197 protein-coding genes, 8 tRNA genes and 4 pseudogenes (1 of these 209 running past the window's edge) are annotated in these 227,923 nt (G+C 67.5%); 139 read left to right on the forward strand and 70 right to left on the reverse strand.

Annotation, left to right across the window (positions count from 1 at the left end; genetic code table 11):
• The first annotated feature begins 139 nt into the window (after positions 1-139).
• The 12 genes from ACFIMZ_RS07805 (at position 140) to ACFIMZ_RS07860 (ending at position 12,077) form a co-directional block, all read left to right on the forward strand.
• Positions 140-1,045 (forward strand): alpha/beta fold hydrolase, encoded by a 906-nt coding sequence (locus tag ACFIMZ_RS07805; RefSeq protein ID WP_431822122.1) that lies wholly within the window; start codon positions 140-142, stop codon positions 1,043-1,045.
• A gap of 66 nt (positions 1,046-1,111) precedes the next feature.
• Positions 1,112-1,465, forward strand: a complete 354-nt coding sequence (locus ACFIMZ_RS07810) for a RidA family protein (protein ID WP_042583797.1) — start codon at positions 1,112-1,114, stop codon at positions 1,463-1,465.
• Between the two features lie 48 nt (positions 1,466-1,513).
• Positions 1,514-3,751 carry a RelA/SpoT family protein gene (locus ACFIMZ_RS07815; RefSeq protein WP_431822123.1) on the forward strand — a complete coding sequence of 746 codons (2,238 nt, stop codon included), beginning with the start codon at positions 1,514-1,516 and terminating at the stop codon, positions 3,749-3,751.
• Between the two features lie 89 nt (positions 3,752-3,840).
• Positions 3,841-3,917, forward strand: a tRNA-Val gene (locus ACFIMZ_RS07820).
• Between the two features lie 267 nt (positions 3,918-4,184).
• Entirely contained in the window at positions 4,185-6,092 is a 1,908-nt protein-coding gene (gene thrS, locus ACFIMZ_RS07825; protein WP_431822124.1) for a threonine--tRNA ligase, read from the forward strand.
• A 49-nt stretch (positions 6,093-6,141) separates the two neighbouring features.
• Positions 6,142-6,666: a translation initiation factor IF-3 gene (infC, locus tag ACFIMZ_RS07830; protein ID WP_071767396.1), complete on the forward strand. Its 525-nt coding sequence runs from the start codon at positions 6,142-6,144 to the stop codon at positions 6,664-6,666.
• A gap of 190 nt (positions 6,667-6,856) precedes the next feature.
• A complete protein-coding gene (gene rpmI / locus ACFIMZ_RS07835; protein WP_004191477.1) occupies positions 6,857-7,054 on the forward strand; it encodes a 50S ribosomal protein L35 in 198 nt (65 codons plus the stop codon).
• Between the two features lie 30 nt (positions 7,055-7,084).
• Positions 7,085-7,444, forward strand: coding sequence for a 50S ribosomal protein L20 (rplT, locus tag ACFIMZ_RS07840; RefSeq protein ID WP_004192938.1), 360 nt, complete (start codon positions 7,085-7,087; stop codon positions 7,442-7,444).
• A gap of 149 nt (positions 7,445-7,593) precedes the next feature.
• The gene (gene pheS, locus ACFIMZ_RS07845; protein ID WP_029226579.1) at positions 7,594-8,607 is read left to right on the forward strand and encodes a phenylalanine--tRNA ligase subunit alpha; all 1,014 of its coding nucleotides are present in this window, start codon (positions 7,594-7,596) and stop codon (positions 8,605-8,607) included.
• Between the two features lie 84 nt (positions 8,608-8,691).
• Positions 8,692-11,121, forward strand: a complete 2,430-nt coding sequence (gene pheT, locus ACFIMZ_RS07850) for a phenylalanine--tRNA ligase subunit beta (RefSeq protein ID WP_431822125.1) — start codon at positions 8,692-8,694, stop codon at positions 11,119-11,121.
• Positions 11,122-11,205: 84 nt separating this feature from the next.
• Positions 11,206-11,607, forward strand: a complete 402-nt coding sequence (locus ACFIMZ_RS07855) for an integration host factor subunit alpha (RefSeq protein WP_010092556.1) — start codon at positions 11,206-11,208, stop codon at positions 11,605-11,607.
• A gap of 47 nt (positions 11,608-11,654) precedes the next feature.
• Positions 11,655-12,077: a MerR family transcriptional regulator gene (locus ACFIMZ_RS07860; RefSeq protein WP_431822126.1), complete on the forward strand. Its 423-nt coding sequence runs from the start codon at positions 11,655-11,657 to the stop codon at positions 12,075-12,077.
• Between the two features lie 87 nt (positions 12,078-12,164).
• Here the strand turns inward: ACFIMZ_RS07860 and ACFIMZ_RS07865 are convergent, their stop codons facing one another.
• The gene (locus tag ACFIMZ_RS07865) at positions 12,165-14,378 is read right to left on the reverse strand and encodes a hypothetical protein (RefSeq protein WP_431822127.1); all 2,214 of its coding nucleotides are present in this window, start codon (positions 14,376-14,378) and stop codon (positions 12,165-12,167) included.
• Positions 14,379-14,690: 312 nt separating this feature from the next.
• Between ACFIMZ_RS07865 and ACFIMZ_RS07870 the strand changes: the two genes are divergently transcribed.
• The 8 genes and pseudogenes from ACFIMZ_RS07870 (at position 14,691) to ACFIMZ_RS07905 (ending at position 22,657) form a co-directional block, all read left to right on the forward strand.
• Positions 14,691-14,767 (forward strand) — tRNA-Pro (locus ACFIMZ_RS07870).
• 122 nt (positions 14,768-14,889) lie between these two features.
• Complete coding sequence (locus tag ACFIMZ_RS07875; RefSeq protein ID WP_431822128.1) at positions 14,890-15,243, forward strand: DUF6538 domain-containing protein; 354 nt, start codon at positions 14,890-14,892, stop codon at positions 15,241-15,243.
• 188 nt (positions 15,244-15,431) lie between these two features.
• Positions 15,432-15,861: pseudogene (locus tag ACFIMZ_RS07880) on the forward strand (STM2901 family protein).
• Positions 15,861-16,232, forward strand: coding sequence for a DUF1493 family protein (locus ACFIMZ_RS07885; RefSeq protein WP_431822129.1), 372 nt, complete (start codon positions 15,861-15,863; stop codon positions 16,230-16,232). Before ACFIMZ_RS07880 ends, ACFIMZ_RS07885 begins: the two are co-directional and overlap by 1 nt.
• A 196-nt stretch (positions 16,233-16,428) precedes the next feature.
• Positions 16,429-17,688: an IS256 family transposase gene (locus ACFIMZ_RS07890; protein WP_431822130.1), complete on the forward strand. Its 1,260-nt coding sequence runs from the start codon at positions 16,429-16,431 to the stop codon at positions 17,686-17,688.
• Positions 17,689-18,207: 519 nt separating this feature from the next.
• Positions 18,208-20,217 (forward strand): acyltransferase family protein, encoded by a 2,010-nt coding sequence (locus ACFIMZ_RS07895; protein WP_431822131.1) that lies wholly within the window; start codon positions 18,208-18,210, stop codon positions 20,215-20,217.
• A gap of 390 nt (positions 20,218-20,607) precedes the next feature.
• Entirely contained in the window at positions 20,608-21,819 is a 1,212-nt protein-coding gene (gene bamC, locus ACFIMZ_RS07900; protein ID WP_431822132.1) for an outer membrane protein assembly factor BamC, read from the forward strand.
• 547 nt (positions 21,820-22,366) lie between these two features.
• Positions 22,367-22,657 carry a putative quinol monooxygenase gene (locus ACFIMZ_RS07905; protein ID WP_431822448.1) on the forward strand — a complete coding sequence of 97 codons (291 nt, stop codon included), beginning with the start codon at positions 22,367-22,369 and terminating at the stop codon, positions 22,655-22,657.
• A 41-nt stretch (positions 22,658-22,698) separates the two neighbouring features.
• Here the strand turns inward: ACFIMZ_RS07905 and ACFIMZ_RS07910 are convergent, their stop codons facing one another.
• The 3 genes from ACFIMZ_RS07910 to ACFIMZ_RS07920 all read right to left on the reverse strand — a co-directional run bounded on the left by ACFIMZ_RS07910 (position 22,699) and on the right by ACFIMZ_RS07920 (position 24,295).
• The gene (locus tag ACFIMZ_RS07910; RefSeq protein WP_205794525.1) at positions 22,699-22,956 is read right to left on the reverse strand and encodes a DNA-binding protein; all 258 of its coding nucleotides are present in this window, start codon (positions 22,954-22,956) and stop codon (positions 22,699-22,701) included.
• Positions 22,957-23,094: 138 nt separating this feature from the next.
• Positions 23,095-23,364 carry a hypothetical protein gene (locus tag ACFIMZ_RS07915; RefSeq protein ID WP_042583806.1) on the reverse strand — a complete coding sequence of 90 codons (270 nt, stop codon included), beginning with the start codon at positions 23,362-23,364 and terminating at the stop codon, positions 23,095-23,097.
• A gap of 214 nt (positions 23,365-23,578) precedes the next feature.
• Positions 23,579-24,295: a YdcF family protein gene (locus ACFIMZ_RS07920; protein ID WP_431822449.1), complete on the reverse strand. Its 717-nt coding sequence runs from the start codon at positions 24,293-24,295 to the stop codon at positions 23,579-23,581.
• A 158-nt stretch (positions 24,296-24,453) separates the two neighbouring features.
• On the opposite strand from ACFIMZ_RS07920, the gene ACFIMZ_RS07925 reads away from it, so the two are divergent.
• Positions 24,454-24,771 carry a hypothetical protein gene (locus ACFIMZ_RS07925; protein WP_010092548.1) on the forward strand — a complete coding sequence of 106 codons (318 nt, stop codon included), beginning with the start codon at positions 24,454-24,456 and terminating at the stop codon, positions 24,769-24,771.
• Positions 24,772-24,946: 175 nt separating this feature from the next.
• Here the strand turns inward: ACFIMZ_RS07925 and ACFIMZ_RS07930 are convergent, their stop codons facing one another.
• Together ACFIMZ_RS07930 and ACFIMZ_RS07935 are read right to left on the reverse strand one after the other, a co-directional pair.
• Positions 24,947-25,195: a hypothetical protein gene (locus ACFIMZ_RS07930; RefSeq protein WP_084902400.1), complete on the reverse strand. Its 249-nt coding sequence runs from the start codon at positions 25,193-25,195 to the stop codon at positions 24,947-24,949.
• 202 nt (positions 25,196-25,397) lie between these two features.
• Positions 25,398-25,793, reverse strand: a pseudogene (locus ACFIMZ_RS07935) (transposase); the annotation flags it as partial.
• A 419-nt stretch (positions 25,794-26,212) separates the two neighbouring features.
• Between ACFIMZ_RS07935 and ACFIMZ_RS07940 the strand changes: the two are divergent.
• The 9 genes from ACFIMZ_RS07940 to truB all read left to right on the forward strand — a co-directional run bounded on the left by ACFIMZ_RS07940 (position 26,213) and on the right by truB (position 38,136).
• Entirely contained in the window at positions 26,213-27,115 is a 903-nt protein-coding gene (locus ACFIMZ_RS07940) for a LysR substrate-binding domain-containing protein (protein ID WP_431822133.1), read from the forward strand.
• A gap of 78 nt (positions 27,116-27,193) precedes the next feature.
• A complete protein-coding gene (locus ACFIMZ_RS07945) occupies positions 27,194-28,396 on the forward strand; it encodes a pyridoxal phosphate-dependent aminotransferase (RefSeq protein ID WP_431822134.1) in 1,203 nt (400 codons plus the stop codon).
• A 272-nt stretch (positions 28,397-28,668) separates the two neighbouring features.
• On the forward strand, positions 28,669-29,694 hold the full coding sequence (scpB, locus tag ACFIMZ_RS07950) for an SMC-Scp complex subunit ScpB (protein ID WP_431822135.1): 1,026 nt from the start codon (positions 28,669-28,671) through the stop codon (positions 29,692-29,694).
• Between the two features lie 60 nt (positions 29,695-29,754).
• On the forward strand, positions 29,755-31,452 hold the full coding sequence (gene rluB / locus ACFIMZ_RS07955; protein ID WP_431822136.1) for a 23S rRNA pseudouridine(2605) synthase RluB: 1,698 nt from the start codon (positions 29,755-29,757) through the stop codon (positions 31,450-31,452).
• A gap of 291 nt (positions 31,453-31,743) precedes the next feature.
• Positions 31,744-32,202 carry a ribosome maturation factor RimP gene (gene rimP, locus ACFIMZ_RS07960; protein ID WP_011884583.1) on the forward strand — a complete coding sequence of 153 codons (459 nt, stop codon included), beginning with the start codon at positions 31,744-31,746 and terminating at the stop codon, positions 32,200-32,202.
• Positions 32,202-33,677 (forward strand): transcription termination factor NusA, encoded by a 1,476-nt coding sequence (gene nusA, locus ACFIMZ_RS07965; RefSeq protein ID WP_084902410.1) that lies wholly within the window; start codon positions 32,202-32,204, stop codon positions 33,675-33,677. The genes rimP and nusA overlap by 1 nt, the downstream gene beginning before the upstream one ends.
• A 91-nt stretch (positions 33,678-33,768) precedes the next feature.
• Positions 33,769-36,675 carry a translation initiation factor IF-2 gene (gene infB / locus ACFIMZ_RS07970; protein ID WP_431822137.1) on the forward strand — a complete coding sequence of 969 codons (2,907 nt, stop codon included), beginning with the start codon at positions 33,769-33,771 and terminating at the stop codon, positions 36,673-36,675.
• Positions 36,676-36,788: 113 nt separating this feature from the next.
• Complete coding sequence (rbfA, locus tag ACFIMZ_RS07975) at positions 36,789-37,190, forward strand: 30S ribosome-binding factor RbfA (RefSeq protein WP_431822138.1); 402 nt, start codon at positions 36,789-36,791, stop codon at positions 37,188-37,190.
• Positions 37,191-37,203: 13 nt separating this feature from the next.
• Positions 37,204-38,136: a tRNA pseudouridine(55) synthase TruB gene (truB, locus tag ACFIMZ_RS07980; protein ID WP_431822139.1), complete on the forward strand. Its 933-nt coding sequence runs from the start codon at positions 37,204-37,206 to the stop codon at positions 38,134-38,136.
• 93 nt (positions 38,137-38,229) lie between these two features.
• Here the strand turns inward: truB and ACFIMZ_RS07985 are convergent, their stop codons facing one another.
• The 4 genes from ACFIMZ_RS07985 to ACFIMZ_RS08000 all read right to left on the reverse strand — a co-directional run bounded on the left by ACFIMZ_RS07985 (position 38,230) and on the right by ACFIMZ_RS08000 (position 43,185).
• Positions 38,230-39,789 carry a DHA2 family efflux MFS transporter permease subunit gene (locus tag ACFIMZ_RS07985; RefSeq protein ID WP_431822140.1) on the reverse strand — a complete coding sequence of 520 codons (1,560 nt, stop codon included), beginning with the start codon at positions 39,787-39,789 and terminating at the stop codon, positions 38,230-38,232.
• Between the two features lie 23 nt (positions 39,790-39,812).
• Positions 39,813-41,036, reverse strand: coding sequence for an efflux RND transporter periplasmic adaptor subunit (locus ACFIMZ_RS07990; RefSeq protein ID WP_431822141.1), 1,224 nt, complete (start codon positions 41,034-41,036; stop codon positions 39,813-39,815).
• Between the two features lie 52 nt (positions 41,037-41,088).
• Positions 41,089-42,603, reverse strand: a complete 1,515-nt coding sequence (locus ACFIMZ_RS07995; RefSeq protein WP_431822142.1) for an efflux transporter outer membrane subunit — start codon at positions 42,601-42,603, stop codon at positions 41,089-41,091.
• Between the two features lie 84 nt (positions 42,604-42,687).
• Positions 42,688-43,185, reverse strand: a complete 498-nt coding sequence (locus ACFIMZ_RS08000) for a MarR family winged helix-turn-helix transcriptional regulator (protein WP_059957444.1) — start codon at positions 43,183-43,185, stop codon at positions 42,688-42,690.
• A 330-nt stretch (positions 43,186-43,515) separates the two neighbouring features.
• Between ACFIMZ_RS08000 and typA the strand changes: the two genes are divergently transcribed.
• From typA to ACFIMZ_RS08030, 6 genes are all read left to right on the forward strand, one after another.
• Positions 43,516-45,342, forward strand: a complete 1,827-nt coding sequence (typA, locus tag ACFIMZ_RS08005; protein WP_431822143.1) for a translational GTPase TypA — start codon at positions 43,516-43,518, stop codon at positions 45,340-45,342.
• Between the two features lie 320 nt (positions 45,343-45,662).
• Complete coding sequence (locus tag ACFIMZ_RS08010) at positions 45,663-48,527, forward strand: 2-oxoglutarate dehydrogenase E1 component (RefSeq protein ID WP_431822144.1); 2,865 nt, start codon at positions 45,663-45,665, stop codon at positions 48,525-48,527.
• Positions 48,528-48,659: 132 nt separating this feature from the next.
• The gene (gene odhB / locus ACFIMZ_RS08015) at positions 48,660-49,937 is read left to right on the forward strand and encodes a 2-oxoglutarate dehydrogenase complex dihydrolipoyllysine-residue succinyltransferase (protein WP_431822145.1); all 1,278 of its coding nucleotides are present in this window, start codon (positions 48,660-48,662) and stop codon (positions 49,935-49,937) included.
• An 82-nt stretch (positions 49,938-50,019) separates the two neighbouring features.
• Positions 50,020-51,450, forward strand: a complete 1,431-nt coding sequence (lpdA, locus tag ACFIMZ_RS08020) for a dihydrolipoyl dehydrogenase (protein WP_431822146.1) — start codon at positions 50,020-50,022, stop codon at positions 51,448-51,450.
• A 101-nt stretch (positions 51,451-51,551) separates the two neighbouring features.
• Positions 51,552-52,649 (forward strand): cell division protein ZapE, encoded by a 1,098-nt coding sequence (gene zapE, locus ACFIMZ_RS08025; protein WP_431822147.1) that lies wholly within the window; start codon positions 51,552-51,554, stop codon positions 52,647-52,649.
• A 155-nt stretch (positions 52,650-52,804) separates the two neighbouring features.
• A complete protein-coding gene (locus ACFIMZ_RS08030; protein WP_431822148.1) occupies positions 52,805-53,206 on the forward strand; it encodes a transposase in 402 nt (133 codons plus the stop codon).
• A gap of 100 nt (positions 53,207-53,306) precedes the next feature.
• Here ACFIMZ_RS08030 and ACFIMZ_RS08035 read toward each other — a convergent pair whose 3' ends face one another.
• The 4 genes from ACFIMZ_RS08035 to ACFIMZ_RS08050 form a co-directional block, all read right to left on the reverse strand.
• Positions 53,307-53,768, reverse strand: a complete 462-nt coding sequence (locus ACFIMZ_RS08035; protein ID WP_431822149.1) for a DUF2147 domain-containing protein — start codon at positions 53,766-53,768, stop codon at positions 53,307-53,309.
• Positions 53,769-53,935: 167 nt separating this feature from the next.
• Positions 53,936-55,624, reverse strand: coding sequence for a ShlB/FhaC/HecB family hemolysin secretion/activation protein (locus ACFIMZ_RS08040; RefSeq protein WP_431822150.1), 1,689 nt, complete (start codon positions 55,622-55,624; stop codon positions 53,936-53,938).
• Between the two features lie 138 nt (positions 55,625-55,762).
• Positions 55,763-57,112, reverse strand: a complete 1,350-nt coding sequence (locus ACFIMZ_RS08045; RefSeq protein WP_431822151.1) for a collagen-like triple helix repeat-containing protein — start codon at positions 57,110-57,112, stop codon at positions 55,763-55,765.
• Positions 57,113-57,155: 43 nt separating this feature from the next.
• On the reverse strand, positions 57,156-58,679 hold the full coding sequence (locus ACFIMZ_RS08050; protein ID WP_431822152.1) for a collagen-like triple helix repeat-containing protein: 1,524 nt from the start codon (positions 58,677-58,679) through the stop codon (positions 57,156-57,158).
• A 664-nt stretch (positions 58,680-59,343) separates the two neighbouring features.
• Here ACFIMZ_RS08050 and ACFIMZ_RS08055 point away from each other — a divergent pair.
• From ACFIMZ_RS08055 to ACFIMZ_RS08120, 14 genes are all read left to right on the forward strand, one after another.
• Positions 59,344-59,520 carry a Flp family type IVb pilin gene (locus ACFIMZ_RS08055; protein ID WP_431822153.1) on the forward strand — a complete coding sequence of 59 codons (177 nt, stop codon included), beginning with the start codon at positions 59,344-59,346 and terminating at the stop codon, positions 59,518-59,520.
• 76 nt (positions 59,521-59,596) lie between these two features.
• Positions 59,597-60,097: an A24 family peptidase gene (locus ACFIMZ_RS08060; protein WP_431822154.1), complete on the forward strand. Its 501-nt coding sequence runs from the start codon at positions 59,597-59,599 to the stop codon at positions 60,095-60,097.
• Positions 60,094-60,564, forward strand: coding sequence for a TadE family protein (locus ACFIMZ_RS08065; RefSeq protein WP_010092518.1), 471 nt, complete (start codon positions 60,094-60,096; stop codon positions 60,562-60,564). The genes ACFIMZ_RS08060 and ACFIMZ_RS08065 overlap by 4 nt, the downstream gene beginning before the upstream one ends.
• Before the next feature lie 95 nt (positions 60,565-60,659).
• The gene (gene cpaB, locus ACFIMZ_RS08070) at positions 60,660-61,562 is read left to right on the forward strand and encodes a Flp pilus assembly protein CpaB (RefSeq protein ID WP_431822155.1); all 903 of its coding nucleotides are present in this window, start codon (positions 60,660-60,662) and stop codon (positions 61,560-61,562) included.
• Between the two features lie 47 nt (positions 61,563-61,609).
• On the forward strand, positions 61,610-63,028 hold the full coding sequence (locus ACFIMZ_RS08075; RefSeq protein ID WP_431822156.1) for a type II and III secretion system protein family protein: 1,419 nt from the start codon (positions 61,610-61,612) through the stop codon (positions 63,026-63,028).
• Between the two features lie 45 nt (positions 63,029-63,073).
• On the forward strand, positions 63,074-64,360 hold the full coding sequence (locus tag ACFIMZ_RS08080; protein WP_431822157.1) for a fimbrial protein: 1,287 nt from the start codon (positions 63,074-63,076) through the stop codon (positions 64,358-64,360).
• 3 nt (positions 64,361-64,363) lie between these two features.
• Positions 64,364-65,731, forward strand: coding sequence for a CpaF family protein (locus ACFIMZ_RS08085; RefSeq protein ID WP_431822158.1), 1,368 nt, complete (start codon positions 64,364-64,366; stop codon positions 65,729-65,731).
• Positions 65,724-66,731, forward strand: coding sequence for a type II secretion system F family protein (locus ACFIMZ_RS08090; RefSeq protein ID WP_431822159.1), 1,008 nt, complete (start codon positions 65,724-65,726; stop codon positions 66,729-66,731). Before ACFIMZ_RS08085 ends, ACFIMZ_RS08090 begins: the two co-directional genes overlap by 8 nt.
• Positions 66,732-66,735: 4 nt before the next feature.
• The gene (locus tag ACFIMZ_RS08095) at positions 66,736-67,746 is read left to right on the forward strand and encodes a type II secretion system F family protein (RefSeq protein WP_431822160.1); all 1,011 of its coding nucleotides are present in this window, start codon (positions 66,736-66,738) and stop codon (positions 67,744-67,746) included.
• Positions 67,747-67,791: 45 nt separating this feature from the next.
• On the forward strand, positions 67,792-68,667 hold the full coding sequence (locus tag ACFIMZ_RS08100) for a tetratricopeptide repeat protein (protein ID WP_431822161.1): 876 nt from the start codon (positions 67,792-67,794) through the stop codon (positions 68,665-68,667).
• Between the two features lie 22 nt (positions 68,668-68,689).
• Entirely contained in the window at positions 68,690-69,046 is a 357-nt protein-coding gene (locus tag ACFIMZ_RS08105; protein ID WP_431822162.1) for a DUF3613 domain-containing protein, read from the forward strand.
• Positions 69,047-69,053: 7 nt separating this feature from the next.
• Positions 69,054-71,018: a TadG family pilus assembly protein gene (locus ACFIMZ_RS08110; protein WP_431822163.1), complete on the forward strand. Its 1,965-nt coding sequence runs from the start codon at positions 69,054-69,056 to the stop codon at positions 71,016-71,018.
• Positions 71,019-71,033: 15 nt separating this feature from the next.
• Positions 71,034-72,425, forward strand: coding sequence for a sigma 54-interacting transcriptional regulator (locus tag ACFIMZ_RS08115; protein WP_431822164.1), 1,392 nt, complete (start codon positions 71,034-71,036; stop codon positions 72,423-72,425).
• Between the two features lie 55 nt (positions 72,426-72,480).
• Positions 72,481-73,194 (forward strand): DUF2968 domain-containing protein, encoded by a 714-nt coding sequence (locus ACFIMZ_RS08120; protein WP_431822165.1) that lies wholly within the window; start codon positions 72,481-72,483, stop codon positions 73,192-73,194.
• A gap of 104 nt (positions 73,195-73,298) precedes the next feature.
• Here the strand turns inward: ACFIMZ_RS08120 and hfq are convergent, their stop codons facing one another.
• Positions 73,299-73,877 (reverse strand): RNA chaperone Hfq, encoded by a 579-nt coding sequence (hfq, locus tag ACFIMZ_RS08125; protein ID WP_431822450.1) that lies wholly within the window; start codon positions 73,875-73,877, stop codon positions 73,299-73,301.
• Positions 73,878-74,172: 295 nt separating this feature from the next.
• Here hfq and ACFIMZ_RS08130 point away from each other — a divergent pair, with 295 nt between their 5' ends.
• Positions 74,173-74,451, forward strand: a complete 279-nt coding sequence (locus ACFIMZ_RS08130) for a hypothetical protein (protein WP_431822166.1) — start codon at positions 74,173-74,175, stop codon at positions 74,449-74,451.
• Between the two features lie 22 nt (positions 74,452-74,473).
• Here ACFIMZ_RS08130 and ACFIMZ_RS08135 read toward each other — a convergent pair whose 3' ends face one another.
• The 4 genes from ACFIMZ_RS08135 to ACFIMZ_RS08150 form a co-directional block, all read right to left on the reverse strand.
• Positions 74,474-75,406, reverse strand: a complete 933-nt coding sequence (locus ACFIMZ_RS08135; protein WP_431822167.1) for a DUF1571 domain-containing protein — start codon at positions 75,404-75,406, stop codon at positions 74,474-74,476.
• A 28-nt stretch (positions 75,407-75,434) separates the two neighbouring features.
• On the reverse strand, positions 75,435-77,189 hold the full coding sequence (locus ACFIMZ_RS08140; protein ID WP_431822168.1) for an AMP-binding protein: 1,755 nt from the start codon (positions 77,187-77,189) through the stop codon (positions 75,435-75,437).
• A gap of 86 nt (positions 77,190-77,275) precedes the next feature.
• The gene (locus tag ACFIMZ_RS08145; protein ID WP_431822169.1) at positions 77,276-78,088 is read right to left on the reverse strand and encodes a TetR/AcrR family transcriptional regulator; all 813 of its coding nucleotides are present in this window, start codon (positions 78,086-78,088) and stop codon (positions 77,276-77,278) included.
• A 215-nt stretch (positions 78,089-78,303) separates the two neighbouring features.
• Positions 78,304-79,524: an MFS transporter gene (locus tag ACFIMZ_RS08150; protein WP_431822170.1), complete on the reverse strand. Its 1,221-nt coding sequence runs from the start codon at positions 79,522-79,524 to the stop codon at positions 78,304-78,306.
• 245 nt (positions 79,525-79,769) lie between these two features.
• Between ACFIMZ_RS08150 and ACFIMZ_RS08155 the strand changes: the two genes are divergently transcribed.
• From ACFIMZ_RS08155 to ACFIMZ_RS08165, 3 genes are all read left to right on the forward strand, one after another.
• Positions 79,770-80,312: a GNAT family N-acetyltransferase gene (locus ACFIMZ_RS08155; protein ID WP_431822171.1), complete on the forward strand. Its 543-nt coding sequence runs from the start codon at positions 79,770-79,772 to the stop codon at positions 80,310-80,312.
• 124 nt (positions 80,313-80,436) lie between these two features.
• Entirely contained in the window at positions 80,437-81,063 is a 627-nt protein-coding gene (locus tag ACFIMZ_RS08160) for a ParB-like protein (protein ID WP_431822172.1), read from the forward strand.
• Between the two features lie 10 nt (positions 81,064-81,073).
• Positions 81,074-82,801, forward strand: a complete 1,728-nt coding sequence (locus ACFIMZ_RS08165) for a SulP family inorganic anion transporter (RefSeq protein WP_431822173.1) — start codon at positions 81,074-81,076, stop codon at positions 82,799-82,801.
• A gap of 1,107 nt (positions 82,802-83,908) precedes the next feature.
• Here the strand turns inward: ACFIMZ_RS08165 and zwf are convergent.
• From zwf to ACFIMZ_RS08220, 11 genes are all read right to left on the reverse strand, one after another.
• Positions 83,909-85,396: a glucose-6-phosphate dehydrogenase gene (zwf, locus tag ACFIMZ_RS08170; protein ID WP_431822174.1), complete on the reverse strand. Its 1,488-nt coding sequence runs from the start codon at positions 85,394-85,396 to the stop codon at positions 83,909-83,911.
• Positions 85,393-86,331 carry a carbohydrate kinase family protein gene (locus ACFIMZ_RS08175; RefSeq protein WP_431822175.1) on the reverse strand — a complete coding sequence of 313 codons (939 nt, stop codon included), beginning with the start codon at positions 86,329-86,331 and terminating at the stop codon, positions 85,393-85,395. Before ACFIMZ_RS08175 ends, zwf begins: the two co-directional genes overlap by 4 nt.
• Before the next feature lie 112 nt (positions 86,332-86,443).
• A complete protein-coding gene (locus ACFIMZ_RS08180; protein ID WP_431822176.1) occupies positions 86,444-87,388 on the reverse strand; it encodes an ABC transporter substrate-binding protein in 945 nt (314 codons plus the stop codon).
• Between the two features lie 78 nt (positions 87,389-87,466).
• Complete coding sequence (locus tag ACFIMZ_RS08185; protein WP_431822177.1) at positions 87,467-88,504, reverse strand: ABC transporter permease subunit; 1,038 nt, start codon at positions 88,502-88,504, stop codon at positions 87,467-87,469.
• Positions 88,505-88,545: 41 nt separating this feature from the next.
• Positions 88,546-90,108 (reverse strand): sugar ABC transporter ATP-binding protein, encoded by a 1,563-nt coding sequence (locus ACFIMZ_RS08190; protein WP_431822178.1) that lies wholly within the window; start codon positions 90,106-90,108, stop codon positions 88,546-88,548.
• A complete protein-coding gene (locus tag ACFIMZ_RS08195; protein ID WP_431822179.1) occupies positions 90,095-91,345 on the reverse strand; it encodes an ROK family protein in 1,251 nt (416 codons plus the stop codon). The genes ACFIMZ_RS08190 and ACFIMZ_RS08195 overlap by 14 nt, the downstream gene beginning before the upstream one ends.
• 509 nt (positions 91,346-91,854) lie before the next feature.
• Positions 91,855-91,941 (reverse strand) — tRNA-Leu (locus ACFIMZ_RS08200).
• Between the two features lie 81 nt (positions 91,942-92,022).
• Complete coding sequence (locus ACFIMZ_RS08205; RefSeq protein WP_431822180.1) at positions 92,023-92,835, reverse strand: ABC transporter ATP-binding protein; 813 nt, start codon at positions 92,833-92,835, stop codon at positions 92,023-92,025.
• Complete coding sequence (locus ACFIMZ_RS08210) at positions 92,828-93,892, reverse strand: FecCD family ABC transporter permease (RefSeq protein WP_431822181.1); 1,065 nt, start codon at positions 93,890-93,892, stop codon at positions 92,828-92,830. Before ACFIMZ_RS08210 ends, ACFIMZ_RS08205 begins: the two co-directional genes overlap by 8 nt.
• A complete protein-coding gene (locus tag ACFIMZ_RS08215) occupies positions 93,889-94,845 on the reverse strand; it encodes an alpha/beta hydrolase (RefSeq protein ID WP_431822182.1) in 957 nt (318 codons plus the stop codon). Before ACFIMZ_RS08215 ends, ACFIMZ_RS08210 begins: the two co-directional genes overlap by 4 nt.
• A gap of 1 nt (position 94,846) precedes the next feature.
• Positions 94,847-95,968 (reverse strand): ABC transporter substrate-binding protein, encoded by a 1,122-nt coding sequence (locus ACFIMZ_RS08220; RefSeq protein ID WP_431822183.1) that lies wholly within the window; start codon positions 95,966-95,968, stop codon positions 94,847-94,849.
• A gap of 232 nt (positions 95,969-96,200) precedes the next feature.
• Between ACFIMZ_RS08220 and ACFIMZ_RS08225 the strand changes: the two genes are divergently transcribed.
• The 10 genes from ACFIMZ_RS08225 to ACFIMZ_RS08270 all read left to right on the forward strand — a co-directional run bounded on the left by ACFIMZ_RS08225 (position 96,201) and on the right by ACFIMZ_RS08270 (position 110,733).
• The gene (locus ACFIMZ_RS08225) at positions 96,201-97,121 is read left to right on the forward strand and encodes a helix-turn-helix transcriptional regulator (protein ID WP_431822184.1); all 921 of its coding nucleotides are present in this window, start codon (positions 96,201-96,203) and stop codon (positions 97,119-97,121) included.
• Positions 97,122-97,247: 126 nt separating this feature from the next.
• The gene (locus ACFIMZ_RS08230; protein ID WP_431822185.1) at positions 97,248-99,383 is read left to right on the forward strand and encodes a TonB-dependent receptor domain-containing protein; all 2,136 of its coding nucleotides are present in this window, start codon (positions 97,248-97,250) and stop codon (positions 99,381-99,383) included.
• A gap of 59 nt (positions 99,384-99,442) precedes the next feature.
• A complete protein-coding gene (locus ACFIMZ_RS08235; RefSeq protein ID WP_431822186.1) occupies positions 99,443-100,615 on the forward strand; it encodes an isochorismate synthase in 1,173 nt (390 codons plus the stop codon).
• Complete coding sequence (locus tag ACFIMZ_RS08240; protein ID WP_431822451.1) at positions 100,615-102,228, forward strand: (2,3-dihydroxybenzoyl)adenylate synthase; 1,614 nt, start codon at positions 100,615-100,617, stop codon at positions 102,226-102,228. The genes ACFIMZ_RS08235 and ACFIMZ_RS08240 overlap by 1 nt, the downstream gene beginning before the upstream one ends.
• A gap of 57 nt (positions 102,229-102,285) precedes the next feature.
• Positions 102,286-103,161: an isochorismatase family protein gene (locus ACFIMZ_RS08245; RefSeq protein WP_431822187.1), complete on the forward strand. Its 876-nt coding sequence runs from the start codon at positions 102,286-102,288 to the stop codon at positions 103,159-103,161.
• The gene (locus ACFIMZ_RS08250) at positions 103,158-103,478 is read left to right on the forward strand and encodes a DUF2218 domain-containing protein (RefSeq protein ID WP_431822188.1); all 321 of its coding nucleotides are present in this window, start codon (positions 103,158-103,160) and stop codon (positions 103,476-103,478) included. Before ACFIMZ_RS08245 ends, ACFIMZ_RS08250 begins: the two co-directional genes overlap by 4 nt.
• Positions 103,479-103,527: 49 nt before the next feature.
• A complete protein-coding gene (locus ACFIMZ_RS08255) occupies positions 103,528-107,439 on the forward strand; it encodes an amino acid adenylation domain-containing protein (RefSeq protein ID WP_431822189.1) in 3,912 nt (1,303 codons plus the stop codon).
• Between the two features lie 31 nt (positions 107,440-107,470).
• Entirely contained in the window at positions 107,471-108,247 is a 777-nt protein-coding gene (locus ACFIMZ_RS08260) for a 2,3-dihydro-2,3-dihydroxybenzoate dehydrogenase (protein ID WP_431822452.1), read from the forward strand.
• A gap of 34 nt (positions 108,248-108,281) precedes the next feature.
• Positions 108,282-109,385, forward strand: a complete 1,104-nt coding sequence (locus ACFIMZ_RS08265; protein WP_431822190.1) for a 3-deoxy-7-phosphoheptulonate synthase — start codon at positions 108,282-108,284, stop codon at positions 109,383-109,385.
• 52 nt (positions 109,386-109,437) lie between these two features.
• A complete protein-coding gene (locus tag ACFIMZ_RS08270; protein WP_431822191.1) occupies positions 109,438-110,733 on the forward strand; it encodes an MFS transporter in 1,296 nt (431 codons plus the stop codon).
• Between the two features lie 36 nt (positions 110,734-110,769).
• Here the strand turns inward: ACFIMZ_RS08270 and ACFIMZ_RS08275 are convergent.
• The 7 genes from ACFIMZ_RS08275 to ACFIMZ_RS08305 form a co-directional block, all read right to left on the reverse strand.
• Positions 110,770-110,856: transfer RNA gene (locus tag ACFIMZ_RS08275), tRNA-Leu, on the reverse strand.
• Positions 110,857-111,381: 525 nt separating this feature from the next.
• A complete protein-coding gene (locus ACFIMZ_RS08280) occupies positions 111,382-112,215 on the reverse strand; it encodes an AraC family transcriptional regulator (RefSeq protein ID WP_431822192.1) in 834 nt (277 codons plus the stop codon).
• A gap of 324 nt (positions 112,216-112,539) precedes the next feature.
• Positions 112,540-113,154, reverse strand: coding sequence for an aminotransferase class IV (locus tag ACFIMZ_RS08285; RefSeq protein ID WP_431822193.1), 615 nt, complete (start codon positions 113,152-113,154; stop codon positions 112,540-112,542).
• 273 nt (positions 113,155-113,427) lie between these two features.
• Positions 113,428-113,826, reverse strand: a complete 399-nt coding sequence (locus tag ACFIMZ_RS08290; protein WP_431822453.1) for a bleomycin resistance protein — start codon at positions 113,824-113,826, stop codon at positions 113,428-113,430.
• Positions 113,827-114,058: 232 nt separating this feature from the next.
• The gene (locus ACFIMZ_RS08295; protein ID WP_431822194.1) at positions 114,059-115,405 is read right to left on the reverse strand and encodes a M16 family metallopeptidase; all 1,347 of its coding nucleotides are present in this window, start codon (positions 115,403-115,405) and stop codon (positions 114,059-114,061) included.
• The gene (locus ACFIMZ_RS08300) at positions 115,402-116,703 is read right to left on the reverse strand and encodes a M16 family metallopeptidase (RefSeq protein ID WP_431822195.1); all 1,302 of its coding nucleotides are present in this window, start codon (positions 116,701-116,703) and stop codon (positions 115,402-115,404) included. Before ACFIMZ_RS08300 ends, ACFIMZ_RS08295 begins: the two co-directional genes overlap by 4 nt.
• A gap of 729 nt (positions 116,704-117,432) precedes the next feature.
• A tRNA-Leu gene (locus tag ACFIMZ_RS08305) sits at positions 117,433-117,519 on the reverse strand.
• A 244-nt stretch (positions 117,520-117,763) separates the two neighbouring features.
• On the opposite strand from ACFIMZ_RS08305, the gene rnr reads away from it, so the two are divergent.
• A complete protein-coding gene (gene rnr / locus ACFIMZ_RS08310) occupies positions 117,764-120,220 on the forward strand; it encodes a ribonuclease R (RefSeq protein ID WP_431822196.1) in 2,457 nt (818 codons plus the stop codon).
• Positions 120,221-120,369: 149 nt separating this feature from the next.
• A complete protein-coding gene (gene rlmB / locus ACFIMZ_RS08315; protein ID WP_174964196.1) occupies positions 120,370-121,113 on the forward strand; it encodes a 23S rRNA (guanosine(2251)-2'-O)-methyltransferase RlmB in 744 nt (247 codons plus the stop codon).
• 190 nt (positions 121,114-121,303) lie between these two features.
• On the opposite strand, the gene ACFIMZ_RS08320 is transcribed toward rlmB, so the two are convergent.
• Entirely contained in the window at positions 121,304-121,819 is a 516-nt protein-coding gene (locus tag ACFIMZ_RS08320; RefSeq protein WP_431822197.1) for an N-acetyltransferase family protein, read from the reverse strand.
• A 138-nt stretch (positions 121,820-121,957) separates the two neighbouring features.
• The gene (locus ACFIMZ_RS08325; protein WP_431822198.1) at positions 121,958-123,643 is read right to left on the reverse strand and encodes a long-chain-fatty-acid--CoA ligase; all 1,686 of its coding nucleotides are present in this window, start codon (positions 123,641-123,643) and stop codon (positions 121,958-121,960) included.
• A 251-nt stretch (positions 123,644-123,894) separates the two neighbouring features.
• Between ACFIMZ_RS08325 and ACFIMZ_RS08330 the strand changes: the two genes are divergently transcribed.
• The 4 genes from ACFIMZ_RS08330 (at position 123,895) to ACFIMZ_RS08345 (ending at position 127,618) form a co-directional block, all read left to right on the forward strand.
• Positions 123,895-124,770 (forward strand): N-acetylmuramoyl-L-alanine amidase, encoded by an 876-nt coding sequence (locus ACFIMZ_RS08330; RefSeq protein ID WP_431822199.1) that lies wholly within the window; start codon positions 123,895-123,897, stop codon positions 124,768-124,770.
• Between the two features lie 85 nt (positions 124,771-124,855).
• Complete coding sequence (rpiA, locus tag ACFIMZ_RS08335; protein ID WP_431822200.1) at positions 124,856-125,560, forward strand: ribose-5-phosphate isomerase RpiA; 705 nt, start codon at positions 124,856-124,858, stop codon at positions 125,558-125,560.
• Positions 125,561-125,813: 253 nt separating this feature from the next.
• A complete protein-coding gene (locus ACFIMZ_RS08340) occupies positions 125,814-126,530 on the forward strand; it encodes a FadR/GntR family transcriptional regulator (RefSeq protein WP_431822201.1) in 717 nt (238 codons plus the stop codon).
• A 101-nt stretch (positions 126,531-126,631) separates the two neighbouring features.
• The gene (locus ACFIMZ_RS08345; protein WP_431822202.1) at positions 126,632-127,618 is read left to right on the forward strand and encodes a Gfo/Idh/MocA family protein; all 987 of its coding nucleotides are present in this window, start codon (positions 126,632-126,634) and stop codon (positions 127,616-127,618) included.
• Positions 127,619-127,652: 34 nt separating this feature from the next.
• On the opposite strand, the gene ACFIMZ_RS08350 is transcribed toward ACFIMZ_RS08345, so the two are convergent.
• From ACFIMZ_RS08350 to ACFIMZ_RS08380, 7 genes are all read right to left on the reverse strand, one after another.
• Complete coding sequence (locus ACFIMZ_RS08350) at positions 127,653-128,348, reverse strand: amino acid ABC transporter permease (RefSeq protein WP_431822203.1); 696 nt, start codon at positions 128,346-128,348, stop codon at positions 127,653-127,655.
• A gap of 131 nt (positions 128,349-128,479) precedes the next feature.
• Positions 128,480-129,274 (reverse strand): cystine ABC transporter substrate-binding protein, encoded by a 795-nt coding sequence (locus tag ACFIMZ_RS08355; protein WP_431822204.1) that lies wholly within the window; start codon positions 129,272-129,274, stop codon positions 128,480-128,482.
• Positions 129,275-129,366: 92 nt separating this feature from the next.
• Complete coding sequence (locus tag ACFIMZ_RS08360) at positions 129,367-130,404, reverse strand: quinone-dependent dihydroorotate dehydrogenase (protein WP_431822205.1); 1,038 nt, start codon at positions 130,402-130,404, stop codon at positions 129,367-129,369.
• A 132-nt stretch (positions 130,405-130,536) separates the two neighbouring features.
• Positions 130,537-131,367 (reverse strand): arginyltransferase, encoded by an 831-nt coding sequence (locus ACFIMZ_RS08365; RefSeq protein ID WP_431822206.1) that lies wholly within the window; start codon positions 131,365-131,367, stop codon positions 130,537-130,539.
• Positions 131,368-131,400: 33 nt separating this feature from the next.
• Positions 131,401-132,165 (reverse strand): leucyl/phenylalanyl-tRNA--protein transferase, encoded by a 765-nt coding sequence (aat, locus tag ACFIMZ_RS08370; RefSeq protein ID WP_431822207.1) that lies wholly within the window; start codon positions 132,163-132,165, stop codon positions 131,401-131,403.
• Between the two features lie 10 nt (positions 132,166-132,175).
• The gene (locus ACFIMZ_RS08375; protein ID WP_010092485.1) at positions 132,176-132,721 is read right to left on the reverse strand and encodes an NUDIX hydrolase; all 546 of its coding nucleotides are present in this window, start codon (positions 132,719-132,721) and stop codon (positions 132,176-132,178) included.
• Positions 132,722-132,882: 161 nt separating this feature from the next.
• Positions 132,883-132,959, reverse strand: a tRNA-Met gene (locus tag ACFIMZ_RS08380).
• A 186-nt stretch (positions 132,960-133,145) separates the two neighbouring features.
• Between ACFIMZ_RS08380 and ACFIMZ_RS08385 the strand changes: the two genes are divergently transcribed.
• The 3 genes from ACFIMZ_RS08385 to ACFIMZ_RS08395 are packed head-to-tail and all read left to right on the forward strand — an operon-like array spanning position 133,146 to position 135,157.
• Positions 133,146-133,643 (forward strand): heme-degrading domain-containing protein, encoded by a 498-nt coding sequence (locus tag ACFIMZ_RS08385; RefSeq protein ID WP_431822208.1) that lies wholly within the window; start codon positions 133,146-133,148, stop codon positions 133,641-133,643.
• A 3-nt stretch (positions 133,644-133,646) separates the two neighbouring features.
• Complete coding sequence (locus ACFIMZ_RS08390; RefSeq protein WP_010092483.1) at positions 133,647-133,985, forward strand: DMT family transporter; 339 nt, start codon at positions 133,647-133,649, stop codon at positions 133,983-133,985.
• A gap of 29 nt (positions 133,986-134,014) precedes the next feature.
• Positions 134,015-135,157, forward strand: coding sequence for an enoyl-CoA hydratase/isomerase family protein (locus ACFIMZ_RS08395; protein ID WP_431822209.1), 1,143 nt, complete (start codon positions 134,015-134,017; stop codon positions 135,155-135,157).
• 96 nt (positions 135,158-135,253) lie between these two features.
• On the opposite strand, the gene ACFIMZ_RS08400 is transcribed toward ACFIMZ_RS08395, so the two are convergent.
• Positions 135,254-135,682 (reverse strand): hypothetical protein, encoded by a 429-nt coding sequence (locus tag ACFIMZ_RS08400; protein ID WP_431822210.1) that lies wholly within the window; start codon positions 135,680-135,682, stop codon positions 135,254-135,256.
• A 339-nt stretch (positions 135,683-136,021) separates the two neighbouring features.
• On the opposite strand from ACFIMZ_RS08400, the gene ssuD reads away from it, so the two are divergent.
• From ssuD to ACFIMZ_RS08440, 8 genes are all read left to right on the forward strand, one after another.
• Entirely contained in the window at positions 136,022-137,179 is a 1,158-nt protein-coding gene (ssuD, locus tag ACFIMZ_RS08405) for an FMNH2-dependent alkanesulfonate monooxygenase (RefSeq protein ID WP_431822211.1), read from the forward strand.
• Positions 137,180-137,196: 17 nt separating this feature from the next.
• Positions 137,197-138,009 carry an aliphatic sulfonate ABC transporter permease SsuC gene (gene ssuC, locus ACFIMZ_RS08410; RefSeq protein WP_431822212.1) on the forward strand — a complete coding sequence of 271 codons (813 nt, stop codon included), beginning with the start codon at positions 137,197-137,199 and terminating at the stop codon, positions 138,007-138,009.
• Positions 138,006-138,971 carry an ATP-binding cassette domain-containing protein gene (locus ACFIMZ_RS08415; RefSeq protein ID WP_431822213.1) on the forward strand — a complete coding sequence of 322 codons (966 nt, stop codon included), beginning with the start codon at positions 138,006-138,008 and terminating at the stop codon, positions 138,969-138,971. Before ssuC ends, ACFIMZ_RS08415 begins: the two co-directional genes overlap by 4 nt.
• Before the next feature lie 55 nt (positions 138,972-139,026).
• On the forward strand, positions 139,027-139,242 hold the full coding sequence (locus ACFIMZ_RS08420; RefSeq protein WP_431822214.1) for a TOBE domain-containing protein: 216 nt from the start codon (positions 139,027-139,029) through the stop codon (positions 139,240-139,242).
• A 126-nt stretch (positions 139,243-139,368) separates the two neighbouring features.
• Entirely contained in the window at positions 139,369-139,566 is a 198-nt protein-coding gene (locus ACFIMZ_RS08425; RefSeq protein ID WP_431822215.1) for a hypothetical protein, read from the forward strand.
• 39 nt (positions 139,567-139,605) lie between these two features.
• Positions 139,606-139,860 (forward strand): hypothetical protein, encoded by a 255-nt coding sequence (locus ACFIMZ_RS08430; RefSeq protein ID WP_431822216.1) that lies wholly within the window; start codon positions 139,606-139,608, stop codon positions 139,858-139,860.
• A gap of 119 nt (positions 139,861-139,979) precedes the next feature.
• A complete protein-coding gene (dusA, locus tag ACFIMZ_RS08435; protein WP_431822217.1) occupies positions 139,980-140,951 on the forward strand; it encodes a tRNA dihydrouridine(20/20a) synthase DusA in 972 nt (323 codons plus the stop codon).
• A 74-nt stretch (positions 140,952-141,025) separates the two neighbouring features.
• Positions 141,026-141,101: transfer RNA gene (locus ACFIMZ_RS08440), tRNA-His, on the forward strand.
• Here ACFIMZ_RS08440 and ACFIMZ_RS08445 read toward each other — a convergent pair.
• Positions 141,090-141,305 (reverse strand): hypothetical protein, encoded by a 216-nt coding sequence (locus tag ACFIMZ_RS08445; protein WP_431822218.1) that lies wholly within the window; start codon positions 141,303-141,305, stop codon positions 141,090-141,092. The genes ACFIMZ_RS08440 and ACFIMZ_RS08445 overlap by 12 nt on opposite strands.
• A gap of 57 nt (positions 141,306-141,362) precedes the next feature.
• Here ACFIMZ_RS08445 and ACFIMZ_RS08450 point away from each other — a divergent pair, with 57 nt between their 5' ends.
• The 3 genes from ACFIMZ_RS08450 to ACFIMZ_RS08460 all read left to right on the forward strand — a co-directional run bounded on the left by ACFIMZ_RS08450 (position 141,363) and on the right by ACFIMZ_RS08460 (position 143,933).
• On the forward strand, positions 141,363-141,527 hold the full coding sequence (locus ACFIMZ_RS08450; protein ID WP_431822219.1) for a hypothetical protein: 165 nt from the start codon (positions 141,363-141,365) through the stop codon (positions 141,525-141,527).
• A gap of 131 nt (positions 141,528-141,658) precedes the next feature.
• On the forward strand, positions 141,659-141,937 hold the full coding sequence (locus ACFIMZ_RS08455) for a hypothetical protein (RefSeq protein WP_431822220.1): 279 nt from the start codon (positions 141,659-141,661) through the stop codon (positions 141,935-141,937).
• 829 nt (positions 141,938-142,766) lie between these two features.
• Positions 142,767-143,933 carry an acyltransferase family protein gene (locus ACFIMZ_RS08460; RefSeq protein WP_431822221.1) on the forward strand — a complete coding sequence of 389 codons (1,167 nt, stop codon included), beginning with the start codon at positions 142,767-142,769 and terminating at the stop codon, positions 143,931-143,933.
• A gap of 19 nt (positions 143,934-143,952) precedes the next feature.
• Here ACFIMZ_RS08460 and ACFIMZ_RS08465 read toward each other — a convergent pair whose 3' ends face one another.
• Complete coding sequence (locus tag ACFIMZ_RS08465) at positions 143,953-144,105, reverse strand: hypothetical protein (protein ID WP_431822222.1); 153 nt, start codon at positions 144,103-144,105, stop codon at positions 143,953-143,955.
• Between the two features lie 239 nt (positions 144,106-144,344).
• Here ACFIMZ_RS08465 and ACFIMZ_RS08470 point away from each other — a divergent pair.
• The 3 genes and pseudogenes from ACFIMZ_RS08470 to ACFIMZ_RS08480 all read left to right on the forward strand — a co-directional run bounded on the left by ACFIMZ_RS08470 (position 144,345) and on the right by ACFIMZ_RS08480 (position 145,650).
• Positions 144,345-144,818: pseudogene (locus tag ACFIMZ_RS08470) on the forward strand (lysozyme).
• Between the two features lie 211 nt (positions 144,819-145,029).
• Positions 145,030-145,419, forward strand: a complete 390-nt coding sequence (locus ACFIMZ_RS08475) for a hypothetical protein (RefSeq protein WP_431822223.1) — start codon at positions 145,030-145,032, stop codon at positions 145,417-145,419.
• A 154-nt stretch (positions 145,420-145,573) separates the two neighbouring features.
• Positions 145,574-145,650, forward strand: a tRNA-Met gene (locus tag ACFIMZ_RS08480).
• Between the two features lie 168 nt (positions 145,651-145,818).
• Here ACFIMZ_RS08480 and ACFIMZ_RS08485 read toward each other — a convergent pair.
• Together ACFIMZ_RS08485 and ACFIMZ_RS08490 are read right to left on the reverse strand one after the other, a co-directional pair.
• A complete protein-coding gene (locus ACFIMZ_RS08485; RefSeq protein WP_431822224.1) occupies positions 145,819-146,091 on the reverse strand; it encodes a hypothetical protein in 273 nt (90 codons plus the stop codon).
• Complete coding sequence (locus ACFIMZ_RS08490) at positions 146,088-146,405, reverse strand: hypothetical protein (RefSeq protein ID WP_431822225.1); 318 nt, start codon at positions 146,403-146,405, stop codon at positions 146,088-146,090. The genes ACFIMZ_RS08485 and ACFIMZ_RS08490 overlap by 4 nt, the downstream gene beginning before the upstream one ends.
• Before the next feature lie 122 nt (positions 146,406-146,527).
• Between ACFIMZ_RS08490 and ACFIMZ_RS08495 the strand changes: the two genes are divergently transcribed.
• Positions 146,528-147,787 (forward strand): IS256 family transposase, encoded by a 1,260-nt coding sequence (locus ACFIMZ_RS08495; RefSeq protein WP_431822130.1) that lies wholly within the window; start codon positions 146,528-146,530, stop codon positions 147,785-147,787.
• Between the two features lie 249 nt (positions 147,788-148,036).
• Here ACFIMZ_RS08495 and ACFIMZ_RS08500 read toward each other — a convergent pair whose 3' ends face one another.
• The 3 genes from ACFIMZ_RS08500 to ACFIMZ_RS08510 form a co-directional block, all read right to left on the reverse strand.
• Positions 148,037-149,056, reverse strand: a complete 1,020-nt coding sequence (locus tag ACFIMZ_RS08500) for an acyltransferase family protein (RefSeq protein WP_431822226.1) — start codon at positions 149,054-149,056, stop codon at positions 148,037-148,039.
• A gap of 366 nt (positions 149,057-149,422) precedes the next feature.
• On the reverse strand, positions 149,423-149,710 hold the full coding sequence (locus ACFIMZ_RS08505) for a DUF1330 domain-containing protein (protein ID WP_431822227.1): 288 nt from the start codon (positions 149,708-149,710) through the stop codon (positions 149,423-149,425).
• A 143-nt stretch (positions 149,711-149,853) separates the two neighbouring features.
• A complete protein-coding gene (locus ACFIMZ_RS08510; RefSeq protein WP_431822228.1) occupies positions 149,854-150,864 on the reverse strand; it encodes a lysozyme inhibitor LprI family protein in 1,011 nt (336 codons plus the stop codon).
• Between the two features lie 307 nt (positions 150,865-151,171).
• Here ACFIMZ_RS08510 and ACFIMZ_RS08515 point away from each other — a divergent pair, with 307 nt between their 5' ends.
• On the forward strand, positions 151,172-151,645 hold the full coding sequence (locus ACFIMZ_RS08515) for a VOC family protein (protein WP_431822229.1): 474 nt from the start codon (positions 151,172-151,174) through the stop codon (positions 151,643-151,645).
• 99 nt (positions 151,646-151,744) lie between these two features.
• On the opposite strand, the gene ACFIMZ_RS08520 is transcribed toward ACFIMZ_RS08515, so the two are convergent.
• Positions 151,745-152,716: a diguanylate cyclase domain-containing protein gene (locus ACFIMZ_RS08520; protein WP_431822230.1), complete on the reverse strand. Its 972-nt coding sequence runs from the start codon at positions 152,714-152,716 to the stop codon at positions 151,745-151,747.
• A 260-nt stretch (positions 152,717-152,976) separates the two neighbouring features.
• Between ACFIMZ_RS08520 and ACFIMZ_RS08525 the strand changes: the two genes are divergently transcribed.
• Positions 152,977-153,204, forward strand: a complete 228-nt coding sequence (locus ACFIMZ_RS08525; RefSeq protein ID WP_084902674.1) for a hypothetical protein — start codon at positions 152,977-152,979, stop codon at positions 153,202-153,204.
• A 130-nt stretch (positions 153,205-153,334) separates the two neighbouring features.
• On the opposite strand, the gene ACFIMZ_RS08530 is transcribed toward ACFIMZ_RS08525, so the two are convergent.
• A complete protein-coding gene (locus ACFIMZ_RS08530) occupies positions 153,335-153,958 on the reverse strand; it encodes a phospholipase D family protein (RefSeq protein WP_431822231.1) in 624 nt (207 codons plus the stop codon).
• Between the two features lie 296 nt (positions 153,959-154,254).
• Complete coding sequence (locus ACFIMZ_RS08535) at positions 154,255-154,740, reverse strand: winged helix-turn-helix transcriptional regulator (RefSeq protein WP_431822232.1); 486 nt, start codon at positions 154,738-154,740, stop codon at positions 154,255-154,257.
• Positions 154,741-154,909: 169 nt separating this feature from the next.
• Here ACFIMZ_RS08535 and ACFIMZ_RS08540 point away from each other — a divergent pair, with 169 nt between their 5' ends.
• Positions 154,910-155,347: a PaaI family thioesterase gene (locus ACFIMZ_RS08540; RefSeq protein ID WP_431822233.1), complete on the forward strand. Its 438-nt coding sequence runs from the start codon at positions 154,910-154,912 to the stop codon at positions 155,345-155,347.
• Between the two features lie 127 nt (positions 155,348-155,474).
• Entirely contained in the window at positions 155,475-156,527 is a 1,053-nt protein-coding gene (locus tag ACFIMZ_RS08545) for an NADP(H)-dependent aldo-keto reductase (protein WP_431822234.1), read from the forward strand.
• Positions 156,528-156,592: 65 nt separating this feature from the next.
• On the opposite strand, the gene ACFIMZ_RS08550 is transcribed toward ACFIMZ_RS08545, so the two are convergent.
• The gene (locus ACFIMZ_RS08550; protein ID WP_431822235.1) at positions 156,593-157,879 is read right to left on the reverse strand and encodes an MFS transporter; all 1,287 of its coding nucleotides are present in this window, start codon (positions 157,877-157,879) and stop codon (positions 156,593-156,595) included.
• 67 nt (positions 157,880-157,946) lie between these two features.
• Complete coding sequence (locus ACFIMZ_RS08555; RefSeq protein WP_431822236.1) at positions 157,947-159,368, reverse strand: M20 family metallopeptidase; 1,422 nt, start codon at positions 159,366-159,368, stop codon at positions 157,947-157,949.
• A gap of 178 nt (positions 159,369-159,546) precedes the next feature.
• Between ACFIMZ_RS08555 and ACFIMZ_RS08560 the strand changes: the two genes are divergently transcribed.
• The 4 genes from ACFIMZ_RS08560 to ACFIMZ_RS08575 all read left to right on the forward strand — a co-directional run bounded on the left by ACFIMZ_RS08560 (position 159,547) and on the right by ACFIMZ_RS08575 (position 163,344).
• Entirely contained in the window at positions 159,547-160,500 is a 954-nt protein-coding gene (locus tag ACFIMZ_RS08560; RefSeq protein ID WP_431822237.1) for a LysR family transcriptional regulator, read from the forward strand.
• 65 nt (positions 160,501-160,565) lie between these two features.
• Positions 160,566-161,657, forward strand: coding sequence for a tRNA 2-selenouridine(34) synthase MnmH (mnmH, locus tag ACFIMZ_RS08565; protein ID WP_431822238.1), 1,092 nt, complete (start codon positions 160,566-160,568; stop codon positions 161,655-161,657).
• A gap of 14 nt (positions 161,658-161,671) precedes the next feature.
• Positions 161,672-162,730, forward strand: coding sequence for a permease (locus ACFIMZ_RS08570; protein ID WP_431822239.1), 1,059 nt, complete (start codon positions 161,672-161,674; stop codon positions 162,728-162,730).
• Positions 162,731-162,921: 191 nt separating this feature from the next.
• Complete coding sequence (locus ACFIMZ_RS08575) at positions 162,922-163,344, forward strand: hypothetical protein (RefSeq protein ID WP_059617330.1); 423 nt, start codon at positions 162,922-162,924, stop codon at positions 163,342-163,344.
• 73 nt (positions 163,345-163,417) lie between these two features.
• On the opposite strand, the gene ACFIMZ_RS08580 is transcribed toward ACFIMZ_RS08575, so the two are convergent.
• Complete coding sequence (locus ACFIMZ_RS08580; RefSeq protein WP_431822240.1) at positions 163,418-164,251, reverse strand: ABC transporter permease; 834 nt, start codon at positions 164,249-164,251, stop codon at positions 163,418-163,420.
• A gap of 6 nt (positions 164,252-164,257) precedes the next feature.
• On the reverse strand, positions 164,258-165,172 hold the full coding sequence (gene nodI, locus ACFIMZ_RS08585; RefSeq protein ID WP_431822241.1) for a nodulation factor ABC transporter ATP-binding protein NodI: 915 nt from the start codon (positions 165,170-165,172) through the stop codon (positions 164,258-164,260).
• A 5-nt stretch (positions 165,173-165,177) separates the two neighbouring features.
• Here nodI and ACFIMZ_RS08590 point away from each other — a divergent pair, with 5 nt between their 5' ends.
• Entirely contained in the window at positions 165,178-165,489 is a 312-nt protein-coding gene (locus ACFIMZ_RS08590) for a hypothetical protein (protein WP_431822242.1), read from the forward strand.
• Positions 165,490-165,527: 38 nt separating this feature from the next.
• Positions 165,528-166,025 (forward strand): universal stress protein, encoded by a 498-nt coding sequence (locus tag ACFIMZ_RS08595; protein ID WP_431822243.1) that lies wholly within the window; start codon positions 165,528-165,530, stop codon positions 166,023-166,025.
• 90 nt (positions 166,026-166,115) lie between these two features.
• Here the strand turns inward: ACFIMZ_RS08595 and ACFIMZ_RS08600 are convergent, their stop codons facing one another.
• The 3 genes from ACFIMZ_RS08600 to lexA are packed head-to-tail and all read right to left on the reverse strand — an operon-like array spanning position 166,116 to position 167,829.
• Complete coding sequence (locus ACFIMZ_RS08600; RefSeq protein WP_431822244.1) at positions 166,116-166,790, reverse strand: DUF2939 domain-containing protein; 675 nt, start codon at positions 166,788-166,790, stop codon at positions 166,116-166,118.
• A gap of 29 nt (positions 166,791-166,819) precedes the next feature.
• Positions 166,820-167,155, reverse strand: coding sequence for a hypothetical protein (locus ACFIMZ_RS08605; protein ID WP_431822245.1), 336 nt, complete (start codon positions 167,153-167,155; stop codon positions 166,820-166,822).
• 26 nt (positions 167,156-167,181) lie between these two features.
• Entirely contained in the window at positions 167,182-167,829 is a 648-nt protein-coding gene (gene lexA / locus ACFIMZ_RS08610; protein WP_010092466.1) for a transcriptional repressor LexA, read from the reverse strand.
• A gap of 277 nt (positions 167,830-168,106) precedes the next feature.
• Here lexA and ACFIMZ_RS08615 point away from each other — a divergent pair, with 277 nt between their 5' ends.
• The 24 genes from ACFIMZ_RS08615 to ACFIMZ_RS08730 all read left to right on the forward strand — a co-directional run bounded on the left by ACFIMZ_RS08615 (position 168,107) and on the right by ACFIMZ_RS08730 (position 201,341).
• The gene (locus ACFIMZ_RS08615) at positions 168,107-169,144 is read left to right on the forward strand and encodes a sulfate ABC transporter substrate-binding protein (RefSeq protein WP_431822454.1); all 1,038 of its coding nucleotides are present in this window, start codon (positions 168,107-168,109) and stop codon (positions 169,142-169,144) included.
• Positions 169,145-169,233: 89 nt separating this feature from the next.
• A complete protein-coding gene (gene cysT, locus ACFIMZ_RS08620; protein ID WP_431822246.1) occupies positions 169,234-170,139 on the forward strand; it encodes a sulfate ABC transporter permease subunit CysT in 906 nt (301 codons plus the stop codon).
• Positions 170,136-171,083, forward strand: a complete 948-nt coding sequence (cysW, locus tag ACFIMZ_RS08625; protein WP_431822247.1) for a sulfate ABC transporter permease subunit CysW — start codon at positions 170,136-170,138, stop codon at positions 171,081-171,083. Before cysT ends, cysW begins: the two co-directional genes overlap by 4 nt.
• A gap of 13 nt (positions 171,084-171,096) precedes the next feature.
• Entirely contained in the window at positions 171,097-172,152 is a 1,056-nt protein-coding gene (locus ACFIMZ_RS08630; RefSeq protein WP_431822248.1) for a sulfate/molybdate ABC transporter ATP-binding protein, read from the forward strand.
• A 73-nt stretch (positions 172,153-172,225) separates the two neighbouring features.
• Positions 172,226-173,152 (forward strand): CysB family HTH-type transcriptional regulator, encoded by a 927-nt coding sequence (locus ACFIMZ_RS08635; protein ID WP_431822249.1) that lies wholly within the window; start codon positions 172,226-172,228, stop codon positions 173,150-173,152.
• A 352-nt stretch (positions 173,153-173,504) separates the two neighbouring features.
• Entirely contained in the window at positions 173,505-174,455 is a 951-nt protein-coding gene (locus ACFIMZ_RS08640) for a sugar ABC transporter substrate-binding protein (protein WP_431822250.1), read from the forward strand.
• Between the two features lie 148 nt (positions 174,456-174,603).
• Positions 174,604-176,208, forward strand: a complete 1,605-nt coding sequence (locus ACFIMZ_RS08645; RefSeq protein ID WP_431822251.1) for a sugar ABC transporter ATP-binding protein — start codon at positions 174,604-174,606, stop codon at positions 176,206-176,208.
• Entirely contained in the window at positions 176,205-177,224 is a 1,020-nt protein-coding gene (locus ACFIMZ_RS08650) for an ABC transporter permease (RefSeq protein WP_431822252.1), read from the forward strand. The genes ACFIMZ_RS08645 and ACFIMZ_RS08650 overlap by 4 nt, the downstream gene beginning before the upstream one ends.
• A 50-nt stretch (positions 177,225-177,274) precedes the next feature.
• Positions 177,275-178,306, forward strand: coding sequence for a LacI family DNA-binding transcriptional regulator (locus tag ACFIMZ_RS08655; protein ID WP_431822253.1), 1,032 nt, complete (start codon positions 177,275-177,277; stop codon positions 178,304-178,306).
• The gene (rbsK, locus tag ACFIMZ_RS08660) at positions 178,303-179,244 is read left to right on the forward strand and encodes a ribokinase (RefSeq protein WP_431822254.1); all 942 of its coding nucleotides are present in this window, start codon (positions 178,303-178,305) and stop codon (positions 179,242-179,244) included. The genes ACFIMZ_RS08655 and rbsK overlap by 4 nt, the downstream gene beginning before the upstream one ends.
• A 193-nt stretch (positions 179,245-179,437) precedes the next feature.
• Positions 179,438-181,174, forward strand: coding sequence for a methyl-accepting chemotaxis protein (locus ACFIMZ_RS08665; RefSeq protein WP_431822255.1), 1,737 nt, complete (start codon positions 179,438-179,440; stop codon positions 181,172-181,174).
• Between the two features lie 490 nt (positions 181,175-181,664).
• Positions 181,665-183,587: a PrkA family serine protein kinase gene (locus ACFIMZ_RS08670; RefSeq protein ID WP_431822256.1), complete on the forward strand. Its 1,923-nt coding sequence runs from the start codon at positions 181,665-181,667 to the stop codon at positions 183,585-183,587.
• Positions 183,588-183,712: 125 nt separating this feature from the next.
• Entirely contained in the window at positions 183,713-184,981 is a 1,269-nt protein-coding gene (locus tag ACFIMZ_RS08675; RefSeq protein WP_431822257.1) for a YeaH/YhbH family protein, read from the forward strand.
• On the forward strand, positions 184,978-186,657 hold the full coding sequence (locus ACFIMZ_RS08680; RefSeq protein WP_431822258.1) for a SpoVR family protein: 1,680 nt from the start codon (positions 184,978-184,980) through the stop codon (positions 186,655-186,657). The genes ACFIMZ_RS08675 and ACFIMZ_RS08680 overlap by 4 nt, the downstream gene beginning before the upstream one ends.
• A 239-nt stretch (positions 186,658-186,896) precedes the next feature.
• The gene (locus ACFIMZ_RS08685) at positions 186,897-188,201 is read left to right on the forward strand and encodes an MFS family transporter (protein ID WP_431822259.1); all 1,305 of its coding nucleotides are present in this window, start codon (positions 186,897-186,899) and stop codon (positions 188,199-188,201) included.
• 1,135 nt (positions 188,202-189,336) lie between these two features.
• Complete coding sequence (locus tag ACFIMZ_RS08690; RefSeq protein WP_431822260.1) at positions 189,337-189,921, forward strand: fimbrial protein; 585 nt, start codon at positions 189,337-189,339, stop codon at positions 189,919-189,921.
• A 24-nt stretch (positions 189,922-189,945) separates the two neighbouring features.
• Positions 189,946-190,704: a fimbrial biogenesis chaperone gene (locus ACFIMZ_RS08695; RefSeq protein ID WP_431822261.1), complete on the forward strand. Its 759-nt coding sequence runs from the start codon at positions 189,946-189,948 to the stop codon at positions 190,702-190,704.
• Positions 190,705-190,898: 194 nt separating this feature from the next.
• Complete coding sequence (locus ACFIMZ_RS08700) at positions 190,899-193,574, forward strand: fimbria/pilus outer membrane usher protein (protein WP_431822262.1); 2,676 nt, start codon at positions 190,899-190,901, stop codon at positions 193,572-193,574.
• Positions 193,558-194,361, forward strand: a complete 804-nt coding sequence (locus ACFIMZ_RS08705) for a fimbrial biogenesis chaperone (RefSeq protein ID WP_431822263.1) — start codon at positions 193,558-193,560, stop codon at positions 194,359-194,361. Before ACFIMZ_RS08700 ends, ACFIMZ_RS08705 begins: the two co-directional genes overlap by 17 nt.
• 121 nt (positions 194,362-194,482) lie before the next feature.
• Entirely contained in the window at positions 194,483-197,503 is a 3,021-nt protein-coding gene (locus ACFIMZ_RS08710) for a filamentous hemagglutinin N-terminal domain-containing protein (RefSeq protein ID WP_431822264.1), read from the forward strand.
• A gap of 53 nt (positions 197,504-197,556) precedes the next feature.
• Positions 197,557-198,723 carry a fimbrial protein gene (locus ACFIMZ_RS08715; RefSeq protein ID WP_431822265.1) on the forward strand — a complete coding sequence of 389 codons (1,167 nt, stop codon included), beginning with the start codon at positions 197,557-197,559 and terminating at the stop codon, positions 198,721-198,723.
• A 206-nt stretch (positions 198,724-198,929) separates the two neighbouring features.
• Complete coding sequence (locus ACFIMZ_RS08720) at positions 198,930-199,745, forward strand: ABC transporter substrate-binding protein (RefSeq protein ID WP_431822266.1); 816 nt, start codon at positions 198,930-198,932, stop codon at positions 199,743-199,745.
• Positions 199,746-199,878: 133 nt separating this feature from the next.
• Positions 199,879-200,601, forward strand: coding sequence for an amino acid ABC transporter permease (locus ACFIMZ_RS08725; protein WP_431822267.1), 723 nt, complete (start codon positions 199,879-199,881; stop codon positions 200,599-200,601).
• Positions 200,602-200,603: 2 nt separating this feature from the next.
• Entirely contained in the window at positions 200,604-201,341 is a 738-nt protein-coding gene (locus ACFIMZ_RS08730) for an amino acid ABC transporter permease (protein ID WP_431822268.1), read from the forward strand.
• Between the two features lie 21 nt (positions 201,342-201,362).
• On the opposite strand, the gene ACFIMZ_RS08735 is transcribed toward ACFIMZ_RS08730, so the two are convergent.
• Positions 201,363-202,619 (reverse strand): M23 family metallopeptidase, encoded by a 1,257-nt coding sequence (locus ACFIMZ_RS08735; RefSeq protein WP_431822269.1) that lies wholly within the window; start codon positions 202,617-202,619, stop codon positions 201,363-201,365.
• Between the two features lie 312 nt (positions 202,620-202,931).
• Positions 202,932-203,579: a TetR family transcriptional regulator gene (locus ACFIMZ_RS08740; RefSeq protein ID WP_431822270.1), complete on the reverse strand. Its 648-nt coding sequence runs from the start codon at positions 203,577-203,579 to the stop codon at positions 202,932-202,934.
• Positions 203,580-203,728: 149 nt separating this feature from the next.
• Here ACFIMZ_RS08740 and ACFIMZ_RS08745 point away from each other — a divergent pair, with 149 nt between their 5' ends.
• The 9 genes from ACFIMZ_RS08745 (at position 203,729) to ACFIMZ_RS08785 (ending at position 217,440) form a co-directional block, all read left to right on the forward strand.
• Positions 203,729-204,937: a MexX/AxyX family multidrug efflux RND transporter periplasmic adaptor subunit gene (locus ACFIMZ_RS08745; protein ID WP_431822271.1), complete on the forward strand. Its 1,209-nt coding sequence runs from the start codon at positions 203,729-203,731 to the stop codon at positions 204,935-204,937.
• Between the two features lie 15 nt (positions 204,938-204,952).
• Positions 204,953-208,090 (forward strand): multidrug efflux RND transporter permease subunit, encoded by a 3,138-nt coding sequence (locus ACFIMZ_RS08750; protein WP_431822272.1) that lies wholly within the window; start codon positions 204,953-204,955, stop codon positions 208,088-208,090.
• Positions 208,090-209,526: an efflux transporter outer membrane subunit gene (locus ACFIMZ_RS08755; protein WP_431822455.1), complete on the forward strand. Its 1,437-nt coding sequence runs from the start codon at positions 208,090-208,092 to the stop codon at positions 209,524-209,526. The genes ACFIMZ_RS08750 and ACFIMZ_RS08755 overlap by 1 nt, the downstream gene beginning before the upstream one ends.
• Positions 209,527-209,628: 102 nt before the next feature.
• Positions 209,629-210,531 (forward strand): hypothetical protein, encoded by a 903-nt coding sequence (locus ACFIMZ_RS08760; RefSeq protein WP_431822273.1) that lies wholly within the window; start codon positions 209,629-209,631, stop codon positions 210,529-210,531.
• 619 nt (positions 210,532-211,150) lie between these two features.
• Entirely contained in the window at positions 211,151-211,663 is a 513-nt protein-coding gene (locus tag ACFIMZ_RS08765; RefSeq protein ID WP_431822274.1) for a fimbrial protein, read from the forward strand.
• A 121-nt stretch (positions 211,664-211,784) separates the two neighbouring features.
• Entirely contained in the window at positions 211,785-214,238 is a 2,454-nt protein-coding gene (locus ACFIMZ_RS08770) for a fimbria/pilus outer membrane usher protein (RefSeq protein WP_431822456.1), read from the forward strand.
• A 16-nt stretch (positions 214,239-214,254) separates the two neighbouring features.
• The gene (locus ACFIMZ_RS08775) at positions 214,255-214,998 is read left to right on the forward strand and encodes a fimbrial biogenesis chaperone (RefSeq protein ID WP_431822275.1); all 744 of its coding nucleotides are present in this window, start codon (positions 214,255-214,257) and stop codon (positions 214,996-214,998) included.
• Positions 214,995-216,023, forward strand: coding sequence for a fimbrial protein (locus tag ACFIMZ_RS08780; protein WP_431822276.1), 1,029 nt, complete (start codon positions 214,995-214,997; stop codon positions 216,021-216,023). The genes ACFIMZ_RS08775 and ACFIMZ_RS08780 overlap by 4 nt, the downstream gene beginning before the upstream one ends.
• A gap of 73 nt (positions 216,024-216,096) precedes the next feature.
• Entirely contained in the window at positions 216,097-217,440 is a 1,344-nt protein-coding gene (locus ACFIMZ_RS08785; protein ID WP_431822277.1) for a calcium-binding protein, read from the forward strand.
• Between the two features lie 57 nt (positions 217,441-217,497).
• Here the strand turns inward: ACFIMZ_RS08785 and ACFIMZ_RS08790 are convergent, their stop codons facing one another.
• Positions 217,498-217,638, reverse strand: coding sequence for an HHHH-motif protein (locus tag ACFIMZ_RS08790; RefSeq protein WP_431822278.1), 141 nt, complete (start codon positions 217,636-217,638; stop codon positions 217,498-217,500).
• A 56-nt stretch (positions 217,639-217,694) separates the two neighbouring features.
• Positions 217,695-217,934, reverse strand: a complete 240-nt coding sequence (locus tag ACFIMZ_RS08795) for a hypothetical protein (protein WP_431822279.1) — start codon at positions 217,932-217,934, stop codon at positions 217,695-217,697.
• 232 nt (positions 217,935-218,166) lie between these two features.
• Here ACFIMZ_RS08795 and ACFIMZ_RS08800 point away from each other — a divergent pair, with 232 nt between their 5' ends.
• The 7 genes from ACFIMZ_RS08800 to ACFIMZ_RS08830 all read left to right on the forward strand — a co-directional run bounded on the left by ACFIMZ_RS08800 (position 218,167) and on the right by ACFIMZ_RS08830 (position 224,968).
• The gene (locus ACFIMZ_RS08800; protein WP_431822280.1) at positions 218,167-218,835 is read left to right on the forward strand and encodes an RNA polymerase factor sigma-70; all 669 of its coding nucleotides are present in this window, start codon (positions 218,167-218,169) and stop codon (positions 218,833-218,835) included.
• Positions 218,836-218,929: 94 nt separating this feature from the next.
• Positions 218,930-219,172 (forward strand): MbtH family protein, encoded by a 243-nt coding sequence (locus tag ACFIMZ_RS08805; RefSeq protein WP_076481100.1) that lies wholly within the window; start codon positions 218,930-218,932, stop codon positions 219,170-219,172.
• 34 nt (positions 219,173-219,206) lie between these two features.
• Positions 219,207-220,214, forward strand: coding sequence for a TauD/TfdA family dioxygenase (locus ACFIMZ_RS08810; RefSeq protein WP_431822281.1), 1,008 nt, complete (start codon positions 219,207-219,209; stop codon positions 220,212-220,214).
• A complete protein-coding gene (locus tag ACFIMZ_RS08815) occupies positions 220,214-221,062 on the forward strand; it encodes an ABC transporter ATP-binding protein (protein WP_431822282.1) in 849 nt (282 codons plus the stop codon). Before ACFIMZ_RS08810 ends, ACFIMZ_RS08815 begins: the two co-directional genes overlap by 1 nt.
• Complete coding sequence (fhuB, locus tag ACFIMZ_RS08820; RefSeq protein WP_431822283.1) at positions 221,059-223,155, forward strand: Fe(3+)-hydroxamate ABC transporter permease FhuB; 2,097 nt, start codon at positions 221,059-221,061, stop codon at positions 223,153-223,155. Before ACFIMZ_RS08815 ends, fhuB begins: the two co-directional genes overlap by 4 nt.
• A complete protein-coding gene (gene fhuF, locus ACFIMZ_RS08825; RefSeq protein WP_431822284.1) occupies positions 223,152-223,952 on the forward strand; it encodes a siderophore-iron reductase FhuF in 801 nt (266 codons plus the stop codon). The genes fhuB and fhuF overlap by 4 nt, the downstream gene beginning before the upstream one ends.
• Positions 223,949-224,968, forward strand: a complete 1,020-nt coding sequence (locus ACFIMZ_RS08830; protein ID WP_431822457.1) for an ABC transporter substrate-binding protein — start codon at positions 223,949-223,951, stop codon at positions 224,966-224,968. The genes fhuF and ACFIMZ_RS08830 overlap by 4 nt, the downstream gene beginning before the upstream one ends.
• Before the next feature lie 81 nt (positions 224,969-225,049).
• On the opposite strand, the gene ACFIMZ_RS08835 is transcribed toward ACFIMZ_RS08830, so the two are convergent.
• Positions 225,050-225,469 carry a bleomycin resistance protein gene (locus ACFIMZ_RS08835; protein WP_431822285.1) on the reverse strand — a complete coding sequence of 140 codons (420 nt, stop codon included), beginning with the start codon at positions 225,467-225,469 and terminating at the stop codon, positions 225,050-225,052.
• Between the two features lie 211 nt (positions 225,470-225,680).
• The gene (locus tag ACFIMZ_RS08840; RefSeq protein ID WP_431822286.1) at positions 225,681-227,429 is read right to left on the reverse strand and encodes a cyclic peptide export ABC transporter; all 1,749 of its coding nucleotides are present in this window, start codon (positions 227,427-227,429) and stop codon (positions 225,681-225,683) included.
• A 231-nt stretch (positions 227,430-227,660) separates the two neighbouring features.
• Here ACFIMZ_RS08840 and ACFIMZ_RS08845 point away from each other — a divergent pair.
• Positions 227,661-227,923 (forward strand): annotated as a pseudogene (locus ACFIMZ_RS08845) (amino acid adenylation domain-containing protein); it runs 9,374 nt beyond the window's last position.

Below are 227,923 nucleotides of genomic sequence, written 5' to 3' on the forward strand. Positions count from 1 at the left end.
GGCACGCGTCCGCGCGCGATGCGGCGGCGCTCGCCCGGCGTCGAGACGGCCCCGTGAGCTGAAGCGGTTTACAATCGATCGCATCGGGCGGCGAGCCGTTTGCGCCGCCGCGCAGCGCCCGTTCGACAGGATGCCAACGATGCCAACGATCTCAGCGAACCCCGTGGTACCCCGCCAGCGGCGCGTGCAGTGCGCGAGCGCTGTCGGCCTTCACCACGTCGCGTACACCGAATGGGGCGATCCCGCCAATCCGCGCGTGCTGGTCTGCGTGCACGGGCTGACCCGCTCGGGGCGCGATTTCGACCGGCTCGCCGCGGCGCTTGCTGATACGTATCGCGTCGTGTGCCCGGACGTCGTCGGGCGCGGCCGCTCCGACTGGCTCGCGGATCCGCGGCTCTATGCGATTCCGCAATACGTGGCCGATATGGTCACGCTGATCGCGCGCCTCGACGTCGATTCGGTCGACTGGTTCGGTACGTCGATGGGCGGCCTGATCGGTCTCGCGCTCGCGGGGCTGCCGGGCTCGCCGGTGCGGCGGATGATCGTCAACGACGTCGGCCCGCGGATCGAGCCGGATTCGCTCACGCGCATCGGCGAATACCTCGGCGTGCAGCCGCGCTTCGCGACCGAGCAGGAAGGCGTCGATTACCTGACGTCGCTGTCGCTGCCGTTCGGCGCGCTCACCGGCGACGAATGGCGCGAGATCAATGCGCCGCTGCTGCGCGAGCTGCCCGAAGGCGGCTGGACGATCCGCTACGACCCGCGGATCGCGGAGCCGTTCAAGGCGACGACGCCCGAGCTGGCCGCGCTCGGCGAGGCCGCGCTGTGGCGCGCGATCGAAGCGACGGACGCGACGCTGCTCGTCGTGCGCGGCGCGGCGTCCGACCTGCTGTCGCGCGAGACGGTCGCGGAAATGACGCAGCGCGGCCGGCATGTGTCGCACGCGGAAATCGCCGGCGTCGGCCACGCGCCGGCGTTCATGAGCGCGGACCAGATCGCGCTCGCGCGCGGGTTTTTCCTCGAAGAGGGCGCAACCGCGTCATAATATGCGGTTCGGCGGCGCGGGCCGTGCCGCCGAGCGATTCATCCATTCATTCAAGCGGAACATTCCATGGCAGTTACTCGTCACCACGTCGGCGCCCGTCTTTCCGAAATCGCGATCCACAACGGCACCGTGTACCTTGCCGGCCAGATTGCCGAAGACACGACCCAGGACATCAAGGGCCAGACGCGCGAAGTGCTTGGCCACATCGACCGCCTGCTCGCGGAGGCGAACAGCGACAAGGCGCATCTGCTGTCGGTGCAGATCTATATTTCCGATCTGGCGAACTTCGCGGGCATGAACGAAGAGTGGGACGCATGGGTCGCGCCGGGCAACACGCCGCCGCGCGCCACCGTCGAGGCGAAGCTCGCGGATCCCGCGCTGCTCGTCGAAATCGTCGTCGTTGCTGCGCAGCGGAGCTGACCTGAACTGAATGTCGTCGCTGACGACCATGCTTCACCGGGCTGCATGATGACTGCCGATACCGTTTCCGCTTCCTCCGCCGCGTCGCCGTCGTTCGACGACGTGCTCGCGTTCGTGCGCGAGCATGCGGGCGACGCGCGCCTGTCGTCGGGCGAGCTGCTCGCCGACCACGCGGCCGGCACGGCGTCGATCATGGGCACGCTGAACGTCGATCCGCCCGCGGTGCAGGCGGCGGCGCTGTTTGCGCTGACGCCGCACCTGAACGATCCGGAGCGCGAGCTTGCCGCGCGGTTCGGCGACGAAGTCGCGCGCCTCGTGTCCGATGTGCGCAAGCTGCTGCGGCTCGGCACGATCAGCCTGCGCGTCGCGCAGAACGCGGCGCCGGAGGCCGGACGCGACGCCGCGGCCGAGCGCCGCGCGCAGATCGAGGCGCTGCGCAAGATGCTGCTCGCGTTTGCGCAGGACATCCGCGTGGTGCTGATCCGGCTCGCGTCGCGGCTGCAGTCGCTGCGCTACTACGCGGCGGCGAAGGTCGCACCGCCGCCCGACGTCGCGCGAGAAACGCTCGAGATCTACGCGCCGCTCGCGAACCGCCTCGGCATCTGGCAACTGAAATGGGAGCTGGAGGATCTGGCGTTCCGCTTCGAGGACCCGGTCACGTACAAGCGGATCGCGAAACTGCTCGACGAGAAGCGCGTCGAGCGCGAGGCGTATGTCGCGGAGGCGATCGAGAGCCTGCAGCGCGAGCTGGCGGCCGCGCACATCCAGGCGGAGGTGAGTGGCCGGCCGAAGCATATCTACAGCATCTGGCGCAAGATGCGCGGCAAGGAGCTCGACTTCTCCGAGCTGTACGACGTGCGCGCGTTCCGCGTGATCGTGCCGGACATCAAGGATTGCTACACGGTGCTCGGCATCGTGCATCACCTGTGGCAGCCGGTGCCGAAGGAGTTCGACGACTACATCTCGCGTCCGAAGCCGAACGGCTACAAGTCGCTGCACACGGTCGTGATCGGCGACGACGGGCGCGCGTTCGAAGTGCAGATCCGCACGCACGAGATGCACAACTTCGCGGAATACGGCGTCGCCGCGCACTGGCGCTACAAGGAAGCCGGCGCGCGCGGCTACGGCGGCCAGTTCTCCGCAAGCGACAAATACGACGAGAAGATCGCCTGGCTGCGCCAGCTGCTCGCGTGGAAGGACGACGTCGAGGACGGCGGGGGCGCGGCCGGCGGCAAGGCGTGGGCGCAGCTGCGCGAGGCGACGCTCGACGACGACCACATCTACGTGCTGACGCCGCAGGCGCGCGTGATCGCGCTGCCGCAGGGCGCGACGCCGGTGGATTTCGCGTATCACCTGCACAGCGAGCTGGGCCACCGCTGCCGCGGCGCGCGCGTCGACGGCGCGATGGTGCCGCTCAACACGCCGCTCGCGAACGGCCAGACGGTCGAGATCGTCGCGGTGAAGGAGGGCGGGCCGTCGCGCGACTGGGTGAATCCGCAGCTCGGCTACCTGAAGAGCCCGCGCGCGCGGCAGAAGGTGCGTGCATGGTTCAACGCGATCGAGCACGAAGAGAACATCGCGCACGGCCGCGCGCTCGTCGAAAAGACGCTGCAGCGCGAAGGCAGGACTTCGGTCAATCTCGACAACCTGGCGGCGAAGCTCGGCTTCAAGACGCCGGAGGAGCTGTTCTCGGTCGTCGGCAAGGAAGAGTTCAGCCTGCGCAACGTCGAGCACGCGCTGTCCGATGCGCCGCCGCCCGAACCCGCGCCCGAGGCGCCTGCCGATTTCGAGAAGCGCAGCAGCGGCGCGAGCGTCGCGCACGGCGCGTCGACCGGCGTGCTGGTGGTCGGCGTCGACGCGCTGCTGACGCAGCTCGCACGCTGCTGCCGGCCCGCGCCGCCCGATCCGATCAGCGGCTTCGTCACGCGTGGCAAGGGGATGTCGATCCATCGCAGCGATTGCGCGACGTTCCGCCGGATGGCGGAGCGTGCGCCGGAGCGCGTGCTGCAGACCACCTGGTCCGCGGATGTGCTGGGCGGCCGCGGTGCGTCGGTCTATCCGGTCGACCTGATGATCGAGGCGACCGACCGGCAGGGGCTGCTGCGCGACATTTCGGAAGTCTTCGCGCGCGAGAAGCTCAACGTCGTCGGCGTGAAGACGCAGACTCGCCGCAATGCGGCATTCATGCAGTTCACGGTGGAGATCTCGAACTCGGCGCAGGTGCAGCGAGCCTGCTCGCTGCTCGGAGAAGTGCAGGGCGTCGTCCGGGCCGGCCGGAAGGCGTGACGCCTGGGGCCGGATCGACATTATTTTGCTGCGATTGCATAAAAACCCTTGCCAAGTGAATTACAGCTCCATATAATTTCAGCTTCTTCAGGCTCGTAGCTCAGCTGGTTAGAGCACCACCTTGACATGGTGGGGGTCGTTGGTTCGAGTCCAATCGAGCCTACCAACGAACAGGAGCATCCGGTTTCCGGGTGTTCGAAGCAGTAAAAACTCAACGCGTACAAGGCGAATACGGTTATGACACCGCGAACGTTGACCGAAACCACTTCGGAGCGACGCTAGTCGAGGAACGTTTTCGCCCTTGCGGTTTGAGTGAAGTATCGAATGCGGCCCCTCGAAAGCGGGGCCGCATTTTTTTTGTCGCGAAAATTTCGCGCGTGACTTACATCGCGTGCTTGGTCTGCCGCCCACTGACGGCATCACGGAGATTGCTATGGTTTCGATACGCTTGCCTGACGGCTCAGTTCGACAATACGAGCATCCGGTGACAGTCGCCGAAGTGGCGGCCTCGATCGGTCCCGGTCTCGCAAAGGCTGCGCTCGGCGGCAAGCTCGACGGCGAGCTCGTGGATACGTCCGCGGTGATCGACCGCGACGCGTCGCTCGCGATCGTCACGGACAAGGACGCCGACGGTCTCGACATCATCCGCCACTCGACGGCGCACTTGCTCGCCTATGCGGTCAAGGAGCTGTATCCGGACGCGCAGGTGACGATCGGGCCGGTGATCGACAACGGCTTCTACTACGACTTCTCGTACCACCGTCCGTTTACGCCGGAAGATCTGGAAAAGATCGAAAGGCGCATGCAGGAGATCGCTAAGAAGGACGAGCCCGTGACGCGCCGCGTCGTGTCGCGCGACGAGGCGGCGGGGTACTTCCGCAGCATCGGCGAGAAGTACAAGGCCGAGATCATCGAGTCGATTCCGCAGAGCGACGAGATCAAGCTGTATTCGCATGGCGGCTTCACGGATCTGTGCCGCGGCCCGCACGTGCCGTCGACGGGCAAGCTGAAGGTCTTCAAGCTGATGAAGGTCGCGGGCGCGTACTGGCGCGGCGACTCGAAGAACGAGCAACTGCAGCGCATCTACGGCACGGCCTGGACCAAGAAGGAAGACCAGGACCAGTACCTGCACATGCTCGAGGAAGCGGAAAAGCGCGATCACCGCAAGCTCGGCAAGCAGCTCGACCTGTTCCACATGCAGGAAGAGTCGCCGGGCATGGTGTTCTGGCACCCGAAGGGCTGGGCGCTGTGGCAGCAGGTCGAGCAGTACATGCGCCGCCGCGTGAATGAAGCCGGCTACCTCGAGATCAAGACGCCGATGATCATGGACCGCTCGCTGTGGGAAGCGTCCGGCCACTGGCAGAACTACCGCGAGAACATGTTCACGACGGAGTCGGAGAAGCGCGACTACGCGATCAAGCCGATGAACTGTCCGGGGCACGTCCAGGTGTTCAAGCACGGCCTGCGCTCGTACCGCGACCTGCCGCTGCGCTACGCCGAATTCGGCTCGTGCCACCGCAACGAGGCGTCGGGCGCGCTGCACGGCCTGATGCGCGTGCGCGGCTTCGTGCAGGACGATGCGCACATCTTCTGTACCGAAGATCAGTTCATCTCGGAATCGATCGCGTTCAACACGCTCGCGATGAGCGTGTACAAGGACTTCGGCTTCGATCACATCGACATCAAGCTGTCGCTGCGTCCCGACCAGCGCGCGGGCACGGACGAGACGTGGGATCGCGCCGAGCAGGGCCTGCGCGACGCGCTGACGGCCTGCGGCCTCACGTGGGAGGAGCTGCCGGGCGAAGGTGCGTTCTACGGCCCGAAGATCGAGTACCACATCAAGGACGCGCTCGGCCGCTCGTGGCAGTGCGGTACGCTGCAGCTCGACATGGTGCTGCCGGAGCGTCTCGGCGCCGAGTATGTCGCGGACGACAGCAGCCGCCGCCGGCCGGTGATGTTGCACCGGGCGATCGTCGGGTCGATGGAGCGTTTCCTCGGCATTTTGATCGAGCACCACGCTGGTGCAATGCCGGCCTGGCTCGCGCCGTTCCAGGCAGTTGTGCTCAATATCGCCGAAAGTCAGGCCGAATATGCGCAATCTGTAGCCCAAACGTTGCAAAAACAAGGGGTTAGGGTGGTGGCAGATTTGCGCAACGAGAAGATTAGCTATAAAATACGCGAGCACACGCTGGAAAAGGTGCCTTATCTGCTCGTCGTGGGCGACAAGGAGCGTGATGCGCAAACGGTAGCCGTGCGTGCCCGTGGCGGCGTCGATCTTGGCGTGATGCCGGTCGAAGCCTTCGTTGAGCGTCTGCAGGAAGACCTGCGCTCGTTCAAGTAACCGCCCTGGCAGCGCGGCTCGTTTTTTTAATTTTTAGAGGAAACGTAACATCGCTACTGATAAGTCGTCGCATCGCATCAACGGTGAAATCACTGCGCCGGAAGTGCGTCTGGTCGGGATCGAGAACGAACCGCTCGGTATCGTAAAACTCGCTGATGCTTTCCGTAAATCGGAAGAACTGGATGTTGACCTGGTGGAAATCGCGCCTCAAGCGGTTCCTCCGGTGTGCCGTCTGATGGATTACGGCAAGTTCAAGTATCAGGAGTCCAAGAAGCAGCACGAAGCGAAGCTGAAGCAGAAGGTCATCCAGGTCAAGGAAGTCAAGTTCCGCCCGGGTACCGATGACGGGGATTACAACGTCAAGCTCCGCAATCTCATGCGCTTCCTCGAAGAGGGCGACAAGACGAAGATCACGTTGCGTTTCCGCGGCCGCGAAATGGCTCACCAGGAGATCGGCATGCGGATGCTCGAGCGTCTGCGCACGGATCTCGAGGAAGTCGGCCAAGTCGAGCAGATGCCGAAGATGGAAGGGCGCCAGATGATCATGGTGCTCTCGCCGAAGAAAAAGAAGTAACGGGCCCGCGCGCTTGTCGCGCAGGTTCGGAAGTGGTTCGGCGCGTGGCCCGGTCAGGGCGGCGCGTCAACAATGACGGCGGCTGCGCAAGCGGTTCGCCGTACACAAGTGGACTGGGTTTCGAAGGGCGGGTCAAGGGCGCAAGCCAACCGCACACCCATCGCCATCTAATAAACTGGAGTTGTTCGTCATGCCTAAGATGAAGACCAAGAAGAGCGCTGCAAAGCGCTTCGTGGTGCGTCCGGGCGGTACCGTCAAGCGCGGTCAAGCCTTCAAGCGCCACATCCTGACCAAGAAAACCACGAAGAACAAGCGTCACCTGCGCGGCGCCACGGCAGTTCATGATTCCGATCTGAACTCCGTCCGCGCGATGCTGCCGTTCGCGTAACCCCTCAATCGATACTCAAAGGAGAGAAACATGCCTCGAGTCAAACGTGGGGTAACCGCACGGGCCCGTCACAAGAAGATCATCAACCTGGCCAAGGGTTATCGCGGCCGCCGCAATAACGTCTACCGCATCGCCAAGCAGGCGGTGATGCGCGCTGGCCAGTACGCGTACCGCGATCGCCGCAACAAGAAGCGTGTGTTCCGCGCACTGTGGATCACGCGTATCAACGCGGCAGTTCGCCAGCACGACATGACCTACAGCGTGTTCATCAACGGCCTGAAGAAGGCGTCGATCGAACTCGACCGTAAGGTGCTGGCCGACATGGCGGTGTTCGACAAGGCTGCTTTTGCTGCGATCGTCAAGCAGGTGAAAGCCGCCGTTGCAGCCTAATTGCGAAATTAGCACTGCGTGGTTAGTTGCAGCGATGTTCCGGTAGTCTCGGCCGCTGCAGCGAAAACGGGGCTCTTCCGAGCCCCTTTTTTGTTTGGTGGAGCGATTTCGCTCGCCAAGACCGAATGACGTTGGAAATGATGGGATCTATGGATCTGGACCAGATTGTCGCCGACGCGCAGCAGTCCTTCGAACAGGCTGCCGACATCACCACGCTCGAAAACGAGAAAGCCCGCTTTCTCGGCAAGTCGGGTGCGCTGACCGAGTTGCTGAAGGGCCTCGGCAAGCTCGATCCCGAAGCACGCAAGACCGAGGGCGCGCGCATCAACGTCGCGAAGCAGCAGGTCGAAGCCGCGCTGACCGCGCGCCGCCAGGCGCTGGCCGACGCGCTGCTGAACCAGCGCCTCGCCGCCGAGTCGATCGACGTCACGCTGCCGGGTCGCGGCGCCGGTGCAGGCAGCCTGCACCCCGTGATGCGCACGTGGGAGCGTGTCGAACAGATTTTCCGCACGATCGGCTTCGACGTGGCCGACGGTCCCGAGATCGAGACCGACTGGTTCAACTTCACGTCGCTGAACAGCCCGGAGAACCATCCGGCGCGTTCGATGCAGGATACGTTCTACGTCGACGGCAAGGATGCCGACGGCCGTCCGCTGCTGCTGCGCACGCACACGAGCCCGATGCAGGTGCGTTACGCACGCATGAACCGCCCGCCGATCAAGGTGATCGCACCGGGCCGCACGTATCGCGTCGACAGCGATGCGACCCACTCGCCGATGTTCAATCAGGTCGAGGGGCTTTGGATCGACGAAAACATCAGCTTCGCCGACCTCAAGGGCGTCTATACCGACTTCCTGAAGAAATTCTTCGAGCGCGACGATATCCTCGTGCGCTTCCGTCCGTCGTATTTCCCGTTCACGGAACCGTCGGCCGAGATCGACATGATGTTCGAGCACGGCAAGAACGCCGGCAAGTGGCTCGAGATCTCCGGCTCGGGGCAGGTGCATCCGACCGTGATCCGCAACATGGGCCTCGATCCCGAGCGCTACATCGGCTTCGCGTTCGGCAGCGGCCTCGAGCGCCTGACGATGCTGCGCTACGGCGTGCAGGACCTGCGTCTGTTCTTCGAGAACGACCTGCGCTTCCTGCGCCAGTTCGCGTAACGCGAGCCGCCGCGCCGACTTGTGCCCGTGCGCGCTTCGCAGCGAGCCGGGCGTCGATCCAACCCGTTTCGAACGTAGACATCCATGCAATTCCCTGAATCCTGGTTGAGAACCTTTGTCGATCCGCAGCTGACGACCGATGAGCTGTCGCACGCATTGACGATGGCGGGGCTCGAAGTCGAGTCGCTGAGCAAGGCCGCGCCGCCGACGTCGAAGATCGTCGTCGGGCGGGTGCTCGAAGTCGTCAAGCATCCGGATGCGGACAAGCTCAATGTCTGCCAGGTCGACGCCGGCACGGGCGCGACGCTGAACATCGTGTGCGGCGCGCCGAACGTGGCGCCGGGCATCAAGGTGCCGGTCGCGCTCGTCGGCGCGGAGCTGCCGCCCGCCGAAGAGGGCGGCAAGCCGTTCGCGATCAAGCTGTCGAAGCTGCGCGGCGTCGAGAGCCAGGGGATGCTGTGCTCGGCGCGCGAGCTGAAGCTGTCCGAAGACCACAGCGGTCTGCTGATCCTGCCGGAAGACACGCCGGTCGGCCAGGACATCCGCGACACGCTGAACCTCGACGACACGATCTTCGAAATCAAGCTGACGCCGAACAAGGCCGACTGCCTGTCGGTGTTCGGCATCGCACGCGAGACGGCCGCGATCACCGGCGCGCCGCTGACGCCGGTCGACATCCGCCCGGTGCACGTCGAGCTCGACGAGACGCTGCCCGTCCGGATCGCCGCGCCGGACCTGTGCGGCCGCTTCTCGGGCCGCGTGATTCGTGGCGTGAACGCACGTGCGAAGACGCCGCAATGGATGGTCGAGCGCCTCGAGCGCGCCGGCCAGCGCAGCGTGTCGGCGCTCGTCGACATCTCGAACTACGTGATGTTCGAGCTTGGCCGCCCGTCGCACGTGTTCGACCTGGACAAGATCCACGGCGGCATCGAGGTGCGCTGGGGCAAGCGTGGCGAGTCGCTGAAGCTCTTGAACGGCAGCACGGTCGAGCTCGACGAGACGGTCGGCGTGATCGCCGACGACGCCCAGGTGGAGAGCCTCGCGGGCATCATGGGCGGCGACAGCACGGCCGTCACGCTCGACACGACCAACATCTATCTCGAAGCGGCGTTCTGGTGGCCGGACAGCATCCGCGGCCGCGCGCGCAAGTACAACTTCTCGACCGATGCGGCGCATCGCTTCGAGCGCGGCGTCGACTACGCGACGACCGTCGAGCACGTCGAGCGCATCACGCAGCTGATTCTCGAGATCTGCGGCGGCAAGGCCGGCCCGGTCGACGACCAGGCCGTCAACCTGCCGCAGCGCGCGCGCGTGTTGATGCGCGTGTCGCGCGCGAACCGCATCATCGGCGTGAAGATCGACGCCGATGAGATCGCGAACATCTTCACGCGCCTCGGCCTGCCGTTCGAGCGCGATGAAGACGTGTTCTCGGTCGCGCCGCCGTCGCACCGCTTCGACATCGAGATCGAGGAAGACCTGATCGAGGAAGTGGCGCGCATTTACGGCTTCGAGAAGATTCCGGCGCGTCCGCCGGTCGCGACGAGCGAAATGCGCGCGACCAACGAGACGCAGCGCTCGATCCACACGATTCGTCACGCGCTTGCCGCGCGCGACTACGCGGAAACGGTCAACTTCAGCTTCGTCGACGCGGAGTGGGAGCGCGATTTCGCGGGTAACGACAACCCGATCCGTTTGCTGAATCCGATCGCGAGCCAGTTGTCGGTGATGCGAACGACGCTGTTCGGCAGCCTGATCGCCGTGCTGCGCCACAACCTGAACCGCCGCGCGGACCGCGTGCGCGTGTTCGAGACGGGCCGCGTGTTCCTGGCCGACTCGTCGGTCACGGCGGGCGAACTGGCAGTCGCGGGCTACGCGCAGCCGAAGCGCGTCGGTGCGCTGGCCTACGGCCCGGCGCTCGACGAGCAGTGGGGCGCGGCGACCCGCGCGGTCGATTTCTTCGACGTGAAGGGCGACCTCGAGGCGCTGCTCGCGCCGACGTCCGCCCGTTTCGTGAAGGCCGAGCATCCGGCGCTCCATCCGGGCCGCAGCGCGCGCATCGAAGTCGACGGCCGCGCGGTCGGCTGGATCGGCGAGCTGCACCCGCGCCTGATGCAGAAGTACGAGCTGCCGCACGCGCCGGTGCTGTTCGAGATCGATGCCGACGCGCTGATCGCGCGCGCGCTGCCGGCGCCGACCGACGTGTCGAAATTCCCGCCGGTGCGCCGCGACATCGCGGTCGTGGTCGATCAGGCGGTCGAGGTCCAGGCGCTGTTCGACGAGATGAAGAAGGCGCTGGCCGACGAAGCCTGCCGATTCGTTCAGAAGGTTGTACTCTTCGACGAATTTCGTGCAAAATCAAATACTTCCGGTGGACTTGCCGCGCACGAGAAGAGCCTTGCCTTCCGCGTGACGCTGCAGGACGTGGCCGGCACGCTACAGGACGAGGTCGTCGATCAGGCGATCCAGACGCTTGTCGAGCGGATGGCTCGTGTGGGTGCGCGCCTGCGCGGTTAAGGCGCCCGGGTTGCCCGGGTGCGATGCCGCCCGGGCGGCCGGTTCCCCATCGTGAGTTTTGATTTAACGCGCTGTATGGCAGATATGAACGACATGACCTCGAGTGAATTCGAAGCCCTCCTGACGGCGCAACGCAGCGCCATGAACCGCGACGTTTCGGCGCCGGCGTCCACGGAGACGCCGACCCTGACGAAGGCGGAGCTGGCGGAGCTGCTGTTCGACAGCGTCGGGCTGAACAAGCGTGAAGCGAAGGACATGGTCGAGGCGTTCTTCGAAGTGATCCGCGACGCGCTCGAGAACGGCGAAAGCGTCAAGCTGTCGGGGTTCGGCAACTTCCAGCTGCGCGACAAGCCGCAGCGTCCCGGCCGCAACCCGAAGACGGGCGAGGCGATTCCGATTGCCGCGCGTCGAGTGGTCACGTTCCACGCAAGCCAGAAGCTGAAGGCGCTGGTCGAAAACGGCGCGGAGCCAAGCCCCGCGCGCTGACGTCTCCCGCGCGGCCGCCGCGCACCTTTACCGATGGTTGACTGACGATGACCACGACGGTTGAGAAAGTCGTCTTGCCTCCGATTCCCGCGAAGCGCTACTTCACGATCGGTGAAGTCAGCGAACTGTGCGGCGTGAAGCCGCATGTGCTGCGCTACTGGGAACAGGAATTCACGCAGTTGCGCCCGGTGAAGCGGCGCGGCAACCGGCGGTATTACCAGCATCACGAGGTGCTGCTGATCCGGCGGATCCGCGAATTGCTGTACGAGCAGGGCTTTACGATCAACGGTGCGCGCAACCGGCTCGATTCGCCGGGGGGCGGCGAGCGCGGCCCGGCGCCGGAGTACGAGCCCGACGCGCCGGGCGCGGAAGTGCGCCCGGCGGCGTCGAGCCGGCCGAGTGCGACGGTCGACGTCGCGGCGTTGCGGCAGGCGCTGCTCGACGTCATCGAAGGATTGAAGCGCGGCTGAAGGCCGGTCGCGCATACGACGAAGCCCGGAAGGTGTTCAGCCTTCCGGGCTTTTTTATCGGCGCTTGCGTGGACGATTCGCGACGATTCAGCGCGCGGCGAGCGGATTCTGTCGTCCGATGTCGACGACCAGCGTGCCGTCCGGCAGCATCCGCACCGAGCCTTGCGCGACCTGATTGCGGTAGCCGTACAGGTCGAAACGCATCGGGCCGGCGTCGGCCGAATTCTGGATCAGCGCGCGCACGTTCAGTTCGAGCACGTTGAACATTTTCATGTCGCCGCCTTCCATCCACATGTAGCTGGGCGCGGAGATCGGCGGGCGCTTCGGCGCGGGCGCGTCCGGTACGCGCCGGAACGTGAGGCGCAGGCCGTCGCGCTCGACGGCGGCCGTAGCGAGCTTGCCGTTCAGCACCGGCGGCGGGAACACGGTGTACTGGTCGAGCACGAGCGAGTCGCCGCGCAGCTCCGCACCGCGCCGCCGCAGCGGCGTCAACGACGCGAGCTCGACGCCGAGCGCGCGCAGCAGTTTTGCCTGCGGGATGCCGAGCACCGACACCTCGGTCGGCGAGAACGCCAGATGGCGGTCATCGAGCACCGTGAGCGAGCCCTTCATGTCGGTCGGCAGCCAGACGCCCGGCACGTGGTTCCACAGCTTGATGCCGCCCTGCACGCGCAGGTTCCGGCCGTCGGCGCTCAATTGCAGGTGGTTGAGCGAGCGCGGCGAGTAGTCGAGCAGATAGTCGTTGAAGAGCGCCGACATCGCTTTCCACGATGCCACGACCGTGCCGCCGAGCATGCGGATGTCGTACTGGTTCGGGTCGTCGAGGTCGACGGGCTCGCCGGGGCGCTTTGCGACGAGCTGCACGTCGAGTTCCTCGACGTGAAAGCCGATGTCGCCGGACAGGTTGAAATCGACGTTGCGCAGGTGGATCGTCGGACTGCGGTTCGACACGTGCCGCGCGTCTAACGGCACGTTCGTGCCGCGGAGCATCGCGACCTTCTGCATGCCTGGCTGCGCCGCGTCGCCGGCTACCAGCGCATTGGCTTCCCAATGCTGGCGCACGTCGCGCAGCGTGCTTTGCTGCGCGGCAAGGAAGCTGTCGTTCAGGCGCGCGGCGGGATTGCCGAGCGCGGCGCCGCTTGGCGGGCCCGCATACGACGGCATCCGGATCGCCATCGCGCCGCGCTCGTCGAAATTGAAATAGCCCGCGGAGACCTGCTCGCGGTAGTGGTACAGGTCGAAGACGAAATTCTGGCCGGTCCTGGCGGGCTCGGCCTGGCTGATCAGGATGTCGGCATTCATCGGCATCGAGCGCATGAACTTCACGTCGCCGCCGCGAATGTACATTGCCTGCTGCGGCGCGTTCGCCGGCATCGCGAAACCCGCGCGCGTGCCGTCGTCGAGCGTCAGGTCGAGCCCGGCGGGCGTCACGCGCAGCGCCGTGATCGCGATCTTCAGGCGCGGCGGCGGCATCAGCCTGTCGACCGACATCACGAGGTCATCGCCGGAAAGCCGCGCGATCGGCGTGTCGACCTTGAGCAGATCGGCCATCTTCACGTTGGCGGCGCGCATCACCGGCTGCGCGTCGAGGCCAGAAACGCGCACGCCGGTCGGATGGAACACGAGCTGGCTGCCGTCGCGGACCGCGAGCGTGCCGGTCAGCGAGAACGGCACCCAGCCGTCGCGCTGCATCTCGCCCTGCAGATGGATCACGCCGTCGCCGGTCGAGACGACCAGCTTGCGCAGCGGCGCGTCGCGATAGCCGAAGATGTAGGTATTGAAGAGCGCCGTCAGTTTTGCGCTGTCGAGCGTGACGGCGCCCTGATGCACGTCGATCTCGAAACTCGTCGGGTCGTCGAACACGATCGGCGCGCCGGCTTGCGTCGGCACGAGCGTCGCCGACAACTGGTGAATGAAGAAGCCGAGATTGTTGACGATGCGGAAGTCGACGTCGCGCAGGAACGTCATCGCGCCGTTCTGGCCGGAGTCTCGCAACGTGAACGGGCGCGGCTGCGCGAGCCGGATCGATGCGAGCGACGGCACCGTGCGCGCGATCTGCTGTTCGCGGGCGAGGCGGTCGGCCTTCGCGCGCTCGATCGTCGTCGATGGGGCGCTCGCGTCGCCGTCGCGCTGCGCGGCCTGCTCCGCGCAGCCCGCGCCGAGCAGGGCGAGCGCGAGTGCGCCGCAGCCCAGCGCGCGCGAGGTCCGGCGTGATGCGGCGCCGGCAACGCGCTGCGCACCGGAAATCAATCGGGGTGTTGCCAAAGGCGAGCGATGGCCGCGCCGGACCGCATTCCGCATCGTCTGTCTCCGTATCTTGTCGTGATCGTCCGCCGCATGCACGCGCTGGGCGCGGCATCCTGCGTCGATGCAGGGCAGTGTGGCATAGCTCGCTAGAGCGGCGTCACCAAACAGCGGGGGCGGGGGCGAACGTGGCGGAGAGGTGATGCGGCAAAGGATGCGGGGTGGTGTGCCGGCAGGATCAAACGACCGTATGAACGCCGTTTGCGAGTCATCCGATTGCGGGCGAATGGGCGCGTGCAAGATTCGTATTCAGAAAATGCATGCGACCCGTTCTAAACCGGGAAAGTGTCTGTTATACTTTCCCTCTTTCGGGGCGTAGCGCAGCCTGGTAGCGTACCTGCATGGGGTGCAGGTGGTCGGAGGTTCAAATCCTCTCGCCCCGACCAGGAATCAAGGCCTGGAAAGCTTGTCAGTAAAGGGTTCCCTTATCTGGCATAGCTTTCCGGGCCTTTCCTTTTTCCGGGTGTGTCAGTTTGGTGTGTCAATTCCGCCGTGCAACAATGCGGAGATGACTGACTTGGCAACTCTTCCCACTGGCGTCTATTTGCGCCCCGGCTCGTCCGTGTTCCACCTCCGGATCGGCGTGCCCAAAGACCTGCAACAACACTTCCGCAATCCAAACACCGGCAAGCCGAAGGTCGATGCGTTCCGGGCGAGTCTCCGGACAAGCAATCGAGCCGAGGCCGGCACGAGGGCGCACGAGATCATCGCGGAATCCCCCCATGCATGCCTCATGCATCGCCTGGAGCGAATGACACAATCCTGCGTGACGGGGAACGCCCCAAGGCGACGGAGCTTGCACGTCGGCAATAGTGCTCGAATTAGGTGCGCGAGAAATCGTAGAGATGCGACGCCGAAATGATCGACCAGCTCGAACCATTGCGATCGGAGCGTTGATTGACGCAATTGGGTAACTCGACCGTCAGGAGCGTGTATGAGCCGCGAAGACGCCAAAGCTGCACGCGCGCGATCGGGTAAAGTATCGGCTTCGTAGGGGTATGTACTGAGAGAGCAGTGCCGCCCCGTTCGACAATCAGAGATAACAAATCCATGAGCGAAAACCGATATACCTACGGGACTCATCAGAGTCTCACGCCCGCTGACCTGTTCGTGTTCGTGGCGTTATGAAATCCAGAAGCAGCTTGGGTTCGATGATCTTGCCAGTGCAGCAGCCATATTGCTTGGTCAGAACGACGTACCGGTTGCCGGAAAGCTCGGCGGTGCCGTGGCGGGAACATCGGTTGTATCCATTGCGGCCCGCAAAATGCTGCCGTTCACTCTCAGGATGCGCCTTCCAACCATCACGAAAGCAGGGGTGGGCGGTCTACGGATCGCAATGACTCGGAGCCTCGGGGCGTTCGTCGGCCGGGCGATTCCCGTAGTCGGCGTAGTGTTGCTGTCGAAGGATGCAATCCTCATCATGCGGAACACCGTGGTGTCTTATAACCGGATCGTGAAACCAGAGGATCGGGTGCTGTAATGGCAGATGCGACTTGGGATCAACTGGAAGCATTCGCCCGCGAAGAACTGGGCAAGCCGATCTTTGGTGGTCCGCTGAAATTGACGCCGGATAGCCGGATCGAGGAAGACCTCCGCTTGACCGGCCTCGATGTCGTCGAGTTCATCGACAAATGGGCCGAGACGTTCGGCGTTGAGGCCCGGGGCTTTCCATACAACCGATACATTGGCCCCGAGAGTCTCGACGTAATCAAGTCCGTTCTTGGGTTGTTCTCAAAGAAGCATCGAGACCCGGAACTCGTTCCGCTGACTCTTGGGATGCTCGCCGAAGCGATGCGCCGTGGTCGTTGGAACACGGCCGAGATTGAGGCGTGGGCTGGCGAGAAGAATTAGTCGTGTTGGCAAGACCATAGCGTCGCGCCGCCGCCTTCGGGCGGCTTTGCATTATCTGGGCCGGGGATAATCTCGATGCCGCAAGGTTCAGTCAATGGGGCCGACAGATGGGCTTTGCTAACGCGGAGCCCGTGGTCATTGAGCCTATCCGATCTTTTGTGTGTGAGGCATAAACTGATGGCCAAGGAGCCACTTTATGCCACGCAAACGCAAGGAAGAAGTGACGATTGAACCGGGCAAGGGCTTGAACCTTGACCCGGAACTGATCAAGCAACTGGTGCCCGGGACGCTGGACCGGGCGACGATCAACGAGCAGCTTGCCGCGCTCAAGAAGGCGATCTTCGAACGCGCACTGGGCGGTGAGTTGACCCACCACCTGGGCTACGAGAAGGGCGAAGTCAAGCCGGCTGGCAGCACGAATCACCGCAACGGCACGAGCCGCAAGCGCGTTGCAACTGACGACGACCTGCTCGACGTCGAGATTCCGCGCGACCGCGAAGGCACCTTCGATCCGGTATTGATTGCCAGGGGCGAGCGGCGCTTCACCGGGTTCGACGACAAGATCATCGCGATGTACGCGCGCGGCATGAGCGTGCGGGAGATTCAGGGCTTCCTGCTGGAGATGTACGGCATCGAGGTATCGCCGGACTTCATCAGCACGGTGACCGACGCGGTGATCGACGAAGTGCGTGAATGGCAGCAGCGCCCGCTCGAGCCGATGTATCCGGTCGTGTTCTTCGACGCCTTGCGCGTGAAGATCCGCGACGAAGGCGTGGTCCGCAACAAGGCGATCTACCTGGCGCTGGGCGTGCGCCGCGATGGCACACGCGACGTACTCGGTCTCTGGATCGAGCAGACCGAAGGCGCCAAGTTCTGGCTGCGGGTCGTCAACGACCTAAAACTGCGCGGCGTGCAGGACATTCTGATTGCCGTGGTCGACGGCCTGAAGGGCTTCCCGGAAGCGATCAATTCCGTGTTCCCTGAAACGACGGTTCAGACCTGCATCGTGCATCTGATCCGGAACTCGCTGGACTTCGTGAGCTGGAAAGATCGCAAGGCGGCCGCCGCCGCGCTCAAGGAGGTCTACCGGGCGCCGACGGCCGAGGCAGCCGCCGTGGCGCTGGATGCCTTCGACGCCGGCCCGTGGGGCACGAAATACCCGCCGATCGCCGCGCTCTGGCGCCGGGCCTGGGAACAGGTCATCCCCTTTTACGCGTTCGCGCCGGACATCCGGAAGATTATCTATACGACCAACGCGATCGAGTCATTGCACATGCAGCTTCGGAAGATCATCAAGGCACGCGGTCACTTCCCGTCAGACGAGGCCGCGCTTAAGCTGATCTGGCTGGCGCTGCGCAACGTCGTTGCCAAGTGGACTGGCTCCCGGCACGATTGGAAAAGCGCGATGACGCAGTTTGCGTTGCTTTACCCGGAACGGTTCAGCATCGGAATCTGAGTCTTAACCCGCCTCACACACGAAATTCCGGACACCTCCTGGTCATTCCAAAGTGGCTATCCGTCCGCGGTCGATTCTCTCCGTCGTTGCCTGGAAATGCCATGCGGCAACGGCTTGGTCCCGGCACTCCAAGTGGATCGTCCAGGCCGCATTCCCGCTTGTGCCGAGTTCAATGCGCTTGCCAGATGGCGCAGATTTTTCATTCCGGAACCTCAAGTTTTTCTCTGTCCAGCCGATACGTGCTGAAGGGGCGTCGACGATTCGTCCCTCTGAGGCCGGCCTGCCGAACCTGCAACCGCCACGAACCCGCGCGATGAGACCAGGCGCCGAGATGGCGGCGGGGACGCCGGTCTGACCCATATCAAGTCCGAGTTCCCGTACTTCCGTTGATCGATTCTTCACGCTCTATGCACATCGCTTAATTCAAGTTTTCTTTGCAATCCGAGTCCCGCTGGCTTTGCCTGGCGCGTCTGAATGCCTCCGGTAACGACCCGGAGCACTTTGTTGCCCCCCAGATTGATGAATCAAATCGCCACAACAAGAACAAGCATTGTCCAGTCCGCGCACGGGGATCCACAGATCGCTGCGGCAGCAAGAACGAGCCATCGCGCCTACCGCCCCGACATCGACGGCCTGCGGGCAGTCGCCGTTATGGCTGTCGTGGCCTTTCACGCCTTTCCGGACGTGATACGGGGTGGATTTGCCGGTGTGGACATATTCTTCGTCATTTCCGGCTTTCTGATCTCGCGTATCGTCATGGACGGCGTCCGGGCGGGTCATTTCAGCTTCGTCGACTTCTATATCCACCGAATCCGCAGAATCGTTCCGGCGTTACTGATCGTTCTCGTCTCGTGTTATGCGGCCGGCTGGCATCTGCTGGGCGAAGGTGACTTTGCTCTTCTCGGCAAGCACCTCGCGGGCGCGGCCGCGTTTGTGTCGAACATCGTCCTGTGGAAGGAGAGCGGGTACTTTGACCCGGACGGCTCGACGAAACCGCTACTGCATCTGTGGTCACTGGGAGTCGAAGAGCAGTTCTACATCGTTTGGCCGGTCGTCATTCTCGCGGCGGTCGCATTCCGGCGGCGGCTCTTGCTCGCCATCGGCGCCATCGCGATTGGCTCGTTTGCCTGGAATACCTGGCTCATTTCGATTGGCAGTGCGGGCGCGTACTACTCGCCGCTGTCGCGCTTCTGGGAATTGCTTGCCGGCGCCCTCGGCGCATATCTGATGCGCGAACACGCAGCCCCCATGCAACGCTGGCGGGATCGTTTCGGCGGCGCTGCGTCGCTGGCCGGCTTCGTCCTGATCGCGGGAGCGATTCTTCTGTTGCAGAAGGACCTTCCGTTTCCGGGGTGGCGGGCAATCCCGCCCGTTCTCGGCGCCCTGTGCATCATCCTCGCCGGGCCCGACAGCCCGTTCAACCGTCATGTCCTGTCGAACAGGGGCCTCGTGTGGATCGGCCTGATCAGCTTTCCGCTGTATCTGTGGCACTGGCCGATACTCACGTTCTGGAACCTGGTGATGACCGAAAAGGCGTCGGCGCTCGAAACCGCGGGCATGGTCGCACTCGCCGTCTTCCTGGCCTATCTGGTCTACGAGTTTGTAGAACGTCCGATCCGTCGGCGCGGCGGTCGAAAGGTGGCTGTCGTGCTGGTCATCCTGCTGATCGGTATCGGATATGCGGGCTACAACGCTTTCGTCAGGGGTGGGCTTCCGTTCCGTACCGTCGTCAAGCAGGAGCTTCGTCAAGACACCCGTGCGTATCTTGGTGAACCCGCGACGGCCATCAACTGCTCCGTAATCGATGACGGCTTCGTTCCACCCAAGTCGTGCCAGGATGCTGCCGGAAGCGCAGCCGCGCCGCTCGTCTTTCTTTGGGGCGATTCGCACACGGCGAACGTTTCTTATGGGCTCACTTCGGACAAGCTCAAGGAGCTCGGCATTCGCCTTGCCGTTGCAATGAAGGGCGGCTGCCCGCCTGTCATCGGCTATCACCCGACCCAATCGCCAAGGTGCGAGGATTTCTATGTGCGCAGCCTGGAGAAACTCCGGGCGCTCAAGCCGGATGTCGTCATGCTGACCGGGTCGTGGTCGCTCTATTACGAGAAGAAGGGGTATAACGAGCTTGACTCGGCGGCGTTGGTCGACACGATCCGGGCCATCCGGCAGATGGGGGTCAGGAAAATCATTGTCGTCGGCTGCTTCCCGGTCTTCGAGATCAGTCTGCCCAAACTGGGTGGAAGGCTGTTCATCCCGAATGAACGGGATCGCACATTCGAGCGGTTCGACACGACGCTCTACGGAATCGATGCGCGTGTGAAGGAGGTTGCCGCGAAGGCTGGAGCGGACTTCATCTCCCCGCTGGACAATCTGTGCGACAAGAACGGGTGCGTGATTTCCGCCTCCAGCACGAAATACATCCCGGTCGCCTATGACGTCTCGCACATGACATATCCCGGATCCGGGTATTTCGTTGACAGGGCGATCGGCAAATCGACGTTCTCGCTATCCTTGCGTGATGCTCCTTAGTGCCATCCCCGGCATGACGGTACCCCGGAATTCATGGCTGCCACGGTGCGCCATCGGAACGTGCCGGACGATGAAGGGCGGTAATTTACCGACAAACAACGAGTCCTATTTTGTCGCCGGAGCACGCTGGTCTACTCCGTACAAGCATTCTCCTGGATGGGGCGCTGGTGGCAGGAAGTTCGAATCCTCGCGCCCCGACCAGGCTGGCACCCGCATCAGTCAAGGCTGTCGAGGGTTTCTCTCTGGTGCGGACGGCTTGCGTCGCACGCCGGCCAATCCCCGGCCGGCACAGCGCATGCCCGCTTTTTGCACAGCCCGCCTTCGCACCGGTAAAATACAAGGTTGATCCACGGAAAGCGCCGTGATTTAGCGGAAGAGGATTCCCAGAACATGACTGATCTTCGTCTTACCAAGCGGTTCGCTGCAGTGCTCGCCACCGGCGCGCTCGTTGCCGGTTGTAGTTCGCCGTCGCCCACGAAAGTGGACTACAAGAGCGACTCGAAATCGAAGGAGGTTTCGCTCGCAGTGCCGCCCAACATGCTCGAGGAGACGGCCGATCAGCGCTCGTTGCCGCCGCAGGGCGGTGCAACCTCCCTGTCGGCGCTCCAGCAGGTCCAGCAGGCCGCGCCGTCCACCGATGCCGTCGTGCCACCCGTGACCGGCATGCATATCCAGCGTGACGGTACCGAGAGCTGGCTCGTCATCGACGGCAAGAAGCCGGCCGACATCTGGCCGCAGGTCCGCCGCTTCTGGCAGGAACAGGGCTTCCTGCTTGTCGTCGACCAGCGCGACAAGGGCGTGATGGAAACCGACTGGAACGAAACTCATCCGCAGATCAACGACGGCCTGATCCGCAGCGTGATCTCGAAGGCGATGGGCAATTCGTACGTGACGGCCGAGCGCAACAAGTACCGCACGCGTCTCGACGTGGCGCCGAACGGCGGCACCTACGTGTTCGTCAGCCAGAAGGGGATGCGCGAGGCGCTGACCGGCCCGAACAACGATTCGAGCAAGTGGGAGCCGAAGCCGAACGATCCGGCGCTCGAGACGGAGTACCTGAAGCGGCTGATGGCCGTCCTCGCGCAGAACGACCTGCGTGCGAAGAACGGCGAGCCGCCGATCGCCAATATCAGTGACACCCCGCCCGCGAAGGACAAGAAGGGCGCGGCGGACGCGTCGTCGAAGGCGGCGGCAGCGGCCATTGCGACGCAAAACGTCGCGCGTTCGTCGTCGCAGGGGACTGCCGATGCGAGCGATGCGGTGCCGTCCGAAGTCACGCTCGGCGAGCCGTACGATCGCTCGTGGCTGCGCGTCGGCCTCGCGCTCGATCGCGCCAACTTCACGGTCGACGATCGCGATCGCGAGAAGGGGCTGTATTTCGTGCGATACGTCGATCCGAAGGATCTGAGCGCCGCCGAGCAGGGCTTCTGGAGCCAGTTGTTCCACGGCAAGAAGGAAAAGCAGGCGAAGCAGTACCGGGTCAACGTGAAGGCGCTCACGCCGGATCAGACGCGCGTCGCGGTCATTGACGAGTCGGGCGCGATTGATTCGTCGCAGCCGGCCCGTCAGATCATGGGGTTGCTGGTGAACCAACTGCGCTGATCGCAACACCCGCTCTGCTGCATTCGAGAAAGCCCGCCATTTGGCGGGCTTTTTTCGTTCTGGCGCTCGCTGCGCGCGTGGTTGTTTGTGTGTCGTTTCCGGATCGGTCCCCCCGACGTGACGTTACGTAACATCCGGGTGTTACGGGCGACAAGGCGCATGTCACGCCGCGTCGCTTCGAAAATTCACCTTTAAAATCAACGAGATGATGGTTGATATGTATCTGGCATGAAATCTGCTGCTTATAGGCAGATCGTCAGGGCAGGGAGGATGGCGCCAGATGCCGGACACGCGTCGCGAGCGCGTGAAAAACGGTATCGACGCTTCAAATGCCGGCGCAGCCCGCGCCGGCGCAATCGATGATGATCCGCGCGCGTGCGCGGATCTCGATGGCCCCGTCGCCTATCCTCGTAGGGCGACGGTTTCGCCCGCGCTTCCTGTGAAGCGCGGGCAATTTTTTTGGGGCGTCGGTCATGCGTCGGGGCGCCGATACGGTCGCCGCGGGATTCGCGTATGCTCGGTCTCTTTCGAGACCGAGGAGGCAGGAATGACGGAAATCGCAGTCGTCGCGCTGATCGTGGCGAAACCGGGGGCGGAGGAAAAGCTGCGTGCCGTGCTCGAGGGGATTGTCGAGCCGACCCGCAACGAGCCGGGCGCGCTGCAATACGACCTGCACCGCGATCTGAAGGAGCCTGCCCGGTTCGTGTTCGTCGAGCGCTGGGCGAGCGAGGCAGCGCTGGCTGCGCATGCGGGTTCCGCGCATATTCTCGCCTACCGCGAGGCGGCCGCGGACTGGATAGCGAGCTCGGAGATCCGCGTGCTGTCGAAGCTCGTCTGAGGGGCGGGCAGTCAGGCGACCGAGCCGCCCGCCGGCAGGCGTCAGTGCGACGCGTTGGGTACGTCGAGGATCAGGATGATCGTCCAGTCCGCGTCGCCGTCGTGATGGTACTGGCGTTCGGCGACGATGAACGGCTGCTGCTTGCCTTGCGGGCCGAGAAAGAGCACGTCGCCTTCCATCGGCAGGCACTCGATCGGCGGGAGCGCGAGAAAGGCGTCTTCCGAGCCGCGCGGCATCAGTTGCTTGATCTGGCGAGTGGCGGCTTCCGTCCACTCGATGTCGAGTTGAATGTTGCTCATGCTGTCCTCCGCACCAAGGTGCGTACGGGGTGGAAAAGTTCGGTGCGCGACTGTAGCACAGCGTACCGGCGCCGCAACCAAAAAAGCCGAACCCGGTTGCCCGGATTCGGCTTTTTTGCTTATGCGGTGCCGCAGAAGTTACTGGCTGGCGGCGTCGGCCGGAGCAGCCTTCTTGGCGGCCTTCTTTGCCGCCTTGTGGTGAGCTGCCTTCTTGCCGTGGTGTTCTTCGTGCATTGCCGGCTCGGCTGCCTGGGCAGCTTGCTGCTGCTGCAGGGCCTGCGCGCGCTGCTCGATCTCGGCGATCTTGGCCGGATCGGTGATGGTCTTGATTTCCGTGCTCTCTTGCGCATACGCTGCGCCAGCCAGCGCCGACATCGCAACCAGGATAGCCAGGGACGTCTTCTTCATTGCTTTACCTCCGCTAAGTGGTGATGAACCCGAGTGTTGCCGTTCAGTCTGGCGACCGCAATCGAGTGCGTGTCGAGTGTAACAAAAGTGACGGATCAATGCATTGGAACGGCGGCGCGGCGCAAGGCCGCGTTGAAGTCGCGCAACACTTGCCGCGTATCGTCACGCGCGTGCCATGCGGCGCTGTGTTGCCGGGGCATGTCTGAAGGTGTCCTCAGAACCACCCGAGCCGGCTGTACACGTGAAATTGCGCGATGCCGATCAATTCGTGCAACGCATGCTCGGCATTGATCAGATTCTGCCGGCGCGGCAGCCAGCCAGTTCGCGCGTCGCGGCGATTGGCGTAGACCGGCTGGGCATCGATGCCAAAGTGCCGGAAATCGAGCAGCGCACGCCGCATCTGATACGACGACGTGACGAGGATCGTCGCATCAATATGCCGTGAGCGTAGTATAGGCGTCGTGAACTTCGCATTTTCGTAGGTCGTGCGGCTGTTTGCTTCGAGCATGAGGTCGCGCGGGTCGACGCCTTGGGCGACGAGATACGGCGCATAGGTCGCGGCTTCGGTCGCACCGTGCCGCTCGGGATCGCCGCCGGACACGATGACCGTGCAACGTTTGGCGCGCTGTCGGCAATCGCGGTAAAGCGCGGCGGTCTTGCGAATGCGGGGGAAGCCGTCCGTGCCCGGCTCGAGTCGTCCGTCGATGCGCCGCGTTCCCGTGCCGAGCAGGATCAGCACGGTTTGCCCGTGCATGTCCGGGTGTTCGACCGGCGTCACGCCCGCCTGCGACCATGCGATCAGCGGCGCCGCGAGCCAGCCCGTCGCAAGCAGCCAGAACAGCGCGAAGGCGACGGCCGCGATCGTGCGTCGCCATTTGCGGCACAGCATGAAAGCGACGAAGAGAAGTACAAATGAATCGAACAGAATCAATTTGATTGGGGTATGGTGTCTTTTTATGGATGGCTGATGATCTGGCCCCGACTCGACGCCGAGCGTCCAGCCTCCTGAACCGGTGGCGGCGCCGGCGGGCGGAGACCCCGCCCGGCGCGCTGCCTGGCATTGTCGCTGCACTTTAAGAAAGAATCGAGATGGCCACGTATTCCAACGAAGCGGTGCTCGACGCGCTGAGGCGGGTGCAGTATCGCCAGGTGCCGTGGGCGCGTCGTCCGGGCGTGTTCGAGTATCTGCGGTCGCTTGGGCTGATGGACACGGTCAGGCAGAAGACCGTTGCGCCTGCACCGGGCTTTCACGCGCCGGTCGACATCGCCGTGCTGACCGACAGCGGCCGCGCCGAATTCGCGCGCCTCGAACGCGACGAGAAATTGCCCGCCTGGACCGATCGCAGGATCGAGGATTACGCGCTGAGCGAAGCGAGCGCCGTCGCGATCCTCGAAAGCCGGCTGTAGCGCACAGGTCCGCCGGCAACTCGGCGAAAAAAAAGCCCGTATCGCGAGGATACGGGCATACCGGATACTTTTTGCTGCTGCCACGTTGTGCTCATGGCAACGATGTTGACTCGCCACGCATCGCGCAGTTCCCGGGCGCACACAAATTCTCTGATGAAGGCGGCGGGGCGCCGGGTTACGGATGGCGGCGCGAATCCTGCGGCGGCATGCCGACACGTGCGCGCGCATTGCTGGCGATGTCGCCGCGCAGGTCGCCGCGCGGTACCGTCTGATTGGACTGTTCGGCGCCGGGCGGCGCATGCAGATTGCCCTTGTGTTCCTGCTGACGGTGCGGCTGCCTGGCGTGGTCGTCCGCGCGCGCCGGCAATGCAAGCGCCAGTGAAACGACAATGCCGCATGCCGCGAGCAGTGACATTGGTTTCATGGCGGACTCCCTTCAAGCCGTCGATGCGGCTCGCTGATATGACGCTAAGGTAAGCGTGGGAGTGCAGGCTTGCTGTAAATATTGGTAAATAGTTGTATCGCCGCGCGACAATGGGACCGCGGCGACGCGGCCGCGCTTCGCGCGGCCGTTGCCGAAAGAGACCGGGCGGCCGCAGCCGCCCGGTTCGGTGTCCTGTCCTTTACGCCATCTTGACCGGCGCGCGCCAGGATTCCGGATTGGTCCAGAAGGCGCCGCGCAGGCGGTCGCGGCTCGGTGGCGCGGGCGGCTTGGCCGCGCTCGCGCCGATGCGGCCACGCAGCGAGATCTGCCGGCCGCTCGTGCCGAGTCGCTTGACGATTTCGGCGAGCGTGCCGTCGGCTTGCCACTCGTCGAAGCGGCGGCGGCAGGTCGGCGGCGACGGATAGCGCCCCGGCAGCTTCGACCAGCCTTCGCCGGTCGACAGCACCCACAGCACGGCATTTACCACCGAACGGGCTTCCACGCGGGGACGACCGCGGCGCTCACTCCGTGCGGGTTCCGAACAAAACAGACCCTCGACCAGCGCCCACTCGTTATCTCTCAAATCGTCGAACAGCATCATGTCCTCACCTCAGCGAAGCAAACTCCGGTGCGCTGCCCTGCGCCGCGCACTCTTCAAGCACTCGATCACCGAGTGCCGGGTGGGGGCGTCCAGTCCGCCGGCGATGAATTTCAGGCATTCCATCGGACGAAACCGCGCCCTGTGCGTCAGGTAAAAGCACGAAGCGTGCCACGTGGGAGGCATATCCCTCGAAAGCCGCTTGGCAGCGAGCTGACGGCTACGTCAGCTAGGGGCGTATAAGACGCCAAAATAACCCGCCAGCAAATCGGGACAATCACCAATCTTGTGCAATTCGCCCGCACCGCGTGCGTTTGCACGGATATTGCACCGCAGCGAAACATGTGCGACAGGTGCCGGATTCGCGCACTAGCGCACTAGAATCGCGCATCGATGCCAGAGATTGATGAGGTCAGGACATGAACATCACGCTGCGCCAGCTTCGCGTATTCATCGAGGTCGCGCGGCTCAAGAGCTTCAGCCGCGCCGGCGACGAGATCGGGCTCACGCAGTCCGCGGTGAGCCGCTGCGTGCGGGAACTGGAGGCGGAGCTGGGGCTGAAGCTGATCGATCGCACCACGCGCGACGTGCAGTTGACCGACGTCGGCGGGAACCTGGTCGCGAGCGTGTCGCGTCTGATCGGCGATCTCGACGACACGCTGCGCGAGATTCGCGAAATCGGCGAGCAGCGCCGCGGGCGCGTGATCGTCGCCGCCAGCCCGACGATCGCGTGCCGGCTGATGCCGCGCGTCGTGGCGGCCTGCGAGCGGCAGTTTCCGTTCGTCACGCTCGGCCTGCGCGACGACGTGCAGAGCGACGTGCTGCGCAAGGTGAAGTCGGGCGAGGTGGATTTCGGCGTCGTGATCGGGCCGCTCAGCGTCGCCGATCTCGTGAGCGAGCCGCTGATGACCGATTCGTTCTGCCTCGTGGCGCGCGCCGACCATCCGCTCGCGTCGCGCGCGGAGGTGCCGTGGTCGGCGCTGAACGGCGAGCGCCTCGTGCTGCTCGACCACGCGTCGGGCAGCCGGCCCCTGATCGACGCGGCGCTGGCCGCGCATCGGGTGAACGCGACGGTCATGCAGGAGCTCGGGCATTCGGCGACGGTGTTCGGGCTCGTCGAAGCCGGCGTCGGCGTGAGCGTGCAGCCGTGGCTGTCGCTGCCGCTGCCGGCCGGCTCGACGCTCGTCGCACGCCCGCTCACGCCGCGCACGGAGCGCACCGTCGAACTGGTGCGCCGCCGCGACCGCTCGCTGTCTCCCGCCGCGCAGGCGATCTGGGAGCTCGTGCACCAGATGCCCGCCCGGGCCGAGGATCTCGACTGACGGCGTCGCCGCCGGCCCGCGCGCGCCCGCCGTTGGCCCCGTTACACTGCGTATCATGTTCCTTTGCGGTGAGATCCGATGACGAATTCCTCTGGCTGCCGTCCGGCGACGGGCGAGCCGGCGGCGCGCGATGCGGTGCGGGACCTGCGGCCGTCGCTGATCCGGGAAGTGGCGAATGCCGGCTTCGGCGTGCCCGACGTGCTGCCGTTCTGGTTCGGCGAATCCGATCGCGTCACGCCGGGCTTCATCCGCGACGCGGCCGCCGCCGCGCTGCGGGACGGCGCGACGTTCTACACGCACAACCTTGGCATCGCGGCGCTGCGCGAGGCAATCGCAGCCTACGTGGGGGCGCGCCACGGCGCGACGCCGGCGGACACGGTCGCCGTGACGAGCTCGGGCGTCAGTGCGCTGATGCTTGCCGCGCAGCTGCTCGTCGGTCCGGGCGACCGCGTCGTCGCGGTGACGCCGCTGTGGCCGAATCTCGTCGAGATCCCGAAGATCCTCGGTGCGCGGGTCGAGTCCGTGCCGCTGCGTTTTGGCGCGACGGGCTGGCGGCTCGATGTCGGCCGGTTGCTCGCGGCGCTGACGCCCGACACGCGCATGCTGTTGCTCAATTCGCCGAACAACCCGACCGGCTGGACCTTGTCGCGCGACGATCAGCGCGCGGTGCTCGCGCATTGCCGCCGTCACGGGATCTGGGTGGTCGCCGACGAGGTGTACGAGCGGCTTGCGTTCGACGACGCTGGCGCGCCGTCGTTTCTGGACATCGCGTCGCGCGACGAGCGGCTCGTCGTCGTGAACTCGTTCTCGAAGGCGTGGGCGATGACCGGCTGGCGGCTCGGCTGGCTGGTTGCGCCGGCGTCGGTCATGGGCGAGCTCGCGAAGCTCGTCGAATACAACACGTCGTGCGCAGCGGGCTTCGTGCAGGCCGCGGGCGAAGTGGCGCTGCGCGACGGCGAGCCGTTCGTCCGGTCGTTCGTCTCGGCGCTGCGCGAGGCGCGCGATCATCTGATCGCCGCGCTGCGCACGCTGCCGGGCGTCGACGTGCCGCCGCCGCCCGGTGCGATGTACCTGTTCCTGCGCTTGCCCGGATCGGAGGACAGTCTTGCATTCTGCAAGACATTGGTGCGCGAGGCGGGGCTCGGCCTTGCGCCGGGATGCGCGTTCGGCCCCGAGGGAGAGGGGTTTGTGCGGTGGTGCTACGCGTGCGACCCGGCGCGGCTGGACGCGGGCGTCGAGCGCCTGCGGCGGTTTTTGGCGACCGGGGCGGCGTCGCGTTGAAACGGGGCTGGACCGTTCCGGCAGGGCGAGAGCGGGCAGGCCCGACTCATCTTTACGCACTCGGCAATTTTGCGTAAGATGGCGCTCAGTCACGCGGTTCCCTCGTTGAATCGTGCTGTTCCGTCCGGTTCGGGCCTGGCTTGAAGTTGTTTCGCCGCCCCCGGTTCGTGCTCCCATCAATATGACCGATCAGAATCGGGCGAGCGCGTCTTCCGTTCCTTTCGTCTGTTTGTTGATCCGGTTCGTTTGACCACAGGGTCTGGCCTAGCTGCATGAATACCCAAGAGGCGAAGATCGTCCTCGAGACTGCTTTGATCTGCGCGCAGGAGCCGCTGAAGCTCGGCGATCTGCGCAAGCTATTTGCCGACAGCGTGTCGGCTGACACGGTCCGCACGTTGCTCGAAGATCTGAAACAGGAATGGTCCGGTCGTGGCGTCGAGCTGGTGGCGCTGGCGAGCGGCTGGCGCTTTCAGAGCAAGCCGGCGATGCGCAGCTTTCTCGACCGCCTGCATCCGGAGAAGCCGCCGAAGTATTCGCGCGCGGTGCTCGAGACGCTGGCGATCATTGCGTACCGGCAGCCGGTCACGCGCGGCGACATCGAGGAAATCCGCGGCGTCACGGTCAACACGCAGGTGGTCAAGCAGCTCGAGGATCGTGGCTGGATCGAGGTGATCGGGCATCGCGATGTGCCGGGGCGTCCGGCGCTGTATGCGACGACCAAGCAGTTCCTCGACGATCTCGGCCTGAAGGCGCTGGACGACCTGCCCGCGCTCGAGGAGCCGGCGGCGAACATCGAGGCCGCGCTGCTCGCGCAGCATGCGATGGATTTCGAAGACGGCGCGCCGGCCGCGGACGATGCGGCAGCCTCGGACGACGCGGCGGCGGATGCGTCCGGATCGGCGCAAGCGCTCGCGCAGCCTGCCGACGTCGAAGCCGGCGGCGCCTCGGCGCACGAATCGCCGGGCCGCGATACGCTCGCGGTTGAGGGTGCGGGAACAGAAGAAGCCGGCGTCGAAGCAGCGCCGGCCGGCGTGCGGCCCATGCCGCTGCACGCGGAGTTGAACGAGGAAGATCGCAAGCCGGCCGCCGAAGCGGCAGCCGGCGACGGAGCGGAAGCGGTCGACGACATGTCCGGCATGGCCGGTCATGCCGGCGCACCCCGTTCCCGTCCTGCGGACGACGAGATGACGGACGACACGTCCGACAGTCTCGCGGATGCCGTACGCAGCGCCAGCGCGCCCATCGGGGCGGACGAGCTGCCGGACGACGAAGCAGAACCTGAACAGCGTCGCGCCTGATCGCGGCCGATTCCATGCCGCGCCCCCGCCGGGCGCGAGACCTGACATTTTGAGGTTGTTTTGACTGATATCCACGATATTGAATCGTCCGCGCCTGCCGTGCAGGCAGCGCGCGCCGACGATGCGCCCGAGCAGGGCGGCTCGGCCGAGGGTGGCGACGAACGTCCCCGCCGCGGCCTGCGACGCGGCCCGCGCAGCCTGATCGCGCGCCGTCGCGCGGCTGCGAAGTCGAAGGGCGCCGAAGGTGCGCCGCAGGGCGAGGAAGGTGCGGAAGCGCCTGCCGCGGCAGCGGAAGCGCAGCCGCCGGCGCGGGCGCCGCGCAAGGAAGGGGCGGCGAAGGGCGGGCGCAAGCCGGCGGCCAAGCGCGAAGGCGCGGCGCGCCAGGGCGGCCAGGGCAAGCGCGGTGGCGCGGCCGGTGCCGCCGGCACGACCGGCGCGACCGGCACGACCGGTGAAGCGGCCCAGGACGACCTGTTCGCGTACGTGACGTCGCCTGCGTTCGACGCGGACAATTCCGCGGCGGGCAGCGGCGTGCGAGCGCCGATGCTGCGGCGCGGCCGCGGCCAGACGGCCAGCAAGCGCGTGCTGTCGCCGGACGACGACGCGCCGAAGCTCCACAAGGTGCTGGCGGAAGCCGGCATGGGCTCGCGCCGCGAAATGGAAGAGCTGATCGTCGCCGGCCGCGTGTCGGTGAACGGTGAACCGGCGCACATCGGCCAGCGCATCATGCCGACCGACCAGGTCCGGATCAACGGCAAGCCGGTCAAGCGCAAGCTGCCGAACAAGCCGCCGCGCGTGCTGCTGTATCACAAGCCGACGGGCGAGATCGTCAGCCATGCGGATCCGGAAGGCCGGCCGTCGGTGTTCGACCGCCTGCCGCCGATGAAGACGGCCAAATGGCTTGCGGTTGGCCGGCTCGACTTCAACACCGAAGGGCTGCTGATGCTGACGACGTCGGGCGACCTGGCGAACCGCTTCATGCATCCGCGCTACAGCGTCGAGCGCGAGTACGCGGTGCGGGTGGTCGGCGAGCTGTCTGAAGGCAACCGGCAGAAGCTGCTGCACGGCGTCGAGCTGGACGACGGCCCGGCCAACTTCCTGCGCATTCGCGATGGCGGCGGCGAAGGCACGAATCACTGGTATCACGTTGCGCTGGCCGAAGGCCGCAATCGCGAAGTGCGCCGGATGTTCGAGGCGGCCGGCCTGATGGTGAGCCGCCTGATCCGCACGCGCCATGGCCCGATCCCGCTGCCGCGCGGCTTGAAGCGCGGCCGCTGGGAAGAGCTCGACGAAGCGCAGGTGCGCAAGCTGATGGCGACGGTCGGCCTGAAGGCGCCGTCGGAAGAGAAGGGCAAGCGCGGTAGCGGTGGCCAGGCCGAGCGCCGCCAGCCGGACCCGATGCAGACGTCGATGGGCTTCATCGGCCGCGAGCCGGTGCTGACGACGCACGGCAACCTCGAGCAGCCGCGGCGCGGCCCGCGGCGCGGCGCGGCGGGCGGCTTCGCCGGTCCGAGCGGCTTCGGCGGCGGCATGCCGGGCATGTCGGGCGGCTACGGCGGCGGCCAGCGTGCCGGCGGCGGGCGCGACGTCGACGGCAACCGCGCGTCGTATGGCGCGGGCGGCAATAAACGTGGCGGCGGCGCCGGCAAGGGCGGCGGCAATCGCAACCCGAACGGCAATCGTGCGGAAGGCGCCGGCAACGGCGGCGGCGCGCGCGGTGGTCAGCGTCCGCAGCGGAATCGCTCGCGCGGCCGCTAAGCTGAGGATCGCGGCGCAATCTGCCGCGTCTCGCCGGCGAAATCGGTTTGAAGGTCCGGTTTTGCCGGCGGGCGCTTGGCGTTTGCGCCGAAAATCGCTATAATCGCAAAGTCGCTGGGCGTACGGATTCGATGTGCGGCTCAGGTGCGACCACCGGTAAGAAGATGGGCGTTCCGCCCATTTTTTTTTGCTGAAACGGTTAGGCATCTCGGGTAGCGCTTCCTGCGCCGGCTAAGGCGCGCGCCCGCGGGTGAATCGCGAGCGGCGGGCGCGAACACCTGAGAGGGCACTGTGCAACTGACGGAACTGATAGAAACCACGGTCACCGGACTCGGCTACGAGCTGGTGGATCTCGAGCGCACCGGGCGCGGCATGCTTTGCATCTATATCGACCAGCCTGCCGGCATTTCGCTCGACGATTGCGAAAAGGTCACGCGTCAGCTCCAGCACGTCTTGACGGTCGAAAACATCGATTACGAACGGCTCGAAGTCTCGTCCCCGGGGCTCGACCGCCCGTTGAAGAAGCTGGCCGACTTCGAGCGCTTCGCTGGCAGCGAAGTCTCCGTGACCTTGAAAAAGCCGCTGGACGGGCGCAAGACGTACCGGGGCATTCTGCACGCGCCGAACGGCGAAACGATCGGTTTGGAATTTGAGAGGAACAAGGGCGAGGCAGCCATGCTGGATTTCACGCTGGCCGATATCGACAAAGCCCGCCTGATTCCGCAAGTTGACTTTAGGAGCCGCAAATAATGAGTCGCGAAGTGTTGATGCTGGTGGATGCGCTGGCGCGCGAGAAAAACGTCGACAAGGATGTCGTGCTGGGTGCCCTCGAGGCGGCACTCGCATCGGCTTCCAAGAAGCTGTTCGACGAAGGCGCCGAGATCCGCGTCCATATCGATCGCGAAAGCGGCGAGCACGAAACCTTCCGTCGCTGGCTCGTCGTGCCCGATGAAGCGGGCCTGCAGGAGCCGGACCGCGAGATCCTGCTGTTCGAGGCGCGCGAGCAGAAGGGCGACGTCGAAGTCGGCGACTACATCGAGGAGTCGGTGCCGTCGATCGAGTTCGGCCGCATCGGCGCGCAGGCCGCCAAGCAGGTGATTCTGCAGAAGGTGCGCGACGCGGAACGCGAGCAGATCCTGAACGACTACCTCGAGCGCGGCGAAAAGATCATGACGGGCACGGTGAAGCGCCTCGACAAGGGCAACTTCATCGTCGAATCGGGGCGCGTCGAAGCGCTGCTGCGTCGCGATCAGCTGATCCCGAAGGAAAACCTGCGCGTGGGCGACCGCGTGCGCGCGTACATCGCGAAGGTCGACCGCACCGCGCGCGGCCCGCAGATCGAGCTGTCGCGCACCGCGCCGGAATTCCTGATGAAGCTGTTCGAGATGGAAGTGCCGGAGATCGAGCAGGGCCTGCTCGAGATCAAGGCGGCCGCGCGCGACCCGGGTGTGCGCGCGAAGATCGGCGTCATCGCGTACGACAAGCGGATCGATCCGATCGGCACCTGCGTCGGCATTCGCGGTTCGCGCGTGCAAGCGGTGCGCAACGAGCTCGGTGGCGAAAACATCGACATCGTGCTATGGTCGGAGGATCCCGCCCAATTCGTGATCGGCGCGCTCGCGCCGGCAGCCGTTCAGTCGATCGTCGTCGATGAAGAAAAGCACTCGATGGACGTCGTCGTCGACGAGAACGAACTGGCCGTCGCGATCGGCCGCAGCGGTCAGAACGTTCGCCTTGCCGGCGAGCTGACCGGCTGGCAGATCAACATCATGACGCCGGACGAATCCGCCCAGAAGCAGGGCGAAGAGCGCGACCGGCTGCGTGCCCTGTTCATGGCGCGTCTCGACGTCGACGAAGAAGTTGCCGACATCCTGATCGACGAAGGCTTCACGAGCCTCGAAGAGATCGCTTACGTGCCGCTCAACGAAATGCTCGAGATCGAGGCGTTCGACGAGGATACCGTGCACGAGCTGCGCAACCGCGCGCGCGACGCGCTGCTGACGATGGCGATCGCGAACGAAGAAAAGGTCGAAAATGCGGCGCTCGATCTGAAGAGCCTCGACGGCATCACGCCGGAGCTGCTCTCGAAGCTGGCCGAACACGGTGTGGCCACGCGCGACGATCTCGCCGAGCTGGCAGTGGATGAACTGGTCGATATGACCGGGGTGGAAGAGGATGCCGCTAAGGCGTTGATCATGAAAGCACGTGAACATTGGTTCCAGTGAGAAATGACCATGGCGCACTGATTTGATGGCGGCCGTATGGCCTGACCCGATGCTAACCGCAAGGAATCGGTCCTTGCACTAAGAGGAATGAATGGCGAGTAACAACGTAGCCCAATTTGCCGCGGAACTGAAAATGCCTGCTGGTGTGCTGCTCGAACAGCTGCAGGCAGCGGGCGTCCAGAAAGCGAGTGAAGACGATGCGCTGTCCGAGGCGGACAAGGCGCGTCTGCTCGATCATTTGCGCAAGTCGCACGGCGCGACCGACGGCGACAAGCGCAAGATCACGCTGACCCGCAAGCATACGTCGGAGATCAAGCAGTCCGACGCGACGGGCAAGGCTCGCACCATTCAGGTCGAGGTCCGCAAGAAGCGCACGTTCGTCAAGCGTGACGACGTGAGCGACGTCGCGGATCAGGGTCAGGCACAGGCCGCCGAAGCGGATGACGACGCGGAACTGAAGCGCCGCGAGGAAGAGGCGCGCCGCGAGGCCGAGCTGCTCGAGAAGCAGGCGCAGGAACTGCGCGAGCGCCAGGAGCGCCTCGAGCGCGAGGAAGCGGAACGCCGCGCCCGCGAGGAAGCGGCCGAAGCCGAGCGTCGCCGCGCCGAGGAAGATGCGGCGAAGCGTGCTGCGGCCGAAGTGGCGGCGAAGCAGGCTGCTGCCCAGCAGGCCGCAGCGGCCGAACAGGAAGCGCGCTCGCAGTCCGCGCAGGACGAAGAGCGTGCGGCCGCCGAACGTGCGGCGCAGCGCGAAGCGGCGAAGAAGGCCGAGGACGCCGCCCGCGAAGCGGCGGACAAGGCGCGCGCCGAGCAGGAAGAGATCAGCAAGCGCCGTGCGGCCGCCGAGGCGGAAGCGCGTGCGATCCGCGAGATGATGAACACGCCGCGCAAGGCCGTGGTCAAGGCTGTCGAGCCGCCGAAGCCGGCGGAACCGGCCAAGCCGGCCGAAGCGAAGGGCACGCTGCACAAGCCGGCGAAGCCGGAAGGCGCGCAGGCGCGTCCGGCGGCGAAGAAGCCGGCCGGCGCAGCACCGGCGACGACGCAGGCGCCGGCCGGCGCGGGCGACCGCAACAAGAAGCCGGGTGCCGGCAAGGGCGGCTGGCAGGACGACGCCGCGAAGCGCCGCGGCATCAAGACGCGCGGCGATTCGAGCGGCGGCGTCGACCGCGGCTGGCGCGGCGGCCCGAAGGGTCGCGGCCGTCACCAGGACAGCGCATCGTCGTTCCAGGCGCCGACCGAGCCGATCGTTCGTGAAGTGCATGTGCCGGAAACCATCTCGGTGGCCGACCTTGCGCACAAGATGGCAATCAAGGCCTCCGAAGTCATCAAGGTGATGATGAAGATGGGCCAGATGGTCACGATCAACCAGGTGCTGGACCAGGAAACCGCGATGATCGTCGTCGAGGAACTGGGCCACCGCGCGGTTGCAGCGAAGCTGGACGATCCGGAAGCACTGCTCGTCGAAGGCGAGACCAGTACCGATGCAGAGCAGCTGCCGCGTCCGCCGGTCGTTACCGTGATGGGTCACGTCGACCACGGCAAGACCTCGCTGCTCGACCACATCCGCCGCGCGAAGGTCGCAGCGGGCGAAGCGGGCGGCATTACGCAGCACATCGGCGCGTATCACGTCGAAACGCCGCGCGGTGTCGTCACGTTCCTGGATACCCCGGGTCACGAGGCGTTCACGGCAATGCGTGCGCGTGGTGCGAAGGCGACCGACATCGTGGTTCTGGTGGTGGCGGCCGACGACGGCGTGATGCCGCAGACGAAGGAAGCGATCTCGCACGCGAAGGCGGGCGGGGTGCCGATCGTCGTTGCGATCAACAAGATCGACAAGCCGGAAGCGAACCCGGACCGCGTGAAGCAGGAACTGGTCGCCGAAGGCGTCGTGCCGGAAGAATACGGCGGCGATTCGCCGTTCGTGCCGGTGTCGGCAAAGACCGGCACGGGCATCGACGACCTGCTCGAGAACGTGCTGCTGCAGGCCGAAGTGCTGGAACTGAAGGCACCGGTCGAGGCGCCGGCCAAGGGCATCGTGATCGAAGCGAAGCTCGACAAGGGCAAGGGCCCGGTCGCGACGATGCTGGTGCAGTCCGGTACGCTGAACCGCGGCGACATCGTGCTCGCGGGCACCGCCTACGGCCGCGTTCGTGCGATGCTCGACGAGAACGGCAAGCCGACGAAGGAAGCCGGCCCGTCGATCCCGGTCGAGATCCAGGGTCTGTCGGAAGTGCCGGGCGCAGGCGAGGAAGTGATCGTGCTGCCGGACGAGCGCAAGGCGCGCGAAATCGCGCTGTTCCGTCAGGGCAAGTTCCGCGACGTCAAGCTGGCGAAGCAGCAGGCGGCGAAGCTGGAAAGCATGCTCGAGCAGATGGGCGAAGGCGAAGTGCAGAACCTGCCGCTCATCATCAAGGCCGACGTGCAGGGTTCGCAGGAAGCGCTCGTGCAGTCGCTGCTCAAGCTGTCGACCAGCGAAGTGCGCGTGCAGATCGTGCACAGCGCGGTGGGCGGCATCAGCGAAAGCGACGTCAACCTGGCGACGGCATCGAAGGCGGTCATCATCGGCTTCAACACGCGTGCGGATGCGCAGGCGCGCAAGCTCGCGGAAGCCAATGGCGTCGACATCCGCTACTACAACATCATCTACGACGCAGTGGATGAGGTGAAGGCGGCGATGTCGGGCATGCTGGCGCCGGAGAAGCGCGAAGTCGTGACCGGCATGGTCGAGGTGCGCCAGGTGTTCAAGGTGCCGAAGGTCGGTACGGTCGCGGGCTGTATGGTCACGGACGGTATCGTCAAGCGCTCGTCGTCGGTGCGCGTGCTGCGCAACAACGTCGTGATCTTCACCGGCGAACTCGAGTCGCTGAAGCGCTTCAAGGACGACGTGAAGGAAGTCAAGCAAGGCTTCGAGTGCGGCATGTCGGTGAAGAACTTCAACGACGTCATCGAAGGCGACCAGTTCGAAGTCTTCGAAGTGACCGAAGTCGCGCGTACGCTGTAATAAGTATCGCGCATCGGCTCGTGGGCGGGGCAGGCGTGGGCCTGTCCCGCCCATTTTCATGGCGGCGCGCCAAGGCCGCCGCTTTGTCCTGATAAACGCATCAGGGATCGATCATGTCCAGGAAACGTACTTCTCCCAATCGCAACGTGCAGATCGCCGACCAGATTCAGCGCGACCTGTCCGAACTCATCATGCGCGAGGTCAAGGACCCGCGCATCGGCATCGTGACCATCCAGAGCGTGGAGCTCACGCCGGACTATGCGCACGCGAAGGTGTACTTCACGACGCTTACCGGCGATCCGGCCGCCACGCAGGAGGCGCTGAACCACGCGTCGGGCCACCTGCACAACCTGCTGTTCAAGCGCCTGCATATTCACACGGTGCCGACGCTGCATTTCCATTACGACCAGACGATCGAAAAGGCCGTGGCGATGTCGCGCCTGATCGCCGAGGCCAACGCGACGCGCGCGAAGGACGACGACGAAGCCGACGCGACGCCCGCGAAGGACGATTGAGCTCCCCCGGCCTATGACGACTGCAGCATCCCAACGTCCGCGCGTGCCCCGGCGCGCGCTGGACGGCGTCCTTCTGCTCGACAAGCCGGTCGGTCTGTCGAGCAACGATGCCCTGATTCGCGCGAAGCGCCTCTACCTCGCGAAGAAGGCCGGCCACACCGGCACGCTCGATCCGCTGGCCTCGGGCCTGTTGCCGCTGTGCTTCGGCGAAGCGACGAAGTTCTCGCAGGACCTGCTCGAAGCCGACAAGACCTACGAGGCGACGATGCGCCTCGGTGTGCGTACCGCGACCGGCGACGCGGAAGGCGAGGTGCTCGACACGCGGCCGGTCGAATGCGACCGGGCGGCCGTGGAAGCGGCGCTCGAGCGCTTCATCGGCGAAATCGTGCAGGTGCCGCCGATGTACTCTGCGCTCAAGCGCGACGGCAAGCCGCTCTACGAATATGCGCGCGCCGGCCAGACGGTCGAGCGCGAAGGGCGCAACGTCACGATCCACCGGCTCGAACTGCTCGCGTGCGACCTGCCCGACGTGACGTTCCGCGTGACCTGCAGTAAAGGCACGTACGTGCGCACGCTGGCGGAAGATCTCGGCGAGACGCTCGGCTGCGGCGCGCACCTGACGATGCTGCGCCGCACCGGTGTTGGTGCGCTGACGCTCGACCACGCGGTGACGCTCGATGCGCTGTCCGATGCCGACGATGCCGCGCGTGACGCATGGCTTCAGCCGGTCGACGCGCTGCTGTCGACGTTTCCGATGGTGCGGCTCGACGACGCGTGCGCGAAGCGCTTCCTGCACGGCCAGCGCCTGAAGCTGTCGGAGCTCGCGCGTATCGACGCGAGCGAAGGCGAGCGGGTGCGAGTCTACGACGCGACGCGGCTGCTCGGCGTGGCCCGCGCGGCGAACGGCGTGCTGGCGCCCGAACGGCTCGTCGTGACGGTGGCGTGAAGCCGCGCGGCGCGCCGGCATTGCCGGCTGCATGAAAAAAGGCCCGGTCGTTGTGACCGGGCCTTTTTTCTTGTAAGCAGACGGGCGCTGCGATCAGTGCGCCGCCGAGGCCGCCGCGCCGGCATCGCCTCCGCCCGCGCGCTCGGGTTTCGTGATCCAGATCAGCGCGACCAGCAGCACGAAGATCGCGGCCGAGATGTAGAACAGGTCGTTCACGCCGAGCTGCGCGGCCTGCTGCGTGGCCATGTTGTTGATCAGGCCATGCGCCTGCTGCTGGGTCAGGCCGAGATTGCCCATCTGCGTGACGGCCTGGTTGAACGCCGGGTTATAGGCGTTCGCCTGCTCGACCAACTGCGCGTGATGGAAGTTGTTCCGGTGATCCCACGCGGTCTGGAAAATCGACGTGCCGATCCCGCCGCACATGATCCGCACGAAGTTCGACAGGCCCGACGCCGCGGGAATGCGGTGGCCGGGCAGGCCGGACAGCGTGATCGACACGAGCGGGATGAAGAAGCCTGCCATCGCGATGCCCTGCACGAGTGTCGGCAGCGTCAGCGACCATTGGTCGACGCCGGTCGTGTAGCGGGAGCGCATCCAGAAGCACAGCGCAAAGATCAGGAACGACGCAGTCGAGATATAGCGGGGATCGGTGCGCGGCAGATACTTCCCGGTGAGCGGCGACAGCAGGATCGCGAACAGCCCGACAGGCGCCATCACGAGGCCGGCGTCGGTCGCGGTGTAGCCGATCTGCGTCTGCAGCCACAGCGGCAGCAGCACGAGGTTGCCGAAGTACAGGCCGTACCCGATCGACAGCGCGACGGTGCCGCCGGTGAAGTTCCGCATGCGGAACAGCGACAGGTCGACGACCGGATGCTCGGCGGTGAGTTCCCAGACGACGAAGAACGCGAACGCGATGACGGCGGTCAGCGCGAGCACGATGATGGTCGTCGATGCGAACCAGTCGAGATCCTTGCCCTTGTCGAGCATGATCTGCAGCGAGCCGACCCAGACGACCAGCAGTGCGAGGCCCACGCCGTCGATCGGCGCGCGGCGCACGACCGACTCGCGCTGGCGGTAGATCATCCACGTCGCGATCGCGGCGGCGATGCCGACCGGGATGTTGACGTAGAAGATCCAGGGCCACGAGTAGTTGTCCGAAATCCATCCGCCGAGAATCGGGCCGGCGACGGGCGCGATCAGCGTCGTCATCGCCCAGAGCGCGAGCGCCATCGGCGCCTTCGCGCGCGGGTAGCTCGAGAGCAGCAGCGCTTGCGACAGCGGAATCATCGGGCCCGCGACGGCGCCCTGGATCACGCGCGACACGAGCAGGAACGGCAGCGTCGGCGAGAGCCCGCACATCCACGACGAGACGACGAACAGGATGATCGACGCGAGGAACAGGCGAACCTGTCCGATGCGGTCGGTGAGCCAGCCCGTCAGCGGCACGGAGATCGCGTTCGCGACCGCGAACGACGTGATGACCCACGTGCCCTGGTCGGACGACACGCCGAGATCGCCCGAGATCGTCGGGATCGCGACGTTCGCGATCGACGTGTCGAGCACGTTCATGAACACGGCGAGCGACACCGCGATCGTCCCGATCACGAGCTGCCCGCCCTGCAAGGGCGGGTGAGAGACAGGAGGCTGTGCCATGTCGGTGGTTTTCCGGGAACGGATTACATCATCTTCGCGATGCTGCTGTGCTTCGCCGCGGCCGGCGCCGGGGCCGACGCGTTGCCGCCCGCGTTCTCCGCAACGATGCGCGCGATTTCGGCGTTGGCTTCGTCACCGTACTTCGCGAACACGTCGGTCTGGTAAACCGTGTTCTGCACGTTGCCGAGCTGGTTGCCGCTCTCGTCCTTGATGTTGACGTCGACCTGCATCGACAGGCCGATGCGCAGCGGGTGCTTTTCGAGATCCTTCGGGTCGAGTTCGATCCGCACCGGCAGGCGCTGCACGACCTTGATCCAGTTGCCGGTCGCGTTCTGCGCGGGCAGCAGCGAGAACGCGGAGCCGGTGCCGGCCGAGAAGCCGATGACCTTGCCGTGATAGACGACCGACGAGCCGTAGATGTCTGCAGTCAGCTCGACCGGCTGGCCGATGCGCATGTGGTTGAGCTGGACTTCCTTGAAGTTCGCGTCAACCCACACCGCGTTCAGCGGCACGACCGACATCAGCGGCGTACCCGGCGACACGCGCTGGCCGACCTGCACCGAGCGCTTCGCGACGTAGCCGGTGACGGGCGCGGGCAGCGTGTTGCGCGCATTGGCGAGATAGGCGTCGCGGACTTTCGCTGCGGCGGCGAGCACGTTCGGGTGCGACGCGATCGTCGTGTTCGCGGTCAGCGCGCGGTTCGACGCGAGCTGCTGCTGCGCGGTGTCGAGCGACGCCTGGGCACCCTTGACCGCATCGCGCGCGTGCGAGATCTCTTCCTGCGACACGGCGCCCGTTTGCGCGACCGCAAGGCGGCGGCGCAGGTCGTCCTCGGCGCGCGACAGGTCCGACTGGCGCAGCGCAACCTGGGCACGGTACTGGTCGTCGTTGACGAACAGGCCGCGCACCTGGCGCACCGTCTGCGCGAGGTTCGCCTCGGCCTGCTGCAGCGCGACCTGCGAATCGGCCGGGTCGAGCAGCACGAGCGAATCGCCGGCCTTGACGGTCTGCGTATCGTCGGCCTTCACCGCGATCACGGTGCCCGTGACCTGCGGCGTGATCTGCACGACGTTGCCGTTCACGTAGGCGTCGTCGGTCGATTCGTGGAAGCGCGCGACGAGGAAGTAGTACAGCCCGTAGGCAATGGCCGCGATCACGATGACCGCGACGAGCAGCGTCATCATCCGCTTGCGCTTGCCGTTATTCTGCGCCTGGGCGCTGGCGGCGTTCTGTTGAGGGTCGCTCATGGCGATTTTCTCCGTCCGTTGTTTCGAGTATCTGCGTAGTGGTCGTGCCGAGTCAGTTCGCGGCCTGTTGCGCGGCCTTGGCCTGCGCGGTGCGCTGTTCGGCATCGGGTGCGGCGAGGCGGGTGCCGGTGGCGTCGAAGCCGCCGCCGAGCGCCTTGATCAGCGCGAGCTGCATGTCGCGCCGCCGCATCTTCAGGTTGGTCACGGTCTGTTCCGATGCGAGGCGGTTGCTGTCCGCGTTCAGCACCTGCAGTTGCGGCGACAGGCCGGCCTTGTAGCGAATCACCGCGAGGTCGTATGCCTTCGTCGACGCGTCGAGCGCCCGCTGCGCGTCGTCCATCTGCCGGTCGATCGCGCGGATCGTCGCGACCTGCGTCGCGACGTCGTTCAGTGCGCTGATCAGTGTCTGGTTGTAGTTCGCGACCGACAGGTCGAAGTCCGCATAGCGGCCCTTGAGCTGCGCGCGCAGCGCGCCGCCGTCGAAGATCGGCAGGTGGACCGCCGGGCTGAACTGCGCCTGGCGGCTCGCGAAATTCAGGAATTTGCCCCAGCCGAACGCATCGAAGCCGAAGCCCGCCGCGAGGTTCACGTCGGGATAGAACTCGGCTTTCGCTTCCTTCACGTCGTGCATCGCGGCTTCGACCTGCCAGCGCGCGGCGACGATGTCGGGGCGCCGCGACACGAGGTCGGCGGGCAGATTGTCGGGCAGCGCGACGGCGCCGCCCGGATTCAGCACCGGCGCGGCGATCTGCAGGCCGCGGTCCGGCCCCTTGCCGAGCAGGGCGGCAAGCTGGTAGCGCACGATCGTGATCTGGCCGTCGAGGTCGGACAGCGACGCCTGGGTCGTCGCGATGTTGCCGCGCGCGGTCTGCCGTTCGACGTTGGTGTCGAGGCCGGCCGTCACTCGGCCGTCGGTGATCTTGCCGACCGTCTGGCGGTTGACGATCTCGCGCTGCGCGATGTCGCGCAGCGCATAGAGTTGCGCGAGCGAGTTGTAGGTGCGGGCGATCGACGACGCGAGCGTGATGCGCGCCTGCTGCAGGTCGGCCTCGGCGGCCTTTTCCTGCGACACGGCGGTGTGCAGGCGCTCGCGGTTCTTGCCCCACAGATCGAGGTCCCACGACGCGCTCGCCAGCGCGTTGTTCTCGCTGTACCACTGGCCGCCCAGTGGCGGCGGGAAGAGTGCGTTGCTCGAATACAGCTGGCGGGTCCACGAATAGCTGCCGTCGACCCTCGGCAGCAGCGTCGAGCGCGACGACTCGATGTACGACGATGCCTTCGCGATCCGCGCCTGCGCCTGCGCGATCGACGGATTGTCGGCGAGCGCCTCGTCGACCAGCTTCGGCAGCTGCGGGTCCCCGAACTGGGTGGCCCAGTCGAGCGACGGCCACTTGCCGCCCTGGGCGGGCAGACTCTGCGCGGTTTCGAATTGCGACGCCGGGGCGATCTGCTTGTCGCTCTTGATGCCAAAGTAGTTCGCACAGCCCGTCAGCGCCAGCGCGGCGACCGCGGCGGCGATGGCGGACCGGTACGATCCGGCACGCACGGACAACGGAGAGGATTTCATCGCGCTGATCCCTGACTCGGAATAAATAATGGACACTGCAAGGATTTCCTTACATTAATCTGTCAAAGATGATTGTTATTGCAATTATTGTGGCGTGCTGCCGCCGGTCGTCTCGCACGCATTGCCGAGAATGCGGCGCAGCATGCTTTTCAGGAAGCCGACTTCCTCCGGCGTGAAGCCGTCCAGCAGCTGGTCGAGTACGCTGCGGAAGATGGCCGGCAGCCGTTCGGCGAGCGCGCGCCCTTCGTCGGTCAGTTCGAGCCGCACGACGCGCCGGTCCTCGATGCTGCGCACACGCGACAGCAGGCCGCGCTTCTCGACGCGGTCGAGCAGGCGCGTCACCGCGCTCGCGTCGATCCCGTATTCGCGGGCGAGTTCGGCGGCCGTCGAGCATTTGCCGACCGCGATCATGAACAGCATGCTGGCCTGCGTGCCGGTGATGCCGAGTTCTCCTTGCGTGCGCTGCGTGACGAGGTTGGTCATCAGCGATTTCACGCGCGACATCAGATAGCCGACGCTATCGTTCACCTGATAGGTCGAAAGCGATACGGACTGCGATTGGGAAGAGGAAGGATCCGACATAAAACCGTGAAACTGCAATAGTTGACTAGGCAGTAGTGTAGGCGCAAATGCTTGTTGCGACAAATGTTAATCGAATGGCCTTGGGTGTGCTGCGCGCCACCCAAGGCCCTACGTACAAGAGGGTTTTTCCCGGAGGGGCGGAAGCCGGCCGGGGCGGGCGTCCGGCGCACTCGCGGAGATGAGGCGCGGGTCCGGTGTGTTGCGGCGCAGCGCGCGGACTGCTCGCGTCATTCGCGCGTGCTATACTTTATGGTTTCCAAGCTGTGCACCGCGCACGCACGTGACGAACGGGCGTGCGTACTTGCGCACCCAATCGATTTTCAGGTTTCTATGACCCGCGCCCTTCGCAACATCGCCATCATCGCCCACGTCGACCACGGCAAGACGACGCTCGTCGACCAACTGCTTCGCCAGTCCGGCACCTTCCGCGAGAACCAGCAAGTCGCCGAGCGGGTGATGGACTCGAACGACATCGAAAAGGAGCGCGGGATCACGATTCTCGCGAAGAACTGCGCGGTCGAATACGAAGGCACGCACATCAACATCGTCGATACGCCGGGACACGCGGACTTCGGCGGTGAAGTCGAGCGCGTGCTGTCGATGGTCGACTCGGTGCTGCTGCTCGTCGACGCGGTCGAGGGCCCGATGCCGCAGACGCGCTTCGTGACGAAGAAGGCGCTCGCGCTCGGTCTGAAGCCGATCGTCGTGATCAACAAGGTCGACCGCCCGGGCGCGCGCATCGACTGGGTCATCAACCAGACCTTCGACCTGTTCGACAAGCTCGGCGCGACCGAGGAGCAGCTCGACTTCCCGATCGTCTACGCATCGGGCCTGAACGGCTATGCGTCGCTCGACCCGGCCACGCGCGAAGGCGACATGCGCCCGCTGTTCGAGGCGATCCTCCAGCACGTGCCGGTCCGTCCGGCTGACCCGGAAGCGCCGCTGCAGCTGCAGATCACGTCGCTCGACTATTCGACGTACGTCGGCCGGATCGGCGTCGGCCGCATCACGCGCGGCCGCATCAAGCCGGGCCAGCCGGTCGTGATGCGCTTCGGCCCGGAAGGCGACGTGCTGAACCGCAAGATCAACCAGGTGCTGTCGTTCAAGGGTCTGGAGCGCGTGCAGGTCGAGTCGGCCGAAGCGGGCGACATCGTGCTGATCAACGGCATCGAAGACGTCGGCATCGGCGCGACGATCTGCGCGGTGGACGCGCCGGAAGCGCTGCCGATGATCACCGTCGACGAGCCGACGCTGACGATGAACTTCCTCGTCAACTCGTCGCCGCTCGCGGGCCGTGAAGGCAAGTTCGTGACGAGCCGCCAGATCCGCGACCGCCTGATGAAGGAACTGAACCACAACGTCGCGCTGCGCGTGCGTGATACGGGTGACGAGACGGTGTTCGAAGTGTCGGGCCGTGGCGAACTGCACCTGACGATCCTGGTCGAGAACATGCGCCGCGAAGGCTATGAGCTCGCGGTGTCGCGTCCGCGCGTCGTGATGCAGGAAATCGACGGCGTGAAGCACGAGCCGTACGAACTGCTGACGGTCGACGTCGAGGACGAGAACCAGGGCGGCGTGATGGAAGAGCTCGGTCGCCGCAAGGGCGAAATGCTCGACATGGCGTCGGACGGCCGCGGCCGCACGCGCCTGGAATACAAGATTCCGGCGCGTGGCCTGATCGGTTTCCAGAGCGAGTTCCTGACGCTCACGCGCGGCACGGGCCTGATGAGCCACATCTTCGACTCGTACGCACCGGTCAAGGACGGCTCGGTCGGCGAGCGCCGCAATGGCGTGCTGATCTCGCAGGACGACGGCGCGGCGGTGGCGTACGCGCTGTGGAAGCTGCAGGATCGCGGCCGCATGTTCGTGAAGCCGGGTGACGCGCTCTACGAGGGCATGATCATCGGCATCCACAGCCGCGACAACGACCTCGTCGTGAACCCGATCAAGGGCAAGCAGCTCACCAACGTGCGCGCGTCGGGCACCGACGAAGCCGTGCGTCTCGTGCCGCCGATCCAGATGTCGCTCGAATACGCGGTCGAGTTCATCGACGACGACGAACTGGTCGAAGTGACGCCGCAGTCGATCCGCCTGCGCAAGCGTCACCTGAAGGAGCACGAGCGTCGCCGCGCAAGCCGCGAAGCCGCGATCGACTGAGTGCGCCGGAGCGATTCCGGGCAACACGAAAAAAAGCCGCCTCCGGGCGGCTTTTTCGCATCTGCGCGGCATGCAAGCGGGCGGTCTGCAAAACAATGTTTCAGCGGCACGTGGCAATCCGGCAAAACCCCGCCACACGGTGCTTTCAGGCACATTTCGGCGTGAGCTTTGGTATCGGTTCTGTGATATGCTGCGCGCACGCAAGTTTTAGGTCCTTCCAAGCAAGACTTGATTCGCAATCCGCTAAACGGTCAGGCCGTGTCGCGGAAGGTTGAGCAACCCGCTATTTCTCGAGAAGCTCGAAGAAAGGTGAGCGTAAAATGTCAGATGTAATGAAGCAGTTTCAGCTGAACTCGTATCTGTTCGGCGGCAATGCTTCGTACGTAGAAGAACTGTACGATGCATATCTCGATAATCCGGCGTCAGTGCCCGAGAACTGGCGAGAGTATTTCGACGCGTTGCAGAACGTGCCTGCGACGGACGGTACGAGTGCCAGCGACGTCGCGCACTTCCCGATCGTCGAGTCGTTCGCGCAGCGCGCGAAGGCCAATGCCTTCATCCCGCGCGAAAGCGGCACCAATCTGGCTACGGCACGCAAGCAAGTCCACGTCCAGTCCCTCATCAGCGCTTATCGCTTCCTTGGCTCGCAATGGGCCAATCTCGATCCCCTGAAGCGTCGCGAACGTCCCGCCATTCCCGAACTCGAACCCGCGTTCTACGACTTCTCCGAGGCCGACCTCGACCAGACGTTCAGCGCGAGCAACCTGTACCTCGGCTTCGACCAGGCTTCGCTGCGCGACATCGTCAAGGGCCTGCGCGACACGTACTGCGGCACGATCGGCGCCGAGTACATGTACATCAGCGATCCCGAGCAGAAGCGCTGGTGGCAGGAGCGCCTGGAATCGACCCGCGCGACGCCGAATTTCACGGTCGACAAGAAGAAGCACATCCTGAACCGCCTGACGGCCGCCGAGGGCCTCGAGCGTTACCTGCACACCAAGTACGTCGGCCAGAAGCGCTTCTCGCTGGAAGGCGGCGAAAGCTTCATCGCGGCGATGGACGAAGTCGTCCAGCACTCGGGCAAGAAGGGCGTGCAGGAAATCGTCATCGGCATGGCCCACCGCGGCCGCCTGAACGTGCTCGTCAACACGCTCGGCAAGATGCCGGCCGACCTGTTCGCCGAATTCGAAGGCAAGCACGTCGATGACCTGCCGGCCGGCGACGTGAAGTACCACAAGGGCTTCTCGTCGGATGTGTCGACGGAAGGCGGCCCGGTCCACCTGTCGCTCGCGTTCAACCCGTCGCACCTCGAAATCGTGAACCCGGTGGTCGAAGGTTCGGCGAAGGCGCGGATGGACCGTCGCGGCGACGAAGACGGCCTGCAGGTGCTGCCGGTGCAGATCCACGGCGACGCGGCCTTCGCTGGCCAGGGCGTCGTGATGGAAACGCTGAACCTCGCGCAGACGCGCGGCTACGGCACGCACGGCACGCTGCACATCGTCATCAACAACCAGATCGGCTTCACGACGTCCGACCCGCGCGACGCGCGCTCGACGCTGTACTGTACCGACGTCGTCAAGATGATCGAGGCGCCGGTGCTGCACGTGAACGGCGACGATCCGGAAGCCGTGATCCTCGCGACGCAGATCGCGATCGACTACCGGATGCAGTTCCACAAGGATGTCGTGATCGACATCGTCTGCTTCCGCAAGCTGGGCCACAACGAGCAGGACACGCCGGCGGTCACGCAGCCGCTGATGTACAAGAAGATCGCGCAGCACCCGGGCACCCGTGCGCTGTATGCAGAGAAGCTCGTGCAGCAGGGCGTGATCAGCGCGGAAGACGCCGACGGCTTCGTGAAGGCGTACCGCAAGGCGATGGACGACGGCCACCACACGGTCGATCCGGTCCTGTCGAACTACAAGAGCAAGTACGCGGTCGACTGGGTGCCGTTCCTGAATCGCAAGTGGACGGACGCGGCCGACACGGCGGTGCCGCTCGCCGAGCTGAAGCGTCTCGGCGAACGCATCACGACGGTGCCGGAAAACTTCAAGGTCCACCCGCTCGTCGAGCGCGTGATCAACGACCGCCGCAACATGGCGCGCGGCGACCAGCCGCTCGACTGGGGCATGGCCGAACACCTCGCGTTCGCGTCGCTCGTCGCATCGGGCTACTCGGTGCGCCTGACCGGCCAGGACTCGGGCCGCGGCACGTTCACGCACCGTCACGCGGTGCTGCACGACCAGAACCGCGAGCGCTGGAACGACGGCACGTACGTGCCGCTGCAGAACATCGCCGACAACCAGGCGAAGTTCACGGTGATCGACTCGGTGCTGTCGGAAGAGGCGGTGCTGGGCTTCGAATACGGCTACTCGACCGCCGAGCCGAACACGCTCGTGCTGTGGGAAGCGCAGTTCGGCGACTTCGTCAACGGTGCGCAGGTCGTGATCGACCAGTTCATCTCGTCCGGCGAAGTGAAGTGGGGCCGCGTGTCGGGCCTGACGATGCTGCTGCCGCACGGCTATGAAGGCCAGGGCCCGGAGCACTCGTCGACCCGTATCGAGCGTTTCCTGCAACTGTGCGCGGATCACAACATGCAAGTGGTCCAGCCGACGACGCCGGCGCAGATCTTCCACCTGCTGCGCCGCCAGATGATCCGCCTGTTCCGCAAGCCGCTGATCGTCGCGACGCCGAAGTCGCTGCTGCGTCACAAGGAAGCCGTGTCGGACCTGTCGGAACTGGCGAAGGGCTCGTTCCAGCCGGTGCTCGGCGAAATCGACGGCGGCATCGACGCGAAGAAGGTCAAGCGCGTGCTGGCCTGCTCGGGCCGCGTGTACTTCGACCTCGTCGCGCATCGCCGCGAAACGAAGGCGAACGACGTTGCGATCATCCGTATCGAACAGCTGTATCCGTTCGCGCACAAGCAGTTCGAAGCTGAACTGAAGAAGTACGAGAACGCGACCGAAGTGGTCTGGGTGCAGGACGAGCCGCAAAACCAGGGCCCGTGGTTCTACGTCGAACACCACCTGAAGGAAGGCATGAAGGAAGGGCAGAAGCTGGCATACAGCGGCCGTCCGGCTTCGGCCTCGCCGGCGGTCGGCTACTACGCGAAGCACTACGAGCAGCAGAAGGCCCTCATCGAAGGTGCTTTCGGCCGCCTGAAGAGCGCATCGATCGCGAAATAACCGACGGAAGCGAAACGGGAAAGCGCATGGCGCTTTCCCGAATCTTTTGGCCCGCAGGACGCGCATCGCGCCGCATCGGCCTGAAGAATCGCCAGCTCGTCACTACCCAGATTAAGCATCCAGGAAAATCACATGGCTATCGTAGAAGTCAAAGTCCCCCAGCTTTCGGAGTCGGTTTCGGAAGCCACCATGCTGCAGTGGAAGAAGAAGCCCGGCGAAGCTGTCGCGCAGGACGAAATCCTGATCGAGCTCGAGACCGACAAGGTCGTGCTCGAAGTGCCGGCGCCGGCCGCTGGCGTGCTCGCGCAAGTGCTGCAGAACGACGGTGACACGGTGGTCGCCGACCAGCTGATCGCGACGATCGACACGGAAGCAAAGGCAGGCGCGGCCGAAGCAGCGGCAGGCGCCGCCGAAGTCAAGCCGGCAGCCGCTCCCGCTGCTGCTGCACCGGCCGCACAGCCGGCTGCCGCGGCGACGGCGTCGAGCACGGCGGCTGCATCGCCGGCCGCGTCGAAGCTGCTGGCCGAGAAGGGCCTGTCCGCGGGCGACGTCGCAGGCTCGGGCCGCGACGGCCGCGTCACGAAGGGCGACGCGCTGGCCGCGGGCGCGCCGAAGGCCGCACCGGCTGCCGCACCGGCGAAGACCGCCGCGGCGAAGCCGTCGCTGCCGGACGTGAAGGTGCCGGCGTCGGCAACGGCGTGGCTGAACGACCGCCCGGAGCAGCGCGTGCCGATGTCGCGCCTGCGTGCGCGTATCGCCGAGCGTCTGCTCGAGTCGCAGCAGACCAACGCGATCCTGACGACGTTCAACGAAGTGAACATGGCTCCGGTCATGGAGCTGCGCAACAAGTACAAGGACAAGTTCGAGAAGGAACATGGCGTGAAGCTCGGCTTCATGTCGTTCTTCGTGAAGGCGGCAGTCCACGCGCTGAAGAAGTTCCCGCTCGTGAACGCGTCGATCGACGGTAACGACATCGTCTATCACGGCTACTTCGATATCGGTATCGCCGTCGGCTCGCCGCGCGGTCTCGTGGTGCCGATCCTGCGCAACGCCGACCAGATGAGCCTCGCGGACATCGAAAAGAAGATCGCGGAATTCGGCCAGAAGGCGAAGGACGGCAAGCTGTCGATCGAGGAAATGACGGGCGGTACGTTCTCGATCTCGAACGGCGGCGTGTTCGGCTCGATGCTGTCGACCCCGATCATCAACCCGCCGCAGTCGGCAATCCTCGGCGTGCACGCAACGAAGGAGCGCCCGGTCGTCGAGAACGGCCAGATCGTGATCCGTCCGATCAACTACCTGGCGCTGTCGTACGACCACCGGATCATCGATGGCCGCGAAGCGGTGCTGTCGCTCGTCGCGATGAAGGATGCGCTCGAGGATCCGGCACGCCTGCTGCTCGACCTGTAAGCCACGCCACCTGCATTGACCCGCTCCGCACGGGCGCGCGACACCGCGCGCCCGTGCGCACGCACAAGAAGAAAGGATTGCCATGTCCAAGGAATTTGACGTCGTCGTGATCGGCGCCGGCCCCGGCGGCTATATCGCCGCGATCCGCGCCGCTCAACTGGGCAAGACCGTTGCCTGTATCGAAAAGTGGAAGAACCCGGCCGGCGCGCTGAAGCTCGGCGGCACCTGCCTGAACGTCGGCTGCATCCCGTCGAAGGCGCTGCTCGCGTCGTCGGAAGAGTTCGAGAACGCGTCGCACCACCTGGCCGACCACGGCATCGCGGTCGACGGCGTGAAGATCGACATCGCGAAGATGATCGGCCGCAAGGACGCGATCGTCGAGAAGATGACGTCCGGTATCGAGTTCCTGTTCAAGAAGAACAAGATCACGTGGCTGAAGGGCCACGGCAAGTTCACCGGCAAGACCGACGCCGGCGTGCAGATCGAAGTGAGCGGCGAGGGTGAAACCGAAGTCGTCACCGCGAAGAACGTGATCATCGCGACGGGCTCGAAGGCGCGTCACCTGCCGGGCATCCCGGTCGACAACAAGATCGTTTCGGACAACGAAGGCGCGCTGACGTTCGACGCGGTGCCGAAGAAGCTCGCCGTGATCGGCGCGGGCGTGATCGGCCTCGAGCTCGGCTCGGTGTGGCGCCGCCTCGGCGCCGAAGTGACGGTGCTCGAAGCGCTGCCGGCGTTCCTCGGCGCGGCTGACGAAGCGCTCGCGAAGGAAGCGGCGAAGCTGTTCAAGAAGCAGGGCCTCGACATTCACCTCGGCGTGAAGATCGGCGACGTGAAGGCGACTCCGGACGGTGTGTCGATCGCGTACACGGACAAGGACGGCAACGCGCAGACGCTCGACGCCGACCGCCTGATCGTGTCGGTCGGCCGCGTGCCGAACACCGACAACCTCGGCCTCGAGGCGATCGGCCTGCAGGCGAACGAGCGCGGCTTCATCGACGTCGACGACCACTGCCGCACGGCGGTGCCGAACGTCTATGCGATCGGCGACGTGGTGCGCGGCCCGATGCTCGCGCACAAGGCGGAAGACGAAGGCGTGCTGGTCGCGGAAGTGATCGACGGCCAGAAGCCGCACATCGACTACAACTGCATTCCGTGGGTGATCTACACGTACCCGGAAATCGCATGGGTCGGCAAGACGGAGCAGCAGCTGAAGGCGGAAGGCCGCGAGATCAAGTCGGGCAAGTTCCCGTTCTCGATCAACGGCCGCGCGCTCGGCATGAACGCGCCGGACGGCTTCGTGAAGATGATCGCGGACGCGAAGACCGACGAGCTGCTCGGCGTGCACGTGATCGCGGCGAACGCGTCCGACCTGATCGCGGAAGCCGTGGTGGCGATGGAGTTCAAGGCGGCGTCGGAAGATATCGCCCGCATCTGCCATCCGCACCCGTCGATGTCGGAAGTGATGCGCGAAGCGGCGCTCGCCGTCGACAAGCGCTCGCTGAACAGCTAAGCGCGCATTGACGCGCCGGCCCGTTCTGCGGCCGGCGCCGCGGTCCTACGACGAAGGCGGGCGGGGTTTCCTGCTCGCCTTCGTCTTTTCTGGTTTGCCCGATGAACGTCACCGAATACTACGCGCGGGAGCTGACCACGCGCCGTTACCAGTCCGACCCCGCGCAGCGCGCGGCGATCGATCGCCTGCAGCGTTGCTACGACGAGTGGGTGGCCTACAAGGCGCGCCGCTCGAACGCGTTCAAGAAACTCATCATTCATCCGGACCTGCCGCGCGGCGTCTACATGTGGGGTGGCGTCGGGCGCGGCAAGAGCTTCCTGATGGACAGCTTCTATGCGGTCGTGCCCGTGCAGCGCAAGACGCGCCTTCATTTCCACGAGTTCATGCGCGAAGTGCACCGCGAGCTCGAGGAACTGAAGGGGCAGGCCGATCCGCTCGACGAGCTCGCGCGGCGTATCGCGAAGCGCTACCGGCTGATCTGCTTCGACGAGTTCCACGTGTCGGACATCGCCGACGCGATGATCCTGTACCGGCTGCTCGACCGGCTGTTCACGAACGGCGTGCAGTTCGTGATGACGTCCAACTACGATCCGGACGACCTGTATCCGGACGGCCTGCATCGCGACCGGATGCTGCCGGCGATCGCGCTCATCAAGAACAGGCTCGACGTGCTCAACGTCGATGCGGGCGTCGACTATCGCCAGCGCACGCTCGCGCAGGTGCAGATGTACCACACGCCGCTCGGCGCGGATGCGGATCGCGCACTGCGCCACGCGTTCGCGCAGCTCGCCGCGGTGCCCGACGAGAGCCCGATCCTGCACATCGAGAAACGCGAGCTGAAGGCGCTGCGCAAGGCCGACGGCGTCGTGTGGTTCGATTTCGCGACGCTGTGCGGCGGGCCTCGCTCGCAGAACGACTACCTCGAGCTCGCGAGCCGCTTCCATGCGATCGTGCTGTCCGAGGTGCCGCAGATGTCGCCGCGGATGGCGTCGGAGGCGCGCCGCTTCACGTGGCTGATCGACGTGCTGTACGACCACAAGGTCAAGCTGCTGATGTCCGCGGCGGTGCCCGCCGAGCAGCTGTACGTCGAAGGGCCGATGGCCAACGAATTCACGCGGACGGTCTCGCGGATCGTCGAGATGCAGTCGAAGGAGTATCTCGAGACGCCGCGCCGCATCGTCGATACTTCGTTGACCTGAGCGCGAACGATTGATGCGGTGCGCGAAGTCGCGGCATTCAATGGTTAATTCCGGTTAAATCGGCGTCATCTCGTTGTAATTTCGGATTAGTCTTATATTCAACCCCAGGTTGAGCCGATATCGTTGTGTCATGGTTCCTAAGGCTGGAGATGTCCATGACACCGTATCGCGATCTTACCGACGACGAGTGGAAGCGCGTCACGTCGCTTCTGCCGGAATTGCAGCCGCGCAGCGAATTGCGTGGCCGGCCGCTCGCCAACACGCGCGCCGTGCTGAACGGCGTGCTCTGGGTGATCTACAGCGGCGCGACCTGGTCGGCGATGCCGCGCCGCTACCCGTCGTACCAGACGTGCCATCGCCGCTTCAAGTTCTGGCATGAAACCGGCGCGCTGATGCACGTGATGCGTGCGCTCTATGGCGAGGCGGGCATGGATCTGTGCAACTCGCTGGCGACACGGATGCGCAAGCATGCGCAGTCGAAGGCGGCGGAAGCGCGCGGCGTGGCGATGCCGGCGCCGCGCGTGTGTCGGTCGGAGGCACTGAAGCGCGCAGCATGATCGCCTGCATTGCACGCCTGTCTCGTCCCGAAATGAAATCGGCCTGCGACACTGTCGCAGGCCGATTGGCGTAATGCGGCGCGTTGTCGCGCGCAGGCCGTTACTGCTGGCGAACCCAGGTCTGTGACCGGCCGAGCAGCGACACGCCGATATAGCCGCGCACCACCAGCTTCTGACCACCGTCGTCCAGCGTCATCTTGCACTTGTAGACCTTGCCGTTCTCGGGGTCGAGGATGTTGCCGCCATCCCAGTGGTCGCCATCCTTCTTCATCGACTTGATGATCGTCATGCCCTTGATCAGCTGATCCTTGCGTTCGTCCGTGCATGCGGTGCAACGGCGATCAGGCGTGTCGTTCGCGCCAAGGCCCTTGACGACCTTGCCCGACAGCGAGCCGTCCGAATCCTCGGCGATCTGTACGAGCGCCTTCGGCTTGCCGGTGCTGTCGTCGATCGTTTGCCACGTGCCGATCGGGCTGTCGGCTTGCGCAAAGGCGTGCGCGGCACAGGCGAGCAGCGCGCCGGCCAAAGCCATCGCGCGCAACGGGCGGGTCAGGTGAGTCATCGTCGTCCTCCTTGTTTTGCATGTCGTTTTCGAACCGCTCGCACGACCGTCTGCATGGGGCGGTGGCATGTTGCGAGCTTTCGGCAGAATACGTGAAACCGGGCGCTGCGTTTGATAGAGGGGACTCTAATCGAAACGCCCCGCACGGCCCTCCGCGCGGGGCGCAATCAATTGAGCTGGTACGAGAAAGACGCGTTCACGCGCGGGCTGCGCGACGCGCTCTCGAGCGGTGCGTCGCCGACCGGTTTCGCGACGGACAGGTCGAGGCTGTAGTAGCGGCTGTCGGTCAGCCGCACGCCGATGCCGACCGACGACAGCCGGCTCGGCGACGGCGTGCCGGCATGCAGGTAGATTCGCGCCATGTCGTACGCGATGTAAGGCGTGATCGTCTTCAGGTACGTCCAGCCGGGCGAGAACGCGCGATTGACCTCGAGCGACATGCCCCATCCCGAATCGCCCGACGTCTCGCCCGGCTGATAGCCGAGCGCGTAGCGCTGCGCGCCGAACGAGATCTGCTCGGACGTCGGCAGTGAATCCGGGCTGTACTGGCTCGTCAGCGAGACCGACGTACCGATCCGGAACGGCCATTCGTTGGTCTGCGTGAACGTCGCGCCGGTGCGCACGAAGGTCAGCGAAATCGGGCTCGGCACCGACGTCGTGGCGTTGCCGACGCTGATGTCCTGCGCTTTCGACGCGCCGAGAATGTCGAAACCCTTCGCGACGTTCACGCTCAGCTTTCGCACCTGCGTCTGGCTCACGCTCGTGTAGTCGAGCTGCATCTGCAGCACGCGGACCTGCGTCCGGTTGTCGAGCGTCGCCCCGTTGATCTGGTTCTGGTAGCGATCCTCGTTGTGCGACGCGTAGCCGGACACGGTGCCGAGCAGGCTGCGCTGGTTGTTCAGCAGTAACGGATAGGATGCCGAAAGACCCAGCTTTTCGTTTTTCACCGTACGCTGGACGTACGACGGCAGGCCCGGGTTGTCGGCCGGCCTGCCGCGGTACGTGCTGGCGTCGAGGCGCGTGACGAGCCCGCTGCTGCCGACCGGCACCGCGCCGCTGAACGCGAAGTAGGTCTGCTTGTCCCGCCCCGGCGGCGCCAGCGCGGAGATGCTCAGCTGCTCGCCGAACGACGTGAGGCCGTTTTCGGTCGCGGTGATGAGGCCTTGCACGCCGGGGTGGTTGAAGTCGATCCCGGTGCCGATGTTGAACGGCTTGCGGTCGACGTTCAGCTCGAGCGTCGTCGCGCCGTCGGTGCTCTGCGGCGGCGGCACGTTGGCCTTCACCGACACGCCGGGCAGCAGGCCGAACGTGTTCACGTAGCGCTCGAATGTCGCGCGGCGCAGCGGACGATCGGCGGTGATGTGCGCGGCGATCGCGCGGATCTTCGATTCCATCGCGCCGGGCTTGCCGGTGACCTTCACGTCCGCGACATAGCCTTCGACGACGGTCACGCGCACGACGCCGTTTTCGAAGGTCTGCGCGGGGATGAACGCGAACGACAGCGCGTAGCCGCGATCCTGGTAAAGCTTCGTCACGCCGTTGGCGGTCTCGATCAGCTCGCCGATCGTGATGTCCTTGCCGACGAGCGGCGTGAAACGGCGCGAGATCTCCTCGAACGGCACCGACTTGACGCCTTCGACCTGGAACGTGGTCGGCGTCAGGCGACGCGAGAGCAGCTCCTGCAATTGCGGCGCCTGGGGCGCGACCTGCACGGTCACGTTCGGCCCCTTCTTCGGCGCATTGATCTGGGGGAGCGAGTCGACCGGGTTGCCGGCGATGCGCGTCTGCGCCTGTGCGGCGCCTGCCGCCGCCGTGATGGCGAGCAGCATCATCCATTTATCGCGTCTGGATTTCATTGTTGTACCTCGTAGGCCTTGCTTGTCGTCTTCTAATGTCCGCACGCGGCGCCGATGGCGCCGCGCGTGGTGTGCCGCCTTGCCGGTTCTGAGCGGAACGACTGCGCATTCGCTCCGGCCGCGAATGCACAGGTATCCTTATTTTCCGACGCTGCCCAGCGTGCCCAGCAACCCCGTGACCGGCGCGAGCAGGCCGGTCGATCCGCCCGACGTCGCCCCCGTCGCGCCTCCGGCCAGCGACGTGATCGGTGCGAGCGGGCTCGACGATCCGCCGGTGCTCGCCGCGCTGCCTGCCGCGCCCGTGACGGTATTCAGCAAACCCGTAACGGGCGCGAGAGGGTTCGTACTGCCCGTGCCGCCCGTCGCGCCGCCGAGTGCGCCGGTGACGGTCGACACGAGGCCCGTGACAGGCGCGAGCGGATTGCTCGTGCCGCCCGACGTCGCGCCGCCGATCGCGCCCGTGAGCGGGCCGAGGGGCGTCGAGCCGAGACCCGACAACAGCCCGCCGAGCGGGTTGGTCGAGCCCGATGACGTGCCGCTCGGCGAGCCGCTCTGCACGGTGGCCGTCGAGCCGCCGACGAGGCTCGTGATCAGGCCGGGGACCGGTGCGGCGCCATTCGGGCCGTTCGGGTTGACGAGGCCGCCGGCGTTGGTCACGGTGTTGCCGACCGAGGTGACGAGCTGGCCGACGTCGCCGACGAGCGGCTGGCTCGACGTGCCCGCGACCTGCTGGCCGGCCGAGCTGATCGCGCCGCCGACCTGGCCGAGCAGGCCGGAAACCGGCTGGCCGAGGCCCGTCGTCGTGCCGACCTGCTGCGTGAGCTGGCCGGCCGTGATGACGAGCGGCGTGATCGCCGAGCTGAGCGGCTGCGTCACCTGCTGCACGGGGCCCGACGACAGCGTCGTGCCGATCGTGTTGCCGGCGGCGCCGAGGCCGTTGGCGACCGTGTCGAGCACCGTGCCGACCGGGGACGTGACCGGCGCGAGCGGCGCCAGCGGGCCGGTGCCGAGCGCCTTGACCGTCGCGCTCAGCCCGGACACGGTGTTGCTCGTCGCGCCGACGACGTTGCCGAGGCCGGCCACCGTCGTGCCGACCGGGTTCTGCGTGGAGCCGATCTGGCCGAGCCCGTTGCTGACGGCGTCCGCCGCTGCGCCGAGGATCGTGCCCGTGCTCGACACCGTGCTGCCGAGTCCTTGCGTCACGCCGTTGCCGAGGCCCGGCACGCTCACGTTGCCGATCGTGCTGCCGAGATCCGAGGTTGTCTGGCCGAGCGTGCTGACGACGCCCTTGGTGCCCGTCGATCCGCTGCTGGTGCCGTTCGTGCTGGGGTTGTTCGCGCCGCTCGTGGTGCTGCCGTTGGCGCTGGCCGGCGGCGCGTTCACGCCGTTGCCGCCACAGGCGGCGAGCAGGCAGGCCGCGGCGAACGCGGTGAGGGGAACGCGCCACCGGCGCAGCGCGGCCGACGTGAGAGTACGTTGCTGGGGCATGGTTGACTCCTCGCAGTCTTGTCGATGAAGGGAACGAGCGGATTTACTTGTGGATGCCGCCGAGCAGGCCGCCGATCAGCGACATGACGGGTGCGAGCGGATTCGACGACGTGCCCGAGCTCGTCACTGCGCCGGTGCCGCCGGCCAGCGACGGTGCGCCCGACGTCGCGCCGCCGGCCGCGCCGGTGACCGTGTTCAGCGCCCCGGTGACCGGTGCAAGCGGGCTGGCGCCGCTGGAGCTGCCCGTCGCGCCGCCGAGTGTGCCGGTGACGGTCGAGACAAGGCCGGTGACCGGTGCAAGCGGGCTGGCGCCGCTGGAGCTGCCCGTCGCGCCGCCGAGTGCGCCGGTCACGGTCGAGACGAGGCCAGTGACCGGTGCGAGCGGGCTGGCGCCGCTGGCACCGCCCGTCGCGCCGCCGAGTGCGCCGGTGGCGGTCGAGACAAGGCCGGTGACCGGTGCGAGCGGGCTGCCGGCACCGCCCGTCGCGCCGCCGAGCGCGCCGGTGACGGTCGACACGATGCCCGTGATCGGCGCGAGCGGGTTGGCGACGCCGCCGCTGCCGCCGGTCACCAGCCCGCCGACCGCCTTCACGGTATTGCCCGTCGACGACACGGTGGTGCCGAGGCCGGTCGTGACCGGGTTGCCTCCCGTCGACGCGATCATGGCGCCGGCCTGGTTCAGGCCATTGCCGAGCGTGCCGAGCAGCGTGTTGACCGGCGCGCCGAGACCGGTTGCGGAGCCAACCGTCTGGGTCGTGTTGCCGACCATCGTCGTGATCGGCGTGATCACGGAGCTGACGGTCTGCGTGACTTGCTGGATCGGGCCGGTCGACAGGGCGTTGGTGAGCGTGTTGCCGCCGTTCGCGACGGCGCTGCCGACCGTCTGCACGAGGCCGCCGACGGCGCCGGTCACGGGCGCGAGCGGCGACAGCGGGCCGCTGCCGAGGCTCGTGACGAGCGTGCCGGCCTGCGTGACCGCGTTGCCGAGCTGATTGACCACGCCGCCGGTGCTGGCCACCGTGACGCCGACCGGGTTGCTCGTCGCGCCGAGCTGGCCGAGCCCGTTGCCGAGGCCATTGCCGAGCGCGGTCACCGCGCCGCCGACGCTTTGCACGATGCCGCCGGCCGCTTGCGTCGTCTGCGGGTTGACGCCCGGCAGCGTCTGGCTGCCGACCACGGTGCCGAGACCCGACACGGTCGAACCGACGCCGGTCACGATGTTGCTGCTGCTGGCGAGCACGTTGCCCACCGCGTTCGACGACACGCCCGACGTGCCGCTCGTGCCGCTGGTCGTCCCGCTCGTGGTGCCACTGGTGCTGCCGCTCGTGCTGCCACTCGTCGAACCGCTGGTGCTGCCGCTGGTGCTCCCCGACGTACCGCTCGTCGAGCCGGACGTGCCGCCGCCGGACGTGGAAATCGAATCGCTGCCGCCGCTCGAGTTCGAGCCGCCGAGGCCCTTGCTGATCGAACCGGAGCCGCCGCAGGCAGAGAGGGAAAGCATGGCTGCCACGGTGGCCGCGATCAGAGTCGTCCGGAGCGTGCCATGAGGGATTACCTGAATGTCCATTTCGTCCTCGCATTAAAACTGATGTTGTGATGAGTGGTGCGCGGACTACTCTGCAACTGTCGTGCCATTTCGGCGATTGCCGGTTCGACGATGGGTTTTAAACGGGGTATTTCCTTATCGGAAAAGGACTTGCACGAATTGAAAGATTGTTGAAATTGTTTGGGCGGCCGGAGCCGGGAGCGATTTCAGCCGGTTCGTAACGTAACGTCACATCATTGGCGTTACGCGAACGACGTAACGTGCGGGGACAGGAGGGCGGGAACGGTCGTTCTGTTTTATAGGTGGATTAGATGTGCACATCTAACCTATCGTAAATCCTATGTGTAAGACGTACCGAAACACCGTACAAATAGGGTGTGCTACACGTCGATTTTTCGATCAGGATTGTTAAAAGAGGTTGGAAATTAAAAGGGATCGGAGATAAGATTCGTGGCGGGTGTAAGTTTTGTACGATTTGGTACAGACGTTCGAGGAGGATCAATGGCACGAATGTTAACTTGCATCAAATGATGATCCGCGTCGAGCGAGACGCGCTATAAAGAATGGGCATCCGGTCGGTGTCACGGCAAGTGTGGCAAACGGCGCGGAGCCGGGCCGAATATGCGAGGACCCAACCATCGTATAAACGGCCAGAGAAACAAACATACAGGCACGAGGAAATAAAATGAAAGCAATGATGATTCGCTTCCTCAAGGAGGAAGACGGGGTGACCGCGATCGAATATGGTCTGATCGCGGGTCTGATTGCTGTTGCCATCATGGTGAATGTCTCGGAGATCGGCACTCGACTCGGCGCGGTGTTCACCAACATCTACAACCAGCTGGCAACCGCCGCGGGCTGATCGCTGCGTTCGGCAGTCGTGGCGAGCGAGTCGCGATTGCGACTCGCTCGTTGTCGCACGCGCGTCCGGTTTCGACATGGCACTCCTGTTCAGCATCGGTATTTTTTTCGCCTGGGCGATGCTTGTCGCACTCGGCGATATCCGCTTTCGACGCGTACCGAATACGCTGGTCGTCGCGGGATTGATTGCGGGATTCGCAAGCACATTCGCGCACGCAAATCCATTCGGCGTTTTCCCGAGGCAGGCATTAATCGGCATGCTGGTCGCAGCAGTCAGCCTTTTTCCCTTTTTCGCCTTTCGCGTCATGGGCGCAGCGGACGTGAAGGTATTCGCGGTGCTCGGCACATGGTGCGGCATGCATGCGCTGCTCTGGTTATGGGTGGTCGCGAGCATTGCGGCCGGCGTGCATGCGCTTGCGCTGATGGTGATGTCGAACACGTCGATCGGCGCGCTGCGGCGGCGCGGCGCGCCCGCGATGACATTGGGTGGCCGGCGCGCGACGCCGTATGCCGCTTGCCTCGTGGCGCCGGCGGCAGGGTGGCTCGCGCATCTCGTCATGTCAGGGGGCGTGCAATGACGACGCAGCGGCAGCCGCGCGCACGTCGGCGCCAGCGGGGCGCGACGGCGGTCGAGTTCGCGCTCGTGTTTCCGCTGTTCTTCGTGATCTTTTACGCGCTCGTGTCGTACGGGCTGATCTTCGCGATCCAGCAGAACCTGACGCTGGCCGCGACCGAGGGTGCGCGGGCGGCGCTGAACTATGTGCCCGAGGCGAACGGCCAAGGGGCGCAGGCGCTGCAGGACCGCGCGAGTGCAGCCCGCAGGGCCGCGCAGAACCTGACCCGCTGGCTGCCGAACGTCGTGGTGCCGGCGCCGTCGTCGGCGTCGTGCAGCTACGACGCGTCGATGTACTGCGTGACGGTCACGGTGACCTACCCGTATGCGCAATATCCGCTGGTGCCGTCGCTGCCGCTGCTCGGCCTCGTGTTGCCGAGCGCGCTGACGAGCACGGCGACCGTGCAGATCAATCCGGCGACCATCCTGTGACGCAGCATGTGCGACGCGATCCCGATGCGTGAACCCTGACCAGCACTCCGACACAACCGACACAACAACATCACTGACGGCACCCGACACTCACCATGGCGAACAACCTGACCAAAATCATCGCCGGCCTGCTGATTGCGATCGCAGTATTGCTGGGCATCTACGCGTGGATGCTCGGGCGCGCCCCGGCCCGTCCGCCGGCGCCGGTCGTGGCGCAGGCCGCGGTGACGCAGACGGTGCCGCTCGTCGTCGCCGCGCGCCTGTTGCCGGCCGGGCAGGCGATCACCGCCGACGGGCTGAAGATCGTGCAGGCGCCGGTGTTGCCGGCGGGCGCATTCAGCGATCCGGAGGCGCTCGTCGGCCGCGTGCCGGCGAACGACATTCTCGACGCGTCGCCGGTGCTCGCGGCCGTGCTGTCGTCGGGGCTCGCGGACCAGGTGGCGCCCGGCGAGCGGGCGGTCGCGGTCAGGGTCGATGAAACGAGTGCGGTCGGCAACCGGCTGCGGCCCGGCAACTTCGTCGACGTGTTCCTGAACCTGAAGCGCGAGGGCGGCGCAGGCGGCCAGACCGGCTCGGAAATTCCGCGTACGCAGGCGCGCCTGCTGCTGTCGAAGGTGCGCGTGCTGGCGTTCGGCGATGCGACGTCCGATCGCGACGGCGCGGCGGGACCGACGAGCATGGCGCGGACCGCGGTGCTCGCGGTGCCGACCGCGCAGGTCGACGCGCTGACGCTGGCCGACGCGAACGGTCGCCTGACGCTCGCGCTGCGCAATCCGCACGATGACGAAATCGCCGCGCAGACCGTCGCGATGCGCACGATGGGCGAGCTCGGGCCGTCGGCCGTGGCGGCCACGGGCGTCGCGCTCGACGAGCTGTCCGCGTCGCGCGCGCGCAGCGCGTCACGCGAGCCGGCCGCGCCGCGCGCCCCGGTCGTGGCGCGCCCGGGCGGCGGCATCGAAGTGATTCGCGGCGGGCGGGCCGAGACGGTCGCCTATTGAACAACTTCTGAACGACAACCCGCACGGTCATCGAAAGCAGCGACACAATGAAGAACACACTGATTGCATTCGCGATTGCCATCTGGACCCTGACATGCGCGACGCTGGCCGCGGCGGCCGGCGCCGGCGCCTCGATCGATCTCGCCGTCGGCGCGCAACGGCAGATCGCCGCCGGGCGCGTGCTGCAGCGGGTGGCGGTCGGCGATCCGTCGGTGGCCGACGTGCTGATCATGAAGGGCAGCCGCGCCGGCGCGGTGCTGCTGGTCGCGAAGGCGCCCGGCTCGACGAACGTGATGCTGTGGGAGCGCGGCCGCGACGAGCCGACGGTGTGGAACGTCAACGTCGTCGACGCGGCCGCGCATGCGGTGCTCGACAGCTCGGCGCCGGACGCGAAGGCGTATGGCGACGTCGCGGTGCTGTCCGGTTCGGCGGCGTCGCTCGATGCGCACGAGCGCGCCGCCGCGATCGGCCAGCACATGGCCGACAAGGGCGGCGCAGCGGCCGGCGCAAACTGGGGCGCGGGGGGCGCGACCGGCAAGCGCGGCGGCGGCGCGAACGGAACGGGCGGCAAGGGCGGCGCGGTGATCGACGCGTCGACGGTCGGCGGCCGGAACACCGTGCAGGTCGACGTGCGCGTCGTCGAATTCAGCCGCTCGGTGCTGAAGGAGGCCGGGCTGAACTTCTTCAAGCAGAGCAACGGCTTTGCGTTCGGTGCGTTTACCGCAGGCGGATTGCAGTCGATCGCCGGCGCCGCGACGTCCGCCTTCCAGGCGACGGCCGGCATTCCGGTCGCATCCGCGTTCAACCTCGTCGCGAACTCGGCGGGCCGCGGCATCTTCGCGAACCTGTCGATTCTCGAAGCGAACAATCTCGCACGGGTGCTCGCGCAGCCGACGCTCGTCGCGCTGTCCGGCCAGAGCGCGAGCTTCCTCGCGGGCGGCGAGATCCCGGTGCCGGTGCCGCAGGCGCTCGGTTCGACGGCGATCCAGTGGAAGCAGTACGGCGTCGGCCTGACGCTCACGCCGACGGTGCTGAGCCCGCGCCGCATCGCGCTGAAGGTCGCGCCCGAATCGAGCCAGCTCGATTTCCTGCACGGGGTGACGATCAACAGCGTCGCGGTGCCCGCGATCACGACGCGCCGCGCCGACACGACGGTCGAGCTCGGCGACGGCGAGAGCTTCGTGATCGGCGGCCTGATCGATCGCGAGACGATGTCGAACGTCAACAAGGTGCCGGTCCTCGGCGACCTGCCGATCATCGGGGCGTTTTTCAAGACGCTCAACTATCAGCAGAACGACAAGGAACTGGTCATCATCGTGACGCCGCACCTCGTCGCGCCGATCGCGAAGGGCGCCTCGCTGCCGGCCACGCCGGGCGAGCTGTCCGAGCAGCGCGACGGCCCGGTGTGGCGGTCGTACCTCGGCGGCATCGCATCGCCCGACGCGGCGCCGGGGTTTTCGAAATGAACGCGGGGCGTGTCGTCGCGCGCTATCTGACTGGGGATGTCCCACATGAACGCGAGAACCCATTCGTTGGCTGAGCCCGCCGTGACCGACTACTTCGTATGCGCGTCGCAGCACGATCGGCATATCGGCTGGCTCGGCGAGACCCTGGTGCCGGCCGGCGCGGTGGAAGCCGCGCCGCTCGATCCGGGCGCGCTCGCGCAGCGCATCGCGGGGCTCAATCCCGCGATCGTCTTCATCGACTTCTCCGGCGCGCAGGCGGCGGCGAGCGCGGCGGCGGCCGCGGTGCGCGTTGCGCATCCGGGGCTGCCGGTCGTCGCGCTCGGCACGCTCGCCGAACCGGAAAGCGCGCTCGCCGCGTTGCGGGCGGGCGTGCGCGACTTCATCGACGTGTCCGGCGCCGCGGAAGATGCGCTGCGCATCACGCGCGGGCTGCTCGAGCACGCGGGCGGCGGCGAGCCGGCGAACCGCCACGGCAAGCTGGTCGCGCTGCTCGGCGCGCGCGCCGGGATGGGCGTGAGCACGCTGGCCGCGAACCTGTCGGTCTGGCTGCGCAAGCGCGGGTCGGCGGGCCCGGCCGACGGCGCGGCAAGCGGTGCATCAAGCGGCGGCGCCGCGTCGCTTGGCCGGCAGACGGCGCTCGTCGACCTCGGGCTGCCCACCGGCGACAGCGCGCTGTTCCTCAACACGCGCTGCGAGTTCCACTTCGTCGAGGCCGTGCGCAACCTGCGCCGCATCGACCGCACGTTCGTCAACACCGCGCTGACCCGCCATGCGAGCGGCGTCGCGCTGACGACGCTGCCGCCGAACCTCGCCGACCTGCGCGAGGTGTCGTACGCGTCGTGCGTCGGCCTGCTGAACCGGCTGCGCGCGTTCTTCGACCAGCAGCTCGTCGATCTCGGCGGATTCTCGAACCGGGAATTCGTCGCGCAGATCGCGGCGGCGTCCGACGAGGCGTGGCTCGTCTGCGACCAGGGCGTCGCGTCGATCGTGTCGGCGGTCGACCTGCTCGAGGGGCTGCGCGATGCGGGCGTCGACAGCGGCAAGATGCGGCTCGTCGTCAACCAGTACGACCCGGCGCTCAGCCTGACGCCGCCCCAGATCGCGGACCGTCTCGGCGTCGCGCTGCTGGCGACGCTGCCCGCGCGCCGCGTGCCGATCGGCCAGGCGGCGAACCAGGGCCGGCTCATCGTCGACACGGCGGAGCGCGACCCGTACGTGCGCGCGCTCGAGCCGCTCGCCGAGCGGCTGGCGGGCACAGCCGCCGCACCGCGCGCCGCGTCGGGACTTTCCGCGCTCAAGCGCTTCATTCAACCTTCGTCCAGGCGATCGTAAGCGATGGCACACGACATTCAATTCGCCGACGGCGCCGCGCCGTTCTCCCAGACGCAGCAATTCCACGACATCAAGAATGCCGCGCACGAGCATCTGCTCACGCGGATCGAGGAACTGGGCGCCGAATTCGGACGCTGGTCGCGGCAGGCGATCAACCAGTTCGTCGACCTGGAGATCGACAGCTTCGTGCGCCTGCGCCGCATCCCGCTCAACGAGAACGAGGTGCGCACGATCGCGGAGGCGCTGACGAAGGAGCTCGCCGGCTTCGGGCCGATCGAGGACCTGCTCGCCGATCCGCATGTCGAGGACATCCTCATCAACGGCTACAACGACATTTACGTGTCGCGCCACGGCGTGCTGGCGAAGCTGCCGGTGCGCTTCACCGACAACGCGCACCTGCTGCGGATCGTGCGGCGCATCCTCGCGCCGATCGGCCGCCGCCTCGACGAATCGAATCCGATGGTCGACGCACGGCTGCCGGACGGCGGGCGCGTGAACGTCGTGATCGAGCCGCTGTCGATCGACGGGCCGGTGGTGTCGATCCGCAAGTTCCGCAAGGACCCGCTGAAGCCGGCCGACCTGCTCGCCAACAGCACCTTCAACGAGGAGCTCGGCGCGCTGCTCGAGGCCGCGGTCGAGGCGCGCTGCAACATCCTCGTGTCGGGCGGCACGAGCTCCGGCAAGACGTCGCTGCTCAACGCGCTCGCGTTCCACATTCCCGAGCCCGAGCGCGTCGTCACGATCGAGGACACGGCCGAGCTGTCGCTGAACCACCCGCACGTGGTGCGGCTCGAGAGCCGGCCGGGCGGCTTCGACGGCACCGGCGTCGTGACGATCCGCGACCTGCTGCGCAACACGCTGCGGATGCGGCCGGACCGCATCATCGTCGGCGAAGTGCGCGGCGGCGAAGTGCTCGAGATGCTGCAGGCGATGAACACCGGGCACGACGGCTCGATGGGCACCGTGCACGCGAGCTCGCCGCGCGAGTGCCTGTACCGTCTCGAGATGCTGGCCGGCTTCGCCGGGTTCCAGGGCACCGAATCGAGCCTGCGCAGGCAGATCGCGAACGCGATCGACTTCATCGTGCAGATCGGCCGGCTGTCGAACGGGCGGCGGCGGATCCTGTCGATCACCGAAGTCACGGGGCTGTCGGACAACATCATCGCGACGCAGGAGCTGTACCGCTACGAAGCGCGCGTGACGCCCGAAGGCGACGAAATCGACCACTGGGAATCGCTCGGCATTCACCCGCATTCGCCGAAGCTCGCGCGCTTCCGCCAGACGCTGTCGGGCGGCGGGTTCGGTTCAGGTGGCTTCGGCGGCGGCTTCGGCGGCGACGGCTTCGGGCGCGGCGGAGGCTTCAATGTCTAGCCTGATGGTCGCCGCGCTGGCGCTCGCGCTTGTCTGCGTCGCCGCCGCGCTGCTGCTGTGGCGGCACGGCGAGCTCAGGCGCGCTCGCGCGGATGCGCAGCGCTTCATCGACAGCCGGATCGAGCCGGCCGCGCGCGCGGGGGGCGCGGCGCAGGGGGCGGCCGCACGGCCGGCGCACGGGTCCGGCGGGACCGGCGCGCGCCCGGCCGCCGCGACGGCTCCGGCGTCGGCGCCCGCATCGCGCTGGGCGCACTGGCGCGACCGGCTCGCCGAATACCTCGACCATCTCGCGAGCCGCGCCGGGATCGAGGATGCGCGCGGCAAGGGGCTGCTCGCGCTGGCGGCGCTGGCCGCCGTCGCGCTCGTCGCAGGCCGGACCGGCGGGCTGCTCGGCAGTGTCGCGGCGCTCGCGGCCGGCCTCGCGCTGCTCGCGTTCTGGCTCGTGTCGCGGATTCATCGCCGCCGCCTGCAGATCGTCCGGCAACTGCCGTCGTTTCTCGACGGGATCGTGCGTCTCGTGACGCTCGGCAACAGCGTGCCGGCCGCGTTCCAGGCTGCGCTGCTGACGACCGAGGCGCCGTTGCGCGGCTGTCTCGACGTCGTGTCGCGGATGCTGCGCACGGGCGTCGAGATCGATCGCGCGATGGTGCATATCGCGAAGGTCTATCACACGAGGGAGTTCGAACTGGTCGGGTCGGTGCTGCGGCTGTCGGTGCGCTACGGCGGCCGCGCCGACGTGATGCTCGAGCGCATGGCGGTGTTCATGCGCGATCTCGAGCAGGCGGAGCGCGAATTGGTGGCGATGTCGTCGGAGACGCGGCTGTCGGCCTGGGTGCTGGTGATGCTGCCGATCGCGATCGGCGGCTTCGTGATCGCGACGAATTCCTCCTACCTCGGTTCGATGTGGAACGACGAGAGCGGGCGCTCGTACCTGTATCTGGCTTTCGTCATGCAGATCGCGGGCGGCGCGTGGCTGTACCGGATGTCCCGGCTCAGGTGATGCGATGACGCCCGATCAACTCGGATCGATTGCGCTCGCGCTCGGCGCGCTCGGCGTGCTGCTGCTGGCCTGGCTGGCGCTGCGGCGCGCGGGCGCGGAGTCGCGCAGCCGCCGCGCGCTGGCCGCCGCGCTGGACCGCCGCGCGGCCACGCTCACGGCGGCGGGCGCGCGCCCCGCGCCGGACGGCGCCGCGCCGCCGCCGAAGCGCGAGACGCCGGCCGCCGCCGGGCGGCGCGCGCGCGTCGCGCAACTGCTCGAGCGGATGTCGACGGCCGGCGCCCGCTGGCTCGATACGGGGTTCGGCAGGCACATCGTCGCCGACGAGGATCGCCGGCTGCTCGAACAGTGCGGATATGTCGACGCGCGCACGCGCGGGCTGTTCCTGAGCGCGCGGACTGCCGGCGCACTCGTCGCGCCGGTGCTGTTCCTTGCATTCGTCGGGCCGCGCCTGCATGGCGGCCGCTGGGTGCTCGGTCTCGTGCTGGCGTTCGTCACGGGCTTCATGCTGCCGAAGATCATCATCCGCCGGCGCGCGGCCGAGCGCCGGCAGGCGGTCGTCGACGAACTGCCGCTGCTGGTCGACATGCTGCGGCTGCTGCAGGGCGTCGGCCTGTCGCTCGACCAGAGCCTGCAGGTCGTGACGAACGATTTCAGGGGGATGATGCCGGTGCTGTCGTCGGAGATGGGCATCGCGCAGCGGCAGTTCGCGGCCGGACGCACGCGCGAGCAATCGCTGCAGCGGCTGGCGTCGGGCTTCGACAACGAGGACCTGCGCGCGATCGTGCGCCTGATGATCCAGGTCGACAAGCACGGCGGCGCGGTGCAGGAGCCGCTCAAGCAGTTCGGCGACCGGCTGCGCGAAGCGCGCCGCGCGATGCTGCGCGAGCGCATCGGCCGCCTGACGGTGAAGATGACGGGCGTCATGATCGTCACGCTGCTGCCGGCGCTGCTGATCGTGACGGCAGGCCCCGGGATGATCTCGGTGATGCACGCGCTGTCGCTGGCGCAGCACTGACGAGGCGAATACGAGGCGAATACGAGGCGAATGCAAGGAACGAAGATGAAGCGGATCGGTGGAATCGTGAAACTGGCGGGCGTGACGGCGCTGGCGGGGCTGCTCGCCGCCTGTTCGTCTTTCAAGGAAAGCGGGTATGGCGTCGGCGTGCAGGCGGAGCGCGCCGCGCTGATGGATGCGGCCGGCCGCAAGCAGGCCGCGCCCGATACGCCTGCCATGTATCTCGGCCTGATCGAGCGGATGCAGGCGCAGGGGCTGTATTACGCGTCGCTCGCGCATATCGACGCGTACGAGAAGCAGTACGGCGCATCGCCGGAGTCGACGTTGCTGCGCGCCGACGCGCTGCGCATGACCGACCAGCCGGCTGCGAGCGCGGCCGTCTATGCGCAATTGCTGAATACGCCGCTCGCCGCGCGCGGGTATCGCGGGCTCGGGCTGATCGCCGGCGCCGCGGGGGATTTCGAGCGCGCCGCGCAGGCGTTGTCGCAAGCGTCGGTGCTCACGCCGACCGACGCGTCGATGCTGTCCGATCTCGCGTACGCGAAGCTGCGCTGCGGCGACGTGCAGGGCGCGCGCGTGCCGCTGATGAAGGCCGCCGAGCTCGACCAGAACAATCCGAAGATCATCAGCAACGTGATGCTGTATCTGCTGGCGTCCGGCCACGCGCGCGACGCGCAGAAGCTGATGGGCCAGCAGAAGCTGCCCGCGGAGATCCGCAACGACATCCGCAACGACGCGGCGCGGATCGCCGCGGCCGCGCGCACGTGGCGGCGACCGGTGGCCGCGCCGGCCGCGACGGCCATCGGCTCGGGCAGCGTCGTCGACGTGCCCGGCAGCGGCGCCGCGAAGGGCGGCGCGCCGGTCGCGAGCATCCAGGGATTCGATTCAACCGCGCCGCTGCTGCAGCGGTTCGCGCAATGACAAGACGTTCGGGGGAACCGACATGAGCGACAACGACAAGAACCTCGACCGGTGGATGCGCGCGCGCCGGGCCGCTGCGCTGGTCGCGCTGCTGGGCGCGGCAGCAAGCGCGCACGGCCAGCAGCCGGCAGGGCATGCGACCGTCAATGCAACCGTCAATGCGACCGGGATCGGCCGCTCGACCGAAACGTGGCTCGCGCTGCAGCGGGACAACCGGGCGGCCGGTCCGGACCTGCCGATGCTCGGCGACGCGGCGTCGCTCGCGTACCAGCGCTATCTCGACTCGTTCAAGAACAAGATTCCGGATTCGATGGGCTCGCCGCTGGGATCGGGCGGTGGCGCATCGTCCGGCGGACAGGGCTCGGCGCAAGCGTATTGAGGCGGCGATGAGCACGGCTCGATTCCTCGGATGGCGCCCGGCCGGGCGCGGCCGCCGGCGGATGCGCGGCCAGCGCGGCGCCGTGTCGGTCCTGGCGACCGTCTGGGTGCTCGTCGCGCTCGTGACGCTGGGCGCGATCGACATCGGCAACCTGTTCTTCCAGCGGCGCGACCTGCAGCGGATCGCGGACCTGTCCGCGCTGGCCGCGGTGCAGTCGCTCGATCCGTCCGATACGTCGTGCGGCGCGGCGAACAGGACCGCGCTGAACAATGCTCAGGCGAACGAAACGTCGAACACGGTGGCGACGAGCGCGCCCGCACGCGGGCAAGACCAGGTCGCGGCGACCTGCGGCCGCTGGGATCCGCAGGTCTATGCGGGCCAGCCGGCATACTTCGCGCCCGCCGCGAGCGGGATGACGCAGCTCAACGCCACGCAGGTGACGGTCACGCGCGCGATGCGCTATTCGTTCCTCGGCGTCGTGTCGATGCTCGGCGCGGGGCCGGGCACGATGTCGGCCACCGCGACCGCGCGCGCGAGCGCGATCGACACGTTCTCGGTCAGCGCGACGCTCGCGAGCGTCGACCCGGTCTGGCTCAACGGCATCCTGTCGGCGTTGCTCGGGACGAGCGTCAGTCTCACGCTCGCCGACTATCAGGCGCTCGCGGGCGCGAACATCAAGCTGCTCGGCATCTCGACCGCGCTCGGCGCCGGGACGGTGAACGGGCTCGTGGACCTGTCGGTGACGGTGCCGACGCTGATCGGCAACCTGAGCGCGTATGTCGGCGCATTGCAGGCCGGCGGCGGCAACGGCCCGGGTTACGTCGCGCAGCTGCAGGCCGCGTCGACGGCGCTCGGCAAGCTGGCGGGCGCCAGGGTCGGCAACACGAGCGTCGTCGTCGCCAATGCGCCCGACGCGCTGCTGAACATCAGTCTCGGCAATCCGCAGTCGGGCGCCGATGCGCAGGTCAACCTGCTCGACCTGTTGACGACGGCGGCGCAGGTGGCCGCATACAACAAGGGGCAGGCGGTGTCGCTGAACACCGGCGTCACGCTGCCGCTGGGCGCGACCGGCTTCAATGTCGTGTCGCTGCAGCTGCAGGTGCTGAATCCGCCGTCGATCGCGGTCGGCGAGGCGGGGCTGCTGCCGAACGGGACGTGGCGCACGCAGGCGTCGTCGGCGCAGATCGGGGTGTATCTGAACGTGCAGACGCCGAGCATTCCAATCACCGGCGCGCTGGGCCTCAGCGGCTTGCTCGACCTCACGCTGAGCGGCATCAACCTGCCGATTTACCTGCTCGTTGGCGGGCCGGCCGTGGCGAGCCTCGCGGCGACGAAGTGCGGTTCCGCCACCACGCCGAGCACGACGACGATCCTCGCGACGCCGGGCATCGCGAAGCTGTGCATCAGCGCGCCGCCGTCCGGCACGCTGAACCTGTCCAACGTGAGCACCTGTCCGCCGGCCGGGACGCTGCAGTTGCTGAACCTGCAGGCATCGGCCTTGTCGTCTCCGCCGGTGTCGCTCGGCGTCACCGCATCGATCTCGAATCCGGTGCTCCAGATCGTCGGCACCACGTCGTCGAGCGCGCCGTACGCGGGCTACCCGTCGGCCACGCCTTACCACTTCTGCAACGCGCCGACCGGCCTCGCGAATCCGGTGTCGTGCGGCAGCGGCTGGGTGAGCCCGTCCACGGCATCGAGCCAGAACAGCTACTGGACCACCTACGTGAACAACCTCGGCGCGTCGCTCGGCACGGCGCTCAGCAACATCAACCTGAACTCGATCACGATCCTCGGCATCCCGATCCCGCTCGGCCCGCTGCTCGACGCGATCGGCAGCCTCGTGCTGCAGCCTGTGCTGTCGGCGCTCGACGCCGTGCTCGTGCCGATCCTGGGCCTGCTCGGCGTCCAGGTCGGCCAGGCGACCGTGCATCAGATCTCGCTGACCTGCAACGCAGCGCAACTCGTCAACTGAAGAAGCCTCCGAAGAATGAGAACCACGCCCGCAATCGAAGAGCTCGACCTGTACGTCTGGGAAGGCAAGGCGGACATCGTCGACCGCGTCGCCCGGTGCATGGCGAGCTTCGACGTCGAAGTGATCCGCGCCGACAACGCGGAACTCTCGCCCGAGCGCGCCGCGCTGCGCCCGTCGCTGGCGATCATCAGCGTGACGATGATCGAAACCGGCGCCGCGTTCCTGCGCGACTGGCAGGCCAACATCGGCATGCCGGTCGTCTGGGTCGGCGCCGCGCGCGACCACGACGCGTCGCAGTATCCGCCCGAGTATTCGCACATCCTGCCGCTCGATTTCACCTGCGCGGAACTGCGCGGGATGGTCGGCAAGCTCGTCACGCAGCTGCGCGCGCACGCCGCGGAGACGCTGCAGCCGTCCGAGCTCGTTGCCCACTCGGAATCGATGCAGGCGCTGCTGCGCGAAGTCGACACGTTCGCGGACTGCGACACCAACGTGCTGCTGCACGGCGAAACCGGCGTCGGCAAGGAGCGCATTGCGCAACTGCTGCACGAGAAGCACTCGCGCTACCGGCTCGGCGAATTCGTGCCGGTCAACTGCGGCGCGATTCCGGACGGCCTGTTCGAGTCGCTGTTCTTCGGGCACGCGAAAGGCTCGTTCACCGGCGCGGTTGTTGCGCATAAAGGCTATTTCGAGCAGGCCGCGGGCGGCACGCTGTTCCTCGACGAGGTCGGCGACCTGCCGCTCTACCAGCAGGTCAAGCTGCTGCGCGTGCTCGAGGACGGCGCGGTGCTGCGCGTCGGCGCGACGTCGCCGGTCAAGGTCGATTTCCGCCTCGTTGCCGCGAGCAACAAGAAGCTGCCGCAGCTCGTCAAGGAGGGGCTGTTCCGCGCCGACCTGTATTACCGGCTCGCGGTGATCGAACTGAGCATCCCGTCGCTCGAGGAGCGGGGCGCGGTCGACAAGATCGCGCTGTTCAAGTCGTTCGTCGCGCAGGTGGTCGGCGGCGAGAAGCTCGCGCAGCTGCCCGACCTGCCGTATTGGCTTGCGGACGCCGTCGCCGACAGCTATTTCCCCGGCAACGTGCGCGAACTGCGCAATCTCGCCGAGCGCGTCGGCGTGACGGTGCGGCAGACCGGCGGCTGGGACGCCGCGCGGCTGCAGCGCCTGGTCGCGCATGCGCGCAGCGCCGCGCAGCCGGTGCCGGCGGAGAGCGCGGCCGAGGTGTTCGTCGATCGCAGCAAGTGGGACATGAGCGAGCGCAGCCGCGTGATCGCCGCGCTCGACGCGAACGGCTGGCGCCGCCAGGACACCGCGCAGCAGCTCGGCATCAGCCGCAAGGTGCTGTGGGAAAAAATGCGCAAATACCAGATCTTCGACGAGGAGCCCGAGACCCGCGATAGTGAGTAAATAATGAGATAATGCGCCGCAGAATTACAACGACTTGGAGCGGGAATAACATTTCATGAGCCAGATGACGGGGTTGGGGTTGGGAAGGGCGTGCGTGCTGCTCGCGCTGCTCGGAGGCATGCAGGGCGCATACGCGCAAGGGTTGGCCGGCACCGCGAGCCCGGCCGAGCAGCCGGTGCAGCCGGCGTCGGCGCCGGCCGCCGCGATTCCGGCGCTCGACGCGCAGGCGCAAACGCCGATCCAGGCCGGCGACACGACCGGTCCGAGCACGGTGGACGAGCTGCAGCGCCAGATCCAGGCGCACACGCTCACGGAGATGCGCACGAACTACAACGGCAGCTACGGCGCGAGCCTGCTGTTCAACGTGAAGGACGGCGCGTATTTCATCGCGCTGTTCCAGCAGAAGGCGTTCTGGCGCGTGATCAAGACCTACAACGAGGTGCGGGCGGAGGCGATCTACCGCGATTTCTCGCGCCAGGCCGGGCATCTGGCCGTCAACGAACTGCGCGCGGCGAAGCTCGAATCGCAGAAGGCGCAGACGGATCGCCAGATCGAAGTCGCGCAGGAGCGGGCGCGGCGTCTGCAGGCGGACCTGTCGATTGCGCGCGAGCAGCAGGCGGCCGTCACGGATCGTCAGAAGACGGTGCGCAGCGAGACCGCCGCGCTGCAGGCGCAACAGGCCGAACTGCAGGCGCAATTGCGCGCGCTGCAGCAGCAGGTGCGATCGTTGCAGCGTGAGGCAGACGCCGGCTTGCCGCGCGTGCGCTGAGCGTAGTGGTGTGCGGCATGCGACGACATGCCGCGGCGGCGCGACGAAGAAAAAAGGGCAAACCCGCGGGTTTGCCCTTTTGCCTTATTGGCCGTTACTGCCCGTTACTGGCCGTCCGGCACGATCCGGCGGCGGCGGGTGACGATCACCGGCCCGTTATTGCCGCGCGATTCCGACGGCGCGGAGGAGGCGGGCGAGTCGCCGGCGTCGCGCGGGGCGCCGTAGTTTTCACGCGGCTCGCGCGGCGCGCCGTAGCTTTCACGCGGCTCGCGCGGTGCGCCGTAGCCTTCACGCGGTTCGCGCGACCCGTAGTCGCCACGCGGTTCGCGCGAACCGTAGCCGTCGCCGCGCGATTCGCGGGAGCCGCCGTGCGAGCCGTACGGGCTGTGCCCGCCGCCTTCACGGCCGCCGGGACGCCCGCCGCCGCCGCCCGTGCGCGGGCCGCGCGGGCCGCCGCCGCCCGGACGCGAACCGCCGGTGTCGAGCTGGATGGTGGAAATCGCACGCTTGTAGATGCCCTGCAAACCCACGGGGGTGCGCAGCATCACCAGGTACTGGTCGAACGACTCGATGCATCCCGTCAGGCGAATGCCGTTGACGAGATAGATTTCGACGCGCTTACGTTCCTTGCGCGCGGAATTGATGAAGTCGTTTTGCGGATGGGATTCTGCGGGATTGGCCATTGAGATGCGGCAGGAGCCTGCGTCAGAAGTATGTTGTGCGTGTGTGTGTGGCGTGGAATCCACAAGGTATTTTGCGGGATTCTACCCTGTTCGATCCCGATGCGCGCGCTCACGATTGTGTCGAACCGTAACCCACTATAGACGGTTCCGGGCGTTTCCGCGATTCGGCCAAACGGCCCATGCCGTTTTGTTACGTCGAGTTACGACTCTCGCAGCGCCGTTGCACCTGACCGCGCGCCGCTCCACTACAGTCTTCGCGCACGCCGGGCGAGCCGGCATCTTGGAGGTCCAGAACATGAACAAGAGGCGAGTGGCAGGGTGGGTAGGGGGCATCGCGCTGCTGGCGTCCGGCAGCGCGATGGCGGGTCACGTCGATATCGGGATCGGCATCGGCGTGCCGGTCGCGCCGGTCTATGTCGAGCCGGCGCCGGTCTATGTCGCGCCGCAGCCGGCGGTGGTCGCGTATCCGGGCTACGGGTACGGCTACGACGGCGATGACGACGACGACCGCTACCGCAAGTGGCGCAAGCACTACTACAAGCACTGGCACAAGCACCACGACGACGACGATTGAGCGCCGCACGCGCCGGCGCGCGTCAGAACGCGTAAGCCGGATTCTTCGGATCAAACGCGGCTTCGTCGAACGACATCGGCGCGATCTTCTCGATGACGATCCGCTCGAAGAGCCGCCCGTCGTTGTCATAGGATTCGACGGTCCGGAACCACGGTTCGTGCAGGTCGAGCCCCAGCACTTCCTTCTTCGCATAGAACTGCGGCCGGCCGGTCGGCGTCTCGTAGGTCAGCGCGACGACGCGCACGCCGCCGACCGTCTTCGCTTCCACATGGGTCGGGCGCTCCACGCCGGCTTCCTGGTACATCTTCCCTTCGCTCAGGTACAGGTTCGCGATGAACTCGGTGCCGAGATCCTTCACCTCGTGATTCGACTGCGCACGCGCGAGCGCGCCGTCGAGCGCCGTCCACATCGGCACCTTGCCGAGCAGGCCGCCGAGGTGGCCGTACATCTCGTCCTTGCGCCGCGTCGTGTCGTAGATGATTTCCTGGCCGGCATGCGCGCCGTCCGGCAGCCATTTCGCGTAGACCTTCAGCGGGTCGCGCGTCGTCTTGACGATCATGCGATCGGGCGTGTCCGACCATCTCCCGCCGATGCGCTCCTGGCGAACCATCGTGAACTGATACGACGGATAGCCGTTCGGACCGTTGCGGATGTACTCGGGCACCGCGAGCGGATCGAGCGCGGTGAACAACGCGGCGAGCGTCGCGTCGTCGAGTTTCGCGAGCGTGCCTTGCTGCGCGGCGGTCCGCAGCCAGCGCGCCTGCCGGGCGGCGGGCTCGCGGGTCACTTTCGCGAGGTCGGCGGGCAGTGCGGCCGCATCGTGCGCCGCGCCTTCCGCGCCGGTGGCTTGCTGCGCGCGCACGCCGGGCTGCGCGAGCGCCAGCGCGCCGGCGAGCGCAGCGGCGGCCGCGTGCCGGCCAAGCCGCTTCGCGTGCCGCTGGATTCCTTCGTTCATCGACTGGGCCTCCCGGAGCGATATGGTTTCAGCCTTGCTTGCCGGCCTTGAGCTTCGCGAGTTCCTCGTCGCGCAGCGCGCGGCGCAGGATCTTGCCGACGTTGGTCTGCGGCAGCGCATCGCGGAACTCGACGAGCTTCGGCATCTTGTAGCCGGTCAGGTTCTTGCGGCAGTGCGCGAGCACGTCGTCGGCGGTCAGCGCCGGGTCGCGCCGGACGACGAACACCTTGATCCGCTCGCCGTGCACTTCGTCAGGAATGCCGATCGCGGCGGCCTCGCTGATGCCCGGGTGCATCACCAGCACTTCCTCGATCTCGTTCGGATACACGTTGAAGCCCGACACGAGGATCATGTCCTTCTTGCGGTCGATCAGGCGCACGAAGCCGCGCTCGTCCATCACGCCGATGTCGCCGGTGCCGAGCCAGCCGTCGGCGTCGATCACCTTCGCGGTTTCCTCGGGGCGCTGCCAGTAGCCGCGCATCACCTGCGGGCCGTGCACGCACAGCTCGCCCGGCTCGCCGATGCCGGCCCAGGTGCCGTCCTCGCGCCGCAGGCGCACGACGGTCGACGGCGCGGGCAGGCCGATCGAGCCGCTGAATGCAGCCATGTCCTGCAGGTTCACCGGGTTCATTGTGACGATCGGCGAGCATTCGGTGAGCCCGTAGCCCTCGATGACCGGCCGCCCCGTCACCTGCTGGAAGCGTTCCGCGACCGCGCGCTGCATCGCCATGCCGCCCGCCATCGCGAGCTTGAGCTTCGAGAAGTCGCGATTGCGGAATTCCTCGTTGTCGAGGAACGCGTTGTACAGCGTGTTGATGCCGGTGATCCCCGTGAAGGTCTCGTGACGGATGATCTTCATCACCATCTTCGTGTCGCGCGGGTTCGCGATCAGGATGTTGCGCCCGCCGAGGCCCATGAAGATGAACGCGTTCACGGTCAGCGAATAGATGTGATAAAGCGGCAGCGGCGTGAGCACCGTCTCGATGTCGCCCGTCACCTGATCGGCGATCCACGCCTTCGCCTGCAGCAGGTTCGCGATCAGGTTGCCGTGCGTGAGCATCGCGCCCTTCGCGACGCCCGTCGTGCCGCCCGTGTACTGCAGGAACGCGAGATCGTCGCGCGTCAGCGGCACGGGCTGCGGCTTGCCGCGCGCGCCGAGCGCGAGCGCCGCGCGCAGCCTCACGGCCTGCGGCAGGCGGTAGGCCGGGACGAGCTTCTTCACGTGCTTCAGCACGAAGTTGATGAGCCGGCCCTTCAGGTTGAGGCCGTCGCCGAGCAGGTCGCCGAGCGCGGTGACGACCACGTTCTTCACCTGCGTTTGCGGCAGCGCATCCTGCAGCGTGCGCGCGAAGTTCTCGAACACGACGATCGTCTGCGCACCGCTGTCCTTCAGCTGATGCGCGAGCTCGCGCACCGTGTACAGCGGATTGACGTTGACGACGATCGCGCCGGCCTTCAGCGTGCCGAACAGCGCGACCGGGTACTGGAACGTGTTCGGCAGCATGATCGCGACGCGGTCGCCGGGCTTCACGCCGAGGCCCTGCAGATACGACGCGAATGCCGCGACCTTCCGCGCGAGCGCGCCATAAGTCATCGACGCGCCGGCGCTCACGTATGCGACGCGGTCGGTGAACTGCGTCGTGCATTCGTCGAAGAACTGCACGAGCGACGCGTACCGCGTGACGTCGATCTCGTGCGGGACGCCGGGCGGATACGACGCGTACCAGATGCCGTCGGTGTTCGGCGGCGTCTGCGTGGCGGCCGGCGCTGCGGGAGAGGGCATGGGGGGCTCCTGAATCTTGATGTCGAGGGTAAGGCAGACGGCGTGCGGCACGGCTGCGAGCCGCACGCCGCGCGCCGCGTACGCCGTCAGGTTGCGTGATGCAGCGTCGTGTCGTCGGCCGGCGTGTCGGCCGGCGCGACCGGCGACACCGGCATGAGGTCGTTCGCGCCCGCGTCGTCGAGCACTGCCGCGAAGATCGCGAGTTGCGCGCTGTCGGGCATCGGCGCCTTCAGCGCGGCGACGATCAGCGACGACAAACGCGCGATCATCTGCACGTCGTTCATCTTGCGGCCTTGCGAGAACTCGTCTATCAGGCTCTCGGTCTCGGCGCCCGCGAGCGCGCCGGACAGCGCACCGATCGCGAAGTGCAGCCGCCAGCCGAGCTCCGCGCGCGGCAGGTTCGGCAGCGCGCGCTGGAACGCGTCGAAGAAGCGGACCGCGACGCTCGCATAGTGCGCGGTCAGGAAGTTGCGCACGAACGGCGACGGGTCGGTGTACGCGCGGCCGATCAGCCGCAGGAACGCGCGGCCGCCGCGCTCCGGATCGCGCGATGCCTTCAGCGCGGGGATGAACATCGCGCCGAGCACGTGCTCGCACGTGACGTGCGTGCCGAGCTGCGCATCGAAGTGATCGAGGATGCGCAGCCGCTCCTGGTTGAGCTGATCGAGCCGCCGCGACAGCATCGCGTGGATCAGCGCTTCCTTGCTGCCGAAGTGATAGTTGACCGCCGCGAGATTGACTGCCGCGCGCGACGTGATCTGCCGCATCGACATCGCCTCGAAGCCGTGCTCGACGAACAGATCCTCGGCCGCATCGAGGATGCGCGCCTTCGTTCCGCCGGTTTGCCGGTTGCCGGACGGCCGCCCCGCGGACGGCCGTCCCACCTGACCCGCTGCCATGTTCCGCCTCCCATGCCGATCGCGCGGACGCGAACCGGCGATTCGAATTTGTAATTCAAACAAGCGTTTTTATTAAGATAAAAAGGCGTGGGCCGCGGGGGCAAGCGCTGAATCTGGACAGAAACCTCTAGATCGATGTGCGGGTGCGGAAAGATTGTCGCGCGGCCTCCGCAGGCCGGGCCGCACGGCATGGTGCGTCGCGGCATCCTGCTCGCTCAGCCGACGGCGCTACGCGTATTGACGGATTGCGTCATGTCGACGCCCCGTCGTTCCGGGCTGAACATGATCAGGACTGCGATCACGATCGCGACGGTGCCGCACACGAGCGCGAGCGCGAAGCTGTAGTTGTTGCCGTGCGCGACCGCGACCGACGCCTGCATCGTCGCGTTGCCGGACGCGAGCAGGTTGCCGAGCTGGTACACGAAGCCGGGGAACGTCGCGCGGATTTCGTCGGGAGAAATCTCGTTCAGGTGGACCGGAATGATGCCCCATGCGCCCTGGACCGAGATCTGCATCAGGAACGCGCCGGCGGCGAGCGCGAGCGGGCCGCTCGAGTAGGCCCACAGCGGCAGCACCGGCAGCGCGATCAGCGCGGCGACGAGGATCGAGCGGCGGCGGCCGAATTTCTCGGAGGCCGCGCCGAAGGTCAGCCCGCCGACGATCGCGCCGATGTTCAGCACGATCGTGATCCACGACACGGTGTGCGGATCGAAATGGTGCTGCTCGCGCAGGAAGGTCGGATACAGGTCCTGCGTGCCGTGCGAGAAGAAGTTGAACGCGGTCATCAGCACGACCGCGTAGATCGCGAGCTTCCAGTTCTGCTGCAGCGTGGTCGAAAGACGCGGGCGAGGGCGCTTCTCCATCTGCTTCCAGGCCGGCGATTCGGGCACGCTCGTGCGTACGTACAGCACGAGCAGCGCCGGCAGCACGCCGACCATGAACATCCCGCGCCAGCCGATGTATTGGTAGAGCGTGCCGAACACGACGGACGCGAGCAGATAGCCGCTCGGGTAGCCGGCCTGCAGCAGCCCCGACACCGCGCCGCGCGCATGGGTGGGCACGGTCTCCATCGTCAGCGCGGACCCGACGCCCCATTCGCCGCCCATCGCGACGCCGAACAGCGCGCGCATCACGAGCAGCGCTGCCAGGCTCGGCGCGAAGCCGGACGCGAGCTCGAGCAGCGAGTAGCACGCGATGTTGATCATCAGCGTCGGGCGGCGGCCGTAGCGGTCGGCGAGCCGGCCGAAGATCAGCGCGCCGAGCGGGCGCATCGCGAGCGTCAGCGTCAGTGCGAACGCAACGGCGGGGATGGTCGAATTGAACTCGGCCGCGATGTCCTTCAGCACGAAGACCATCAGGAAGAAATCGAATGCATCGAGCGTCCAGCCGAGATAGGCGGCGATCGTGACGTTGCGTTGCTCGCGGGTCCAGCTCATGGCGGACGTCTCCTGGTTGGCGTGCGCCGTGCGGATTCGCGTGCATGCGCCGCCCGGCCGGCGCGCTGCGCGGGGGCATCCATCGAGTGTAGGTCGCCGCGTCGCGCGACGCGGCCGAATCGGGAATAATCCCTACGAAATGGTCTGTTTCCGGCTGCGCAATGCCAGCGCGCGACGTTGCGGAATGGCCGCCGTAGTGTTTTCGTAATTCGCCGGCGCGCGCCTGCGCCGGCCCAGGAGTCCCGATGCCCAGATGTCCCGCTGCTGCGCTGCCCGCGCTCGAAACCGCCCGCCTGTGGCTGCGCCCGCGCGTGCTTGCGGATCTCGACGCGTGCATCGCGATGGACCGCGATCCCGAGGTCACGCGCCACATCGCCGGGCCGTGGCACGACCCGGTCGAGCACCGCCGCTTCGTCGAGTACCGGATCACGCGCGACTATCCGCCGGGGCTCGGCTACTGGTCGATCTTCGAGAAGGCCGTGCCGGATGCGTTCGTCGGCTGGGTGCTGCTGATTCCCGACTACGCGGGCGGCGCGCGCGACGTGGAGATCGGCTGGCGGCTCGTGCGCAAGGCGTGGGGGCGCGGCATCGCGAGCGAAGCCGCGGCGGCCCTCGTGCGCCACGCGTTCGACGCGGTGCGCCTGCCGCGCGTGATCGCCGACATCGCGGCGGACAACGCCGGCTCGCTGAACGTCGCGCGCAAGCTCGGCATGCGCCGCGTCGGCGTCGTGCAGGACGGCATCCCGTACATGCGCTACCGGCTCGAGCGCGACGACCTGCGCACGTAGCGGCCGCGCATGCGCGCGGAGTTGTCAGGGATCGTCAAGCGCGCGCAGGCGAGGGATGCGCGGTATTAACGCCGCGCAGGATCAGGAGTATCGTTGGCGGAATTTGTCCACAGAGGGCACGATCATGACACTCGGCCGCGATGTTCATCTCATTCCCGTCAAGCTCGACGCGCTGCGCCCGACCCAGATGACGGTCGGCTATCGCGAGGTGAAAGCGAAGCGCAAGCACTGGAAGACGCTCGGCAAGCGCGAACGCAAGGCGGCGATCGATTCGCACTGGTTTCCTGCGGTCATCGGCCCCGACGGCCGGCATTTCATCACCGATCACCATCATCTCGGCCTCGCGCTGATCGAGGAAGGCGAGACGACCGTGAAGGCGATGCTGCTGAAGGACCTGTCGTGGCTCGACGAGACGATCTTCTGGCGGATAATGGAGCACAACCAGTGGGTGCACCCGTTCGGCGCGGACGGCGCGCGCCGCGATTATGCGGATCTGCCGAAGGTGCTCACGGGGCTCGAGGACGATCCGTACCGCAGCCTCGCGGGCGAGCTGCGCACCGCGGGCGGCTATGCGAAGGACGCGACGCCGTTCAGCGAATTCCTGTGGGCCGACTACCTGCGGCTGCACGTGACGCCCGATCAGATTCTCAAGAATTTCGACAAGGCGCTCGGCGCCGCGCTGAAGCGCGCGCACGAGCAGGACGCGCGCTACCTGCCCGGCTGGTCGGGCGTCATCGTCACGAAAACCTGACCGCCAAGCGATGCCTACCGCCCGCACGCCGCAAGTCCATCCCGACGCCGGCCCGCAGCACGCCGACCATTTCGCCGCGCTCGGCGAGGCGCCGCCGCCACGCGCGCAGCGCATCGGCCGCGACGCGCTGGCCGGCGTGTCGATCGCGGGGCTGCTGATTCCCGAGGCGGTGGCCTACGCAGGGCTCGCGAACCTGCCGCCGCAGGCCGGCCTGATCGCGCTGCTGTCGGGGCTCGTCGTCTACGCGCTGACGGGCAGCAGCCGCTTCGCGATCGTGTCGTCGACGTCGTCGTCGGCCGCCGTGCTCGCGGCGACCGTGTTCGCCGAATCGAGCATGGGGCTCGCCGCGCAGCTCGCGCTCGCGGCCGCGCTCGTCGCGATGACGGGCCTGCTGTTCATCCTCGCGGGCGCGCTGCGGCTCGGCGGCATGTCGGATTTCATCGCGCGACCCGTGCTGCGCGGCTTCACGTTCGGGCTCGCGCTCACGATCGTCGTCAAGCAGCTGCCGAAGATCCTCGCGGTCAAGGTGCAGCACAGCGACGCGCCGCGCGTCGCGTTCGACCTGATCGTGGGCGCCGCGCACGCGAACCTCGCGAGCGTCGCGCTCGGCGGCGGCGCGCTCGCGCTGCTGTTCCTGCTCGGGCGCCGCTCGCGCGTGCCGGCGACGCTGGTCGTGATCGTGCTGTCGATCGCGGCCGGCTATGTGGTCGACTGGCAGCGCTACGGGATCGCGATCGTCGGGCACATCGACTTCCAGCACGTCGCGTTCGGGCTGCCGGATCTCGATCGCAACGCATGGCTGCAGACCGCCGAGCTCGGGTTCGCGCTGATGCTGATCCTCTACGCGGAATCGTACGGCTCGATCCGCAATTTCGCGCTGAAGCACGGCGACGCGGTGTCGCCGAACCGCGACCTCGTCGCGCTCGGCTGCGCGAATCTCGTGTCGGGGCTGCTGCACGGGATGCCGGTCGGCGCCGGCTATTCGGCGACCTCCGCGAACGAGGCGGCGGGCGCGCAGTCGCGCTTCGCCGGGCTGTGGGCGGCCGGCGTGATTGCGCTGATCGTGTGGCTGCTGCTGCCGCAGCTGTCGCGCACGCCCGAGCCGGTGCTCGCGGCGATCGTGATCTTCGCGGTCAGCCATTCGCTGCATCCGTCGGTGTTCCGGCCGTACTGGACCTGGCATCGCGACCGGCTCGTCGTGATCGCCGCGCTGCTCGCGGTGCTGGTGCTCGGCGTGCTGCACGGGCTGCTCGCCGCGATCGGCGTGAGCCTGCTGCTGACGCTGCGCAAGCTGTCGGAGCCGAACGTGAGCGTGCTCGGCCGGCTGCGCGACAGCCACGACTTCGTCGACGTGTCGATCCACGAGGACGCGAAGCCGGTGCCCGGCGTGCTGATCGCGCGACCGGAGGCGCAACTGTTCTTCGCGAATGCGGACCGGATGCTGAACCGCGTGCGCGCGCTCATGAAAGCGGCGCCGGATACGCACACGGTGCTGTTGAGCCTCGAGGAGACGCCCGACGTCGACGGCACGACGATCGAGTCGCTGCGCACGTTCGCCGCGGAATGTGCGGCGCGCGGTCAGCGCTTCGCGATGGTGCGCCTCAAGCTGCATGCGCTGCACGCGCTGCACCGCGCGGCGGACGATACGCTGCGCGCCGACGCGATGTCCGAGCTGAGCGTCGACGAGAGCCTGCAGCAGCTGCAGGCGTCGGGCCGCACGGCGACGGCTGGCGCCTGAAGGGGGCAGCGCGCTTCAAGCACGTCGAGCACGTCGAAGCGATACGCGATCTCGAGCGGCCGCGCCGGATCGAGCGTGACAGCGGTCGCCACGCCGCGCGCGTTGATCGGGTTCGGCGCGAGCGATGCCGCGCAACCCAGCTCGAACGCGCTCGCAACCGGCTCGACGCCGACGCAGAGATTGCGCCCGTTCCATGGCGCATGGGTCCTGCCGCGATTGCTGATCCACAGCAGCAGCGACGGCAGCACGGCGGCATCCCAGGTCAGGCGGCAGGCCGTGCCGGCCATCTCGTCGTGCAGCGTCACGCCGCCGTCGATCCCGCACAGCTGCACGATTTCCTCGGTCGCGTCCGCGAACGGCAGCCGGTCGAACGCGCGATGGCCACCGCCGGCGAGCGGCACCCGGTCGAGGGTCTCGAACGTCGCGCCGGGGCGGCCGAGCGACACGCCGGGCTCCGGCCCGCCCGGATGCACGACGCCGAAGCGGAACGCGTCCGGCTCGATGCGAAACGCGCCCGCGAGCGCCGGCAGCGCGAGATTCGGATGCAGGCCGGCAGGGCGGCGTGCGCCCACGCGTGCATCGATCCGCAGCACGACGTCGAGCGCGGGGCGGTGCGGGTCGACGCGGATCGTGCGCGTGAGCCGCGCGATCGGCGAGCCGGCCGGATAGTCGAGCGCGATCTCGATGTCGAGCGCGCTGCGCCGCACGCAGGTCCATTGGCCGATGCAGCCGTAGCCGTGCTGCAGGTCGTCGCTCGGGTCGGACGGCGCGTCGTGCGCGGCGACAGGCGTCGCGACCGCGTCGCGCCAGCCGTCGGCGAGACCGTCCTCCTGCACCCCGGCGCGCGCATACGGCACGCCGAACGGCACGCACGCGAATTCGCTGCGCATCACGCCGAGCAGGCCGTCGGGCCGGGGCGCGGGTTCGTCGAGCCACGGCGGCTCGTAAAACGGCCGGACGATGCGATCGCCGACGACGAACGCGACGCCGCCGAGCATGCCGCCTTGCGCATGCACGTCGAACGCGCCGTGCGCCCATTCGAAATGCCAGACAGATTCCATGGGATCGATGCGGGAATGCGGAGAGCGTTGAAGGAGGCGCAGCCGGTCAGTTTTCTTCCTCGCGCCAGCACGTGCCGTGCCGCGCGAGCAGCGCGCTCGCCGGCGCGGGGCCCCAGCTGCCGGCCGCGTAGGGCTTCGGCGCGGGCGCGCGCTGCGCGGTGTCGGCGAGGATCGGCGCGACCCAGCGCCATGCGGCTTCCTGTTCGTCGCGGCGCACGAACAGCGCGAGGCGTCCCGCGATCACGTCGAGCAGCAGGCGCTGATAGGCTTCCATCCGGTTCTGCTGGAAGAAGCGGTCGAACGCGAGGTCGAGGTGCACGCCCTGCAGCGACATGCCGAGCCCCGGCTGCTTCGCGAGGGTGCTGAGCCGGATCGATTCGTCGGGCTGCAGGCGGATCGTCAGCCGGTTCGAGCCGGGCCGCAGCGCCGCGGCGCCGAGCGCCGAATGCGGCACCGGCCGGAAGTTGACGACGATCTCGGCCACGCGATCGGCGAGCCGCTTGCCGGTGCGCAGGAAGAACGGCACGCCGGCCCAGCGCCAGTTGTCGACCTCGGCCTTCAGCGCGATGAAGGTCTCGGTGGCGCTTTCGGCCGCGATGCCCGGCTCGTCCCGGTAGGCCGGCACGGCCGCGCCGCGCACCGCGCCCGCGCGATACTGGCCGCGCACGACGCTGCGCGGAATATCGTCGCCGGCGAGCGGCTTCAGCGCGCGCAGCACGCGCAGCTTCTCGTCGCGCACCGCATCCGCGTCCATCGATTGCGGCGGCTCCATCGCGATGATCGCGAGCAGTTGCAGCAGGTGGTTCTGCACCATGTCGCGCAGCGCGCCGGTCTGGTCGTAGAACGGGCCGCGCCCGCCGACGCCGAGTTCCTCCGCGACGGTGATCTGGATGTTCTCGATCCATTCGCGCCGCCACAGCGGCTCGAACATCACGTTGCCGAAGCGCAGCGCAAACAGGTTCTGCACGGCTTCCTTGCCGAGATAGTGGTCGATCCGGTAGATCTGCTCCTCGCTGAAGATCGTGCCGACCGCATCGTTGATCGCGGCCGACGACGCGAGGTCGTAGCCGAGCGGCTTCTCGAGCACGACGCGCGACGACGGCGGCGCGAGGCCCGCCGCCGCGAGCGAGCGGCAGATCGACACGAACAGCGACGGCCCGGTCGCGAGATAGAAGATGCGCCGGCCCGGGATCGGCTCGAGCGCGTCGCGCAGGCGCGCGAACGCGTCCGGACGGCTCGCGTCGAGTTCCACGTAGGCGAGCCGTTCGACGAAGCCGCGCCACGACGTCGCGTCGAACGACGCGGCATCGACGTGCGGGCGCACGGACGCATCGACCCAGCGCAGGTAGCCGGCATGGTCGAACGGATTCTGCGCGACCGCGACGATGCGTCCGGCGCTCGCGAGCAGGCCGTCGCGATGCGCGGCGTACAGCGCCGGCAGGATCTTGCGCATCGCGAGGTCGCCGGTGCCGCCGAACAGCACGAATGCGAAAGCGGACGGGTCGCGCGCCGCAAAGGCGTGGGCGGCGTTCATCGCGGCAGACTCGCGGCGACGCTCGACGCGTCGAGCCGTTCGGCCACTTCGGCGGCCGTCGGCGCATAGGCGCCCGGATGCGCGCACGCGACCGCCGCGCACGCGGCCGCGTAGCGCAGGTGCTCGGCGGCCGGCGCGTCGGGGCGCGTGAGCAGGCTCGCCATCCAGCCGCCGACGGTCGCGTCGCCGCAGCCGACGGTATCGGCGACCTCGGTCGGGAATGCCGGCTGGAACAGCGTGTCGCCGCCGTGGAACAGCTGCATGCCGGCCGCGCCGCGCGTGACGAGCACGGCCGCGCCGGGCGCCCACGCGCGCAGTTGCGCGATGGCGGCGGTCTCGTCGAGCTCGGGGAACAGGCCGAGCAGGTCTTCGTCGGACACCTTGATGGTGTCGGCGAGGCCGGCCAGCCGGCGCAGCGTCGCGCGATACGACGGATCGGCCATCGGCGCGCGGAAGTTCGGGTCGAACGAGATCCGCTTGCCGGCCGCGCGCGCGGCCTGCGCGATGTCGATGAGGCGCGACGCGAGCGGCTCGCGCACGACGCCGAGCGAGCCGACGTGCACGATGTCCGCCGCCTCCAGCGCGCCGGCGGGCAGGGCGGCCGGGTCGAACGCGAGATCGGCGCTGTGCTCGCCGATGAAGAAGTAGTTCGGCGGCCGCTTCGACACGACCATCGCGAGGAACGGCGCGCGGTCGACCTGCCGGATGAAGCGCATGTCGAGTCCGGCCTCGGCGCTCTTGCGCATCAGCTCGTCGCCGAAGATGTCGCGGCTGACCGTGCCGGCGAAGCCGGTCGGCACGCCGAGCCGGGCGCCGACGCGCGCCACGTTCCAGCACGAGCCGCCGGCGACGCTGTGCCAGTGCTGCGCGTCGTCGCGGATGAAATCGGTCAGCGCTTCGCCGAATACGACCAGGCGGGGAAGGTTCGTCGTCATGTCTGGGCGTCACGCCGCGAGGTCGCGCCGTGCCTTGTTGCGGTTGATCGGTTGAGGGGCGCCGTCGCGCGATCCGGCCGGCGCGGGCACGGTGCGGCCCGCGCCCGACGGGTCAGTGCGGCGCGCTCCAGCCCTTGTAGCTCTTCACGTTGTCGCGCGTGATGAGCGCAGGCTCGATCAGGATCATCGGATTGGCCGGCTTCTGGCCGTTCATGATTCCGTAGCCGACGTTGACGGCCTGCTGCGCCATCGCCCACGGGTCCTGGCTGGACGACGCCTGCACGAGCGTGTTGCCCTTGAGCGCGGTCTCGATGTCGGGCGCGCCGTCGACCGACGTGATCACGATGCCGGTGCGGCTCAGCTGCTTCGCGGCGAGATCGCTGCCGACCGCCTGCGGATCGTTGATCGTGAAGACGCCGTCGAGCTTCGGAAAGCGCGTCAGGTAGCCCTGCATCGCGTTCATCCCGCCTTCGCGCGAGCCCTTGCCGTCCTGGTCGGCGGACAGCAGCTTGATGCCCGGATTCTTCGCGAGCACGGTCTTGCAGCCGTTCACGCGGTCGACCACCGCCGACACCTGCGGGCCGTTCTCGATGATCACGTTGCCCTTGCCGCCCAGCTTCTTCGCGAGGAAGTCGCACGCGAGCTCGCCGGCCTTCACGTTGTTGGTCTGCACGGTCGCGTTCGCGCCGGCCGCCGCGACGTCGACCGCGATCACCGTGATGCCGGCCGCCTGCGCCTTCTTCACCGCGGGTTCGATCGCCTTCGGATCGGCCGCGTTGAGCAGGATCATGTCGACGTGCGCGGAGATGAAGTTGTCGATCTGCGTGAATTGCTTGTTCAGGTCGTAGTCGGCCGACACGGCCGTGACCTTCGCGCCCGGGTTGATCTGCTTCGCGCGCGCCTCGGCGCCTCTCGCGATCGTGACGAAGTACGGGTTGCCGAGCGAGCCGACCGTGATGCCGATCGACTTCAGCGGCTTGTCGGCCGCGTGCGCGGCGGCCGTCGCGAACGCGAGCGCGCAGGCGATGCCGGTCAGGACAGCTTGGTGCTTGAACATGTCGTTGTCTCCGTGAGGTCCGTTGGACGGCGGGCGCAGGAGGACCTGCCTGCGCCCCGATGGGTGAAAGGGGGAACGTCAGGTGCGGGCCGAGTCGCGCTGGCGGTAGCGGTCGAGCGCGACCGCGCCGATGATCACGAGCCCCTTGATGATGTACTGCCAGATGTCGGATACGCCGAGCAGCACGAGCCCGTTGGTCAGCACCGCGATGATCAGCGCGCCGATCAGCGTGCCGACGATCGAGCCGACGCCGCCGACGAAGCTGGTGCCGCCGAGGATCACCGCGGCGATCGCGTCGAGTTCGTACGACTGGCCGAGCTGCAGGCCGTTGGCCGCATAGAGCCGCGCGGCCGACATCACCGCGCCGAGGCCGGCGAGCAGCCCCGACGCCGCGTAGACGAACAGCTGGATCGCGCGCACGTTGATGCCCGACAGGCGCGCGGCTTCGGGGTTGCCGCCGACCGAGTAGATCCGCATGCCGAGCACGGTGCGGCGCAGGATGAACCACGACGCGACGATCACCGCGCCGGCGATCACGACGAGCCACGGCACGCCGAGGATCGAGCCGTTGCCGATGAACGCGAACGGCAGTTGCGGGTTGAAGATCGTGGTGTCGTTGCCCATCAGCCGCGCGACGCCGCGCACTGCGGTCAGCGCGCCGAGCGTGACGATGAACGGCGGCAGGCGCAGCAGCGCGATCAGCCCGCCGTTGATCACGCCGAACACGAGGCCGACCGCGAGCGCGGCCGGCACGCCGAGCCAGCCCCAGTTCGGGATGTTCGACGCGAGCAGCGCGGCGACGGCCGCGGCGGCGAGCACCGAGCCGACCGACAGGTCGATGCCGCCCGTCAGGATCACGAACGTCATCCCGGCGGCGAGCACGATGTTGATCGACGCCTGCTGCGTGACGATCGACAGGTTCTGCAGCGTGAAGAAGCCGTCGGTCAGGAAGCCGAAGCCGACGCACAGGATCAGCAGGACCGGCAGCATGCCGGCGGTGCGCATCAGCGCCCGCATGCGCGCGCGGTGCTCGCCGAGCCGCACCTGCGGCGCGCGCTCTTGTACCGGATGGGCCGGCGCGGAAGCGAGGTTCCGCTGCTTGGTCGGGTTGATCATTTCGGTAACCTAAACGTAAGGTGGAAAATAAGCGACGGCGCTCAGTGCGCTCGGTGCACGACCGCCGGTTCCGTTTGCGAGCCGGTGGCGAGCGCGATGATCGCTTCCTGCGTGATCGGCGCGCCGGTGTAGCCGCCGAGTTCGCCGGCGATCTCGCCTTCGCGCATCACCAGCACGCGGTCGGCGACGCCGATGATTTCCGGCAGCTCGCTCGAGATCACGATCACGCCGACGCCCGCGCGGGCGAGCGCGTTGATGATCCGGTAGATCTCGGATTTCGCGCCGATGTCGACGCCGCGGGTCGGCTCGTCGAGGATCAGCACGCGCGGCCTGGTTTCGAGCAGGCGCGACAGCAGCACCTTCTGCTGGTTGCCGCCCGACAGCGCGCCGACGTTGACGTTCGCGTGCGGCACGCGGATCGACAGCGACGCGATCGCGTCGCGCGCGCGCGTTGCGCCGCGCGCGAGATCGAGCTTGCCGAGCCGGGCGTCGCGGCCGCACACCGAGATGTTGATGTTGTCGCGCACGCTCATGTCGAGGAACAGGCCCTGGCGCTTGCGGTCTTCGGTCAGGTAGACGAGGCCGGCGTCGATCGCGTCGCGCGGCGAGTGCGCGCCGAAGGTCTGCTCGCCGATCGTCACGTCGCCGCGCGTACGCGGCTCCGCGCCGAAGATCAGCCGAGCGAGCTCGGTGCGGCCCGCGCCGACAAGCCCCGCGATGCCGAGCACTTCGCCCGCGTGCAGGTCGAGGCTGCAGCCGCGCACGCGGCCGCCGTCCGCGACGTCGCGCACCGACAGCAGCAGGTGGCCGCGGTCGTACGGCGCATGTTCCTTCTTGTAGAAACCCGAGATGTCGCGGCCGACCATCATCCCGACCAGCCGCTCGGCCGACAGCGACGCGCTGTCGAGCGTGCCGACGTAGGTGCCGTCGCGCAGCACCGACACGCGGTCGGACAACTCGTAGATCTCCGCCATCCGGTGGCTGATGTAGATGATCGCGAGGCCTTCTTCGCGCAACTGGCGGATCAGCCGGAACAGGCGCTCGGTCTCGCGCGACGACAGCGGCGTCGTCGGCTCGTCCATCACGAGGATCCGCGCGCGGGTGTGGACGGCGCGCGCGATTTCGACCAGCTGCTGCTCGGCGATCGACAGCGTGCCGACCAGCGTGTCGGGCCCGAACGTCGCGCCGAGCCGCGTGAGCACGTCCCGGCAGCCGCGCGACATTGCCGCGCGGTCGATCGTGCCCCAGCGGCGGTTGCCGCGCCGCAGCTCGCGGCCGATGTAGATGTTCTCCGCGACCGTCAGGTTCGGCGCGAGGCACAGCTCCTGGTAGATCACCGCGACGCCCGCGTCGCGCGCGGCGAGCGGGCCGTCGACGTCGATCCGCGCACCGTCGATCAGGATCTCGCCGCCCGCGTCGGCCTGGTACGCGCCCGACAGGATTTTCATCAGCGTCGACTTGCCCGCGCCGTTCTCGCCCATCAGCGAATGAATCTCGCCCGGATAGACGGTCAGGCTCACGTTGTCGAGCGCGCGCACGGCCGGGAACGTCTTGCTGATCCCGCGCATCTCGAGCAGCGGACGGGGCGACTCAGATCGCGACATGGTTGACCTCCTGCGATTGCGCGCCTGCGCCCTTGAGGATGCCGGCCCGCGGGGAGAAGTTGAAGAACATCGGCAGCGTCGCGGCGCCGATCGCGCCGGCGTCCGCGCCGAACGTGCCGCGCACCAGCGTCGGCGTGCCGCGCGCCTCCGGCGCGGTCGCGATGAGGGCGGCGCGCAGGCGGGTCGTCACCGCGTCGATCAGGCCGGCGTCGGTGTCGGCGTCGAGCACGACGACCGGTGCGTCGACCACGCACAGCACCGCGCGCAGCGCCGGCGCGAGCGCGTCGACGCAATCGTCGATCCATTCGTCGACGGCGGGCAGGCCGCGCGCGATGCACGCTTCGAGGTCGGCGCGGTTGTCGACACGCTCGCCGCTGTAGCGCAGGTGGCGCACCAGCGCGTGCAGCGACGCGCGCGCGAGCAGGATGTCCCACGGGCCGCGCGGCGGCGGCGCCGACGGCAGGCGGCTCGGCGGCACCGGCATCACGCCGATGTCGCCCGCGTTGCCGGTGACGCCGCGCAGGCAGTCGCCGTCGATCGCGATCCCGCCGCCGATCGCGGGCCCGATGAACAGGTAGATGAAATCGTCCTGCTGGCGGCCGAAGCCGTAGAACAGTTCGGCGATCGCGGCCGCATTGCCGTCGTTCTCGCCGAACACCGGCAGCGCCAGCGCGCGCCCGAGCTCGCTCGCGAAATCGACGTCTTCCCACGGGCGGAACGTGTCGGGCGCGAGACCGAGCTCGCGCATCCAGCTGCCGAGGTTGTACGGTTGCGCGACGCCGATGCCCGTCAGGCGCTCGCGCTCGTGCGCGGGGAGTAGGGCCTGCATCGCGGCGATGTCGCGCCGGACGATCTCGAGGACCTCGGCGGGCGGCGGCAGCAGGGTGTCGTGCGAGACGCGGCCGAGCACGTCGCCGGCGAAATTGACGAGCGCCGTCTCGATGCGCATCCGGTCGAGGTGAACGCCGATGCCGAACGCGCCGCGCGGGTCGAGCCGGATCAGCGACGCGGGCTGGCCGCGCTGGCCTTCGACGCGGCGGCCGGTGAACTCGATCAGCTTCGCGTCGACGAGCGACGCGATGATGCTGCCGACGGCCGTGCCGGTCATGTTCGCGAGACGCGCGAGATCGGCCTTCGACGCGCTGCCCGCGCGACGCAGCGTCTTCAGCAGCAGGCGCTCGTTGTAACGGCGCACGTTGGCTGAATTGCTGCCCTGGCCGATGTGCGGGCTTCGCATCGCGTCTCCTTCCATGGCGCCTGCGTTCGGCGCATTAAATAAATCACGTTGATTTATTTAACCGCGAGGCGATCGGCGTGTCAGCCTAGGGAAATCCCGGGCAGCGGGAGGGGGCGGACGAAGCGGGGCTGTCCGGCGATTTGCGCGATGCCGGGAGGAAGGCGGCGAGCGGATTTCGGATGGGTTCAGTTCGATGACGCCCGCCAGCGCGAGCGGCCACCATCGAGCGTGCGGCGATGCGCCGGCGACATCCTGCCGCCGCGCAACAGGAAACTGCCCGGAGAAGATTGGTCCATACGCGAAGATGGCGCGAGACGGTGTGCGGTCGGGGCGCGACGTGACGCGCGGCGGGCATGGCTGCCGCGTTGCTTTGCGAGTGTGCGAGATGAAGGGGCCGGCACGGAGCCGGTCTTTCAAGGAAGAGGGGCCTCGCGCAAAGCGAGCGGGCGCTTTGCTTCCTGGCGCGGAAATGAAAAAGGCCGGCATATAGCCGGCCTTTCAAAAACAGATGGTGCCCAGGAGAGGACTCGAACCTCCACGGTGTTGCCACCGCTAGGACCTGAACCTAGTGCGTCTACCAATTCCGCCACCTGGGCACGTTTCGCTTGGTGCTGCATCGCGAAAGACCGCAATTATAGAGCAGTTGCGAAGGCTGTCAACAGGTTTTTCGCGTCCGCTCAAAAAACATCGACGTGCGCGTCGGACGACGTCGCGCGTTCGGCGAGCGTCACGTAGTCGCCCGACACGGTGCGCTCGACACGCGCGTCGACGCGGTACGCGCGTCGCAGGTTCGCGGGCGTCAGCACGTCGGCGACGCCGCCGTCGGCCACCACGCCTTCATGGCCGAGCAGCACGAGACGATCGCAGAAGCGGGCCGCGAGATTCAGGTCGTGCATCGCGACGAGCGCAATCGCGCCGCGCCGCGTGACCGCATCCCGCATTGCCTCCAGCGCGAGCAGCTGCCAGCGCAGGTCGAGCGCGCTCGTCGGCTCGTCCAGCAGGAGCAGCGGCGTGTCGCGCACCAGCACCTGCGCGAGCCCGACCATCTGGCGCTGTCCGCCCGACAGCCGGTCGAGCGGCGTCGTCGCGAGCGCATGCAGGTTCAGCTGCGCGAACACGCGTTCGAGGCGGGCATCCTGCGCGGCGGCCGACAAGCCGCCGCAGGTCGCGCGCAGCGCGCCGCGCACCGCCTCGTAGACGAGCAGCGACGTCGGCTGCGGCAGCGTCTGCGGCAGGTATCCGACCCGGCGCATGTGGTCGCGGCGCGCGCCGCGCAGCAGGTCGTGCCGGTCGAGCGTCGCGGCGCCGCGCGCGGCGACGAGGCGGGTGAGCGCGCGCAGCAGCGTCGATTTGCCCACGCCGTTCGGGCCGAGCAGCGCGACGGCGCTGCCGGGCGGCACCGGCCGCAGCGACAGCCGCGCGAGGATCGTGCGCGCGCCGTACGCGACGTCGAGGCCGTCGATGCGCAGCGCGTGTTGCAGCTTATCCATCGAGCCTCCTGCGACGGCTGATCAGCGTGATGAAGAGCGGCACGCCGACGAGCGCGGTGATGATGCCGATCGGCAGCACGACGCCCTCGACCAGCGTCTTGCTGAGCACCGACGCGGCCGACAGCATGATCGCGCCGGCGAGCGCCGCGCCGGGCAGGTAGTGGCGGTGGTCGTCGCCGACGAGCAGCCGCGCGACGTGCGGGCCGACCAGGCCGACGAAGCCGATCGTGCCGACGAACGACAGCGCGGTCGCCGACAGCAGGCTGATGCGCACGAGCGTGACGAGCCGCAACCGCTCGACCGCGATGCCCATGCTGCGCGCCTGTTCCTCGCCGGCGCGCAGCGCGGTCATCGACGCGACGCCCGGCGCGCTCCACAGCACGCTGGCGGCGAGCACGCACGCGAGGATCGCGATCTTGCTCCAGGTCGCCCGCGCAAGGCTGCCCATGCTCCAGAACACGATCTGCTGGAGCGCGTTGGCATCGGCGATGAACTGCAGCAGCCACAGCAGCGCCTCGAAGCTGAACATCAGGCCGATGCCGAACAGCACGACGGTTTCGGTCGTCGCGCCGTGCCGCCACGCGAGCCAGACGATCAGGAGCGTCGCGGACAGCGCGCAGCCGAACGCGCCGAGCGACAACGCGAGGTTCTCGTTCCACAGCACGAGGTGCCAGCCGGAGATCACGACCAGCGACGCGCCGACGCTCCCCGCCGCGGCGATGCCGAGCGTGAACGGGCTCGCGAGCGGGTTGTTCAGCACGGTCTGCATCTCGGCGCCGGCGAGCCCGAGCGCCGCGCCGACCAGCACCGCCATCAGCGCGTAGGGCAGGCGCACGTTCCACAGGATCACGCGCTGCTCGAGCGGCAGCGCGTCCGGACGGAACAGCCCGGTCACGATATCCGCGACCGGAAACGACGACGGGCCGGTCGCGATGTCGACGACCAGCAGCGCGACGAGCACGCAGGCCAGCAGCGCGAGCGCGCCGACGCGTCGCGCGGCGATCGCACGGTAGCGGACCCGCAGCGACGCGGACGGGACGGGGGCGGCGACGCTCATGCGATGTCCTCGCCCTGGCCCGGCGCGCACGCGACGCGCACCGCGAGCGCGGCGCTCGGCATCACGACGCCGCCGTGATCCTCGCCGTCGATCAGCCGGAACGTGGCGGCGAGACCCGGGCGGCGGCCCACGCGCTGCACGAAGTCGCGGGCCGAGCTGACCTGCTTGCGCGCCTGTTGCCGGCGCATGCGCTCGGGGTCCGGGTTCGGCGCGCCTTCCTCGAGGCTGCCCGCGGTCACGACGACGCGCAGCGCCGGGTCGAGCGGCGCCGCCTGCGCGGCGAACCGGTCGGCATACGGCAGCAGCGCGCGCTCGCCCCACCAGATCGACGGGCTCGCGGCGACGTAGCGCCGAAACAGATGCGGGCGCGTCAGCAGCGCATACAGCGTCAGCAGGCCGCCGTACGAGTGGCCGAACAGCGTCTGCCGGCCGGCGTCGATCGGCCACTGGCGCGCGAGCCACGGCTGGACGTCGTGTTCGATGAAGTCGAGAAAGCGGTCCGCGGCGAGACCCTGTCCGTCCGGCAGCGGCGCGAGCGTGTAGTCGTCGGCGCGCGCCTGCATGTCGTACGGCGCGTCGGTCGGATAGCCGATGCCGATCACGATCGGCGCGGGTTCGCGCACGGCGTCGGGCCGCGCCGCACGATTGCGCGCGAGCGGCGCGGCGAGCGGGAACAGCGCGTTGCCGTCGAGCACGACCAGCACCGGATGCGGCCCGCTCGCCGAGCGCTCGGCCGGCAGCGCGACGAACAGGCGCCGGGTCCGGCCGGCGACCGTCACGTCGAACTGGTGGCTGGCGGGGAGCCGGACAGGCGGCGCGTCGGCGGCGGCAGGCCATGCCGACGCATGCGGCGCGGCGCCGGCGGACGCGACGCGGGTCGCGAGCGCACCCGCGAGGCCGGCGAACAGCAGGCCACGACGCATGGGAAGCACGGGGGAGGGATGCCCGCTCATGTCACGATCCTTCCTGAATCCAGTATTCGCCGTTCAGCGCAATCGGCTGGAAGCGGCGCACCATCGTCTCGAACGTGCGACGCGGATCGAGATCCGCGAACAGGTCCGGATGCAGCCACTTCGCCATCGCCTGCACCGCGACGACATTGAACGGCGAGTTGTAGAAGTGATGCCAGATCGCATACGCGCGACGTTCGCGCACCGCGCGCAGCGGCGCGATCGTCGGGCGCTGGAGCACGCTGTCGAACGAGCGGACGGCTGCGTCCCGCGACACGCCGGCGCCGAGCGCGATGCGCTGCGGCGCGCCCTGCAGCGTGCGGGCCGAGCCGATCCCGGTGCCGATGTAGAAATCGGGCTGGCGGCTCAGCAGATATTCCGGGTTCAGCGTGCCGTGCTCGCCCGGCACGCGGCCCTTCGCGACGTTGTCGCCGCCGGCCGCGTCGAGCAGCTTGCCGAGCATGCCCGTCATCGTTTCGCAGCAGTCGCTCGACAGGCCGACGCGGCTTTCGAGGAACACCGTCGGCGCGGCGGGGCGGGCCGTCTTCAGGCGGGTGCGGACGAGGTCGAGCTGTTCCTGCCAGGACGCGTTGAAGTCGGCCGCGCGTTGCGGCGCGCCGAACACCTGGCCGAGCACCGCGATGCTGCGCGGCGTATTGACGAGCGGATCGTGGCGGAAATCGACGAACACGATCGCGACGCCTGCGGCCTCGAGCCGCGCCAGCGTCTCGCGATCGCGCTCGCCGGGCCCGTGGCCGCCGCCGAGCCCGAAGATCGCGACCTGCGGCCGCAGCGCGAGCGCGCGTTCGTCGCTGAAGCTGCCGGCCTGCGAGCGCCCGATGCGCGGCACGTCCTTCAGCCGCGGAAAGCGCTCGAGCCACTGCGCGTAGCTCGCCGGATCGAGCTGTTCGAAGTCGCCCATCATGCCGACGAGGCGGCGCGCCGGATCGCCGGCGTCGACGATCGCGAGCGCGGGCAGCAGCCGGCCTTCGCCGAGCAGCACGCGCTCGACGCGCGCGGGAATCCGGACCTGCCGGCCGGCGAGGTCGGTGACGGTCGTCGTGTCCGCATGCGCGGCGTGCATCAAGAGCCAGCCGCACAGCCAGATGCCGAGCGTGGCCCACATTCCGCTTGTCTTTCTCACGCTACTCCCGATACGATATTAAATGAGAACAATTCTCATTTAATTGTAACCGAGAGATGGGGCCGAAGCGGACGCTGTCCGTTTGACCAAACGACTAAATAGTTTGCGCGAGCATCGACCGCGCACGGGGGTATCCGAGATGACTGCAAGGGCGCCAGGCGCTTTCCATTCCGATTGCCATCGACACGACGCGCACGTTGCGCGGGTCCGCGAAGTGCGGCCCGGCCTGCGCGTGCACGCGGACGACGCGACCGACGAATTCGACGCGGTGATGTCGGGCCAGTGCACGCCGGGCCTGCATCTCGTGCTGCTGCTGGAAGGGGCGCTCGACGTGTCCTACGGCGACCGGCGCGTGCTGCTGACGACGGACGGCCGCAGCGCGTGCCGCGATGGCGCGACCCGATCCAGCGCGACCCGGTCGAACGCGGCGCGGCCGCATGTGCGGATGCAGTCGTTCCTGCTCAACGCGCTGCAGCCCGACACGTTCCGCCGCCGCCTGAGCAAGGGCGGCTATGCGCGGCGGCTCAGCCTCGCGATGTCCGACGAATGGCTCGCGCATCTGCAGGCGGCGAGCCGCGCGGCATTGCCGGAGCGGCTCGATTCGATGCTGTCCGCGCATCTCGCGATCCGCTTCTGGCAACCGACGCCGCGCGCGACCGCGCTCGCCGAGCAGATCGTCCGGCCGCCGTCCTACCAGCCGATGCTGCAGGCGATCTACCTGGAAAGCCGCGTGCTCGAACTGCTCGCCGAGGCGTTCGCGCCGCTCGAGGCGGAAGCGGCGCAGGCGTCGGATGCGGCGCTCGGCTCGCGTGACTACCGGCGGATGGCGGAGCTGCGCGCGTTTCTCGCGAGCGACGCCGCGCAGGATCTGTCGCTCGACGACATCGCGCGCCACGTCGGGATGAGCGCGAACGCGATGCAGCGCCAGTTCCGCGCCGCGTACGGCACGACGGTGTTCGACTTCATTCGCGAGCATCACCTGCAGCGCGCGCGGCTCGCGCTCGAGCGCGACGCGGTGAGCGTCAAGCAGGCCGCGGCGCTTGCCGGCTACACGAGCGCCGCGAATTTCGCGACCGCGTACAAGCGCCGTTTCGGCGTGACGCCGACGCTCGCACGGCGCAGCGATCGACGCTGAGCGACGCCGACCCGCATCGCGGCGGCGCTCAAACAAGATCGCAGCTTTCGCAAAGATTTCGAAGCATTACAGGTTCCATAATGCAAATGAGAATCAATCACATTGTGGAGCAGCGAAAGCGTCATCATGTCGAGTCACGTTGCGAAGTTTGCGTTGAAGCCGGCCGTCGTCGCCGGTCTGTATCTGATGGGGGTATCCTGCGCGTGGGCGCAGACGCCTGACAAGCAGGGCGATGCCGCCGCGTCGGCCGCGTCCGGCGATCCGGCGGCGATGAAGGAAATCGTCGTGACGGCGAGCCGCCGCGAGCAGGCGATCAAGGAGGCGCCCGCCAGCATCTCGGTGATCACCCGCGACGAGATCGAGGCGAAGCCCTATACGTCGGTCGCCGAGATCGTCAGCAAAGTCGAGGGCGTGAGCGTTGTCGGCGGGTCGCCGAACGACCAGGACATCTCGATTCGCGGGATGCCCGGCGAATACACGCTGCTCCTCGTCGACGGCCGCCGGCAGAACACCCGCGAAACGATGAACCGGGGCACCGGGGGCGTGCAGTCCAACCTGCTGCCGCCGCTCTCCGCGATCGAGCGGATCGAGGTCGTGCGCGGGCCGATGTCGTCGCTGTACGGCGCCGACGCGATGGGCGGCGTGGTCAACGTGATCACGCGCAAGGTGCCGAAGCGCTGGGGCGGCACGCTCACCGCGAGCAGCGTGTGGCAGCTCGAGTCGAACCAGGGCGATACGCAGAGCGTCGATTTCTGGCTCGGCGGCCCGCTGAAGTCCGACGTGCTCGGGCTGCAGGCGTCCGGGCGCCTGCTGCACCGGGGCGAGGACAACATCTACTACCCGGCGAGCGGCGCGAACGGCGCGAACGGACAGCGCATCGGCAGCTTCGACGTGAAGCTGTCCGCGAAGCCGACCCGCGATCAGGACATCAGCGTGAACGTCGGCCGCGAACAGCTCACCTATCTCAGCACGCCGGGCAAGAGCGAGGCGCCGCTCACGCCGCGCACCGCGACCTCCGCGATCACCGAGACGCGCCACGTCCGCGACTACTGGGGCATCACGCACGACGGCCGCTGGGGCTTCGGCAACACGACGCTGTCGCTGTACGGCGAGCGCGGCGTGCAGGACCAGTGGACGCCGGTGGGGCGCTCGCCGGTGAAGCCCGCGCTGACGGATACGATCCTCGAAGGCAAGGTCGAAGTGCCGTGGTGGGGCGAGCGCAACATCCTGACCATCGGCGGCCAGCACATCTGGTCGCGGCTGTCGGGCGTCGGCAGCCAGGACGCGGTGCCGAAGGGCCACGCGATCAATTCTGACCGCATCTCGCGCAACGCCTGGGCGCTGTTCGGCGAGAACGAGTACTTCTTCAACGACCGCTTCACGCTGACGACCGGCGTGCGGCTCGATCACGACGAGCGCTACGGCAGCCACGTGAGCCCGCGCGTCTACGGCGTGTACAAGCTCACCCAGGCGTGGACGGTGCGCGGCGGCGTGTCGACCGGCTTCCGGCCGCCGTCGCTGCGCCAGAGCACGGGCGGCTACTGCATGACGTCGGGCGGCGCGGCGGGCGCGGTGCCCGGCACGCTGTGCGGCAACCCGGACCTGAAGCCCGAGACCAGCGTGACCGAGGAGCTCGGCGTGCGCTACGACATGGGCGACACGTACGCGGGCCTGACGCTGTTCAACAACCTGTTCAGGAACAAGGTCACGAGCTACGACACGGGTGTCGCCGATCCGCGTTCGCCGGGCCGCAACATCTACAAGTACGACAACATCGACCGGGTCAAGCTGTACGGGCTCGAGCTCGGTGCGGGCACGCGCGTGTCGCGCACGGTGAGGGTGTCGGGCGCGTACACGCTGACGCAGTCGCGCCGCGAAGGCAACGGCGAGAAGGCATTCAACGGCGGCTCGCTCGACGGCCAGCCGCTCGACAAGACGCCGAAGCACAAATTCAACGTGCAGGTCGACTGGACGCCGACGCCGAAGCTCGACCTGTATGCGGCGGCCAACTACATCGGCAGCGAATACTGGGCGGCGTTCCGCAATGGCGCGCAGGGCGTGCGCGAGCGGCCGTCGACGACGACGTTCGACCTCGGCGGCCGTTACCGGATCGACAAGCGCTTCTCCGTCAATTTCGCGGTGCTGAACGTGACCAACAAGATGGTTCCGGTCGACGACCGCACGCGCGCGAACGGCGTGAGCGGCAACTGGCTCGTCGACCAGGGCCGCCGCATCGCGGTGAGCCTCACGGCCGAAATGTGACGGCGCGGCCGGCGCCGCACCGACATGCCGCCGGCCCATTCAATCTGGAGGTCAATCTCATGAACATGGTTTCCCGTCCTGCGACGCTGTTGGCACCCCTAAACATCTGGGAGGTCTATCGTCCCGATACGCCGCTGTTTCTCGCGACGCCGGCCCATGCGCTGCTCGCGACCGACGCGGCGGACGCCGTCCCGCACGCCGATACGCCGCTCGCGTCGCGCGTCGCGGATGCGCTGCGCGATGCCCGCGCGAATGGGCACGCCGGCGCGGCGGTCGTCGGCGCGGTGCCGTTTGACGTCGATGCGCCCGCCGCGCTGAGGGTTGCGCGCACGCTGCTGCGCGCCGGCCCGCTCGGTTCGCTGCGCGGCCCGGCGCCCGCGGCGACGCGCCATGCGACGCGCGCGGTGCCGTCGGCGGACGTCTACGGGAACGCGGTCGCGCGAGCTGTCGCCCGCATCCGCGCGGGCGAGCTCGGCAAGGTCGTGCTGGCGCGCACGCTCGAGATCACCGGCGAACGGCCGGTCGACGTCGCGCCGCTGGTCGCGCGGCTCGCGGCCCGCAATCCGCACGGCTATACGTTCTCCGTCGATCTGGGCGCCGGCCGCACGCTGCTCGGCGCGAGCCCGGAACTGCTCGTGAGCCGCTTCGGCGGCATCGTGCGCGCCAATCCGCTCGCGGGCTCGGCGCCGCGCAGCCCCGATCCGGTCGAGGATCGCCGCCGCGCGGACGCGCTGCTCGCATCCGTAAAGGATCGCGACGAGCATCGGGTCGTCGTCGACGCGGTGCGCGACGCGCTCGCGCCGTTGTGCCGGCGTCTCGACGTGCCAGTGCGTCCGTCGCTGATCCACACCGAGACGATGTGGCACCTGTCGACCGAAGTGCGCGGCGAAACCGACGCCGACGCGCTGACGCTCGCGCTCGCGCTGCATCCGACGCCGGCCGTCTGCGGCGCGCCGCGCGCGGCCGCCCGTGCGTGCATCCGCGACGCGGAGCCGTTCCACCGTGGCTTCTACGCGGGGATGCTCGGCTGGGTCGATACGCAAGGCGACGGCGAATGGGTGGTGACGATCCGCTGTGCGGAGGCACACGATCGCACGCTGCGGCTCTACGCGGGCGCGGGCGTCGTGGGCGAATCGACGCCCGAAGGCGAGTGCGCGGAGACCGCCGCGAAATTCCGGACGATGCTCGACGCGCTCGGCGTGAGCCACGACGTCGCGCCGGAGGCCGCATGATGCGCGCGCACGGCACGCCGTGGCCGGATGCGTTCGCTGACGCGTACCGCGAGAAAGGCTACTGGCGCGGGCAATCCTTCGCGCAATGGCTCGACGAGCGCGTCGCGCGGCATGGCGAGCGCATCGCGCTCGTGCAGGACGACATCCGCTGGTCGTATCGCACGCTCGCCGACGAAGCGGCGCGCGTCGCGCGCGCGCTGACCGCGCGGGGCATCGCGCCGGGCGACCGCGTCGTCGTGCAGTTGCCGAACTGCGTCGCATTTTTCGCGGTGACGTTCGCGCTGTTCCGGCTCGGTGCGCTGCCGGTGTTCGCGCTGCCCGCGCATCGGCGGCGCGAAATCGGCTTCTTCTGCCGGCATGCGCAGGCGGTCGCGTACGTCGCGGCCGAGCAGCACGATGGCTTCGATTACCGGGCGCTCGCGCGCGACGTGCAGGCCGACGCGTCGACGCTGCGGCACGTGCTGTTCACGGCGCCCGGCAACGCGAACCTCGCGCTGGCCGACGCGCCGGCGCACGTCGCGCTGCCGCCCGAGCCGGCCGCGGGCGAGGTCGCGTTCCTGCAACTGTCGGGCGGCAGCACCGGCACGCCGAAGCTGATCCCGCGCACCCACGACGACTACCTGTACAGCGTGCGCGAAAGCGCGCGCATCTGCGGGCTGAGCGAGCGCAGCGTCTATCTCGCCGCGCTGCCGGCCGCGCACAACTACGCGCTCAGCTCGCCGGGCTCGTTCGGCGTGCTGCACGCGGGCGGCACGGTCGTGCTGTGCGACGGCGCAAGCCCGGACGTCGCGTTCCCGCTGATCGAGCGCGAGCGCGTGACGGTCGTCGCGCTCGTGCCGCCGCTGGTGCCGGTATGGCTGGCGGCCGGGGAGCGGCGGCGGGACGCGCTCGCGAGCCTCGAACTCGTGCAGGTCGGCGGCGCGCGCTTCGACCCGGCACTCGCGGCGCGCGCGGCGGACGGTTTCGGCGCGCAGCTCCAGCAGGTGTTCGGGATGGCCGAAGGGCTTGTCAACTACACGCGGCTCGACGATCCGCGCGAGTCGGTGATCGGCACGCAGGGGCGGCCGATCTCGCCGGACGACGAGATCCGCATCGTCGACGACGACGACCGTCCGGTCGCGCCGGGCGAGGTCGGCCACCTGCTGACGCGCGGCCCGTACACGATCCGCGGCTACTACGAAGCGGACGCGCACAACGCGCGCGCCTTTACCGCGGACGGCTTCTATCGCACCGGCGATCGCGTGCGGGTCACGGCCACCGGACATCTGATCGTCGAAGGGCGCGCGAAAGACCAGGTCAACCGCGGCGGCGAGAAGATTCCCGCCGAGGAGATCGAGCACCTGCTGCTCGCGCACCCGGGCGTCGTCGATGCGGCGCTCGTGCCGATGCCCGATCCGTATCTCGGCGAGCGCAGTTGCGCCTACGTGATCCGCGGCACGCCTGCGCCGGGCGCGGCGGAGCTGATCCGGTTCGTGCGCGAGCAGGGTGTCGCCGCGTTCAAGGTGCCGGACCGGATCGAATTCGTCGACGCGTTCCCGGAGACGCCCGTCGGCAAGATCGACAAGCGCGCGCTCCGCGAGCGCATCGCGGCGCAATTGACCGCGGCGGCATGACCCAAGCGCGGGCGGCACGCATCGCCCGTGCATCGATAATTTCAACAGCACTCCATCATGGCCATTCCGAAGATTCCTTCCTACCCGATGCCGGCCGAGCTGCCGGCGAACCGCGTGACCTGGCGTTTCGAGCCGACGCGCGCCGCGTTGCTCGTGCACGACATGCAGGACTACTTCCTCGATTTCTACGATCGCGACGCGGCGCCCGTGCCGGCGCTGCTGGCGAACGTGCGGCGCCTGATCGACCTCGCGCACGCGAGCGGGATGCCGGTCTGCTACACCGCGCAATCGGCGGCGCAGACGCCCGAGCAGCGCGCGCTGCTGACCGACATGTGGGGGCCCGGGCTCACCGCGCATCCGTCGCGTGAATCGATCTGCGACGCGCTCGCGCCGGCGCCGGGTGACACCGTGCTCGACAAGTGGCGCTACAGCGCGTTCCAGCGCTCGGATCTCGACCTTCTGTTGAAGGAGCAGGGGCGCGACCAGCTCGTGATCTGCGGGATCTACGCGCACATCGGTTGCCTGATGACCGCGTGCGATGCATTCATGCGGGACGTCCGGCCGTTCTTCGTCGCCGATGCGCTCGCGGACTTCTCCGAGCGCGAGCACCGGATGGCGCTCGACTACGTGGCGGGGCGCTGCGGCAAGGTCGCAACCACCGGGGAACTCGTCGGCGCGGCCACGGGCGACGCCGCGAAGGCGACGCTCGCGGAGATCGCCGCGCAGGTCGCGCACAGCCTGCGGGTGCCGGTCGCCGATCTGCGCGCGGGCGACAACCTGCTCGACTGCGGGCTCGATTCGGTGCGCATGATGATGCTCGTGGAAACCTGGCGGGCCGCCGGACACGACGTCACGTTCGTGCAGCTCGCGGAGCAGCCGACGCTCGACGCGTGGACGCGTCTGCTGCAGCGCCCGGCGCAGGTGGCCGCATGACGGCGCGCCCGATCCCGGACGCGCAGCCGGCGCCGTTCGTCAGCACCGCCGAGCTCACGCTGGCGCAGGCCGACCGCGTGCTGTTCAAGCTCTGCAAGCACTACGCGATCAAGGTGCCGGTCGTGTTCGACGAGCACCGCGCGACGGTCGATTTCCCGTATGGCGTCTGCCGGATGGTGCGAACCGACGACGTGCTGAGCCTGCGCTGCGAGGCCGACGCCGCGGACAAGCTCGAACAGATCCAGTACGTGATGGACGAGCACCTGGCGCTGATGTCGCGCAATCCGCAGCTCGTCGTCGCGTGGCGCCGCGCGTGACGCGCGAGGCCCGTTTCCCGTTCAACGATTTCTCGTGGCAAACCCCTTCATGCAACTCGAAGACCGACCGGTGCGCGCAACGTCCGCGCAATACGGAATCTGGGTCGCGCAGCAGGTCGATCCGGACGATCCGGGCTACCTGACCGCCGAGACGATCGAACTCGACGGCCCGCTCGACGTCGCCGCGCTGACCGCCAGCGTCGAGACGGTGCTCGATCACGCGGATGCGCTGCACATGCGCTTCGCGTGGACCGACGACGCGCTGTGGCAGTGGCGCCTGCCGCCGTGCGCACGGCTGCCGCTCGTCGATTTTTCCGCGGAGCCCGATCCCGCGCAGGCCGCGCGCGCATGGATGCGTGCGTCGCTGTCGATCAGCTGCGACGTGACGGTCGATCCGCTGTACCGCACCGCGCTGCTGCGGCTGTCGCCGACGCGGCACTGGTGGTATCTGCAGGTTCACCACATCGCGCTCGACGGTTTCGGCTACAGCCTGCTCCAGCAGGCGGTCGCCGCCCGCTACAACGCGCGCGTCGCCGGCGCGGCGCCGCCCGCGTTGCCGGACTGGCGCATCGATCGCGTCGTCGACGCGGAGGCGCGCTACCGCGCGACCGGCGGTTTCGACGCCGATTGCGCGTTCTGGCGCGCCCATCTGCGCGACGTGCCGGCGCCGCTTGTCCTCGCGCAGCAGCAGGAGGTCGGCACGGACGCGTTGCGCGAGACGCTCGCGCTCGACGGGGCTCGCGTGCACACGCTGCGCGACGCCGCCGAGCGGCTCGACGTCGACTGGAACGCGTGGCTGCTGTGCGCGATCGGCATCTGGCTCGCGAAGCAGGGCGGCCAGCGCGATCTGACGTTCGGCCTGCCGGTGATGAACCGTCTCGGCACGCCGGCGCTCGGCGTGCCGTGCATGGCGATGAACATCGTGCCGTTTCGCGTGCACGTCGACGCCGACCGGTCGCCGCGCGCGTTCGCGGCCGACACGGCCGGGCGGCTGCGCGCGATCCGTCCGCACCTGTACTACCGGTACGGCTGGATTCGCGGCGACCTCGGCCTGCTGGAGCGCAACGCGTTCCTGTTCAATCAGGCGGTCAACGTGATGCCGTTCGAGCGGCAGGTCGCGTTCGACGGGCTCGCGAGCGATACGTGCGCGGTCAGCGGCGGCCCCGTGAAGGATTTGAACGTGACGGTCGCGGTGCGCGCCGGCGCGTGGCACATCACGCTCGAGGGCAATCCGAACGCCTACGACGCGACGCGGCTCGCCGCGTATGCGCGCAGCCTCGCGGACTGGCTGGATGGGTTTGCCGGGCACGCACCGGACGCACCGGTGGCGCCGCTGCTCGGCGATCTGCCGCCGCCGTCGATCCTGCGCGGCGCGCCGCTCGCCGGGCCATACCCCGACGTGCTCGCGCTCGTCGCCCGCATCGCGCGGGAAGCGCCGACGCGCACCGCGATCGAGGCGGGCGCGCGGCGCATCGACTACCGCACGCTGCTCGCCGATGTCGACGCGCTTGCGGCGGCGCTCGCCCGACATGGCGTGACGCGCGGCTGCCGCGTGGCGCTCGCCGCGCCGCGCGCGCCGGACGTGATCGCGGCGATGCTCGCGGTGCTGCAGGCCGGCGCGGTGCTCGTCCCGCTCGACCCGGACGGCCCGCCGCAGCGGACCGCGGCGATGCTCGCCGACGCCGCGCCCGCGCTCGTGATCACGCGCGGCGCGTATCGCGCGTGCGCGGGCAGCCTGCCGACGCTGGATCTCGACGCGCATCGCGCACCCGCGGCACGCAGCGCAGGCGACGGAGCCGGCGCGGCATCGTGCACCGACGCCGACCAGCCTGCATACCTGCTCTACACGTCCGGTTCGACGGGCCGCCCGAACGGCGTGCTGGTCGGGCGCGGCGCGCTTGCGCAGTTCGTCGCGAGCACGCGCGAGCTCTATCGCGTCGGGCCCGACGACAAGGTGCTGCAGTTCGCGCCGCTGCACTTCGACGCGAGCTTCGAGGAGATCTTCGTCACGCTGTGCAGCGGCGCGACGCTCGTGCTGCGCGACGACGCGATGCTCGACTCGGTCGACGCGTTCGCGGCCGAGGTCGAGCAGCGCGGCATCACGGTGCTCGATCTGCCCACCGCGTACTGGCATGTGCTCGCGCATGCGCTCGACGCCCGCCACGCGGAGCAGCTTCGAAACGTGCGCCTGACCATCATCGGTGGCGAGGCGGCGCTGCCCGAGCGGATCCGGCGCTGGCGCGGGTGGCTGCCGGATCAGGCGTTGCTGAACACCTACGGGCCGACCGAAGCGACGATCATCGCAACCGCCGCTTGCGTCGGCGGCCCGGGCGCGGTCTGGCAGGACGGCGAGCCGGTGCCGATCGGCACGCCGCGCGCGGGTGTCGACGCGCGGATCGTCGACGCCCGCGGGTATCCGGTCGCAGCGGGCGGTTCGGGCGAACTCGTGCTGAGCGGCGACGCGCTCGCGCTCGCGTATCTCGACAATCCGGCGCTGACGGCGGAGCGCTTCGTGACGCTGCCCGGCAGCGGCGTTCGCGCATACCGGACCGGCGATCTCGCGACGCTGCGCGACGGCCGGCTCTGCTTCGACGGCCGCATCGACCATCAGGTGAAGATCAGCGGCGTGCGCATCGACCCGCGCGAGATCGAGGACTGGCTGCTGCGCTCGCCGGACGTGCGCGAGGCGGCGGTCGTCGCATTGCGCAGCGACGCGGGCGCGACGACGCTTGCGGCGTTCGTCGCCGGGACCGACGACGTCGCCGCGCTGCGCGCGCGGCTGGCCGACGCGCTGCCGGCCGCCGCGATTCCCGACGTGTGGCGCGTGCTCGACGGCCTGCCACGCAACGCGAACGGCAAGACCGACCGCAACGCGCTGCTGCGGCTCGCCGCGCAACGGGACGCGGCGCCGGACGACGATCCGCAGACCGGTGAACTGGCGCGGCGCGTGATGCGCGTCTGGCGCGACGTGCTGGGCGAGGTCGCGCTCACGCCGGCGTCCAATTTCTTCGACGTCGGCGGGAAGTCGCTGCAGGCGATCCAGGCCAGCGCGCGGCTCGCGACCGAGCTCCAGCGTGACGTGCCGGTGTCGATGCTGTTCCGGCACGCGACGGTCGACGCGCTGGCGGCCGCGCTGCAAACGCCGCTCGCGTACCGGCCGCGCACCGCGCACGACGCGTTCGCGCCGCATCTCGCGATCCAGGTGGGGCACGCCGGCGGCCCGCGGCTCATCTGCCTCCATCCGGCCGACGGCCTCGCATGGAGCTATCTGCGGCTCGCCGCGCATCTGCCGGATGTCGCGCTCGACGGCCTGCAACTGTCGGTCGAGGACACGCGGCACGCCGCGGATTTCGACGCGCTCGTCGCCACCTACGTGCAGCGCGTGCGCGCGCTGCAGCCGGACGGGCCGTACCACCTGCTCGGCTGGTCGCTCGGCGGCGCGCTCGCGCACGCGGTCGCCGCGGCGCTTGCGCGCGACGGCCAGGCGGTCGGCCTGCTCGCGCTGATGGACAGCTATCCGGCGACCGCATGGGCGGCGCAGCCGCAGCCGGCGCCGGGCGACGCACTGCGCATCCTGCTCACGGTCAACGGCGACTTCGACACGGCCGACCTGTCCGACGACGCGTTGCGCCAGCGGTTGTTGCGGGCGAACAGCCCGTTCGCAGCGCTCGGCGCGGCGGGGCTCGAAGCGTTCGCCGACGCGACGCTGTGGCAGATGCGCCTGTTCCGCGCGGCACGCACGCCGCGCTACGACGGCGCGCTGCTGCTGTTCAACGCGGCGCGCAAGCGGCCGGACCTGCCGGTGCCCGACAGCTGGCGCGCCCATCTGGCGGCCGACGCGTTGACGTGCGTCGCGCTCGACTGTTCGCACGACGGGATGTCCGATCCCGAACCGATGGCGGCGATCGGCGCCGCGCTGGCGGAACGGCTCGCCACGGCAACCGTCGCCGGCTCTTTTTGAGGAATTCGAATCGATGAATGCACAGGCAGGAATGACCTTTCCGGGTACGGTCGCCGTCGTGAGCGGCGCGGCCCAGGGTATCGGTGCGGCCGTCGCGCGCGCGCTCGCCGCGCGCGGGATCGAGGTTGCCGCGTTCGACGTCGACGGCGATGCGCTTGCGCGCCACGCGGCCGACAGCGCGGCATTCGGCGCGCGGATCCATCCGTTCACGGTCGACGTCGCGGATGCGGCGGCCGTTCAACGCGCGGTCGCGCGCGTGGAGGAGACGGTCGGTCCGATCGGGATGCTCGCGAATGTCGCGGGCGTGCTGCGGCTCGCGGCGGCGACGTCGCTGAGCGACGCCGACTGGGCGCACTGTTTCGCGGTGAATACGCACGGGGTGTTTCACCTGTCGCGCGCGGTCGCGCAGCGGATGGTCGCGCGCCGCGCCGGCAGCATCGTGACGGTCGGCTCCAACGCGGCGCTCGTGCCGCGCATGCAGATGGCCGCGTATGCGGCGTCGAAGGCGGCCGCGCACCAGTTCACCCGCTGTCTCGGGCTCGAGCTGGCCGGGCACGGCATCCGCTGCAACATCGTCGCGCCGGGCTCGACCGACACGCCGATGCAGCGCCAGCTCTGGGACGGTCCGGCCGGACCGGCGGGCGTGATCGCGGGTTCGCTCGACACGTATCGCACGGGCATTCCGCTCGGCCGCATCGCGGCGCCGGACGACGTCGCCGAAACGGTGCTGTTCCTGCTGTCCGACGCGTCGCGTCACGTCACGCTGCACAGCCTGTGCGTCGACGGCGGCGCGACGCTCGGCGTCTGACTATGTTCCGCCTCCTTTTTCCGGAGCTTCATCGATGAAACAGATCTCCGCCGAAATCGCACAGGGGGCGGCCGGCACCTATGCCGAGCCGCCCCGCGACGAACGGCTGTGCGTCGGCATGCGGCTGCCGGCGCCGGACGTACTGCGCCGCGACCTGCCGGCGTCGGTCGCCGCGCGCGCGACCGTGGCCGCCGGCCGCCGGCAACTGCGCGCGATCCTCGAGCGCCGCGACGCGCGCCGCATCGTCGTCGTCGGTCCGTGCTCGATCCACGATCCGCAGGCGGCGCTCGACTACGCGCGGCGGCTCGCGCGGCTCGCGCATGCGGTGCGCGACGCGTTCTGCGTGGTGATGCGCGTGTATTTCGAGAAGCCGCGCACGACGGTCGGCTGGAAAGGCCTGATCAACGACCCGGGCCTCGACGGCAGTCACCGCGTGCTGGACGGGCTGCATGCCGCGCGCAGGCTGCTCGCCGACATCAACGCGCTCGGGCTGCCTGCGGCGATCGAGGCGCTCGACGTCGTCACGCCGCATTACCTGTGCGATCTCGTGAGCTGGGCCGCGATCGGCGCCCGCACGACCGAGTCGCAGGTGCATCGCGAGCTGGCGTCGGGTCTCGCGATGCCGGTCGGCTTCAAGAACGGCACCGATGGCCAGGTCGACGTGGCTGCGCACGCGATGCTGGCCAGCATGCGGCCGCATACCTTCATCGGCATCGACGGCGCCGGCGGTCCGGCGCTGCTGCACAGCGACGGCAATCCGCATGCGCACCTCGTGCTGCGCGGCGGCCGGCACGGGCCGAACTACGACGCGGCATCGGTGGCGGCCGCGGTCGAGACGCTGCGCGTGCAGCGCTTGCCGCCGAATGTGCTGATCGACTGCTCGCACGCGAACTGCGGCAAGCAGGCCGACCGGCAGCTCGCGGTGCTCGACGACGTCGTCGGGCAGATGTGCGCCGGCAGCGACGCGATTCGCGGCGTGATGCTCGAGAGCTTTCTCGAAGCGGGGGCGCAGCCGCTCGGCGGTCCGCTGCGCTACGGCTGCTCGATCACCGACCCGTGCCTCGGCTGGGACGCGACCGAGGACGCGCTGCTGCGCTCGCGCAGCCGCTGGCTCGCGCGGGACGGCCGCGCCGGCTGACGCCGGCGTCGGCGCGCGCTGCGCGCCTTCTTCAACCCACTACGGAATGGACATGTCGACGACTTCCGCCGAACCCCTGCAAGCGCCGGCCGATGCCGGCCCCCGCTACCTGCCGCTGCTGCTCGCGAATCTCGCGATGGTGGCCGGCACCTACGCATTCGTCGCGATCGCCGGCCCGCTGGCGCGCCGTATGAACCTCGAACCCCTGCATATCGGCGCCGTCATTGCGAGCGTCGGGCTCGTCTGGATCGCCGCCGCGCCGCGCTGGGGGCGCGCGGCGGACGCACGCGGCCGGCTGCCGGCGATGCGCGCGTCGATCGTCGGATTCGTCGTCAGCTTCCTGCTGCTGGCCGGCTATGTCGGCTGGGCGCTGCATCGCGACGGGGCGGCCATGCCGCCGATCTGGGCGAGCTTCGTCGCGCTGCTGGCGACGCGCGCGGCGATGGGCGGCTGCTATGCCGGCCTGCCGGTCGCGGCGACCGCGTGGATCGCGGACCGGACTGCGACCACCGGGCGCGCGGCGGCGCTCGCGCGGTTCGGCGCGGCGGGGGCGGTCGGGATGGTGATCGCGCCGCCGCTCGCGGGTTGGCTCGCCGGTTATGACATGACGCTCGCGTTCGTGGTGTTCGCGCTGCTGCCGCTCGCGGGCCTGCCGGGGCTGCGCCGCTTGCGCGACGACGGGCCGCGGCTCGCGAGGCACGCGCCGGCGCGGCTGAAGCCGACCGATCCGCGGCTGCGCCTGCCGTGGTGGAGCGCGTTTGCGCTGTACAGCGTCGTGATGATCGCGAACAGCGCGCTCGGCTTCTACGTGATCGATCGGCTGCAGGTCGGCGCGCGCGACGCGTCGGCGGTGGTCGGCTATGCGCTCGGCAGCGCGGGCGTCGGCCTGATCGCGATGCAGTCGCTCGTCGGGCGGCTGCGGCGGGTCGCGCCGCAGCAGTGGCTGCGCTGGGGCGCGCTCGTCGGCGGCGTCGGCTTCGTGTCGGTGCTGGCGGTCGAGCCTGCGCAGCCGTTGCTGATGTGCGCGAGCTATCTGGTGGCGGCGTGCGGAATGGGCGCGGCGTTTCCGGCGGTCGCGGCGCTCGCGAGCACGCGGGTCGAGCCGCACGAGCAGGGCGCGTGCGCGGGCGCGATGTCGGTCGCGCAGGGGCTCAGCATGGTGGTGGCGCCGCTCGTCGGCAACGGGCTCTACGAACTGCATCCGGCTGCGCCGTTCGCGGCGATCGGGGTGGTGCTGGCGGGGTGTTCGTCGGGACATGGCGGGGAGCGTCTGGGGGTAGCGCCGCGCGTCGGTGGGAAACGAACGCGCCTGCTTGTGCGGGCGCTTTGCTTCCTGGCGCGGAAATGAAAAAGGCCGGCATATAGCCGGCCTTTCAAAAACAGATGGTGCCCAGGAGAGGACTCGAACCTCCACGGTGTTGCCACCGCTAGGACCTGAACCTAGTGCGTCTACCAATTCCGCCACCTGGGCACGTTTCGCTTGGTGCTGCATCGCGAAAGAATGCAATTATAGCGGGTCCGTAGGGGCTGTCAACACTATTTCGGTATCGGGCGAAAAATATCTGAGCGACAGCCAAGCACTCGCGGCCGACGTGGATGAAGCCGTGACGCTACTGCTCGACTGGGCCGCGTCGCCGGACCCCAAGGTTCGGCGGTTCGCGTCGGAGAACAGGCGACCACGCGGTGTGTGGAGCGAACACATCCCGCAACTCAAGACCAACCCCGAGATCGCTTAGCCGTTGCTTGAAGCGCTCAAGGCCGACGACGCACGTTATGTGCAGGATTCGGTTGCCAACTGGCTGAACGATGTCAGCAAGACGTCGCCCGCATGGGGGAGTCAGCTTTGCGTGCGATGGGGGCGTCCACCGATCGTATCGTCGATAGGACCCTGCGGACGCTGCGCAAGAAGGGCGCGCGTAGCCGGTGACAAAAGACAGTCAGGCGCGAGCGAGATCGCGCTGACTTCCGGCATGACGTGTGGTGCGCGAAAACTTGCCTACTTCAGCGGCATGCAGATGCGCGTCTGCAACTGGGCGGGCGGCGTGGTGCGCGGATCGTTCAGGTATTGCTCGAACATGGGAAAGTCCGCGGGCACCATGCCGCTGCCGGGCAACCATTCGGCGAACATCCAGTTATACGGCTTATCCATCTCGTTGTACGGCCCGGTGTAGGTGAGGATCGCGCAGCGGACAGCGGGAATCTCGAAGCGTTCCAGTTCGTCGCCCAGGTCGGTGTCTGGCGTCACCGATACGCCCGCCATCGAGCGCAGCTGGCTGGCCGGCACCTGCTCGGGATCGTCGAAATACACGCCGAAGCCGATGGCTTCGGAACGGGCCAGGCCGCGGCTGGCGGCAAGCATGAAGACGCGGGTGAAGACCGGGCCGATTTCCTGATAGCTGCCGCGGTGCGGCAAGGCGGCCAGCGTGGCGCCGGGGAAGGTTTCGATGGTGATGGGGTACATGCCTGGCTCCTTGGGGTCGAAGGGACGGGAGCGGGCCGCGCGGTAGCGCCCCGGCGAGATGCCGAAGGTGGCGCCGAACGCGCGGTTGAAGGCCGCGTCCGACTCGTAGCCGGCTCGCTGCGCAACGTCGCGCAATGACGCCCCGGTCGCGCCCAACGCGACCGCCGCGCGGTGCATGCGGATGCGCTGCACGGTGGCGTTCACCGTTTCACCCATCATCGCGCGGTAGACGCGATGAAAGTGATACGGCGACAAGCAGGCGAGGTCGGCCAGCAGATACAGATCCGGGTCGGCGTCGGGGTTGCTTGCCAGCCAGCGCAGGACGGGATCCATGCGGCGGGCGTGTTGGGTGCGGGTTTGGGGTTTCAATTGCGGGCTCCTTGGGGAGCAATGTAGTTTTGGCGGGTTTGCAGATTTTGCGGTTTTTCGGGAGAACGGGGGGCACGTTGACTTCCGCACGGAGGGGGGCGAGCCGAGGCCATCCCGACCATGCACGGCCAAATCAAACGGGAGTCGATAGGCAAGACAGCGTCCGCGAAGGCGACATGACAGACCACGGCGGCGTGGTCACCCAAGGCTTCGCCAACCGGTCGAAAGATCGCCGGCCTGGGACACCTGGTGAGCTGCGCGAAGCGCAAGGGCATTTTCCCCATCGTCGAGGTGGTTGTGGGCGAAACCAAATGACGATACACATCACGGCGCGACGGGTGGCTCCGCTTCATTCGTGCGATGCAGCAGGGTGCCGGACGACGGTGCGTCGGGCAGCGTTGCCGTGCCGAACTGGCGCACGGCGACGCCCGGCGTCCACGAATTCATGACGACGGCGCCCGCCATCGCGCGGACGTCGTCAGGCGTCAGTTCGCGATCGTGCTGCGCAACGCCGAGGCGTGCCAGTTGCCGGCGCACGATACGCATCGTGACGCCGCCGAGCATGCCGGCCACCGGCCACACGACTGCGTCGCCATCCCGGAACGCGAGGTTCCGGATCGAACCCTCGCTGACTCGTCCATGACGATCGACGAAAGCCGCATCGTCGAAACCCTGCGCGACCGCGCGGCGCAGGAAGTGCGTCTTCGCGACTTCGCCGACGTGCTTGATCTCGGGCAACACGCGCTCGTATTCGAACAGCGCGAGATCGAGCGGGCAGTCGGGCTCCGACGACGGCGGCACGGTGCGGACCAGCACGTCGAGCGCTTCGTCGTTGCGCGCCGCGACGAATTCACCGGTCGTCGAGTGAACGGTCGCCGTCAGCGACAGCGCTATCGCCCGACGTCGCGCTTCGCGACCGGCTCGCAGACGAGGTCGCATCGACGCATGCGTAAGGTAGTCGTGCTGCGTTTTCGGAAACTGGGCCAGGTTTGCTTCCGACCCGGTGGGTGGCGGGCGGGGCGAATGCCAGCGAAGCGTTGGGGCTTGGCCTCGACCTTATAGCAAGTCCGCCTCGTACGGGCCGCGGGGTAGGGAACGACCGCCTTTTCCCCGATCTTCAACCGCGCATTCGGGACACGGCTCATGTCGTCGGGCATGCGGGCGCGACGAACGGGATCACGCGACATCCGGCCGACTTCCTGGGCCCCCGTATCACTCGAGTGCTCTTTCGCCAAGGATTTCGCAAAAGCGCAGCAAATAGCCGTCGGGATCTTGTACGAGTACCTCGCGTTGCCCGGACTGCACGTCGCCAACGGGATACCAATGGTCGGTCGGTTCGCGATAAAGCGGTACACCCGCTATCCGTAGGCGTTCGCACAAGGGCGCAATGGAGCGAAGTTCCATCTGCAGGTTGATGCCGCGCCCGAAGGGCGGGATGAGTTCGCCGACGTGCCCGGCATCGTCGTCATTCGCATCGTACTGTTCCAGCATCAACTGGACCCCTTCCTGCTCCAGATAAGCGAAGTCGGGTTCGCTGCGGCGAAAGCGTACGTGGAAACCGAGCAGCCGGGTATGGAAGTCCAGCGAGTGGTCAAGGCGACGGACGATCAGCTAGGGGACCATGGGGTTCCAATAGATATCGTGCATCTGCGTCGTCTTCCTTGAAAAGTACCGTCGATGAACGACGCGCTGCCTGCGCGCGCGGTGTTGGGTAACGCCGCGACGCATGAACGGCAGGTGATCATGGGTGGCGGCAGGTCTTCCGTCGGGGAAAACCTGTCTACGGGATGGCAATGACCCGGCCGGAGCCGGGTCGGGAGGGGGCGACAAAGCGGGGCGACCGCTACATCTCCGCAAACGTCCCCGCCTGCACCAGCATCATCTTGCTGGGGTCCAGGTACTTGCGGATGGCGGCGTTGACCTGTTCCACGGTCAGGGCGCGGACGCGCTCGGGGTAGGTGTCCAGGTCGCTCAGGGGCTGGTCCTGGAGCACCGTCTGGGTAAGCATGTGGGCCATCTGCCCGGTGGTTTCCATGGCGACTTGCCGGCGACCGATCATGCCGTCCTTGCGTGCATCCAGTTCCGCCTGGGTGATGCCTTGTTTCCACCAGGCGTCCAGGACGCGGCGGGTGCTGGCGACGCCTTTGTCCAGCAGTGGCGGGGCGAAGTTGGTGTTGATGACAAAGCCACCGTCCATGAGGGAGAGGCCGGACAGGCTGGCGCCGATGCCGTAGGTCAGGCCTTCCTTGTCGCGGACGGTCGCCATCAGGCGGCCGGTGAAGCCGCTGCCCAGGACGTCGATGGCCGCACTCAGGGGCAGGTAGTCGGCGTCGTTGGCGCGCAGGTCGATGGCCTGCCCAAACGCCACGCTGATGGACGCCTTGTCCTTCATGGCGATGCGCTGCGTGTCGGCCTGACTTGCCTTGCGTGCCGGCCCCTGCCGTACGAGTGCCTTGCCGCCGCTCCAGCCCGCGAAGGCCTCGGTCACCTTGGCCGGCAGGCTGCGAGGGTCCGCACCGCCCACCACGACCAAGGTCATATGCGCCGGTCCGTAGTATGTTCGATGAAACGCCTTGATGTCCTCCAGCGTGGCGGCCGCAATGGCCTGGAGCATCCGCTCACGCGGCACCGGGGCGTTGACGTGCGCCTCGGGGTAGATGGCGAGGGACAGCGCGTCACGGGCCCGTGTGCCCGGAGCTTCCCAGCTTTGGCGGACGCTGGCCTCCAGCAGTGTCTTGGCCTTGGCCAGTTCCTCGGCCTTGAAGGCCGGCGAGCGCAACTGCTCGGCCATCAGATCGATCAGGGTCGGCAAATCCCTGGTCAGGCTTTTGCCGCGGATGCCGACGTACCCCCCCGCGGTGTGGAACGACAACTGGGCCCCCAGGCTATCCAGCAGCCCGGAGATGGCCACCTTGTCGCGGCGGGTGGTGCCTGCCTCCAGCAGCATGCCGGTCAGCAGTGGCACTGCGGGATTGGCCGCCTTGCTCGCCGCGTCGGCATCGCCCAGAGGCATCACCCCGGAAAGGGACACCATTTCCTGCGGCGCCATGGGATAGACCAACAGGTCGATGCTGCCGGCCCGGGAGCGCACCACGCGATCGGCGATGCCCGCCTGAGCCATGACAGGCAACCACAGCATGGCCAACACCACCACCCATGGCCGCAGGTATTTGAAACGAACGCGCATCATGCCGACTTCTCCGGTACGAACCAGCCGGTCGTGCTCTGGTCTTCATTGAGGTACTTGCGGGCCACCCGCTGCACGTCGGCGGGCGTGACCTTTTCCAGTTGATCCAGCTCGGTGACGAACAGGGTCCAGTCGCCCTGCGCGACCGCCTCGCCCAACAGGGCGGAGGTCTTGCTGACACCGTCGCGCTTGTAGATCTGCTCGGCCCGGTAAGGACCCAACACCCGCTGGATATCCTCGCGAGTCACGCCTTGGGTCTTGATGCGTTCCAGTTCGGCCCAGGCGATTTTCTCGGCCTGGTCGTGTTTGGCGTTGGGCGCCAGATTGACAGTGACCAGGAACGGCCCGGGATCGCGCAGCGCATGGAAGCTGGCTCCGGCATTCGTGGCAACCGCGGTGTCCACCAGCGTGCGATACAGCGGGCTACCCTTGCCTTGGCTCAACACCAGGCCCAGCACGCTCAGCGCCGCCGCATCGGGATGCAGGGCGTTGGGCGCCTTGAAGGCCATGATGAGGGTGCCGGTTTCGCCGGCCCGCTTGAGCACCACACGCCGTGGCCCCTGTTGAGGAGGTTCCTCGGTGGTCATTGCCGGGATGGCCTGGGGTGCGCGCGGAATGCCGCCGTAGTACTGCTTGACCCAGCCCAGCGCTTGCGCGGGCTGGAAGTCACCTACCAGGATGACCACCGCATTGTCTGGCCAGTAGAAGGTGTCATAGAAGCTGCGCAGCTTGTCCACGCTGGCATGCTCGATGTCGCTGCGCCAGCCGATGGTGGGATGGTGGTAGGGCTGCGCCTGGTAAGCGGCGGCCATCACCTGCTGGAACAATGCGCGGACAGGATGGTTCTCACCCCGCTCATACTCGTTGCGCACCACCGTCATCTCGCTGGCCAGGTCCTCCGGGCGCAGCAGAAGGTTGCGCATGCGGTCGGCTTCGATGGCGATATAGCCCTCCAGCGCATGGCGCTCCAGGGTGCCGAAGTAGTTGGTGCGGTCCATCGAGGTGGTGGCGTTGAAGCTGGCGCCCACCCGCTCCAGGTAGACGTTCACCGAGTTGCCTTGTTCTTTCGTGTAGTTCCGGCTGCCCTTGAACATCAGGTGCTCCAGCAGGTGGGTGCCGCCGGTGGTGCCGGTGGCCTCGTTGCGCGAGCCCACGCGATACAACACCTGGAAACTGACCACCGGCGCGGCAGGGTCGGGCACGGTGAGCACGGTAAGGCCGTTGGCGTCCAGGCGGTATTCGTCGATACCGGCCAGGGAGCGCACGTGGGTAAAGCCCGGTACCTCGGCGGATTGGGCCATCGCTGTGCCTGCTATCAGCAGGCACAGCGAGAACCCTGTACGTATCAAGCGTGGTAATGACATGAAACGTCCTTTCTTGTGAGCAGGATGAACGTGACGGGTTGGGAACTGGCCGGTGTGACCGGCGGGGAGGGGCCGGGCGCATTTTAGCGACGGTGTGCCCTGACATGCGGCGGCAAGAACTGATTACGTACGTCCAGACAGGCCACTCGGCCGCGAGCGCTTGTCCGTGTGGCCGGAAAACCTTGGTCGTTATCGACAAGGGGAGGGCGCGGTCGAACTCGTACTGCTCGCCCGGGATCACGGTGAGGTTGCGGCTCCAGCGCCTCGCGGCGCTGGCCGCGATATCCGATGCGACATGGCATCGGGTTTATCGTGGAATGAGACGAGTTCGAGCTTTCGTGGCAAAAGCGAAGAAAGCACTGTCCAATGGCAAATGAGCCTGCAGCCGCGCATTTCCAGCGGACGATGAGTCCGGAGCGAAGGAAACGCGCCGGGGTGTTGACTGCCGATGGGTGGCGGGCTATCGGGGTGGTTGATCATTGACGGATGATCATCGACTTGGACGAAACAAGAATCCGCACCCTCGAGCAGGTGCGCGCCGTGCTCGACGGCATGCAGACACTGGATTTCGGCCCCGCGGTCACCGCGCAAGCGCGTTGTGCGTGGATCGTGACGGGGCATGGAAATGAAAAAGGCCGGCATATAGCCGGCCTTTCAAAAAACAGATGGTGCCCAGGAGAGGACTCGAACCTCCACGATGTTGCCACCGCTAGGACCTGAACCTAGTGCGTCTACCAATTCCGCCACCTGGGCACGTTTCGCTTGGTACTGCATTGCGAAAGAACGCAATTATAGCGCCCCATTTATTCATGTCAACGCTTTTTTGCATTGCATCGAACCGGGCCGGCCGGCGGGCGAACGCAGCGCGTCCGCATCGTTTGCGACACGGCCGGGTGTTAGAATGGCCGCCAACAATATAGACATGTCTAAATCGGCATGGTCGTATTGATGCCGCGCACCATCAGCCATCGCAACGAGAACAACCATCGACAAGCCCTTGAGCAAATATCCGTACCCCATCCCGAGCCGTGAAGAGATTCTCGGCGTGCTGCGTACGAGCGACGCGCCTCTCGCCGCGAACGACATCGCCGAGGCGCTGTCGATCAAGCGCCAGGAGCGCGAAGGGTTCTTCCGGCGCGTCGCCGCGATGGAGCGCGACGGCCAGATCCGGCTCGACAAACGCGGCCATTACCAGTTGACCCATCCGTCGAACTTCGTCGCCGGGCGCGTGCAGGGCCATCGCGACGGCTACGGGTTCGTGATCCGCGACGACGGCCAGGACGATCTGTTCCTGCCGAACGGCGAGATGCAGAAGGTGATGCACAACGACCGCGTGCTCGCGCGGATCGTCGGCTACGACCGACGCGGCCGGCCGGAAGGCCATGTGGTCGAGGTCACCGACCGCGCGAACAAGCGCGTGATCGGCCGCCTGCTCAACGAGAACGGCGCGCTGATCGTCGCGCCGGAAGACAAGCGCATCGGCCACGACATCCTGATCACGCAGAACGTGAAGAAGGCGAAGGTCGGGCAGGTCGTGGTCGTCGAGCTGACCGAATTCCCGAGCCGTCATTCGCAGCCGCTCGGCCGCGTGGTCGAGGTGCTCGGCGACATCGACGATCCCGGCATGGAGATCGAGATCGCGGTGCGCAAGTACGGCGTGCCGCACGAATTCAGCCAGCCCGCGCTCGACGACGCGGCCGCGCTGCCGGACAAGGTGCGGCCCGCCGACCTGCGGTTCCGCGTCGACCTGCGCGACGTGCCGCTCGTCACGATCGACGGCGAGGACGCGCGCGACTTCGACGATGCGGTCTATTGCGAGCCGGTCAAGGTCGGCCGCGGCGACGGCTTCCGCCTGATCGTCGCGATCGCCGACGTGTCGCATTACGTGCAGCCGGGCAGCGGGCTCGACGGCGACGCGGTCGAGCGCAGCACGTCGGTGTATTTCCCGCGGCGCGTGATCCCGATGCTGCCTGAGAAGCTGTCGAACGGGCTGTGCTCGCTGAATCCGCAGGTCGATCGCTGCGTGCTCGCGTGCGACATCGTGATCACCGCGCGCGGCGAGATCAAGGCCTACCAGTTCTACCCGGCCGTGATCCATTCGGCCGCGCGCCTCACGTACACGGAAGTTGCGGCGGTGCTCGCGAACACGAAGGGGCCGGAGGCCGCGCGCCGCGCCGAGCTGCTGCCGCACCTGCAGAACCTGTACGGCGTCTACAAGGCGCTGTTCGCCGCACGCCAGAAGCGCGGCGCGATCGACTTCGATACGACCGAGACGTACATCGTCTGCAACACGCAGGGCAAGATCGAGCAGATCCTGCCGCGCCAGCGCAACGACGCGCACCGGCTGATCGAGGAGTGCATGCTGGCCGCGAACGTGTGCGCGGCCGACTTCCTGAAGCGCAACAAGCATCCGGGGCTGTACCGCGTGCACGCGGGGCCGACCGCGGAGAAGCTCGAGAACCTGCGCGCGTTCCTGCGCGGGATGGGGCTGACGCTCGGCGGCGGCGACACGCCGCACGCGAGCGACTATGCGGCGCTGATGGCGCATATCCGCGACCGGCCCGACGCGCAGATGCTGCAGCCGATGCTGCTGCGCTCGATGCAGCAGGCGGTCTACAGCCCGGACAACATCGGCCACTTCGGTCTCGCGTACGAAGCCTATGCGCACTTCACGAGCCCGATCCGCCGCTATCCGGACCTGCTCACGCACCGCGCGATCTACGCGATCCTGTCCGGCAAGAAGTATGTGCCGAAGGCGCCGGACGGCGTCGAGCTGAACACCGCGCTGTCGCCGCGCGCCCGCGCGATGCAGCAGGCCGACGACGAGGCGCGCAACCGCTCGCGCACGACGAACACCGCGATCTGGGAAGAACTCGGGCTGCACTGCTCGGCGAACGAGCGGCGCGCGGACGAAGCGTCGCGCGACGTCGAGGCGTGGCTCAAGTGCTACTTCATGCGCGACAAGCTCGGCGAGGAATACGGCGGGATGGTGAACGGCGTCACGTCGTTCGGCATCTTCGTGCAGCTCGACACGCTGTTCATCGAAGGGCTCGTGCACGTCACGGAGCTCGGCTCGGACTACTTCCAGTACGACGAGATCAAGAACGAGCTGCGCGGCGAGCGCACCGGCATCCGCTATCGCCTGTCGGACCGGGTGCGCGTGCAGGTGAGCCGCGTCGACCTCGACGCGCGCAAGATCGATTTCCGGCTCGTGCGCGACACGCCGGTGAAGGCGCCGCGTCCGGCGGCGGCACCCGTGGCCGGCGGCGCGGATCGCGGCGGCCCGCGCGTGCGCGCGCTGCCGCCGGCCGATGAGCCGGCGCGCGGCAAGAAGGCCGCAAGCGCGCCGAGCGTGGCCGTCAAGGAAGTGCGGGCGGTGCGCGCCGCCGCGAAGAAGAAGGGCGCATCGGCGAAGCCGGCCGCGAAGAAGGCGCGCGCCCGCAAGAAGTACTGAACGACGGGGCGGCGCGCGAGCGCCGCGCCGGCGGCATCGAGAGACGCCGCGTGACCGGTCATGGGCCGGGCGCGCGGCGCTTTCCTTTTCCATGGATTGTGGCCGTGCGCGTTGCGCGGCCGCGCGTTTGATCGAAGGTTGTTCCAGTCATGTCACGTCTGAAGGTTCTTTACGGTTTTCATGCGGTGACCGCACGCTTGCGGCACGATGCGTCGACGGTTGCGGAGGTGCTGTACGACCAGACGCGCCGCGACCGCCGCATGCAGGATTTCCTGCACGCCGCGAAGGAAGCGGGCGTGCGGCTGATCGCGGCCGACGAGACGCGCCTGTGGGGGCTCGCGCACACCGAGCGCCATCAGGGCGTCGTCGCGCGCGTCGAGGACATTCCGCTCGCGCAGAACCTGTCCGAGCTGCTCGACGGCATCCAGGGCCCGGCGCTGCTGCTCGTGCTCGATGGCGTCACCGATCCGCACAACCTCGGCGCGTGCCTGCGTGTGGCCGATGCGGCCGGCGCGCATGCGGTGATCGCGCCGCGCGACCGTGCGGTCGGCCTGAACGCGACCGCGGCGAAGGTCGCGAGCGGCGCGGCCGACACGGTGCCGTACATCACGGTGACGAACCTCGCGCGTGCGCTGCGCGAGCTGAAGGAAGCCGGCGTGTGGATCATCGGCACGTCGGACGAGGCGTCGGCGACGCTCTACGACATCAAGCTCGACGGCCCGGTCGCGCTGGTGATGGGCGCGGAAGGCGAGGGCATGCGCCGGCTTACGCGCGATACCTGCGACGAAGTGATGAGCATTCCGATGGCCGGCAGCGTCGAAAGCCTGAACGTGTCGGTCGCGAGCGGCGTGTGCCTGTACGAAGCGGTGCGGCAGCGGCGCGTGAAGGCGTGACGTCCGGAGATCGAAGCGTTACTGCTTTGATTTCTTGACGTTCACCGCGTCAAAAGGCCCACACGGAAGATTCACCGGTGTGGGCCTTCTTCGTTTTTCTGCTCGATTGGGACGTCGTTGCCTCGCGGCTCGCCAAGTGAGCATTCATTGCCGAGCCGGATCGGCCTCTCACGCAGGATCAGGCGAATGCCTAGGCCTGCAACACATAGCGGTGGTCTACGACCGGCGTTGCTCCGATGGTGCTCGACTCGGTTCCCGCGTACTGCCAGCCGTACCGCTCGTAGAAGGCAATGGCGCTGGCGTTGCCTTCGAGCACGAAGAGATGCAGCCTGCTTTCACCGATCTCGCGGGTCCAGGCGCGCGCGGCCTGGATCAGCATCCTTCCCGCGCCGTGACCCTGATACCCCGCAAGAACGTGCAGGCAATTGAGCAACACGCCGTCGTGTGGATCCCGCACGTTTTCCGCCGAAACGAAGCCGATCGGCGCGCCCTCCGCTTCGGCAATTCTGACCATGCCCCATTCGGCTTCCGGACGGGCGAAATAAGCGGTCCATCTGGACAGGTGCTCGTCGGACAGATCGCGCTCGAGATAGTCCGCGGGAAGGATGTGCCGATAGGCGCGTTGCCAGCTCAGTGTATGCAGCGTGGCAATGGTCCGGGCATCGTCGGGGTTGGCGTGACGGAGAGTGACCTGCATGGCTGACATGGTGCGCGTCCGCTCGGTGGGTAGGCGGAAAGTATATCAAGCGGGCCATGGCGCGAGACGCCGGTCAGGATCGGGGGCGCACTGTGTTCGCGCGCGCCGATCGCACGGTCCCCTCGTCGACCACTCCCGCCGAAGCGCTTACGCAGCCTGCCCGTGCTCGTCCCGCAGCTCCCGCCGCAGGATCTTGCCGATATTGGACTTCGGCAGGCTGTCGCGGAATTCGATGTACTTCGGCTTCTTGTATCCCGTGAATTCCTTCTTGCAGTAAGCCATCAACGCCTCGGTGGTGAGCGCCGGATCGCGCCGCACGACGAACAGCTTCACCGCCTCGCCCGAATTCGGATCCGGGACGCCGACGCATGCGCATTCGACCACGCCCGGATGCGCGGCTACGACGCTTTCGATCTCGTTCGGGTACACGTTGAAGCCCGACACGAGGATCATGTCCTTCTTGCGGTCGACGATGCGCACGTAGCCGTGCTCGTCCATCACGCCGATGTCGCCCGACCTGAAGAAGCCGTCGGGTGTCATCACCTGCGCGGTCTCGTCGGGGCGGTTCCAGTAGCCGGCCATCACCTGCGGGCCGCGGATCGCGATCTCGCCGGGCTGCCCTTGCGCAACGGGTTCGTCGTTCTCGCCGAGGAGCACGATGTCGGTCGACGGCACCGGCAAGCCGATCGTGCCGGTGAACGCGCCGAGCGTCGGGGGATTCAGCGTCACGCTGGGCGACGTCTCCGACAGGCCGTAGCCTTCGAGGATCGGGCAGCCGGTCGTCTTCATCCAGCGCGCGCTGACGACCTCCTGCACGGCCATCCCGCCGCCGAGCGTGATCCGCAGTCCCGAGAAATCGAGCGCGGCGAACCCGGGATGGTTGAGCAGCGCGTTGAACAGCGTGTTCACGCCCGGGAAGAAGTTCACGCGATGCCGCGACAGCTCCTTGACGAACCCGTCGACGTCGCGCGGATTCGGAATCAGCAGGTTCATCGCGCCCCAGCGCGCGCCCATCAGCATGCACGCGTTCAGCGCGAGGATGTGATAGAGCGGCAGCGCGCAGACGGTCACGAGCGCGTCGATCTGCGGCGCCTTGCGCAGCGCCGGCTGGCTCCACGCGTCGTTCTGCAGGATGTTCGCGATCACGTTGCGGTGCGTGAGCGTCGCGCCTTTCGACACGCCGGTGGTGCCGCCCGTGTATTGCAGGAACGCAACGTCGTCGTGATTCAGCGCGGCAGGCTGGAACGGCTGCCGTGCGCCGTCCCGCAGCGCCGTGCGAAACGGCGTCGCGCCGGGCAGGCGATACGGCGGCACCAGCTTCTTCACGCGGCGCGCGACGAAGTTGACGACCGTGCCGCGGAGCGGGCCGAGCAGGTCGCCCAGCGACGCGACGACGACGTGCCGGACGTCGGTTCGCGCGACCACCTGCTGCAGCGTCGTCGCGAAGTTCTCGAGCACGACGATCGCTTCCGCGCCCGAATCGTGGAGCTGGTGCTCGAGTTCGCGCGGCGTATAGAGCGGATTGACGTTGACGACGGTATAGCCTGCGCGCAACGCCGCGGCGACCGCGATCGGATACTGCAGCACGTTCGGCATCATCACCGCGACGCGGGCGCCCTTGCGCAGCCCGCGATGTTGAAGCCATGCGCCGAGATTGCGCGAGTACGTGTCGAGTTCCGCGTAGGTCATCGTGCGCCCCATGCACGCATACGCGTTGCGTGCGGCGAACGTGGCGAACGATTCGTCGAGCAGGTGCGCGAGCGACGGGTAGCGATCGGGATCGACGGTCGCGGGAACGCCCTCGGGGTAGGACTTCAGCCAGATTCTTTCCATCGTGGTTCTCTCAGTGTCGCGACGCTCGCGCGTGTTGCTTTGTCGGTATCGGGAGCGCGTTGCTGCTCCTCGGCGGACGCCGATTGTCGCGGGAACGCCTGCCCGTGACAAGTCGATGACGCGAGCCGGCTCCCTGCCGGGGAAGCGGCCCGTCTCGCCCGGGACGGCGACCGCGCGCGGCGGACTCGCTAGAATGGCGGGCAGCGCCGGCCGATAGGGCCGGCGCACGCCGCTCCCCCGGATGCCGATCCATGAGACTTATCATTCGCGGCGCGTTCTGCGCCGGCCTCTGCATGCTGGCCGCGTGCACGTCCCCGTCGCTCGTCGGGCGCGGTACCTACTTCGCCGATACGAGCCATCACGCGCAGGGCGCCGATGCGCGTATCCGTTTTCTCGTGATGCACTACACCGAGAGCGGCGAAGCGCAATCGCTGCGCACGCTGACGGGCGACGCGGTCAGCGCGCACTACGTCGTGCCGGCGCAGCCGCGCATCGAATGGGGCAAGCCGGTCGTCTATCAGCTCGTTCCGGAAGCGCAGCGCGCGTGGCACGCGGGCGTCAGCGCATGGCAGGGCGCGACGGAGCTGAATGCGGCGTCGATCGGCATCGAGAACGTCAACGGCGGCCCGGCCGACACGCCGCAGGGCCGCACCTGGCAGCCGTATCCGCCGGAGCAGGTCGATGCGCTGATCCGCCTGTCGCAAGACATCGTCGCGCGCTACCCGATCCCGCCGACGCGCGTCGTCGGGCACAGCGACATCGCGCCGCAGCGCAAGATCGACCCGGGGCCGGCGTTCCCGTGGCGCGCGCTCGCGCAGGCCGGCGTCGGCGCATGGCCGGACGACGCGACGGTCGCCGCGCGCCTGGCCGGCCGCGATCCGCATGCGGCGGTCGACGTGCGCGGGCTGCAGCTCAAGCTCGCGCGCTACGGCTACGACGTGCCGACGGACGGCGTGCTCGACGAGCGTACGCGCCGCGTGTTCGCCGCGTTCCAGATGCATTTCCGGCCGTCCGACTACGCGGGCAACCCGGACGCGGAGAGCGACGCGATCGCGCAGGCGCTGCTCGACAAGTATTTCCCTGGCCAGGCGCCGGCCGAAGACGGGGCGGCCTCCGGCGCACCCTGAGCGCGACGTGGGCCGGAAACGCGCGGACAGCCGCCCGACTCCGGTAAACTGGCGGTTTTCCGCAATCGCACAGCATCACCCTCCCATGACTCAAGACGAACTCAAACGCCTCGTCGGCCAGGCCGCGGCCGATTACGTGATCCAGAACGTGCCGGAAGGCGCGGTGATCGGCGTCGGCACCGGCTCGACCGCCAACTGCTTCATCGACGCGCTGGCCGCCGTCAAGTCGCGCTATCGCGGCGCGGTGTCCAGCTCGGTCGCGACGACCGAGCGCCTGAAGGCGCACGGCATCACGGTGTTCGACCTGAACGACGTCGAATCGCTGCAGGTGTACGTCGACGGCGCGGACGAGATCGACGCGAGCGGCGCGATGATCAAGGGCGGCGGCGGCGCGCTTACGCGCGAGAAGATCGTCGCGTCGGTGGCCGATACGTTCGTGTGCATCGCCGACGCGAGCAAGCGCGTGCCGGTGCTCGGCGCATTCCCGCTGCCGATCGAAGTGGTGCCGATGGCGCGCACCGCGATCGGCCGGCGCGTGACGGCGGCCGGCGGCGTGCCGGTGCTGCGCGTGACGAAGGACGGCGCGCCGTACATCACCGACAACGGCAACGAGATCATCGACGTGAAGGGCCTGCAGATCACCGATCCGCGCGGCTTCGAATCGGAGGTCAACGCATGGCCGGGCGTCGTGACGGTCGGCCTGTTCGCGGCGCGCGGCGCGAACCTGTGCCTGCTCGGCACGGAGACCGGCGTCGAGACTATCGTTTATCCGGACATTTGTAAGAAATGAAAAGCAGTGCGTAATGCACTGCATGTTTAAATTTTGTTGAAAATCGCGGCCCGGCAAGCGCAGAGCGCTTCCCGGGCTTTTTTGGATGCCTTATAAATCCCCCCCGAAAGTAAGAGGGATAACCCTGTCAGGTGTTTACCAGATAGCGTAACGGCCTCGAAACTCATCAACTTATAGATCATAAGAACAGTCGTAACCAGGGCCGGCGGAACTGCGGAGCAGGTATTCGCAAATCGACGCACGGGGAGGTGTCATGGAGCAGGGCAAAGACCGGTCACTGGTCGCCAAAGTGATGGATGGACTTGTCGCGGGCATTGTCGAGGACAAGTACGGCGGCATTTTGCCGCCGCAGGATGTGCTGTCGAAGGAATTCGACGTGAGCCGCACGGTCATGCGTGAGGCATTGTCGATGTTGCTGGCGCGCGACATGCTCGACGTCCGTCCGAAAGTCGGTACGCGCGTTCGGCCCATGCGCGACTGGCGCATGATCGACGAGGACGTTGTGAGCTGGCGGTTTCGGGCGAAACCCGATCCCCAGTTCATGCGCGACGTCATCGAATTCAGGATGCTGATCGAGCCGCGCGCGACCGCGCAGGCGGCCGTGCGCGCGAGCGCGGCCGAGGTCGCCGGCATTCGCGAGGCGTTCGAGGCATTCAAGGCGCTGCTGCCGGGCGACCCCGGCTACGATGCGGCCGACGAACTGCTGCATACGCGGATCGTGCACGCGAGCGGCAATCAGTTCTTCCAGCAGATGGCGGCGATCGTCCGCGGCGCGGTGCGGCTCGTGAATCCGCGGGTCGTGCAGAAGGAGGGCGCGCACGACGTGGCGCTCAAGGCGCACGCGCGCGTGGTCGACGCGATCGAACGCCGCGATCCGCGCGAGGCCGAGGCGGCGTCGCTCTCGCTGATCGACTTCAGCGCCGACGAAATCTCGCGGGACTTTTCCGTCGACGTGCCCGTGCGAGCCTGACCCGGCGCATTCCGTTCATCCGGCCGGCGGCTTGCCGTTTATCATGACGCCCGGCCGGCATGGTGCCGGCCATCGTCACACGACCGACACGGATGATCCGGATGAAAGACCTCGAATCACGCCCGGTGCGCTTCGGCATCGTCGGCGCAGGCAGCATCGCGCGCCGCTTCGCGCAGAGCCTCGCGCACGTACCGGGCGCCGCGCTGGCAGGCGTCTGGGCGCGTCGCGCCGACGCCGCGGCGGCTTTCTGCGCGACCCATGGCGGCGCCCCCGCCGCCAGTCTCGACGCGCTCCTCGCGAGCGACGTCGATGCGATCTACATCGCGACGCTCCATGACAGTCATGCGCAATACGCGCTGGCGTCGCTTGCGGCCGGCAAGGCCGTGCTGTGCGAAAAGCCCGCGACGCTCAATGCGGCGCAGCTCGAGGCCGTGCTGCGCGCGGCACGCGACGCCGGCCGGCTGTTCATGGAGGCGATGAAGCCGCCGTTTTTCCCGCTGTACCGGAAGCTGCGCGCGCAGCTGCGCGACGACCCGATCGGCGAGATCCGGCTCGTGCGGGCCGGCTGCGCGTCATCGGGCGTGCCCGGCGACCATCCGGTGTATCGCCTCGAACAGGCGGGCGGCGCGCTGCTCGATATCGGCATCTACGAGACGTTTCTCGCGGTCGACTGGCTCGGCGCGCCACTCGACGTGCAGACGCTGGGGCGAGTCGGCGCGACGGGCGTCGACGTGTTCGCGAGCCTCAACAGCCGCCACGCGAACGGCGGCATCGCGCAGCTGTTCTGCGGGCTCGACGTGATGGGGCGCGGCGACGCGCTGCTGGCCGCGGCGGGCGGGCACGTGACGATCCACGAGAAATGGTGGAATCCGGCGCGCGCGACGATCTGCTATGCGGATGGCCGGGTGGTCGAGCTCGATGCGCCGTTCGACGGCGGCGGCCTCAACTACGAGACCGCGCATTTCTGCGACCTGCTGCGTGCGGGGCAGACCGAAAGCCCGGTGATGACGCACGATCATTCGCGGCGGATGATCGCGATGACCGATGCGGCGCGCGCCGCGCTCGGCGTGCGCTATCCGGGGGAGTAAGGCGGCGGTCCGGCGCGTGATGCAACGTGACGCGTCAGTGCCGCGCCGGCAGCGAGAGCCGCTTTTCGTACCAGCGCTGTACCCATTCGAGGATCTGGCACAGCACCCAGTACACGGCGGCGGCGGCCAGATACAGCGGCAGCGGCTGGTAGGTCGCGGCGATCACTTCCTGCGCGCTGCGCAGCAGCTCGGTGACGGTGATCACCGACACGAGCGACGTGTCCTTGATCAGGCTGATCAGGCTGTTCGACAGGCTCGGCACGGCGATGCGCAGCGCCTGCGGGCCGATCACGTAGCGCAGCGTCTGCCCCCAAGACAGCCCGAGGCTGTACGCGGCGAGCCACTGGCCGCGGTGGATGCCGTTGATCGCGCCGCGCATGCTTTCGGACATGTAGGCGGCGACGTTGGCGGACAGCGCGATGACGCCCGCGGGCGTCGGATCGAGCGAGATGCCGAGGCTCGGCAGCCCGTAATAGATCACGAAGATCTGCACGAGCAGCGGCGTGCCGCGCATCACGCTGACATAGGCGCGCGCGAGCGCCGCGAGCGTGTTGACGACGACGCGTTCGAAGCCGGAGGTGATGCCGTCGCTTTGCCGGATGCCCATCATCGCCAGCATGACGGCGCCCAGCAGGCCGAACACCATCGACAGGATGGCGAACTTGACGGTCAGCACGGCCCCTTGGGCGAGTACCGGCAGCGATTGGACGAGCAGGGAAGTGGTCGACATGGAGTGCTAAGCGGGTGCATGCGCGAAAGCGCAATCATAAACCGGGCGAAAAAACAAAGGGCGGCATCGTTGGGGATGCCGCCCTTTCGACCCGCCTTCCGGCGGGTATGCTGGCGAGCTTGCCTGGGTGCTTACTTGATCGGCTTCGTCACGTCGATGCCGAACCACTTGTCCGAGATCTTCGTGAAGGTGCCGTCGGCTTCGAGCTGCGCCATCGCGTCGCCGATCGCCTTCTCGAACTTCGGGTTGCCCTTCTTGAACGGAATGCCCGACGGGTTCGCCGACCCGACGTTCGCGCCCGGGCGCAGCGGCAGCTGCGCGTTCTTCGTCAGGTACGCGAGCATCAGGCGGTCGTTGAGCGCCGCGTCGAGACGGCCTGCCGCGAGATCGCGCAGGTATTCGGGCGCGCCCGGATACGTCTTCACGTCGATGCCTGGCACCGACTTCGCCATGTCCATGTAGTTCGTACCGAGCGCGACGCCGAGCTTCTTGCCCTTCAGGTCGTCGAGCGACTTGAACTGGCGGGTGTCGTCCTTGCGCTGGATCAGCTGCGCGGACGAATAGGTGTACGCCGGCGAGAAGTCGAGCGTTTCCTTGCGCTTGTCGGTAATGCCGACCTGGTTGGCGATCACGTCGAACTTGCCCGCCTGCAGGCCCGCGATGATGCCGCTCCATTCGGTCGTGACGAATTCCGGCTTCACGCCGAGCTTGGCCGCGATGGCCTTCGCGATGTCGACGTCGAAGCCGACCAGCTCGCCCTGCGGGCTCTTCGAGTTGAACGGCGGGAACGTACCCTCGAGGCCGACCCGCAGCGTGCCGCGCTGTTTCACTTCGTCGAGGAGGTCGGCCGCATGCGCGGTCGCGGCGGTGAACGACGCGCCGATCAGGCCGGCGACCAGCAGTTTTTTCAGCAGCGCAATTTTCATCGTGTATTTCCTTACCCGGTCCGGGTCAATGATTCGGGTCGATGATAGCGAAAACGCTATCAGTGGCGAAATATAGTTTGCTTATGCCTATATTACGACGCCCGTGCGCCGGCCACTGCCTTCACGCATTCGGCGACGAGCGACGGGCCGCGGTAGATGAAGCCGGTGTACAGCTGGACGAGCGACGCGCCGGCCGCGAGCTTCGCCTGTGCGTCCGCGCCGGAGAAGATGCCGCCGACCCCGATGATCGGCACCGCGCTGCCGACTTCGGCGTGCAGCTTGCGGATCACCTCGTTCGACGCCTCGAACACCGGCCGCCCGGACAGGCCGCCGGCCTCGTCCGCGTGCGGCAGGCCCTGCACCGCGGCGCGCGACAGCGTCGTGTTGGTGGCGATCACCGCCTCGATCTTGTGGCGCAGCAGCGTGTCGGCAATTTCCTTGACCTGCTCGTCGTCGAGGTCCGGCGCGATCTTCAGCGCGAGCGGCACGAGCTTGCCGTGCAGGTCGGCGAGGCGCTGCTGCTTGTCCTTGAGCGCCGCGAGCAGCGCGTCCAGCTCGCCCGCGCCCTGCAGCTGGCGCAGGTTCTTCGTGTTCGGTGACGAGATGTTGATCGTCACGTAGCTCGCGAACGGATAGACGCGCTCGAGGCAGTACAGGTAGTCGTCGGCGGCGCGCTCGATCGGCGTGTCGGCGTTCTTGCCGATATTCAGCCCGAGGATGCCGCGGTAGCGGGCCGCCTGGACGTTCTTCACGAACTGGTCGACGCCGCTGTTGTTGAAGCCCATCCGGTTGATCAGCGCATCGGCCTGCGGCAGCCGGAACATGCGCGGGCGCGGGTTGCCGGGCTGCGGGCGCGGCGTGACCGTGCCGACTTCGATGAAGCCGAAGCCGAGCGCCGCGAGGCCGTCGATCGCCGCGCCGTCCTTGTCGAGGCCGGCTGCGAGGCCGACCGGGTTGCGGAACGTGAGTCCCATCACGGTGCGCGGCGCGTCGGGCACGCGGGCCGACAGCGCGCAGGCGAGGCCGGTGCGGCCGGCCGCGCCAAGCGCGCGCAGCGTGAGGTGGTGAGCATCTTCCGCATCCATCTTGAACAGGGATGCGCGGGCCAGCGGATAGAGGGAACTGAACACGGGAATGGGCGACAGCCGAAAATATGACAACCGGCTATTTTACCGGGAGTTGCGCGTCCGGGGCGGCCTTCGCCTGACGCGCGCCGTGACGGCCGGATCGCGTGGCGCACGGCGCCGCGCCGCGCGCGCGTGTCAGACCGAGCCGGAATGCCCGCCGGGGAGCGGCGCGCGCGCGAGCGCCGCGTCGACGGGCGGCAGGTCGAGCCGTTCCGGATCGAGAACCTTCCAGCGCCCGTCGATCAGCCCTTCGAGCGGATGGAAATTCGCCTTGTACGCCATCTTCGGGCTTTCACGGATCCAGTAGCCGAGATACACGTAGGGCAGGCCGAGGCTTTTCGCCTGCTCGATCTGCCAGAGGATGTTGTAGGTGCCGTAGCTCGTATGCGGGTCGTCCGGCTCGAAGAACGTGTACACGGACGAGAGCCCGTCGCCGAGGATGTCGATCATGCTGACCATGCGCAGCTGGCCGGGCTCGCCGCCCGGTGCATCGAGGTCGCGAAATTCGACGAGGCGCGAATTGATCCGGCTTTGCAGCAGGAACTGCTCGTACTGGTCGCGGCTGTCGCGGTCCATCCCGCCGCCCGCGTGGCGCGCGGATTGGTAGCGCATGTAGAGCGCGTAATGCTCTTCGTCGTAATGCAGCGGCGACACCGTCGCGATCAGCGCGCGGTGCCGCTTCCACATCCGCCGTTGCGTGCGGCTCGGCGTGAACGCCGCGACCGGCACGCGGACCGGCACGCACGCGCGGCAGCCGTCGCAGTACGGCCGGTAGGTGAAGACGCCCGAACGCCGGAAGCCGGCCTTGACGAGCTCGGTGTAGATGTCGGAATTGATCAGGTGGCTCGGCGTCGCGACTTGCGAGCGCGCGACGCGGCCGTCCAGATAACTGCACGGGTAGGGCGCCGTTGCATAGAATTGCAGCGCCGAAAGCGGTGAAAGCGGCAGCTCAGTCGGATGAGTCATGGGCAGCTCTCGTGGCAAGGAGGGAGTGCCGCGCTAGCGCTCGTTTCCGGCGCGGGCCGCCGGTTCGTCGCGGCCCGCCAGCGTGGCGAGCACGCGCTTGTCGAACTGCCACGGTATCGGCGGTTCGGCCACCGCGCGGCGCACGTGAGCGACGAAGGCCTTGCGTGCGATCTCGCGGCCGCCGAGCGACGCTAGATGCGACGTATTCTGCTGGCAGTCTATCATTTCCAGCCCGTGCTCGCGAAGGTGCGCGACGAGCGTGGCCAGCGCGATCTTCGACGCGTCGGTGACGTCCGCGAACATCGATTCGCCGAAGAACATCCGCCCGAACGCGACGCCGTAGAGCCCGCCGACGCGCCGTCCGTCATGCCAGGTCTCGATGCTGTGCGCGTTGCCGGCGCGATGGAGCGACGTGTACGCGTCGATGATCTCCGCAGTGATCCAGGTGCCGCGCTGGCCGCGGCGCGGCGCCTGCGCGCAGGCGCGCATCACGCCGGCGAAATCGTGGTCGACCCGCACCTCCCACGCTGGTTCGCGCAACACGCGCCGCAGCGTCTTCTTCAGCGACGGCGACACCTTGAACTCGGCCGGCGCGAGGATCATCCGCGGGTCGGGGCTCCACCACAGCACCGGCTGGCCGTCCGAATACCACGGGAAGATGCCGCGCTGGTAGGCGTCGATGAGGCGCGACGGCAGCAGGTCGGCGCTGGCGGCGAGCAGCCCCGGTGCGCCGGTTGCCGGACCGAGTGCCCGGTCGACGGGCGGAAACGGATCGTCTGGGCCGAGCCAGGGGACCATGGGGGGGCGCTCAGCCGTTGCGCAGCGAGCGGAAGATGTCGCCGGTGTGGACGCCGTAGTCGCCGGCGGCACGGTCGGCAAAGAAGAATCGCAGGGTCTGGCTGACGGTCGGGAACGCGATTTCGTCCCACGGAATGTCGGCCTCGTCGAACAGCTTCACCTCGAGGCTTTCCTCGCCGGCCTCGAACGCCGGATCGACGAGACGCGCCAGATAGAAAAGGTGCACCTGGTGCACGTGCGGCACGTTGAGCAGCGTAAAGAGATTCTGCACCTCGACGCGCGCGCCGGCTTCCTCCAGCGTTTCGCGCGCGGCGGCCTCGGCGGTCGTCTCGCCCATTTCCATGAAGCCCGCCGGCAGCGTCCAGAAGCCGTAGCGCGGCTCGATCGCGCGGCGGCACAGCAGCACTTGCTCGCCCCACACGGGGACCGTGCCGACGACGTTGCGCGGATTCTGGTAGTGGATCGTGCCGCATTGATCGCAAACGAAGCGCTCGCGGTTGTCGCCCGGAGGAATGCGCGCGATGACTTCGTGACCGCAGACGGAGCAGAATTTCATGTCGTGTGGAAGGGACGAGGTGATGCGAGTGTATCACCGGGGCGGCGCATTCTCGAACGGTCGAGTCGCCCGGAGGCCGGCGCGCGGGCGTGGCGCAAAGCGCGCGCGGAAAACAAAAAGCCCGGCACTTTGGCCGGGCTTCCTGCATGAATCGGGACGCTTGGTTGCGGGGGTAGGATTTGAACCTACGACCTTCGGGTTATGAGCCCGACGAGCTGCCAGACTGCTCCACCCCGCGTCCGTCGAAGAATTGAATTATAAGGAAGTGCTTTCGGATGTGCAAGCACTTTCTGACAACCAGCTTGTGGGGCCGGTACGGCGGGCCGTGCGCTAGAATCGAACGGTTTGTGTCGACACCCCGGCAGCGGCGCTGCGCGCGATGGCAGCGGTCCTGGCTGCGCCTCCTTTTCGCTTTGACGGATTCATGGATATTGCTCTCGATCTGCAGTCGATCGGCGCGCAGGAACAGGCGCTCGTCTTTCCCCGTTTCGATGCCGCAAGCGCGTGGGCGCTCGGCAGCCGGCTGCATGCGCTCGCCACGTCGCGCGGCCATGCGGTCGCGATCGACATCACCACGTTCGGCCAGACGCTGTTCTTTGCCTCGCTGGCCGGCGCGACGCCCGACAACGCCGACTGGGTGCGCCGCAAGCGCAACGTCGTCGCGCATTTCCGCCGCAGCTCGTACGCGATCGGCCTGCGCATGCAGCAGGCCGGCACCACGCTCGCGGACAAGCACGGGCTGCCGTTGACCGAGTACTCGCCGCACGGCGGCGCGTTTCCGCTGACGGTCGACGGCGCCGGCGTGATCGGCTCGGTGACCGTGTCGGGGCTGCCGCAGCGCGCGGATCACGAGCTGGTCGTCGAGGCGCTCTGCGCGGAACTGGGGCAGGACTACGCGGCGCTCGCGCTGGCCAGGAGCTGAGCCATGCAACTCCCCGGTTACGCGTGGCTCGCGATCGCGATCGTCGCGGAGGTGATCGGCACGTCCGCGCTGCGCGCGGCGGACGGCTTCACCCGCTTCTGGCCGTCCCTGCTCGTCGTGGCGGGCTACGCCACCGCGTTCTACTGCCTGTCGCTGACGCTCAGGACGATGCCCGTCGGCATCATCTATGCGGTGTGGTCGGGCGCCGGCATCGTGCTGATCACGCTCGTCGCGATGCTGCTGTATCGTCAGGTGCCGGATGTGCCGGCGGTGATCGGCCTGTCGCTGATCGTCGCGGGCGTTGTCGTGCTGAACCTGTTCTCGAAGATGCAGGCGCACTGACCGCGCCTGCGACCAGCCGGATTGCTTTCATGACCGATTCCTTTCCCGTCGCTTCCGACCAGCCCGATGTGCGCGCCTATGTCGCGAACCGCATCGGTTTTCTCGAACTGAACCGGCCGAAGGCGCTCAACGCGCTGTCGGTCGGGATGATCCGCACGATGCACGCGGCGCTGGACACCTGGCGCGACGATCCCGAGGTGGTCGCGGTCGTCGTATACAGCCCGCACGCGCGCGCGTTCTGCGCGGGCGGCGACGTGCGCTTCTTCCACGACGCGTGGCAACGCGGCGACCGCGACGCGGTCGACACGTTCTTTATCGACGAATACACGCTGAACCATGCGATCTTCACCTATCCGAAGCCGTACATCGCGCTGATGCACGGCGTCGTGATGGGCGGCGGGATGGGCATTTCGCAGGCGGCGCGGCATACGGGCGGGCTGCGCGTCGTCACCGATTCGACGAAGATGGCGATGCCGGAAACGCGCATCGGCCTGTTCCCCGACGTCGGGATGAGCTGGTTCCTCGCGCGCACGCCAGGCGCGATCGGCCGCTATCTCGCGGTGACCGGCGCAACGCTCGATGCGGCGGGGGCACTGTACGCGCAGTTCGCCGACGTGTACGTGCCCGACGCGGCGCTGCCGGTGCTGCTCGACGCATTGCGCCACGAACGCTTCGACAGCGGCGCGCAGGCGGTCGAATGCGTGGCCGCGGCGGCCGGCGCGCACAAGGTCGTGCCGACGCCCGACACGTCGGCGCTTGCGGACGCGCGCGCCGGGATCGATCGTCATTTCGCGCAACCCGATCTCGTCGCGACGCTCGCGTCGCTCGACGCCGAGCAGGATTGCGCGGCGGTGGACGGCTGGGTCGAGAAGGCCGCGCACGCGATGCGCAGCCAGTTGTCGCCGCTGTCGATGGCGGTGTCGCTGGAAGTGGTCGAGCGCGCGCGCGGCGCGACGATGGCCGATTGCCTGCGGCGCGACCTCGACCTGACGCGCTCGACGTTCGCGCGCGGCGACGTGATCGAAGGCGTGCGCGCGCTGATCGTCGACAAGGACCAGCAACCGGCCTGGCGCTTCAAGTCGATTGCGGACGTTGGCCGCGCGGACGTGCTGGCGATGTTCGACAGCCCGTGGACGCCCGACACGCACCCGTTGCGGACTCTGCACGACTGACGGTCGCTTGCACCATCGGATGAAACGAATCGGCCGCCTGCATATGCAGGCGGCCGATTCGTTTCCAGGCTTGAAGCGGGCGGGCGCTTCGGCCCGTCAATCCTCTCCCGCGGCGTCCGACATGAACGCGCGCATGAACACGAGCGCGCCCCAGCCCCACAGCGCGTTCGCCGCGAAGCCGGCCGCGAGCACCGGCAGCATGTTGCCGGACGGCCAGATGCCGCGCAGCGGATCGATCGCGAACACGCGGGCGGCGGTCAGCACGATCCCGCCGAACACCAGCGCGCCGATCCACGGCGCCTCGCGCTCCGGCGACACGCGCAGCAGCCACGCCATCGGAATGGCACAGCACGCGCTGATCAGCGCGTTCGCGACAAATTCAGGAATGCCGAGCGGCGCGAACGGCGCTGTGGAGAAGCCTGCCGCGGCGATCAGGTCCGCGGTATGCAGCAGCGCGAGCGTCGCTTCGCGGAAGAACAGGGCGGCCAGGAAGCCGGACAGGAACGGCAGGATGACTTTCTGCATCGTAAGTGCACCGCGGGCGCGCACGGCCGGGGCCGTCCCCGCGGAATTGTTCGAAATGGTCCGTCATTATAGGGGGTGCCCGGGCCGATATTCGCTCCAGCGTCATGCTAATCACGAAAGCGGAAAACCTAAGCTCAAAAAAATCGTTCCAAAGCCCATCCCCCGTCCCTAGACTGATTTCCCAGAACCCGCCGCGCAACCGCGTACTCGCCCGCCGCGCGGCTGGCCGGCGAGCCATCCCGATTCGAACGCACGCGATGCATGCGCCGACCGTCCGCGGCGCGAGCAGGGCGGTGCTTTATCTCAATTCTGGCAAGGGCAGTCACGCAGGAGCAGCAGATGAATGTGTTCTGGTTTATCCCCACGCATGGCGACAGCCGCTATCTCGGCACGGCCGAAGGCGCGCGCGCCGCGGATTACGACTACTTCAAGCAGGTCGCCGTCGCGGCCGACACGCTTGGCTACGAGGGCGTGCTGCTGCCGACCGGCCGCTCCTGCGAGGATGCGTGGGTCGTCGCGTCGAGCCTGATTCCGGCGACGCAGCGGCTGAAGTTCCTCGTCGCGGTGCGGCCCGGCATTGCGTCGCCGGGGCTCGCTGCGCGCATGGCCGCGACGTTCGATCGCCTGTCCGGCGGGCGTCTGCTGATCAACGTCGTGACGGGCGGCGATGCCGCCGAACTCGAAGGCGACGGCCTGTTCGCCGATCACGACACGCGTTATGCGATCACCGACGATTTCCTGCACATCTGGCGCGGCCTGCTCGCCGCGTCGCATGACAACGGCGGCTTCGACTATATCGGCAAGCATCTGCAGTCGAAGGGCGGCAAGGCGCTCTATCCGCCGGTGCAGCATCCGCATCCGCCGCTGTGGTTCGGCGGTTCGTCGCCGGCCGCGCATGCGATCGCCGCCGATCACATCGACACCTATCTGACATGGGGCGAGCCGCCTGAAGCAGTCGCGAAGAAGATCGCCGACGTGCGCGCACGGGCGGCGGAGCGCGGCCGCGAGATCAAGTTCGGCATCCGCCTGCACGTGATCGTGCGCGAGACCGAGGACGAAGCGTGGCGCGACGCCGAGCGGCTGATCAGCCGCCTCGACGACGAGACGATCGCGCGTGCGCAGCAGGCGTTCGCGAACATGGATTCCGAAGGCCAGCGCCGCATGGCCGCACTGCACGGCGGCAAGCGCGGCGGCCGCGAGGCGCTCGAGGTGTACCCGAACCTGTGGGCCGGCGTCGGCCTCGTGCGTGGCGGCGCCGGCACCGCGCTCGTCGGCAATCCGGAACAGGTCGCGGAACGCATGCGCGAATACGCCGAGCTCGGCATCGAGACCTTCATCCTGTCCGGCTATCCGCACCTCGAGGAGTCGTATCGCTTCGCCGAGCTCGTGTTCCCGCTGATCAAGGGGCCGCGCGCGTCGAAGGCCACCGGCCCGCTGTCCGGCCCGTTCGGCGAGATCGTCGGCAACAACTATCTGCCGAAGGCGAGCCAGAGCTGAACGAACGGAGGGCTGCGATGACAACGAAACCGTCGACAGCGGGCGGCAGCATCGCCGCCCGTGCGTGGCGCGGCGCGGCGCCGTGGCTCGTGCCGCTCGCGCTCCTGATCGTCTGGGAAGCCGGCGCGCGCATCGGCTGGCTGTCGACCCGCGTGCTGCCGGAGCCGATCGCGGTCGTGCGCGCCGCGTGGTCGCTCGTCGCGTCCGGCGAGCTGTGGGCGAACGTGAAGGTCAGCACCTGGCGCGCGCTGCTCGGCTTCGCGCTCGGCGGCGGCGTCGGCCTCGCGCTGGGGCTCGCGACCGGCCTGTCGAAAGCCGCCGAGATCGCGCTCGATTCGACGATCCAGATGATCCGCAACATCCCCGCGCTCGCGATGATCCCGCTCGTGATCCTCTGGTTCGGCATCGACGAGAAGGCGAAGCTGTTCCTCGTCGCGCTCGGCGTGTTCTTTCCGGTCTACATCAACACGTACCACGGGATCCGCGCGGTCGACGCGAACCTGATCGAGATGGCCAGGAGCTACGGCGTGCGCGGCTTCGCGCTCTATCGCGACGTGATCCTGCCCGGCGCGCTGCCGTCGATCCTCGTCGGCGTGCGGTTCGCGCTCGGGCTGATGTGGGTGATGCTGATCGTCGCGGAAACGATTTCCGCGCAGTCCGGCATCGGCTACATGACGATGAACGCGCGCGAATTCCTGCAGACCGATGTGGTGGTGGTCGGCATCCTGCTGTACGCGGTGCTCGGCAAGCTGGCCGACGTGCTCGCGAAGTGGCTCGAGCGCGCGACGCTGCGCTGGCACCCCGCCTATCAACCAGGAGCACAGACATGAATGCGACGACTTCGGCGGCCGGATTCGGGCTGCTCGCCGCCGCGGACCTCGAGGCGGAATTCACGCAGGCGCGCATCGCGGACGGCGACGCCCGCGATGCAGCGATGCGCGAGCGCGACAGTGGCGCCTCGGTCGTGCCGCTCGCGCGACGCCATCGAGGCGGCGCGTCCGGCTCCGCGGCCGACGATGCGGTCACGCTGAGCGGCGTCAGCAAGCGCTTCGGCGCGCGCACCGTCCTCGACAACGTCGATCTCGGCATCGCGCGCGGCAGCTTTGTCGCGATCGTCGGCCGCAGCGGCTGCGGCAAGTCGACGCTGCTGCGGCTCGTCGCGGGCCTCGAGCAGCCGAGCACCGGCGTGCTCACGGCGCGCGGCGCAGGCGGCGGAGCGCTCGATACGCGGATCATGTACCAGGAAGCGCGCCTGCTGCCGTGGAAGACCGTGCTGCAGAACGTGATGCTCGGGCTCGGGCGCGGCGCCCGTGACGACGCGCGCGCGGTGCTCGACGAAGTTGGCTTGCTCGAGCGCGCCGACGACTGGCCCGCGCAGCTATCGGGCGGCCAGCGGCAGCGCGTCGCGCTCGCGCGCGCACTCGTGCATCGGCCGCAACTGCTGCTGCTCGACGAGCCGCTCGGCGCGCTCGACGCGCTGACCCGCATCGAGATGCATGCGCTGATCGAGCGCCTGTGGCGCGAGCACCGGTTTACGGCGCTGCTCGTCACGCACGACGTACAGGAAGCCGTCGCGCTCGGCGACCGGATCCTGCTGATCGAGCAGGGGCGCGTCGCGCTCGACCAGCCGGTGTCGCTCGACCGGCCGCGCGAGCGCGCGTCGGCCGCGTTCGCGACGCTCGAGGACCGTGTGCTGCGGCGCGTGCTGGCGGGCGGGTCGGCCGCGGTCGCGCAACCTGCCCGCGACGCGCAGGGCGCCCGGCCCGCCGGGCGGATTCGCTGGGCCGTCTAATCGGGGCGGCGCCGGCCGCCCGTCTTGAGACTTTTTCTTTGGAGCGATCATCCCGATGAGCATTACTGCAATCAACGTGCGCAACCAGTTCAAAGGCAAGGTGAAGGAGATCATCCGCGGGCCCGTGGTGTCCGAGGTCGACGTCGAAACGCCGTTCGGCATCGTCACGTCGGTGATCACGACCCGCTCGGTCGACGAACTCGAACTGAAGGTCGGCGCCGACGTCGTCGCGCTCGTGAAGTCCACCGAAGTGTCGATCGCGCGGCTCTGAGCGCGGCCAAGGGGGCGGAGGCCGTCGACGGGCGCTGCCGCCCGTCGCGGTTGCGGCGTGATTGCATCGGTGTTCGCCGTGTGGGCGAAGTGCTAGGATGGAGCGACACCGACGCGGAGGCAGCGCATGATCCCCATCCTTTCTCCCGAAGCCATCGAGGCGCTGAAATGGATCGACCAGTTCGGCGACAGCCGGCCGGTGCCGGCGGCGTTCAGCGATATCGTCTACGTGCTGCTGAACGAAGGGCTGATCTATCAGACGGCCGCCGACCGGGTCGATCTCACCGCCGACGGCAAGGCCATCTTGTCTGATGAATATGACTGAGCGTCCCGCGCGGGGCCTCGAGCATCGACGGAGCGCGCGATGGAACTGAAGGGCAGCGATCTCGGCGACTACAGCGAGCCGTACCGCGGCTTTGAGATCGAAGTGAAGACCGAGCAGGTCTGGGACGGCGAGCACGTGCACTACCGCGTGCTGCTAGGCGACGCAGTGCGGATCGACTGGCGGCTCGTGAAGGTCGACGGGCTGCTGCTGACCGAGCGCCGGGTGATCGAGCGCGTGCTGAACGAGGCGCGGCGCGCGGTCGATACGGAGCTTGCCGGCGATCCGGGCGCATAGCGCCGGGCGGGCAGGGCGCGGGTTGCGGTAAAATGACGGGTTGCTTCCGTGCCGCTCGTTGCCCGAATTCCATGCCCGTTTCGTCTTCGCTTCCTCCTCGCCGCGTGTCCGTGGCGCCTATGCTCGACTGGACCGATCGTCATTGCCGGTCGTTCCACCGCACGCTCACGCGCCACACGTGGCTTTATACGGAAATGATCACGACCGGCGCGTTGCTGTTCGGCGACGCGCAGCGCCACCTCGCGTTCACGCCGAGCGAATCGCCGGTTGCGCTGCAACTCGGCGACAGCGAGCGGGACGATCTCGCGCGCGCCGCGAAGCTCGGCGAACAGTGGGGCTACGACGAAATCAACCTGAACTGCGGGTGCCCGTCGGAACGGGTGCAGCGCGGCGCGTTCGGCGCGTGCCTGATGAACGAGCCGCAGCTCGTCGCGGATTGCGTGAAGGCGATGCGCGACGCCGTGTCGGTGCCGGTGACCGTCAAGCACCGGATCGGCGTCGATGCGGTCGAAGCGTATGAGTTCGTGCGGGATTTTGTCGGCACGGTTGCCGAGGCGGGCTGCGAGGTGTTCGTCGTGCATGCGCGCAACGCGATCCTGAAAGGGCTGTCGCCGAAGGAGAACCGCGAGATTCCGCCGCTCAAGTACGACTATGCGTATCGGCTGAAGCGCGACTTCCCGTCGCTGGAGATCGTGATCAACGGCGGCATCAAGACGCTCGACGAGGTTGCGCAGCATCTCGAACACGTTGACGGCGTGATGCTCGGCCGCGAGGCGTATCACAATCCTTATGTGCTGGCGGGCGTCGATGCGCGGTTCTATGGCGCGAATGGCGTGGCGCCGACGCGCGAGGAAGCGGAAGCGCGATTGATCGAATACTGTGCGGCGGAGCTGAAGCGCGGCACCTACCTCGGCGCGGTCGTGCGCCATGCGCTCGGGCTGTACCGCGGCGTTGCGGGGGCGCGCGGCTGGCGGCGCGTGCTGTCGGACAACAAGAAGCTCGCGCGCGGCGATCTGGCCGTGTTCGACGAGGCGCGTGCGCATCTTTACGCTGCCGAAGAAATTTTTGAAAAAAACGCTTGGCAAGATTAAAGAGACCCCATATAATCTCATTTCTCTGCTGCTGATCAGTAAGCGGCGCAGCGAAGAAGCAGGCAGTATCAGTGGTGGCTGTAGCTCAGTTGGTAGAGTCCAGGATTGTGATTCCTGTCGTCGTGGGTTCGAGTCCCATCAGCCACCCCACCGAATACTCAAGTAGAACAGGCGCTTAGGCGCCTGTTTTGCTTTGTGCGGGCAACTCGGGGACAATAGCGTCGATTCGAGCCTCGCCATCTCTAGAGCGTTCTGCTCACCATCCATCCATTTCGCGTAAGTCGTCAGGAACATCTCGATGCCGTGCCCGAGTTGTTTCGCGCAAAAGGCGGGCGTCATGCCGGCCATCAGCATTGCAGTCGCGTAGTCGTCAAGAGGTTCGGCTAGCGTTCGTACGTCGGCAGCGCCTTGATGATCATCGCCGTGCTGTTGCCGGTGCGCTTCACGTCGGCGCGCGCGAGCACGTTCAACGGCATCGACTTCGTCGGCATCTTCGGCGCGCCGCTGTTCGGCTTCGACATGTCTGGCCCGTACGTGGCCGGCTTCAATGTCGGCGCATGGGGCAGGCCGGTCTGACCCACATGACGCATTCCACGCTTTGAGCCGCCTTCGGGCGGCTTTTTTTATGCTCGGAGCATGGATGGCAAGCAACAATTTCAAACCACTCGCCGCGGGAGCCGGCGCGAACGTGATGGCACAGGCAGACTATGGGCGGCTCGCTGCACTGCCGACCGGCTTCGCTAGCGACGCTGCCGCCGAACCTGAAGACGGCGGTGCAGGCGCAATCGGCTGCAGTGGTCGGCCAGGCACGAAACGTGGTCATGTCGGTGACGGCAGCATCGAGCGCGGCGACGCTCACGGCAGACGAGATCGTCGTTGGCACCGCGCTCGACGGCCAGAAGTATCTGCTGAAGCAGTTCTCGAAGACGATCAAACTCGCGACGACCGGCGCTGGTGGCATGGACACTGGCACAGCTCCGACATAGGGCTATGTCGCGCTGTATGCGATCTGGAATCCGACGACGCAGACGAGTGTGCTGCAGGCCAGGCGAAGAATGCGACGCCAGCCGTGCAGCCGAGCGTATATGGTGGCGCGAACATGCCAGCGAGCTTTCCGCATCGGCGCTGGTAAGCGTATGGCCGACGGATTCAAGTGGGCAGTTTGTGGTTGCGTACCAGCAGGATCGGACCGTTTCAATCGCACGAGAAAAGATCATTTCAACAAGTACTCCCGACGCCTCTTATACTGCGTTCAGTTTGGCAGGGGTTGTCCATCCAAATGCCGTATCAATCAGCGGAGATATGGCAATTGGTTCGACTGCTGCATCATATTAACGTTTCTCATTGCGATTAATTCCGCAGGTTATGGCGCGGTCGTATCCGTTTTGCTTTATACCGTCTCTAATCAGAGGATCACGATCTTATATGCCAAAATCGAGCTCTCAGTCGGTCAGAGTGCTTATTATCTTGGTACAAGCTGTGCCGGGACGCCATCTTTCGCCATTGCCGCATCGGCGTATGATTTTTGAGGGAAGTTACGTCCACGGCATACGTAAAATTCTCTGATTCGACAGAGAAGGCGGTTAGCTCTGTTTTCTCTTGTCCTCGAGACCCGTCAACATGGCCAAATCAGGGCGATATTGAGGCAAGTGACGCCCGTTATGTTGCCTATTTCAACTCATTGCCTCTTTTGGCCCAGGCGTCGCTGCCTCAGCAGGCCGCATGATCGTGTAGACAGTGCCGAGGAAGCCCGTGTGATGGAGGGGCTCTTGATCCCGATCTGCTACCATTCAGCTTTCCGACGGGAGCACTGTAATGTTGGCAAGGGGTGGCAATGTACGAGGGTTCAATGATCGCCTTGAGGCGCTGCGCGGCATCGCGGCACTTTGGGTGGCCCTTGGCCATTCCTTCATCTGGCTTTCAATTGACACTGAGAGCGCAATCTGGGCGAAGAAGGTCTTCGATATTCACGGCGCACAGGCGATGTTGGCGCGCTCGGTTATCGCCGTCTTCAGCGGGGTAGCGGCGGTCGACATCTTCTTTGTGCTGAGTGGGTTCGTGCTCTGTCGTTCCCTGGTTAATCAGAGTCCGAGCGTTCCGAACTATTTTGGATTTGTCGTTAAAAGGCTGTTTCGTATATTTCCGGCATTCTGGATATCGCTCATCATCGTTTTCCTTTACCTGACCCTGCTCTTTCCGGGTTATGCAGCCTTTTCGGAAGCAACTAGATGGTTTAATGGCTGGTATACGCAGCCTATAACAGCACAGCAGATCATTGGTGATGCGACGATGCAGCCGCCAGCACTAAACCCAAACGCATGGACGCTGAGCGTCGAGCTTCTTGCGTCGCTGATGTTGCCGGTAGTGGTCCTGGTGATTGGCGCGCGAGGAATCTGGAGCTCCGTTGCAGCGTTCGCGGTCACGTTCGTACTGGCATGGCATTATGAGATGTCCCCGTGGTCGATCTGGCATTATCTGTACATGTTCGTGCTCGGCGTGATCGTGAGCATGAAAGCGCAGCCAGATTTCGCAAAGCGGTATTCGAAAGTTCTCGTGCCGGGATCGCTGGCCATGATTCTTGCAGCGAGCACGTTTTTCCCGCTTGCCCATACAATTCCGGTGGATACGCTGGTGAGCGTCGGGACGGCGTTGCTCATCTGGTGCATTGATGCTGGATCCGAGCATTCGCTGCTGAAGATCCTTGATTCGAATGCGGCCCGATTCTTGGGCCGCATCTCGTACAGCTTCTATCTGCTTCACTTCATCGTGCTCTACGCCGTTGCAAATGCGGTCCTGCATCACGCCCCGCAGGCGTGGATCGCTCGATGGTCATTGCCGATCATGGCGAGCGCGTGCGTTATCTCGATCGCCCTGGCATTGCCGCTCTCCGCAATTGTGTTCATGTGCGTGGAAAAGCCATTGACACTCGCGGGGCGTCGACTCGCTTCGCGTCGATGGCTTCCGACAAGCGCCGGACTGTGAGGATTCCAGCTGGTAATCCTCAGAACCGCCACGTTTCCATGAGCGCGCGCCACTCCACTCCCTGGAACACATTCACCCGCCACGTCGCCATCAGCACGTGAGTCTTCGACCAGATCGGCCGGTGCGGATTGCCATCACTCCTGCGCGCCTTGTTGAGGAAGTAGAGGTCCAATGGGGCGGATCATCAAGAACATTTCACTGCCGCCTACGGGCGGCTTTTTCATTTCGGGGGATCGCTGAAGAGCGACGTCGTAGCAAGCGCGGTCAAGGCAGCGCCGGCGGTAGGCAGCAATTTCTGGTTGTGGCTGACGAGTCACGACATCAACAGGTATGTCGCTCTGGCGACGCGCGGCTACATCGGGCTGCAGGCGTACTACCTGATCAAGAACAAAGGGAAGAGGGCGTTGCTCGATGGCGAACGTGCCGAAGAAGACGCTGGTGGGGGCTGCTACGGCAGCCCTTCTTGTTTCCATCGTCCCGAAGTTCGAGGGGATGAAGCTGGTCGGCTATCTCGACCCGGTCGGCATCCCGACGAAGAAGTGTATGGACGACACGACGAACGTCGTCGTCGGGCAGCGGTACAGCGAGGCCGAGTGCGGCGAGTCGCTCGAGCGGCAACTGATCGCGCATGCCGAGCCGGTGCTGAAGGGGCACACGTACCAGCTCGCGGCCGCGCTGAGCTTCGCCTACAACGTCGGCGCGCCGGTGTACTGCGGCAGTGCCACGGCGAAGCGTTTCAACGCGGGCGACTGACGAGGTGCATGCCGCGCGCCGAACGAGTCGGACAGCGGACGGCCGCAGTGGGTGACGGCCGGCGGCCGCGTGCTGCCTGGCCTGGTGAAACGGCGCGCCGAAGAGCGCGCTTTGTGTGAGCGCGGGCTGTGAAACCTGTCTGCCGTCGGTCAGAAGCCTCCGGCCGCGGTCGGTGCGACCTTGTATCCCCCATCGGCTGTCGGAATCAGGCTCACGCCAACGCACCCCGTGAGCGTGAGTACGACGAAGAGAATCGCAATTTTCATAGGACCTCGCACTTGTTTTTGTATTCAGATTGTAAGCGATCGAATCCCTCACATCTTCTTTGCTATCGATGTCCGCCATGAAATCTGACGAGACTTGTCGCACGCTGTTCGAGGACGTCTTCTACCCGGACCACGAGCCGCGTACCGAGTCGGCGACCTTCCGCGCGAGCAAGCGTGCGATGAAGAAGGAGAGCGGCTACGTCTGCGCGGTGTGCGGCGACGATCAAGCGGTCGAGTCGCACCACCGATTCTTCGAGTGGGCGTTCTCGAACGCGATCGACTGGAAGTGGATCCGCGACGTCGCGCTCAGAATGGCGCCGGCTGAACGCGCGCGGCGTATGGAGGTCCGGCCGCAGGAGGTCACGCGAATCATGAGCCTGGCTCACGCGACGAAGATCGACACGATCGCCGATGCGCCGCGGCCCTCGGCTAGCAGCTGGAGATTTCTGTCTCGTGGCCGCTTGTAAACCGCGAAAACTGTAGCGTTCTCGCAGATGACCGATACCGCTCAAGTGCGTCGTCTCCCTCAGTGAAGGAGCGGTGCGTCGATAGAAAATGAAACCCGCCTTTGAGCGGGTTTTTTTGTTTGCATCGGCGGACGTGTTCGCTTACAATCTCGGTCGCGGGGTGGAGCAGTCTGGCAGCTCGTCGGGCTCATAACCCGAAGGTCATAGGTTCAAATCCTATCCCCGCAACCAACATCGAAGCCCGCTATGCGAAAGCAAGCGGGCTTTTTGCATTGCGCGATCGACATGGGAGTCCGCGCCCTCGAATCTCGGATGTACCGAAACCCGATATCTGATCAAGGCGATGGTCATTCGGACGTCGCGACTGAACGTCACGCATCGCCAATCCGAATACCTGCGTTACTCGCCCGACTTCCCCCAAGGCTCCGGATCGAACCCTTGCTGATCATCCGCGGGAGGCAGGTCGAGAACGAGTTTGACGGCGCTCGTGTTGGCCTTGAGCGAAAACACCCGGCCGATGACGAGAAAGGTCTGCTGCAAATTCTCGAGTTCGACGAAGTCGCCCGGTTGCGGGAGATGCGCACCCTGGTCGTAGGAAAGGCTGGTGCTGGTTTGATCGCCGACCGCTTGCGCGGCCAGTTCGGTGAATTCGATCGTGATGTGCGTGGTCATGCGAAACCTGCCGTGTGTGGGTTGAAGTGGTCAGAGGCTTCAATTCTCGCATAGCGGAGGTTCGCCGCTTTGGGTGCCAACGGAATGGACGTCATGACACGACGTGCGAATTTCGAAACGAAGTGGAAACCCGATTGTGCGATCGATTCTACGATGCGCTGCAGTTCTATACGCAGCCGCGCAGGATGGATTCGCGCCTGGCGACACTGAACCGCGTCGTCGAGGTTGTGCTGTCCAGCACAGGCGGATCTTCGCCAGTGCAACTCGTCGGCGTCGTTGACAACGAGGGCCCATTCCGCTTGCGGAGTATGCATGACAGATCCACGTGTTGAGCTGCCGGTGATGCCGCCTGTGGCGGATGCTGCGGATCTCGCTACAGGGAGCCGATCCGATCTTTTGTGTGTGAGGCATAAACTGATGGCCAAGGAGCCACTTTATGCCACGCAAACGCAAGGAAGAAGTGACGATTGAACCGGGCAAGGGCTTGAACCTTGACCCGGAACTGATCAAGCAACTGGTGCCCGGGACGCTGGACCGGGCGACGATCAACGAGCAGCTTGCCGCGCTCAAGAAGGCGATCTTCGAACGCGCACTGGGCGGTGAGTTGACCCACCACCTGGGCTACGAGAAGGGCGAAGTCAAGCCGGCTGGCAGCACGAATCACCGCAACGGCACGAGCCGCAAGCGCGTTGCAACTGACGACGACCTGCTCGACGTCGAGATTCCGCGCGACCGCGAAGGCACCTTCGATCCGGTATTGATTGCCAGGGGCGAGCGGCGCTTCACCGGGTTCGACGACAAGATCATCGCGATGTACGCGCGCGGCATGAGCGTGCGGGAGATTCAGGGCTTCCTGCTGGAGATGTACGGCATCGAGGTATCGCCGGACTTCATCAGCACGGTGACCGACGCGGTGATCGACGAAGTGCGTGAATGGCAGCAGCGCCCGCTCGAGCCGATGTATCCGGTCGTGTTCTTCGACGCCTTGCGCGTGAAGATCCGCGACGAAGGCGTGGTCCGCAACAAGGCGATCTACCTGGCGCTGGGCGTGCGCCGCGATGGCACACGCGACGTACTCGGTCTCTGGATCGAGCAGACCGAAGGCGCCAAGTTCTGGCTGCGGGTCGTCAACGACCTAAAACTGCGCGGCGTGCAGGACATTCTGATTGCCGTGGTCGACGGCCTGAAGGGCTTCCCGGAAGCGATCAATTCCGTGTTCCCGGAAACGACGGTCCAGACCTGCATCGTGCATTTGATCCGGAACTCGCTGGACTTCGTGAGCTGGAAAGATCGCAAGGCGGCCGCCGCCGCGCTCAAGGAGGTCTACCGGGCGCCGACGGCCGAGGCCGCCGCCGTGGCGCTGGATGCCTTCGACGCCGGCCCGTGGGGCACGAAATACCCGCCGATCGCCGCGCTCTGGCGCCGGGCCTGGGAACAGGTCATCCCCTTTTACGCGTTCGCGCCGGACATCCGGAAGATTATCTATACGACCAACGCGATCGAGTCATTGCACATGCAGCTTCGGAAGATCATCAAGGCACGCGGTCACTTCCCGTCAGACGAGGCCGCGCTTAAGCTGATCTGGCTGGCGCTGCGCAACGTCGTTGCCAAGTGGACTGGCTCCCGGCACGATTGGAAAAGCGCGATGACGCAGTTTGCGTTGCTTTACCCGGAACGGTTCAGCATCGGAATCTGAGTCTTAACCTGCCTCACACACGAAATTCCGGACACCTCCGCTACAGGCGCGGCGGCGCAGCGCGTGCCACCCGCGCTGGTCCGTCACCCCGATCGAGGAATCCAGTACTGCTTCCGTCCCTGATGCAGCTTGCGCTAGTGAAACAGCTCGTTCGGATTTGCGCGGTGCTGCCGCGCGACCATCGAGACCGACCGAAGCTCTTCCGCACCATTTCAGAAGGGAAAAGTCATCCGGCCGTGAATGCAGACTTCAGAACGCCGCCGCTCGTTGAAGTGCTGGAACGCCGTTCTTGAGCGACAACGCAGGTTTTTCGATCAAGTGCCACGACAGCCATGCACATGCGAGCGTGATCGCGGTTGTCAGACCAAGGTAGGCGGAGAACGGCAGGTTGTGTCCAAAACGCCAGGCAAGCGTCTGTTGCACAACGTACGCGTAGAGGTAGACGCCGTAGGAAAGGTCGCCGAAGCGGCCGAAACGCCGGAGATACGGCGTAGAGGCTTCGCCGAAAATCACGACGAGCGGGGCGATGAGCAGCAACAGGCCAAGGACCGTCTGACCGGAGAAATACGTCGATGCGCCGGCGAGCGCGGCCAGCGTGATCCACATGTAGCGCTGCGTTGCCCATTTGTCGCGGTAGAGCCACATCAGCGCGCCAACGCAGAAATAGAGACCGAAATCGATGCTGTAAGCACCGACTGGATTGGTTTCCGCCTTATATACGGCGAAGTAATAGACGGAAAGCAGGATGGTCGCGACGAGTACGAGCCAGCGCTTGCGCATCAGTGTGAGGCCACCTGCAATGAGGAGATACAGGTACCAGCGAACTTCGAGCGGGATCGTCCATGTCGATCCGTTGACGGCTTTCGGATAGGGATTGTGTTCGAAGACGCCGGGCAATTCGAAGGATATCTTCAAAAGAAGATTGTTCAAGTAGCGCCATGCCAATGGGTGGTGGAAATACTCCGCAGCCGGCAACCGCGAAACGAGCGGGCCCAGGACGAAAGCCGCAAGAATTGTGACCATGAACAGTCCCGGCCAGATTCTCAGGAAGCGCTTCATCGCGAAACGAAGGATACGAGGATCGCGTTCCCAGCTCTGCGTCACGAGATAGCCGCTGATGGTGAAGAAGATCGCGACGCCAATCCCCCCGAACGAGAATCGATTGGCGAACCCCGGCTCCGGCAGACCCAATAAGGCGTGCTGATGGGAGTACAGCACCATGAACGCCGCGAATAGTCTCAAGAAGTCGAAGTTGTTAGTGTGTTTCATTCCAGGGCCATCAGGTTACGGGCGGCGGTATTGTAGCAATGTCGAATTGTGTGATAGACAATCGCAAGGCTTTGCCCGATTTTGGCCGCGAGTTTCCTTTATGTTCTGGAATATTTCAAGCAAGCGGCGCTTAGGCTATTCTCCACGGCGTCGCCATTCCTTTCGGGCAGCCCTTGTGTCCCGTCTGTCTTGGGGTCTTGCCCGCTTACGTCAGGCGCGAGCGGGCATTCCTTGTTCTTCGACGACTGGCCAAGCTGCACCGCGTGTGACCTTGCTCGAATGATTCAAGACGGTCGGGCAGGCACCGTGTCTGTCGATCGCTTTCGCATTCTTGTAGCTTCAAGGTTCACGGGGATTGGCACCCGCTCACGTGCCCTCGACCAGCACCGCGCGATAGCGCCCACCCTTGAAGCGATGCTGGACGACCGCCTGGTATTCGGGGCCGTCGTACCATGCGTGCGCCGCCGCCTTCGACGGAAACTCGACGATCACGACGCCTTCCGGGCCTTCGCCCTCGAGCGTCTCCTGATCGCCGTACGCAGCGAGCACCTTCAGCGGATGGCCGGCGAGCGTTGCGCCGACCTTGCTCAGGTAGATGTCGAGTTCACGTTGATCCTGCGTGCTTTCAAGGGTGAAGACGATATAGGTTGCCAAGATGACACTCCTTATGCGGTTCGGAAATGGCCCGACGATCCCGGGCCGCCGGATTGCCTGCTGTTGCGCGATTCGCAACGCGAGCGCGGCATCGATCGTACACCGCAGCCGAGGTTGCCGCTTACGCCCCGCGCGACCCGCCCTTAGTGCGACAGATAGCGCACCTTCCGCTGCCACTTTCCGTCGACAAGTCGCTCGTCGGTGATCGCCATCCTGCCGTCGCCGCGCATTCCGTCCTCGATATGCCGTTCCACCGCGACCGGCCGATTCCGCTCGACGCGATAGACGGTCGTCTCGTGATAGCAGCATCCGCTCTTGCCGAGCGTCCGGAGTCGCTTGTTCCGGGTGTCGACGTCGAAGAAACCGAGCGACGACCGTGTCAGCTCACTCATCGCGTCATTGAGAATGAACTTGCCGCTTTTCGGATCGAACACGTAGACGTCGTAACTCGGCCCGCCGTAACTGCCCTCGTTGCCGGTCTGGACGCCGAAATCATCGTGACCGTCGAAGTTGAAGTCGCCGACGTTGACGACGCCCTGATAGTCGTAAAGCCGGGCGGAATTGGCGAGCGGCTTGCCGGATGCCATCAGCGTCGCGAAGATCATCGGCATGTCGATCGTCTGCAGCGGCATTGCCGAGCCTTTGCGGTAGACGGATATCTGCCCGGGCGCATTGCAGGTCTCGCTGTCCTTGCCCTTTGGCGTCGGGCAATCGACGTACATCCGCACGTTGAAGTCGAACTGCGTGGAGACATCGTCGAGCCGGAACCGGCTGCCGCCCCCGTTTTTCACGGCTTCGGGGAAATCAGGCAAGTCCTGCAGTTCGTCGATCCGCTGTCGATACGCGTCTTGCAGTGCGCGCACGTCGACGCGCGCGTTGGTCGGCTGCAGCGATTTCAGCCACGCACGCTGCGTCGTGCGCACGCCGTTTTGTGTTTCGCCTTCGGCCACGCCGAGCGCAACGCGATAGGTATCGTCGAGCCGTTCGTCGAGTCGTGACAACTCCGCGTCGCCGCAGATGGCGCGCTCGACGTCGGTGCGCGCCGCGCGGCAATCGAAACTGGCCGCGACGGCGTGGGCGGGCAGCCATGACAAGGCGGCGACGCACAGCGAAGCGGCGAGGCATCCGGCGCGGAGCAGGGGAGTCGAAATCATGTCGGTGGTCATTTTGTCGGTTGTGGTGACGCGTCAGGCCGTGCGGCCTCCGTCCGTCTCTCTCCGGACGCAGTGAGGCGGTGAAGCATGCGCTTCGCGCGCGCTCGACGCCAGCCGGAAATATAGCGCCGACCGGGCCGGCGCGGGCAGGCGAAACCGTCGGCAGATCGCGGCGCCACTGAACCGAAAAAAAATTCAGCCCCACCTGTCGATTCCGCGTCTGCTCGTCCGTCGTAAGGTCGGAGGCGTGCGCATCGCGCGCCGCGTTCCGTTTTTCGATCCGACAACCGACCCAAGGAGCCCGCTCATGTCCACGACCGTCAAACCGATCCCGGAAGGGATGCGCACGCTTACGCCGCACCTGATCTGCGCCGGCGCCGCCGATGCGATCGAGTTCTACAGGCAGGCGTTCAACGCTGTCGAGCGGGTGCGCCTGCCTGCCCCGAACGGCAAGCTGATGCACGCCTGCCTGACCATCGGCGATTCGTCGCTGATGCTCGTCGACGAAATGCCCGAGCACGGCGCGCTCGGACCGAAGGCATTGAAAGGAACGGCCGTCTGCCTGCATCTGTTCGTGCCGGACGTCGATGCGGCAATCGCGCAGGCCGTCGCGGCCGGCGCGAAGGTCACGATGCCGGCGGCCGACATGTTCTGGGGCGATCGCTATGGCCAGGTCGAGGATCCGTTCGGACATCGCTGGTCGCTCGCGACGCATCAGCGCGACCTGACGCCGGAGCAGATCCGCGACGCAATGGCCAGCGCGCCCGGCTGCGGAGGCTGAGCGGTTCCGGCCGGCCGGGTATGCGCGGGCCGCGGCCGGTGCGCATCGCGGCTCGCGCGCCGGCAGGCCGTGCGGTGAGGAGGGCGCGACGTGCGCCGGTCAGGCGCGCGCCGCCTTGCCGCGCTGCTTGTGTTCGTACATGTGGCGGTCCGCTGACGCGAGCAGGTCGGATACCGTGTGGTGGCGCGCGGGATCGTACTCGACGCGGCCGGCGCTGAACCGGATCGCATAGCCGCGCGCGTCGGCGTCGTTGCGCGCCGCCAGCGCGCGAGAGACACGCCTGACGGCTTCGTCGGCGTCGGTTTCGTCGGTCGCGCTCAACAGGACGACGAATTCGTCGCCGCCGAGGCGGGCGATCACGTCGCTGTCGCGCAGCGCTCCTGTCAGCGTGTCCGCGAATGCCTTGAGCGCGCGGTCGCCTTCGGCGTGGCCGAAGCGGTCGTTGATCGACTTGAATTCGTTCAGGTCGAAGAACAGCAGCGCAGCGGCCCGGTCGAGCCGCGTGCACAGCTTCAGCACGTGCCCGGCGAGCGTCTCGAAGCCGCGCCGGTTGGTCAGTTGCGTGAGCTCGTCGGTGGTTGCGAGATGCAGCGCGGCGATCTCGCGTTCGGTCATGTGGGCGAGGTCCTCGAGCGGCGACAGTTCGTCGGGGGCGAGCGAGCGCGGCCGGGTGTCGATCAGGCACAGCGTGCCGATCCGCGCGCCGTTCGGCGCGCGCAACGGTTGGCCGGCATAGAAGCGGATGCCCGGCGTGCCGGTGACGAGCGGATTGTCGTGAAAGCGCTCGTCGAGACGGGCATCCGGGATCACCAGCGTGTCGCGCGCGAGCAGCGCGTGCGCGCAGAACGACACGTCGCGAGGCGTCTCGGCAGCGTCGAGTCCGATGCGGCTCTTGAACCACTGGCGGTTTTCGTCGACGAGACTGACGAGTGCGATCGGTACGTCGAACAGTCGTCGCGCGAGGCGGGTGACGCGGTCGAAACGTTCTTCCGGCGGTGTGTCGAGGATGTCGAGCGAATGCAGCGTGGCGAGGCGAGCCGCTTCGTCGGGCGGTTTGGGTGCGATTTGCATGGGCCTTGTCCCGTGTCCCGGCGACGAAGACCGGGTGTCGGTTGCGTGTCGGTCAGGTGTGCGATGCGGCCCGGAGTGGCCGGGTCATCGCGCGCCCGCCGGTTTCATGCGGGAGAGTATCGCGCATTCCGCGGCGCGCCGCCACGCCGCGGCGCACTGTGCTGCACGGCGATGTCGTGCGTGTGCGCGTCGCCGCTCGCCTAAAGTCGTTCGGTGCAGTGCCGTAAACAAAGCGAAGCAATCGTTCAAGAAAACGCAACATGGTCCGCTTCCTGTACGCCGGGTATCTCGCTTTTGCGCTCTACATCATCTATCCGATGGTCCAGAATTACCTCGCGGCCGACGAGGCGTGCCTTCGCGGCGCATCGTCGATGAGCGTCGCCGCCGCAGCCACGCCTGCGGCCAGCGACGCGCACGCGCGCAGGAGCAACTGTGCGCTGGAGGCGCGGGTCAGCGTCGTGGCCGGGCGGTCGGGCGAGATCCGTTGACCGCATCGGCGCGGCGGATCGTTGGCCGTTCGGCAGAGTTGAGCAACGTCCGCCGGTCGCCGATCATCGATCCATGCCGTGCATGTCGACGCGCGCCGCCGGTGGATGCGTGCGTCACGCGCAGGCGCCGTCAGTACGCGGAGCGATACGGCGTGGCCTGGTCGAAGCGGCTTTGCCAGTGCGTGAGATAGCGCGACGCCAGCTGCGGGTTGTTCCACACGACGATGACGTTCTCGGAGTTGCGCGTCGCCGCAGACGCGCTGTAGTTGAACGATCCGGTCTCGACGTGTTCGGCGTCGATCACGAGGTACTTGTCGTGATGGATCGCATAGACATCGATCGTGCGCGTCGGGATGCCCGCGTTGACGAGCAGGTTCAGCGCCTGCTTGCTGCTTTTCGCGCGATTGCCCTTGTCGTCGACGACGACCGCCACGTTGACGCCGCGTCGCTTCGCGGCGAGCAGTGCGCGCGTGACGGCGGGCGACGTGAACGAGTAGGCAGCCACGCGGATCGAGCTGCGTGCGGCGCCGATCGCCTTCAGCACGAGCGCTTCGGCGCCTGCGTCGGGCGAGAACGCCGACTCGACGACTTGGGTGGACGGCGCCTCGTGCGTCGGGGCCGGCAACAGGCGCGACACGAAATCGATCGCCTGTTGCAGCAGCGACTCGGTCTGCGTCTTTCCGAATGCCGCGTACGGCGTGACGAGCAAGGAAGAGGCAACGCAAACGGCGGCAAGGCGATTTCGCGACAACATCGTGGACAACGGGCGATTTTGAGACAAGGGGCGTGAGTGTAACGCAGACGCACCGTCGCGGCCATGTCTGTGTTCGTGCGGATTGCGTACGATCGTCGCAAGCAGGGGCGTGCCGGCGTGTGCGAGTGCGAGTGCGAGTGCGGGCGCGTCGGTGAGCGTCGCGAGTCAGCGCGACCGGCTTGCGCCGAAGCAGGCCGGCGCGGCGCATGCCCGCGCAACCGCATGAGCGACGGCAGCCAGTTGCATGCCGGCAAGCGGCGCGTGACGCTCGGGCTTGCTGCAGCCGTCGCGGCACATCATTCGTCGGACGCTTCCGTCGCGTGCGGCGCCGCCGCCCAGCCGGGGCCGGCCTCGGGCTGCACGTCGCGCGGGTCGAGCGGTTCGCCGCAGGCCGAGCACACCGCAACCGCATGCATCAGATGACCGCAGGTGCGGTGGCGCAGTTGCAGCGGCGGCCCATTGCCGTCGTCCTTCCAGCGATCGCCCCACGCCACCAGCGCGAGCAGTGCAGGGTACAGGTCGCGGCCTTTCTCGGTCAGCCGGTACTCGAAGCGCGGCGGACGCTCCTGGTATGCGCGCTTGACGAGCACGCCGTCGTCGACGAGGCGCGCAAGACGCTCGGCGAGTACGTGGCGGGTCAGTCCGAGCTGGGCCTGGAACGCATCGAAGCGGCGGCAGCCGAGGAAGGCGTTGCGCAGGATCAGCATGGTCCAGCGGTCGCCGAGCACGGCGAGCGTGCGCGCGACCGAACAGTTCAGCGTGCCGATGTCATCCCATTTCATCGTCGAGTCTCGTCAGTCGGTTCAGCGTATTGGTGGGTTCGATTATAGAACTGACCCTCGGAAGGATCGGGCGGTACCAGCGTTGACAGCAGGGTTCTCGCCATGAATAATCAGTTCCAATTTGGAACTTACTGGCGCGGCGACGCGTTTTCAATCAGGAGACGAACCGATGAGTCAGCTTTCGATGTCCGGTATCGAGTTGTTGCGTGCCGCCGCGGCGGGCGACGTGCCACTCGCGTCGATTTCCGAGACCATGCCGATGCGGCCGCTCGAGGTCGAGCTCGGCTACGTGAAGTTTTCGGCGCGCGCGGACGGCCGGCACTTGAACCCGCTCGGCGGCGTGCACGGCGGCTTCGCGGCGACGGTGCTCGATTCGGTCACCGGCTGCGCGGTGCACTCGATGCTCGACGCGGGCATTGGCTACGGGACCGTCGACCTGCACGTGAAGATGCTGCGGCCGGTGCCGCGCGACGTCGACCTGATCGCGGAAGGCCGCGTGATCCATCTGTCGCGCTCGCTTGGCGTCGCCGAAGGCACGCTGAAGACGCCGGACGACAAGATCGTCGCGCACGCGTCGGCGACCTGCTTCATTCAGCGGCCGCAGTGACCCCGAAGCGGCAACCGTAACCGAAACCGGCCGCCGCAGGCCGGTTGTAAGCCGCCGCGCGGCCGGTCTGAAGCGAACATTTCATTGTGATAGCGTTCCTGCTTTCCACCGACGCGACAGGAACAGCATGGAATACCGCACACTTGGCGATTCGGGCATCGAAGTCAGCCTGATCGGTCTCGGCACGATGACGTGGGGCGAGCAGAACGCGGAGCGCGACGCGCACGCGCAGCTCGACTACGCGATTGCGCAGGGCGTCACGCTGATCGACGCCGCGGAAATGTATCCGGTGCCGCCGAAACCCGAAACGCAGGGGCGCACCGAGCAATACATCGGCACGTGGCTCGCGCAGCATCGCGCGCTGCGCGACAGGATCGTGCTCGCGACGAAGATCGCCGGCCCGGCGCGGCAGCCGCACAATCCGCGTCATATCCGCGGCGAGGGCAACCAGTTCGACCGCAAGAACCTGACCGAGGCGCTCGACGGCAGCCTCAGGCGGCTGCAGACGGATTACGTCGATCTCTACCAGCTCCACTGGCCGGACCGCAGCACGACGACGTTCGGCCGTCCCGCGTATCCGTGGATCGACGACGCGTATACGGTGCCGATCGAGGAGACGCTCGCGGTGCTCGCGGATTTCGTGAAGGCGGGCAAGGTGCGCGCGATCGGCGTGTCGAACGAGACCCCGTGGGGCGTCGCGCAATTCCTGCGCGCGGCCGAGAAGCTCGGGCTGCCGCGCATCGCCAGCATCCAGAACCCGTACAGCCTGTTGAACCGAACCTTCGAGAACGGGCTGTCGGAATTCACGCATCGCGAAGGCGTCGGCCTGCTCGCGTATTCGCCGCTCGCGTTCGGCTGGCTGTCCGGCAAATACGAGAACGGCGCCCGTCCGGCCGGCGCGCGCATCACGCTGTTCGAGCGCTTCCAGCGCTACAGCAAGCCGCAGGCGGTGGAGGCGACGTCGCGCTATGTCGCGCTCGCGAAGCAGCACGGCTTGTCGCCGGCGCAGCTCGCGCTCGCGTTCGTCAACAGCCGGCCGTTCCTGACCAGCAACCTCATCGGCGCGACGTCGCTCGAGCAGCTGAAGGAGAACATCGGCAGCGTCGACGTCAAGCTGTCCGACGCGATTCTCGCCGAGATCGACGCGCTGCACGAACGGCAGCCGAACCCCGCGCCGTAAGCGACGGACGGCCCGCGCGGCAGGCGTCGCCGCGGCGGGCCGTGAGCGCGTGAAGGGCGTGCCGGTCAGCGCATCCGCAGGCGCGTGCGCGCGACGAACAGCGCCGCGAGGCTCAGCAACGCGCAGCCCATCAGGTAGAGCGCCGGCGACAGGCGGTTGCCGGTCGCGCTGATGAGCCACGTGATCACGAACGGCGCGAAGCCGCCGAACAGCGTGACGCCCGTGTTGTAGCTGACCGCGAGGCCGGTCGCGCGCGTCTGCGCCGGGAACAGCTCCGCCATCAGCGCGGGCAGCGCGCCGCAGTACATCGCTTTCAGCAAGCCGATCCAGATCAGTGCGGCGAGCATCGTCGCGAACGACGCGTGACGCGTGAGCCACGCGAACGTCGGCCAGACCGTGACGAGCATCAGCAGCGCCGCGGCCGTCATCACGCGGATCCGCCCGGCGCGATCGGACCAGTGGCCGACGAGCGGCGTGAAGAGCGTGAGGATGAAGCCGGTGGCGAGCGTTGCCGCAAAGCCGGTCGACGCGGGCAGGCCGAGCTGCTTGATCGCGTAGGTCGGCATGTACAGCACCATGTAGTTCACCGCGGTCGAGATCACGAGCACGCCGATCGCGAGCAGGACGCGCATCTTCTGGCCGGCGAACAGCTCGCGCACGGGCGCCTCCGAACGGGCCTGCGTCGTGAACTCGACGCCCTCGTCGACGTAGCGGCGGATGTACAGCCCGACCGGTCCGATCGCGAGCCCGAACAGGAATGGCACGCGCCAGCCCCAGCTCTCGAGCTGCGCGGGCGTCAGCGTGCTCGTCAGCAGCGCGCCGAAACCCGACGCGAGCAGCGTCGCGAGACCCTGGCTCGCGAACTGCCAGCTCGACATGAAGCCGCGCCGCTGCGGCGCGTGCTCGACGAGGAACGCGGTCGAGCTCGCGAATTCGCCGCCCGCGGAGAAGCCCTGCATCAGCCTCGACAGCATGATCCCGAGCGGCGCGAAAAGACCGATCGACGCGTAGGTCGGCATCGTCGCGATCAGCAGCGTGCCGCCCATCATCATCCCGATCGACAGCAGCAGCGATGCCTTGCGCCCGGCGCGGTCCGCGTACGCGCCGAGCACGAGGCCGCCGATCGGCCGGATCAGGTACGACAGCCCGAAGGTGCCGAGCGTGAGCAGCAGCGACGTCGCCTCGCTCGTCGCGGGGAAGAACAGCTTCGCGATCGTCACCGCGAAGAAGCCGTAGACGATCAGGTCGAACCATTCGAGCGCGTTGCCGATCGACGCCGCGAGGATGAGGCGACGCATTTTCGCGGCGCCGGGATGAACGGCTTCCGGCGTGGTGAGGGTAGTGGTGTTCATCGTGTGAGCGTGTCCGTTGAAGGGGGGAACGACAGGCGATGCGTGAAGGTTTCGCCGCGGCGGCGCGTCAAGCGCCGGCGCCGGCGGTGTCGGGCGCCTTGCGGCGCACGGGCGGGGCGGCGTCGCCGAGATCCCAGAACAGCCCGGCCATCATCTGGAGTCCTTCGCGCACGACGCTGCCCAGCAGGTGCTCGTCGGGCGCATGCTGCGCGCACGCCGGGTACGAGTGCGGCACCCACAGCGTCGGCAAGCCGAGCGTGTCGGCAAACACTTCGTTCGGCAGCGTGCCGCCGAGGTTCGGCAGGATCGCCGGCTTCTTGCCGGTCGTGCGCGCGAGCGACGCGACCGCCCAGCGCACCCACGGATCGTCGGGCGGCAGCCGCGTCGCGGGCGCGCCGCGCTCGACGTCGATCCCGACGTCGGCGAAGCCGTGCGCGTCGAGGTGCGCGCGCAGGTGTGCGTGCAGCGCTTCCCAGTCGGTGCCGACGACGAAGCGCAGCTGGCAGTGCGCAAACGCGGCCGGCGGGATCGCGTTGACCGGATGCTCGGGGTTGCCGGCCTTGAACGCGAGGATCTCGAGCGTATTCCAGCCGAACACGCGCTCGGCGGGGCTGAGGCCCGGTTCGCCCCAGTTGGCGTCGAGCGCCGGATCGCCGGGGCCGCCGCCGACCGCGAGATCGGCGAGCGCTTCGCGCACCGTGGCGGGGATCGGGGGCGGGCGCAGGCCGTCGACGCGGATCGCGCCGCACGCGTCGACGAGGCTCGCGAGCGCATGCGCGAGCACGATCGCCGGATTGCGCAGCAGCCCGCCCCAGTTGCCCGAATGATGGGCGCCGTCGCGGGCGCGCAGGCTCAGGGTGAAGTTGACCGCGCCGCGCGAGCCGAGAAATACCGTCGGCCGCTCGGCGGCGATGCGCGGCCCGTCGGACGCGATCAGCACGTCGGCGGCGAGCGCGTCGCGTTCGCGGCGGCACAGCGCGTCGAGGCCGGGCGAGCCGGTTTCCTCGCCCATCTCGATCAGCAGCTTCGCGTTGAAGCCGAGCCGGCCGCCGCGCGCGGCCAGCACGCTCGCAAGGGCAGCAAGGTTGATCGAATGCTGGCCCTTGTTGTCGGCGCTGCCGCGGCCATACCAGCGGTCGCCGTCGACGGTCAGCGCCCACGGCGACAGCGGCGCGCGCCATTGCGCGTCGTAGCCGCGCACGACGTCGCCGTGGCCGTAGATCAGCACGGTCGGCAGCGCGTCGTCCTCGTGACGCGACGCGAGCAGGAACGGCCCGCCGCCGTCGACGGGGTTGCCGGCGATGCGGGTGGCGAAGCCGAGGCGTCGGGCCTCGGGCGCGATCTCGTCGGCCAGGTACGCGCGCAGCGCGGCGGCCGAGCCGCTTTCCTGGCTTTCGGTGCGCAGCCCGATGCGGCGGCTCAGGGTGGCGAAGAACGCGCCGGATTCGAACTGGCTCAGCGCGTGCTGGATGGCGGCGGTACGGCTCAAGGCGGGTCTCCTCTGGTCCGATGCAAAGCGGTCGGGCGGCGGACCGAGCGCGCACGCGACCCGAAAGTGCGATCGATTCTAGGAAGCCGTTTTTTTTGTCACAATGATCGAATTTCGAACCTTTCTTTGCCGAAAAGGCAAAGCAGAACGGCCGGCAACGGCCTCGGGGGACCGAACGATGGCGGCGTTCCTGCATGGCCTCGCGCTGCGGTATTTCGTCGAAGTGGCGCGCACCGGCTCGCTCAGCGACGCGTCCGCGCGGCTGCACGTCGCCGTGTCCGCGGTCAGCCGGCAGATCGCGAAGCTCGAGAGCGAGCTGGGCGCGCCGTTGTTCGAGCGCCGTCCGCGCGGAATGGCGCTGTCGGAGGCGGGCGAGCGGCTCCTGAGCTTCGCGCAGCGCAGCCTGCTCGAGGCGGAACACGTGATGAAGGAGATCGGCGGCCTCGATGCGCTGCACGGCAGCCTGCTGAAGATTGCGTGCACGGAAGGCTTCGCGATCGATTTCCTGCCGGGCGTGCTCGCGAGCTTCAAGGCGCGCCATCCGGGCGTCGACTTCTCGCTGTGGGTCGTGTCGCCGGCCGATGCGACGCGGCGCGTGCGCGACGGCGATGCGGACCTCGCGTTGACCTTCAGCCTCGCGCCGGAGAAAGGCGTGTGCGTCGAGCACACCGAACGGGCGCCGATCTACGCGCTGGTGCGGCGCGATCACCCGCTCGCGGCGCGCGACGCGGTATCGCTTGCCGACGTCGCGCGTCATCCGCACGTGCTGCCCGAGGCGGGCACCACCGTGCGCCAGTTGATCGACATCGCGTGCGCGCTCGACGGGCTGCTGCTCGAGCCCGAGCTGACGAGCAACAACACGGCGGTGATGTACCGCTACGCGCAGCATACGGGCGCGGTGATGTTCGCCGGCCTGCTGTCGGTGCGCGACCGCTGCGAGGCGGACGGCTTCGTCGTCGTGCCGCTGACGGATCCGCAACTGGGCGAGCGGAGCATCCAGATCCAGACGATGGCGGGGCGCGATCTGCCGGCGTCGGTGCGCGCGTTTCGCGATCATCTGGTCGACGCGATCACGGCGACGGGAACCGCACCGTCCCCCGCGCGACACCCGCGAAGCCGCCGCGTGCGATAATCCCCCGATCCGCCTATCCTCACCGCTGCGGCCCGCCACGCCGGGCCGGGCCGCTTGACGCCAAATTGAAGAACCTGATTGTCACCCTCGATCGCGCCGGCGAGTTCGACGAGATCATCGACGTGCGCACGCCGCTCGAGTTTGCCGAGGACCACATCCCCGGCGCGCTCAACGCGCCCGTGCTCAGCAACGAGGAGCGCGTGCTCGTCGGCACGATGTACCGTCAGGTGTCGCCGTACGAGGCGACGCGCGTCGGCGCGGCGATGGTCGCGCGCAACATCGCGCGCCATCTCGACACGACCTTCGCCGACCGGCCGCGCAACTGGCGTCCGCTGATCTACTGCTGGCGCGGCGGCAAGCGCTCGGGGTCGATGACCACCTGGTTCAACCTGATCGGCTGGCAGGCGCGCCAGCTCGAAGGCGGCTACAAAGCGTACCGCCGCTCGGTGTGTGCGACGCTCGACACGCTGCCGACCCGGTTCCGCTACATCGCGCTCGTCGGCCACACCGGCTGCGGCAAGACGCGCCTGCTGCAGGCGCTGCGCGACGTGGGCGCGCAGACCCTCGACCTCGAGGCGCTCGCGTGCCATCGCGGTTCGCTGCTCGGCGCACTGCCGGGCGTGCCGCAGCCGTCGCAGAAGGCGTTCGACTCGCGGCTCGTCGGGGCGCTGGAGCGCTTCGATCCGGCCTGGCCGGTGTTCGTCGAATCGGAAAGCCGCAAGATCGGGCTCGTGCAACTGCCGCTCGCGCTGCTGCAGGCGTTTCACGCGGGGTCGTGGGTGCAGGTCGACGCGGCGCGCGACGAGCGCATCGCGTTCCTGCTCGACGATTACGCCCACCTGTTCGACGAGCCGGACGCGTTCAAGGCGCAGCTCCAGCGGCTGATCGGCCTGCACAGCCGCGACATCGTCGACCGCTGGAACGGGCTGATCGACGCGCAGGCGCGCGCCGAACTGTTTGGCGAACTGATTGATCGGCATTACGATCCGGCCTATGCGCGGACCTTCCGCGAGCATTTCGGCAAGCCGAGCCGCGCGCTGGCGTTCCATTTCCGGCCGAGTGCGGCCGATGCGGACGAGCAGGCGAATGCGCTGCTCGCGCAGCTCGCCCAGGCCGGGCTGCCGGCGACAGCCGCCGGCGCGGCCTCCACGACATAACTTCAGACCAGAACATGACGACCACACGCACTCAACCGAATCCGGCGCTCGGCTGGATGACCTTCCTGCTGATCGCGGTCGCGGGCCTCTTCTACGTGAAATGGTTTCCGTACTACAACAAGGCGTTCCTGGCCGCCGAGCATCATTCGATCGGCCAGTCGATCCTGATGGGCGCGTCGTCGGCGCCGCCCGAGCCGTCGCTGAAGGCCGCGCTCGACTACGCGTGGGCGTATGGCAAGGCGATCTGGCAGGCGATGGTGCTCGGCCTGCTGCTCGGCTCGGCGGTGCAGGCGCTGCTGCCCGCGCACTGGGTCGCGCGGGTGCTCGGCAGGACGGGCTTCGGCAGCGTCGCCGCGGGCGGCCTGCTGTCGCTGCCGGGCATGATGTGCACCTGCTGCGCGGCGCCCGTCGTCGCGGGCCTGCGCGAGCGGCATGCGTCGCCGGGCGGCGCGGTGGCGTTCTGGCTCGGCAATACGGTGCTGAACCCGGCCGCGCTGGTGTTCATGGGCTTCGTGCTCGGCTGGCACTGGAGCGCGCTGCGGCTCGTGCTCGGCATTGCGATGGTGTTCGGGATCGGCTATCTGCTGAACCGGATCGCGCGCCCGGAGGACCGCAGCATCGACGACACGCGGCTCGCGGCGCTGGTGGCCGAGCAGGCCGCAGCCGGCAACGCGTTCGCGCGCTGGATGAAGATCCTCGCGCGGATGACCGTGCGGCTCGTGCCCGAATACCTCGTGCTCGTGCTGCTGCTCGGCGCCGCGCGTGCATGGCTGTTCCCGCATATCGGCCCGGACATCGGCAACCATGTCGGCTGGATCGTCGCGTTCGCGGTCGCGGGCGCGCTGTTCGTGATTCCGACGGCGGGCGAGGTGCCGATCATCCAGGCGATGCTGTCGCTCGGCATGGGCGTCGGCCCGGCCGCCGCGCTGCTGATGACGCTGCCGCCGATCAGCGTGCCGTCGCTCGCGATGCTCGCGCGCTCGTTCCGGCCGGCCACGCTCGCGATCGTCACGGCGCTCGTCGTCGCGTTCGGCATCGCGAGCGGGCTGCTCGCGATCGCGCTGGGGTTCTGACTGCGCGCCACGCGGGGAGCGCCTGATCGTGCGCACCGCAGGCCGCGCGGGGGGCGAAGCCGCCCGGCGGCCGTTGCGGCGCGAAGGCGTCGTTCGGGATCGCGCGCGCCGGCCCGCATAATCATCCTATTCATCCGGTGCCGCCGCTTCGCGCGGGCGGCGCCATTCACAAGAAGCAATCAGGAAATCGCATGACCCAACCCAAGATTCATCCTCGACTCGAAAAGGCGCTGACGCGCGGCGATCTCGCGATTCGCCAGGCCAATTCGGCGCGCGCGACCGCCGTGCTGTCCGCGCTCGGCGCGATGATCGTCGAGGCGTCCGCCACGATTGGCGTCGAGGCCAGTGTCGACATTCCGCAGGGCGAGCGCATCTACGATCCGATGAACGGCCTGTGGCCGCAGAAGATGCTCGTGTCGTTCGACGGCCCCGTCGAGGACGCGGAGCCGGAAGAGTTGCGCTCGGTCTATCTGCTGGCCGACGATCCGGGCACGCAGTTCCGGGTCGAATGGCATCGCGCGGACGGCAAGCTCGGCCGTCACGAGGGCGGTCCGCTCGCGACCGTCGCATTCCTGACCGACGTCGAGATTCCGTGGAGCGACGAAGACGAGTGACGACGTCGGTCGCCGCGCCGCGCAAGTGCAATCGCGGCGGGGCCGGACGCGCCCCGTGCGCGACGTCGCGCGTTCAGCGCATCATCCGCCGCCGGAACAGCCGCGCGGACAGCAGGAAGCTGCCGATCGCATAGGCGGCCAGCACCGCGACGTGCAGGCCGACGTGCGACGCGGGCCGGCCGAGCATCGCGGGCCGGATCAGTTCGACCGCGTGCGCGAGCGGCAGCGCATGCGCCGCGTGCTGCGCAATCTCCGGCAGCTGCGTGAGCGGGAAGAACACGCCGGACAGCAGCAGCATCGGCGTCAGCACGAGCGTCTGATAAAACATGAAGAAATCGTATGACGGCGCGAGTGCGGTGACGACCATCGCGGCGCTCGCGAACGCCAGGCCGGCGAGCGCGATCACCGGCAGCGCGGCGAGCATCGACGGAAAGCTCGCATAGCCGAGCAGGCCCGCGACGATCATGATCGCGGAACCCGACAGCATCGCCTTGCTGGCCGCCCAGACGATCTCGCCGAGCACGATGTCGCCGAGCGCGAGCGGCGTGTGCATGATCGCTTCCCAGGTGCGCTGCACGTGCATCCGCGAGAAGCCCGAATACATCGACTCGAAGCTCGCGGACATCATCACGCTCGACCCGACCGTGCCCGCCGCGAGGAACGCGATGTACGACACGCCGTCGACGCGGCCGACCATCAGCCCCAGGCCGAATCCGAGCCCGAACAGGTAGATCATCGGATCCGCGAGATTGCCGATCATCGACGCCACCGCGAGCTTGCGCCACACGAGATAGTTGCGGCGCCACACGGCGGCCCAGTTGGTCGCGTTCGCGGGCATCGCGATCGCAAAGCGCGATTCGCGCGGCGGCGCGGGCGTGGCGGAGGCGGAATAGTTGCGTACGTCCATGAGCGCTCAGTCCTGCATCTCGCGGCCGGTCAGCCGCAGGAACACGTCTTCCAGATTGGCGGGGCGATGCAGATAGCGCAATCCGGCGCGGCCCTTGAGCCGCGCATTGAGCGGATCGGGGTCGCTCACGTAGCAGAACAACGTTTCGCCGCTGATCTCGGTGCGCCTCGCGAAGGCGGCCAGCTCGTCGCGCAGCGCCGCCGGATCGGCGCCGTAGATCTCGATCACGTCGCAGCCGATTTCCGATTCGATCAGCGCATGCGGCGCGCCTTCGGCGATCTTGCGGCCTTCCTCGATCACGCACAGGCGGTCGCACAGGCGCTCGGCTTCTTCCATGAAATGCGTGGTGATCAGGATCGTCTTGCCGCGAGCGAGCAGCGAGCGCAGCCGCTCCCACATCAGATGCCGCGCCTGCGGGTCGAGGCCGGTCGTCGGCTCGTCGAGCACCAGCACGTCGGGGTCGTTGACGAGCGCGCGCGCGAGCGTCAGCCGCCGCTTCATGCCGCCCGACAGCTCGCTGACCTTCGCGTCCGCCTTGTTCTCGAGCTTCGCGAACGCGAGCAGCGACGGCACGAGCGCGCGGGCGTCGTGCGCCGACACGCCGAAATAGCGGCTGAACACCAGCAGATTCTCGCGAACCGTGAAATCCGGGTCGAGATTGTCGAATTGCGGAACGACGCCGACTCGCTGGCGCGCACGGCGCGCGCGCGCCGGAACCGGTTCGCCGCATAGCGAGATCGCACCGGCGTCCGGGTACGTGATGCCGAGCAGCATCTTCAGCGTCGTGGTCTTGCCGGCGCCGTTCGGCCCGAGCAGGCCGTAGCATTCGCCGGCATGGACGCGAAAGGACAGGCCGTTGACGACGAGCTTGCCGCCATAGCGTTTTTCGACGTTCTGGAAATCGATCGGTGCGACGGACATGGGCAATGTTGTCGTTGGATGCAGCGTGGCGGACACGTCCGGCGACCGTGCGCGCCGACGCCGGGGCGCGAACCGATGCGCCGGTGGACGGTCACACCGGCATGACGGCAAAACGCGATGCCGGCGCGCAGCCTGCGTGTGACGCGAACGGGCGGCCCGATCGGGCCATTCTAGTGCATTGCCTGCACGTCTTCAGGGCGTGCGCGCACGACGCGGTGCCGGCGCTTGCCGATCATGCACTGCATCATCGCGTATCGGCCGCACGGGGCGAATCAGCGTTTTCCATCCCTTGCGTCCCGGATTGCGGCGCACCATGATGAATGCGTAGGGTTCGTTGTCTCGAATGGGAGGGCTCATGGCTAGCTACAACAAGATTTTGCTGTGTTATGACGGCACGCTCGAGGGACGCAAGGCATTGCGTTGCGGCGCCAATCTCGCGCTGGACCTGAAGGCCGAGACGCACTTGCTGTCCGTCGTCGACATGCGTTCGAGCATTGCGCAAAGCGCCGGATTGTTGACCGATGTCGCGTGTGGCCGCTTCGAGGAAACGGCGCGCGAAATCCTGCAGGAAGGCGTGGACTGGCTGCGCGAACGCGGATTGCAGGCGGAAGGGCATTTCGCGTTTGGCTACCCGATCGACGAGATCGCCAACCTCGCCGCGGAACTGAAGGTGGACCTGATCGTGGTCGGGCACCGCTGCCGCAGCGGGTTGTCGAGATGGTGGATGGGTTCGGGCAATACGCAACTGCTCGATCGCGTGAACTGCAGCATCCTGGTTGCGTGCTCGTCCGCCGAAGAGCAGAAGGCCGAAATCGCTCGAGAACGCGACGCGGCGGCGACCGCCGCCAGATGACTGCCTAACAGTTTTATCGTCTGACCGGCGCCGGCTCGTGCTGTGCGCCGGCCGTCCGCCGGCCGCGCGCGGCGCCGGTACGCTGCCGGTTCAGCCGTGCAGGTCGATCGCGGACAGCTTCCACGAAAACAGCCCGACGCGGTGAAGTATCGCCGCGTAGCGCGTCCCATCCGCGCTGCGCTGGTACGTCACGACGAATTCGTCGACGCTCCGGTAGCCGGCGCTCGTTTGCTGCTGCCTCGGCGCGCTGGCCTGCGACGAAGTGGTTGATGCCGGTGCGGCCGGCGCGGCCGGCGCGCTGCCGGCGGCCGCGTTCGGCCCATTCGTCGATGCGGCGCTGCCAGCCGAATCGGCCGGCGGCTGTGCCGGCCACTCGGGCGGCCGCTCGCCCGGATTGCCCCGTGGCGGCAATCCGCTCATCAGCGCCGCGACGCCTTCCGGGGTCGCGTAGGCGTCAACCAGTGGCCCGATCAATGCTGAACCGATCAACGCGCCGATCACGGCGAACGGGTTGTTCTGCCGTTTGGCGTCGATCCGGCGCATCAACTCGTCGGTGACCTGCTGCTTCAGGCTGATGCGCAGCGACGGGAAATCCACGTACTCGCTGACCGCCTGCGCATCGCGCGCATCGATCGCCGACTTCAGGCGGCCGAGTGCGACGTAGGGTGACGCATACGCATAGCCGATCGCCGCGATGACGACGGCGGCCAGCACGACGATCAACAGGGGTTTGAGCCGCCTGGGGCGGCCCGGTGCATGACTCACGATGCCTCCGGTGCGGGAATGTTCCGCAATCAGAGACTGCCTTGCGCGATCGAACGTTCCTCGGCGATGCAGTGATCGATCATCCGGCACACCGCCTCGATCGTCCCGACCATGATCAGGCGCGACGAACCATGGTAGACCCGCACCGGCGCGCGGCGCGCCGGTTCCGCGTGATTCAGGCCGGCGTTCAGCGATACCCGCGCGAACGCAGGCAGCGCCGACGGCAGCAACGACGCTTGCCGTTCGACTGCTTCTTCTTGACCGGTGGGCGCCGCGACGGTCAGCGGCACGCACGGCGTGCGGCCGCGCAGGTGACGCAGGCGACCGAATTGGCGGAAAGGCAGCAGGCGGGCAAGGCGTTCCATGGTGTTCTCCTGAGCGAGACGGATTGTCAGAATTCGCCCGAGCGAATCAGCCCGACGGCGATGCCTTCCAGCGCGAATTCCGCGCTGCCGGCCTTGACGAAGATGTTTTCGTAATCAGGGTTCTCCGCGATCAGCTCGAGGCCGCCGGGCCGGCGCTTCAGGCGCTTGACGGTGACGTCGTCGCCCAGACGCGCGACGATGATCTGGCCGTCCTTCGCTTCCGTGCGCTTCTGCACGGCGAGCAGGTCGCCGTCGAGGATGCCGGCGTCGCGCATCGACAGGCCGCGAACCTTCAGCAGGTAGTCCGGCTTGCTGGAGAACAGCGCGGGATCGCACGCGAAATGCTGCGAGATGTGCTCCTGCGCGAGGATCGGGCTACCTGCCGCGACCCGGCCGACGAGCGGCAGCGACAGCTGCATCAGGGCCGCGTGCGGCAGCGTGAACTGGTGCGGCGCGTCGTCGCCGCCGAGCAGGCGGATGCCGCGCGACGCACCGGCCGCCAGCTCGATCACGCCTTTGCGCGCCAGTGCGCGCAGGTGCTCCTCGGCCGCATTCGGCGAACTGAAGCCCAGTTCGGCCGCGATCTCGGCACGGGTGGGCGGGAAGCCGGAGCGCTCGATCGCGCGGCGGATCAAGTCGAACACTTGCTGCTGGCGGGCGGTGAGTTTGGTCATGGCTTAACTGTATGGATAGACAGTGAGCTGTATTTTTATACAGTACTCCGGGAATTTCAAGTGTTACGTGAGGTTCGTCGCGATCGCGTCGATTCCGGCGTGATCCGGCGACGTCCGGACGCCGGTTCGTCCGCGGCAACCGACGATTCCGTCTGCGTTAGCACTTTTTAGTATTAAAAAATAAGGAACGATTATTTTTAATCATGTAACCCGTTCGATAGACTGGCTCGCATCTCGCAATACCGACAACATGACCGACAACACGGGAGAAGCACGGATGGTGAAGCGCAATACGGGACTGGCGAGCGGGGCGCGCCGCTTGATCGCAACCTTCGCGCTGGGCGCGGCCGCGGCGCTGGGCGTCGTCGCGCAGGCGCACGCCGACGCGACTTTCCTGAACGTGTCGTACGACCCGACGCGCGAGCTGTATCAGGACTTCAACCAGGCGTTCGGCAAGGAATGGAAGGCGAAGACGGGCGAGACCGTCAACTTCAAGCAGTCGCACGGCGGCTCGGGCGCGCAGGCGCGCTCGGTGCTCGACGGGCTGCAGGCGGACGTCGTGACGCTCGCGCTCGCGTACGACATCGACGCGCTCGCGAACAAGGGGCTCGTCAACAAGGACTGGCAGAAGCGCTTGCCCGACAACGCGTCGCCGTACACGTCGACGATCGTGTTCCTGGTGCGCAAGGGCAATCCGAAGGGCATCAGGGACTGGGACGACCTGACGAAGCCGGGCGTGTCGATCGTCACGCCGAACCCGAAGACCTCGGGCGGCGCGCGCTGGAACTATCTCGCCGCATGGGCGTATGCGGTGCACAAGCCGGGCGGCAACGAGCAGACCGCGAAGGATTTCGTCACGAAGCTCTACAAGAACGCGGGCGTGCTCGACTCAGGCGCGCGAGGAGCGACGACGAGCTTCGTGCAGCGCGGCATCGGCGACGTGCTGATCGCGTGGGAGAACGAGGCGTTCCTGTCGATCAAGGAATTCGGCACCGACAAGTTCGAGATCGTCGTGCCGTCGGTGAGCATCCTGGCCGAGCCGCCGGTCGCGATCGTCGACAAGGTGGTCGACAAGAAGGGCTCGCGCAAGCTCGCCGAGGCGTACCTGAACTACCTGTACAGCCCGCAGGGCCAGGAGATCGCGGCGCGCAACTACTACCGGCCGCGCTCGAAGGACGTGCCGGCGGCGCTGACGAAGCAGTTCCCGAAATTGAAGCTGTACACGGTCGACGACACGTTCGGCGGCTGGACGAATGCGCAGAAGACGCATTTCGCAGACGGCGGCGTGTTCGATTCGATCTACAAGCCGCAGTGACGACATAACGACAGCGGCGCGCGACAGCAGCGCGCCGCACCCCGGCGTTCGCGCCGGACCCATGTGATTCGACCCAGCAAGAGCATCCGATGACGACGTACACCTTTCGCAAGCCGAGCGCGCTGCCCGGTTTCGGCGTGACGCTCGGCATCACGGTGGCCTATTTGAGCCTCGTGGTGCTGATTCCGCTCGCCGCCACGTTCCTGAAGACCGCGACGCTTTCGTGGGACCAGTTCGTCGCGGCCGTCGCGTCGCCGCGCGTGCTCGCGTCGTACCGGCTGACGTTCTCGGCGGCGCTGGGCGGCGCGCTGATCAACGCGGTGTTCGGCTTCCTCGTCGCGTGGGTGCTCGTGCGCTACACGTTCCCGTTCAAGCGCGTCGTCGATGCGATCGTCGACCTGCCGTTCGCGCTGCCGACGTCGGTCGCCGGCATTTCGCTCGCCGCCGTCTACGCGACCAACGGCTGGGTCGGCCAGTATCTCGCGCCGTTCGGCGTCAAGATCGCGTTCACGCCGCTCGGCGTGCTGGTCGCGCTGACCTTCATCGGGCTGCCGTTCGTCGTGCGCACCGTGCAGCCGGTGCTCGAGGATTTCGAGCGCGAGCAGGAGGAGGCCGCCGCGTGCCTGGGCGCGTCGCGCTGGCTGACGTTCCGCCGCGTCGTGCTGCCGGCCGTGCTGCCGGCGCTGCTGACCGGTTTCGCGCTCGCGTTCGCGCGCGCGCTCGGCGAATACGGCTCGGTGATCTTCATCGCCGGCAACGTGCCGATGAAGTCCGAGATCACGTCGCTCTTGATCATCACGAAGCTCGAGCAGTACGACTACGCGGGCGCGACCGCGCTCGCGGTCGTGATGCTCGTCGTGTCGTTCGTGATGCTGCTGCTGATCAACACGCTGCAGTGGTATCTGCAGCGCCGCACGAGCCGCGCCGCATCGTCCGGCCGCGCCGCGAGCGGTACCGCGACCGCAGCCACCGCCACCGCAGGAGGCCAACGATGAGCCAGGAGGCCGCCGCCGTGCTGAGCACTCCGTCCGCCGCCGCGCAGGCGCGCGCCGCGAAGCGGCTCGACCCGGTCAGCGAGCCGCGCGCCGTGCGCTGGCTGCTCACGGGCATCGCGCTCGCGTTCCTCGCGTTCTTCCTCGTCGTGCCGCTCGCGGCCGTGTTCTTCGAGGCGCTGAGAAAGGGCGTCGGCTTCTACCTCGAGTCGCTCGCCGATCCGGACGCGTGGTCGGCGATCAAGCTGACGCTGACCGTCGCCGTGATCGCCGTGCCGCTCAACCTCGTGTTCGGCGTGTGCGCGTCGTGGGCGATCGCGAAGTTCGAATTCCGCGGCAAGGCGCTGCTGACGACGCTGATCGACCTGCCGTTCTCGGTGTCGCCGGTGATCTCGGGCCTGATCTACGTGCTGCTGTTCGGCGCGCAGGGCTGGCTCGGGCCGTGGCTGCAGGCGCACGACGTGCAGATCATCTTCGCGGTGCCGGGCATCGTGCTCGCGACGATCTTCGTCACGTTCCCGTTCGTCGCGCGCGAGCTGATCCCGCTGATGCAGGCGCAGGGCAGCGACGAGGAGGAGGCCGCGCGCGTGCTCGGCGCGTCGGGCTGGCAGATCTTCCGCCGCGTGACGCTGCCGAACGTGAAGTGGGGCCTGCTGTACGGCGTGATCCTGTGCAACGCGCGCGCGATGGGCGAGTTCGGCGCGGTATCGGTGGTGTCGGGCCACATCCGTGGCGTGACCGACACGATGCCGCTGCACGTCGAGATCCTGTACAACGAGTACAACTTCGCGGCCGCGTTCGCGGTGGCGTCGGTGCTCGCGCTGCTCGCGCTCGTCACGCTCGCGCTGAAGCTGCTCGCGGAGCGCCATCTCGCGGCCGATCTGGCCGGCGCGCGCGACGCCGCTCCCGCGCATGCCGGCCCCGCCGTCACTTCGTCGAATTCGTAAAGAGGCAACCAGAATGGGCATCACCGTCAGTCATCTGCACAAGCGCTTCGGCGATTTCACGGCGCTCGACAACGTATCGCTCGACTTTCCGGCGGGCGAGCTGGTCGCGCTGCTCGGGCCGTCGGGCTGCGGCAAGACCACGCTGCTGCGCGTGATCGCGGGCCTCGAGCACGCGGACGCGGGGCAGGTCGTGCTGCAGGGCCAGGACGTCGCGTCGGTCGGCGCGCGCGAGCGCCAGGTCGGCTTCGTGTTCCAGCACTACGCGCTGTTCCGCCACATGACCGTGTTCGAGAACGTCGCGTTCGGGCTGCGCGTGAAGCCGCGCCGCGAGCGGCCGTCGGAGGCCGTGATCCGCGACAAGGTGCACGAGCTGCTGAAGCTCGTGCAGCTCGACTGGCTCGCGCAGCGCTATCCGTCGGAGCTGTCGGGCGGCCAGCGGCAGCGCATCGCGCTCGCCCGTGCGCTCGCGGTCGAGCCGAAGGTGCTGCTGCTCGACGAGCCGTTCGGCGCGCTCGACGCGAAAGTCCGCAAGGAGCTGCGCGGCTGGCTGCGCCGCCTGCACGACGACCTGCACATCTCGACGATCTTCGTCACGCACGACCAGGAGGAGGCACTGGAAGTCGCGGATCGCATCGTCGTGCTGAACCACGGGCGCGTCGAGCAGGTCGGCAGCCCGCAGGACGTCTACGATCATCCGCAGAGCGCCTTCGTCTACGAATTCCTCGGCGCGGCGAACCGGCTGCCGGGCACGGTCGCCAATCGCGGCTTCGTCGCCGAGGGCGCCGCCGCGCCGATCGAGGTCGATGCCGATTTCGCCGGGCCGGCGCATGCATACGTGCGCCCGCACGACCTCCTGCTGCGGCCGGCCGGGGACCAGCGGGACGGCATCGCGGTGGACGTGCGCCGCGTCGTGCCGCTCGGCGGCTCGGTGCGCGTCGAGCTGGAGGCGCGCGCGGGCGGCGCGCTCGAGGCGGAACTCGATCGCGACGCGTGGCAGGCGCTTGCGCTGCGGGTGGGCGACGGCGCGACGGCCGTGCCGCGCGCGGTGCGCGTGTTTCCGGCGCGCTGACGCGCGCGCCGTGCAGGGGCGGCAACTGTTTCGATTCAACGACTAAAGAAAAGACAGCCTAAGAGGCATACCCATGAACTTTCAGCAACTGCGCTTCGTGCGCGAGGCCGTGCGCCAGAACATGAACCTGACCGAAGTCGCGAACGTGCTGTACACGTCGCAGTCGGGCGTATCGAAGCAGATCAAGGATCTCGAGGACGAACTGGGCGTCGACATCTTCATCCGGCGCGGCAAGCGGCTGACCGGGCTTACCGAGCCCGGCAAGGCGGTGCACCAGCTGATCGAGCGGATGCTGCTCGACGCGGAGAACCTGCGTCGCGTCGCGCGCCAGTTCGCCGACCAGGACAGCGGCCACCTGGTCGTCGCGACCACCCACACGCAGGCGCGCTACGCACTGCCGAAGGTGGTTCGGCAGTTCACCGAAGTGTTTCCGAAGGTGCATCTCGCGCTGCGCCAGGGCAGCCCGCAGCAGATCGCACAGATGATCCTGAACGGCGAGGCCGATCTCGGCATCTCGACCGAGGCGCTCGACCGCTATCCGGACATCGTCACGTTCCCGTGCTATTCGTGGCATCACACGGTGGTCGTGCCGAAGGGCCATCCGCTCGTCGGCCGCGAGAACCTGTCGCTCGACGACGTCGCCGAGTATCCGATCATCACCTACGACCAGGATTTCACCGGCCGCTCGCATATCGACCAGGCGTTCGCGCAGGCGGGCGCGGTGCCGGACGTCGTGCTGACCGCGATCGACGCGGACGTGATCAAGACCTACGTCGAACTGGGGATGGGCATTGGCGTCGTCGCGGCGATGGCGTATGACCCGCAGCGCGACACGGGGCTCGTCGCGCTCGACACGCAGCACCTGTTCGAGGCGAGCACGACGCGGGTCGGGCTGCGCAAGGGCGCGTTCCTGCGCGCCTATGCATACCGGCTGATCGAGATGTTCGCGCCGCATCTGAGCGAGGCCGAGATCGCCGGACAACTGCGCGAAGCGGTCTGACGCGGCGCTTCCGGGACGCCCGCGCGGCGTCCCGTTCCATCGCCGCCGCAATCGCACGCGCAATCGTACGTTCTTGCGCCGGCGGCCCGCGCGCTCCGAATAAACCCTTAAATATTGATCAGACGGGTTGCGCGCGGACAAGAAACGGTCCAGCATACCTCTCACTCCGCCGGCAGCCTGCCGGCGGTTGCGCGTGAACGCACCGCCCGCGCTCCGGCAGTCGGCCTTCTGCCTCGCACCCATTCCGTGGTACCGACAGCTTCGATGGCCATTGTCCGGCTAGTGCGTCGCAAACGTTTGCTCGCATAAAAACAACAGATGGCCCCGCGGGGCCTAACGCCAGGAGATGTGTATGAATGTCCGCTTTCGCCGTCGCTTCCTGACCGCCGCTGTTGCCGCGGTCGCGCTCGCAGCCGCGCCGTTCGCCCATGCGGAGACGGCCGGCAAGCCGAAAGTCGCGCTCGTGATGAAGTCGCTCGCCAACGAGTTCTTCCTGACGATGGAAAACGGCGCAAAGGAATACCAGAAGCACAACGCGGCCCAGTTCGATCTCGTCACCAACGGCATCAAGGATGAAACCGACACCGCGAGCCAGATCCGCATCGTCGAGCAGATGATCGTGTCGAAGGTCGACGCAATCGTGCTCGCGCCGGCCGATTCGAAAGCGCTGGTGCCGGTCGTGAAGAAGGCGGTCGACGCCGGCATCATCGTCGTCAACATCGACAACCGGCTCGATCCGGACGTGCTGAAGGCCAAGCACCTGAACGTGCCGTTCGTCGGCCCCGACAACCGCAAGGGCGCGCGCAAGATCGGCGACCTCCTCGCGAAGAAGCTGAAGGCGGGCGACCAGGTCGGGATCGTCGAGGGCGTGTCGACGACGACCAACGCGCAGCAGCGCACGGCCGGCTTCCAGGACGCGATGAAGGCGGGCGGGATGAAGGTCGTGTCGGTGCAGTCGGGCGAGTGGGAGATCGACAAGGGCAACGCGGTCGCGTCCGCGATGCTCAACGAGTACCCGAACCTGAAGGCGCTCCTGTGCGGCAACGACAACATGGCGATCGGCGCGGTGTCTGCCGTGCGCGCGGCCGGCAAGCAGGGCAAGGTCAACGTGGTCGGCTACGACAACATCAACGCGATCAAGCCGATGCTGAAGGACGGCCGCGTGCTCGCGACCGCCGACCAGTATGCCGCGAAGCAGGCGGTGTTCGGCATCGACACGGCGCTCAAGGCGATCGCCGAGCATCGCAAGCAGGCCGACATGTCCGGCGTGGTCGAGACGCCGGTGGATCTCGTGACGAAGTGACCCCCGCCCCCCGGATCATGGCCGCCGCCCTCAAGAATCCTGAGCGACGGCCGTTATCCGGTGTGAGCGCGATCACGGCCACTGCATGCCACTTGTGAGCGTCAATCCCGCGCGCCGTCCGCTGCGCGCGGCCGCAACCAGGATCGCGATGGAACCGACCTTCCAACCCTCCCGTTCTGCCATCCCCGTGCTGGCCGTCTCCGGCATTGGCAAGACCTATGTCGAGCCGGTGCTCGCGGACGTCTCGCTGACGCTTGCGTCCGGCGAGGCGCTGGCGCTCACGGGCGAGAACGGCGCCGGCAAGAGCACGCTGTCGAAGATCGTCGGCGGACTCGTCGCGCCGACGGCCGGCACGCTGCAGCTCGAAGGGCGCGCATATGCGCCCGCGAGCCGCAAGGAGGCCGAAGCACTTGGCGTGCGGATGGTGATGCAGGAGCTGAACCTGCTGCCGACGCTGTCGGTCGCCGAAAACCTGTTCCTGAACCGGCTGCCGCGCCGCTTCGGCATCATCGACCGCCAGCGGCTGCGCGACGACGCGCGCGCCGCGATGGCGCAGGTCGGGCTCGACGACGTCGATCCGGACACGCCCGTCGGCGCGCTCGGGATCGGCCACCAGCAGATGGTCGAGATCGCGCGCAACCTGATCGGCGACTGCCGCGTGCTGATCCTCGACGAGCCGACCGCGATGCTGACCGCGCGCGAGGTCGAGCTGCTGTTCGAGCAGATCGACCGGCTCAAGGCGCGCGGCGTCGCGATCGTCTACATCTCGCACCGGCTCGAGGAGCTCGCGCGGGTTGCCGAGCGGATCGCGGTGCTGCGCGACGGACGGCTCGTGCATCACGGCGACATGGCCGCGACGACGACCGATCGCCTCGTCACGCTGATGGTCGGGCGCGAGGTCGGCGAGCACATCGACCTCGGCGCGCGCAACTTCGGCGCGCCGCGGCTCGTCGTGTCGGGCATGACGCGCATGCCGGCCGTGCAGGACGTGTCGCTTGAAGTGCGCGCCGGCGAGATCTTCGGCATCTCGGGGCTGATCGGCGCGGGGCGCACGGAGCTGCTGCGGCTGATCTACGGCGCCGACACGCCGGACTCGGGCACGATCGCGGTCGGCCAGCCGCCCAAGCCGGCCGGGATCCGCTCGCCGGTCGACGCGGTGCGGCACGGCATCGCGCTGATCACCGAGGACCGCAAGGGCGAGGGCCTGCTGCTGTCGCAATCGGTCACGGCGAACGTGTCGCTCGGCCAGCTCGACCGGCTCGCGCGCGCGGGCGTCGTCGACGCGACGCGCGAGACCGCGCTCGCCGAGCGCCAGATCGACGCGCTGCGCATTCGCACGCACGGCGCGTCGCAGCCGGTCGGCGAACTGTCGGGCGGCAACCAGCAGAAGGTCGTGATCGGCCGCTGGCTCGCGCGCGACATGGGCGTGCTGCTGTTCGACGAGCCGACGCGCGGCATCGACGTCGGCGCCAAATTCGAGATCTACACGCTGATGGGCGCGCTCGCGCGAGAAGGGCGCGCGCTCGTCGTCGTGTCGAGCGACCTGCGCGAGCTGATGCTCATCTGCGACCGGATCGGCGTGATGTCGGCCGGCCGCATGACCGCCGTGTTCGAGCGCGGCAACTGGACCCAGGATGCGCTGCTGGCCGCGGCGTTCGCCGGCTTCGGCCGCGACGAGGCCGCGCGCCATCCGGTAGCCGGAGCGGCGCAGGGCGCCGCGTCCGGCGCTTCGACGACAGGACCATCGCAATGACCCAGCCCCCCATGACCCCGACCGACGCCAACCCGCAGCAGCCCGTCACGGGGCGCCGCGCGCGCATGCTGTCCGGCACGCGGCTCGGCATCTCGAACTACCTCGGGCTCGCCGGCGCGCTCGCCGCGATGATCGCGCTGTTCTCGACGCTGAGCTCGCATTTCCTGACCTACGACACGTTCAGCACGATCGCGAACCAGATTCCCGATCTCGTCGTGATGTCGGTCGGCATGACCTTCGTGCTGATCATCGCCGGGATCGACCTGTCGGTCGGCTCGGTGCTCGCGCTCGCCGCGTCGATGGTCAGCGTCGCCGCGCTCAAGTGGCAGTGGGGGCCGCTGCCCGCCGCGCTGATCGGCATCGCGGCCGCGACCGCGACGGGCACGCTGACGGGCGCGGTCACGGTCGGCTGGCGGATTCCGTCGTTCATCGTGTCGCTCGGCGTGCTCGAGGCCGCGCGCGGGCTCGCGTACCAGCTGACGAATTCGCGCACCGCTTACATCGGCGACGCGTTCGACTTCCTGTCGAACCCGCTCGCGCTCGGCATCTCGCCGGCGTTCCTGATTGCTGTCGCGGTGATGATCGTCGCGCAGTTCGTGCTGACGCGCACCGTGTTCGGCCGCTATCTCGTCGGCATCGGCACGAACGAGGAGGCGGTCCGACTTGCCGGGGTAAACCCTCGGCCGTATAAAATCCTCGTATTCGCGCTGATGGGCGCGCTTGCCGGGCTCGCGTCGCTGTTCCAGATCTCGCGGCTCGAAGCGGCGGACCCGAACGCGGGCAGCGGGCTCGAGCTGCAAGTGATCGCGGCCGTCGTGATCGGCGGCACGAGCCTGATGGGCGGACGCGGCTCGGTGATCAGCACGTTCTTCGGCGTATTGATCATCTCCGTGCTGGCCGCCGGGCTCGCGCAGATCGGCGCGAACGAGCCGACGAAGCGGATCATCACCGGGGCGGTGATCGTGGTGGCTGTCGTGCTCGACACTTACCGCAGCCGGCGCGCGCGCGCCCGGTAGGAACCGCGCACGGCAAGAACAACAGAGAACGGACCAGAGAGAAACGGGAAATGGCGACGATCAAGGATGTAGCGGCCATGGCGGGCGTATCGTTTACGACCGTGTCGCACGTGGTGAACAATTCGCGGCCGGTGTCCGCGGACGTGCGCGCGAAAGTCGAAGGGGCGATTCGCGAGCTGAATTACGTGCCGTCTGCGGTCGCGCGCTCGCTGAAGGCGCGCGCGACGGCGACCATCGGGCTCGTCGTGCCGAACAGCACGAATCCGTATTTTGCCGAGCTCGCGCGCGGCATCGAGGATCAGTGCGCAGCCAATGGCTACTGCGTATTCTTCTGCAATTCGGACGACGATCCGATCAAGCAGCGCAACTACCTGCGCGTGCTGCAGGAAAAGCGCATCGACGGGCTGATCGTCGCATCGGCCGGAGAGGATGCGGTGCTCGCGCAGTCGCTCGCCGACGCGCATGCGCCGCTCGTGGTCGTCGACCGCAACATCGAGGGGCTCGCCGCCGATCTCGTGCAGATCGACCACGAACGCGGCGCGTATCTGGCGACCCGCCACCTGCTGGAGCTGGGGCACGCGAAGATCGGCTGCATCACCGGGCCGACGGACACGGCCGTCAGCGCGATGCGTGTGCACGGCTTCATCCGCGCGATGGCCGAGCGCAGCATCGACATCGTGCCGGGCGCGATCGCGGAAAGCGACTTCTCGTGCCTCGGCGGCTATCACGCGGCGTCGCGGCTGTTCGAATCGGTGCGGCCGAGCGCGATCTTCGCCGGCAACGACCTGATGGGCGTCGGCGCGCTGCGCGCGGCGGCCGAGCGCGGGCTGCGCGTGCCGGACGACTGCTCGATCATCGGCTTCGACGACATCGAATTCTCCCGCTACACGTATCCGGCCTTGTCGACGGTCGGCCAGTCGGTGCGCGCGCTCGGTGAGATGGCCGCGCAAACGCTGATCGAGCGGATCGGCGGCGGGGCGAGCGCCGCGCCGAGCCGGCGGCGCGTCGTGTCGCCGCGCCTCGTGCTGCGCGAATCGACCGCCGTCTACCGCGAACCGGCGCCGGCCGGCAACCGCGCATGACGGCGCGCGTCACATCCGGCGCGCCGCAGGCGGGGCGCGTGACGGTCATCGGCAGCCTCAACATGGATCTCGTCGTGCGCGCGCCGCGGCTGCCGCTGCCCGGCGAAACGCTCGCCGGCCACGCGTTCGCGCAGGCCGCGGGCGGCAAGGGCGGCAACCAGGCGGTCGCCGCCGCGCGGCTCGGCGCGCAGGTCGCGATGATCGGCTGCGTCGGCGCGGATGCGCACGGCGCCGCGCTGCGCGCCGGTCTCGAAGCTGAGGGGATCGACTGCGCGGGGCTCGCGACGAGCACGACGGCGTCGACCGGGGTCGCGCTGATCGTCGTCGACGACGCGAGCCAGAACGCGATCGTGATCGTCGCCGGCGGCAACGGCGAGGTGACGCTGGAGACGATCGCGCGCCACGACGGGGCGATCGCCGCGGCCGACGTGCTGATCTGCCAGCTCGAGACGCCGGTGGACGCGGTATTCGCGGCGCTGTCCGCCGGGCGCAGGCTCGGCCGCACGGTCGTGCTCAACCCGGCGCCCGCGGTCGCGCCGCTGCCGGCCGGCTGGCTGCCGCTCGTCGATTACGTGATTCCGAACGAGGTCGAGGCGGCCGCGCTGACGGGCCTGCCGATCCGCGACCCGGCCGACGCCGAGGCCGCCGCGCGCGCGCTGCAGGCGGGCGGCGCGCGCAACGTGCTGGTCACGCTCGGCGCGCGCGGCGTGCTGGCGCTGACGGCGGACGGCGCGGCGCGCCACTACCCGGCGCCCGCAGTGCAGGCGGTCGACACGACCGCCGCCGGCGACACCTTCATCGGCGGCTTCGCCGCGCGGCTCGCGGCCGGCGCGGACGTCGACGCCGCGATCCGCTTCGCGCAACGCGCGGCGGCGATCTCCGTGACGCGCGCAGGCGCGCAGCCATCGATCCCGACACTCGCCGAACTTACCGATTGACTACCCGGATTCATGGTGTCGGGCTGTTTTCGGGTAATTATTTCCTGATTTGGAATTAATCAACAAATTGTTCTGAAAGTTACGGTAAACACCATCAAGTCGTGCGAATTGTTGTCGTAATTGCATGGAGAGAAGCAAGCGCTTCTGGGTGACGGGCACGGCCCGTCAATGACGACGCAAGACAGGAAGAAAGATGGTGTTCAAAGACCTGACGATCCGCGCGCGTATCGGTTTCACGATCGCGTTTCTGGCCGGGCTGCTGTGCCTGATCGGTGGGCTGGGGTTGTTCGGCATGGCGCGCGCGAACGACTCGAACCGCGACATTTTCACGAACCAGATGCCGAGCGCGGTCAACGTGGGGATCGCCGAGATTTACGCGGCGCGCGAGCGCCTCGCGCTCGATCGCGCCGCGTTCGGCGCCGGCACGCCCGAGGCGGCGGCGGCGACCGAGCGCAGCCGCGCGATGCGCGCGCAGTCCGACGCGTGGTGGCAGAAGTACCTCGCGCTGCCGCGCGGCCCCGAGGAGGACAAGCTCGCGCAAGACGTCGCCGCGAAGCGCCAGGCGCTGCAGCGCGAGTGCGACAGCTTCGCCGCCGTCATCGCGGCGAACGATCACGACCGGATCGCCGGCGGCGCCAAGCAGCTTCAGGTGCGCTACAACGAACTCTCGGTAGCGGGCGAGGCGCTGCGCAATTACCAGTTCACCGACGCGCAGGGCGCATTCGACCGGGCGGAGTCGACCTACGAGACGCTGCGGGTCGTGTCGCTCGTCGCGCTCATCGCCGGGCTCATCGCCGCGCTGGTGTCGTACGTGACGCTGAGCCGCGCGATCGGCCAGCCGCTCGCCGATGCACTCGCGCATTTCGACGCGATCTCCGCGGGCGACCTGCGCCGCCGCATCGTCGTGAAGCGCCGCGACGAAATGGGCCAGCTGCTGGAGGGCCTCGGGAAGATGCAGCACGGGCTCGTCGAGACCGTCAGCACGGTGCGGGGCGGCAGCGAATCGATCGCGACGGCGGCCAAGCAGATCGCGGCCGGCAACATCGACCTGTCGTCGCGCACCGAGGAACAGGCATCGGCGCTGCAGGAAACCGCGTCGAGCATGGAGCAGCTGACCGGCACCGTGAAGCAGAACGCGGACAATGCGCGCCAGGCGAGCGCGCTTGCCGCGAATGCGTCGGAAATCGCGAACAAGGGCAACGTCGTCGTCGGACAGGTCGTCGGCACGATGGGCGAGATCAACCAGAGTTCTGCAAAGATCGCGGACATCATCGCGATCATCGAAGGGATCGCGTTCCAGACCAACATTCTCGCGCTGAATGCCGCCGTCGAGGCCGCACGGGCCGGCGAGGAAGGCCGCGGCTTCGCGGTGGTCGCGGGCGAGGTGCGCAGCCTCGCGCAGCGCTCGTCGGGGGCCGCCAAGGAGATCAAGACGCTGATCGACGCATCGGTCGATCGTATCCGCTCCGGCTCGATGCTCGTCGACGAAGCCGGGCGCACGATGACGGAAGTGATCGGCGCGGTGCAGCGCGTGACCGACATCATGGGCGAGATCGCGGCCGCGTCGGAGGAGCAGAGCGGCGGCATCGACCAGGTCGCGCGCGCGGTCGCGCAGATGGACGAAGTGACGCAGCAGAACGCGGCGCTCGTCGAGGAAGCGGCGGCCGCCGCGCAGTCGCTCGACGAACAGGCCGCGCGGCTGCGCGAGACGGTCTCGGTATTCCAGCTCGACAATGGCGCAGCACAGCGTCGCGCAACCGAGCCGGCCGCCGCGCGTCGCGTGACGCCTGCGCCCGCAGTGCGCGACAGCCACGACGCGCCCGCGCCGCGCGCGGCCGCCGGTTCGCCGGTTCGCCGGGCCGCTCCCGCGCCGTCGCCTGCCGCAGCGGCGCCGGTCGCTGCCGGCAACGACGACTGGGAGACCTTCTGATATCCGGGAATGCTGCATGCATCGCGCATCTATCCCCATTTGCGTGACCCCCGAACGCCCGCCTCGCGCGGGCGTTTTTGCATCCGCGTCCGGCGCGGCATGCTCGTGCGCAACCGTCATACGGGTATCTCCGTAAGGGTCGTGCGAAAAAATAATTTGTAACTGCGCGTCGAGCGTGTCGTCCGGAACGCATGCTCGAACGTATAGGGATGAAGGGGAGGCGGTATGGATTTCGCGATGCCCGGCACGTCCAACGCACAAGACGTTCCGGTGCTCGACGAGACGCGACGGATGCTGTTTCGTCAGCTCGGGAGATCGATTGTAGAGCGGCGAAAAAAGTTCGTCCAAGCCGTGTGACGTCGATGACGAAGTTCCTGCAAGGAGTTCGTGAAAAAAAATAGGATTGGGGTTAGGATGAATTCGAACGCGCTTGCTTCTGCGCAGTCACACGAAGGCAAGCACGTCTTCAGACTAAGGCGAGGGAGGTAGCATGGATATTTACAGCAGCTTCGCGAACCGCTTCGAAAAAACGCGAGAGGAAGAGTTCTCGCTGGAAGAGTATCTCGCGCTCTGCAAAAACGATCCATCCGCGTATGCTACGGCCGGCGAACGCATGCTGGCTGCAATCGGGGAACCTGAGCACATCGATACCCGCAACGAACCGCGCCTGTCGCGGATCTTTGCGAACAAGGTCATCAAGGTCTATCCCGCGTTCCGCGAGTTCTACGGAATGGAGGAAGTGATCGAGCAGGTGGTCGCGTATTTCCGCCACGCTGCGCAAGGGCTCGAAGAGAAGAAGCAGATCCTCTATCTGCTCGGCCCGGTGGGCGGCGGCAAGTCGTCGATCGCCGAGCGTCTCAAGCAGCTGATGGAGCGCGTGCCGTTCTATTCGCTGAAGGGTTCGCCCGTCAACGAATCGCCGCTCGGGCTGTTCGACTACGACGAGGACGGGCCGATTCTCGAGGAACAGTACGGCATTCCACGCCGCTACCTGAAGAGCATCCTGAGCCCATGGGCGGTCAAGCGCCTGCACGAATACAACGGCGACATCCGCCAGTTCCGCGTCGTGCGCCGCTATCCGTCGATCCTGCGGCAGATCGCGATCTCGAAGACCGAGCCGGGTGACGAGAACAACCAGGACATCTCGTCGCTCGTCGGCAAGGTCGACATCCGCAAGCTCGAGCAGTACGCGCAGGACGACGCAGACGCGTACAGCTACTCCGGCGGCCTGTGCCTCGCGAACCAGGGCCTGCTCGAATTCGTCGAAATGTTCAAGGCGCCGATCAAGGTGCTGCACCCGCTGCTGACCGCGACGCAGGAAGGCAACTTCAAGGGCACCGAGGGCTTCGGCGCGATCCCGTTCGATGGGGTCATCCTCGCGCACTCGAACGAGTCGGAGTGGAAGGCGTTCAAGAACAACCGCAACAACGAGGCGCTGCTCGACCGGATCTTCGTCGTGAAGGTGCCGTACTGCCTGCGCGTGTCGGAAGAGATCAAGATCTACGAGAAGCTGATCCGCAACTCGTCGCTCGCCGAGGCCGTGTGCGCGCCGGGCACGCTGAAGATGATGTCGCAGTTCTCGGTGCTGTCGCGCCTGCACGAGCCGGAAAACTCGAGCCTGTTCTCAAAGATGCAGGTGTACGACGGCGAGAACCTGAAGGACACCGACCCGAAGGCGAAGTCGTACCAGGAGTACCGCGACTACGCGGGCGTCGACGAGGGCATGACCGGCGTGTCGACGCGCTTCTCGTTCAAGATCCTGTCGCGCGTGTTCAACTTCGATTCGAGCGAAGTGGCGGCGAACCCGGTGCACCTGATGTACGTGCTCGAGCAGCAGATCGAGCGCGAGCAGTTCCCGCCGGAAACCGAGCAGAAGTACCTGTCGTTCGTGAAGGACGTGCTCGCGTCGCGCTACGCGGAATTCATCGGCAAGGAGATCCAGACGGCCTACCTCGAATCGTATTCGGAGTACGGGCAGAACATCTTCGATCGCTACGTCACGTATGCGGACTTCTGGATCCAGGATCAGGAATTCCGCGATCACGACACCGGCGAGAGCTTCGACCGCGCCGCGCTGAACGCGGAGCTGGAGAAGATCGAGAAGCCGGCGGGCATCAGCAATCCGAAGGATTTCCGCAACGAGATCGTGAACTTCGTGTTGCGCGCGCGGGCCGCGAACGCCGGCAAGAACCCGGTGTGGACGAGCTACGAGAAGTTGCGCGTCGTGATCGAGAAGAAGATGTTCTCGAATACGGAAGAGCTGTTGCCGGTCATTTCGTTCAACGCGAAGGGATCGGCGGAGGAACAGCGCAAGCATGAGGACTTTGTGAACCGGATGGTCGCGAAGGGCTATACGCCGAAGCAGGTGCGGCTGCTTTGCGACTGGTACCTGCGTGTGCGCAAGTCGTCATGACTTGCGGTGCGCAGCGCCCGTGCGGCCTGGCCGCACGGGCACCTTCAGAGACGCCGCCCGCATGACGGGAGACGGCATGTGCGGCGAGCGTCCCGGCATATCGACATTCGAGCGGGAGACCGGGCGTGCTTCATCAAATCATCGACCGCAGGCTAGCCGGCAAGAACAAGAGCATTGCCAACCGCGAACGCTTTCTGCGTCGCGTCAAGAACTACATTCGTCGCGCCGTGTCGGACGCGGTGCGCGATCGTAGCATCAAGGACATCCAGAGCACGCAGAGCATCACGATTCCGCGCAAGGACATCGCGGAACCGACGTTCCGCCACGGCCCGGGCGGGCGCCGCGAGTACGTGCATCCGGGCAACGAGGACTACGTGCGCGGCGACAAGATCCCGCGTCCGCAAGGCGGCGCGGGCGGCGGCGGCAGCCAGGCCAGCAACGAGGGCGAGGGGCAGGACGACTTCGTGTTCGAGCTGTCGCGCGACGAGTTCATGCAGTACTTCTTCGACGATCTCGAACTGCCGCGCCTCGTGAAGACGCACCTGCTGACGGTGCCGAGCTGGAAGAACGTGCGCGCGGGCTGGGCGGCGGAAGGCACGCCGAACAACATCGACATCGTGCGTTCGCTCAGAAGCGCGCTCGGCCGCCGCATCGCGCTCGGTTCGCCGCTCGTCAACGAGCTGCACGAGCTCGAGGCGCAGCTCGAAGCGCTGAAGAACGATTCCGAGGATCGCCGCACGGAGATCGCGACGCTGGAAGACCAGATCCACCATCTGAAGGGCCGCATCTGGCGCATCCCGTTCATCGACCCGTTCGACCTGCGCTACATCAATCGCGTGAAGCAGCCACAGCCGTCGAGCCAGGCCGTGATGTTCTGCCTGATGGACGTGTCCGGCTCGATGGACGAACAGCGCAAGGATCTCGCGAAGCGTTTCTTCATCCTGCTGTACCTGTTCCTCAAGCGCAACTACGAGCGCATCGAGGTGGTGTTCATCCGCCACCACACGCGCGCGGAGGAAGTCGACGAGGATACGTTCTTCCATTCGACCGAAAGCGGCGGCACGGTCGTGTCGAGCGCGCTCGAACTGATGCGCAAGGTGATGAACGAGCGCTACTCGCCGACCGAATGGAACATCTACGGCGCGCAGGCGTCCGACGGCGACAACTGGACCGACGATTCACCGAAGTGTCGCAAAATCCTGGAAGAGGATATCCTCACGAAGACGCGTTACTTCGCGTACATCCAGGTCGCGCCCGAAGAGCAGAATCTGTGGCTGGAGTATGCGCAGCTGATGCAGTCGCAACCGCATCTCGCGATGAAAAAAGTGGAATCGGCTGCCGATATTTACCCGGTGTTTCGCGAATTGTTCGAAAAACAGGTGGAAATGTCATGACGAGCCGCCACCTGCACAGCGAATCGCGCGGCTACCAGCCGCGCCGATCCGGCGACGACACCGCAGGCCATGCCGCGACGCAGCAACGCGGCCACGCCGAACCGTCGACGCCGCCCGCCGACATGCCCGGTGCCGGGCAGAAGGAAGCGCGTATGAACGTTGCCGAACGCAAGCCGCTGCCGTGCCCGTCCGACTGGACCTTCGAACTGCTCGAGGAATACGACACGCACATCGCGCAGGTCGCCGAGCAGTATGAGCTCGACATCTACCCGATCCAGCTCGAGCTGATCAGCGCCGAGCAGATGATGGACGCGTACGCGTCGGTCGGGATGCCGGTCAACTACCGGCACTGGTCGTTCGGCAAGCACTTCCTGTCCACCGAGAAGAGCTACCGCCGCGGGCAGATGGGCCTCGCGTACGAGATCGTCATCAACTCGAATCCGTGCATCGCGTACCTGATGGAAGAGAACACGATGACGATGCAGGCGCTCGTCATCGCGCACGCGGCGTACGGTCACAACTCGTTCTTCAAGGGCAACTACCTGTTCCGGTTGTGGACCGATGCGCACGCGATCATCGACTACCTCGTCTACGCGAAGAACTACGTCGCGGAATGCGAGGAGCGCTACGGCCTCGACCGCGTCGAGGAACTGCTCGATTCGTGCCACGCGCTGATGAACTACGGCGTCGACCGCTACAAGCGGCCGCAGAAGCCGTCGCTGTCGAAGGAGGCGGCGCTGCGCCGCGAGCGCGAGGCGTACCTGCAGTCGCAGATCAACGAACTGTGGCGCACGCTGCCGGGCAAGAAGCCCGAGCTGGCCGAGGAGCTGGAAGAGCGCTACCCGCCGGAGCCGCAGGAGAACCTGCTGTATTTCGCCGAGAAGAACGCGCCGCTGCTCGAGCCGTGGGAGCGGGAAGTGATCCGCATCGTGCGCAAGATCGGCCAGTACTTCTATCCGCAGCGGCAGACGCAGGTGATGAACGAAGGCTGGGCGACGTTCTGGCATTACACGCTGCTCAACACGCTGTACAACCAGGGCAAGCTGGAAGACGGCTTCATGATGGAGTTCCTGCATTCGCACAGCAACGTGATCTACCAGCCGCCCGTCACGAAGCCGTACTACAGCGGGATCAACCCGTATGCGCTCGGCTTCTCGATGATGAGCGACATCCGGCGGATCTGCGAAGCGCCGACGGACGAGGACTACAAGTGGTTCCCCGAGCTCGCGGGTAGCCCGTGGCTGCCGGCCATGCACTACGCGATGCGCAACTTCAAGGACGAGAGCTTCATCGCGCAGTACCTGTCGCCGCACCTGATCCGCGAGATGCGCCTGTTCTCGGTGCTCGATGACGACATGCGCGACTCGCTCGAGGTGTCGGCGATCCACGACGACTCCGGCTACCAGTACGTGCGGCAGTCGCTGTCGCGGCAATACGACATCCACCATCGCGAGCCGAACATCCAGGTGTGGTCGGTCAACACGCGCGGCGACCGCAGCCTCACGCTGCGCCACTTCATGACCGACAACCGGCACCTGTCGAACGACAGCGACGAGGTGCTCAAGCACATGGCGCGGCTGTGGCAGTTCGACGTGTACCTGGAAAGCGTCGACGAGGCGGGCACCGTGCGCAAGCGTTACGAGTGCCGCTACACGCCCCCCGAAGTGCGCCTGTGAGCGCGCCCGCGCGGCCCGCTGCCTTGCATCCGACGCCAGCCTGCGGGCTGGCGTTTTCATCTGATGACAGGACGGCCGGAGAAAAATTTTCTACATCCGGACGAACCCGGACAGTCCCTTACATTACATTTCGTTAAAATTCAGTAGCGCATCGCGCCGGAACCGGTGCCATGCGTGTCCACACGCGGCGGTCCTGCGGCCGCCACGCCCAAAAGCACTACAAAGGAACAGACCAATCCATGGACGTCCAGACCGACCAAGCCGTGCCGTCCGCGCACGACACCCGGCGGCGTGTGTTCGCCATTGTCGGCGCCTCGTCGGGCAACCTCGTCGAGTGGTTCGACTTCTACATCTACTCGTTCTGCGCGCTGTACTTCGCGCCGGCGTTCTTCCCGAGCGGCAACACGACGACGCAGCTGCTGAACACCGCGGGCGTGTTCGCGGCCGGCTTCCTGATGCGTCCGATCGGCGGCTGGCTGTTCGGCCGCATCGCCGACCGGCACGGCCGCCGCGCCGCGATGATGATCTCGGTGCTGATGATGTGCGGCGGCTCGCTCGTGATCGCGGTGCTGCCGACCTACGCGCAGATCGGCGCATTCGCGCCGCTGCTGCTGCTGGTCGCGCGCCTGTTCCAGGGGCTGTCGGTGGGCGGCGAGTACGGCACGAGCGCGACCTACATGAGTGAAGTCGCGCTAAAGGGCCGGCGCGGCTTCTTCGCGTCGTTCCAGTACGTGACGCTGATCGGCGGCCAGCTGTGCGCGCTGCTCGTGCTCGTGGTCCTGCAGCAGACGCTGTCGACCGCCGAGCTGAAGGTATGGGGCTGGCGCATCCCGTTCGTGGTCGGCGCGGCCGCCGCGCTGATCTCGCTGTACCTGCGCAAGTCGCTCGACGAGACGTCGACGAGCGAGTCGCGCAAGAAGAAGGACGCCGGCACGATCCGCGGCGTGTGGCAGCACAAGGGCGCGTTCCTGACGGTGGTCGGCTTCACCGCGGGCGGCTCGCTGATCTTCTACACGTTCACGACGTACATGCAGAAGTACCTCGTCAACACGGCCGGCATGCACGCGAAGACCGCCAGCAACGTGATGACGGTCGCGCTGCTCGTCTACATGCTGCTGCAGCCGGTGTTCGGCGCGCTGTCGGACCGGATCGGCCGCCGCATGTCGATGATCCTGTTCGGCGCGTGCTCGGTGATCGGCACGGTGCCGCTGATGCACGCGCTGAAGGACGTGCAGAGCCCGGTCGCGGCGTTCGTGCTGATCACGGTTGCGCTTGCGATCGTCAGCTTCTACACGTCGATCAGCGGCCTCATCAAGGCCGAGATGTTCCCGCCGGAAGTGCGCGCGATGGGCGTCGGCCTGTCGTACGCGGTCGCGAACGCGCTGTTCGGCGGCACGGCCGAATACGTCGCGCTGTGGTTCAAGTCGATCGGCAGCGAGGAGACGTTCTACTGGTACGTGACGGTGCTGTGCGCGATCTCGCTGATCGTGTCGTACCGGATGCGCGATCCGAGCAAGGAAGGGTACCTGCGTCACGAGCCGTGATCCGGCGCGTCGCGCTTCAATGAAACAGGAACGGCGTTCCGCGCACTGCGGGACGCCGTTTTTCGTTCGGGGGGGGGCGGCGCAATTGCGCGAAGCGGCGCAAGCTCATCGCGCGGCGCGCGATAACGATATCGAAATAGCTTCGTTGCCGGTGGCGGGCGATCCCCTTAATCTGAACCCGTAGTTCGTGTGACACCTCCTTGACTGGGATTCGCGCCCGCTGCGTGCAGCGGGCGCTTTTTTTTTTGCGCCCGCGGGCGACGGACGAACGGCAAGGGAGGGCATTGCCCTATCCAGACGGTGCGTCATGCGCCTTTGCAGCCGCGCGTCGCCGATCCGCCCACGACTGTCTGCGCGACGTGCGCGAACGATGCCTGTCGCCGCGCCGCGCGTGCGGCAACCGGCGAGCCGACATTTCCCCGAGACCCGATCTCGTACTCGCGTCGCGCATCCGCCGACGCCTGGTGGCTGTAATCGCTCGGATTCCCGATCGAAATCCCACGCAAGACGTTCGTCTCGGCCATTCGATACAGGTGTTCGGGATGAGCGGGAAAATTTGCGGTGATGGGCGACGTGAAATTTCGTGATCTGCCAACGCGTGCAAAATCGCAAAGACCATGAGCAAAGGCGCATTGCATTTTGATTCGCTCACGTCATTTCCTGTCGACGTCTGAACTATCGATGCGCGAATTTGGGACTTTTCCTAATTTATGGCGCTGGATTTGGTTTTGGTTTTGAAGCGATAACCGAATGCGTTGGCTAATGGGTGCATTGACTTGCTCGGCGGATTATGCTCAATCGCTCCGTCTGGCCGGACGCCGGCCACGTGTGCCAGAGGCCTGGTTCGAAGTCGTATTGCCGGTAAAGCCATTCCAATGGCAGGCGCACGAATAAACGGCAAATCCGATCTTCCGCGAATTTCGCTGCGGTTATCAATTTCTTACTTGTACGATGTTAATTTAAGGTGCTGATAAATAGAATTGCGGGGTCGTCAATATTCGAGGGGGAGCAGACAATGCCGCTCCTCGAAAGAGGACGACGCGGCCGCGATCTTGCGTCATGCAGTTGAATGAAACGGCGTTGCGCGTGTCGGCCGAGTATGCCAAAAGCCAATCAATTTCATAGGAAGGTGGAAATGAAGATGAATCTTCTTCGGTGCTGGGTTGCGGCTGGTATTGCAGGCGCAGTGCTGGCTCCGGCGGTTGCCCACGCATTTGACGGGACGATCAAGTTCGAGGGCAGCATCTCGGACGTCACGTGCAATATCAACGGCCAGGCGCCGGGCGTGGACAACATCAGCGAAGTGTCGCTCGGCGACCATATCAATCCGAGCACGTTCGCGACGGCCGGCTCGACGTCGACTGCGGTGCCGTTCACGCTGAATATCGGCGGCAACACGGGCTGCACCGATGATACGAAGGTCGTGATCGATTTCGACCCGGCGTCGGCCAACGTCAATCCGGTGACCGGCAACCTGAAACTCGTCGGGACGAAGCCGGCGGAGGGCGTGGAGATTCAGGTCAGCGATGCCGGCAACGGCAAAGCCGGCAAGATCTGGCTCGGCAAGTCGCAAAACTCGGCGGATGCGCAGGTCGCGACCGTGAAGAACAATACGGCGACCCTGACCTATTCGGCTGCCTATGTGTCGACGGTCGATAAGGCGGCGATCAAGACCGGGTCGGGCAATTCGTTCATCCGCTATACGCTGGCCTATCACTGATCGCTCTAGTACGTGTTCCATGCCATGATCTTGTCGTTTCGTACTATTAATTATGTTGTGGCGTCTTGCGTCGTGGCATGGGCTGCCTGCGCCGCGCCGGCGCAGGCAGCGCTTGTATTGAACGGTACGCGTGTCGTCTTCCCGGAGCGCGAGCGCGACGTGACCGTGCGCGTCGAAAACACATCGGACCAGCCGGTTCTCGCGCAAAGCTGGATCGACGATGGCCGCATCGACGTGCCGCCTGAGCAATTGCAGGTGCCATTCGTCGTTGCCCCGGCTCTCAAACGCGTCGAGCCAGGCCGCAGCGCCGTGCTGCGCATCACGCACACGCCGGCGTCGCTGCCCGGCGATCGCGAATCGGTTTTCTGGTTGAACGTCCTCGAGGTGCCCGCCAGTCAAAAGGATGACGACAATCAACTGCGTTTCGGGTTCCGGACGCGCATCAAACTGTTCTTTCGACCGGCCGCGCTCGCCGACGGCGTGGATGCCGCGCCCGATCAACTGGTCTGGAGGACGGTTGCGCCGACGCCGGGCACGGGCAAACGCGAGGTCACGCTCGAGGTCGCCAATCCGACGCCGTACTACGTGTCGTTCGGAAAGGTGGAGAGCGATCCTGGCGGCACGTTCGTATCGGCAGGCGGCGGGATGGTCGCGCCGTTCGGCAGCGCGCGGTTCGCGCTGCCGGGCAGCGCCGCATCGGCTCGCAAGCCGGCAACCGTGCGCTACATGGTCATCGACGACTACGGTGGCCGCACCACGATAACGAAAAAACTGGCGGACTAACCGGACCGTCGCGCAGCGCAGCACCGAGGCACGATTCAGCATGCCGTTTCGCTACGTCAGGATGGCGTCAAATCGATTCGGCATGCGAAACAACCTGATTTCTCATGCAGAGCTTACCGGCAATTCCTTCCTTGGGCGCACGAGTACCGGCGCTGCGCAGCCGACCGCGATCGCGTCTGCGGGCGGTCGCATCGGTGCTCACGCCGGTCGCGGTCACGGTCGCGAGCGCCGGCATGCTCGTGGAGCGCGCGGTTGCGGCAACCGATGCGCTCGCGCGCGACAGCGTCGGCCACGACGCACAGGTTCCGGCGGGGCCCGAATCGACGGCCGGCGAGGCGATCCGCTTCGACGGATCGATGCTGATGCATGGTTCCGGCACCACGCCCATCGACACGACGCCCTACGAGCGTCCGAACGTCCTGACGGAAGGGCGGCGCCGTGTGGACTTCGTCGTCAACGGGCAGTGGCGCGGCGTAGAGGATATCTCGTTTCAGCGGGCCGGCGACGGCCGCGTGCGGCCGTGCTACGACCGCGCGATGCTGCAACGGTCGGGCGTCGACCTGGCGCGCAGCGCGCGGGGCCAGGATCGCGATGCGCAGCCCGAGCCGATGCCCGACGGGCTGCTTTGCGAACCGATCGCCCGCTATGTCCCCGGCGCCGAGTTCTCGTTCGACCAGGACGAACAGAAGCTGTATCTGGTCGTCCCGCAGTTCTACATGCGGCTCGCGAACCGAAGCAACTACGTCGATCCATCGACCTGGACGAACGGCGTGCCGGCCGTGCTCCTGAACTACAACGCGAACGCGTTCACGACGCGCGCCAGCGGCTACGAGTTTGCGCAGCTCTATACGGGGCTCGCCATGGGCGCAAACGCCGGGCCGCTCCGGATCCGACATACGGGCAATTTCACCTGGTCGCAACGCGGCGTCGTGCGCTACCAGCGCGGCAACGTCTACGCGCAGACCGATTTTCCCGCGTGGAGGGCCCAGCTGCTGGTCGGGGAAAGCTCGACGAGCGGCGATCTGTTCGACGCCGTGTCGTTTCGCGGGGTCCAGATCTCGAGCGACGACCGGATGCTGCCCGACTCGCTGCGCTACTACGCGCCCGTCGTGCGCGGCGTCGCACAGTCCAATGCGCGAGTCACGATCCACCAGCGCGGCTACCTTGTGCACGAAACGACGGTTGCGCCGGGTCCGTTCGAGATCGACGACCTGCAGGCGATGAGCTATGGCGGCGACCTGAACGTGACGGTGACCGAGGCGAACGGTGATGCGCACAGCTTCATCGTGCCATTCGCGACGACGGTCCAGCTGCTGCGGCCGGGCGTCACGCGGTTCAGCGCGATGGCGGGCCGCGCGATCGATTTCGGCTCCAACGTCGGCACGCAATACGTCGGCCAGCTCACGGTGCAGCGCGGGCTCAACAACCTGCTTACGGCATATGGCGGCGGCGCGTTCACGGGGCGCTACCAGTCGGTGCTGATGGGCGTCGCGTTCAACACCCCGATCGGCGGCATCGCGGCCGACATAACGGTCGCGCGCGCGCAGCCCGCCGGCAGCGAGCGGATGAATGGGTCGAGCATACGCGTGTCGTACAGCAAGAATTTGCCGAACAGCGGCACGAACTTCTCGCTGCTCGCGTACCGCTATTCGACAAAGGGCTATCTCGGGCTCAGCGATGCGCTGCAACTGGCCGGCAGGGCGGCGCAAGGGCTATCGGTGGAAACCTTCCCACGGTTGCGCAATCGCGTCGACCTCAATATCAGCCAGCAGATCGGGCGAGCCGGGAACGTCTATCTGAACGGCTCCTCGCTCAGCTATTGGGCGGGACGCGGCCAGACGCTCAGCTTCACGCTCGGCTACAGCAAGCAGTGGCGCGACCTGACGTTGAGTGCATCGGTGCAGCGGGTGCGCAACATGTCCGCCGGCATGCCGGGCTTCGGGCGCGCGGCGGGCAACACGCTCGCGAGCGTGAGCGTATCGATTCCGCTCGATCGGAACGCGCGTCGCGCGCCGACGTTCAGCACGCTGGTGACGAACGACAGCAGTGCGGGCACGAGCGCGACCGCGGGCGTGTCCGGGCGCTTCGGCGCACAGGGCGACGGGTCGTACTCGCTGTCGGCGAGCTACGACGGCAGCAACCGGGCATCGTCGGGCAGTGTCGGCGCGGGCTATCGGCTGCCGGCGGTGGCGCTCGCAGGCAACCTCGGCTTGGGCCGCGACTACCAGCAGGCGTCGCTCAGCGCGTCGGGCGGGATGGTGGTGCATCCGGGCGGCGTGACGCCCGGGCCGACGCTTGGCGAGACCGTCGGCGTCGTGCGCGCGCCGGACGCGTACGGCGCGTCGGTCGGCAATACCGATGCACGGGTCAACCGCTTCGGTTACGCGATCGTCCCGAGCCTGGTTCCTTACCAACTCAATCGAGTCGACATCGATCCGAAGGACATTCCGGACGACGTCGAGATGACGACGGTTTCGCGCAGCGTCGCGCCGCGCGCGGGCGCGGTCGTGATGCTGTCGTACGACACGCTGAAGGCGCGGGCGTTGCTGATCGACGCAACGACCGAAGGCGGTCGTCCGTTGCCGTTCGCCGCGCGTGCGCTCGACGCGCAGACGGGCGCGCAGCTCGGGGCGGTCGGGCAGGGCAGCCGCCTGTTCGTGCGCAGCGGCGCGCATGACGGGCGAATCCGTGTCGAGTGGGGCGCGCGACCGGATCAGCAGTGCGCAATCGACTACGCGGTGCCGGCGGAGCAGCGTGCGGGTACCGGCTACGTGACGCTTGCCCATGTGTGCCGCCCACTCGCGTCGATGCCGTCGTCGGCATCGGCGCTTCCCGTCGGGGGGCAGCAACCCGATGCAAAACGCCGTTGACGATCCCGGACCGCTCGCCGGTCTGCGGCCGCCCGCACCGCGCAGCCGGCGCTTCGTGGTTCGCTCGGCCTGCATGACGCCGCTCGCGACCGTCGCAATCGCGCTGTCCATCGTCTCCGCCCCCGCTCGGGCGGCGCTGTCGGTCGTCGGCACCCGTTTCGTCTATCCGGGTGACGCGCGTGCGCAGACGATCGCCGTCCGCAATCTCGGCAGCGTGCCGATCCTGGTCCAGGTCTGGCTCGACGACGGCAACGCGAACGCCGATCCGAGCAGCCTGCGCGTGCCTTTCGTGGTCGCGCCGCCGCTTGCGCGGCTCGATCCGCAGCAGGCGCTGTCGGTCCGCGTGCGCGCGGTGGGCGACGAACTGGCGCCGGATCGGGAATCCCGCTTCTGGATCAATCTGCTCGAAATCCCGCCGGCCGGGCAGGAGGACAACACGCTGCGTATCGCATACAGGCTGCGCATGAAGCTGTTGTACCGGCCGCACGGCATCACCGGCGAGCCACGCGATGCGCCGGGTCGCCTCCGGTGGATGTATTCGGGCACGCGGCCGCATCCGGTTCTCGTGCCGGTCAACCCGACGCCGTACTACGTCACGTTGACGCGGGTCGTCGTGCAAGGGCGGACCGTCGCGCTGGCCGGCGGCGCGGTGGACGTCGAGCCGTTCGGTCGCACGGAGATCCCGTTCGATGCACCGCACGACGCGCCCGCGGGCGAAGTTGTCTTCGACGCGGTCGACGACGGCGGCCGGTCCCGCGAGCACCGGGCCCGGATCGAACCGCCTTGATCGCCGGCGCGCGGCGTCGCGGCGTGGCCGCGGAAGCGCCGGCCGCGCCCGACAACGTATGCAGTACCCGTCCTGCCGGGGGAAATCGGCAGGGTTTCAATCATTACAGGGAAAAGCAACAGTGAACAAAACCTACGCTCTGGTATGGAACAGCGGGCAGGGGATCTGGCAGGTTGCGGGCGAACGGACCCGCCGTCGCGGCAAGGCGTCGACGCGCACGCGGAAGGTCGTTGTCATGGCGTGGCTTGCCGGAGGTGCACTGACCTCGGCACATGCACTGCCGGTCGGCGAGAATGTCGTGTCCGGCAGTGCCGACATTCTTCGCTACGACAACGGTCGGCAGATGTCGATCAACCAGCATAGCGACAAGCTGCTGACCGAATGGGCGTCGTTCAACGTCGACGCCGGGCAGCGCGTGACGTTCAACCAGCCGTCCGCGTCGTCGATCGCGCTGAACCGGGTCACGGGGCAGCAAGGCAGTGCGATTCACGGCAGCATCGACGCGAACGGCCGCGTGTTTCTCGTCAATCCGAACGGAGTCCTGTTTGGCAGCAAGGCGCAGGTCAACGTCGGCGGGCTCGTCGCGACGACGCTGGACATCAAGAACGCCGATTTCCTGGCCGGCCGCTTCCATTTCGGCGGTACGTCGACGGCGGATGTGATCAACGGCGGCAATCTCGTCGCGGGCGAAGGCGGCGCGATTGCGCTGCTCGGCGCGCAGGTGACGAACCGCGGCCTCGTCCAGGCGCAAATGGGTACCGTCGCGCTTGCCGCGGGCAGCGATGTCACGCTGAACTTCGACGGCAGCAAGCTGCTCAACGTGCAGGTCGACGGCGGCGCCGTCAACGCGCTGGCCAGCAACGAGCGATTGCTGAAGGCCGACGGCGGGCAGGTGCTGATGAGCGCACGCACGGCCTCTACATTGCTGCAGACGGTGGTCAACAACCAGGGTGCCATCGAGGCGCGGACGCTCAGGAATTCCGCCGGACGGATCACGCTGGACGGCTACGACGCGGGCACGGTCAATGTCGCGGGCGCCCTGAACGCCAGCGCGACGACGCCGGGCAATGCCGGCACGATCGTCACGCGCGGCGCGGACGTCAACGTCGCGCTCGGCGCGATGGTCGATACCCGCGCCACCAACGGGCGCGGCGGCGTGTGGCGCATCGCGTCGTCCGACCTGACGGTTGCGCCGGGCGCGAACCGGCAGGCGACGATCGTCGCCGATACGCTCGCGCGCAACCTGGCGACGACGGATATCGAGCTCGTCGCCGAGCGCGGCAATCTGTCGGTCGACGGCGCGGTGACCTGGGCGACCGGCAATCGGCTGGCACTGACGAGCCGGCAAGGCGACGTCGCGGTGAATGCGGCATTGCGCGCGACGGGCGAGGATGCCGGCGTGGCCGTCAACGCGGCGAACGGCGCGCGGATCGCCGCACCGATCGCGCTGACCGGCGTAAACGCCCGGTTCAAGCTCGATTATGGCGGCGCGTATTCGCTTGGCAACGGCGCGTCCGTCACGCTGTCGGGCGCCAGGGCCGGATTCGAATCGAACGGCTTCCTGTACACCGTGATTCAGAATATCGCGCAATTGCAGGCGATCGACGCGAACCTGGGCGGCCTGTATGTGCTCGGCAACGACATCGGCAACCCCTCCTCCTACTACTACACCGCGTTCAGGACGATCGGCACCGATACGCCGTTCTCCGGCGTGTTCGACGGCCTGGGTCATTCGATCAACAGGCTGTCGATCACGAGCGGCAGCCCCTACGCGGGGCTCTTCGGTCTCAATACGGGCCGCATCGCCAACCTCGCGCTGAAAGCGTCGACCATCAGCGCCGTCGCAGGGCCCGGCCCGGTCGCGATCGGCGCGCTGGCGGGTGAGAACCGCGGCGAAATCTCGAACGTCGTCGTGTCGAACAACACGCAGGTGCGTGCGGGCGTCAATCGCAGCAACGCGCTCGGCGGCCTGGTCGGCGTGAACCGCGGCACCGTGGCGCAGTCGTCGTTTACCGGAAACGTCGAGGGCAACACCATGACGTACGCCGTCGGCGGTCTCGTCGGCGAGAACGTCGGAAACGAGCAGACCGTCACGATATCCGACAGCACGGCAAACGCCACCGTTTCGGGCGGCGCATCGAACACGGCATCGCTTGGCGGCTTCGTCGGCGTGAACAGCGGCGGCACGATCCGCAACGCGACCAGCCTTGGCGTAACGAACGCCAGCGGCCTGTGGGGCGTGAACGTCGGCGGCCTGATCGGGGCGAATCTGTCCGGCACGATCGTGAACGGGACGGCTTCCGGACGCACGACGGGGGGCTCGGGCGGTGCGGCAGGCGGCCTTGCCGGATACAACGGCGGCACGATCGTCGATTCGAATGCAAGCGGGCTGGTCGAGGGCAAGTCCGCCCAGGCCATCGGCGGGTTCGTCGGACTGAATCAGGGCACCGTGAACAACAGCAAGGCGCTGGGCGCGGTCACCAGCGCGTCTTCGGGGGCGACGGGCGGCTTCGTCGGCGTCAACCAGGGCCGCGATGCGTCGATCGACCAGGCCGAAGCGCACGGCGCGGTATCCGGCGGGCAGGGCAACAACGGCGGTTTCGCCGGCAGCCATCTCGGCGGAACGATCGCGCACTCGGTCGCGCGCGGCAAGACGACGGGGGGCAACAACAGCAAGACGGGCGGCTTCGTCGGCTACAACTCGAGCATCCTGGCCGACAACGATGCGAGCGGCGACGTGTCCGCTGGCAACTATGCGTCGGTGGGCGGCTTTGCCGGTACCAATGCGGCATCGGGCGTGCTTGACGTCGCGGCAGCGACCGGCAACGTTCAAGGCAGAGACTCGAGCAATGTCGGCGGGCTGGTCGGCGACAACCTGGGCGAAGTCTTCGGTTCGTCGGCGTCGGGTACGGTCAGCGGCGGTTGCTATGCAACGCTCGGCGGCCTTGTCGGGCTGAACGCGGGGCTCGTCGAGAACTCGGCCGCGAGCGGCCGCGTCAACAACAGCACCTCGGCGTCGTGGCGGCAGGTTTACGGCGGCCTCGTCGGCGTCAATCGCGGCACGTTCCGGTGGAGCTATGCGGTCGGCGCAGCCGCGCAGCAACAGCTCGCCGGCATCAACCTGGGTGTGATCGAGAAGTAAGGCATTCGGCGACGGGCGTTGCGGCGCCCGTCGCCGATTCGACGGGAGACATCATGACAACGATTCTGCGGCGCGTGCGTCGATGGGGGCAGGCGCACGCACGCCTGTTCGGGGCGGCCGCATGCGCGGCGTGCATGTTGTACGCCGATGCGGCAATGGCCGGAGCGACCGCGGTCGATTGCACGTTCAGCAATGTCAATGCGACGAGCTGGAAGCTGATCACGCGACTCACGAACAGCACGCCGATCGGCGCCGTGCTCTATCGGCGCGGGGTGTCGCTCATCGTGAATTACAAGTACGGCCCCTCGATGGCGGACGAATACGAACTGGTCAGTGCCGGGCACTGGCAACCGGGCACCGTTGTTCCCGACAGCGCCGCGCGTACGAATGTGGACGGCATCGGGCTCCGCTGGTCGGGCGGCAGGGACGGTGACACGCACACGCTGGAACAGGCGTTCAATCCGCTTGCGGTCGACAAGGTGCTGGTTACCAGGGGCGGGTCGTCCAGCCAGGGGCTCGAGATGTTCTACTTTATCCAGGAACTCGTGCTCACCAAATCGGCGACCGGGTTGCCGGAAGGCGATCTCGTCGTGAACGACCTGCTCGGGACGCCGAGCGTCGCGCTGTATGCATTCGCGTTGCCGAAAGGCAGCGTGTCGCTCGGCAGCGCCGTGACGATACCCGAACATCAGACCCCGCCGAACCTGTGCAGGCAATCGATTACCTATACCGGCGTCGGTAACCTGTCGATCGGCGGTGGCGGGGGAATCGAGGTGCCGAAACAATGCGAAGTCGAGTCGAACATGATCGTCCCGGTCAATCTCGGCCGCGCGTCGCTCGGCCAGTTCGCCAGCCTGCATGCGACGTCTCAGCCGGTCGACTTCAACATCGCGCTCAGCCGGTGCGCGGCCGCGGCGAAGCCGACGATCAGCTTCCGCGACAAGGCGGTCCGGCCGAACGCGGACAAGACGCTGCTGGAACTGAGCGCACCCGAGGGCCAGGCGGTCGCGCGCGGCTTCAACATCGTGATGACGAACGGCCTGACCGGCGAACGGATCGCCTACGACGAACCGGACAACGCGAAGCAATATCCGATGAAGCGCATCGGCGACACCGCCGTGATGCCGCTGAGCGCGCAGTACATCCGGACCGGCGCCGATATCGAGCTCAAGGCCGGCTACGCGGGCGGCGCCGCGGAGTTTACGTTCACGTTTCCATGACGGCCGCGGCGATGCGCGCATGCAGCGGGCATTGCCGCAGCGGCCTTCATGACCCCATGCGCAGAGCAAAGCACCATTTGTTGGTTTGGAATCGCCGCGTGCGCTGATACGTTAGCGGCTTCGCGACGGGCACCTTCGTCGCGAACCTCCTCGAACCGGGCCGCCGCGCGATCCGCGGCGGCCCTCATAACAATCCGGTCGTGCTCATGAAAATCCACACTCTCGCCGCCTGGCTCGTCGGGGCTGCGCTCGTCACCGCCGGCACCGCCGCGCACGCGGACCGCCTCGACGACATCAAGAAGGCCGGCGTGCTGCGCGTCGCGACGTTCGACAGCAACCCGCCGTTCGGCTTCGTCGACGCGAAGACCAACCACATCGTCGGCCTCGACGTCGACTACGCGAAAGCGCTCGCCGACAAGCTCGGCGTGAAGCTGCAGCTGCAGCCGACGAATCCGGCGAACCGCATTCCGTTCCTGACATCCGGCAAGGTCGACCTCGTGCTCGCGAACTTCACGATCACCGACGAGCGCGCGAAGCAGGTCGATTTCAGCATTCCGTATTTCTCGTCGGGCCAGCAGTTCCTCGCGAAGAAGGGCGTGCTGAAGTCCGCCGAGCAGCTGAACGGGCTGCGGGTCGGCGCGGACAAGGGCACGACGAACGAGATCACGCTGCGCGACAAGTACCCGAAGGCGACGATCGTCGCGTACGACGACACGCCGTTCGCGTTCGCCGCGCTGCGCGCCGGCAACGTGCAGGCGATCACGCAGGACGGGCCGAAGCTGATCGGCCTGCTCGCGAACGTGCCGGACAAGCAGAACTACGAGATTCCGGCGTTCACGATCTCGAACGACTACATGGGCGTCGGCGTGCCGAAGGGCGAGACGCGCCTGCTCGGCTTCGTCAACGACACGCTGAAGGGGCTCGAGACGAGCGGTCGTGCGACGCAGATCTACGACGCGTGGTTCGGGCCGTCGACGAAGACGCCGCTCACGCGCATCTTCCGCATCGGCGACAAGACCTGAGCGCGCGGCGACACGACACGACAGACACGCGCGCCGCGATGCGCCGCCGGGCCGACCGGCGCGCGCATGGTGGTGTATTGCGGCGCATTTCGTTGACTTCCGATCGCGGGCGCTACGCGTTCGCGCCACACGCATGCTCGGGTTGGCTCCCAAATACCTGTCCTGGCTCTGCCAGGGCTTCCTGCTGACGCTCGGCCTGTCGGCCGCGTCGGCCGTCGCCGCGATCGTCGGCGGTCTTGCGCTGTCGATCCTGCGACATACGCGCCACCGGGTGCTGCGCGCCGCGGTGGCGGGCTACGTCGTCACGTTCCGCAACACGCCGCTGCTCGTGCAACTGCTGTTCTGGTACTTCGGCGTCGCGTCGCTGCTGCCCGAGACCTGGGTCGCGTGGCTGAACGCGGGCCATGCATGGCATGCGGGCCCGTTCACGCTCGCGTGGCCGTCGTTCGAGTTCGTCGCCGGCTGGGTCGGGCTGAGCGCGTATACGGCCGCGTTCGTCGCGGAGGAGTGCGAGGCCGGCCTGCGCGGCGTGCCGCTCGCGCAGCGCGACGCGGCCGCGGCGCTCGGCCTCACGCCGCTGCAGGCGCTGCGCTACGTGATCCTGCCGCAGGCGGTGCGCATCGCGTTGCCGCCGCTGTTCGGGCAGACCATGAATCTCGTGAAGAACTCGTCGCTGGCGATGGCGATCGGCGTCGCCGAGCTGTCGTATGCGTCGCGGCAGGTCGAGACCGAGACCTTCAAGACCTTCGCCGCGTTCGGCGTCGCGACCGTGCTGTACGTCGCCGCGGCGGCCGCGATCGAGGCGGTCGCGTATGCGGCCGCGCAATGGCGCGACCGGCTAGGGGCGGGACATTGACGATGGAATTCTCGCTGTTCGCCAGCAATCTTCCGTACCTGCTCGTCGGCGCGTTCCCGGACGGGCCGCTCGGCGGCGCCGCGCTGTCGCTGGTGCTCGCGATCGCGTCCGCGTGCGCGTCGGCGGTGCTGGGCGTCGCGCTCGGCGTCGCGATGGCGCTCGCGCGCGGCTGGACGCGCGTGCTGCTGCTCGCGTTCATCGGCTTTTTTCGCGCGATTCCGGTGCTGATGCTGATCTTCTGGACGTATTTCCTGATGCCGATGCTGCTGCACACCGACGTGCCGGGGCTGGCGACGGTCGTGTGCGCGCTCGCGCTGATCGGCGGCGCGTATCTCGCGCACGCGGTGCATGCGGGGATCGTCGCGGCCGGCGCGGGCCAATGGCAGGCAGGGCTGTCGCTCGGCCTCACGCGCTGGCAGACGGTGCGCTACGTGCTGCTGCCGCAGGCGATCCGCATCATGACGCCGTCGTTCGTGAACCAGTGGGTGTCGCTCGTGAAGGACACGTCGCTCGCGTACATCGTCGGTGTGCCGGAGCTGTCGTTCGTCGCGACGCAGGTGAACAACCGGCTGATGGTGTACCCGGCGCCGATCTTCCTGTTCGTCGCCGCGATCTACCTTGTGCTGTGCACGTCGCTCGACGGCGCCGCGCGCTGGCTGCTGTCGCGTCGTCCGCGCGCGGAACGCAACGCGCGCACGACGGCCGCGCGCGCGCAGCCGGCGCGCGGCGCGACGCGTTGACGCCAGCGGGCGCCGTGCGCGTCAGGACGCGGTGTAGTGCGTGTTGAAGACCGCGCGCAGCGTCGATTTGTCGCTGGCGAAGTCGCCCCACAGCGGGCCGTCGGTCTGCGCGAACGCGAACGGCGCGGTGTTGATCGACGCGAGGCGGAAGCGCCATTGCGCGGCTTCCTGGCGGAACGCGGTGCGCTGCATGTCGGACAGGCCCGTCTGCGCTTCGGCAAGCGTGACGAGCGGGTCGACCGGCTGGTCGGCGACCCGCACCTCGAAGTGCAGGTGCGGGCCCGTCGCCGCGCCGGTCATGCCGACCGACCCGATGCGCTCGCCCTGCCTGACCCGCTCGCCGACCTTCAGTCCGTGCGCGAACGCGGACAGGTGCGCGTAGTAGGTCGAATAGCCGTCGGCGTGATCGACGATCACGTAGCGGCCGTAGCCGCCCGGATCGGTGCCGACGAACGACACGGTGCCGTCGGCCGCCGCCTCGACGCGCGTGCCGGACGGCGCGGCGAGATCGACGCCGGTGTGGAACGCCATCGCCTGCGACAGCGGATGGACGCGCTCGCCGAAGAACGAGCTGATGCGGGTCCACTTGACGGGCATCGTGAACGCGGCGGCTTCGAGCGGTGCGCCGTCGAGCGTGTAGTACGCGCCCTTGTCGGCGCCCGGCGGCTTGAACCAGAGCGCGCCGAACGTGCGGCCCGCGACGCGCAGCTCGAGCGCGGTGAGGCGGGGCGCGCCCTGGGTCGTGTCGAACGCGAGGCGGTAGTAGTCGCCGCGATGCGCGCTTTCGCGCATCGGCACCTTGCCGCTGACGATGTCGCCGAGCTGGATCCGCACTTCCGGCGGCAGGTCGAGACGGTTCAGCGTATCGGACAGCGTCAGTTCGATATTGCCGGCGCGCAGCCCGTGCTCGGGCTCGGGCTGCGCGAGCGTGAACAGGTTCGCATAGCCGAGCATGTCGTTGCGGTGCGCGCTGAGCGGCGCGAACAGGCCCGGTTGCGCGTTGCGCTCGCCGATCGTCTGGACGATCTCGTTCGTGATGAAATGCTGCGCGCTGGGAAACGGGGTGTCCGACAGCACGCGCAGCGGCGTCGCGGCCGCACCGGTGTCGACGGCGCCCGGCAATTGCGAGACGGCCGGCAGCGTGACGGCGAGGCCGAGCGTGGCGAGGGCGCCGAGCACGGCGGCCGGCAGCATTGCGCGCACGAGCTGCCACGTGCGCGCGGGACGCGGCGCGGAAGAATCAGGGATTGCGGCAGACTTGACCAAGGGTGTCCACATCCAGGGAAACGGTTCGAGGGAAGGGTGTGGGCTCGGGCCGCCGACAGGAGGGATGGCGGGCGTGCAACAAAACAGGCCCCGTCAGGGGCCCGTGTCGTTTCCGTCCGACCCAACAGCGCGGGAAGCAACCCGCTTCGAACGGCGGCGCGATTGCCGGGTCAGGACCCGGTTATCACGAAGACGCTAAAGAAAGATGACAGCGTCAGTCTACCGATGTTCCGCAAAATGCAGAAAATTTTAAACAGGGTCGGAATTATTGTTTCGCAGAGCGGAAAATCGGGATAACTCCGGTGTTTTTTGCGTATCCGAACCTCATTCCGGCAATTTTTGCGCGCGGCGCAGGAGCGCGGCGGACGTGCGCACCGCGTCGAAGCCGGCGTCGAGGATCGCCTCGGCGTCGTTCCACAGATTGCCGCGCAGGCGGTTGGTCCAGATCATCGACGCGAACACGCCTTCGAGCAGCGACACGAGGTAGACGGCCGCGAGATGCACGTCGAGCTCGGCCGCGACTTCGCCGCCCGCGGCCGCGCGGCGCAGCAGCGCCTTCGTGATCCGCAGCATCTGCAGCTCGAGCAGCAGGCGGCGCCGCAGCAGCGCGCCGTTCTCCTCGCTCTGCTCGCACTTCGTATACAGGATCACGAGCACGCGTTGCATCGAGCCCGGCTCGCCGCATTGCTCCAGGTAGTGCGACGCGGCGCGCCGCAGCGTGTCGAGCGCGGGCTGCCCGTCGCCGGCCTCGAAGCCCTCGGACGTGCGCGCGAACGCGCGGTCGCACATCGCGACGCAGACCTCCATCTTGTTTTTATAGTGGCCGTAGACGGCGCCCCGGGACATGCCGGCGGCCTCCGCGAGGTCCGCCATCGCGGTTTGCGCGACGCCTTTCTCGAGCAGCACGAGTTCGGCGGCATCGAGGATCCGGTGCTTGATGGCAAGAGATTCTTCCCGGGTCTTGCGGGCCATGTTGCGAGATTCCTTACGTTTTGCTGTCGCTTTATTGAGACAATGTGGCGGTAAATTTAAAGCAGCGTGTATTTAATCAGTCATGACTGATTATAATCGGTCACCCTGAGCCGCCGCATTTTACTGGCGGCGCACGATCCGAGGTCCATATGAAGAACAACAATCGCTCCCTGACGCGCCGCCGGCTGGCGCCGTTCGCGCTGGCGGCCGCGCTGGCCGTCGCCGGCTGCGGAAAGGGCGAGCGCGACGCCGCGCCGGAGACCGCGCAGCGCGCAACGGTGGTGACCGTGCGGCCGACCGCGATGCCGCTTTCCGTCGAACTGCCGGGCCGGCTCGAGGCCTACCGGCAGGCGGAAGTGCGCGCGCGGGTCGCGGGCATCGTCACCGCGCGCACCTACGAGGAAGGGCAGGAGGTGAAGCAGGGCGCGGTCCTGTTCCGCATCGATCCCGCGCCGCTGAAGGCCGCGCGCGACGCGGCGCAGGGCACGCTCGCGAAGGCGCAGGCCGCGTCGCTCGCGGCGACCGACAAGCGCCGCCGCTACGACGATCTCGTGCGCGACCGCGCGGTCAGCGAGCGTGACCACACCGAGGCGGTTGCCGCCGACGCGCAGGCGAAGGCCGAGGTCGCGTCGGCGAAGGCCGAGCTCGCGCGCGCGCAGCTCCAGCTCGACTACGCGACCGTCACCGCGCCGATCGCGGGCCGCGCGCGGCGCGCGCTCGTCACCGAGGGCGCGCTGGTCGGCCAGAACGAGGCGACGCCGCTCACGACCGTCGAGCAGCTCGATCCGATCTACGTGAACTTCTCGCAGCCGGCCGCGGACGTCGACGCGCTGCGCCGCGCGGTGACGAGCGGCCGCGCGACGGGGATCGCGCAGCAGGACATCGCCGTGACGCTGCTGCGTCCGGACGGCACCGCGTATCCGCTGAAGGGCAAGCTGCTGTTCCGCGATCTCGCGGTCGATCCGACCACCGACACCGTCGCGATGCGCGCGCTGTTCCCGAATCCGGACCGCGAGCTGCTGCCCGGCGCCTACGTGAAGATCGCGCTCGACAACGCGGTCGACCGCCAGGCGATCCTCGTGCCGCGCGACGCGCTGCTGCGCACGGCCGACCGCGCGTCGGTGCGGGTGGTCGGCGCCGACGGCAAGGTCAAGGACGTGGAGGTCGCGGCCGACCAGATGAGCGGCCGCGACTGGCGCATCACGCGCGGCCTGAAGGGCGGCGAGCGCGTGATCGTCGACAACGCTTCGCAATTTTCGCCCGATACCGCGGTGCAGCCCGTCGAGCGGGCAGGGCCGGCCAAGGCGGGGCAACCCGCGGCCGCCTCCGCTCCCGGCGCCACCGCCCGCCAAACCTGACCGGTTCGAATCAACATGGCTCGTTTCTTCATCGATCGCCCCGTGTTCGCGTGGGTGATCGCACTCTTCATCATGCTGGGCGGCGTGTTCGCGATCCGCGCGCTGCCTGTCGCGCAGTACCCGGACATCGCGCCGCCCGTCGTCAGCATCTATGCCACCTATCCGGGCGCGTCCGCGCAGGTCGTCGAGGAATCGGTGACCGCGCTGATCGAGCGCGAGATGAACGGCGCGCCCGGGCTGTTGTATACGTCCGCGACGAGCAGCGTCGGCATGGCGTCGCTGTACCTGACGTTCAAGCAGGGCGTGAACGCCGATCTCGCCGCGGTCGAGGTGCAGAACCGCCTGAAGACGGTCGAGGCGCGGCTGCCCGAGCCCGTGCGGCGCGACGGCATCCAGGTCGAGAAGGCCGCCGACAACATCCAGCTCGTCGTGTCGCTGACGTCCGAGGACGGCCGGATGAACGCCGTGCAGCTCGGCGAATACGCGTCGGCGAACGTCGTGCAGGCGCTGCGGCGCGTCGAGGGCGTCGGCAAGGTGCAGTTCTGGGGCTCGGAATACGCGATGCGGATCTGGCCGGACCCGGTCAAGATGGCCGGCGACGGGCTTACCGCGTCGGACATCGCGTCGGCCGTGCGCGCGCACAACGCACGCGTGACGGTGGGCGACATCGGCCGCAGCGCGGTGCCGGACAGCGCGCCGATCGCGGCGACCGTGTTCGCCGACGCGCCGCTGAAGACGCCCGCCGATTTCGGCGCGATCGCGCTGCGCGCGCGGCCGGACGGCTCGGCGCTGTTCCTGCGCGACGTCGCGCGCATCGAGTTCGGCGGCAACGACTACAACTACCCGTCGTATGTGAACGGCAAGGTCGCGACCGGCATGGGCATCAAGCTCGCGCCGGGCTCGAACGCCGTGGCGACCGAGAAGCGCGTGCGCGCGACGATGGACGAGCTGTCGGCGTTCTTCCCGCCGGGCGTCAAGTACCAGATTCCGTACGAGACGTCGTCGTTCGTGCGCGTGTCGATGAACAAGGTCGTCACGACGCTGATCGAGGCGGGCGTGCTGGTGTTCCTCGTGATGTTCCTGTTCATGCAGAACCTGCGCGCGACGCTGATCCCGACACTCGTCGTGCCGGTCGCGCTCGCGGGCACGTTCGGCGTGATGTTCGCGGCGGGCTTCTCGATCAACGTGCTGACGATGTTCGGGATGGTGCTCGCGATCGGCATCCTCGTCGACGACGCGATCGTCGTCGTCGAGAACGTCGAGCGGCTGATGGTCGAGGAGCGGCTCGCGCCGTACGAGGCGACCGTCAAGGCGATGACGCAGATCAGCGGCGCGATCGTCGGCATCACCGTGGTGCTGACGTCGGTGTTCGTGCCGATGGCGTTCTTCGGCGGCGCGGTCGGCAACATCTACCGGCAGTTCGCGCTGTCGCTCGCGGTGTCGATCGGCTTCTCGGCGTTCCTCGCGCTGTCGCTGACGCCCGCGCTGTGCGCGACGCTGCTCAAGCCGGTCGCCGACGGCCATCACGAGAAGGGCGGCTTCTTCGGCTGGTTCAACCGTTTCGTCGCGCGCGCGACGCAGCGCTATGCGCTGCGCGTCGGCGGCGTGCTGAAGAAGCCGGTGCGCTGGCTCGTCGTGTACGGCGCGCTGACCGCGGTCGCCGCGCTGATGCTGACGCGCCTGCCGACCGCGTTCCTGCCGGACGAGGACCAGGGCAACTTCCAGGTGATCGTGATCCGGCCGCAGGGCACGCCGCTCGCGGAAACGATGCAGAGCGTGCGCGAGGTCGAGACCTACGTGCGCACGCAGGAGCCGGCCGCGTACACGTTCGCGCTCGGCGGCTACAACCTGTACGGCGAAGGGTCGAACGGCGGGATGATCTTCGTGACGCTGAAGAACTGGAAGGACCGCAAGAGCGCGCACGACCAGGTGCAGGCGATCGTCGCGCGCATCAACGAGCGCTTCGCGGCGACGCCGAACACGACGGTGTTCGCGATGAATTCGCCGCCGCTGCCGGACCTCGGCTCGTCGAGCGGCTTCGACTTCCGGCTGCAGAATCGCGGCGGGCTCGACTACGCGGGGTTCGTCGCCGCGCGCGAGCGGCTGCTCGCCGAAGGCGGCAAGCATCCGGCGCTCACCGACCTGATGTTCGCGGGCACGCAGGACGCGCCGCAGCTCAAGCTCGACATCGATCGCGCGAAGGCGTCCGCGCTCGGCGTGTCGATGGACGAGATCAACACGACGCTCGCGGTGATGTTCGGCTCCGACTATATCGGCGACTTCATGCACGGCACGCAGGTGCGGCGCGTGATCGTGCAGGCCGACGGCCGCCACCGGCTCGATCCGGACGACGTGAAGAAGCTGCGCGTGCGCAACGCGCGCGGCGAGATGGTGCCGCTCGCGGCGTTCGCGACGCTGCACTGGACGCTCGGCCCGCCGCAGCTCACGCGCTACAACGGCTTCCCGTCGTTCACGATCAACGGCTCGGCCGCGCACGGCCACAGCAGCGGCGAGGCAATGGCCGCGATCGAGCGGATCGCGGGCGAGCTGCCGGCCGGCATCGGCTACGCGTGGTCGGGGCAGTCGTTCGAGGAGCGGCTGTCGGGCGCGCAGGCGCCGATGCTGTTCGCGCTGTCGGTGCTCGTCGTGTTCCTTGCGCTCGCGGCGCTATACGAGAGCTGGTCGATTCCGTTCGCGGTGATGCTGGTCGTGCCGCTCGGCGTGATCGGCGCGGTGCTCGGCGTGACGCTGCGGATGATGCCGAACGACATCTATTTCAAGGTGGGGCTGATCGCGACGATCGGGCTGTCCGCGAAGAACGCGATCCTGATCGTCGAGGTCGCGAAGGATCTCGTCGCGCAGGGAATGTCGCTCGTCGACGCGGCGCTCGAGGCCGCGCGGCTGCGGCTGCGACCGATCGTGATGACGTCGCTCGCGTTCGGCGTCGGTGTGCTGCCGCTCGCGTTCGCGTCGGGCGCGGCGTCCGGCGCGCAGATGGCGATCGGCACCGGCGTGCTCGGCGGCGTGATCTCGGCGACCGTGCTCGCGGTGTTCCTCGTCCCGCTGTTTTTCGTGATCGTCGGCCGGCTGTTCAACGTCGCTGCGCGCCGCCGCGGCGGCGCGCAGCCGGCGACGATGGAGGGAACGTCATGATGTTTCGCCTGAAGGCGCGCGCAAGCCTGCGCGCTCAGGTCGCGCTGGCCGCCGCGCTGGCGCTTGCGGGCTGCTCGCTCGCGCCGCGCTACGACCGCCCGGCGGCGCCGGTGCCGTCGACCTATGCGCCGGCCGACGGCGCGCCGTCGGCCGCGCAGCCGTCCGACCCGGCGCTGCTCGACGACTGGCGCGCGTATTTCACCGATCCGGCGCTGCAGGCGTGGATCGATGCGGCGCTCGCGAACAACCGCGACCTGCGGGTCGCGGCGGGCCGCGTCGAGGAAGCGCGCGCGCTGTACGGCGTGCAGCGCGCGGACCGGCTGCCGTCGATCGACGCGAACCTCGGCTACGAGCGCACGCGCGTATACGACCCCGTCGTGCGCGAAAGCGCGGTGAGCGGGCTGTATCGCGCGGGCGTCGGCATCAGCGCCTACGAGCTCGACCTGTTCGGCCGCGTGAAGAGCCTGTCGGACGCGGCGCTCGCCGAGTACTTCGCGACCGCCGAAGCGCAGCGCACGGTGCGGATCGGCGTGATTGCCGAAGTCGCGAACGCGTATGTGGCGGAGCGCTCGCTGCACGAGCAGCTCGCACTGGCGCAGCGCACGCTCGACGCGCGCGAGCGGATCGCGTCGCTTACCCAGCGCCGCTATGCGGCGGGCACGAGCGATGCGATCGAACTACGCTCCGCCGAGATGCTGGTGGCGGCCGCGCGCGCGTCGCAGGCCGCGCTGCAGCGCGAACATGCGCAGGCGGTGCGTGCGCTGCAGCTGCTCGCGGGCGACTTCGCGCGTGCGGCGCCCGGCGACGGGCTGACGCTCGACACGCTCGCGATCGCGCCCGTCGCGCCGGGCGCGCCGAGCGCGCTGCTCGAACGGCGGCCCGATATCCGGCAGGCCGAGGCGCGCCTGAAGGCCGCGAACGCGCAGATCGGCGCGGCGCGCGCGGCGTTCTTCCCGCGCATCACGCTGACGACCGACATCGGCTCGGTCAGCGACGCGTTCTCGGGCCTGTTCGCGAGCGGCACCGGCGTGTGGACATTCGCGCCGCGACTCACGCTGCCGATCTTCGCGGGCGGGCGCAATCGCGCGAACCTCGACGTCGCGACGGCGCGCAAGCACATCGCGGTCGCCGAATACGAGAAGAGCGTGCAGGTCGCGTTCCGCGAAGTGGCGGACGCATTTTCCGTGCGCGACTGGATCGACGCGCAGCTCGCCGCGCAGCAGGCCGTGTACGAAGCGGACGGCGCGCGGCTGAAGCTCGCCGAGCGCCGCTACGGCAGCGGCGTCGCGACCTATCTCGAACTGCTCGACGCGCAGCGCAGCACGTTCGAATCCGGGCAGGAGCTGATCCGGCTGAAGCAGCTCAGGCTCGGCAACGCGATCACGCTGTATCGCGCGCTCGGCGGCGGCTGGTCGCCGGCCGAAGCCGACGCGTGACGGCGTCGCTCCGCGCGTCATATCCGGTAACGCGAGCGCTGTCGTCGCGGGGGCGTGACGGCGCGTTGGATACGCTGGTCGGCACGACGGAGCGGGGCACGCATGACAATCGATCCAGCACGGCTGGGAGCGGCGCTCGCCGCCGGCATCGCACTCGCGGCGGGGCCGGCGGCGCACGCGCAGGCGGCTGACGCCGCGGCGCTTCCCCCCGGCGCGGCGGCCGCGACGGCGAACGTCGCGGGCGTCGCGCTGCCGGTCTTCACCTATCGTCCCGCGCATTGCGCGCCGGCGACGCTGCTCGTCGTATTCCACGGCGTGCAGCGCGACGGCGCCGCCTACCGCGACCACGCGATGCCGCTCGCCGAGCGCCTCTGCGCGATCGTCGTCGCGCCGCAGTTCGATGCGACGCGCTTTCCGCGCGATGCCTATCAATATGGCGGCGCAAGCGCCGTGCACGGGTTGTCGCGCGACCCGCGCCAGCCCCGCGCGCTGGTTGCGCCGCTCATTGACTGGGCGCGGCGCGCGTCGGGGATCGCCGCGCCCCGCGTCGTGCTGCTCGGCCATTCGGCGGGCGCGCAGTTCCTCGATCGCGTCGCCGCGTACGGCGCGCCCGGCGTCGCGCGCATCGTGATCGCGAATCCGTCGACGTGGGTGATGCCGAGCGTGACCGACGCCGCGCCGTTCGGCTTCGGCGGCCTCGGCGCGGCGCATGCCGGGGACGCTGCGGACGCCGCGCTGCGCGCGTATCTCGCGCAACCGGTGACCGTGTTGCTCGGCACGCACGACACCGGCGGCAAGCACCTCGTCCACGGCAGCGAAGCGGACGGGCAGGGGGCCAACCGCTACGCGCGCGGCCTCAATGCCTTTCGCGCCGCCCGGGCCGTGGCCGGGCAACGCGGCTGGACGTTCAACTGGCGCCTCGTCGAGGCGCCCGGCATCGGCCACGACGCCGCCCGCCTGCTTGCATCGCCGGCCGCGCGCCGCGCGGTGCAGGACGATCGCTGATTCCTTTCCTTCTTCCCGCTTTTCAGGTCGCGCGCGCGACGGTACGACGCCGTCGCGCGTGCATCTGCGCGCGTCCTTCAATTGTCAAATCCGTATTTCAATTCGATTACGTGATTTTGATTAATCGGTGACAAAGTGACGCATGTAAAACGTTAAAATCGATCGCGCAAACGATTGCGCGAAATGAGGGTCGCGAGCCAATCAAAAGTTAATTTCTTGAGCATTGAAAGTGGCGGTGCGTTGTCGTTGTGAATCGGCAACGAATGGCGGATTGATACAGGATTGTGGCCTTGTGGTGCCGGATCGTTCGAAGTCAATGCCAGCCTGCCTGAGGCGGATTTTTCGGGGGTGCGTCGGCAAATGTTCTTTATCTTCAGACGTTTTTAGAATGTCAATCAGGATTGCAGATCAAAATAAAAAGATTGTGAACTGACTGGAAATAATCATACAAAATCCGGTGAAAACGGCATTGTCAGATTGCATTTAACAATGATTTACAGACAACTTTCATATTTATCTCAATAATGCCGCCTCGTGACGGACGGGGCGAGCCACGCGCTACCGGTTGTGTCCGCCACGTCGTCCCTTTCTTTTGCTATTCATACATACGGAATCGAACATGAAGAAAACCCTCCTGTCCGCTGTCGCCTTCGCTGCACTGTCCACCTCGGCCTTCGCGGCGGGCACCGGCACGATCAACTTCACGGGCGAGATCGTCGCCGGCGCATGCGGCATCGACTCGGGCTCGGTCGACCAGACCGTGCGTCTCGGCTTCGTGCCGACGAACGTGTTCAAGCAGGCTGGCGACAAGTCCACGCCGACCAACTTCGACATCAAGCTGACCGACTGCGACACCAGCATCGCGAAGAACGCGTTCTTCACGTTCACGGGCTCGTCGAACGCAACGCAGCCGAAGCTGATCGCGACCGTCGGCTCGGCGACCAACGTCGGCATCCGCCTGCAAGCCTCGTCGGGCGAATACCTCGACAACGGCGCCGAGCAGAAGGCGCCGGTCGTGCTGCAGAACGGCACGAACGTCGCGCGCTTCGCGGCCATGTACGAAGCGACGGCAGCCGGCGTGACGCCGGGCACCGCCGACGGCGTCGCGAACTTCACGGTCCGCTACCAGTAAGCCTGCGCCTCTCGGGGAAGGGTGCGCGCACCCTTCCTCGCGTCTTTTTTTCGTTTCCCGCCCTGTTCAGGAACCCCGGTAGCCTCTCGTGCGAATCAGACATTCCATCCTTTGCGTCTCCGTGCTGGCCGTCGGCAGCCAGAGCCATGCGACGGAATTCAATTCGTCGTTCCTGAGCATCGACGGCGCGAGCAACGTCGACCTGTCGCAGTTTTCGCAAGCCGATTTCACGCTGCCGGGCGAGTACCTGCTCGAGGTGCAGGTCAACGACGTGTTCTTCGGCCTGCAGACGATCGAGTTCGTCGCCGGGGACGCGTCGGGCGCGGGGCGGCCCTGCCTGCCGCCGGAGCTTGTCGCGCAGTTCGGCCTGAAGCCGTCGCTCGCGAAGGACCTGCCGCGCTTCCAGGGCGGCCGCTGCGTCGATCTCGCCGCGATCGAGGGCGTGACCGTGCGCTACCTGAAGGGCGACGGGCGCCTCAAGATCTCGATTCCGCAGGCGGCGCTCGAATACACCGACGCGTACTACCTGCCGCCCGAGCGCTGGACCGAGGGCATTCCGGGCGCGCTGCTCGACTACCGCGTGATCGCGAACACCAACCGCAACTTCGGCTCGGCGGGCAGCCAGACGAATTCGGTGCAGGCGTACGGGACGATCGGCGCGAACTGGGGCGCATGGCGCTTTCGCGGCGACTACCAGGCGCAATCGAACGCGGGCAATACGGTCTATGCGGACCGCACGTTCCGCTTCAGCCGGCTCTATGCGTTTCGCGCGCTGCCGTCGATCGAATCGACGGTGTCGTTCGGCGACGACTACCTGACCTCGGACATCTTCGACACGTTCGCGCTGACCGGCGCGACGATCCGCAGCGACGACCGCATGCTGCCGCCGTCGATGCGCGGCTATGCGCCGCTGATCTCGGGCGTCGCGCGCACCAACGCGACCGTGACGGTGTCGCAGCAGGGCCGCGTGCTGTACGTGACGCGCGTGTCGCCGGGCGCGTTCGCGCTGCAGAACATCAATACGAGCGTGCAGGGCACGCTCGACGTCGCGGTCGAGGAAGAGGACGGCTCGGTGCAGCGCTTCCAGGTGACGACCGCGTCGGTGCCGTTCCTCGCGCGCCAGGGGCAGCTGCGCTACAAGGCCGCGGTCGGCAAGCCGCGCCTGTTCGGCGGCGCCGGCATTACGCCGTTCTTCGGCTTCGCCGAGGCGGCGTACGGCCTGCCGTTCGACGTGACCGTGTACGGCGGCTTCATCGCCGCGTCCGGCTATACGTCGGTCGCATTCGGCGTCGGCCGCGACCTCGGCACGTTCGGCGCGGTGTCCGCCGACGTCACGCATGCGAGCGCGCGGCTGTGGTGGAACGGCGCGACGCGCAACGGCAACTCGTACCGCTTCAACTATTCGAAGCACTTCGATTCGCTCGACGCGGACGTGCGCTTCTTCGGCTACCGCTTCTCCGAGCGCGACTACACGAACTTCTCGCAGTTCTCGGGCGACCCGACCGCGTACGGCCTCGCGAACAGCAAGCAGCGCTATTCGGCGACGCTGTCGAAGCGCTTCGGCGAAACCTCGACCTATTTCTCGTACGACCAGACGACCTACTGGGCGCGGTCGTCCGACCAGCGCGTCGGCCTCACGCTGACGCGCGCGTTCTCGCTCGGCGCGCTGCGCCGCGTGAACGTCAGCCTGTCCGCGTTCCGCACGCTCGGCGCGGGCGGCAGCGGCAACCAGTTCTCGGTGACGGCGACGCTGCCGATCGGCGACCGCCAGACCGTCACGTCGAGCGTGACCACGGGCGGCGGCAGCACGAGCGCGAGCGCCGGCTACATCTACGACGATCCGGACGGCCGCACCTACCAGGTTTCCGCCGGCTCGACCGCGGGCCGCGCGTCGGCGAACGCGAGCTTCCGCCAGCGCACGTCGTCGTACCAGCTCACCGCGCAGGCGTCGACGGTCGCGAATTCGTACGCGGCCGCGTCGCTCGAAGTCGACGGCTCGCTGGTCGCGACGCAATACGGCGTCGCCGCGCACGCGAACGGCAACGCGGGCGACGCGCGCCTGCTGGTGTCGACCGACAGCGTGCCGGACGTACCGCTGTCCGGCTCGCTGTCGCGCACCAATGCGCGCGGCTACGCGGTGCTCGACAGCATCTCGCCGTACAACGTGTACGACGCGACGGTCAACGTCGAGAAGCTGCCGCTCGAAACCCAGGTGTCGAACCCGATCCAGCGGCTGGTGCTGACCGACGGCGCGATCGGCTTCGTCAAGTTCTCCGCCGCGCACGGCCGCAACCTGTACCTGACGCTGTCGGACACGAGCGGCCGGGCGCTGCCGTTCGGCGCGTCGGTGCAGGACCCGGCGAACGGCAAGGAGCTCGGCATCGTCGGCGAGGACGGCGCCGCGTACCTGACCCAGGTCCAGCCGAAATCGTCGCTGGTCGTGCGCGCGGGCGATCGCACGCTGTGCACGCTCGACGTGCTGCCGGACCAGCTCCAACTCGAAGGCACGCCGATTCCGGTGACGTGCCAGCCGCCCGGCGCGTCGCATGCGGCGACCGGCCGGACCGAACGATGACTCAACGGATTCTGCGATGAAACCTTATTCCTTTCTTTCCCTGCGGCGCGCGACCTGCGCGCTCGCGGCCTTCGGCACGCTGCTGGCGGGCGCCGCGCACGCGTCGATCGTGCCGGACCGCACGCGCGTGATCTTCAACGAAGGCGAGCAGGCGGCGATCGTGACGATCACGAACAAGAGCACGACCTATCCGTACCTCGTGCAATCGTGGATCGAGGACGCGAAGGGCAACCGCATCACGTCGCCGCTGATGGTCGTGCCGCCGCTGCAGCGCGTCGAGGCGAACGAGCGCAACGTGCTGCGGATCGCGAAGCTGCCGGGCACCGCGCTGCCGGCCGATCGCGAGACGGTGTTCTACCTGAACATCCGCGAGGTGCCGCCGAAGACCGACACGCCGAACGCGCTGCAGATCGCGCTGCACACGCAGATGAAGCTGTTCTACCGGCCGAAGGGCGTGCAGCCGTCGCGCGACGAGGACCCGACGCTGCCGATGACGCTGCGCGTCGACGCCGCCGCGCACAAGCTCGTGTTCGACAACCCGACGCCGTTTCATGTGACGGTGGTCGACGTGGCGGCGGGCGCGCAGAAGACGCCGGTGCTGCCCGATCCGGTGATGGTGAGCCCGATGGGCACCGCGGACGTGCCGTTCAAGGGCGCGGCGAGCGCGACGCTGTTCGTCACGCATATCGATGACTACGGCGGCCAGGTCGCGGTCGAATATGCGTGCGAGGCGGGCGTTTGCAAGAGCGTGAAGAAATGAGCGGGGGCGCGGGACAACGCGTGTCGCCGGTGGCGGCGTGGCTGCGCTGGGTCGTGCTCGCGGTGCTGGTCGCGGCGGTGCAGCCGGCGTGGGCGCTGCGCTGCCTGACCAACGGCGGCTCGCCGTCGCTCACCGAGCCGATCGGCGGCGTCGCATCGTATCCGACGGATGCGCCGGACGGGTACGTGATCTGGGTGTCGCCGCCGCGCACGACGTCAGGCTATTGCTACAAGGATCAGGACGGCGGGAAGAACCTGGAGGTCGTCGACCGCATCTATTTCTACGCGAATCCGGCTCACATGACGCCGGCGGCGTGGGGCCTCGAGATCGGCATCCGTTACGGGGGCGCCGATTACTTCAATGCAACCAGCAACCCCGGCGGCGGCGTACCCACCAAATTCTCGGTGCCGCCGTGCAGCCAATACGACTTCGACCGCGGACGCTGCGAGAAGACGAAGATAAGCATCGACTATCAAATCGTAGTGCGCAAGAAGGGTGCATGGGTGCAGCCGACGAACGACATTTATCCGGTATTCCAGTTCGACGGCGAGCTCGGCCTGAACGGCAAGGCGACGAGCTTCCGGTATCAGTTGAGCGGCATGCGCAACCTGAAGCCGACGCCGTGCCTCGTCGACGTGCTTGTCACGCCCGAGCCGGGCATCGTCAATTTCGGGCAGGTGCAGACGTCGGGCAGAGGGTTCCAGCCGGCCGTGCCGCGCAAGCGGTTTTCGCTGTCGCTGACCAAGAAATGCAGCATCCCGGTGCGGGTCGACGGCTACTTCGAAGCGACGAAGGGCAGCGTGCAGAACGGCTTGCTGGTGCCGGCGGCCGACAGCAACTTCGGCATCGGCATCGAAGACAGCCAGGGCAAGGCGATCGAGTTCAACAAGCAATTCGTGCTCACGCAGTTTCCGGCCAACCTCGCCAATCAGACCGTGATGCTCGACGCGGTGCTGAAGTCGTTCGGACCACCGAAGATCGGGCCGTTCAACGCGTCGGCGACGATCCGGATTTTCCTGTATTGAGCGTGAGGCGGTGTGCATGGGGATGCGCGCCGTTCGCACCGAATTCCATTGATGGCGTTTCGGGGGAGGGGGGATGCAATTGAAGCGCAGCGTCGTCGCGGCAGTGCTGGCCGCTTCGACGATGAACGCGGTTCACGCGCAGGCGGTATCGGCAGGCGGTTATTCATTGACCGTGTTCGGCGATCTGGGCGGGCCGCGAGACGGCCACAACTATGGAAGCGCAGTCAGCGCGGACGGCAAGACGATCGTCGGCACATACCAGAGCGAAACGTCCCCGGGCAACGTCGTCGCGTTTGCGTGGTCCGCCGCGACCGGCTGGCAGCGGCTGGCCGCGCCGGCAAACGCGTACGACTCTTATGCACAGACGGTGTCGGCCGACGGCCGGGTCGTCGGCGGCTCGATCAGCGCGCTCATGGCGGACGGCAACCTCGATCGATGGGCGGTGCGCTGGCCCGGCGACGGCCGTGCCCAGGAAATCGTTCCGCGTTCGGCGGGCCGGGGGAGTTCGGTCGATGCCGGGAACAGCGACGGCTCCAGGATGACTGGCCGCTTCACCACGCCCGACGGTCAGAACGCACGGTTCCTTTGGGACCAGCGCACCGGCTTCCGCGAGTTGCCGTCGGGAGGCAATTATGTCGTTCAGCTTCTGGCGATGAACCGGTCCGGCAACGCGGCGGCGGGATTCGCCGGCAATGTCGACGGCGTATATGGCTCGCGTGCCTTCCTTTGGACCGAAAAATCCGGCGACCGGTTATTGCCGACGAGCAGCACGGGCGAAATCAGGATGGATATGGCCTCGGGCGTGACCGAAGACGGCCGGACGATCGCCGGCAGCATCGGCACCTTGCTGTCCACGCCGGACGGACAGCGGGTCGATTCGGAAGCCGTGCGATGGACGAACGGCGGCGACGGCATTCAGCGGCTCGGGTTTCTCGAAGGCGACGACACCAGCAGCGCGTCGTCGATCAGCGCCGACGGGCGCGTCGTGATCGGCGAGTCGGGCAATAGCCGGCGCCGCGAGCCGTCGCGAGCCTACATCTGGACGCCGCAAAGCGGCATGCGCAGTCTCGCCGCGTTGCTCGAAGCCGCCGGCATTTCGGTCGGTACGCTGAAGCTGACCGGCGTGATCGGCGTCAGCCCCGATGGACAGACCATCACCGGGCAAGGCTATCGCGACGACGATCCTGACTGGCGGCCGCAGTTCTGGCAAGTGCACATCGATGCGGCGACGCTGCGGTCGCTGCCGCCGGCGAGTCCGGGTGCGGACGCGCCGCGGGTAGGGACGTCGCAGCCGAAGGTGGCGTCGCTCAAGTCGTCGTCGAAGCAACGAGCGCCGCTGCGCGGCAATGCGTGCGGCGCGGCCGCCGGCCGTGTGTGGCTTGCGCAGTGCCGGATGCCTTTGCAGGCAACACGTTGACCATTGATCGACGCGCATGATGAAGAAAGGCGCCGGCATGCCGGCGCCTTGTCGCATTCATCGCACCCAGCGGCACACCCGATGATGATGATGGTGATCGAAGCGGCATTCGCGATGCGGATGCGCTTCGGCGATGGCAGGCGCGAGCACGGCGATTGCAACGGCGGCAACGGTCAGGGTCTTCAGCAGCGTTTTCATGTTCGGGTCCTGTTGTTCGGAAGTTCAGCGCAAAAAAGTCGCGGAAAAGGGCGGGGCTACCATTGCGGACGCGGGTCGTCACGACGGTCATCATGCCGATCGTCGCGCCGCTCGTCCCGCCAGCCGGGATGCTGCGCTTCCCAATCGCGGCGCTCCCAGTAGCGGTGCCCGTCCCAGTAGCGATCGCCATGCCAGCCGAGCGTCACTTCTGCGGGAGCCGGGTACGCGACGCACCCGGTCAGCGCGACGCTCGACAGCACGCCGGCCATCACGGCGGATAACACGATCGTCTTCATGGCGTTCTCCTGTTGAAACGGCGAGCCGATCGTACGGGACCGCCGGATTTCGTGCGGTAAGAAGTTGCTACGGCAAATGACGCGCGCAATCGGACGCTTCCGCGCCCCGGGCTCAATCCCCGCCTTTATTCATACAAATCCGACCAATCCGAAGGGGTATTTAAGAATCGTATTGAGAATGATTTGCGTTTGCGTTAGATTTTGCTATCTCGAAATTGGACGGAGCGAATCGATGGCAATGGCGGAAGTGCTCGAACGACCGGTCACGGCAGCGGCGAACCCGTTCCGCGGCAGTCCATCCGATCGGCCGTCCAGGCCCGCGCCGCGGGCGCGCCGCGCGGCCAGGCCGAGCGCGCAGGGCGCGCTGCTCGACGTGCTGATCGCCCACCGAGCGATGCTCGTCAACGTCGCGCGCAGCTTCGTCGGCTGCGCGAGCCGGGCCGAGGACGTCGTGCACGACGTGTTCGTGAAGCTCGTCGATTTCCCGAACCAGGATGCGGTGCGCCAGCCGGTCGCGTACGTGACGCGGATGGTGCGCAACGCGTCGATCGACGCGTGCCGCCGCCAGAACCTCGAGAGCCTCTACCACGCGGACGAGGACGATGGCTTCGACGTGCCTTCGTCGGAGCCGACGCCCGAAGCGGCGCTGATGACGCGCGACACGCTGCGGCGCGTGTCGGCCGCGCTCGACGACCTGCCGGCGCGCAGCCGCGCGGCGTTCGAGATGGTGCGGCTGCGCGAGGAGACGCTGCAGAGCGCGGCGCGCGCGCTGAACGTGTCGCAGACGCTCGTGCATTTCATGATCCGCGACGCCGAGCGCCACTGCGCCGAATGCCTCGATGCGTGCCAGCGCGGCGTCGCGTGCCCCGTGTTCTGCGGCGGCCGCGCGCGGCGCCGGTAAAAAAGCGCGCCGCCCGATCGTCTATTCGACAGGGGCGGCCGGGCCGCTCCGCTTCCTTCAACCGCCTCCGGCGATTTCCGACCGACTTTCGACCATGACGCAAGCCACGACGCCTTCCGCCGACACCGACGACCTCGTCTACACGGTCGTCATCAACGACGAAGAACAGTATTCGATCTGGCCGACGTTCCGCGCCGTGCCGGCCGGCTGGCGCGAAGCGGGCGTGCGCGGCCCGAAGGCCGACTGTCTCGCGCACATCGAGACCGTCTGGACCGACATGCGGCCCGCGAGCCTGCGCCGCGCGATGGACGGCGAAACCGCGCGGCGCGCGTCGTGAGCAGCGCCGAGGGCCCATCTGAAGAGGACGTTGCATGACCCTGCTTTCATTGCCGACGCTCGACGACCTGCGGATCGAGCCGGGGCTGCCCACCGTCGTGTCGCCGAAGGGCGGGGACGGAATGTCGATCGACGCGCTCGCGCCGCTTGCGCGCGCGATCGCGGCCGACACGCTGGAGCGCGCGGGCGGCGTGCTGTTCACCGGGTTCCACGTGCCGTCGATCGACGCGTTCCAGCAGTTCGCGGCCGCGTTCGGCGATCCGCTGATCGGCTATGAATACGCGTCGACGCCGCGCAGCCAGGTCGAAGGCGCGGTGTATACGTCGACCGAATATCCGCCGCATCGCGCGATCCCGCTGCACAACGAGCAGTCGTACACGCGCGAATGGCCGATGCGGATCTGGTTCCACTGCGCGCTCGCGGCCCCGAGGGGTGGCGCGACGCCGATCGCCGACAGCCGCGCGGTGTATCGCGCGCTCGACCCGGCGCTCGTCGCGCGTTTCGAGCAGCGCGAGCTGCTGTACGTGCGCAATTTCGGCCAGGGGCTCGACCTGCCGTGGCAGCAGGCGTTCGGCACCGACGACGCGCGCGAGGTCGAGCGGATGTGCGCGGCGCGCGGCATCGACTGCGCGTGGCGCACCGACGACGACGGCGAGCCGCTCTTGCGCACTCGCGAGCGCTGCCAGGCGGTCGCGCGGCATCCGCGCACGGGCGACCGGGTCTGGTTCAACCAGGCGAACCTGTTCCATCTGTCCGCGCTCGACGAGGACATGCAGGAAGCGCTCGTCGACGCGGTCGGGCTCGACCAGGTACCGCGCAACGTCTACTACGGCGACGGCGCGCCGCTCGAAGCCGACGCGCTCGCCGAGATTCGCGCGGTGCTCGACCGGCAGCGGATCGTGTTCCCGTGGCAAACCGGCGACGTGCTGATGCTCGACAACATGCTGACCGCGCACGCGCGCGACCCGTTCGAAGGGCCGCGCAAGGTCGTCGTCGCGATGGCGCAGAGCTACACGGTCCCGCGCGACCGAACGGAGGACTGATGACGCGTAGTACCGCCGCGCTTGCCGCGCGGGGGCTGACGGTGGGTTATCGCGACCATGTCGTGATCGACGGTCTGGACCTGTCGATCACGGCCGGTCGCGTGACCGCGCTGTGCGGCCCGAACGGCTGCGGAAAAAGCACGCTGCTGCGCACGCTCGCGGGCCTGCAGCCTGCGCTGGCGGGCCACGTCGAAGTCAACGGCATGCCGCTGGCGTCGTTCCGGCGGCGCGCGCTTGCACGCGAGCTGACGATGCTCGCGCAGTTCAACCAGATTCCGTCCGGCCTGACCGTGCGCGAGCTCGTCGCGTACGGGCGCTATGCGTACGGCGGCTTCCTGCGCGGCTTGTCGCGCGCCGATCACGTCGCGATCGACGAAGCGCTCGAGACGAGCGGGCTCGCCGGCGACGCGGGCCGCGACGTCGGCGCGCTGTCCGGCGGCGAGCGGCAGCGCGCGTGGATCGCGATGGCGCTCGCGCAGCAGGCGCCGATCGTGCTGCTCGACGAGCCGACCACCTATCTCGACATCCATCACCAGCTCGACATCCTCGACGCGCTGCGCGCGCTGAACCGCGCGCGCGGGCTGACGATCGTGTGGGTGCTGCACGACCTGAACCAGGCCGCCGCGTACAGCGACGAGATCGTGCTGATGCGCGCGGGCCGCGTCGTCGCGCAGGGCAACCCCGACGCGATGCTCGACCCGGCGCGCCTGCGCGCGGCGTTCGGCGTCGAGATGCTGAAGCTCGCGCATCCGCAGACGGGCGCGCCGATGTGCGTGCCGGCGTACGGGCCGTCCGCCGCCGACGCATCGCCGCCGGCCGCCGTGTTCGACCGGGATTTCGCCACATGACGACATTCGCGATGCGCAGACGCCGCGCGGCAACCGCCGGCGGCAACGTGGCGCAGCGAAGCCGCGCCGGCGCGCTGGCGATCGGCATGCTGCTGCTGATCGCGTGCATTGCCGCGCTGCGCGCCGCGCCCGACCTGCGCGCGTGGTTGGGCGCGGCGCCCGGCAGCGACGCCGACGCGCTCGCGCGCGTGTTCCTGTTCGACCTGAACCTGCCGCGCGTCGCGGCCGCGCTCGTCGCGGGCGGCTGCCTCGGCATCGCCGGCGCGCTGTTCCAGTCGGCGACGCGCAATCCGCTCGCGTCGCCCGACCTGCTCGGCGTGACGGGCGGCGCGCAGCTCGGCCTGCTCGCGGCGATGCTCGTGCCGGCACTCGCGGGCGTCGCGTCGGTGCCGCTCCTGTTCGTCTGCGGGCTGGCCGCCGCCGCGTGCGCGATGCTCGCGGCGGGCGGCTGGCGCGCGACGCCGCTGCGGCTCGTGCTCGCGGGCAGCGTCTGCATGCTGCTGTTCGCCGCGCTGTCGACGCTGCTGCTCGCGTTCTTCGAGCAGAACATCGCGGGCGCCGCGCTGTGGGCGAACGGCAGCCTCTATCAACCGGGCGCAACCGGCCTGAAGCTCGCGGCGAGCTGGCTCGTGCTGCCGCTCGCCGCGCTGCCGTTCGTGATCCGGCCGCTCGATCCGCTCGCGCTCGGCGACGACGCGGCGGCCGCGGCCGGCGTGCGCGTCGATGCGGCGCGGCTCGCCGCGACGGTCGTCGCGGTCGCGTTCACGAGCGTCGCGGTCAGCATCGCGGGGCCGCTGTCGTACGTCGGCCTCGTCGCGCCGAACCTGCTGCGCCAGATCCGCGGCGCGCGCGCCGCGCGGCTCGCCGCGCTGGTGCCGCTGTCCGCGCTGGCGGGCGGCGCGCTCGTGCTCGTGACCGACAGCGCGGTGCTCGCGTCGGGCCTCGACACGACGCTGTCGACCGGCGTCGCGATCGCGCTCGTCGGCACGCCGCTGATGCTCGCGCTGATCCGCCGCGGCGCCGCGTGGTCCGGCGTGCTGCATGCGGGACCCGAGCGCGCGGCGCTCGGCCGCGCGACCCGCTTCGTCGGCTGGCTCGACGGCCTGCGCTGGCCGCGGCGCACCGCGCTGTTCGCGCTGACAGGCGCGCTCGTGCTGCTCGCGGGCACGTCGGCCGGCCCCGAATGGCTGACGCCCGCGCGCTGGCAGGCGGCGCTGTCGGGCGCCGACCCGGTCGCGCGGATGCTGATCGACCTGCGCCTGCCGCGGCTCCTGTGCGCGATGCTGGCCGGCGCGCTGCTCGCCGCGAGCGGCGTCGCGATGCAGAGCGTCGTGCGCAATCCGCTGGCGGGCCCGGAAGTGCTCGGCGTCACGCAGGGCGCGGCGCTCGTCACGCTGTTTGCGCTGACGCGCTGGCCGCTTGCCGGCCAAGGCATGCTGGCGGGCGCGGCGCTGCTCGGCGGCGGCGTGTCGCTTGCGATCACGCTCGGCCTGAACCACTGTCATCGCTACGCGCCGCTTGCGGTCGCGCTGACCGGGATCGTGATCGGCACGTTGTGGACGACGCTGTCGGAATGGCTGATCACGCAGGAAAGCGTGCAGCCCGCGCGCTTCGTCGTGTGGCTCGTCGGCGGCACCTATGGGCGCAGCTGGGGCGAGGTCGCGATGCTGCTGCCGTGGTGCGCGCTCGCGGTGCCGGTATTCGCGTGGCTCGCGCAGCCGCTCGACATGCTCGCGCTCGGCGACGACCAGGCGGCCGCGCTCGGCCTGCCGATCGCCGCGTTGCGGCCGCTCGCGCTCGTGATCGCGACGCTCGCCGCGTGCGCGGCGGTCGCGGCGGTCGGGCCGGTCGGCTTCATCGGGCTGATGGCGCCGCACGTCGCGACGATGCTCGGCGCGCGACGCCATCGCACGCGCCTGTGGCTCGCGGCCGCGTGCGGCGCGCTGATCCTCGGGCTCGCGGACGTCGCGGCCCGCACGGCCGTCGCGCCGCGCGAAGTGCCGGCCGGCGTGCTGACCGCGCTGATCGGCGCGCCGTACCTGCTCGGTCTGCTGATCGTCGAGGCGCGCCGCGCGCGGCGCGTGGGGCGATGACGCCGCCGGTTGTCGACGCGCGCGCGACGTGCTTCGCGTCGTTCGCGCCGCCCGCATTTGCGCCGTATCTCGACGCGGTGTGGCTCGGCATGCCCGAAGACGCGCGCGCATCGGGCGCGCGCATCGTGCCGGTGACCGCGCTGCCCGACCATCGCGACGCGCTGCTCGACGCGATGGTCCGTCACTACGGCGGCGATCCGGCCGTGCATGCGCGCGCGCTGCTGTCGCAATGGAGCAAGTACTACTTCGGCCGCGCGGCGCCCGCGGGCGTCGTCGCCGCGCTGCTGCTCGGCCGGCCGCTCGACATGGCTCCGGAATGCACGTTCGTCGTGCTCGACGACGGGATGCCCGCGGGGCTGGTCTTCGCGCAGGACGCGCTCGGCGAGCCCTGCGACGATCCGGCGCCGCGCTACGCGGGGCTCGTCGCGCATCTCGGCGCGGTGATCGACCTGCTGGCCGAGATGGGCCGCGTTACGCCGCGCGTGCTGTGGAGCAACGCGGGCAATCTGCTCGACTACCTGCTCGATGCCTGTCGCGCGCAGCCGTGCGTGGCCGACCCCGTGCGCGACGCCGCGTGGCTGTTCGGGTCGGCGTGCGTCGACGGCGAAGCCAATCCGCTGCGCATGCCGGTGCGCGACGCCGTGCCGCGCTCGCCGCTGCTGCCGACGCCGTTCCGCGCGCGCCGCGTGTGCTGCCTGCGCTACGAAATCCCTGGAGAAACGCAACTGTGTGGAAGCTGCCCCTTGCTACTGACGATGGACGACGCGGCGCTGGCCGGGCAGGACGCGATTCGCTGACGGCGCCTGGCCGGCGGCGGGCGCTTGCACAGCTCGCCGCGCTCGGCGCGGGCTGGCCGCTGGCCGCGCAGGCCGCCGCCGGCGATGCCGCGCGCGGGCCAAGCGGCGGCATGCCGGCCGGCGTGTCGCTGACCGGCAATCCGGTCGTCTCGCAGGCGAGCGCGGCGATGCCGGTGCGGCCGCAGCGCGTCGTCGCGCTCGAATTCATGTTCGCCGAAACCCTCGCGGCGCTCGACATCACGCCGGCCGGGATGGTCGACACCGCGTTCTATCCGGGCTGGCTCGGCTACGACAACGCGCGCTTCGCGCACGTGACGGACGTCGGCTCGCGGCAGGAGCCGGGGCTCGAGGCGATCGCGGCGGTCAAGCCCGACCTGATCATCGGCGTCGGCTTCCGGCATGCGCCGATTTTCGCGGCGCTCGACCGGATCGCACCGACGATCCTGTTCCAGTTCAGCCCGAACGTGAACGAAGGCGGCGTGCCCGTGACCCAGCTCGACTGGACCCGGCAGATCTTCCGCACGATCGGCGCGGTGACGGGGCGCAGCGCGCGCGCGCAGGCGGTCGAAGCGCAGCTCGACGCGGGCCTCGCGCGCAACGCGAAACGGCTCGCGGCGGCCGGAAGGCAGCACGAACGCGTCGCGCTGCTGCAGGATCTCGGGCTGCCCGACCGCTACTGGGCGTATACGGGCAACAGCACGGCGGCCGGACTCGCGCGCGCGCTCGGCCTCGATCTGTGGCCGAAGAAGCCGACCCGCGAGGGCACGCGCTACGTGACGTCGGCGGACCTGCTGACGCAGCGCGACCTGGCGGTGCTGTTCGTGACCGCGACCGGCATGGACGTGCCGCTCGACGCGAAACTCGATTCGCCGGTCTGGCAATACGTGCCCGCGCGCAAGGCAAACCGGATCGCTTTGATCGAACGCAACATCTGGGGCTTCGGCGGCCCGATGTCGGCGCTGAAGCTGGCCGACGTGATGACCGATACGCTGCTGGCGTTGCCGCCGGTGCGCTGACGCGAGGCCGCGCGTCACGGCGATGCATTCGCCCCTCGCACTGTCGCCACGCGTGCGGACGCTCGGGAGACGGAGGGCCGGCTACGCCCGATACGGCCGCTCGGCCAGGATTTCCACCAGACGCAGAAGATAACCGTCGGGGTCCTGTACCAGCATCTCGATCTGGCCGTGCTCCAGATCGTCCTGGCGATACCAGGATGTCCGCGGCTCGGCGAACAGCGCGATGCCCGCGTCGCGCAAGCGGTGGTGAATGGGTTCGATCGAGTCGACCTCGATCTGCAGATTGATGCCTTGCCCACGCGGGAACTGCATCGGGCCGGTCAGCCAGCTCTCCGGATGCTGTTGCTCGAGCATCAGCTGGGCGTGCCCGAGGTCGAGATAGGCAAAGCGATCCTCGGGACGCTCGAAGCGAACCCGGAAGCCAAGCAGGTCACGATAGAACGTCATGCTTCGGACGAGGTCCGTGCAGATCAGTTCCGGAACGAGAGCGGCCCATTCCATTGCGGGTCTCCTTGATTGCTGCAGTGAGCCGCGTCGCGCGCAGCGGAAGATTCAGCGCAGGCCGTCGCGGCCTCGACGAAGTGCCGCCCATCATACCCGGCCATGCCCCGGCCTTCGCATGCGTCCTGCGCGCCGCGCCGGCCCATGGGCCCGGTCACGTCGAGCCGGGCTCGCCGGTGCAGCGGCAAGCCGCCGCGCCGGCGCCCGCCCGTCACGCATTCACCGCATCGACCCGCTGCCGGGCCGGCGTCGTATCGCTGACGATCCGTCCGTTGTCGAGCTTCAGCACGCGGTCGGCCAGATCGAAGTAGCGGTCGTCGTGCGTGATCACGACCACCGCCTTGCCGCGCGCGCGCAGCTCGGGCAGCAGCTGTTCGTAGAACACCGCCTTGAACGTCGGGTCCTGGTCGGCGGCCCATTCGTCGAACAGGTAGAACGGCCGGTCTTCGAGATACGCGACGACGAGCGCGAGCCGCTTGCGCTGCCCGGTCGACAGCGCGCGGGTCGAGAACGCGCCGTCGACGACCTTCACCTTGTGGTCGAGCGCGAGCTTCGCGACCAGCGCGTTCGCGCGCGCGTCGGCCTGCGCGCGCGCCGGATCGTCCGGGTCGACGATGCCGAGCAGCGCGTCGAACAGGTGGAAATCGTTGAACACCGCGCTGAAGCGCTGCCGGTACGCGGCGCGCTCGCGCCAGCCGACCGGCCGGCCGTCGACCTCGATCGCGCCTTCCTCGGGCTCGTAGAGGCCGGTGAGCACCTTCGCGAGCGTGGTCTTGCCGCTGCCGTTGCCGCCGACGATGAACACGAGCTCGCCGGGCGTCAGCGTCAGGTCGATCGGCCCGATGCGGAACATCCGCTCGTCGCGCTCGTGGAAATAGGAATGCGTGACGCCGCGCAGCGTGACCGCGCCGGCGGGCGCGACGTGCTGCACGTCGCTCGCGGGCGGCGCGGTGCGCAGCGCGCCGAATTCGGCCATCACGTCCTCGATGCGCGCGAGCGACACGCGCGCCGCGTTGACGGTCGGCAGGTTGTTCAGCAGGCCGTCGAGCGGCACCAGCATGAACAGGAACACGACGACGTAGCCGGCCGTCGCGCCCGGGTCCGCGTGCGCGCCGAGCTGCGGCCAGAACGCGGCCGCGCCGAGGAACGCATAGAACAGGAAGATGATCCAGCCGACGCCGACCGCATACGCGCTGAACGCGCGGCGGCGGTGGTCGCGCACCTCGCCGATCGCCGCGCCGAGCTGGCCGTCGACGAACTGGCGCGCGCGCGCGTCGTGCAGCTTCAGCTCCTTCGCGCCGGAGAACAGCGCGCCGAGATAGCCGAACAGCTTGTCCTGCGCGCGGCCGGCCGCTTCGAGCGACGCGATCGCGCGGCGGTCGCCGGTGTGATAGCCGAGCGAGCCCGCGACGATCGCCGTGAGCGCGAGCACGCACACGGGCCACGACAGCCACGCGAGATAGCCGAGGCAGCCGAACACGATCGAGCCGTGCATCACGAGGTTCGGCAGCGCGAAGAACAGCATCGACACGTTGGTCGCGTCGTCGGTCAGCACCGACTGCACGGGCGCCGCGCCGATGCGCTCGACGTCGCGCAGCTCGGCCGCGCCGACGCGGCGCGCGAGATGCGCGCGCAGCCGCGCCATCGTGTCCTGCGACAGCCGCGCGAACAGCACGCCCGACACGATCCGCGTGACGAGCGCGATCACCGCGCACAGCGCGAAGCGCCACGCGAGCGCGGCGTCGGCCGCGACCGGCTGCGCGAGCGCGCGGTTCAGCGTCGCGACGAGCAGCACGCTCGCGATGCCGTTCAGCACGCAGGCGACGAGCGCGAGCGCGAGCGCGGCGCGGCTTTCGCGCAGCAGCGCGAGGATCAGGCGCGTCGCCGGGCGCGCGGGCGGCGCGGCGTCGGCGGCAGGCGGGCGGGAGGGCGGCGGAGAGGGCTCGTGGGCGGCGGTCATCGGCAACGTCAATTAAGTGAGAACGAACAGCGGGGAACGGACAACGGAGAACGAATGGCGCGCGGTGCGCCTCCTGTCGAATAGACGAATGGGCCGCCGAAATATTTAGTCATCGGCGGATTGCGCGCAAAACGGTAAAAAACCGGCCGCGCCGTTCGTCACACCAGTGAAGCCGCCCAGCGCGGCGCCGTGAGTTGGCCGTAGCGGCCGGACCTGAAGGACTTCACGCCCATGACGAGTTTCCCGACTGCGTTGCACCACCGAATCCGCGAGCTGGCGCGCCGCGCGCCCGACGCGCCCGCGCTCGCCGTCTCCTTTCCGACCGAAATCCGCCTGACGCGCGGCGCGCTCGATGCGCGCGCGTCGCAGCTCGCGCGGCGGCTGCGCGCGGCGGGCGTCGGTGCCGAGGTGCGGGTCGGCGTGTGCGTCGAGCGCTCGTGCGAGCTGTTCGTCGCGTTGCTGGCCGTGCTGAAGGCGGGCGGCGTGTTCGTGCC

Source organism: Burkholderia sp. F1 (assembly GCF_050813845.1).
Classification (GTDB): Bacteria; Pseudomonadota; Gammaproteobacteria; order Burkholderiales; family Burkholderiaceae; genus Burkholderia; species Burkholderia ubonensis.

Coding starts and splice junctions, on each gene's coding strand:
- ACFIMZ_RS07930 (WP_084902400.1), bottom strand. CDS start 25,195: ATGAAACCAATGTCACTGCTCGCGGCATGCGGCATTGTCGTTTCACTG.
- ACFIMZ_RS08445 (WP_431822218.1), bottom strand. CDS start 141,305: ATGCTGATGGCCGGCATGACGCCCGCCTTTTGCGCGAAACAACTCGGG.
- ACFIMZ_RS08185 (WP_431822177.1), bottom strand. CDS start 88,504: ATGATCAACCCGACCAAGCAGCGGAACCTCGCTTCCGCGCCGGCCCAT.
- ACFIMZ_RS08165 (WP_431822173.1), top strand. CDS start 81,074: ATGCCTACCGCCCGCACGCCGCAAGTCCATCCCGACGCCGGCCCGCAG.
- ACFIMZ_RS08560 (WP_431822237.1), top strand. CDS start 159,547: ATGGCGGCGTTCCTGCATGGCCTCGCGCTGCGGTATTTCGTCGAAGTG.
- ACFIMZ_RS08575 (WP_059617330.1), top strand. CDS start 162,922: ATGACCCAACCCAAGATTCATCCTCGACTCGAAAAGGCGCTGACGCGC.
- pheS (WP_029226579.1), top strand. CDS start 7,594: ATGGATCTGGACCAGATTGTCGCCGACGCGCAGCAGTCCTTCGAACAG.
- ACFIMZ_RS08205 (WP_431822180.1), bottom strand. CDS start 92,835: ATGGATAAGCTGCAACACGCGCTGCGCATCGACGGCCTCGACGTCGCG.
- ACFIMZ_RS08375 (WP_010092485.1), bottom strand. CDS start 132,721: ATGAAATTCTGCTCCGTCTGCGGTCACGAAGTCATCGCGCGCATTCCT.
- odhB (WP_431822145.1), top strand. CDS start 48,660: ATGGCTATCGTAGAAGTCAAAGTCCCCCAGCTTTCGGAGTCGGTTTCG.
- ACFIMZ_RS08430 (WP_431822216.1), top strand. CDS start 139,606: ATGGAACTGAAGGGCAGCGATCTCGGCGACTACAGCGAGCCGTACCGC.
- ACFIMZ_RS08745 (WP_431822271.1), top strand. CDS start 203,729: ATGAAGAACAACAATCGCTCCCTGACGCGCCGCCGGCTGGCGCCGTTC.
- ACFIMZ_RS08580 (WP_431822240.1), bottom strand. CDS start 164,251: ATGGACGTACGCAACTATTCCGCCTCCGCCACGCCCGCGCCGCCGCGC.
- ACFIMZ_RS08210 (WP_431822181.1), bottom strand. CDS start 93,892: ATGAGCGTCGCCGCCCCCGTCCCGTCCGCGTCGCTGCGGGTCCGCTAC.
- ACFIMZ_RS08490 (WP_431822225.1), bottom strand. CDS start 146,405: ATGCATACTCCGCAAGCGGAATGGGCCCTCGTTGTCAACGACGCCGAC.
- ACFIMZ_RS08590 (WP_431822242.1), top strand. CDS start 165,178: ATGTTGTCGTTGGATGCAGCGTGGCGGACACGTCCGGCGACCGTGCGC.
- ACFIMZ_RS08630 (WP_431822248.1), top strand. CDS start 171,097: ATGGGCATCACCGTCAGTCATCTGCACAAGCGCTTCGGCGATTTCACG.
- ACFIMZ_RS07890 (WP_431822130.1), top strand. CDS start 16,429: ATGCCACGCAAACGCAAGGAAGAAGTGACGATTGAACCGGGCAAGGGC.
- ACFIMZ_RS08420 (WP_431822214.1), top strand. CDS start 139,027: ATGAGCATTACTGCAATCAACGTGCGCAACCAGTTCAAAGGCAAGGTG.
- rlmB (WP_174964196.1), top strand. CDS start 120,370: ATGTCACGTCTGAAGGTTCTTTACGGTTTTCATGCGGTGACCGCACGC.
- ACFIMZ_RS08140 (WP_431822168.1), bottom strand. CDS start 77,189: ATGCCCTCTCCCGCAGCGCCGGCCGCCACGCAGACGCCGCCGAACACC.
- ACFIMZ_RS08525 (WP_084902674.1), top strand. CDS start 152,977: ATGGTCCGCTTCCTGTACGCCGGGTATCTCGCTTTTGCGCTCTACATC.
- ACFIMZ_RS08155 (WP_431822171.1), top strand. CDS start 79,770: ATGCCCAGATGTCCCGCTGCTGCGCTGCCCGCGCTCGAAACCGCCCGC.
- lexA (WP_010092466.1), bottom strand. CDS start 167,829: ATGACCAAACTCACCGCCCGCCAGCAGCAAGTGTTCGACTTGATCCGC.
- rbsK (WP_431822254.1), top strand. CDS start 178,303: ATGACGGCGCGCGTCACATCCGGCGCGCCGCAGGCGGGGCGCGTGACG.
- ACFIMZ_RS08235 (WP_431822186.1), top strand. CDS start 99,443: ATGAACATGGTTTCCCGTCCTGCGACGCTGTTGGCACCCCTAAACATC.
- ACFIMZ_RS08670 (WP_431822256.1), top strand. CDS start 181,665: ATGGATATTTACAGCAGCTTCGCGAACCGCTTCGAAAAAACGCGAGAG.
- ACFIMZ_RS07945 (WP_431822134.1), top strand. CDS start 27,194: ATGACGAATTCCTCTGGCTGCCGTCCGGCGACGGGCGAGCCGGCGGCG.
- infB (WP_431822137.1), top strand. CDS start 33,769: ATGGCGAGTAACAACGTAGCCCAATTTGCCGCGGAACTGAAAATGCCT.
- ACFIMZ_RS08130 (WP_431822166.1), top strand. CDS start 74,173: ATGAACAAGAGGCGAGTGGCAGGGTGGGTAGGGGGCATCGCGCTGCTG.
- ACFIMZ_RS08650 (WP_431822252.1), top strand. CDS start 176,205: ATGACCCAGCCCCCCATGACCCCGACCGACGCCAACCCGCAGCAGCCC.
- ACFIMZ_RS08690 (WP_431822260.1), top strand. CDS start 189,337: ATGAAGATGAATCTTCTTCGGTGCTGGGTTGCGGCTGGTATTGCAGGC.
- ACFIMZ_RS07995 (WP_431822142.1), bottom strand. CDS start 42,603: ATGAAATCCTCTCCGTTGTCCGTGCGTGCCGGATCGTACCGGTCCGCC.
- ACFIMZ_RS08615 (WP_431822454.1), top strand. CDS start 168,107: ATGGTGAAGCGCAATACGGGACTGGCGAGCGGGGCGCGCCGCTTGATC.
- ACFIMZ_RS08060 (WP_431822154.1), top strand. CDS start 59,597: ATGGCACTCCTGTTCAGCATCGGTATTTTTTTCGCCTGGGCGATGCTT.
- ACFIMZ_RS08150 (WP_431822170.1), bottom strand. CDS start 79,524: ATGAGCTGGACCCGCGAGCAACGCAACGTCACGATCGCCGCCTATCTC.
- ACFIMZ_RS08055 (WP_431822153.1), top strand. CDS start 59,344: ATGAAAGCAATGATGATTCGCTTCCTCAAGGAGGAAGACGGGGTGACC.
- ACFIMZ_RS08810 (WP_431822281.1), top strand. CDS start 219,207: ATGACCCTGCTTTCATTGCCGACGCTCGACGACCTGCGGATCGAGCCG.
- ACFIMZ_RS08250 (WP_431822188.1), top strand. CDS start 103,158: ATGACGGCGCGCCCGATCCCGGACGCGCAGCCGGCGCCGTTCGTCAGC.
- ACFIMZ_RS08100 (WP_431822161.1), top strand. CDS start 67,792: ATGAAGCGGATCGGTGGAATCGTGAAACTGGCGGGCGTGACGGCGCTG.
- ACFIMZ_RS08815 (WP_431822282.1), top strand. CDS start 220,214: ATGACGCGTAGTACCGCCGCGCTTGCCGCGCGGGGGCTGACGGTGGGT.
- rbfA (WP_431822138.1), top strand. CDS start 36,789: ATGTCCAGGAAACGTACTTCTCCCAATCGCAACGTGCAGATCGCCGAC.
- ACFIMZ_RS08270 (WP_431822191.1), top strand. CDS start 109,438: ATGTCGACGACTTCCGCCGAACCCCTGCAAGCGCCGGCCGATGCCGGC.
- ACFIMZ_RS08680 (WP_431822258.1), top strand. CDS start 184,978: ATGACGAGCCGCCACCTGCACAGCGAATCGCGCGGCTACCAGCCGCGC.
- ACFIMZ_RS08320 (WP_431822197.1), bottom strand. CDS start 121,819: ATGTCAGCCATGCAGGTCACTCTCCGTCACGCCAACCCCGACGATGCC.
- ACFIMZ_RS08835 (WP_431822285.1), bottom strand. CDS start 225,469: ATGGAATGGGCCGCTCTCGTTCCGGAACTGATCTGCACGGACCTCGTC.
- ssuD (WP_431822211.1), top strand. CDS start 136,022: ATGAATGTGTTCTGGTTTATCCCCACGCATGGCGACAGCCGCTATCTC.
- ACFIMZ_RS08515 (WP_431822229.1), top strand. CDS start 151,172: ATGTCCACGACCGTCAAACCGATCCCGGAAGGGATGCGCACGCTTACG.
- ACFIMZ_RS08365 (WP_431822206.1), bottom strand. CDS start 131,367: ATGACTCATCCGACTGAGCTGCCGCTTTCACCGCTTTCGGCGCTGCAA.
- ACFIMZ_RS08545 (WP_431822234.1), top strand. CDS start 155,475: ATGGAATACCGCACACTTGGCGATTCGGGCATCGAAGTCAGCCTGATC.
- ACFIMZ_RS08520 (WP_431822230.1), bottom strand. CDS start 152,716: ATGCAAATCGCACCCAAACCGCCCGACGAAGCGGCTCGCCTCGCCACG.
- ACFIMZ_RS08760 (WP_431822273.1), top strand. CDS start 209,629: ATGACAATCGATCCAGCACGGCTGGGAGCGGCGCTCGCCGCCGGCATC.
- ACFIMZ_RS08400 (WP_431822210.1), bottom strand. CDS start 135,682: ATGCAGAAAGTCATCCTGCCGTTCCTGTCCGGCTTCCTGGCCGCCCTG.
- ACFIMZ_RS08075 (WP_431822156.1), top strand. CDS start 61,610: ATGAAGAACACACTGATTGCATTCGCGATTGCCATCTGGACCCTGACA.
- ACFIMZ_RS08390 (WP_010092483.1), top strand. CDS start 133,647: ATGCAACTCCCCGGTTACGCGTGGCTCGCGATCGCGATCGTCGCGGAG.
- ACFIMZ_RS07940 (WP_431822133.1), top strand. CDS start 26,213: ATGAACATCACGCTGCGCCAGCTTCGCGTATTCATCGAGGTCGCGCGG.
- ssuC (WP_431822212.1), top strand. CDS start 137,197: ATGACAACGAAACCGTCGACAGCGGGCGGCAGCATCGCCGCCCGTGCG.
- ACFIMZ_RS07905 (WP_431822448.1), top strand. CDS start 22,367: ATGACGGAAATCGCAGTCGTCGCGCTGATCGTGGCGAAACCGGGGGCG.
- ACFIMZ_RS08550 (WP_431822235.1), bottom strand. CDS start 157,879: ATGAACACCACTACCCTCACCACGCCGGAAGCCGTTCATCCCGGCGCC.
- ACFIMZ_RS08245 (WP_431822187.1), top strand. CDS start 102,286: ATGGCCATTCCGAAGATTCCTTCCTACCCGATGCCGGCCGAGCTGCCG.
- ACFIMZ_RS08635 (WP_431822249.1), top strand. CDS start 172,226: ATGAACTTTCAGCAACTGCGCTTCGTGCGCGAGGCCGTGCGCCAGAAC.
- ACFIMZ_RS08000 (WP_059957444.1), bottom strand. CDS start 43,185: ATGTCGGATCCTTCCTCTTCCCAATCGCAGTCCGTATCGCTTTCGACC.
- fhuF (WP_431822284.1), top strand. CDS start 223,152: ATGACGCCGCCGGTTGTCGACGCGCGCGCGACGTGCTTCGCGTCGTTC.
- ACFIMZ_RS08475 (WP_431822223.1), top strand. CDS start 145,030: ATGAAATCTGACGAGACTTGTCGCACGCTGTTCGAGGACGTCTTCTAC.
- ACFIMZ_RS08220 (WP_431822183.1), bottom strand. CDS start 95,968: ATGTGGGCCACGCTCGGCATCTGGCTGTGCGGCTGGCTCTTGATGCAC.
- ACFIMZ_RS08450 (WP_431822219.1), top strand. CDS start 141,363: ATGATCATCGCCGTGCTGTTGCCGGTGCGCTTCACGTCGGCGCGCGCG.
- ACFIMZ_RS07805 (WP_431822122.1), top strand. CDS start 140: ATGCCAACGATCTCAGCGAACCCCGTGGTACCCCGCCAGCGGCGCGTG.
- lpdA (WP_431822146.1), top strand. CDS start 50,020: ATGTCCAAGGAATTTGACGTCGTCGTGATCGGCGCCGGCCCCGGCGGC.
- ACFIMZ_RS08330 (WP_431822199.1), top strand. CDS start 123,895: ATGAGACTTATCATTCGCGGCGCGTTCTGCGCCGGCCTCTGCATGCTG.
- cysT (WP_431822246.1), top strand. CDS start 169,234: ATGACGACGTACACCTTTCGCAAGCCGAGCGCGCTGCCCGGTTTCGGC.
- ACFIMZ_RS07875 (WP_431822128.1), top strand. CDS start 14,890: ATGACTGACTTGGCAACTCTTCCCACTGGCGTCTATTTGCGCCCCGGC.
- ACFIMZ_RS08755 (WP_431822455.1), top strand. CDS start 208,090: ATGTTTCGCCTGAAGGCGCGCGCAAGCCTGCGCGCTCAGGTCGCGCTG.
- fhuB (WP_431822283.1), top strand. CDS start 221,059: ATGACGACATTCGCGATGCGCAGACGCCGCGCGGCAACCGCCGGCGGC.
- nodI (WP_431822241.1), bottom strand. CDS start 165,172: ATGTCCGTCGCACCGATCGATTTCCAGAACGTCGAAAAACGCTATGGC.
- cysW (WP_431822247.1), top strand. CDS start 170,136: ATGAGCCAGGAGGCCGCCGCCGTGCTGAGCACTCCGTCCGCCGCCGCG.
- aat (WP_431822207.1), bottom strand. CDS start 132,165: ATGGTCCCCTGGCTCGGCCCAGACGATCCGTTTCCGCCCGTCGACCGG.
- hfq (WP_431822450.1), bottom strand. CDS start 73,877: ATGGCCAATCCCGCAGAATCCCATCCGCAAAACGACTTCATCAATTCC.
- ACFIMZ_RS08355 (WP_431822204.1), bottom strand. CDS start 129,274: ATGAAAATTGCGCTGCTGAAAAAACTGCTGGTCGCCGGCCTGATCGGC.
- ACFIMZ_RS08010 (WP_431822144.1), top strand. CDS start 45,663: ATGTCAGATGTAATGAAGCAGTTTCAGCTGAACTCGTATCTGTTCGGC.
- ACFIMZ_RS07885 (WP_431822129.1), top strand. CDS start 15,861: ATGGCAGATGCGACTTGGGATCAACTGGAAGCATTCGCCCGCGAAGAA.
- ACFIMZ_RS07910 (WP_205794525.1), bottom strand. CDS start 22,956: ATGAGCAACATTCAACTCGACATCGAGTGGACGGAAGCCGCCACTCGC.
- zapE (WP_431822147.1), top strand. CDS start 51,552: ATGAACGTCACCGAATACTACGCGCGGGAGCTGACCACGCGCCGTTAC.
- bamC (WP_431822132.1), top strand. CDS start 20,608: ATGACTGATCTTCGTCTTACCAAGCGGTTCGCTGCAGTGCTCGCCACC.
- ACFIMZ_RS08705 (WP_431822263.1), top strand. CDS start 193,558: ATGCAAAACGCCGTTGACGATCCCGGACCGCTCGCCGGTCTGCGGCCG.
- ACFIMZ_RS08035 (WP_431822149.1), bottom strand. CDS start 53,768: ATGACTCACCTGACCCGCCCGTTGCGCGCGATGGCTTTGGCCGGCGCG.
- ACFIMZ_RS08295 (WP_431822194.1), bottom strand. CDS start 115,405: ATGATGCGCGTTCGTTTCAAATACCTGCGGCCATGGGTGGTGGTGTTG.
- ACFIMZ_RS08080 (WP_431822157.1), top strand. CDS start 63,074: ATGAACGCGAGAACCCATTCGTTGGCTGAGCCCGCCGTGACCGACTAC.
- ACFIMZ_RS07810 (WP_042583797.1), top strand. CDS start 1,112: ATGGCAGTTACTCGTCACCACGTCGGCGCCCGTCTTTCCGAAATCGCG.
- ACFIMZ_RS08605 (WP_431822245.1), bottom strand. CDS start 167,155: ATGGAACGCCTTGCCCGCCTGCTGCCTTTCCGCCAATTCGGTCGCCTG.
- ACFIMZ_RS08240 (WP_431822451.1), top strand. CDS start 100,615: ATGCGCGCGCACGGCACGCCGTGGCCGGATGCGTTCGCTGACGCGTAC.
- ACFIMZ_RS08715 (WP_431822265.1), top strand. CDS start 197,557: ATGACAACGATTCTGCGGCGCGTGCGTCGATGGGGGCAGGCGCACGCA.
- ACFIMZ_RS08530 (WP_431822231.1), bottom strand. CDS start 153,958: ATGTTGTCGCGAAATCGCCTTGCCGCCGTTTGCGTTGCCTCTTCCTTG.
- rplT (WP_004192938.1), top strand. CDS start 7,085: ATGCCTCGAGTCAAACGTGGGGTAACCGCACGGGCCCGTCACAAGAAG.
- ACFIMZ_RS08215 (WP_431822182.1), bottom strand. CDS start 94,845: ATGAGCGGGCATCCCTCCCCCGTGCTTCCCATGCGTCGTGGCCTGCTG.
- ACFIMZ_RS08780 (WP_431822276.1), top strand. CDS start 214,995: ATGAGCGGGGGCGCGGGACAACGCGTGTCGCCGGTGGCGGCGTGGCTG.
- ACFIMZ_RS07815 (WP_431822123.1), top strand. CDS start 1,514: ATGACTGCCGATACCGTTTCCGCTTCCTCCGCCGCGTCGCCGTCGTTC.
- ACFIMZ_RS08805 (WP_076481100.1), top strand. CDS start 218,930: ATGACGCAAGCCACGACGCCTTCCGCCGACACCGACGACCTCGTCTAC.
- ACFIMZ_RS08665 (WP_431822255.1), top strand. CDS start 179,438: ATGGTGTTCAAAGACCTGACGATCCGCGCGCGTATCGGTTTCACGATC.
- ACFIMZ_RS08065 (WP_010092518.1), top strand. CDS start 60,094: ATGACGACGCAGCGGCAGCCGCGCGCACGTCGGCGCCAGCGGGGCGCG.
- ACFIMZ_RS08115 (WP_431822164.1), top strand. CDS start 71,034: ATGAGAACCACGCCCGCAATCGAAGAGCTCGACCTGTACGTCTGGGAA.
- ACFIMZ_RS08090 (WP_431822159.1), top strand. CDS start 65,724: ATGTCTAGCCTGATGGTCGCCGCGCTGGCGCTCGCGCTTGTCTGCGTC.
- ACFIMZ_RS08765 (WP_431822274.1), top strand. CDS start 211,151: ATGAAGAAAACCCTCCTGTCCGCTGTCGCCTTCGCTGCACTGTCCACC.
- ACFIMZ_RS08460 (WP_431822221.1), top strand. CDS start 142,767: ATGTTGGCAAGGGGTGGCAATGTACGAGGGTTCAATGATCGCCTTGAG.
- ACFIMZ_RS08110 (WP_431822163.1), top strand. CDS start 69,054: ATGAGCACGGCTCGATTCCTCGGATGGCGCCCGGCCGGGCGCGGCCGC.
- ACFIMZ_RS08775 (WP_431822275.1), top strand. CDS start 214,255: ATGAAACCTTATTCCTTTCTTTCCCTGCGGCGCGCGACCTGCGCGCTC.
- ACFIMZ_RS08230 (WP_431822185.1), top strand. CDS start 97,248: ATGTCGAGTCACGTTGCGAAGTTTGCGTTGAAGCCGGCCGTCGTCGCC.
- ACFIMZ_RS08045 (WP_431822151.1), bottom strand. CDS start 57,112: ATGCCCCAGCAACGTACTCTCACGTCGGCCGCGCTGCGCCGGTGGCGC.
- ACFIMZ_RS08190 (WP_431822178.1), bottom strand. CDS start 90,108: ATGTCGCGATCTGAGTCGCCCCGTCCGCTGCTCGAGATGCGCGGGATC.
- ACFIMZ_RS08415 (WP_431822213.1), top strand. CDS start 138,006: ATGAATGCGACGACTTCGGCGGCCGGATTCGGGCTGCTCGCCGCCGCG.
- ACFIMZ_RS08345 (WP_431822202.1), top strand. CDS start 126,632: ATGAAAGACCTCGAATCACGCCCGGTGCGCTTCGGCATCGTCGGCGCA.
- ACFIMZ_RS08655 (WP_431822253.1), top strand. CDS start 177,275: ATGGCGACGATCAAGGATGTAGCGGCCATGGCGGGCGTATCGTTTACG.
- ACFIMZ_RS07990 (WP_431822141.1), bottom strand. CDS start 41,036: ATGAGCGACCCTCAACAGAACGCCGCCAGCGCCCAGGCGCAGAATAAC.
- ACFIMZ_RS08195 (WP_431822179.1), bottom strand. CDS start 91,345: ATGCGAAGCCCGCACATCGGCCAGGGCAGCAATTCAGCCAACGTGCGC.
- ACFIMZ_RS08265 (WP_431822190.1), top strand. CDS start 108,282: ATGAAACAGATCTCCGCCGAAATCGCACAGGGGGCGGCCGGCACCTAT.
- ACFIMZ_RS08645 (WP_431822251.1), top strand. CDS start 174,604: ATGGAACCGACCTTCCAACCCTCCCGTTCTGCCATCCCCGTGCTGGCC.
- ACFIMZ_RS08595 (WP_431822243.1), top strand. CDS start 165,528: ATGGCTAGCTACAACAAGATTTTGCTGTGTTATGACGGCACGCTCGAG.
- ACFIMZ_RS08570 (WP_431822239.1), top strand. CDS start 161,672: ATGACGACCACACGCACTCAACCGAATCCGGCGCTCGGCTGGATGACC.
- ACFIMZ_RS08180 (WP_431822176.1), bottom strand. CDS start 87,388: ATGTTCAAGCACCAAGCTGTCCTGACCGGCATCGCCTGCGCGCTCGCG.
- ACFIMZ_RS08350 (WP_431822203.1), bottom strand. CDS start 128,348: ATGTCGACCACTTCCCTGCTCGTCCAATCGCTGCCGGTACTCGCCCAA.
- ACFIMZ_RS08040 (WP_431822150.1), bottom strand. CDS start 55,624: ATGAAATCCAGACGCGATAAATGGATGATGCTGCTCGCCATCACGGCG.
- ACFIMZ_RS08740 (WP_431822270.1), bottom strand. CDS start 203,579: ATGGCCCGCAAGACCCGGGAAGAATCTCTTGCCATCAAGCACCGGATC.
- ACFIMZ_RS08120 (WP_431822165.1), top strand. CDS start 72,481: ATGAGCCAGATGACGGGGTTGGGGTTGGGAAGGGCGTGCGTGCTGCTC.
- ACFIMZ_RS08725 (WP_431822267.1), top strand. CDS start 199,879: ATGCTCGGGTTGGCTCCCAAATACCTGTCCTGGCTCTGCCAGGGCTTC.
- ACFIMZ_RS08540 (WP_431822233.1), top strand. CDS start 154,910: ATGAGTCAGCTTTCGATGTCCGGTATCGAGTTGTTGCGTGCCGCCGCG.
- ACFIMZ_RS08535 (WP_431822232.1), bottom strand. CDS start 154,740: ATGAAATGGGATGACATCGGCACGCTGAACTGTTCGGTCGCGCGCACG.
- dusA (WP_431822217.1), top strand. CDS start 139,980: ATGCTCGACTGGACCGATCGTCATTGCCGGTCGTTCCACCGCACGCTC.
- ACFIMZ_RS08800 (WP_431822280.1), top strand. CDS start 218,167: ATGGCAATGGCGGAAGTGCTCGAACGACCGGTCACGGCAGCGGCGAAC.
- ACFIMZ_RS08500 (WP_431822226.1), bottom strand. CDS start 149,056: ATGAAACACACTAACAACTTCGACTTCTTGAGACTATTCGCGGCGTTC.
- thrS (WP_431822124.1), top strand. CDS start 4,185: ATGGTTTCGATACGCTTGCCTGACGGCTCAGTTCGACAATACGAGCAT.
- ACFIMZ_RS08135 (WP_431822167.1), bottom strand. CDS start 75,406: ATGAACGAAGGAATCCAGCGGCACGCGAAGCGGCTTGGCCGGCACGCG.
- cpaB (WP_431822155.1), top strand. CDS start 60,660: ATGGCGAACAACCTGACCAAAATCATCGCCGGCCTGCTGATTGCGATC.
- ACFIMZ_RS08095 (WP_431822160.1), top strand. CDS start 66,736: ATGACGCCCGATCAACTCGGATCGATTGCGCTCGCGCTCGGCGCGCTC.
- ACFIMZ_RS08785 (WP_431822277.1), top strand. CDS start 216,097: ATGCAATTGAAGCGCAGCGTCGTCGCGGCAGTGCTGGCCGCTTCGACG.
- ACFIMZ_RS08105 (WP_431822162.1), top strand. CDS start 68,690: ATGAGCGACAACGACAAGAACCTCGACCGGTGGATGCGCGCGCGCCGG.
- ACFIMZ_RS07895 (WP_431822131.1), top strand. CDS start 18,208: ATGAATCAAATCGCCACAACAAGAACAAGCATTGTCCAGTCCGCGCAC.
- scpB (WP_431822135.1), top strand. CDS start 28,669: ATGAATACCCAAGAGGCGAAGATCGTCCTCGAGACTGCTTTGATCTGC.
- ACFIMZ_RS08790 (WP_431822278.1), bottom strand. CDS start 217,638: ATGAAAACGCTGCTGAAGACCCTGACCGTTGCCGCCGTTGCAATCGCC.
- truB (WP_431822139.1), top strand. CDS start 37,204: ATGACGACTGCAGCATCCCAACGTCCGCGCGTGCCCCGGCGCGCGCTG.
- ACFIMZ_RS08255 (WP_431822189.1), top strand. CDS start 103,528: ATGCAACTCGAAGACCGACCGGTGCGCGCAACGTCCGCGCAATACGGA.
- ACFIMZ_RS08510 (WP_431822228.1), bottom strand. CDS start 150,864: ATGATTTCGACTCCCCTGCTCCGCGCCGGATGCCTCGCCGCTTCGCTG.
- ACFIMZ_RS08640 (WP_431822250.1), top strand. CDS start 173,505: ATGAATGTCCGCTTTCGCCGTCGCTTCCTGACCGCCGCTGTTGCCGCG.
- ACFIMZ_RS08750 (WP_431822272.1), top strand. CDS start 204,953: ATGGCTCGTTTCTTCATCGATCGCCCCGTGTTCGCGTGGGTGATCGCA.
- ACFIMZ_RS08730 (WP_431822268.1), top strand. CDS start 200,604: ATGGAATTCTCGCTGTTCGCCAGCAATCTTCCGTACCTGCTCGTCGGC.
- rpiA (WP_431822200.1), top strand. CDS start 124,856: ATGACTCAAGACGAACTCAAACGCCTCGTCGGCCAGGCCGCGGCCGAT.
- ACFIMZ_RS08795 (WP_431822279.1), bottom strand. CDS start 217,934: ATGAAGACGATCGTGTTATCCGCCGTGATGGCCGGCGTGCTGTCGAGC.
- typA (WP_431822143.1), top strand. CDS start 43,516: ATGACCCGCGCCCTTCGCAACATCGCCATCATCGCCCACGTCGACCAC.
- ACFIMZ_RS08695 (WP_431822261.1), top strand. CDS start 189,946: ATGATCTTGTCGTTTCGTACTATTAATTATGTTGTGGCGTCTTGCGTC.
- ACFIMZ_RS07915 (WP_042583806.1), bottom strand. CDS start 23,364: ATGAAGAAGACGTCCCTGGCTATCCTGGTTGCGATGTCGGCGCTGGCT.
- ACFIMZ_RS08455 (WP_431822220.1), top strand. CDS start 141,659: ATGGGCGGCTCGCTGCACTGCCGACCGGCTTCGCTAGCGACGCTGCCG.
- ACFIMZ_RS08840 (WP_431822286.1), bottom strand. CDS start 227,429: ATGACCGCCGCCCACGAGCCCTCTCCGCCGCCCTCCCGCCCGCCTGCC.
- ACFIMZ_RS07865 (WP_431822127.1), bottom strand. CDS start 14,378: ATGCGGAATGCGGTCCGGCGCGGCCATCGCTCGCCTTTGGCAACACCC.
- nusA (WP_084902410.1), top strand. CDS start 32,202: ATGAGTCGCGAAGTGTTGATGCTGGTGGATGCGCTGGCGCGCGAGAAA.
- ACFIMZ_RS08285 (WP_431822193.1), bottom strand. CDS start 113,154: ATGCGACCTCGTCTGCGAGCCGGTCGCGAAGCGCGACGTCGGGCGATA.
- ACFIMZ_RS08340 (WP_431822201.1), top strand. CDS start 125,814: ATGGAGCAGGGCAAAGACCGGTCACTGGTCGCCAAAGTGATGGATGGA.
- ACFIMZ_RS08425 (WP_431822215.1), top strand. CDS start 139,369: ATGATCCCCATCCTTTCTCCCGAAGCCATCGAGGCGCTGAAATGGATC.
- ACFIMZ_RS08145 (WP_431822169.1), bottom strand. CDS start 78,088: ATGGCAGCGGGTCAGGTGGGACGGCCGTCCGCGGGGCGGCCGTCCGGC.
- ACFIMZ_RS08495 (WP_431822130.1), top strand. CDS start 146,528: ATGCCACGCAAACGCAAGGAAGAAGTGACGATTGAACCGGGCAAGGGC.
- ACFIMZ_RS08735 (WP_431822269.1), bottom strand. CDS start 202,619: ATGTGGACACCCTTGGTCAAGTCTGCCGCAATCCCTGATTCTTCCGCG.
- ACFIMZ_RS08050 (WP_431822152.1), bottom strand. CDS start 58,679: ATGGACATTCAGGTAATCCCTCATGGCACGCTCCGGACGACTCTGATC.
- ACFIMZ_RS08260 (WP_431822452.1), top strand. CDS start 107,471: ATGACCTTTCCGGGTACGGTCGCCGTCGTGAGCGGCGCGGCCCAGGGT.
- ACFIMZ_RS07855 (WP_010092556.1), top strand. CDS start 11,206: ATGAACGACATGACCTCGAGTGAATTCGAAGCCCTCCTGACGGCGCAA.
- pheT (WP_431822125.1), top strand. CDS start 8,692: ATGCAATTCCCTGAATCCTGGTTGAGAACCTTTGTCGATCCGCAGCTG.
- ACFIMZ_RS08160 (WP_431822172.1), top strand. CDS start 80,437: ATGACACTCGGCCGCGATGTTCATCTCATTCCCGTCAAGCTCGACGCG.
- rpmI (WP_004191477.1), top strand. CDS start 6,857: ATGCCTAAGATGAAGACCAAGAAGAGCGCTGCAAAGCGCTTCGTGGTG.
- ACFIMZ_RS08175 (WP_431822175.1), bottom strand. CDS start 86,331: ATGACGACGAACCTTCCCCGCCTGGTCGTATTCGGCGAAGCGCTGACC.
- ACFIMZ_RS08325 (WP_431822198.1), bottom strand. CDS start 123,643: ATGGAAAGAATCTGGCTGAAGTCCTACCCCGAGGGCGTTCCCGCGACC.
- ACFIMZ_RS08385 (WP_431822208.1), top strand. CDS start 133,146: ATGGATATTGCTCTCGATCTGCAGTCGATCGGCGCGCAGGAACAGGCG.
- ACFIMZ_RS08300 (WP_431822195.1), bottom strand. CDS start 116,703: ATGGCCCAATCCGCCGAGGTACCGGGCTTTACCCACGTGCGCTCCCTG.
- zwf (WP_431822174.1), bottom strand. CDS start 85,396: ATGAACGCCGCCCACGCCTTTGCGGCGCGCGACCCGTCCGCTTTCGCA.
- ACFIMZ_RS07925 (WP_010092548.1), top strand. CDS start 24,454: ATGGCCACGTATTCCAACGAAGCGGTGCTCGACGCGCTGAGGCGGGTG.
- ACFIMZ_RS08720 (WP_431822266.1), top strand. CDS start 198,930: ATGAAAATCCACACTCTCGCCGCCTGGCTCGTCGGGGCTGCGCTCGTC.
- ACFIMZ_RS07985 (WP_431822140.1), bottom strand. CDS start 39,789: ATGGCACAGCCTCCTGTCTCTCACCCGCCCTTGCAGGGCGGGCAGCTC.
- ACFIMZ_RS08395 (WP_431822209.1), top strand. CDS start 134,015: ATGACCGATTCCTTTCCCGTCGCTTCCGACCAGCCCGATGTGCGCGCC.
- ACFIMZ_RS08485 (WP_431822224.1), bottom strand. CDS start 146,091: ATGACCACGCACATCACGATCGAATTCACCGAACTGGCCGCGCAAGCG.
- ACFIMZ_RS07860 (WP_431822126.1), top strand. CDS start 11,655: ATGACCACGACGGTTGAGAAAGTCGTCTTGCCTCCGATTCCCGCGAAG.
- ACFIMZ_RS08030 (WP_431822148.1), top strand. CDS start 52,805: ATGACACCGTATCGCGATCTTACCGACGACGAGTGGAAGCGCGTCACG.
- ACFIMZ_RS08085 (WP_431822158.1), top strand. CDS start 64,364: ATGGCACACGACATTCAATTCGCCGACGGCGCCGCGCCGTTCTCCCAG.
- ACFIMZ_RS08685 (WP_431822259.1), top strand. CDS start 186,897: ATGGACGTCCAGACCGACCAAGCCGTGCCGTCCGCGCACGACACCCGG.